The organism is uncultured Rummeliibacillus sp. (genome assembly GCF_934216135.1).
In the GTDB taxonomy this organism is placed as follows: domain Bacteria; phylum Bacillota; class Bacilli; order Bacillales_A; family Planococcaceae; genus Rummeliibacillus.
In genome coordinates, this window is sequence record NZ_CAKQBI010000005.1 from 1 (window position 1) to 162,635 (window position 162,635).

General features: G+C 34.4%; 160 protein-coding genes, 1 tRNA gene, 1 pseudogene, 4 riboswitches and 2 other annotated features. Of the genes and pseudogenes, 44 read left to right on the top strand and 118 right to left on the bottom strand.

Translation table 11 applies throughout. The features are described from left to right. Positions 1-189 precede the first annotated feature (189 nt). From Q0977_RS04595 to Q0977_RS04615, 5 genes are all read right to left on the bottom strand, one after another. Entirely contained in the window at positions 190-1,704 is a 1,515-nt protein-coding gene (locus Q0977_RS04595; RefSeq protein ID WP_119415976.1) for a DEAD/DEAH box helicase, read from the bottom strand. Between the two features lie 336 nt (positions 1,705-2,040). Beyond that, positions 2,041-2,736 carry a carboxylesterase gene (locus Q0977_RS04600; RefSeq protein ID WP_119415977.1) on the bottom strand — a complete coding sequence of 232 codons (696 nt, stop codon included), beginning with the start codon at positions 2,734-2,736 and terminating at the stop codon, positions 2,041-2,043. 91 nt (positions 2,737-2,827) lie between these two features. Continuing rightward, positions 2,828-4,198 carry a UDP-N-acetylmuramoyl-tripeptide--D-alanyl-D-alanine ligase gene (murF, locus tag Q0977_RS04605; RefSeq protein ID WP_299510993.1) on the bottom strand — a complete coding sequence of 457 codons (1,371 nt, stop codon included), beginning with the start codon at positions 4,196-4,198 and terminating at the stop codon, positions 2,828-2,830. Positions 4,199-4,220: 22 nt separating this feature from the next. Then, positions 4,221-5,291 (bottom strand): D-alanine--D-alanine ligase, encoded by a 1,071-nt coding sequence (locus tag Q0977_RS04610; RefSeq protein WP_119415979.1) that lies wholly within the window; start codon positions 5,289-5,291, stop codon positions 4,221-4,223. 408 nt (positions 5,292-5,699) lie between these two features. After that, positions 5,700-6,461 carry a hypothetical protein gene (locus Q0977_RS04615; RefSeq protein WP_367269441.1) on the bottom strand — a complete coding sequence of 254 codons (762 nt, stop codon included), beginning with the start codon at positions 6,459-6,461 and terminating at the stop codon, positions 5,700-5,702. A gap of 227 nt (positions 6,462-6,688) precedes the next feature. Here Q0977_RS04615 and rodA point away from each other — a divergent pair, with 227 nt between their 5' ends. Then, complete coding sequence (rodA, locus tag Q0977_RS04620; protein ID WP_119415981.1) at positions 6,689-7,879, top strand: rod shape-determining protein RodA; 1,191 nt, start codon at positions 6,689-6,691, stop codon at positions 7,877-7,879. A 142-nt stretch (positions 7,880-8,021) separates the two neighbouring features. On the opposite strand, the gene Q0977_RS04625 is transcribed toward rodA, so the two are convergent. Then, entirely contained in the window at positions 8,022-8,159 is a 138-nt protein-coding gene (locus Q0977_RS04625) for an Lmo0850 family protein (protein WP_164489537.1), read from the bottom strand. A 305-nt stretch (positions 8,160-8,464) separates the two neighbouring features. On the opposite strand from Q0977_RS04625, the gene Q0977_RS04630 reads away from it, so the two are divergent. From Q0977_RS04630 to Q0977_RS04640, 3 genes and pseudogenes are all read left to right on the top strand, one after another. After that, complete coding sequence (locus tag Q0977_RS04630) at positions 8,465-8,773, top strand: metal-sensitive transcriptional regulator (protein WP_233548077.1); 309 nt, start codon at positions 8,465-8,467, stop codon at positions 8,771-8,773. 14 nt (positions 8,774-8,787) lie between these two features. After that, positions 8,788-8,997, top strand: coding sequence for a copper chaperone CopZ (copZ, locus tag Q0977_RS04635; RefSeq protein ID WP_119415983.1), 210 nt, complete (start codon positions 8,788-8,790; stop codon positions 8,995-8,997). Positions 8,998-9,119: 122 nt separating this feature from the next. Continuing rightward, positions 9,120-11,282 (top strand): annotated as a pseudogene (locus tag Q0977_RS04640) (heavy metal translocating P-type ATPase); the annotation flags it as partial. Between the two features lie 76 nt (positions 11,283-11,358). Here Q0977_RS04640 and Q0977_RS04645 read toward each other — a convergent pair. Further along, the gene (locus Q0977_RS04645; protein WP_124217458.1) at positions 11,359-11,652 is read right to left on the bottom strand and encodes a hypothetical protein; all 294 of its coding nucleotides are present in this window, start codon (positions 11,650-11,652) and stop codon (positions 11,359-11,361) included. Positions 11,653-12,060: 408 nt separating this feature from the next. Here Q0977_RS04645 and Q0977_RS04650 point away from each other — a divergent pair, with 408 nt between their 5' ends. Continuing rightward, positions 12,061-13,230: an MFS transporter gene (locus Q0977_RS04650; RefSeq protein ID WP_299511005.1), complete on the top strand. Its 1,170-nt coding sequence runs from the start codon at positions 12,061-12,063 to the stop codon at positions 13,228-13,230. 25 nt (positions 13,231-13,255) lie between these two features. Here the strand turns inward: Q0977_RS04650 and Q0977_RS04655 are convergent, their stop codons facing one another. Beyond that, positions 13,256-14,551, bottom strand: a complete 1,296-nt coding sequence (locus tag Q0977_RS04655; protein ID WP_124217460.1) for an MFS transporter — start codon at positions 14,549-14,551, stop codon at positions 13,256-13,258. Between the two features lie 126 nt (positions 14,552-14,677). Between Q0977_RS04655 and Q0977_RS04660 the strand changes: the two genes are divergently transcribed. After that, positions 14,678-15,919 (top strand): helix-turn-helix domain-containing protein, encoded by a 1,242-nt coding sequence (locus tag Q0977_RS04660; protein ID WP_119415988.1) that lies wholly within the window; start codon positions 14,678-14,680, stop codon positions 15,917-15,919. Between the two features lie 74 nt (positions 15,920-15,993). Here the strand turns inward: Q0977_RS04660 and Q0977_RS04665 are convergent, their stop codons facing one another. Continuing rightward, positions 15,994-17,385: an L-cystine transporter gene (locus Q0977_RS04665; RefSeq protein ID WP_119415989.1), complete on the bottom strand. Its 1,392-nt coding sequence runs from the start codon at positions 17,383-17,385 to the stop codon at positions 15,994-15,996. Between the two features lie 199 nt (positions 17,386-17,584). Between Q0977_RS04665 and cls the strand changes: the two genes are divergently transcribed. Beyond that, the gene (gene cls, locus Q0977_RS04670) at positions 17,585-19,042 is read left to right on the top strand and encodes a cardiolipin synthase (protein ID WP_119416011.1); all 1,458 of its coding nucleotides are present in this window, start codon (positions 17,585-17,587) and stop codon (positions 19,040-19,042) included. A gap of 54 nt (positions 19,043-19,096) precedes the next feature. Here the strand turns inward: cls and Q0977_RS04675 are convergent, their stop codons facing one another. From Q0977_RS04675 to Q0977_RS04690, 4 genes are all read right to left on the bottom strand, one after another. Then, positions 19,097-19,861 carry a D-alanyl-D-alanine carboxypeptidase family protein gene (locus Q0977_RS04675; protein WP_119415990.1) on the bottom strand — a complete coding sequence of 255 codons (765 nt, stop codon included), beginning with the start codon at positions 19,859-19,861 and terminating at the stop codon, positions 19,097-19,099. A 143-nt stretch (positions 19,862-20,004) separates the two neighbouring features. Continuing rightward, on the bottom strand, positions 20,005-20,250 hold the full coding sequence (locus tag Q0977_RS04680) for a hypothetical protein (RefSeq protein ID WP_119415991.1): 246 nt from the start codon (positions 20,248-20,250) through the stop codon (positions 20,005-20,007). 178 nt (positions 20,251-20,428) lie between these two features. Continuing rightward, positions 20,429-21,280: a membrane protein insertase YidC gene (gene yidC / locus Q0977_RS04685; RefSeq protein WP_233548078.1), complete on the bottom strand. Its 852-nt coding sequence runs from the start codon at positions 21,278-21,280 to the stop codon at positions 20,429-20,431. Between the two features lie 104 nt (positions 21,281-21,384). Beyond that, complete coding sequence (locus tag Q0977_RS04690; protein WP_299511013.1) at positions 21,385-22,170, bottom strand: helix-turn-helix transcriptional regulator; 786 nt, start codon at positions 22,168-22,170, stop codon at positions 21,385-21,387. Positions 22,171-22,556: 386 nt separating this feature from the next. Here Q0977_RS04690 and Q0977_RS04695 point away from each other — a divergent pair, with 386 nt between their 5' ends. Both Q0977_RS04695 and Q0977_RS04700 read left to right on the top strand, forming a co-directional pair. Continuing rightward, on the top strand, positions 22,557-23,207 hold the full coding sequence (locus Q0977_RS04695; protein ID WP_299511015.1) for a LytTR family DNA-binding domain-containing protein: 651 nt from the start codon (positions 22,557-22,559) through the stop codon (positions 23,205-23,207). Positions 23,208-23,455: 248 nt separating this feature from the next. Next, positions 23,456-24,967 (top strand): acetyl-CoA hydrolase/transferase family protein, encoded by a 1,512-nt coding sequence (locus Q0977_RS04700; RefSeq protein ID WP_299511017.1) that lies wholly within the window; start codon positions 23,456-23,458, stop codon positions 24,965-24,967. A 56-nt stretch (positions 24,968-25,023) separates the two neighbouring features. On the opposite strand, the gene Q0977_RS04705 is transcribed toward Q0977_RS04700, so the two are convergent. Further along, positions 25,024-25,359, bottom strand: a complete 336-nt coding sequence (locus Q0977_RS04705) for a hypothetical protein (RefSeq protein WP_124217463.1) — start codon at positions 25,357-25,359, stop codon at positions 25,024-25,026. A gap of 230 nt (positions 25,360-25,589) precedes the next feature. Between Q0977_RS04705 and Q0977_RS04710 the strand changes: the two genes are divergently transcribed. Next, positions 25,590-26,189: a TetR/AcrR family transcriptional regulator gene (locus Q0977_RS04710; RefSeq protein WP_164489539.1), complete on the top strand. Its 600-nt coding sequence runs from the start codon at positions 25,590-25,592 to the stop codon at positions 26,187-26,189. A 62-nt stretch (positions 26,190-26,251) separates the two neighbouring features. On the opposite strand, the gene Q0977_RS04715 is transcribed toward Q0977_RS04710, so the two are convergent. The 6 genes from Q0977_RS04715 to Q0977_RS04740 all read right to left on the bottom strand — a co-directional run bounded on the left by Q0977_RS04715 (position 26,252) and on the right by Q0977_RS04740 (position 30,980). After that, positions 26,252-26,734, bottom strand: coding sequence for a DUF4064 domain-containing protein (locus Q0977_RS04715; RefSeq protein ID WP_119415997.1), 483 nt, complete (start codon positions 26,732-26,734; stop codon positions 26,252-26,254). 181 nt (positions 26,735-26,915) lie between these two features. Next, positions 26,916-27,197, bottom strand: coding sequence for a GNAT family N-acetyltransferase (locus Q0977_RS04720; RefSeq protein WP_119415998.1), 282 nt, complete (start codon positions 27,195-27,197; stop codon positions 26,916-26,918). 102 nt (positions 27,198-27,299) lie between these two features. After that, positions 27,300-28,235 (bottom strand): DUF1002 domain-containing protein, encoded by a 936-nt coding sequence (locus Q0977_RS04725; protein WP_124217465.1) that lies wholly within the window; start codon positions 28,233-28,235, stop codon positions 27,300-27,302. 216 nt (positions 28,236-28,451) lie between these two features. Next, positions 28,452-29,309 (bottom strand): S1 RNA-binding domain-containing protein, encoded by an 858-nt coding sequence (locus Q0977_RS04730; RefSeq protein WP_119416000.1) that lies wholly within the window; start codon positions 29,307-29,309, stop codon positions 28,452-28,454. Positions 29,310-29,337: 28 nt separating this feature from the next. Next, positions 29,338-29,760 (bottom strand): transcriptional regulator MntR, encoded by a 423-nt coding sequence (gene mntR, locus Q0977_RS04735; RefSeq protein WP_119416001.1) that lies wholly within the window; start codon positions 29,758-29,760, stop codon positions 29,338-29,340. A gap of 110 nt (positions 29,761-29,870) precedes the next feature. Then, the gene (locus Q0977_RS04740) at positions 29,871-30,980 is read right to left on the bottom strand and encodes a GNAT family N-acetyltransferase (protein WP_119416002.1); all 1,110 of its coding nucleotides are present in this window, start codon (positions 30,978-30,980) and stop codon (positions 29,871-29,873) included. A 306-nt stretch (positions 30,981-31,286) separates the two neighbouring features. Between Q0977_RS04740 and Q0977_RS04745 the strand changes: the two genes are divergently transcribed. Beyond that, positions 31,287-32,276 (top strand): P1 family peptidase, encoded by a 990-nt coding sequence (locus tag Q0977_RS04745; RefSeq protein WP_124217466.1) that lies wholly within the window; start codon positions 31,287-31,289, stop codon positions 32,274-32,276. Positions 32,277-32,310: 34 nt separating this feature from the next. Here Q0977_RS04745 and Q0977_RS04750 read toward each other — a convergent pair whose 3' ends face one another. From Q0977_RS04750 to Q0977_RS04775, 6 genes are all read right to left on the bottom strand, one after another. Then, complete coding sequence (locus tag Q0977_RS04750) at positions 32,311-32,661, bottom strand: CrcB family protein (protein ID WP_299511031.1); 351 nt, start codon at positions 32,659-32,661, stop codon at positions 32,311-32,313. After that, a complete protein-coding gene (locus tag Q0977_RS04755; protein ID WP_233548079.1) occupies positions 32,658-33,032 on the bottom strand; it encodes a CrcB family protein in 375 nt (124 codons plus the stop codon). Before Q0977_RS04755 ends, Q0977_RS04750 begins: the two co-directional genes overlap by 4 nt. 95 nt (positions 33,033-33,127) lie before the next feature. Continuing rightward, the gene (locus Q0977_RS04760; RefSeq protein ID WP_119416005.1) at positions 33,128-35,488 is read right to left on the bottom strand and encodes a penicillin acylase family protein; all 2,361 of its coding nucleotides are present in this window, start codon (positions 35,486-35,488) and stop codon (positions 33,128-33,130) included. Between the two features lie 110 nt (positions 35,489-35,598). Beyond that, positions 35,599-36,351, bottom strand: a complete 753-nt coding sequence (locus Q0977_RS04765) for an exodeoxyribonuclease III (RefSeq protein ID WP_119416006.1) — start codon at positions 36,349-36,351, stop codon at positions 35,599-35,601. A 105-nt stretch (positions 36,352-36,456) separates the two neighbouring features. Then, positions 36,457-37,389 (bottom strand): UDP-N-acetylmuramate dehydrogenase, encoded by a 933-nt coding sequence (murB, locus tag Q0977_RS04770; protein ID WP_119416007.1) that lies wholly within the window; start codon positions 37,387-37,389, stop codon positions 36,457-36,459. A gap of 79 nt (positions 37,390-37,468) precedes the next feature. Continuing rightward, positions 37,469-37,774: a helix-turn-helix domain-containing protein gene (locus tag Q0977_RS04775; protein ID WP_124217468.1), complete on the bottom strand. Its 306-nt coding sequence runs from the start codon at positions 37,772-37,774 to the stop codon at positions 37,469-37,471. 145 nt (positions 37,775-37,919) lie between these two features. On the opposite strand from Q0977_RS04775, the gene Q0977_RS04780 reads away from it, so the two are divergent. Together Q0977_RS04780 and Q0977_RS04785 are read left to right on the top strand one after the other, a co-directional pair. Then, entirely contained in the window at positions 37,920-38,786 is an 867-nt protein-coding gene (locus tag Q0977_RS04780) for a VOC family protein (protein WP_119416009.1), read from the top strand. A 93-nt stretch (positions 38,787-38,879) separates the two neighbouring features. After that, positions 38,880-39,407 (top strand): YceI family protein, encoded by a 528-nt coding sequence (locus tag Q0977_RS04785; RefSeq protein WP_124217470.1) that lies wholly within the window; start codon positions 38,880-38,882, stop codon positions 39,405-39,407. Between the two features lie 241 nt (positions 39,408-39,648). On the opposite strand, the gene Q0977_RS04790 is transcribed toward Q0977_RS04785, so the two are convergent. Then, positions 39,649-40,296: an FMN-dependent NADH-azoreductase gene (locus Q0977_RS04790; protein ID WP_119417267.1), complete on the bottom strand. Its 648-nt coding sequence runs from the start codon at positions 40,294-40,296 to the stop codon at positions 39,649-39,651. 118 nt (positions 40,297-40,414) lie between these two features. Continuing rightward, positions 40,415-41,122: a DsbA family oxidoreductase gene (locus Q0977_RS04795; RefSeq protein ID WP_119417266.1), complete on the bottom strand. Its 708-nt coding sequence runs from the start codon at positions 41,120-41,122 to the stop codon at positions 40,415-40,417. A gap of 119 nt (positions 41,123-41,241) precedes the next feature. Here Q0977_RS04795 and Q0977_RS04800 point away from each other — a divergent pair, with 119 nt between their 5' ends. Next, a complete protein-coding gene (locus Q0977_RS04800; RefSeq protein WP_119417265.1) occupies positions 41,242-42,612 on the top strand; it encodes an FAD-dependent oxidoreductase in 1,371 nt (456 codons plus the stop codon). Between the two features lie 99 nt (positions 42,613-42,711). Here the strand turns inward: Q0977_RS04800 and Q0977_RS04805 are convergent, their stop codons facing one another. Continuing rightward, positions 42,712-43,638, bottom strand: coding sequence for a manganese-dependent inorganic pyrophosphatase (locus tag Q0977_RS04805; RefSeq protein ID WP_119417264.1), 927 nt, complete (start codon positions 43,636-43,638; stop codon positions 42,712-42,714). A 239-nt stretch (positions 43,639-43,877) separates the two neighbouring features. Here Q0977_RS04805 and Q0977_RS04810 point away from each other — a divergent pair, with 239 nt between their 5' ends. Continuing rightward, positions 43,878-44,684 carry a GNAT family N-acetyltransferase gene (locus tag Q0977_RS04810; protein ID WP_119417263.1) on the top strand — a complete coding sequence of 269 codons (807 nt, stop codon included), beginning with the start codon at positions 43,878-43,880 and terminating at the stop codon, positions 44,682-44,684. Positions 44,685-44,710: 26 nt separating this feature from the next. On the opposite strand, the gene menC is transcribed toward Q0977_RS04810, so the two are convergent. Then, positions 44,711-45,823, bottom strand: coding sequence for an o-succinylbenzoate synthase (gene menC, locus Q0977_RS04815; RefSeq protein ID WP_299511044.1), 1,113 nt, complete (start codon positions 45,821-45,823; stop codon positions 44,711-44,713). Positions 45,824-45,848: 25 nt separating this feature from the next. Next, the gene (locus Q0977_RS04820) at positions 45,849-46,994 is read right to left on the bottom strand and encodes a M20 peptidase aminoacylase family protein (RefSeq protein ID WP_299511046.1); all 1,146 of its coding nucleotides are present in this window, start codon (positions 46,992-46,994) and stop codon (positions 45,849-45,851) included. Between the two features lie 108 nt (positions 46,995-47,102). Here Q0977_RS04820 and Q0977_RS04825 point away from each other — a divergent pair, with 108 nt between their 5' ends. Continuing rightward, positions 47,103-47,411, top strand: coding sequence for a nucleotide pyrophosphohydrolase (locus Q0977_RS04825; RefSeq protein WP_119417260.1), 309 nt, complete (start codon positions 47,103-47,105; stop codon positions 47,409-47,411). Between the two features lie 78 nt (positions 47,412-47,489). On the opposite strand, the gene glpK is transcribed toward Q0977_RS04825, so the two are convergent. The 7 genes from glpK to Q0977_RS04860 form a co-directional block, all read right to left on the bottom strand. Beyond that, positions 47,490-48,983 (bottom strand): glycerol kinase GlpK, encoded by a 1,494-nt coding sequence (gene glpK, locus Q0977_RS04830; RefSeq protein WP_119417259.1) that lies wholly within the window; start codon positions 48,981-48,983, stop codon positions 47,490-47,492. Positions 48,984-49,014: 31 nt separating this feature from the next. Next, entirely contained in the window at positions 49,015-49,812 is a 798-nt protein-coding gene (locus tag Q0977_RS04835; RefSeq protein WP_119417258.1) for an MIP/aquaporin family protein, read from the bottom strand. A gap of 717 nt (positions 49,813-50,529) precedes the next feature. Beyond that, a complete protein-coding gene (gene tatC, locus Q0977_RS04840) occupies positions 50,530-51,405 on the bottom strand; it encodes a twin-arginine translocase subunit TatC (RefSeq protein ID WP_119417213.1) in 876 nt (291 codons plus the stop codon). Between the two features lie 15 nt (positions 51,406-51,420). Continuing rightward, the gene (gene tatA, locus Q0977_RS04845; protein ID WP_119417214.1) at positions 51,421-51,624 is read right to left on the bottom strand and encodes a twin-arginine translocase TatA/TatE family subunit; all 204 of its coding nucleotides are present in this window, start codon (positions 51,622-51,624) and stop codon (positions 51,421-51,423) included. Positions 51,625-51,672: 48 nt separating this feature from the next. Then, a complete protein-coding gene (locus Q0977_RS04850) occupies positions 51,673-53,382 on the bottom strand; it encodes a GMC family oxidoreductase (RefSeq protein WP_299511052.1) in 1,710 nt (569 codons plus the stop codon). A gap of 17 nt (positions 53,383-53,399) precedes the next feature. Continuing rightward, the gene (locus Q0977_RS04855; protein WP_299511054.1) at positions 53,400-54,137 is read right to left on the bottom strand and encodes a gluconate 2-dehydrogenase subunit 3 family protein; all 738 of its coding nucleotides are present in this window, start codon (positions 54,135-54,137) and stop codon (positions 53,400-53,402) included. Positions 54,138-54,671: 534 nt separating this feature from the next. Next, positions 54,672-55,886, bottom strand: a complete 1,215-nt coding sequence (locus Q0977_RS04860) for an MFS transporter (RefSeq protein WP_119417217.1) — start codon at positions 55,884-55,886, stop codon at positions 54,672-54,674. A gap of 237 nt (positions 55,887-56,123) precedes the next feature. On the opposite strand from Q0977_RS04860, the gene thrC reads away from it, so the two are divergent. Together thrC and thrB are read left to right on the top strand one after the other, a co-directional pair. Beyond that, on the top strand, positions 56,124-57,176 hold the full coding sequence (thrC, locus tag Q0977_RS04865; protein WP_119417218.1) for a threonine synthase: 1,053 nt from the start codon (positions 56,124-56,126) through the stop codon (positions 57,174-57,176). Further along, the gene (gene thrB, locus Q0977_RS04870; RefSeq protein ID WP_119417219.1) at positions 57,173-58,084 is read left to right on the top strand and encodes a homoserine kinase; all 912 of its coding nucleotides are present in this window, start codon (positions 57,173-57,175) and stop codon (positions 58,082-58,084) included. The genes thrC and thrB overlap by 4 nt, the downstream gene beginning before the upstream one ends. Before the next feature lie 42 nt (positions 58,085-58,126). Here the strand turns inward: thrB and zupT are convergent, their stop codons facing one another. Then, a complete protein-coding gene (gene zupT / locus Q0977_RS04875) occupies positions 58,127-58,936 on the bottom strand; it encodes a zinc transporter ZupT (RefSeq protein WP_119417220.1) in 810 nt (269 codons plus the stop codon). Positions 58,937-59,169: 233 nt separating this feature from the next. Here zupT and Q0977_RS04880 point away from each other — a divergent pair, with 233 nt between their 5' ends. Further along, positions 59,170-60,372: an MFS transporter gene (locus tag Q0977_RS04880; protein WP_119417221.1), complete on the top strand. Its 1,203-nt coding sequence runs from the start codon at positions 59,170-59,172 to the stop codon at positions 60,370-60,372. Positions 60,373-60,451: 79 nt separating this feature from the next. On the opposite strand, the gene Q0977_RS04885 is transcribed toward Q0977_RS04880, so the two are convergent. The 10 genes from Q0977_RS04885 to Q0977_RS04930 form a co-directional block, all read right to left on the bottom strand. Next, a complete protein-coding gene (locus Q0977_RS04885; protein ID WP_299511061.1) occupies positions 60,452-61,066 on the bottom strand; it encodes a phosphatase PAP2 family protein in 615 nt (204 codons plus the stop codon). Positions 61,067-61,239: 173 nt separating this feature from the next. Then, the gene (locus tag Q0977_RS04890; RefSeq protein ID WP_119417223.1) at positions 61,240-62,220 is read right to left on the bottom strand and encodes a siderophore ABC transporter substrate-binding protein; all 981 of its coding nucleotides are present in this window, start codon (positions 62,218-62,220) and stop codon (positions 61,240-61,242) included. Between the two features lie 16 nt (positions 62,221-62,236). Further along, on the bottom strand, positions 62,237-62,998 hold the full coding sequence (locus Q0977_RS04895) for an ABC transporter ATP-binding protein (RefSeq protein ID WP_119417329.1): 762 nt from the start codon (positions 62,996-62,998) through the stop codon (positions 62,237-62,239). Then, positions 62,995-63,945, bottom strand: coding sequence for an iron chelate uptake ABC transporter family permease subunit (locus Q0977_RS04900; RefSeq protein ID WP_119417330.1), 951 nt, complete (start codon positions 63,943-63,945; stop codon positions 62,995-62,997). Before Q0977_RS04900 ends, Q0977_RS04895 begins: the two co-directional genes overlap by 4 nt. Beyond that, positions 63,938-64,888: an ABC transporter permease gene (locus Q0977_RS04905; protein WP_119417331.1), complete on the bottom strand. Its 951-nt coding sequence runs from the start codon at positions 64,886-64,888 to the stop codon at positions 63,938-63,940. The genes Q0977_RS04900 and Q0977_RS04905 overlap by 8 nt, the downstream gene beginning before the upstream one ends. 334 nt (positions 64,889-65,222) lie before the next feature. Continuing rightward, the gene (locus tag Q0977_RS04910) at positions 65,223-66,710 is read right to left on the bottom strand and encodes a peptide MFS transporter (protein WP_299511066.1); all 1,488 of its coding nucleotides are present in this window, start codon (positions 66,708-66,710) and stop codon (positions 65,223-65,225) included. 360 nt (positions 66,711-67,070) lie between these two features. Continuing rightward, entirely contained in the window at positions 67,071-68,339 is a 1,269-nt protein-coding gene (gene hflX, locus Q0977_RS04915; protein ID WP_299511068.1) for a GTPase HflX, read from the bottom strand. 122 nt (positions 68,340-68,461) lie between these two features. Next, positions 68,462-69,154, bottom strand: coding sequence for a VOC family protein (locus Q0977_RS04920; protein WP_299511070.1), 693 nt, complete (start codon positions 69,152-69,154; stop codon positions 68,462-68,464). 86 nt (positions 69,155-69,240) lie between these two features. Then, positions 69,241-70,731: a sodium/proline symporter PutP gene (gene putP / locus Q0977_RS04925; protein WP_299511072.1), complete on the bottom strand. Its 1,491-nt coding sequence runs from the start codon at positions 70,729-70,731 to the stop codon at positions 69,241-69,243. 232 nt (positions 70,732-70,963) lie between these two features. Beyond that, entirely contained in the window at positions 70,964-72,664 is a 1,701-nt protein-coding gene (locus tag Q0977_RS04930) for an L-lactate permease (protein WP_299511074.1), read from the bottom strand. A gap of 247 nt (positions 72,665-72,911) precedes the next feature. Between Q0977_RS04930 and Q0977_RS04935 the strand changes: the two genes are divergently transcribed. The 6 genes from Q0977_RS04935 to Q0977_RS04960 all read left to right on the top strand — a co-directional run bounded on the left by Q0977_RS04935 (position 72,912) and on the right by Q0977_RS04960 (position 80,880). After that, positions 72,912-73,646: a FadR/GntR family transcriptional regulator gene (locus tag Q0977_RS04935; protein ID WP_299511076.1), complete on the top strand. Its 735-nt coding sequence runs from the start codon at positions 72,912-72,914 to the stop codon at positions 73,644-73,646. 393 nt (positions 73,647-74,039) lie between these two features. Beyond that, positions 74,040-75,434, top strand: a complete 1,395-nt coding sequence (nhaC, locus tag Q0977_RS04940) for a Na+/H+ antiporter NhaC (protein WP_299511078.1) — start codon at positions 74,040-74,042, stop codon at positions 75,432-75,434. Positions 75,435-75,503: 69 nt separating this feature from the next. Continuing rightward, entirely contained in the window at positions 75,504-76,664 is a 1,161-nt protein-coding gene (locus Q0977_RS04945; protein ID WP_119417190.1) for an SAM-dependent methyltransferase, read from the top strand. A 350-nt stretch (positions 76,665-77,014) separates the two neighbouring features. Beyond that, entirely contained in the window at positions 77,015-77,887 is an 873-nt protein-coding gene (gene efeO, locus Q0977_RS04950; protein ID WP_119417186.1) for an iron uptake system protein EfeO, read from the top strand. Between the two features lie 7 nt (positions 77,888-77,894). After that, complete coding sequence (gene efeB / locus Q0977_RS04955; protein WP_299511083.1) at positions 77,895-79,175, top strand: iron uptake transporter deferrochelatase/peroxidase subunit; 1,281 nt, start codon at positions 77,895-77,897, stop codon at positions 79,173-79,175. Further along, on the top strand, positions 79,150-80,880 hold the full coding sequence (locus Q0977_RS04960) for an FTR1 family protein (protein WP_299511085.1): 1,731 nt from the start codon (positions 79,150-79,152) through the stop codon (positions 80,878-80,880). The genes efeB and Q0977_RS04960 overlap by 26 nt, the downstream gene beginning before the upstream one ends. 131 nt (positions 80,881-81,011) lie before the next feature. On the opposite strand, the gene Q0977_RS04965 is transcribed toward Q0977_RS04960, so the two are convergent. The 5 genes from Q0977_RS04965 to Q0977_RS04985 form a co-directional block, all read right to left on the bottom strand. Continuing rightward, entirely contained in the window at positions 81,012-82,256 is a 1,245-nt protein-coding gene (locus tag Q0977_RS04965; RefSeq protein WP_299511087.1) for a hypothetical protein, read from the bottom strand. Between the two features lie 516 nt (positions 82,257-82,772). Beyond that, complete coding sequence (gene fumC / locus Q0977_RS04970; RefSeq protein ID WP_119416152.1) at positions 82,773-84,155, bottom strand: class II fumarate hydratase; 1,383 nt, start codon at positions 84,153-84,155, stop codon at positions 82,773-82,775. 165 nt (positions 84,156-84,320) lie between these two features. After that, a complete protein-coding gene (locus Q0977_RS04975; protein ID WP_233548088.1) occupies positions 84,321-84,866 on the bottom strand; it encodes a PCYCGC domain-containing protein in 546 nt (181 codons plus the stop codon). A gap of 132 nt (positions 84,867-84,998) precedes the next feature. Next, positions 84,999-86,549: a flotillin family protein gene (locus Q0977_RS04980; RefSeq protein ID WP_119416145.1), complete on the bottom strand. Its 1,551-nt coding sequence runs from the start codon at positions 86,547-86,549 to the stop codon at positions 84,999-85,001. Positions 86,550-86,582: 33 nt separating this feature from the next. After that, entirely contained in the window at positions 86,583-87,110 is a 528-nt protein-coding gene (locus tag Q0977_RS04985; RefSeq protein ID WP_164489598.1) for a hypothetical protein, read from the bottom strand. A 240-nt stretch (positions 87,111-87,350) separates the two neighbouring features. Here Q0977_RS04985 and Q0977_RS04990 point away from each other — a divergent pair, with 240 nt between their 5' ends. Next, positions 87,351-87,971, top strand: a complete 621-nt coding sequence (locus tag Q0977_RS04990) for a DUF47 domain-containing protein (protein WP_119416144.1) — start codon at positions 87,351-87,353, stop codon at positions 87,969-87,971. Positions 87,972-87,986: 15 nt separating this feature from the next. Beyond that, positions 87,987-88,988, top strand: a complete 1,002-nt coding sequence (locus Q0977_RS04995; RefSeq protein WP_119416143.1) for an inorganic phosphate transporter — start codon at positions 87,987-87,989, stop codon at positions 88,986-88,988. Between the two features lie 134 nt (positions 88,989-89,122). On the opposite strand, the gene Q0977_RS05000 is transcribed toward Q0977_RS04995, so the two are convergent. The 6 genes from Q0977_RS05000 to Q0977_RS05025 all read right to left on the bottom strand — a co-directional run bounded on the left by Q0977_RS05000 (position 89,123) and on the right by Q0977_RS05025 (position 94,819). Further along, on the bottom strand, positions 89,123-89,302 hold the full coding sequence (locus Q0977_RS05000; RefSeq protein ID WP_119416142.1) for a hypothetical protein: 180 nt from the start codon (positions 89,300-89,302) through the stop codon (positions 89,123-89,125). Positions 89,303-89,333: 31 nt separating this feature from the next. Further along, the gene (locus tag Q0977_RS05005) at positions 89,334-89,801 is read right to left on the bottom strand and encodes a hypothetical protein (protein ID WP_119416141.1); all 468 of its coding nucleotides are present in this window, start codon (positions 89,799-89,801) and stop codon (positions 89,334-89,336) included. A 146-nt stretch (positions 89,802-89,947) separates the two neighbouring features. Then, positions 89,948-90,571, bottom strand: a complete 624-nt coding sequence (locus Q0977_RS05010; RefSeq protein ID WP_164489596.1) for an NUDIX domain-containing protein — start codon at positions 90,569-90,571, stop codon at positions 89,948-89,950. A 9-nt stretch (positions 90,572-90,580) separates the two neighbouring features. Further along, a complete protein-coding gene (locus Q0977_RS05015; protein WP_119416139.1) occupies positions 90,581-91,660 on the bottom strand; it encodes an AI-2E family transporter in 1,080 nt (359 codons plus the stop codon). 161 nt (positions 91,661-91,821) lie between these two features. Beyond that, positions 91,822-92,682 carry an S-adenosyl-l-methionine hydroxide adenosyltransferase family protein gene (locus Q0977_RS05020; RefSeq protein WP_299511095.1) on the bottom strand — a complete coding sequence of 287 codons (861 nt, stop codon included), beginning with the start codon at positions 92,680-92,682 and terminating at the stop codon, positions 91,822-91,824. Between the two features lie 106 nt (positions 92,683-92,788). Beyond that, positions 92,789-93,060: a binding site (T-box leader), on the bottom strand. Positions 93,061-93,121: 61 nt separating this feature from the next. Continuing rightward, a complete protein-coding gene (locus Q0977_RS05025; protein WP_299511097.1) occupies positions 93,122-94,819 on the bottom strand; it encodes a M3 family oligoendopeptidase in 1,698 nt (565 codons plus the stop codon). 212 nt (positions 94,820-95,031) lie between these two features. On the opposite strand from Q0977_RS05025, the gene Q0977_RS05030 reads away from it, so the two are divergent. Continuing rightward, positions 95,032-96,066, top strand: a complete 1,035-nt coding sequence (locus Q0977_RS05030; RefSeq protein WP_299511098.1) for a YecA family protein — start codon at positions 95,032-95,034, stop codon at positions 96,064-96,066. A 100-nt stretch (positions 96,067-96,166) separates the two neighbouring features. Here Q0977_RS05030 and Q0977_RS05035 read toward each other — a convergent pair whose 3' ends face one another. The 8 genes from Q0977_RS05035 to Q0977_RS05070 form a co-directional block, all read right to left on the bottom strand. Continuing rightward, positions 96,167-96,742, bottom strand: a complete 576-nt coding sequence (locus tag Q0977_RS05035) for a YdcF family protein (protein WP_233548087.1) — start codon at positions 96,740-96,742, stop codon at positions 96,167-96,169. A 251-nt stretch (positions 96,743-96,993) separates the two neighbouring features. Beyond that, a complete protein-coding gene (locus Q0977_RS05040) occupies positions 96,994-97,707 on the bottom strand; it encodes a YebC/PmpR family DNA-binding transcriptional regulator (RefSeq protein WP_119416134.1) in 714 nt (237 codons plus the stop codon). 243 nt (positions 97,708-97,950) lie between these two features. Further along, positions 97,951-98,424: a low molecular weight protein-tyrosine-phosphatase gene (locus tag Q0977_RS05045; RefSeq protein WP_299511100.1), complete on the bottom strand. Its 474-nt coding sequence runs from the start codon at positions 98,422-98,424 to the stop codon at positions 97,951-97,953. Between the two features lie 21 nt (positions 98,425-98,445). Then, positions 98,446-98,994, bottom strand: a complete 549-nt coding sequence (lepB, locus tag Q0977_RS05050) for a signal peptidase I (RefSeq protein WP_119416132.1) — start codon at positions 98,992-98,994, stop codon at positions 98,446-98,448. 242 nt (positions 98,995-99,236) lie between these two features. Further along, positions 99,237-99,524, bottom strand: coding sequence for a helix-turn-helix domain-containing protein (locus Q0977_RS05055; protein ID WP_119416131.1), 288 nt, complete (start codon positions 99,522-99,524; stop codon positions 99,237-99,239). A gap of 121 nt (positions 99,525-99,645) precedes the next feature. After that, positions 99,646-100,251 carry a 1-acyl-sn-glycerol-3-phosphate acyltransferase gene (locus Q0977_RS05060; protein ID WP_119416130.1) on the bottom strand — a complete coding sequence of 202 codons (606 nt, stop codon included), beginning with the start codon at positions 100,249-100,251 and terminating at the stop codon, positions 99,646-99,648. A 647-nt stretch (positions 100,252-100,898) separates the two neighbouring features. Next, positions 100,899-101,783: a hypothetical protein gene (locus tag Q0977_RS05065; protein ID WP_299511106.1), complete on the bottom strand. Its 885-nt coding sequence runs from the start codon at positions 101,781-101,783 to the stop codon at positions 100,899-100,901. A 333-nt stretch (positions 101,784-102,116) separates the two neighbouring features. Continuing rightward, complete coding sequence (locus Q0977_RS05070) at positions 102,117-103,112, bottom strand: SEC-C metal-binding domain-containing protein (protein ID WP_119416149.1); 996 nt, start codon at positions 103,110-103,112, stop codon at positions 102,117-102,119. 207 nt (positions 103,113-103,319) lie between these two features. Between Q0977_RS05070 and Q0977_RS05075 the strand changes: the two genes are divergently transcribed. Beyond that, a complete protein-coding gene (locus tag Q0977_RS05075) occupies positions 103,320-103,793 on the top strand; it encodes a VanZ family protein (RefSeq protein WP_299511110.1) in 474 nt (157 codons plus the stop codon). 20 nt (positions 103,794-103,813) lie between these two features. Here the strand turns inward: Q0977_RS05075 and Q0977_RS05080 are convergent, their stop codons facing one another. The 3 genes from Q0977_RS05080 to Q0977_RS05090 form a co-directional block, all read right to left on the bottom strand. Beyond that, positions 103,814-104,671, bottom strand: a complete 858-nt coding sequence (locus Q0977_RS05080; RefSeq protein WP_299511113.1) for a putative RNA methyltransferase — start codon at positions 104,669-104,671, stop codon at positions 103,814-103,816. 91 nt (positions 104,672-104,762) lie between these two features. Then, entirely contained in the window at positions 104,763-106,136 is a 1,374-nt protein-coding gene (locus tag Q0977_RS05085; RefSeq protein WP_299511115.1) for an MATE family efflux transporter, read from the bottom strand. Positions 106,137-106,316: 180 nt separating this feature from the next. Then, positions 106,317-107,246 (bottom strand): 1,4-dihydroxy-2-naphthoate polyprenyltransferase, encoded by a 930-nt coding sequence (locus Q0977_RS05090; protein WP_119416124.1) that lies wholly within the window; start codon positions 107,244-107,246, stop codon positions 106,317-106,319. Positions 107,247-107,422: 176 nt separating this feature from the next. On the opposite strand from Q0977_RS05090, the gene asnB reads away from it, so the two are divergent. The 4 genes from asnB to Q0977_RS05110 all read left to right on the top strand — a co-directional run bounded on the left by asnB (position 107,423) and on the right by Q0977_RS05110 (position 110,678). Continuing rightward, entirely contained in the window at positions 107,423-109,261 is a 1,839-nt protein-coding gene (gene asnB, locus Q0977_RS05095; protein ID WP_119416123.1) for an asparagine synthase (glutamine-hydrolyzing), read from the top strand. A gap of 77 nt (positions 109,262-109,338) precedes the next feature. Further along, positions 109,339-109,438, top strand: a riboswitch (guanidine-I (ykkC/yxkD leader). Between the two features lie 56 nt (positions 109,439-109,494). Further along, complete coding sequence (locus Q0977_RS05100; RefSeq protein ID WP_119416122.1) at positions 109,495-109,833, top strand: multidrug efflux SMR transporter; 339 nt, start codon at positions 109,495-109,497, stop codon at positions 109,831-109,833. Next, positions 109,833-110,147, top strand: coding sequence for a multidrug efflux SMR transporter (locus Q0977_RS05105; protein WP_119416121.1), 315 nt, complete (start codon positions 109,833-109,835; stop codon positions 110,145-110,147). The genes Q0977_RS05100 and Q0977_RS05105 overlap by 1 nt, the downstream gene beginning before the upstream one ends. 96 nt (positions 110,148-110,243) lie before the next feature. After that, entirely contained in the window at positions 110,244-110,678 is a 435-nt protein-coding gene (locus Q0977_RS05110) for a GNAT family N-acetyltransferase (RefSeq protein WP_299511118.1), read from the top strand. A 37-nt stretch (positions 110,679-110,715) separates the two neighbouring features. On the opposite strand, the gene Q0977_RS05115 is transcribed toward Q0977_RS05110, so the two are convergent. The 13 genes from Q0977_RS05115 to cstA all read right to left on the bottom strand — a co-directional run bounded on the left by Q0977_RS05115 (position 110,716) and on the right by cstA (position 122,285). Beyond that, positions 110,716-111,594 (bottom strand): DMT family transporter, encoded by an 879-nt coding sequence (locus Q0977_RS05115; protein ID WP_299511120.1) that lies wholly within the window; start codon positions 111,592-111,594, stop codon positions 110,716-110,718. Between the two features lie 78 nt (positions 111,595-111,672). Next, complete coding sequence (locus Q0977_RS05120; protein WP_299511122.1) at positions 111,673-112,455, bottom strand: tyrosine-protein phosphatase; 783 nt, start codon at positions 112,453-112,455, stop codon at positions 111,673-111,675. Positions 112,456-112,569: 114 nt separating this feature from the next. Further along, on the bottom strand, positions 112,570-112,992 hold the full coding sequence (locus Q0977_RS05125; RefSeq protein WP_119416119.1) for a GyrI-like domain-containing protein: 423 nt from the start codon (positions 112,990-112,992) through the stop codon (positions 112,570-112,572). A gap of 53 nt (positions 112,993-113,045) precedes the next feature. Continuing rightward, positions 113,046-113,207, bottom strand: coding sequence for a hypothetical protein (locus tag Q0977_RS05130; RefSeq protein ID WP_158582362.1), 162 nt, complete (start codon positions 113,205-113,207; stop codon positions 113,046-113,048). Positions 113,208-113,330: 123 nt separating this feature from the next. After that, a complete protein-coding gene (locus tag Q0977_RS05135; protein ID WP_119416118.1) occupies positions 113,331-115,160 on the bottom strand; it encodes an APC family permease in 1,830 nt (609 codons plus the stop codon). 119 nt (positions 115,161-115,279) lie between these two features. Beyond that, positions 115,280-115,425: riboswitch (cyclic di-AMP (ydaO/yuaA leader) on the bottom strand. 244 nt (positions 115,426-115,669) lie between these two features. Next, on the bottom strand, positions 115,670-116,377 hold the full coding sequence (locus tag Q0977_RS05140; RefSeq protein WP_299511127.1) for a YjjG family noncanonical pyrimidine nucleotidase: 708 nt from the start codon (positions 116,375-116,377) through the stop codon (positions 115,670-115,672). Positions 116,378-116,477: 100 nt separating this feature from the next. Then, positions 116,478-117,023 carry a histidine phosphatase family protein gene (locus tag Q0977_RS05145; RefSeq protein ID WP_124218597.1) on the bottom strand — a complete coding sequence of 182 codons (546 nt, stop codon included), beginning with the start codon at positions 117,021-117,023 and terminating at the stop codon, positions 116,478-116,480. 18 nt (positions 117,024-117,041) lie between these two features. Continuing rightward, positions 117,042-117,542 carry a GNAT family N-acetyltransferase gene (locus tag Q0977_RS05150; RefSeq protein WP_119416115.1) on the bottom strand — a complete coding sequence of 167 codons (501 nt, stop codon included), beginning with the start codon at positions 117,540-117,542 and terminating at the stop codon, positions 117,042-117,044. Next, on the bottom strand, positions 117,532-117,921 hold the full coding sequence (locus Q0977_RS05155; protein WP_119416114.1) for a DUF4440 domain-containing protein: 390 nt from the start codon (positions 117,919-117,921) through the stop codon (positions 117,532-117,534). Before Q0977_RS05155 ends, Q0977_RS05150 begins: the two co-directional genes overlap by 11 nt. Before the next feature lie 214 nt (positions 117,922-118,135). After that, entirely contained in the window at positions 118,136-119,023 is an 888-nt protein-coding gene (locus Q0977_RS05160) for a hypothetical protein (RefSeq protein WP_124218596.1), read from the bottom strand. Positions 119,024-119,215: 192 nt separating this feature from the next. After that, on the bottom strand, positions 119,216-119,692 hold the full coding sequence (locus tag Q0977_RS05165; RefSeq protein ID WP_119416112.1) for a DinB family protein: 477 nt from the start codon (positions 119,690-119,692) through the stop codon (positions 119,216-119,218). Positions 119,693-119,956: 264 nt separating this feature from the next. Next, positions 119,957-120,304 carry a DoxX family protein gene (locus Q0977_RS05170; RefSeq protein WP_124218595.1) on the bottom strand — a complete coding sequence of 116 codons (348 nt, stop codon included), beginning with the start codon at positions 120,302-120,304 and terminating at the stop codon, positions 119,957-119,959. A 175-nt stretch (positions 120,305-120,479) separates the two neighbouring features. Beyond that, positions 120,480-122,285, bottom strand: coding sequence for a carbon starvation protein CstA (gene cstA / locus Q0977_RS05175; RefSeq protein ID WP_299511136.1), 1,806 nt, complete (start codon positions 122,283-122,285; stop codon positions 120,480-120,482). 377 nt (positions 122,286-122,662) lie between these two features. Between cstA and Q0977_RS05180 the strand changes: the two genes are divergently transcribed. Then, positions 122,663-123,733, top strand: a complete 1,071-nt coding sequence (locus Q0977_RS05180) for a methyl-accepting chemotaxis protein (protein WP_299511138.1) — start codon at positions 122,663-122,665, stop codon at positions 123,731-123,733. 46 nt (positions 123,734-123,779) lie between these two features. After that, complete coding sequence (locus Q0977_RS05185; RefSeq protein WP_299511140.1) at positions 123,780-124,943, top strand: phenylacetate--CoA ligase family protein; 1,164 nt, start codon at positions 123,780-123,782, stop codon at positions 124,941-124,943. Positions 124,944-125,031: 88 nt separating this feature from the next. Here the strand turns inward: Q0977_RS05185 and thiE are convergent, their stop codons facing one another. From thiE to tenA, 4 genes are read right to left on the bottom strand one after another with little or no spacing between them, the layout of a single operon-like run. Next, complete coding sequence (thiE, locus tag Q0977_RS05190; protein WP_119416107.1) at positions 125,032-125,661, bottom strand: thiamine phosphate synthase; 630 nt, start codon at positions 125,659-125,661, stop codon at positions 125,032-125,034. Continuing rightward, positions 125,648-126,472: a bifunctional hydroxymethylpyrimidine kinase/phosphomethylpyrimidine kinase gene (thiD, locus tag Q0977_RS05195; protein ID WP_119416146.1), complete on the bottom strand. Its 825-nt coding sequence runs from the start codon at positions 126,470-126,472 to the stop codon at positions 125,648-125,650. The genes thiE and thiD overlap by 14 nt, the downstream gene beginning before the upstream one ends. After that, a complete protein-coding gene (gene thiM, locus Q0977_RS05200) occupies positions 126,472-127,221 on the bottom strand; it encodes a hydroxyethylthiazole kinase (protein WP_119416106.1) in 750 nt (249 codons plus the stop codon). The genes thiD and thiM overlap by 1 nt, the downstream gene beginning before the upstream one ends. Beyond that, on the bottom strand, positions 127,208-127,891 hold the full coding sequence (gene tenA / locus Q0977_RS05205; protein ID WP_119416105.1) for a thiaminase II: 684 nt from the start codon (positions 127,889-127,891) through the stop codon (positions 127,208-127,210). Before tenA ends, thiM begins: the two co-directional genes overlap by 14 nt. Before the next feature lie 63 nt (positions 127,892-127,954). Continuing rightward, positions 127,955-128,052, bottom strand: a riboswitch (TPP riboswitch). Positions 128,053-128,109: 57 nt separating this feature from the next. Further along, positions 128,110-128,207: riboswitch (TPP riboswitch) on the bottom strand. Between the two features lie 149 nt (positions 128,208-128,356). Between tenA and Q0977_RS05210 the strand changes: the two genes are divergently transcribed. Beyond that, complete coding sequence (locus tag Q0977_RS05210; RefSeq protein ID WP_299511144.1) at positions 128,357-129,109, top strand: trans-aconitate 2-methyltransferase; 753 nt, start codon at positions 128,357-128,359, stop codon at positions 129,107-129,109. 49 nt (positions 129,110-129,158) lie between these two features. Here Q0977_RS05210 and Q0977_RS05215 read toward each other — a convergent pair whose 3' ends face one another. From Q0977_RS05215 to Q0977_RS05230, 4 genes are all read right to left on the bottom strand, one after another. Then, on the bottom strand, positions 129,159-130,040 hold the full coding sequence (locus Q0977_RS05215) for a LysR family transcriptional regulator (RefSeq protein WP_299511146.1): 882 nt from the start codon (positions 130,038-130,040) through the stop codon (positions 129,159-129,161). A gap of 23 nt (positions 130,041-130,063) precedes the next feature. Next, the gene (locus Q0977_RS05220) at positions 130,064-130,543 is read right to left on the bottom strand and encodes a GNAT family N-acetyltransferase (protein WP_119416104.1); all 480 of its coding nucleotides are present in this window, start codon (positions 130,541-130,543) and stop codon (positions 130,064-130,066) included. Between the two features lie 165 nt (positions 130,544-130,708). Further along, a complete protein-coding gene (locus Q0977_RS05225; RefSeq protein ID WP_124217434.1) occupies positions 130,709-131,254 on the bottom strand; it encodes an NADPH-dependent FMN reductase in 546 nt (181 codons plus the stop codon). A gap of 131 nt (positions 131,255-131,385) precedes the next feature. Further along, a complete protein-coding gene (locus tag Q0977_RS05230; RefSeq protein WP_299511149.1) occupies positions 131,386-132,120 on the bottom strand; it encodes a polysaccharide deacetylase family protein in 735 nt (244 codons plus the stop codon). Between the two features lie 195 nt (positions 132,121-132,315). Then, positions 132,316-132,566 (top strand) — a binding site (T-box leader). Positions 132,567-132,613: 47 nt separating this feature from the next. Between Q0977_RS05230 and metG the strand changes: the two genes are divergently transcribed. Next, positions 132,614-134,260, top strand: a complete 1,647-nt coding sequence (gene metG / locus Q0977_RS05235) for a methionine--tRNA ligase (RefSeq protein WP_119416580.1) — start codon at positions 132,614-132,616, stop codon at positions 134,258-134,260. A 102-nt stretch (positions 134,261-134,362) separates the two neighbouring features. Further along, a complete protein-coding gene (locus Q0977_RS05240) occupies positions 134,363-135,604 on the top strand; it encodes an aminopeptidase (protein WP_299511151.1) in 1,242 nt (413 codons plus the stop codon). A gap of 92 nt (positions 135,605-135,696) precedes the next feature. Here Q0977_RS05240 and Q0977_RS05245 read toward each other — a convergent pair whose 3' ends face one another. Both Q0977_RS05245 and Q0977_RS05250 read right to left on the bottom strand, forming a co-directional pair. Continuing rightward, positions 135,697-136,023, bottom strand: a complete 327-nt coding sequence (locus Q0977_RS05245; RefSeq protein ID WP_119416578.1) for a metalloregulator ArsR/SmtB family transcription factor — start codon at positions 136,021-136,023, stop codon at positions 135,697-135,699. 112 nt (positions 136,024-136,135) lie between these two features. Continuing rightward, positions 136,136-137,860 carry a SulP family inorganic anion transporter gene (locus Q0977_RS05250; RefSeq protein ID WP_299511153.1) on the bottom strand — a complete coding sequence of 575 codons (1,725 nt, stop codon included), beginning with the start codon at positions 137,858-137,860 and terminating at the stop codon, positions 136,136-136,138. A 239-nt stretch (positions 137,861-138,099) separates the two neighbouring features. On the opposite strand from Q0977_RS05250, the gene Q0977_RS05255 reads away from it, so the two are divergent. From Q0977_RS05255 to Q0977_RS05265, 3 genes are all read left to right on the top strand, one after another. Further along, the gene (locus Q0977_RS05255) at positions 138,100-138,987 is read left to right on the top strand and encodes a LysR family transcriptional regulator (protein ID WP_299511155.1); all 888 of its coding nucleotides are present in this window, start codon (positions 138,100-138,102) and stop codon (positions 138,985-138,987) included. Positions 138,988-139,087: 100 nt separating this feature from the next. Then, on the top strand, positions 139,088-139,456 hold the full coding sequence (locus tag Q0977_RS05260) for a CidA/LrgA family protein (RefSeq protein WP_299511157.1): 369 nt from the start codon (positions 139,088-139,090) through the stop codon (positions 139,454-139,456). Position 139,457: 1 nt separating this feature from the next. Next, positions 139,458-140,150, top strand: a complete 693-nt coding sequence (locus tag Q0977_RS05265) for an LrgB family protein (protein WP_299511160.1) — start codon at positions 139,458-139,460, stop codon at positions 140,148-140,150. Positions 140,151-140,204: 54 nt separating this feature from the next. Here the strand turns inward: Q0977_RS05265 and Q0977_RS05270 are convergent, their stop codons facing one another. The 3 genes from Q0977_RS05270 to Q0977_RS05280 all read right to left on the bottom strand — a co-directional run bounded on the left by Q0977_RS05270 (position 140,205) and on the right by Q0977_RS05280 (position 142,142). Continuing rightward, positions 140,205-140,762, bottom strand: coding sequence for a cysteine hydrolase family protein (locus Q0977_RS05270; RefSeq protein ID WP_299511161.1), 558 nt, complete (start codon positions 140,760-140,762; stop codon positions 140,205-140,207). Between the two features lie 116 nt (positions 140,763-140,878). Beyond that, the gene (locus Q0977_RS05275; RefSeq protein WP_299511163.1) at positions 140,879-141,766 is read right to left on the bottom strand and encodes a GNAT family N-acetyltransferase; all 888 of its coding nucleotides are present in this window, start codon (positions 141,764-141,766) and stop codon (positions 140,879-140,881) included. A gap of 4 nt (positions 141,767-141,770) precedes the next feature. Continuing rightward, positions 141,771-142,142: a MerR family transcriptional regulator gene (locus Q0977_RS05280; protein ID WP_119416572.1), complete on the bottom strand. Its 372-nt coding sequence runs from the start codon at positions 142,140-142,142 to the stop codon at positions 141,771-141,773. A gap of 77 nt (positions 142,143-142,219) precedes the next feature. Here Q0977_RS05280 and Q0977_RS05285 point away from each other — a divergent pair, with 77 nt between their 5' ends. Further along, a complete protein-coding gene (locus Q0977_RS05285; protein ID WP_299511165.1) occupies positions 142,220-142,543 on the top strand; it encodes a hypothetical protein in 324 nt (107 codons plus the stop codon). A gap of 120 nt (positions 142,544-142,663) precedes the next feature. Here the strand turns inward: Q0977_RS05285 and Q0977_RS05290 are convergent, their stop codons facing one another. From Q0977_RS05290 to Q0977_RS05300, 3 genes are read right to left on the bottom strand one after another with little or no spacing between them, the layout of a single operon-like run. Beyond that, positions 142,664-142,831, bottom strand: a complete 168-nt coding sequence (locus tag Q0977_RS05290) for a hypothetical protein (protein WP_158582385.1) — start codon at positions 142,829-142,831, stop codon at positions 142,664-142,666. 34 nt (positions 142,832-142,865) lie between these two features. After that, entirely contained in the window at positions 142,866-143,333 is a 468-nt protein-coding gene (locus tag Q0977_RS05295; protein ID WP_119416570.1) for a hypothetical protein, read from the bottom strand. Positions 143,334-143,361: 28 nt separating this feature from the next. Next, positions 143,362-143,688 carry a YnfA family protein gene (locus tag Q0977_RS05300; protein ID WP_119416569.1) on the bottom strand — a complete coding sequence of 109 codons (327 nt, stop codon included), beginning with the start codon at positions 143,686-143,688 and terminating at the stop codon, positions 143,362-143,364. A 153-nt stretch (positions 143,689-143,841) separates the two neighbouring features. Here Q0977_RS05300 and Q0977_RS05305 point away from each other — a divergent pair, with 153 nt between their 5' ends. Next, positions 143,842-144,420, top strand: coding sequence for a histidine phosphatase family protein (locus Q0977_RS05305; protein ID WP_119416568.1), 579 nt, complete (start codon positions 143,842-143,844; stop codon positions 144,418-144,420). A 52-nt stretch (positions 144,421-144,472) separates the two neighbouring features. On the opposite strand, the gene Q0977_RS05310 is transcribed toward Q0977_RS05305, so the two are convergent. Next, the gene (locus Q0977_RS05310) at positions 144,473-145,345 is read right to left on the bottom strand and encodes a LysR substrate-binding domain-containing protein (RefSeq protein WP_233548117.1); all 873 of its coding nucleotides are present in this window, start codon (positions 145,343-145,345) and stop codon (positions 144,473-144,475) included. Positions 145,346-145,460: 115 nt separating this feature from the next. On the opposite strand from Q0977_RS05310, the gene Q0977_RS05315 reads away from it, so the two are divergent. After that, entirely contained in the window at positions 145,461-146,660 is a 1,200-nt protein-coding gene (locus tag Q0977_RS05315; protein ID WP_299511168.1) for an MFS transporter, read from the top strand. Between the two features lie 72 nt (positions 146,661-146,732). Here Q0977_RS05315 and brnQ read toward each other — a convergent pair whose 3' ends face one another. From brnQ to Q0977_RS05400, 17 genes are all read right to left on the bottom strand, one after another. After that, complete coding sequence (brnQ, locus tag Q0977_RS05320; protein WP_299511170.1) at positions 146,733-148,073, bottom strand: branched-chain amino acid transport system II carrier protein; 1,341 nt, start codon at positions 148,071-148,073, stop codon at positions 146,733-146,735. 211 nt (positions 148,074-148,284) lie between these two features. Then, positions 148,285-148,974, bottom strand: a complete 690-nt coding sequence (locus Q0977_RS05325; RefSeq protein ID WP_124217445.1) for a YitT family protein — start codon at positions 148,972-148,974, stop codon at positions 148,285-148,287. Positions 148,975-149,072: 98 nt separating this feature from the next. Continuing rightward, on the bottom strand, positions 149,073-149,630 hold the full coding sequence (locus tag Q0977_RS05330) for a histidine phosphatase family protein (RefSeq protein ID WP_124217446.1): 558 nt from the start codon (positions 149,628-149,630) through the stop codon (positions 149,073-149,075). A 163-nt stretch (positions 149,631-149,793) separates the two neighbouring features. Next, entirely contained in the window at positions 149,794-151,011 is a 1,218-nt protein-coding gene (gene norA, locus Q0977_RS05335) for a multidrug efflux MFS transporter NorA (protein ID WP_299511174.1), read from the bottom strand. An 81-nt stretch (positions 151,012-151,092) separates the two neighbouring features. After that, complete coding sequence (locus Q0977_RS05340) at positions 151,093-151,929, bottom strand: MerR family transcriptional regulator (RefSeq protein ID WP_119416560.1); 837 nt, start codon at positions 151,927-151,929, stop codon at positions 151,093-151,095. Positions 151,930-151,946: 17 nt separating this feature from the next. Next, on the bottom strand, positions 151,947-152,234 hold the full coding sequence (locus Q0977_RS05345; RefSeq protein ID WP_241155045.1) for a DUF2087 domain-containing protein: 288 nt from the start codon (positions 152,232-152,234) through the stop codon (positions 151,947-151,949). Positions 152,235-152,420: 186 nt separating this feature from the next. Further along, a complete protein-coding gene (locus tag Q0977_RS05350; protein ID WP_119416558.1) occupies positions 152,421-152,834 on the bottom strand; it encodes an NUDIX hydrolase in 414 nt (137 codons plus the stop codon). A gap of 82 nt (positions 152,835-152,916) precedes the next feature. Next, positions 152,917-153,147 carry a hypothetical protein gene (locus tag Q0977_RS05355; RefSeq protein ID WP_119416557.1) on the bottom strand — a complete coding sequence of 77 codons (231 nt, stop codon included), beginning with the start codon at positions 153,145-153,147 and terminating at the stop codon, positions 152,917-152,919. A gap of 33 nt (positions 153,148-153,180) precedes the next feature. Continuing rightward, on the bottom strand, positions 153,181-153,630 hold the full coding sequence (locus Q0977_RS05360; protein WP_119416556.1) for a hypothetical protein: 450 nt from the start codon (positions 153,628-153,630) through the stop codon (positions 153,181-153,183). A gap of 339 nt (positions 153,631-153,969) precedes the next feature. Next, positions 153,970-155,772, bottom strand: coding sequence for a glutamine--fructose-6-phosphate transaminase (isomerizing) (gene glmS, locus Q0977_RS05365; protein WP_299511177.1), 1,803 nt, complete (start codon positions 155,770-155,772; stop codon positions 153,970-153,972). A 620-nt stretch (positions 155,773-156,392) separates the two neighbouring features. Then, positions 156,393-157,745 (bottom strand): phosphoglucosamine mutase, encoded by a 1,353-nt coding sequence (gene glmM / locus Q0977_RS05370; protein WP_299511179.1) that lies wholly within the window; start codon positions 157,743-157,745, stop codon positions 156,393-156,395. 45 nt (positions 157,746-157,790) lie between these two features. After that, entirely contained in the window at positions 157,791-159,074 is a 1,284-nt protein-coding gene (locus Q0977_RS05375; RefSeq protein WP_299511182.1) for a YbbR-like domain-containing protein, read from the bottom strand. After that, positions 159,074-159,916, bottom strand: coding sequence for a diadenylate cyclase CdaA (cdaA, locus tag Q0977_RS05380; protein WP_119416552.1), 843 nt, complete (start codon positions 159,914-159,916; stop codon positions 159,074-159,076). The genes Q0977_RS05375 and cdaA overlap by 1 nt, the downstream gene beginning before the upstream one ends. A 117-nt stretch (positions 159,917-160,033) precedes the next feature. Next, the gene (locus tag Q0977_RS05385; protein WP_299511188.1) at positions 160,034-160,654 is read right to left on the bottom strand and encodes an anti-sigma factor; all 621 of its coding nucleotides are present in this window, start codon (positions 160,652-160,654) and stop codon (positions 160,034-160,036) included. 13 nt (positions 160,655-160,667) lie between these two features. Next, positions 160,668-161,231 carry an RNA polymerase sigma factor SigW gene (sigW, locus tag Q0977_RS05390; protein ID WP_119416550.1) on the bottom strand — a complete coding sequence of 188 codons (564 nt, stop codon included), beginning with the start codon at positions 161,229-161,231 and terminating at the stop codon, positions 160,668-160,670. 262 nt (positions 161,232-161,493) lie between these two features. Next, positions 161,494-162,399, bottom strand: a complete 906-nt coding sequence (gene rocF, locus Q0977_RS05395; RefSeq protein ID WP_119416549.1) for an arginase — start codon at positions 162,397-162,399, stop codon at positions 161,494-161,496. Between the two features lie 162 nt (positions 162,400-162,561). Then, a tRNA-Lys gene (locus tag Q0977_RS05400) sits at positions 162,562-162,634 on the bottom strand. Position 162,635: the final 1 nt, after the last annotated feature.

A 162,635-nucleotide genomic window follows, 5' to 3' on the forward strand; every position in this document is an offset into this window, starting at 1 on the left:
AATATAAAGATATAGGTAACACAATAGGATAAGGGTGGAGAATTGTGTCCCCACCCCAACTATTTACAAAGAGCCCTTATTTACGAATAACTTTTCAAATAAGTTTCATCGTCCTTAAAAAATAAAAAGGCCTTCAAATCAATTACATGATTTGAAGGTCTTTGCGTGAAACTTATTTTGTTTTGTATTTTAGTCTTCGCTACGACGTGTTTGACGACGTCCACCATCGCGACGTCCTCCGTCACGACGTCCGCCATCGCGACGATTGTTACGTTCACCACGACGACCTCCGCGATCTCCACCACGGCTATTACCTCCGCGGTTACCACGATAACCACCGCGACTACCACTGCGACCATGACCATTTCCACCTGAACGACGCATTGGTAATGGACGTTCTTCTGTAATTTTCACTGGTGTATCATCTGGTTCTTTAGTTAGTGATTTAAGTGCTGCAGCTACTAAATCAATTGCATCATGATTAGCTAATAATCCTTCAGCCATTGCGCGATAATCACTTAAATGATTCTTTTCAACAAGTTCTTTCAAATGTTCCACTGCAAGTGCTTGTTGACCAACTAATGCTTCATCAGCAGTAGGTGGTTTTAATGGAGTCATACGTTTTTTAGTAGTTTCTTCTACAATACGTAAATAACCCATTTCACGTGGTGTTACAAATGTAACTGCTAGTCCTGATTTTCCGGCACGGCCAGTACGTCCAATACGGTGAACATATGACTCTGGATCTTGTGGAATATCAAAGTTATATACATGTGTAACGCCTGAAATATCTAATCCACGTGCTGCAACATCTGTCGCAACTAAGATATCGATTTTATTTTCTTTAAATTGACGTAGTACAGAAAGACGTTTTGCTTGGCTTAAGTCCCCATGGATACCTTCTGCAAGATAGCCACGAATATTAAGTGCATGTGATAATTCATCAACACGACGTTTAGTACGACCAAAAATGATTGCTAGTTCTGGTTGGTGAACATTCAAAAGTCGTGATAGAACATCGAATTTTTCGCGTTCTTGAGCTTTTACGAAATATTGATCGATATTTTCAACTGTCATTTCTTTTGATTTGATTTTTACAATTTCTGGTTCTTTCATGAAAGTTTCAGCAATTTTGCGGATTGGAGCTGGCATTGTTGCTGAGAACAATAATGTTTGGCGTTCTGATGGTACATTTTCTAGAATTGCATTGATATCATCGATGAATCCCATATTTAGCATTTCATCTGCTTCATCAAGAACAAGTGTTTCAACATTTTCAAGTTTTAAAGTATGACGTTTAATATGGTCAAGAATACGACCAGGAGTACCTACAATTATTTGTGGTTTGTTTTTAAGTGCACGGATTTGACGGCTAATATCTTGACCACCATATACTGAAAGAATACGTGCGCGTTTATCATAACCAATTTTATGAAGTTCTTCTGAGCTTTGAATTGCTAGTTCACGAGTAGGGGCAATAATAAGAGCTTGTACTACAGTCTTTTTTGGGTCTACTTTTTCGATTAGTGGAATACCGAAAGCGGCAGTTTTACCTGTACCAGTTTGTGCTTGACCGATAATATCACGGCCTTCTAGAGCATATGAAATAGTACCTTCTTGGATTGGTGTTGCTTCTTCAAAACCCATACGTTTAAGGGATTTTTGAGTAGAAGCACTAATATTTAGTTCTGAAAAATTTGTCAAACTTCTCATTCTCCTTCTTTGCTTATGCATTTGACAAATGGTTACATTTTCAGATGAAAATAGGGCAAATCGAGCCTTATGTTAGGAACGTTTCCGTTACTTATTAAATCTCTGTTATGACAGAGGAATTTTATATGAAAAGGGAAAGCCCGGTCTTTGCCGAGCGGTTCAATTCTTTGTGATTCACACATAAATTTAGAATAAACCGTAATGTTCAAAAAAAGTACTCTCCATCTTCTCGGAGAGTCTACACAAAATGTATCCATTGCTTTCAATATTCTATCACGGGTAATTCATTCGCGCAATTATTTACTATCATTCAAAATGTTCAGACTATTATTTGCAGCTATAAAGAAATGCTAATGCCTTTTTAAACCATTTTTCCGCATCCTTACAATAACAAATTAAATGCTTCCCTTCTGGTGAAATGATTAATAATTTTTTTCTACTTGCTATTTTATGGTATAGATACGATGCTGTTGTGTAGGGTACCAGTTCATCTTTATCTCCTTGAACAATGCATACAGGCACTTTTATTTTCTCGTAATACGGAGACATTTTATGTACCAAACGGGTAAACTCTTTAACAGCTGATATGGGAACATCTATTACTTTTCTTTCATATAGCCTAAAGAATTCGTTTTCTTTATAATCTCCATGCATAAAATCCAAAAATAAATCATTTAAATCAACAACTAATTGTTTAGTACGAATATACCTTGCAGCAGGACTTAACAGAACGAGTCCTTTTACTTTATATCTTAAAGCTAAATACATGGCGATAATTCCACCCATAGAAAATCCAACGATGAAAATTTCATCTACCTTTTTAGACAGACGTTTATAAGCAATCTCTGCATCCATTAACCAATGCTCTGCCGTGAACAAATCTAAATTTAGTTTTTCGCCATGGCCTGATAATATTGGTACCTCTATAGTCCATGAAGTATTTTGTTCAAGATAATCTGAGAATGACTTTATTTCATAGGATCCTCCTGTAAATCCGTGCAATAGCAATACACCTATTTTCACTTATTTTCCTCCCATCATCCATTGCAATTTATAAAAATAGGGTACCTAGAAAAAGTAGTTTTCCCTAGGTACCCTTGTTTTAATCTATAAATTAATGAGTGAATGCTTGCAGTACACGTTCTAATTCCATACCTCGTGAACCTTTTAATAAGATAATTGAATTTTCATCCGCATTTTGGCGTATTTTTTCGATAATTCTATCATAACTATCATCTGTCCAAAGTAAATTTTCATCCACCACTTTACCTTGTAGTTGATCATATAACCATTTCATACGAGGACCGTATAAGCATACTTGATGAATATTAGATGGATCAATCGCATCAGCTAAATCTTCATGGAATTGTCGCTCTAATTCACCCAATTCCAACATATCACCAAGAACCACCCATTTGTCTGGTCGCAAATTAGTTGATTGTATGAATTGTAAAGCAGCTCTAACAGAAGTTGGCGCAGCATTATATGCATCATTTACAAATAAAATGCCTTGATCACCGTTCACTAATTGCATACGCATATTAGTAAGCGATACATTTTTTAAAGCTTCACGAATTTGTTCATCTGTTAAACCAATTTCATGGGCGATTAAAATGGCGATTAATGTATTTTTCACTTGATGGCGTCCAAGTACTGGGATAAAGAACTCTCCATTAATGGTACCTTCAACATTGAAAGAACTACCGCTTTCAGTAGATTCAATATGCGATGCCTTTAAGTCATCTGATGATTCTAAACCAAATGATATCGCATTTAAATTTGAAGCATTTTTGACTAGATGTCTTAATAACGGTTCATCCCCATCATAGAAAAACTTGCCATCAGGTTGTAGTCCTTGAATAATTTCAAATTTAGCTTTTGCAATTCCCTCACGTGAGCCAAGCGCTAACATATGCGCCTCACCAATATTAGTAATAACTGCATATTTTGGTTTTGCCATTTTCGTTAAAAATTCAATTTGACCAAAACCATCCATACCCATTTCTAAAATGGCAAATTCAGTATCTTCATCCAAAGATAAAATAGTCAGTGGTAGGCCTAGTTGGTTATTATAATTACCTTCTGTTTTCTGAACTTTAAAGTATGGAGAAAGTGTTCCAGCGATTAAGTCTTTGGTTGATGTTTTACCATTTGACCCAGTAACACCGATAAATGTCGCTTGATGTTCTGCTCGATATGCATGTGCCATTTCTTGTAATGCCTTCTCAGAATCATCCACAAAAATTAACGGTACGTCCTTAGGTGGATTAGGCTCATCTTTTTGCCAAAGCGAAGCTGCTGCTCCATTTTCAAATGCCTGTTTAACATACTTATGGCCATTTGTTTTTTCACCATGGAATGGGATAAATAAATCACCCTTTTGTAATGTACGTGTGTTAATAGAAACACCTGTCACGATAATATCTTCTCGGATATCTTGATCACTTTTTAACCATTTGGCAATTTGTTGTAATGTCTTTTTCACAATAGATCACACTCAATCTCTCTTATTGGTATTGAAGTTGTTGTTTTTCTGCATGGCGTTCAATCGCTAATGTAATAAGTTCTTCGATTAAATCACCATAAGCTAAACCTGTATTTTGCCATAAGATTGGATACATACTTACAGGAGTAAAACCTGGCATTGTATTTACTTCATTGATATATACTTCATCTTCTGCTGTTACAAAGAAGTCTGAACGTACAAGACCTGAACAATCTAAAATTTTAAACGCACGGATAGCCATATCAGACATTTTTTCGATTACTTTTTCTGTTACAGGCGCAGGAATCAACAAATCTGTTTTATCATCATTATATTTTGAATCATAATCGTAGAAATCTGTTACAGGTTTTATCTCCCCTGGTACAGAAACTTTAGGTTCATCATTACCAAGAACGCCCATTTCAACTTCACGTGCAATAATACCTGTTTCAACGACAATTTTACGGTCATATTTTAAAGCAAGTTCAACTGCTTTTATAAGTTCTTCATGATTTGTTGCTTTACTAATACCAACACTTGATCCTAAGTTTGCTGGTTTAACAAACATTGGCCAAGTTAAGTTTTCTTCCATTTTAGCGATCAAAGCATCTTGATTTTTTTTCCACTCACTACGGATGAAATATACGTAAGGAACTTGGTTTAACCCTGCAATTTCAAATAATTGTTTCATCACAACTTTATCCATACCAGCAGCTGATGCTAAAACGCCATTTCCTACATAAGGTAAGTTCAATGCTTCAAGTAATCCTTGAACTGTTCCATCTTCACCGTTAGTACCGTGTAACAAAGGGAAAATGACATCGAATGGTTTTTCATTTTCTTCTAGTAAGAAACTTGATATATCATTTGGCTTTGATACTTTAACATCTTTGCCAAATTGTAATTCTTCAATGCTTTCTACGGGTACTGAAAGTTGCTCTCCTCTTCTCCATTCACCTTCACGTGTGATGAAAATTGGGAAAACATCATATTTATCAAAGTGTAATGCTTGTATAACGGCCTTTGCAGTTGATAAAGAGACATCGTGTTCTGCTGATTTACCGCCGTATAATAAGCCTAATTTTTTCTTCATGGGTTTAAATTCCTCCAGATTTTTTCTATTCATAGTTTAGCATGAACCGTAATGATTCATGAAGTGATTACTGTCTAAACATAGATCACTTATTTACATGATTATCGAGTAAATGCACTTAATTTTCTTTTTTAAAAAGTAGCGCTCTGCATATTGCAACAGACCGCCTTTTTTGCAGAATCCATATTCTAATAATAGATAGGACAATTAACATAGTCACGTTCTAAATATCCTTACTTGTTGACAGAACTCTGAGTTATAAATAGATACTTAAAAAAATAACATTTCTATAATAGCACTCTGAAAAAATATTGCATCAAAAATAAAAAGATTCCTACTTATCATATGTAGGAATCTTTAATATGTTATAAATAAAAACCATTATTAGGAAGATATAAATAAGAGCTGTTATTTATGGATTTCTAAGATCTTATCAGGTTTTTGCTTCAATATACTATTCAAATCGTCCCATATTTCATCTGGAAAATAATCATCTGAGATATTACGTAATTCCATAACATACGCAATCTTCGGTTTTTCTATTTTATATATAGAAAATAATACACCATCTTTTACATCCTCGTGAAAATTCCGAATCATTTCTTCTGTAAAGAAAGGAACTAGATTGCTTACCTTTCTTCTCCAAAAAGTTGTAGGGCGTTCTTTCTCTTGTATAACCCCATTAAATACTTGTGTTATTAATTTTAGGACATCTTTTAAATCGCGAAAATATATTTTTGAAACTTTTTCTTCTTCGCTCGATAAATAGACATACTTATTTTGTAATTGATGATAGAACGGTGAGCGAAGCGGCTCTTTTTTATGTCCAATATAGAGCAATTCAGCTTGTTCTTGTGGTGTTAACAAATTTAACTTCAGTTCATCTGAAAAATCAATCCAACATAAGTCTTTCTTTGAATCCATAGCCTTTTTGACGAACTTTGCAATCCCCTTATCCTCTACGAACTCTAACCGTGTATGCATGTTAAATGAACCGTCTTCGTATTCATTCTTTAGAAGCAAAATATTTTGAAGCGGACCGACTGCAGAGACAAATTCACGGAAAGTTAAACCACTAAAAATAACAAATTGGTTTAATTCGTTCATATGTACATATAAGTGATGTAAAAAGTCGTCAGCATCTCGCATTTTTTTTGCCAAGTCGATCACCTCATTTCCATTCTTATTATAAGATGTAAATGCAAAATTTGAAACATTTGTGATTCGATTTCGTCACAACTTTGTACAAGAGCATGGTACAATAATATAGGCTATAATAATTGAGAGGTTGAGGCTCCTTATTCCGGATCAAAAACACAAGATTTCCGACCTAGGAATTGAAGGGTCCGAGAGGCTTAGACAACCTTATGTTAAATCTACTAGATTAGGTGACTACTATGAATTCAAAGAGAACTTTTTCCGATCGTTTCGACTGGACGCTCGCTTTTATAATGATGCTATTTTGCATCGTCAGTGTACTTGCTATTGCATCTGCACAAACTTCAGGACAGTACGGTATTAATTTTGTACCAAAACAACTCTTTTGGTATTTTGTAGGTGCATGTATCGTTGCTGTTATGATGTATTTTGAACCAGACCAATATAAAAAAATGGCGTGGTATTTATATGGATTAGGGATATTCATCCTGATTATTTTAATGGTTTCTCCAGGTGGTGTTGGACAAATTGCTGAACCAAGAAATGGTGCCAAGAGTTGGTTCCACTTAGGGTTTGCCGATATTCAACCATCTGAGTTTATGAAGACATTCTTTATACTTGCGCTTGCACGAACTGTAAGTAAACACCATGAAAGTAACCCAATCAAATCTTTAAAAACAGATTTTAAGCTTTTGGGAAAGATCCTTTTAGTATTAATGGTTCCATTGGCATTCATTATGAAGCAACCTGACCTTGGTACATCATTAGTTTTCCTTGCTATTACAGCAGCTGTTATAATCGTTGCTGGTATATCTTGGAAGATTATTTTACCAGTTGTGATAAGTGCCGTAACATTAGGCGGCTCTTTACTATGGATGGCATTATATATGCAAGATTTTTTAACTGAGAAACTTGGTTTTAAAGCATATCAATTTGCCCGTATCTATTCTTGGTTAGATCCTTACTCTTATTCATCAGGAGATGGATATCATCTAATTTCTTCTTTAAACGCTATAGGATCTGGTGAAATATTTGGGAAAGGTTTTAAACACCGTGAAGTATATGTTCCTGAAAATCACACAGACTTTATCTTTAGTGTAGTCGGTGAAGAATACGGGTTTATCGGAGCAAGTATTGTTATTTGTTTGTTCTTCTTCTTAATTTTCCATTTAACAAAACTTACTTTACAAATGAAAGATCCCTTCTGCACATATGTTTGCGCAGGGATTATTGCGATGGTAACTTTCCATGTTTTTGAAAACATCGGTATGACAACTCAAGTTCTACCAATCACAGGTATTCCTTTACCATTTATAAGTTATGGCGGTAGTTCAATGATGGGGAATGCACTGGCATTAGGATTAGTATTTAGTATGAAATTCCATCATCAAACTTATATGTTCGGAAATCATGACGATGATGATTTTTAAAGTTTAAAATCCCTCTATATATTGCTTTTATAAAAAACAGCCTAAGAGAATGTATTTTACCTCTCTTAAGCTGTTTTTTTATTTGCTTTGCATAAATAAAAAACTTCGGCTATGCAATACCGAAGTCAATTAATTTTTAGAGTTAGTTTTGAGTTTGTGGAGATGATTTTGGTGGTGCTAATGCTTTTAGTAATTCTAAGCGTGACTTTGTAGTCGTTGCCTTAACGCCAAGTTTTGATAAATTCGCAATTATTTTTGTTACATCTACATTTCTTGACATGCCTTCCACCTCTTCTATTTCTTATATTTTATATGACGTAGCTCCTATGCAAAAGTTGCTACTACTAATTTATAATAACCAATTAAATTACCTTCTATACATTTCTATCATAACATTTTTTATCTCAATAAATAATTTCAATATTGTTACATAATTAACATAGATACTTATCATAATATATTCAATACGTCCATGCAATCATCCTTTTGACTGATTGTCACTTCTTTACAAATAGTTCAGTTTCTATTCATTTACATACCCCTATTAGGTATGCTATCGTATAGCTAAATAGGAGGCGAATACGTTTGGTAGAAGAATGCACAAATCATTCTTGTCGTAAAAGTCATCATCCAGATTCAGTAAAAAAGGATTTAACTACTCGTTTAAATCGAATTGAGGGTCAGATTCGCGGTATAAAAGGAATGGTTGAAAAAGACGTCTATTGCGATGATATTATTACTCAACTTTCCGCTACACAATCTGCTTTAAATAGTGTTGCCAAAGTATTACTCGATGGACATCTAAAAGGTTGCGTTAAAGAGCGTTTAGCTGATGGTGATGAAACCGTATTAGATGAACTAGTTACAACCTTCCAAAAACTAATGAGAAAATAAGGAGTGTTTTTATCATGACAGAAAAAATCCAACTAAATGTAGAAGGCATGTCTTGTGGACATTGCGTAAAAGCTGTAGAGAATGGCGTTGGAAGTTTAAATGGTGTACAAAATGTAAGCGTAAACTTAGAAAAAGGCCTAGTAGATGTAGATTATGACAATTCAAAAGTCACAACTGAAAATATTAAAGAAGCAATTGAAGAAGAAGGATATATTGTTAAATAAGATTCGAATAACTGCATTTTTTGCAGTTATTTTTAACATGTTTCTATACCCTATATAGGTATATAAAAGGAGCGTTTTCGATGGCAACATCAAATACTACAAACAAAGAAGTGACACTTGATATACAAGGGATGACCTGCGCAGCTTGTTCTGCTCGTATTGAACGTGGACTCAATAAGTTAGAAGGTGTAGAACTAGCAACCGTTAACTTAGCACTTGAAACTGGTCACATATCCTATGACAGTAAACAATTAAATGAAGAAGCATTAATCGCCAAAATACAAAAACTCGGATATGATGCTGTTATTCATAAAGACGATCAAGAACAGGACCATCGTGAAGTGGAGATTGTACGAAAAACACGTGTTTTTATCATCTCGGCAATATTTTCACTTCCTCTTCTGTGGACCATGTTCGCACATTTTTCATTTACAAAAGGCATTTATGTTCCTGAATTTCTGATGAACCCTTATGTTCAATGGGCTCTTGCTTCAGTCGTTCAATTTGGAATCGGATGGCAATTTTACAAAGGTGCTTATTATGCACTTCGAAATAAAAGTGCCAATATGGATGTACTTGTAGCATTAGGTACATCTGCTGCATACTTCTACAGTGTTTATATTGTACTTCAAAATCGAGAGCATATTGGTATGCATAATTTAGATTTATATTTTGAAACAAGTGCAATTTTAATTACATTAATCTTACTGGGTAAATTATTTGAGGCACGTGCAAAAGGCCATTCATCTGATGCAATAAAGAAACTCATTCAATTACAACCGAAGACTGCATTTGTAGAACGCAATGGTAAACCATTAGAAGTACCTATTCGAGAAGTTAAATTAGGAGATATACTAGTCATCAAACCAGGATCATCTATTCCAGTTGATGCAATTGTAGTTTCTGGGGATTCTGCAGTGAATGAATCAATGTTGACTGGTGAAAGTTTACCTGTTGATAAATCTAGCGGTGACACAGTGTATGCAGCTACTATAAATGAAAACGGAACATTAAGAGTGCAAGCAACTAAAGTGGGTCATGATACAGTTCTTTCAAACATTATACGAGTAGTGGAAGAAGCTCAAGGTTCAAAAGCGCCTATTCAACGATTAGCGGATCAAATTTCAGCAATCTTCGTACCAGTTGTTGTTACGATAGCTGTAATCACATTTTTCGCTAGCTATTTCTTTTTCACAGAGGGCGATTTTACACAGTCTCTTGAACGAATGATAGCTGTACTAGTAATAGCATGTCCATGCGCTCTCGGTCTTGCAACACCAACATCCATTATGGCTGGTTCTGGTCGTGCTGCTGAAAATGGAGTACTCTTTAAAACTGCCGAAGCTCTTGAACATACAAATACGATAGACACGATTGTTTTTGATAAAACCGGAACCATCACAAAAGGGACACCTGTTGTGACAAATTTTTTAGTACTCAATCAGTTTAAAAAGGAATCTATAATTCCTCTTATAGCAGCAGCTGAAAAAAATTCTGAGCATCCTATTGCAACAGCCATAACAACATATGCTGAAGCTTTTAGTGAATTACCAATAGTTCAATCATTTAAAGCAATTCCCGGTCAAGGTATTGAAGCAACTGTCGAAGATAAGCAAATTGTAATAGGGACTCGTAAATTATTCAATCATCATGATTTTCAGATTAACTGTAACAGTCATTTTGAAGATGAGGGCAAAACGGTTATGTATGTAGCGATTGACCAACAACATGTCGCGACAATTGCTGTAGCAGATGCAGTAAAGGAAACTTCAAAAGAGGCAATTTCTAAATTGCAAGAAATGGGAATTGAGACAATTATGCTTACAGGTGACCAAGTAAAGACAGCTACTACCATCGCAAATGATGTCGGTATTAATCAAGTTATAGCAGGTGTTTTACCTACAGAAAAAGCTGCAGAAATTGAAAGGCTTTTAAAAGAAAATCGCCATGTTGCAATGGTTGGAGATGGATTAAATGATGCTCCTGCACTTGCAAAGGCTGATATTGGAATAGCTATGGGTACAGGTACAGACGTAGCCATTGAAGCAGCCGATATTACGATTATGAAAGGCGATTTATTGAAAGTAGTTGATGCGGTGAAGATTAGTCACCTAACTGTTCGTAATATTAAACAAAACTTATTTTGGGCACTTGCATACAACTCTGTCGGGATTCCAATAGCTGCATCCGGCCTGCTTGCCCCATGGCTTGCTGGTGCCGCAATGGCATTTAGCTCCGTATCTGTTGTATTAAATGCTCTTCGCTTACAGAGAATAAAAATATAACAAAAAGGAACGCTTAATGCGTTCCTTTTTGTTAATCAATTACATATATGTTTTGGTTAATAGTTAAAATCTTAACCTATTTAATAATGCCGTGTAATTCTTTTAGTTCAAATAAACGATCTCCACCGCGTAAAGCGTAGCTAAATTCAATAGTTGTTTCTTGTTTTGTACCGTTTAATGTACTTTTTGCTTTAAATACTTCCATATTAACAGATTCAACTTCAACATTTGTATGTCCAAGTGATTGTAATACAGTTTTTACTTTGAATTTACGCGCAGGCAATAAATCAATAAGTATAGGAATGTCTAAATCTAGAATGGATTTTGTGCCTTCACTATTTGTAATAGTAGCAATTGCTGTGATTTCCATCGTTATGAAATCCTCCTTTATTTGAATCAACTTAATTATAGCACTACAAAAAACAAACTTTAAAAAGCCTCAATATTGAGTAAATTGTGATATCAAAATAGCAAAACAATAGCATTATCGAGCCCCTTTTTTACTATACCAATTGAATAAGCATTCCAATCATAGACTCTAACCTAGTATGATTTTAACTATTATGAGCTATAAAACTTTTCAGTATACATACTTTCTTTAAACTTAATATTTGCCAAAAATAAAGTTTTAGCATTAAACTATCTTACGTTCTATACTGCTTGCACTTACTTACAGTGTATTGGCAAGCTTACCTTTTCAAGAATATTTTTGCAAAATCCGTCTTGAATTAGGGTAGAATGAATTAGATTACATTTGTATATAGAAAGCAGGGTTATTATGAAAAAATCTATTATCTTGCTAATGTCAGTGCAATTTTTTGTATACTTAGGATTCGGCTTAATCATCCCTATTTTACCTGAGGTAATTGTACAACAAGATTTTGCGAAAATGCACGTTGGTGGTTTATTGACCATCTACTCTTTGGCAAGTTTTTTCACTGCTCCTTTCTGGGGTATGTTAAGTGATAAAATGGGTAGAAAAAAATTGATCTTAATTGGGTTACTTGGATTCTGTGCTAGCTTCTTATTGATCTCATTGTTTATGAAATCATTGACTATGCTATATATTTCCCGAATTATTGGAGGATTATTCTCCGGAGCTTTATATACAGCAGTTACAGGATTTATAGGCGATATGTCTACTGAAGAAAATCGCAATAAGTATATGGGCTTTATTGGAATGTCCATTGGATTAGGCTTTATCTTCGGACCAGCTTTAGGAGGTTTGCTAGGGAAAATTAGCTTAAGTACACCATTTACCGTTTCAGGAATTTTGACTTTCTTATTATTCATTTACGCAAGTATTGTTTTAAAAGAGCCAGAACGTCATACTGAAACAACAAAACGAGAAATCATCCCAAAAGGAACTTCTACATTGTTTAAGTACCGTGTTCGTTACTTATTTATCTTCTCCTTTATGGTGACATTCTTACTTGCTGGAGTCGAATCCACACTGCAATTATTCCAAATGGAAAAAATCAATATTACAGCTGCACAATTAGGTTCTCTCTTCCTATTTAGTGGATTTGTAGATTTTATGGTTCAAGGCGGCCTAGTTCGTCATATCAAGGATGGCTCAGAACCTAAATGGTTAATCGGAGCTCAAGTTGTAACTGCTATTGGCTTACTAATGTTTCCTTTCACAAAAAGCTTATGGTTTGCAGGACTCGCACTTTGTGTATTTACCGCAGGAAATGCATTAGCACGTACATTAAACACATCTCTTTCTTCTAAAGAATCTGGTGGAAAATACGGTACTGCAGCTGGCCTTTCTTATTCAATGGATAATATAGGGCGTATTCTTGGGCCACTATTCTTCACTTGGATTTTAACCAAACAACCAAATACCGTTTATGAAACTTCAGGTATACTTGCATTATTAAGTATCTTCATCATTCTTACTTTCAAAGCAAGCAAAAAAACATTACGCCTTCAAGATAAGGCATAATGTTTTAATGAAAGTTCAGCATTCTTTAAGAGTGCTGAACTTTTTCTTTAAGTTTAATATTATTTTCCTTTATATCAGGATATACTTGTTTAATAATTGATGGACGCATCATGTAGAAAGTGATGATCAATAAAGCTATACATGATCCTAGTAGAACCCATTGAGCATCTACACGATCAAATAATACTCCGAAAATTATTGTTCCGAGTGGCATCATCGCCATAGACATTGCCTCTAAAATACCAAAAACACGTCCTCTATATTCTTCTTCTACTTCTGTTTGTAACATAACGCCAATTGGTGTATTTGTAAAAACACCAAAAACTGAAAAACTAAAGAAGATGAAAGTAAAGTATATAACGTTCACAAGATAACCAACATCTGTCCATAAAGGAACTGATGTTAAGCCTACAGTAGCTGCCATCAAAATAATAAATCGTTTTGATTGCAGCAAGGGATATTTTGACTGTTTCCTTGTAGAAAGAAAAATAGAAGCTAGTAACATACCGACTGCACCTGCTGATTCAATAACGCCAATATGTTGAGATTTAATCTTCAAAGTTTCCACAAGGATATACGTACCTCCTACATTTATGACACTCAAGAAGAAATTGATCCATAATGCTACCCAAAGAACAGTAGAAACAGCCTTCTTAGTTTTTGCATATAAAAATCCTTCTTTTATACTTTTAAACATTCCCACACTTTCTTGCTCTTCTATTTGTTTCTTACTATACAATTTAAAATCCATTGTAGATTCTAATATAAATGCAATCATATAAGCGACCATATGCACGATCAAAAATACTTCAATTGACGCAAATCCATAAAGCATTCCTCCAATTGCAGGTCCACCAATGGCTGCAATAGACATCGACATTTGATTGAATGATGTAGCTTTCTGAATACGTTCTTTATCAACTAAACAAGCTATTGAAGATGAAAAAGTAACACTATTAAAAGTCGATGTGATGGAATACAAAGCTGTTACGATATAGATAGATATAACGGTAATCCCTGAAGTATAGCCATAAATTAATAAACCGCCCATTAATAAAATGGTACATCCTTGAGAAAGCAAAATAATCAATTTCTTCGAATAACGATCTGCAAGTAATCCTGCAAAGGACGATAAAATCACCCTTGGCAATATGGAGCAAATCATCCCCGTAGCAAAGCTTGTCGCAGATCCCGTCATTTTTAAAATGTATAGACTAATACCAAAAGCTAAAACTTGAGCACCTAAAATTGAAATAATTTTGCTAATTGTAAAAGTCCATAAATGATAACTAGCCTTTTTTAATTTGAGTGTTTCATTCATTCTTTCCTCTCCCTTTGTTTAATAAAATTAAAAAGTTTAATTTAATTAAACAAATAATAACACACTTATTACTTTCTTCGCAAGCAAAAGTTTAATATAATTAAACAAAAGAAATGAGGTGTACCCATGGAATCACTCGGAAGTAGAATACGTACAATACGAAAACAAAAAAAGTTAACCTTGGCTACACTAGCTGGAGAACATATTACAAAAGGTATGTTAAGTCTGATTGAAAATGATAAAGCAAATCCTTCAATGGATACTTTACAATATTTAGCTGAACGTTTGCAGGTGGATGTCAGTTCATTATTAGAAGAAGTACCTATTACTGAATTACGTGAACTGTCAGAAAAAGTTAAGAAAATTTATGATAATAATGTGGAGTTTGAAGAAGCCCCTTACCAAGAAATAATCACTTTAATCGAACCCTATTTAGAAAAGCTTCCTGCTTGCTATGAATCAGGAAAATTATTGTTCTATTACACAGGTGCTCAGTCTCATTTAAAAATGAATAATTGGGAACCTACCTTGGAACGTGGTCTAAAGATGTTCAAAGAAATTAACATGATGAATGAATGGGTTAGATTCCAAATTTTACATTTTTCTATTTATTTTTATGAACATCAATATGAACAAGCACTGAATATTGCAATAGCGACCGAAGCTGAGGTTAAACGTGAACACTATATTATCGATACGATTACTACACTCGATTTACTATATATAATTGGGATTAGCTATTTAGCAATTAATGAGCAAAAAAAAGGTATGAACTACATTGAACAAGCATTACAACTTTCTAAAGAAAAAAGATTGTTTTATAAAATTGAAGACATATTTCGAGTTGCTTGTTTTCAAGCGATGATCGACAATGATGACGCAGCAAGAGAATATTATATAAAAAAAATAGAACAATATGCAGCCTTTACAGAAGATAAGTTATCCTTTCTTTATACAATTATTATTCAATTACATTATTATAATTCTTTTACCCATGATTATGAAAAAGCACTTGAATACCTTGGACATGATAGGGAAATCGAGGATACAAATGAGGATCTTGCTTTATTCTATTGTTTTGAAAAAGGAAAAACATTGTATCACTTAGGACAGTTCGATGAAGCGTTGGTAACCTTCGAAAAGCTAAAAGAGATTCCCAACTCTATACATCATCCTTACGATTTATCGATGTTAGCGGAGAAATATTCTTATAAATCTCTTTGCTACGAACAAAAAGGACAATTATCTAAAGCATTAGAAGAAGCTAAAAAAGCTGTTGATATTGTAGACCCCTTGATAGATACGCCTTATAAACAATTTATAAATAAAACATACGCTTCTCTTTGTAAAAAAGTTGATCAATTGTAACATAAAAACCCCATTCCTTTTCGCCTATAGGAACGGGGTTTTAAATTTATGATAAAGCCAAAATTTAAATAAATTTAAACCTCAGCTAAATCTTGAGCTTCTTTAGAGTTATAGACATCCTTGTCTAATTCTCCAGTAATACGAGCAGTTGTAACACCTGCTACCATTGAGTCATTAACATTCAACGCTGTACGTCCCATATCGATTAATGGTTCTACAGAGATTAGAACACCAGCTAAAGCAACTGGTAGATTCATAGTTGAAAGCACAATAATTGCCGCAAAAGTGGCACCACCTCCAACGCCTGCAACACCAAATGAACTGATCGCAACCACAAGTATTAAAGTGGCAATAAACCCTGGATCAAATGGATTTATATCTACACTAGGTGCAATCATAATGGCTAACATTGCTGGATAAACACCCGCACAGCCATTTTGACCAATGGATACACCAAACGATCCTGCGAAGTTTGCAATACCTTCAGATACACCTAATCTTTTAGTTTGTGTTTGTATATTAAGTGGCAATGTACCAGCACTTGAACGTGAAGTAAATGCAAATAGTAAAGTCGGAGATACTTTTTTAATATATGTGATTGGACTCATCCCTGTTAAAGCAACAATAATCAGATGAACTACAAACATAACAGCCAAAGCAACATATGAAGCTATTACAAATTTGCCCATATTATAAATAGCACCAAAATCTGATGTTGCTATCGTTGATGTCATAATAGCTAAAATTCCGAATGGTGTTAAACGTAAAACAATTTTAACAATCTGCATGATAAGTGCATAAATTGCATCGATCCCGGTTTTGATCAAAGCTGCTGTTTTTTCGTCCTTACGTTTTACGGCTAAATAACCTAATCCTAAAAACGCTGCAAAAATAACAACTGCGATTGTTGAGGATGAACGAGCACCTGTTAAATCTAAAAACGGATTAGCTGGTAGTAAATCTAAAATTTGTTGTGGCATAGTTTTATCGCCTATATCATTTGATTTTTGGACAATTTCTTCACCACGTGCTTGTTCTGCATCCCCTTGTACAAGTTGAGTTGCATCTAAGTTAAAACTTAATGCAGATGCAATACCGACAGATGCAGCAATGGCTGTAGTACCAACTAATATAAGTAAAATAAGACCTGCCATCTTACCAAAGTTTTTGCCAGCAACAACTTTAGTAAAAGCCGAAACAATGGATATCAAAACTAATGGCATTGCTACCATTTGTAAAAGTTTCACATATCCTGAACCTGCTATACTAAACCAATCTACTGATTTTAATACAACCTCTGATGTTGGCCCATATGTGAAATGCAGTATTAGTCCAAAGACAATCCCTAGCCCAAGACCTGTAAATACTCGCTTAGAAAAAGATACATGTTTTTTATGCATCACTATTAGTAAACTAATGAGAATCATTAGAATGATTACATTAAGCACAATTAAAAACGTATTCAATATAATTCCTCCTGATTAAGATTTTAATAAAAATACAATTCTTAGATTATACTAATAATTCCTATTGGTCAAGTAGGTTATTGAATCTATTTAAATCTAAAATGTTACATAGCCTTTGTCATCTACCCACTTGCTATTCCTTTCTTAAAATCTGTGATTTACGTTATACTTAGAGAAGATTATGGAAGAAGGTGATGAAATGGATACAACCAGTTTAACATCTTTAATCGTTTCCACTATTTTAATATCGAACATCTTTCTTGCTGCTATTATTATCTTTCTAGAAAGAAAAGAGCCTAGTTCAACGTGGGCTTGGATTCTTGTACTATTCTTTTTACCAGTTGTAGGATTTATATTGTACTTATTATTGGGGCGTCAATTACGGAAAAAGCATCTGTTTCGTTGGGAAGGCCGAAAAAAAATTGGTATAGATAAACTAATTGATTATCAAATGGAAGCCATTCGTAATGGTTCTTTTGAATATCGGCTTGATGATGCAGCACTTTATGAAGACATCATTTACATGCATTTAACAACAAATCACGCAGTCTTAACACAAGATAATGCTGTTCAAATTTATAGTGATGGTAAAGAAAAATTCAAAAAATTGCTAAAGGATATTGAAGCTGCTAAACATCATATTCATATTCAATACTATATCTTTAGGCTAGATAACTTAGGTACTCGTATTTATCAATTGCTGATAAAAAAGGCTAAACAAGGGGTAAAAGTTCGTCTCCTATTTGATGAGATGGGTTCCAGAGGAGTTCATAAAAACAACTTCAAAGAGCTAATTGAAGCGGGTGGAGAAGTTGAAGTTTTCTTTCCTTCGATCCTCCCCCTTATAAATCCTCGGATGAATTATCGTAATCACAGAAAACTTGTCATTATTGACGGACGTATTGGTTATATCGGTGGTTTCAATGTTGGTGACGAGTATCTTGGTCTAAAGAAAAAATTCGGCTATTGGCGAGATACACATTTGCGTATAGAGGGTAGCTCGGTTCATCCTATGCAAACAAGATTCTTGTTAGACTGGAACCAAGCTTCAGATTCGAAGGATATTCAGTACTCCGACCATTACTTCCCTACCATTGCTCGAAAAGGGGAAGTTGGAATACAAATCGTATCTAGTGGCCCCGATTCTGAATGGGAACAGATCAAAAATGGCTATGTAAAATTAATCGGTATGGCTAAAAAATATATTTATATCCAAACTCCATATTTTATTCCTGACGATAGTTTTATGGACGCTGTACGTATTGCTTGCTTATCCGGAATTGATGTGCGAATTATGATTCCAAATAAGCCTGACCATTTATTTGTGTATTGGGCAACTTATTCTTACGTGGGGCAATTAATTAAAGCAGGAGCAAAAATTTATATTTATGAAAATGGTTTTTTGCATACAAAAATGATTGTTATCGATGATGAAGCATCTACTGTTGGAACTGCGAATATTGACTTTAGAAGTTTTAAGCTTAATTTTGAAGTCAATGCTTTTATCTATCATCGCGAAACATCGCATCAACTTGCAGAACTATTTGAAGAAGATATGTTACTGTCAACAGAACTAACACCTGAATTATATAATAATCGTACTCGCATTATTAAAATGAAAGAATCTATCTCACGTTTATTATCACCAATTTTATAAGAAAAAGCCTATAGCATTACTAGCAAATAACTAGTTACTATAGGCTTTATTTTTTTATTTGTTAATACCCAAATATTCTTCTAGCGTTCCATCATTGTTATAAATTTCAGTAGCAATTTTTTTACCAACATAACGGAAATGCCATGATTCATACATATAGCCTGTCACATCATCCTTACCTTTTGGATAACGCATGATAAAGCCATATTTATGGGCATTTTTAGCAATCCACTTGCCTGCTGGTGTATTTGCAAATTTATTATCAGCATATGCTGCTGTATTTCCTACTTCACCTATGTCAAAAGCTAATCCAGTTTGGTGTTCAGAATATCCTGGACGAGCACTATAAGTATCAGCTGCCTTTTTTCCATCACGTTTTACATATGCTTCATACAATTCAACTTGGCGATCATAAGAACGGTATGTACTAAACGCATCAAATTTAAATCCCTCTAATAATGCTGCTGCATTCAACTCATCAAAAGCTTCTCGTGCATCTTTATTTTCACCTGGAGCAAAATTGGATGGTAATGGATATTGTTTACTTGCAACTAAAATTCCTTTTATATAAGTCGGCTTTTTCGGTAGTTTTTTACCTTCAATATAACCGCCTGCATCTACTTTTTGCTCTTTTTTTGTAATATCTGATGAATTTGTAGCTTTCTTATTTTCTGTTGTATCATGGCTAACAGCCTTCTGTTCTTCTTTGGTAGATTGTTTTGCTTGTTGTGTTTCCCCACAACCTGCAAGTAGACTCCCAGAAATAGCAATAATTGAAGCAATAGCTATCGGAAATCGGTAATACTTCCCTTTCCTCACCTTTTATACACCTCTATTTAACAAATAACCTTATCTCATATTCTACTAAGGTAGAACAGCTAGGAAAATCACATTGTTCAATTTATATTCTCTACTTTACAAAAATCAATATCAAACATCAACATGCTCGATATCGATTATGATCAAATAATTATCATAACGAGGATTGCTAAAGTAGCAACTCCAAAGAATAAGGCCATAGCCTTCATCCATTTTGCTTCTTTAGTAAAACCCTGTTTTTCCATATCCTTTGCACGAAATGTATTTGTAATTGCAAACATTAATGATATAAACAGAACCGCAAGATTAAAATTTTGTTTAATCACAAAAAATACGGCAAGTAAACTTGTAATAGTTACTAGTATGCCTGATACTAATTTTGCATTCATATTATCTCTCTCCTAATCATTTTATATAGGTTTTAATAACTGTTTTTTTAAGACATAATAATAAAAATCTATTTCAATAATAAAGTTAACGTAAAACTTCACTTATCACACTATTTTCTTAAAAAATAGATTTTTATATAAAAAACGGGGTGCATGAATCACCCCGTTTAAGTTTAACTTATTTTTTACTTTTTTTCTTTGCTGATTTTGCAGCTTGTTTCTCTGCTGGTGTTAACTTTCTTTTTTCTTCTGATCCATTTGAAACTTCTTTCGTTTCTTTTTCAGGGTGTACTGAATAGAATTTACGTCCTAGATATGTTTGGAATATCAAGATTGCACCGCTGACTGACCAGTAAAGTGGTAATGCTGCCATGCTAGAGAATGAGATGAACATAATCATAATTGGAGAAATGTACATCATCATTTTCATTTGAGATTTTTGTTGTTCTGGAACTGTCCATAACGATACTTGTGCTTGGATAAAGTAAACTACCCCCGCGATAATCGTCATAACTATATCCGGTTTACCAAGCTCAAACCATAAGAATGGGTGCGCTTGTACTTCACCAGAATATAGGATTGCATAATATAGTCCCATAATTATTGGCATTTGAATAATAACAGGCAAACATCCCATGTTCATAGGATTAACGTTATATTTTTTATATAAGCCCATCATTTCTTGTTGTAATGCCATTTGCTCTTCTTTTGTTTTCGCTGCTTTTAATTTCTTTTGTATTTCGTCCATTTCTGGCTTTAATTTATCCATTTTGTCCTTCATGCCTTGCTGATTCTTGTAGTTTTTAAGCATGAAAGGCATTAAGACTAATCGAATAATAACGGTAATGAGAATAATAGCAGGTCCATAACTACCGCCAAATACATTATTACCGAAGAAATCTAGCAGGAATTCCATTGGTTTTACAAATGTACTATAAAAAAAGCCTTCTTGGTTTTTGACTGAATCACATCCAGCTAACACGAATGGCGCTAAACCAAGCATTGAGATTAACCAAAGTTTTTTCTTCAATATTTTCACCTACAATTTCTCAAGCTATAGTGAAGTATACATTATATAGAGGATACTAATCAAATCAAAGTAATGCACGAAAAATAATATATGTAATTTTTAAATTATAAAAGTCTTTCAGGTAATTGGAAACGGAAATACTCAAGTTCTGGATTATCTTTAAAATGTTTTGGTGTAACACCCACATATTTTTTAAAAATACGAGTATAGTAACTTTGATTACAGAAATGGAATTGCTCCGAAATATCAGAAATACTTTTATTTGTATGTCGTAAATAATATTGTGATTCTTCTACTCTTCTAACATTTAAATACTCTACTAAGGTTATCCCTACATGCTCTTTGAAAATTCGTGATAAATGACTTGTGCTAATTTTAAAGTATGATGCTATATCTTCTACAGATAAATCCGATTCAATCTCATCGTCGATAAACATGATCACCTTATTAACGGTTTGATGTTTATAGTAAGGTTGTTTTCTTTCGGATATAACATAAATATAAAATTCTATTAAGTCATCTGCAAATTGTAAATACTCCGCATCATTCATGCGTTCATCAATCATCTCCACACATGCCACGTTAAAAGCAAAAACCTTTTTTGATGGTACCTGGTTCTCTATTAGTTTTCTAGTGACAACTGACGATAGAATAACAAAATAATGTCTAACAGCTCTAAAGAATTGCTTACCTGCGCGTATAGATAGAATATTAAGTAACTCCTGCAATGATTTCTTCGCAGCCTCGGCTTCTAATTGATTAATTTGCCTCAATAATTGCGCTTCAATATCAAAGAATTTCTCTATACCTTCGTATTGATTCATCATTTCAATTTCCTTAAAGTACCTTTTAGAGATAGATTCTGAAATGGAATATTGGTGTTCTAGCATAAACTCCCCATCTTTCTATAATATTAAACAATTTTCTGTTACATTATTCTTACTATATAACGAAAATGGTAATATGAAAATAGTTTTATTAACCAAGTAAGAAGAAAATTTACGTTTATGTATGGGTCAATCTTCTTAAAAAAATAAATACTTGGGGCATTATTTTTTATATACTTATGTAAAAATAATACATATACTGAAATTTTTTAATAAATTTTTATCTTTATTTTTATCGGTTATCAAATTATAGTATTTATATGGACAAATTTATGTCACATTTTTGTATGAACTCATACATTTATTAGCTATACTTAATTTTATAAATAATCTATAGTAATAATATGTGAACGAACTTTTAAGAATGGAAAGAAACGAGGTATAAATTAATGGATCCACGATCTATCGAGGAATTGATACAGGTTATTAAGGAATTTTTCCCTGATAATACGTCAATCGTTATTTCAGATACAAAAAAGTATTTATATTATCAACCGAGTAAAAAAGTTGATTTAAAAATCAAACCAGGAGATGAAATACCTGAAGGCTCTGCGACTTATAAAGCACTTGACTATGGTCAAAAGATAAATTCATTTATTGAACCTGAAGTATTCGGTGTTCCTTATTATGGAATGAGTATTCCATTATTAGAAGAAGGCGAAACAAAGGGTGCTATCACTGCAATCTTCCCTCAAAAACCTTCTCCTTTCCTAACAAACTATATTACGATTAAAATTGACGATTGTTGGTATCCCGTTAAACACAATGAAGTCATTTATTTGGAAACTCAACTTCGTAAAACGTTTGTCAAAACAATGCAAAAAGAAGGCTACCATCGTTTAAATTTAAGTGATCTTGAGTTGTTCCTATCTCCTGATACATTTATTCGATGTCATCGTTCGTATATTGTCAATATCAACTATATTGAAGAAATTCAACCAGATTCACATTCAACATTCTTATTAATAATGAAAGACGGTACTCGTATTCCTGTTAGTCAACGATACGCAAGTTACTTCCGTCGTTCTTTAGGGTTCTAGATTAATTTACACGTATAATATAAAGGAGTTGCCTAACACTATTCAAAGGTAGCTCCTTTTTCTCTTATATTCGACAAAATTCTGTTTTATACACTTTTTAAACCCTTTCATGCAGTTGCAAACAAATTGTGACAATTCGGTGATAATATTAAAAATGGTTATATAATTTTTCAAATAAGTACACTTCAAGTAGAAATTTTTTACAGAATTAGTATGAAATTATTCGTTAAATAGAAGGAGAGATTTCCATGACAGTAAAAGTAGAAGAAAGACTTCGTAATTCCGAACTTTTGAAAAAAGTAATGCCAGCTGATGAAGCAGCTAAAATTATTAAAGATGGAATGACACTTGGCCTAAGTGGATTTACTCGCGCTGGTGATGCAAAAGCTATTCCTATGGCATTAGTAGAACGCGCAAAAACAGAGGACTTTAAAGTAAACGTTTTCACTGGTGCTTCTTTAGGTTCAAACATTGACGCTTTAATGTCTGATGCTGGTATCGTCAACAAACGTTTACCATTCCAACTAGACCGCACAATGCGTGGCCACATTAACAAAGCTGATATGCTATTTGTTGACCAACATTTATCAGTTACTGCTGAATATTTACGTCAAAATGCCATTGATAAAATTGACGTCGCTGTTATTGAAGCAGTTGCTGTTACAGAAGACGGTATGCTAATCCCTACAACATCTGTTGGTAACTCACCAATTTACGTACAAAAAGCTGATAAAGTTATTATTGAATTGAACTTAGCTTCTTATCCACAATTAGAAGGTATTCACGATATCTATGTACCAGAAGACCAAGGCAAACGTGGTCCAATTCCACTAGTTCACGCTTCAGATCGTATCGGCACTATCGGTATTCCTTTAGATTTAGATAAAGTAGCTGCAGTTGTACTTACAGAACAAACAGATTCACCAACTACAATTACTCCAATTGACGAAGAAACTCAACAAATTGCAGATAACATTCTTGAATTCTTCCGCAATGAAATTAAAGAAGGCAGATTAACTGAAACATTAGCTCCACTTCAATCAGGTGTTGGTTCTGTAGCAAATGCCGTTCTTGGTGGTATGGCAAATTCTGAGTTCAAAGATTTAGAAGTATATTCTGAAGTACTTCAAGATGCAGTGTTCGATTTAATCGATGCTGGTAAAGTTAAATTTGCTTCAGGTTGTGCAACTTCATTATCAGCAGAAAAAATTGAATCAGTATATGGTAACTTGGACAAATATAAAGACAAACTTGTATTACGCCCTCAAGAAATTTCAAATAATCCAGAGCTAGTTCGTCGTATGGGCTTAATCGCTATGAATACAGCTCTTGAATTTGATATTTATGGTAACGTAAACTCTACTCATGTATCAGGAACAAAAATGATGAATGGTATTGGTGGTTCAGGTGACTTTGCTCGTGCTGCTCGTATCTCAATCTTCATCACAAAATCATATGCTAAAGATGGCAAAATTTCTTCAGTAGTTCCATTCGTATCACATGTTGATCACACAGAACATGATGTTGATGTTGTCGTAACAGAACAAGGTCTTGCAGATTTACGTGGCTTAGCTCCTCGTGAACGTGCAGAACTAATCATTGAAAATTGTGTACATCCTAAATTCAAACCTGCTCTTCAAGCATACTATGAAGAAGCAAAAACTCGTGGTGGACAAACTCCTCACGTATTAGAAAAAGCATTTTCATTCCATACTAACTTAGCTAAATATGGTACAATGCTTCCAGAAAAAGAAAAATAACAGGTCTTCAAAAAAAGACTCAGCATTTCTGCTGAGTCTTTTTTACTTATAGATGATTAGTTAAGATCTTTAGGTGGTTTTATACCATTCAAGAATTCATGTTGTTCTTCATTTTCATAATGAATTGCAGTTGCAGAACCTTCAGAAATCATTTTTGTATCATCGTCATTGTAAGTTTGATGTGCATTGGCATAACCGTCAGCTGTTGTTGTATTAAAAGCATCTGGGGCAACAGTAACTGATGAATCAGGTACTTTATCCATAAGGCCATTTAGTTTAGCCTTCGTACTATTAAATGCTTCTACTGCTTTATCTCGATTTTCTTTTTTACGAAAATACGCATATGCACCTGCAGCAAGTCCCGCTATTAATAGAGATTTTCCTTTTGCCATATCAATCATTCCTCCCATTATCTTTCTAAATTAACTATACCCTATTTTTTAGAAAATACACATTATCAAGTTGATTTTATAATAATTTGTCACGTTTAAAGACTGTTTTTATATCCCACTAGCCTATAGAAATTTCTATGAAGAGATAAAATAATTCTCTCCTATGACCTATGCTTTTTTTCTGCTATCATAATAAGAAAATGCACGAAATGGAAGTGTGGTTATGCAAAATGACAGAAGTACAATCTGTTAAAAAGAAAAAAGGTACTTTAACAAAAGAAAAGATTATTAAAACTGCCCGCAACTTATTTTATAAAAAAGGCTACGATGCAACCACTACAGCTATCATTGCTAAAGAAGCAGGAGTATCTGAAGCCACTTTATATAAATATTTTAAAAGCAAAATGACATTACTATTATCAACAGTTGAACCTGAATGCATACCCTTTATGGAAAATAAAAATTACCAACTGTTAACTAATCAAGAACTGTTGAGTGTATGGACTAACGAATTGATAGACAAAGTTTTTTATAATCGTCCTCAATATTCAATCATTTTCAATGAATCAACAAAACATCCAGAACTTTCCGAACAGTATATTGCGAATATATACAGTATGTCTAATGCAGATTGGGAACTTGTTAATCGAATGGATAAAGGAGATTTACCTAAAATCGATTTAATCCTATTTCAAGTTGGGATAATTGGTTCTTTCTTAGCAATGATAACCCATATGCAAATTTATGATCCTACGATCAAGTTAGAGAAAGTTCCCCCAAATATTCGAAATACGCTTATTTGCTTAATAGAAGGAAAATTTTTCGTATAAAAAAGTAAAGGGCGATCTCATTTACCAATCCGAACGATTGTTTATTGAGATCACCTCTTAATCTAAATGACAGAGGAATTAGGATAAGTTACATCGCTAGATTCTGCTTTTGGTTTTCGTACATAGCACATAATTGCAGCAATGTAGTAAACAATAGACGTTAAAGATAGTATTCCAGCAAATACTCCAGCCACTATAAACATACTTCCTGCAAAATTCGCCCTATTCTTTGTCCTTACTGCTTGAACTATCCCCACTATTCCTGCAACAACACTAACGATAAAGCAAATGATGATAAACCAACCAAAAGGGCCTAGAAAATTTATCGCTGATACCATACTTTCAGCAAAGGCTTGTATATCAGTATCCTTGAATTGAGGGTCATTTGTTAATTGATTTTTAAATTCTGTAACCAATTCATCTTGTAATTGCGTGTTATTCTTCACTTCTGAAACAAGTTTTACGATTAACCCCATAATTGCAATTGCAATCAGATTGAAGAGCGTACCTACACTACCTAAAACTATTTCAATCGTTCTTTTCACTAAACCACCTCTATATTATTGTTATAGATTACTATACGTTACTACTTTCAAAAAGTTTCAGATTTTCTTATTCTATACAAAAAAGGACTATCTTATAAGTAATTTTCACTTATTTGATAATCCTTATAAATTTATGCTGTTTAACTTACTAACATTCGTTAAAAAAGTTACTACGAAACACTTATGCTTTTATATCATCATATTCATGTGATGTTTCAAAAGCTTTGACTACATAGGAACAAACGGCTTCAATTTTATATTCGTTTTCACGAGCATAATCTGCAGCCCGATTTAAGAGTTGTTTTGCAATTCCTTGACCGCGTAAGGAGCTATCAACAAAAGTATGCTCAACTACCATTATGTCGCCTAACTGTGTCCAAATAATTTCTGCAAGTACTTTACCTTCTTTTTCATACTCAAAGGCAAATTCTTCAGCATCTCTTTTACTTAATTTAAATTCCATATTTTCACACCCCCCATGTAATAAATTTAGTTTAGCATATTATCGCTAAAGTATGTTAGTGTGTGATGCGGGATTTATATTCGGTACAAATTCAGGACAGAATTAGCTAAATAATCCGCTAATACCATCAATTATTTTCTGAAAGAAGCTTTTCACACTCGCCCAGAAACCTGAGTCACTTTTAATGTCTTCGTTTATTTTATTTAATTGATCTTTAATATTACCACTTAAATCATCTAATTGTGTTGACCATTTGCTAAAATCAATATCAAGTTTACTGATTTTATCCATTAAATCAATTAATAATTGGCGGTCTTTATCACTTAAGTTAATCTCTAATTTTTTAAGTTGTTCATCAACAATTTTTTCGACATCTTCTTTTGTTGCTGGTTTTTGTTCAGCAATTTGTTTTTTTATGTCTGTTAATAATTGACTTACCTTTTCTTCGTCCACACCAGAATTTTGAGCCAAATCAGTGGCTACTGAAAGCTCTTGATTCGCTACATCTGTACGGTCTTTATCTAGTTTTTTACCAGTTGTTACTTCGTATGCCTTGTAAATGCCTGCAAGTGCAGAGTGTCCTGTTACTTTTTTAGGTGCAGCTACTTCAACTGTAGCATCTTCAATCCCTGCTGTTAGCATTGCATTACTATACATATCAGAAGTTACCTCTGTAATATTTTCAGGTGTCACTATGTTGATAACTAAGCCAGAGCCAGCATCTTTTGGTGTAATTTTAGCAGATGAATATAGACGTGCACTTGAATTCCCATTTTCAATGTATTTTGCGATATCTGCACCTGTAATTGTAATTTCTTGGACATCAGAGTTATTTGCAATGCCTAAGCTATTTTTCACACTTACTTTTTCGCTTTCTGAAAGACTTCCGCCATAAACAACAATTGGAACTCCTAATTTTTCATTGACCACTTCATCCGACGATTGAGATGAATTTGTACTTGCATAACTTGTTGTTGGTGCAACAATGGCTGTTGTCAAACTCATCGCTGCAATGACAGCAAAGATTTGTTTTTTCATTGTGGAATTTCCTCCTTAGACTTTCATCATTTCTAGATTTGTTTTAGTCACTTCTAGTAAATATTATGAAATTATTTGAGCCAAATCCTTTCATAAAATAATTTTCCAGTTCAAAAAGAAATATTAAGTAATTCTAAATATCTTTACTAATAATACGTTAAAAAGAGCAAAAAGTTTCTGAAAGTGGGTAAACTTTCTCCTTTTGCTCTTCATATATTATTTAATTGATGTCCAACCGTCTTCTTGAGTAATTCGGTTAGCTTTCATAAGTGTACCTAGCGCACGCTTAAAAGCACCCTTACTCATATGGAACATTTCTTTAATTTCCTCTGGTGAAGATTTATCGCCAAATGGCATTTTTCCACCAACATCTTCTAGGTATTTAAAAATTTGCTCTGCATCATCGCTTAGACGTTCATAAACTCGGGGAAGCATAGAAGCGTTTATAGTACCATCTTCTTTTACTTCAATAACTCGAACGCTAATATCTGAACCAAGGCGTGGTTCTGCTCCACGTTCAGATTCATGAACAAAAATACGATATGGTGTATCAACACCAAGTAAAAATGTTCCGACCGGTAACAAACGATACGGACGAGCTAAAATATTTTTATTGAACAATTCAGGATCTGCATCCTCATATAATTCTAATATTTTTTCCTCGGTAGCTAAACGACCAAATAATCCGCCTTCACGGTCTGTACGTAACGTTACATACAAATGGTTTCCTGGTTCAGGCCATAGTGATTTTAACTTAGGTAAGTCTTCAGCTGGCACTAGAACTTCTCTTGAAGTACCGATATCTACATATGCGCCTTCACGGTCTTTAACATGTAACACGCGTGCCCATCCATATTCACCTTTAAGAATATGTGGTAAGGCCGTTGTTGCAGCTAAATTACCTCTTCGATCTGCATATAAAAATACTTCAATTTTTTGATTAACCTTTAAAGGTTCCGTTACTTCCGAAATATTCAACGGGATATCTACATTATCATTTGTTAATACATATTTTGACTCTTGTTCTTCTTTTACTACTAATTTTACTACGTCACCTGATTGCAACTCTGTCATAATGCAAACTCCTTTCATATGACATCTATCATTCACCGGAATGAGTATCTTTTAACTCTTCTAGTTTGTGGATAAAGTCGGGATTCTCTTCTAGTACTTGGATAAGATCTGCTATTCGATCAATAGAATTCCAGCTTAAATGATGCTCAATCCCTTCCACATCATTGTAAATTCTTTCTTCATCTACACCAATTAGTCTTAAAAACTGTTCCAATAAGCTATGTCTCTCTACTAGTCGTTTACCTAATTTTAACCCTTTTGGCGTTAAAGATAGTCCTCTATATCGTTCGTAAACTAAATAACCATCTTTATCAAGTTTCTGTACCATTTTGGTAACTGAAGAAGGCAGAACTGACAATGCTTCGGCTATGTCCGATACACGCGCGTAACCTTTCTGGTCAATTAGTAAATAGATTTGTTCGATGTGATCTTCCATACTCGGTGTCGGCATCTCAATTCCCTCTCTTTCGATTTCCTATCTCTCTAGTTTACTACATGAAACTATAAAACGTAACCTGTAGTGTAAAAGCGTTAAATTTAATTCATAATATATCGCCTAAATTATTGAATTTTTGCATATACACATGTATCACGTAGCTTCTTTCCATCTGCTGAGCGACTATCTTGTTTTAATATTCCTTCTAATTCAAACTGCGCTCTAGTTGCGACAGCCCGACTTCTTATGTTATCACTATCGCAACGAATTTCCAGCCGTTTTGCACCTAATTCTTTAAATGCAAATTGAGAAATTCTTTGTACAGCTTCTGTCATATAACCGTTTCCTTCATGTCTTGCATCTACCCAATAGCCGATTTCAAACTTAGGAATAGTCCAGTCAATATTATGCAATCCTGAAGAACCGATAAATTCTCCACTTTCCTTTAGGAATACATGTAATCGTAAGTCTTTCCTTGTTATAAAATCACCAATAGCTTGACGAAGATTTTCTTTCGTCTCCTCTTTCTTAGGCATTGTCTGCGCCCAATTCATGAAGGGCTTTAAGTTTTTCGCCGAATGTGCAATAGCTTCCCAAACAGAATCGACATCTTCTATATGTGGCATACGAATGATTAATCTTTCTGAATCAAAGCTACTTGGGAAATCCCATCTATCTTTATAATTTATATTTTCATTTTTTTCTTCGTCTTCCCAGCTAACAGGAGTGGTTTTTCCCTCCAAATAATCTTGACGCGTAATTCCATATGTAACCGCATCGTAGTATGAATTTTCCTTCGGTACGTACCAAGCTTGACGAAGATGCGCCTCTTTGACAAACCCCGCTTTCTCAAACGTTTTCCTCATGGCAATATTATCTTGTCTAGTATGGCCCTCTATACGTATTTTATTATTTGGCAACGAGAATACATATTCACTTACTAATTTTAATGCTTTTGTGCCATAGCCTAATCCTCGCCATTTTTCTGCTATACGTAAGTCAAACAATGGAATTTCATCCTGCAAATCGTATATTTTTACCATTCCTACTTGTAAGTTCTCATCATTTACTAACCAAAAAGTTTTTGCTTGATCTGATTCATAACCACCTTCATCAATTGCTTTTTCGATAATTTCTCTTGCAGGATGTGTATTCTCATGATAAGGCCATACATTTGTTGTCATAAATTCGATTAGTTGTTCTTGTTCTTCTATAGTCCATTCAATTAGTTTCATATTATTCGCCTCCATTACCATAATCACTACAAGTACTATATCAATCGTCCAACGATTCCTTATTCATACATAAATCATAAATTCTATATTCCCTATCATACCGGAATAATTAGTAGTTTTGTTAATCATTTATCCCTCAATATACTATCCTAAATTCAATTTGAGAATTTTTTACTATTTTTGTATATTTGTATAAAGTGAACCTTACATAGAAAGATTCTTCTAATGTTCACTAGAAACTTTAAAGAAATGCTTAATCCCTTTAAAACATTTAAGGGAAATACTATCAACTGAAGGGGTGGTTTTATGAAAAAAGGGCGTTGGAATATGATTACAGATGTTTCGGATGTTCATGTTGGTCACGTTACGTTATATGAGAAATTAAATGCGGAAGATACAATTTGTACAGGTGTAACAGCTATATTACCACATGGAGGCAATCTGTTTGAGCAGAAGGTACCTTCTGCATGCTTTGTATTGAACGGATTTGGAAAATCAGTAGGGCTTGTTCAAGTAGAAGAATTAGGTTTGATGGAGTCCCCGCTTATGCTTACAAATACATTCAGTGTTGCGTCCGTTTTAGAAGGAACTTTAGATTATTTACTTCATCAAAATCCTAGTATCGGCGACTCTACTAGTTCCCTCAATATTGTTGTTGGTGAATGTAATGATAGCTATCTTAATAGTATGAGGCTTCGCGCTGTAAAACCTGAACATGCTGTTTCCGCTATACATAATGCAAAGCATGCACCCTTTGAACAAGGCGCAGTCGGTGCCGGAAAAGGCATGATCTGCTATGAACAAAAAGGAGGTATTGGTTCATCTTCTAGAATTATCGAACAAGATGATGAAATTTTTACAGTAGGTGCTTTATCGCTCACAAATTTTGGTAACGCTAGTGAATGTCGTTTCGCCAGTTGGCAACAAGATTCACCTATCGAAAAACCTGATGGCTCTGTCATCATCGTAATCGCAACAGATGCACCCGTTAGTGATCGGCAACTAAAAAGACTAGCTAAAAGGGCAGCTATCGGACTTGGAAGAACAGGTACACACATCCATAATGGCAGTGGCGATATTATTATTGCATTTTCAACTGCATACACAATCCCACACCAATCTAGTTCATCTATTGGAGATGCGGTAGCATTTGTGAGAGATGATTCGAAGCTAATGAATGATCTCTTTCAAGCAACGATTGAGGCTACAGAAGAATCTGTCTATCAATCATTGCTACATGCCGAAACAACAGTTGGACGTAAAAATCGAATTGTAGAAAAGGCAAATTTGACGTAAAAAATAAAAAGATTGGCTACTAAAGCCAATCTTTTTATAGGATTTGCCATCCTAAAGTGACGAAGATAATACCCGCAAATAACGTTAAAACAGGATATAAAAATACTCCACGTACATCCTTTTCCTGTATTAAACGGACAGTATCGAACGCAAAAGTAGAAAATGTTGTAAACGCTCCTAAAAACCCCGTCACAACGAACGCTGTCAATAACTCTTGATGATTCACTGATATATGTAGTGCCATTCCCATAAATAATGAACCTACACTATTTACGATAAATGTTGCTACATAATATGGTTGAGCTTTATACACCATCCATTTAATAATACTAAATCGTGCTAACGCTCCAAGTCCTCCACCAATAGCAAGTGCGAGCCAGTTCACGAACGCTCACCTGCTTTCTTTTTAGGACTTGTAAGTAAAAAGCCGAATGATGCCAATACAATACAAAGTACCGTCATCATAATTGCGTAAATAATTGCCATAAACACATTGGTTTGCATTAGTTGAAGCCATCTAGCTGAAAATGTAGAAAATGTCGTGAAGGCACCTAGTAATCCAGTTGTCAAAAATACCTTCCACCCAGAATACTGTGGAAAACGTGTGAATAAACCATTTAAAATACCCATCAAAAAACTTCCTACACTGTTTACAATCCACAGCATCCACTCAGTTGGAACAATAACTATAACGCCATACCGCATCAATGTCCCCAACATTCCACCTATTGTAACCGCTACTACGTTTTTTAACACAAAATACACCTTCAATTGAACTGCTAAAACGAAATAGTTATTTCATTCCATCTAAATATTTTTTTAGAATTTTCCTAACTCGCTTTCTAACAGTTTTATTTTGCTTTTAATATTAATGTATAGCCATCTGAAATTTTACCATTAATCACTGTTTCATGGTACGTTCCGTTCACCCAATCGTCTACTTGATCATGGTACCACTGTGATCTTACATGCCCAGATTGACCAGGCCCAACAATATGATAAGCTTTCGATAAATCACTTAAATCAGCTACAAATCTCCATGATGCTCCATGATTAACAATGCCTGTTTTATCGGAAGCAGCTGCTCGAACAGTTACCTTTGAACCAGAAACTGGAGTCTTCTTCGAATCTAATAGTTTGGCGAGTATTGGAGATGCAGATGATAGTGGATGTTTGAATACTACTTGATGATAATCACCCCATCGCCAATTTGATAAATCTTCACCATGAGATTCTTTTATATCCTTTACAGTTTCTTGTAAAGCTTTCGTAACAAGTTCGTCAATCCCACCAGCCTTATCGACAAATTCACCAGGTTTTCCTTTATACGCTTGGCGAAGTATTTCATCTGTAATATTATACTTTCCGGGCATCATATCATAAACATCCGCAGGCATTGATTTCTTAAAGAGCTGTTGTTGTATTTTAATCATCCACAGATTATATATGAGCGGTGCACCTTCTGATACAGAATCTTGGTAATCCCACTCTTCCATCATCTTTATAACATCCTCAAGTTTCCCTTGTTTTTTTACAGATTCAATTAGGTTTGGCAAGAATTCTTTTGCATATAGGTTTTCTGTATCTAATTGCATATTCTCCATATCTTCAACTGTAAAATCATCTTTCTCCTCTAGCATTTCAACTATTCGTTCATAACGATATGGTTGTGCCCAAAAATCAGTAATATGATAAGGATACCCGCTACCCACTACCTTATTATTCGCAGTTGCAATATAACCGCTATCTGGATTAACTACTTTCGGCAATTGATTAAAATCAATATATCCTTTCCAGCCATAATCTGCAGAATATCCTGGTACAGGGAATTGTCCATCCCCTCTTTTACGTATTGGAATTAGACCATTCGCTTTATATGCAATTGTTCCGTCGGTTGATGCAAATACAAAATTTTGAGCAGGTGCTTTAAAATCCGTTAAAGCCGTTTCAAATTCATGCCAATTTTTTGCTTTATCTAAATTTAATATAGCTTGCAACTCTTGTGTAGATTGTAGCGCTGTCCATTGCATCGAAAATACTGCAGTAGGTTTTTCCTTTTTAAAGGCTAAGTCCGAGATAATTGGACCATGTCTTGTCACAACAACCTTATAATCAATCGTTTTTTCCCCTTTTACTTTAATCTTTTCTTTGCGGACCTCTGCCTGCTCCCATTTATTTTCATATTTAAACTGTGTCGGATTATCTGGATTTGGTATTTCAATATATAAATCTTGCACGTCTGGCCCTACATTCGTAACACCCCAAGCAATGTGATCATTATGTCCTAATATAATACCTGGAATACCAGCAAAAATTACACCACTCACATTTTGAGAAGGCGAAGTCAGATGCATCTGGTACCATATAGATGGCGTGCTCAATCCTAAATGTGGATCATCCGCCAAGAGCGGTTTACCACTTTGTGTTTTATCTCCAGATAGGACCCAGTTATTACTTCCATTGAATTCATTTGGAATCAGGGACGCATCAAATTGACCTGAAACTTTTACGGTATTTTCGATATTCTCTTCAATAATAGATTTAGCATTTTCAGGGTAATGTATCATTAATTCCTGTACTTCATCTGCGGTTAGATTTGCTAATGCCCAATGTCTAAATGCCAGCATACTCCAATTTCCACCTAAATCGTATGCCATATATTTACCAATTGTTAAAGAGTCTACTGCTGTCCATGGCGTTGGTTCATATCCTAACACCTTAAACTCATAAGGTAATGTTCCTTCTTTTTTAGCTTGTTTTATATATGCATTCACCCCTTCTGCATACCAACCTAAAACCTGTTTAGCTTCTTTTGAATAACCATCATATGACTTTTTTGCAGCATCTCTAAGACTAAACGTTCTAAAAAATTTGTCGGTCTTAATCGTGGAAGATCCCACTACTTCTGATAATGTTCCACTTGCTTGTCTCCTTGATAAATCCATCTGGAATAAGCGATCTTGTGCCTGAACATACCCTTGTGCACGATAAAGATCTGCATCAGATTTTGCATGTATATGAGGTACACCCTTCTCGTCTCTTGTAACTTTAACATCTTCATCCATGCCTTTAACGATGACCTTCCCTTCAATGTCAGGTAAAGTTTTGTCGATATAATAATTCACATAAAGGGCAGATGCTATTACGATTAGTACAAGAATTCCGAGTATACTTAAAACCCATTTCCACAGTCGTCTTTTTCTTTTCATCATACATATCCCCCCTACACTCTCTATATTCCAAGGCCTCTCAATTTATCCCTAAATCCAAATAAATAAAAGGGCTCATCCATTCATTGGATAAGCCCTCTCAGATAATATGTCTATTTTATTTCTAACATGATTGGACAATGATCACTACCTAAAACATTGTCGTGAATCTCAGCATTAATGATTTTCTCTTGTAAGCGATTCGATACGATAAAGTAATCTATACGCCAACCAATATTTCTTTCACGTACTTTATTCATATAAGACCACCAGGTGTAACGATCGGTTACATCTGGATATAGATAACGAAAAGAGTCGGTGAATCCGGAATTTAGCAATCTAGTCATTCTTCCTCTTTCTTCATCTGTAAAACCAGAATTCCCTATATTTGCTTTTGGATTTTTTAAATCTATTTCTTCATGTGCAACATTTAAATCTCCGCAATATATAACAGGTTTTACTTTATCTAATGATTTTAAATAAGCACGTAATTCGTCTTCCCAAACAACACGATATTCCAAACGCGTCAAATCTCTTTTGGAATTTGGCGTATAAACGTTTACTAAATAAAAGGTTTCATATTCTAGTGTAATAATTCGGCCTTCTTCTTGTGTATCACAATCCCCAACTCCATATTTTACTGATATTGGCTCATGTTTTGTAAAAATTGCTGTACCTGAATACCCTTTCCGTTCAGCATAATTCCAAAATTGATAATAGCCTGGAATTTCTAAATCTACTTGTCCAGCCTGACATTTTGTTTCTTGAATACTAAAAAAGTCCGCATCCATTTCATCAAAATAATCTTGAAAGCCTTTTTTCAAACATGCACGAATACCATTTACATTCCATGATATGAATTTCATATTCAAAATCTCCTATATGTAAAAATACACCTTCCGTCTATACGAACGAAAGGCGCTAATAAAAAATGCTTCTGTATTTTAGACTATCCTACAGTAATAGAAGGTTTAATCTACTTTATCAGTAGCTAAATCTTCTCCAACAATTTTCACCTCTGTTTCAAGATCTACATTGAATTTTTCTTTTACAGCTTTTTGTACCATATGAATGGTTTCAATATAGTCAGTAGCAGTAGCGTTACCTTTATTAATAATAAAGCCTGCATGTTTTGTTGAAACTTCGGCGCCACCGACACCTTTTCCTTGCATACCACTATCTTGGATTAGCTTTCCGGCAAAATAACCTGGAGGACGTTTGAAGACACTTCCCGCTGAAGGATATTCAAGTGGTTGTTTAGATTCTCTCTTAAATGTTAAATCTGCAATTGTAGCATCAATCGTTTCTTTATCCCCATTTTCCAATTTGAAAATAGATGATAAAACATAATAACCATTCTTAGCGATAATACTTTTACGATAGCCAAGTTCTAATTGTTCTTTTGAAAGATTTAATACTTCACCTGCTTTAGTCAATACCTTACAACTAACAATAACATCATTAATCTCTCCGCCATATGCACCAGCATTCATAGCCATCGCACCACCAATAGAACCTGGAATTCCACAAGAAAATTCAAGGCCTGTTAGCGACTTAGCAGCAGCAGCCTTTGACACGTCTTTAATAAGTGCACCAGATTGTGCATACACCGTTGTACCCTCAATACGAATTTCATCGAGTTTAGAAAGATTTAATACAATCCCTCTAATACCACCGTCTCTTATCACCATATTCGAGCCATTTCCTAATAAGAAAATCGGAACATTATTGAGATGTGCATATTTTACAACTTCAGCTACCTCATCTTCTGTTGAAGGCATTACAAGTATATCTGCATTACCTCCAAGTTTTGTCATTGTGTAATTTTTTAGTGGTTCATCTATTTTAATATCTTTAGAATTTACAATCTTATATAAATCATTGACCCATTGTTCTTTCATAATGGAAAGTCCATTCCTTTCATACTTTCTTTTCCTTCATTAAGTATGAATATACAACGGCTATTTTACAAGTGAAAATCACTTAAAGCCATCTTTTTGACCACATTTCAATTGCATCAATTGCATCTTTTAAGCTTAAACCCATTTCTGTAAGACTATATTCAACGCGAACAGGAACTTCTGTGTAAACTTGTCTTTCTACAAGTCCTTCTTTTTCTAATTCCTTCAAACGCTCTGATAGTAAACGGCCACTAATAGGAAGTGAAGATTCAATTTCGCTAAAACGTTTAGGTCCTTCTAATAATTCATACAAAATTAAACCAACCCAGCGTTTACCGATTAAATCCATTGCTTTTGATAATCGTGGACATAATGCATTTTCTTTCATAAATTTCACCTCTAATAAATACATTTTAACGACAATTCGATTAAAAGTAAACTTTTCGTAACTTAATTACTTGACGTAATAAATTTACTGTTTTATAGTAAGTTACGAAAAGTAAGTTAAATACTTTTTGAAAGGAGGAATCACTATGACATTTAAATTAGACCCTAAGATGCAGTTGGGATATGTACAATTGCGCGTTCAATCACTTGAAACTCAAAAAAAGTTCTATCAAGCATTAGGTTTCAGTATTATAGAAGAAAGCTCTCAAGCGGTGATTTTCGGGGCAGGCAGCTCTGAACCGATTTTAATCCTAACCGCAGATAAAGATGTAATTCAAAGACCGCCTCGAACTACCGGACTGTATCATTTCGCTATTTTAGTCCCAAGTCGAGAAGATTTAGCGTATATGATTGGAAATTTAATGAAGATAAAAGCACCATTTAGTGGTGCTGGCGATCATTTATACTCAGAAGCTTTCTATTTAACAGATCCTGAGGGAAACGGTATTGAAATATACAGAGATAGACCTCGTAACGAATGGACTATTCATGATGACGGTACAATTGATACCGATACAATTCCAGTCGATTTCAATAGTATTATGGCATTGTATGATCCAAATCGAGAATGGACTGGCTTCCCTAAAGGTACTATTTTAGGTCATATGCATTTAACTGTATCTGACCTAAGTGATGAATTACGTCGCTTCTATATAGATGGACTCGGCTTAGATTTAAAAACCAATTTTATGGGTTCAGCTTATTTCATGTCAGCAGGAGATTATCATCACCATATTGCTACAAATGTATGGAATGGTATTGGTGCCCCACTTGCACCGTCAGTTGCTAATGGATTAATCAGCTATTCATTGAACCTTTCTTCAATGGATGAATTGAAGAAGTTAAAGCAAAATCTAGTTGAACACGATATTTCACACGAAGAGACTGACAAGAAAATTATTGTGAAAGACTTTAATCACAATGGAATGATATTTACAGTTAAAGATATTTAACAACTAAATATCTTTAATTAATAAATCTTGATTTCAAGATAATAATGTAATATGATTAAACAAAGAAAAATTTAACTCTAGGAGGAATTTAAAATGACAAAATTTAATGTTGACGTAGCACACTCTAGCTTAGGATTCGAAGTAAAACATATGATGATTTCAAAAGTAAAAGGTGGTTTTGATACATTTACAGCAGATATTGATATGAACCCAGAAGATTTAACATCTGCTTCTATCAAATTTGACATTGATGTAAATAGCATCAACTCAAACAATGCAGATCGTGATAATCATTTAAAATCAGCTGATTTCTTTGATGCAGAACAATTCCCTAAAATGACTTTCGTTGCAACTGATATCAAATCAGAAGGGGCTGGCGAATACAAATTAACTGGTGATTTCACAGTCAAAGGCGTAACAAAACCTGTTACTTTTGATGTTGAATACGGTGGTAAAGGTACTAACCCATGGGGTGTAGAAGTTGTAGCATTTGAAGCAACTGGAAAAATCAACCGTAAAGAATTCGGCTTAACTTGGAACGCAGCTCTTGAAACTGGTGGCGTACTTGTTGGGGAAGACATCAAAATCAAAATTGAATTAGAACTTAATCCAGCTCAATAATACAAGAGCCTCTTAGCCTTCTCACATTAGTGAGGGGCTTTTTCTTTTTATCCGCTACTCAATCTATCCTTTAAAACTTTTTCTCTCATCCACCGTATTTATTCTATTACACTTAAGAAGGCAAAATGAGATGTTATTATTCGTGGGGATAGGTTTTCATGAGTTTATGCTTGCACAAATATTTATAAACTAAAAAATCCCGACACACTAATTTGCGCCGGGATTGTTATGATTATATTTATTAAGCTTTAACAGTAAGTTCTTTTAAACGTTTTGCTGCAGCTTTTACTTCTTCTAAACCATTTGCAATAATTTCTTGAGCTTTAGCAGGCATTGCATTGTGACCTTCGATAATTACTTCATCGATGATTTGCATACCAAATACGCCGCCAAATACGTTACGCATGTAGTTTACACACATTTCCATTGGTGCTGTTTCTGGAGTTGAGTAAATACCACCACGAGCATTTAAGAAAATTGCTTTTTTCTCTGGCATTAAGCTTACTAAATTACCGTTTTCACCATATTTAAATGCAAAACCTGCAGCATAAACATAATCGACAAATGTGTGTAATTTAGCTGGAATTGTTCCGTTCCATAATGGGAATGCGAATACGACAACATCAGCAGCAGAAATTGCATCCATTGCTTTTTGTTTTGCAGCTAGTGTACGTTTTTGTAGATCAGATAACTCTTCACCATTTTGTAATTTACCAAACGCTTCAAGAAGGTCTTGTCCAAAGTATGGAGTATCTTCTTCATAAACATCATATACAGAAACGTTAAGGTCAGATCCTTTAATCTCTTCCATAAATGTTTCATACATTTTACTAGAAATAGCTTGATCAGCTGGACGATTATTTGCTTTTACTACTAATACATTAGTCATTAAATATATCTCTCGCTTTCAATTGGTTTTAAATGAATATCTCTAATTCGAGATAAATTCATTTTAAAAGAAAACACATTCTAAGTCAATGAACGTGTTCTCATACTTTTGACTGATTCTATAATTCACATTTACCATCTGTGCAAATTCCAGTACCATCTTGCCCCATCATTTTCAAGCTTGGTCGTAAACCTGCCTCTTTAGCAACTTGCCGAACTGCTTTTTCAAAGACCTCTCCTGGTTGTGCGCCAGATATTGCGTATTTGTTATCAAATACAAAGAAAGGAACACCACGAACACCTAACTCAGATGCTTTTTGAATATCAGATAGGACATCATCTGCAAATGAGCCATCATTAAGTACATCTTCAATTGCTTGACGTTCTAAACCAACTTCTACCCCTAAATCCACTAATTCTTCCGTTAATCCTATTTCTTTATTTTCATTGAAATAAGCTTTTAAAAGTCTCTCGCTCATCTCTGCCCCTTTTCCTACAGAGTCAGCATATTTGGCTAGTCGATGAGCTTTAAATGTATTAGCAGGTTTCATATTTTCATAATGATAATCCAATCCAAGCGATGCTGCACGTGCAATAATCCCCTCTGATTGTACTTTCATCTGTTCAACTGTTGTACCGTATTTTTTTGCTAATGCTTCATAGACTCCTATCTCCGATGTTGCTGGTGAATCAGGACTTAGTTGATAACTTTTTAACTCTACTTCAACTTGATCTTTATAGCCTGTTTTTTCTAATGCATTCTCTAATTCTCTTTTACCAATATAACAAAATGGACATACATAATCTGACCATATCTCAATTTTCATGTTCCTTCACCTCTTCAATCTATTTTATAGGGGTTATTATATATTCTGCAATTTTCCTGCCCATGTATAATAATCCACAAATTTCACATAATATAAATAAAAAATAAGTAGGAGATTTTATGACCACCTCTATTTGGTTACAAAACATGCAAACGACTATAAATTCATCCCTTCAGGAATCTTTACAAACCGATGTGTGTATTATCGGTGGAGGCCTAAGTGGCATAATGACAGCCTATCATTTAGCCAAAGCTGGAAAGTCCGTCGTTTTACTTGAAGGTAATTCTTTTCTTAGTGGCGCCACCGGTCACTCTACAGGAAAACTGACCGCACAACACGGCCTTGTATATCAAACGATTATTGAGAAATTCGGATTGGATGCTGCTCAACTCTATTATGAACTTAACCAAAAAGCTATAACTGCTGCACTAGATTTAGTAGATTCTTCTATTATTAAACCTGCTACTTCTTTCTTATACACTACTGAAAGCAATAATATTAAGAAGATTGAAGATGAATGGGATGCTTATAAACTGTTACACATACCAGGTACATTCGGTGAGAAATGTGAAATCCCATATTCATCTAAAGCTTCTGTCTCTATGCTAGAGCAAGCGCAAATACATCCCGTTCGATTTGGCCAGAGTATTATGGATATGGCTGGTAAAGCTGGGGCCAAGTTTTTTGAACATTCTCGTGTAGCACACATTAATCTGTCAAAACCATATGTTGAATTAGAAAATAAGCAAACTGTTTATTGTAAGGATTTAGTAATTTGTTCTCATTATCCTTTGGAAGCTATTGTTGGCTTGCAATTAGTGAAACTAAAAGTGAATCGGTCTTATATAATTGCTTTTAAATGTTCAGAGCCTTATAAAGGACAATATCTCTCAATCGATCAAGTGGGTCGGTCAATTCGTACAGTTAAGATAGATAACGATTACTATACTTTGCTTGCAGGTTCTTCACAAAGAGCTGGTTCTTCGTCAAATACGAATATATATTATGAAGCTATTGAAAATGAAGCTTTTGAGAAATTTTCTGCTGATGAAATAGATTTTAAATGGTCTGCACAAGACCCTGAAACGCCTGACCTCCTTCCTTATGTAGGGCAGATTAGTTCGGGTTATCCTAATATTTGGCTCGCTACAGGTTTTAGAAAATGGGGCATATCTAATTCTATTGTTGCCGGCCAAATAATCAGTGATGGATTATTAGGGCAATCTAATGATGGGATTAAGCTTTATTCACCGAAACATACGAAAATTGGAGATACACTCATGCAAGCACTAAAAGTAGGTGGACAAACAGTAGTCGATTTAGTTGGAGGATATATGACAAGAAGCTCAAATCCAAGATGCACACATTTAGGTTGTAAAACACGATGGAACGAAGCAGACGAAACATGGGATTGTCCTTGTCATGGTTCAAGATTTTCAAAAGACGGTTCGGTCTTAGAAGGACCTGCTGTAAAACCACTAGATCTCTAGATTTTCTATCAATTCCAAATAACTACTTGTAAAAAAATTTGGTGATGACAAAAAAGGCTATCCACACTTGATGGATAGCCTTTTTTCGATTGAGGAATACTATTTTAAAGCTTCTGTTAACGCTGGGACAATTTGTTTTTTACGTGATACAACGCCTTTTAATACGACGCGATTGTTTTCTAAAGATGCTCCAAATGCTGGTGCAGCTTTATCTGCTACTTTACCAACAGGTACTGCTACTGAATCATTATTTAAAATATCAGTAACAACGAAGAAGAATAAATCTAATCCTTTTTCTTCAACTTCTTTGTTAAGTAAAGCTTCAAGTTCAGCTTGACGGTCTAATACATCATTGACATCTACAGCATTAACTTGAGCGATTACAACTTTGTTATCTCCCATAGAAAATTCTTTTGCATCTAGAGATAGTAAATCTTCTAATGATTTATCACTTAAATCAGCACCTGCTTTTAGCATAGCTAAACCGTATTCTTCTGCGTTGACACCTGCTTTTTCAGCAAGTTCTTTAGCAGCTTTTACGTCTTGAGATGTGCAAGTTGGTGATTTGAATAATAATGTATCAGAAATAATAGCTGAAAGCATTAAGCCAGCATATTTTGCTGGAATTTCAACATCATTTTCTTTAAACATTTTATTTAAAATAGTTGCTGTACATCCTACAGGTTCAGCACGGTAGTACAATGGATCAGCTGTTTCAAAGTTGGCAATACGGTGGTGATCGATTACTTCTGTAATTTGTACTTCTGTAATATCATCTGCAGATTGTTGACGTTCATTGTGGTCAACTAGGATTACTTGAGAAGCTTCAGGAGCTACTTTTGCTACGAAGCGAGGTGCTTCAAATCCAAATTTTTCTAAAGCATAAGCAGTTTCGTTGTTTGGTTCGCCTAAACGAACAGCTTCAGCTTCTACTCCAATTTGTTGTTTTAAGTAAGCGTATACTAATGCAGATGTAATTGTATCAGTATCAGGGTTTTTATGTCCGAAAACAAGGATTTTACTCATGATTATTCCTCCTAAAAATTATATACAAATTCCGATATTATTTTATCACATCTGTTAACGAAAAAGAATGAAAGTTCCTTCTATCACGATAACATCATAAAGTATGAAAAATGATTCTTTAATATTATTTTCGCAAATTACTTATTAGTAAGAAACTTTTATATGACAAATCAGTGTCATTCATTTCCAACCTATGTTAATATTTTTATATAATTTATCAAAAATAAAGTGGGGTAAATATGGATAATAAGATAGAAAAGAAATACATACCATTAGCTTCTTATTTTGAAGCAGCAACAGAAGATAAGCTTACTTTGACCTTCTCTGAAATTGAAACCATTATGGGTCAACCTCTTCCAAATGCCTCTTATTTAAATAAAAGTTGGTGGAAGAAAACAAAGCCCCCATTGAAGCATTTTATTGCTTGGACCGAACTTGGTTACAGTGTAACAGACGTAAAACTAGGCTATTATGTAACCTTTGAAAAAACTACTATAAACCAAATTGCAGCAACGATTGAAAAAAAATCTGCCAATCAATCTACATACATTATTCGTCCAATTGACTTCGATGACGCACGTGAAGTAATAGGATTATACCAACAATTATTTGCCGAAACAGATTACTTAGAATATGGACAAAACGAATTTAATATTTCTGTACAAGGTTTTCGTAAATTGATTGCTCAATGGAAAAGCGATAACTCTAGCATCATACTAATAGCTATTATTGATGGAGAAATTGGCGGTGTTATTTCTATTATGGGCAACACTGTACTAAGAACAAAACATCGTGCTTCTATAAAAATGGGCGTGCTAGAAAAATTCGCACATAAAGGAATTGGCACTTCACTTATAAGTGAAGCTGAAAAATGGGCACATTCAAAAAATATTACTCGTTTAGAATTATCCGTTTTCAAAACTAACCAAAAAGCTATTTCATTATATAAAAAATTTGGATTTACAATTGAAGGGGAAAGAAAAAAATCAATTAAAATAAACTCAAGTTACATAGACGAACTCTATATGAGTAAAATTTTTGACTAATACATCAAAAAAATAATCATGCAATATTAATCTTGCATGATTATTTTTTGTTTAACTGTATATTTTTCTAGAACTTTTTGATTGATTGAATAACCTATCCCTACCCCTTCAGGAACTTCTATTAATCCATTCTTAACAACTACTTCAGGATATATAATATCCTCTTCCCAATAATGACTTGACCCTAAAGTATCGCCAGGTAATGTAAAATTAGATAGTGTCGCTAATGCAATAGCATGTGCACGTCCTACGCCAGCCTCAAGCATGCCTCCACACCACACCTTGATATTGTTGTCCTCACATAGGTTTTGAATTTTCTTAGCTTCTGTTAGACCACCTACACGAGCATATTTAATATTAATCACTCTACAACTGCCTAATTCAATTGCTGTTTTTGCATCATCATATGAACAAATACTTTCATCTAGACAAATAGGTGTTTGAATTTGTTTCTGTAGTTTTGCATGTTGCAATAGATCATCTGCAGCCAATGGTTGTTCAATCATTAATAAGTTGTATTTGTCTAAGGACTTTAATAATGGGATATCATTTAATGTATAGCATGAATTAGCGTCTGCCATTAATGGGATGTCTGGATATCGTTTACGAATGGAACTAATAAGGTCCAGATCGAATCCTGGCTTAATCTTAACCTTAATCCTTTTACAACCTTCTCTTATTGCATGATCAATTTTCTCATAGAGTTGTTCAGTTGTTGGTTGAATGCCAATGCTAACCCCAACTTCTATTGAATCCCGTTTTCCACCCAGAGCTTTTGCTAAAGAAATATGATTTTGTTTTGCATATAAATCCCAAATAGCAGTCTCAATAGCCGCTTTAGCCATATTGTTACGACGAATACTTGAGAATAATTGTGATACTTCGGATGGATGTCCTATTTCACTTTTTAGAATAATGGGGACTAAGAAATCTTCTAACATATGCCAGCTTGTTTGTAGTGTTTCTTCTGTATACCATGGTGCTTCAAAGGCTACTCCTTCACCAAAACCCACTAAACCTTCCTCATCAAATACTTCTACGATTAAAAATTGTTTTGTTTGAACTGTTCCAAAACTTGTTACAAACGGTGATTTCATACGCATTTTTAGTTGTCGAATGGTCACATGTTCAATCTTCAACGTCACCACTCCTTTTCTAAAACTATTACTGTGGTATCTTCTTTAACTTGGCATATTCGAATGCACACAATACTGTTCGAGTTAAGATTTCTACTCCTGTAATCAGTCGATCACGGTTAAATGTCATATTCGGATGATGTAATCCAGGGGTTAAATTGCATCCTACTCCTAACATTGTCGTTTTAACAGTAGGTCGTTGTTTTGAATAAAAGTGAAAATCTTCTCCACCAGGTGTAAATAAGGGTGGGCTCACATTTTCATGTCCTACTGATTGAATAATAGCATGTTCTAGAATATCTTTTGCTTCCTCATTTACTTGGGCAGCTGCTATATCCATTAAAACTTTTAACACGATTTTTGCATCATACAATTTACAAACTGCATCAACAATTCGCCTTATATCTTTTACTAGTTCTTCCATCCCATCATTTGTCTGAGCTCTTACATCAAGGTTGATAAACGCTTTTCCAGGAATAATATTACCTGATTCCCCACCTGCATGAAACTTCGTTACTTTAACAGAGTATGGAATCATAGTATCTATATGAATCGATTTTAACGCTTCAACCAAACTACTGCCAATCTCAATAGCATTTTTTCCTAAATGAGGTCTAGCTGCATGGGCTTCTACACCATATATTTCTGCAGCAATCATCATAGATGCACCATGGTGTAACGCCGGAGAGAATGCACCATCTTCCAATTCTTGAAATGGTCTTAAATGTACGCCAAACAAATAATCCATATCATCTACAAGTCCCTTTTCAACTAAAGAGAGAGCACCTTCCCCCTTTTCTTCGGCAGGTTGGAACAATACTCGTAATGTTCCAGTAAATTGTGGTTTGAGTTTTTTTATCAACAAAAGGACTCCAATAACCATTGTCATATGTGCATCGTGACCACATGAATGATTTGCACGCATTTCTCCATCTACTTCCTGCCATAATGCATCCATATCCGTGCGTAATCCTATGACGGGCTTGCCTTGACCAATCTCAACATATAATCCGGTACTATTAGGAAAAGTATAAACATCATACCCTTCTTGCTTTAAAAGACTTGTGATAAAATCTGTCGTTTTATATTCTTTCCAAGAAATTTCTGGATTTTCATGTAAATGAGCAAATATTTCCGTTAGCCTCGGGGCAATATCCAATATTTCTGTTTTCATCCGTAATCCCATCCTTTAAACTTTTAGTGACAACTGCCAAAAATAATCTCAGTCCTATATAATAAAGAGTATTATTATTATTATTCTTTATCGAAAGAGGGTAACAATATGCAAGAAATTACTGAAGAAGTTTTAAAGTTCCGTGATGACCGTGGGTGGAAAGGTAATCATGATGTAAAAAATTTAGCCATTTCAATTTCTTTAGAAGCAAACGAATTGCTCGAATGTTTTCAATGGACAACTGCTGATGAATCCATTAAAAAGGATAAACAAGCAATTGTTGAAGAGATGGCGGACGTCTTAATATATCTTATTCAAATGGCTGATTGTATGAACGTAGATTTAGAAAAAGCCGTTAAAGATAAGCTGGTTAAAAATTCAATCAAATATCCACTACCTGAACAGATTTCAAAATAGCAAATAAAAACTAAAACAGCTTACCACATTTTAAGTAGTAAGCTGTTTTGTTTGAATCAATCGATAATTTTCATACTTTTATTTAAATGATTGTGCTGCACGTACAGCTTTTTGCCAACCTGTATATAATTCTTGACGTTTATCTTCATCCATTTCAGGAGTGAATTGTTTGTTCAAGTTCCAGTGTTTTGCAATTGCCTCCGTACTTTCCCAGAAGCCTACAGCAAGACCTGCAAGGTAGGCAGCACCTAGAGCTGTCGTTTCGCTCACAGATGGACGTTCTACAGGGACATTAAGTAAATCTGATTGGAACTGCATTAAGAAGTTATTAGCAACTGCTCCACCATCTACTCGTAGTGTTTTTAAAGAAATCCCTGAATCGACTTCCATAGCATCTAATACATCTTTTGTTTGATATGCAAGAGACTCTAATGTAGCACGGATAAAATGTTCTTTTTGTGTACCACGAGTTAAACCAAATACAGCTCCTCGAACATCGCTATCCCAATATGGTGTACCTAATCCAACAAATGCAGGCACAACGTATACACCTTCAGTAGATTCCACTTTTTCCGCATAACGTTCACTTTCTGCAGCAGTTCGGAACATCCGTAAACCATCACGCAACCATTGGATTGCTGAGCCTGCTACAAAAATACTTCCTTCAAGTGCATATGTTACTTTACCATCAACACCCCAAGCAATGGTCGTCAGTAAACCATTTTCAGATTTAACAGCCTTTTCACCTGTATTCATCAGCATGAAGCATCCAGTACCATAAGTGTTTTTAACCATTCCCTTTTCAAAACAAGCTTGGCCAAATAATGCTGCCTGTTGGTCACCTGCAACACCTGCTATTGGAACCTCTTGCCCAAAGAAGTGAACAGCATCCGTTTTACCATAAACTTCTGAAGATGGGTGTACTTCTGGAAGCATTGATGCTGGGACACCTAGAATATCTAGTAATTGTTCATCCCATTTCAAATCATGAATATTGTACATCAATGTACGTGAAGCATTTGTATAATCCGTAACATGTACTTTTCCGCCTGTTAACTTCCAAATTAGCCAAGTATCAATGGTACCAAATAAAAGGTCCCCTTTTTCAGCTTTTTCACGTGCACCTTCTACATTGTCTAAAATCCACTTAACTTTTGTACCAGAGAAATAAGCGTCAATCAGTAGACCCGTTTTTTCTCTAAATAAATCATTATAGCCTTTAGCTTTTAATTCTTCACAAATAGCTGCTGTTTGGCGTGATTGCCATACGATTGCATTATATATAGGTACTCCTGTATTTTTATCCCAAACTACAGTTGTTTCGCGTTGATTTGTAATGCCTATTCCAGCTACTTGGTCAGCGCTTACATTTTTTTCAGAAAGAACTCCAGCAATAACAGATAAAATAGAACTCCAGATTTCTTCAGGATTATGTTCTACCCAACCTGATTTAGGAAAGTACTGTGGAAATTCTTGTTGAGCTGTATGGAAAATGCCTCCTGATTGATCAAACAAAATTGCACGTGAACTAGTTGTACCTTGATCTAAAGCCATTATATATTTTTCCGCCATACTAATACCCCCATCTTATTTATTTTATTTTTTATTTCACTACTTTTTTCACTGTTGCTTGAGCGCCTATAATGATTAGTAAAATAATCACTAGGAATACCCAAAATAGAATACTAGATTTACCTTCAAATATTTGTTGATAGAATAACGCTCCAAACACACCACCGATTATAGGACCTACAATTGGAACCCATGCATAGCTCCATCCAGAATCTCTTTTACCTGGAATCGGTAATATAAAATGAGCAATACGTGGACCTAAGTCACGAGCTGGGTTAATAGCATAACCTGTTGGACCGCCTAGAGCCATCCCAATTACAACAATCAATAAACCTACTACAAAAGGATTTAATCCATCTGTCATATCATTTGTTCCAAGCGCCAAAATACCAAGCACTAATGCAAATGTGCCAATAATTTCAGTAATTAGGTTTGATAATGGATGATTAATCGCTGGCATTGTACTAAACACACCTAGTTTTGCTTCAGGGTCATCAGTTGCGCCCCAATGTGGTAAGTATACAAGATAAACTAATACTGCACCAAGAAAAGCTCCAATCATTTGAGCTACAATATACATTGGTACATCATTCCAAGGAAAATCTCCTATCGTTGCTAGTGCAATTGTTAATGCAGGGTTTAAATGTGCTCCACTAATTCCCCCAACAGCATAGGCGCCCATGGATACTGCGAGACCCCATGCGATTGTAACAACTACCCAACCGCCTCCAAAACCTTTCGATTTGTTTAGGGAAACACTAGCTACAACGCCTCCCCCGAACAAAATTAAAATCATCGTGCCGACTAACTCAGCTGTAAATGTAGACATCCTTATCCTCCTCTATGAATAATGTACTTAATAAAAAATTCGTCTATAAAGATATTTTTCTAATTTTTTAAAGACGAACTCTGAAACTCGAAAACAAAATCTAAACTCAATTGAAATTTTACAAAAAAGCCCACAATCTAGTCAACGCCTTTTTGAAAGCGTTACCATAACTTTTCTCTAGAAATTTTCATTGTTATTGACTTGTCATTAACGTCATTTAGTATTTGGTATGTAAGTAAACGTATTAAATCATCATAAAAAATTAAGTAATAATTAGTAATTCAATGTTTCTTAGTGAAGTCGCTTAAAAAATGAACTTCGATTAAAGTACATATTTGTTTGGCAATATTTTTTCTATCCTTAAAAGCATATTAGAATATGTTTGAGTTAATTCCTACAAATGATTTAATATCAAACGAAAATTTACTATAAAATTATATTTTTTTAATTCATGCAAGAATACATGGGTGATTTATCATTTTACAATTCTTTCTTTAGATGTTTTAACTTACATAACACACATCGAGTCACTTTTTCATTGTACTATAACATAATAATATGAGGTAGCTTTTCTATTAATTCTTTTATAATTATTCACTGTATAAATGCAAAAGGCTCATCTATCTGATATCTTCAGATAAATGAGCCAATACTCAAACCAATTAATAGACTATCAGTTTTTCATTGGGCAAGTTTATATAGGATCGGAAGTCTAACTTACATATTAGTACTTTCCTTTTCTAATTTTGCAGCTTGTTTACGTTCAATTTTCTTCACTAATAAAATACTGATTTCATACAATAATATCATAGGAATAAGCACGATTAATTGGCTCATAAAGTCAGGTGGCGTGATCAAAGCAGAAAGTACAGCCATCGAAACGTATGACCATTTTCTAATACTTTTCATCGCAACAGATGTTAAAACACCTATTGTTGATAAAAACATTGCTAAAATCGGCAACTCAAACAATAAACCTATCGGAACAGTTGTCATAATTAAATAACTCATATATTGACTAGCAGAAATCATGACATCAAAGTTTGATTCACCTATTCCAACGAGAAAACTGTAACTTAGTGGGTTTAATACATAATAACCAAATGCAACACCAATAACAAATAAAACAAGCATTACAGGAGAATATAATCCTAGAAATCCTTTTTCATTTTCCTTAAGCCCAGGTTTGATGAAATTCCATACAAAATGCATCAGGAATGGTAAAGATAGGCCTAAGGCAAGCGTTGTTGAAATTGACATATAGAATTTGATCACTTCAAGTGGACCTAGAATAACTAAATCATGTCCTCTTGTTACATATGGAAGCCATTTGTTCACTGTAGCAAATACAATGATGAAAAAGAACACAAAAACTGCCAGACCTTTAATTAGTTGCTTTCTTAAGTCGGCTAAATGTTCTACAAAAGCTTCACTTACATCAGCTAGAGAAGAATCTTCTTCTTGCTCCTGCTCGATACTCGAAAGAGAAGCAGATTCTTCTACTTCTTTTTCTTTCTCAATTTCTTCTATATCTTCACTAATTTTATCCAAAGGGCTGAGTACTTTTTTTGCATTTTCTTCATATGGATCCATACGAACACCCTCTAGTTAGATTTCTTTTTTATCAGAAGTTGATTTTTCTTTTTTTGCTTCATCGTCTTCGTCAATTAAACCTTTAGTTGACTTTTTGAATTCTGTAAAGGTTTTACCTACTGCAGAACCAATTTCAGGCAATTTTTTTGGTCCAAAAACGATTAAGACAATGATTAAGATAACGATTAATCCTGGAACTCCAATTGCACCTAATCCCACGACTCATTCCTCCTTCATCAGTGAACTAGTTTAACAGATAATTTTCTATTAAACCAATGAACCGCCTTTTTTAGAGTATTTAATAATACCTTCAGCACAACGTAATGCTAAAGCACCGACAGTATCAGTTGGGTTATAACCAGAGTTATTCGCAAATGAACCGGCACCTACAGCAAATAGATTTTCACAATCCCAGTGTTGTAGATAATTATTTACTACACCATCTTCTGGAGTCTTACTCATTACTGTACCACCAGTGTTATGAGTTGATTGGTAAGGTACGATATTGTAATTTGTAATTTCCGCACGTGCTTCAACTGTTTTAGCACCCATTTCTTTTAAGACTTCTGCGCACTTATCTGAAATGAACTTGTGTAATTTTTTATCTTGTTCAGTAAAATCATAATTTAATTGTAACAATGGAACACCGTAAACATCTTTATATTTTGGATCCAATGTAAAGTAGTTTTCTTTGTGTGGAATAGAAGCACCTTGTGCTGCAACACTTAGAGAACGAGTGTAGTTTTTAATTGATTCTTTTTTAAATTCTGCACCCCAAGTTGGAGTATCAGCATGTGTTGGGTTATTACCGATTGGACGGTTACCTAATTGAGTTAATTCAATATTACCACCATGGATGAATCCAAGTTTAGAGTGATCAAAATTATCACCGTTGAAGTCATCGATACTTATACCTAGTGCACCAGCACCCATGAATGTATTGAATTGTTCATCGAAGAAACCTGTTGCACCTGGCATGATTTGGTAGCAATAGTTACGTCCTAGAGTACCTTTACCAGTTTCAGGATCATACATAGTACCGATATTAGATACCATTAACAATTTAGCATTGTTCATGATATATGAAGTTAAAACAACAACGTCTGCTGGTTGGATAAACTCTTCACCTGATACAGTATCAATGTATTTAACACCTGTTGCTTTTCCACCTTTAGTTAAAACTTTGACAACATTAGCGTTGTAACGAATATCATATTTACCAGATTTTAATGCAGTTGGGATAACTGCTACTTCTGGAGTAGCTTTAGCACCGTATTCACAACCAAAGCGTTCACAGAAACCACAATATTGGCAAGCGTTAAGTGTATTACCATAAGGATTTTTGTATGTTGCACTCATGTTAGAAGATGGCATCATATATGGATGATAGCCTAATTTTTTAGTTGCTTTTTCGAATTTTTGAAGTAATGGTGTTTTCTTCATTGGTTTGTTCGGATATTTGTCTGAACGTTTACCACCTAGAGGGTTTTCTTCGCCACCAGTACCAGCGATTTTTTCAAATTTATCATAGTATGGTTCTATTTCGTCGTAAGTTAGACCCCAGTCTTGGTATAGGTAGTCTTTACCTAAGAAATCTTTACCATACTTTTTATCTGTCATTGTTTTAATTTCGAAGTCATATGGTAAGAAACGGAATACTTGTCCATTCCAGTGAGTACCTGCACCACCAAGGCCTTCGCCAAGTAAGAACGAACCTAATTGACGCATAGGTAATGCTTGTTGTTTACGATTATTACGGAAAGTAATTGTTTCTTTTGATAAGTCTTGCATTAGTTCATAACGAATTGCATAACGATATTCATCATGTACGTTGGCAAAGTTTTCAGTACCACGTTCTTTACCTCTTTCAATTCCTACAACTTTTAAGCCTGCTTTTGTACATTCAGCAGCAACGATAGCGCCTGTCCAACCAACACCGACAGTAACGATATCAACTTTAGGCATAGTTTTAGCCATTGATACAACCTCCTAAATTAGTGCATACCTAGTGATCTAGGTGCGATTTTTTGGAATCCTTCTTTTTCAATTACGTTAATATAAGACATTTGGTGACCTGGGAAGCCTTTCATTTTCCAGCCTTCCATGTTTTTGTTACCACCGTACAACGGATCTGCATAAGCGCCTTCAATTGTTGCAGAACGAAGTAAATTGAAGAAGAATGCGGCAGTTACACCTTTCATCTTAATTTCATCTTTTTGGAATGCAGTTAAAATTACATCACGTTCTTTATCAGAGATATCTGTAAAGCTTTTTTTGTAACGTTTTTTTGCTTCAGTTTCTAAAGATTGAATACCTTGAGTGAAAATTTCAGCACGAGTCAAACGAGATTGGTAACCTTGAGTAGGTAGGCCAGCACCGAATGGTCCTTGCATATATTCTTTTGAGTTACTACCATATTGACCTGCTAATTGGCGATCGATGAAGTATGGTACACCTAAGTCGATAGCACCTGCACCTAAATTATCTTTAGGGAAAATACGTTCAGTAGCTGCAGCTAATATATTAAATTCTTTATCTGTTGTGAAGAACATTTTACCTTCACTAGTTTCAGATGTTTTGTTTGTTTTTGTTTCTGTAGATTTCGTTGATGCAGTAGTTTTTTTAGAATTAAAACCGATTAATTCACCGATTAATCCACCACCGATTAACGTTCCTGTAGCAATACCAGTTGTTTTCAGGAAATCACGTCTTGAAATATCTTTATTGCTCATTGTTAGGACCCTCCCTTAAAATAAAAGAAATAATTTTCCACTCGAGTTAAATAAAAAAAAAAAAAACACCTACTATAAAGTTTTCAGTATTTCTTAATTTAATATTATTCTGTAACCTTACCGATATATAAAAATTATAAAAAACGTCACATTTATCTATTTTAGTGATGTCGGTCCATATGAACAATAAGTCATAATCATCATAAAAATGAATAGAAAATGAATTATTTTTGCATTTTGTAAAATATGTAAAAAAAAGTATTAACTGTTTTTAACAGATAATACTCTTTTTCTATAAAAATTAACATAATATTGAATATAGATTATAAAGAATTTGTAAATTTAAACTATTCTATATTTTCATGATCAAATAATTATTTTTAAAACATTATATTGCAAAAACATTTTAGTATAATTCAATCTAAAATGAATTTAAGACTTATACTATTTTTACTGGTATTTTTTTACATAAAATACTATGGTTGCGTTAACAACAATAGTATTTATCTTCTATTTAAATAAGCAATATATTTTTTATTGTAATACTGTTTGTTTCGTTTCTTTTCCTAATAATAGGATGGCTAGTATACCTATCAAAATAGACACACAGAAGATGGAGAATATCCAACCAATCGAAAATCCTTTTGTCATCAATACCCCCACTAATAGCGGTCCAAATATTCCCCCTAACCTACCGATAGATGCTGCCATTCCTACCCCAGTTCCTCTTATGACTGTTGGATATTGCTCTGGCGTATAGGCATAGAGTGCACCCCAAGCACCTAAATTAAAGAAGGATAGTAACATTCCTGAAACGATTAACATCCAAGTAATATCTGTTAAACCAAATGCAAGTGCACTGATAGCAGTCCCAAATAAATAGGTAGCTAAGACAAATTTACGTCCTACCTTTTCAATTAACCATGCTGCCGTAAAATATCCAGGTAACTGCGCAAGCGTCATAATTAGGACATATTCAAAGCTTTTGATCAAGCTAAATCCTTTTAACACCATAACACTTGGTAGCCATAAGAACATACCGTAATAAGAAAATACAACAGTAAACCAAACAATCCATAACATTAATGTAGGTCTCATATATTTTTTAGACCAAACATCCTTTAAATTTTGCAATATACTTCTAGACGGATTCTTTTTTGCAGTAAATTGCGGTGAATCTGGTAAATGCAAACGTAAATAGATTGCATAGAGTGCAGGTATAGCAGTTAATAGCAATGCCACTCTCCAGCCATACTCAGGAATAATAAAATAAGAAATAAGTGCTGCTAATAACCAGCCAACTGCCCAAAAGCTTTCTAACAAGACTACTACTCTTCCTCTTTCATGTGAAGCTACACTTTCAGAAACTAATGTAGAAGCAACTGGCAACTCCCCACCTAAGCCCATTCCAATAAAAAACCGTAAAATCATAAATATGGCTAGAGTAGTTGCCATGGCCGATAATCCACTTGCTATAGAGAAAATAACTAAAGTCCAAATAAAAACAGATTTCCGTCCGATTCGATCTGCAAAAATGCCAAACACAAAAGCTCCAACTGCCATACCGATAGAATTGATACTACCAATCCACCCCATTTGTTCAGAGGTTAAATTCCATTCTTTGGCTAAAGCCGCAATAACGAATGATAGAATTCCAACGTCAAGAGCATCGAATAGCCAGCCAATACCAGCTACACCTAGCAATTTATTTCTTGAGATTGTTGGTGTATTAACTACTGCCTTTGTCATTTTATACGCCTCCTAAGCTCCCTTATGTCTTTACACCAGTAAACTAATTTGTAAATACAACTATACACAGAATTATATTTTGTGACAAGATGTAAAATAAATTCAAATAGTTTTGAAAATTTACAAGATACTATTGAAAACAGTACTTGAAATGAGTTAAAATGTCTCTTATAGAAAAACACTTGTACTTTTAGAATGAACATCAAAAGATTTTATATACAAAGGAGAATGTTACATATGTGGAAAGGCCTTTTAAATCACTATAAAGAATTTTTACCCGTAACTGACAAAACACCTGCCTTAACTTTACATGAAGGAAATACACCATTAATTTATTTAGATACATTATCAAAAGAACTTGGAATTGATTTACATGTGAAATTTGAAGGTTTAAATCCAACTGGTTCTTTCAAAGATCGTGGAATGGTAATGGCAGTGGCAAAAGCCATTGAAGACGGTAGTAAATGTGTTATCTGTGCTTCAACTGGTAATACTTCTGCTGCTGCTGCCGCTTACGCTGCCCGTGCAGGGATTCAAGCCATCATCGTTATACCAAAAGGTAAAGTTGCAGCCGGCAAATTAGCTCAAGCTTATATGTACGGTGCTAAAATTATTGAAATAGATGGCAACTTTGATGAAGCATTACAAGTTGTTCGTGATATTAGTGAAACAACTGCTGTTACTTTAGTAAACTCCGTAAACCCATATCGATTAGAAGGCCAAAAAACAGCTGCATTTGAAGTTTGTGATCAATTAGGAGATGCTCCAGATATCTTAGCAATTCCGGTCGGCAACGCCGGTAATATTAGTGCCTATTGGAAAGGCTTCAAAGAATATCATGAGAAAAAAGGTACGAAATTGCCAAAAATGTTCGGATTTGAAGCTGAAGGTGCTGCTGCAATCGTTCAAGGTGCTCCAATTGCACATCCTGAAACAATCGCTACTGCTATCCGCATCGGAAATCCTGCAAGTTGGAAACTAGCAGAAGCAGCACGTGATGAATCAGAAGGTAAAATCGGTTCTGTAACAGATGAAGAAATCTTAAACGCTTATCGACAAATTGCCGCAAAAGAAGGTGTATTTGCAGAACCTGGATCTGCTGCTTCCGTTGCAGGTGTAATACAATCAGTTGCAAATGGCTCTATTTCAAAAGGTAGTCGTGTAGTTGCTGTATTGACAGGTAATGGTTTAAAAGATCCTGATACAGCTGTGAAAGCTTCAAATGTGGACATGGTATCCCTACCGAATGATGAGGAAGAAATCCGCAAATATATTGAGGGATTAGTATGAGTAAAAAATGGTCTATTACTGTCCCAGGAAGTACTGCTAACCTAGGTCCTGGTTTCGATTCGATTGGTTTAGCTTTAGGTTTATATCTTCATTTGGACGTAACGCTTAGTGATCAATGGGAGTTTGAGCATCATTCCATACATCTCCCAGAAAAATTCACTGTGGAAGATCATTTAATCTATAAAGTCGCAAAAGAAACTGCTGAACGATACAATGTTAGCTTGCCACCTTGTAAAGTCATTATGCAAAGTGAATTACCTTTAGCACGTGGTCTTGGTAGTAGTGCGTCCGCCATCGTTGCAGGTATTGAAATTACAAACCAAGTATGTAATTTAGAGTTATCAACTGATGAGCGTTGTCGATTAGCTTCTAAAATTGAAGGGCATCCAGACAATGCTGCTGCATCTGTTTGTGGAGGACTTACAATTGGCTCTACATTACCAAATGGCCAGCTAGAACTTATTCATGTACAAGATGTAGACGCAGCTTTTGCAGTTTTTATACCCAACGTTGAGTTAAAGACTGAAGAGGCTCGTAAAGTATTACCTGCAAACTATGACAAAGCATATGCTGTACACGCAAGTGCTAACGCAAATATGCTAACGGCAGCATTGTTATTAAAAGACTATAAACGTGCGGGTGAATTTATGGAGCACGACTTATTCCATGAACCATTTCGCGCTAATTTAATTCCAAACTACCATGAAATTAGACAAACCGCCAAAGATGCTGGAGCGTACGGAACTGCTATCAGCGGTGCTGGTCCTACCGTCATTTCATTGGTTGATAAAAATCACGTAGAAAACTTTGTTACAAAGATGAAACCGTTATTTCCAAACTACGATATTAAAGCTGTACAGGTCGATGACAAAGGTGTACAGGTCAATGTAACAGAGTTGGTTGAATAATATATGTAAATAAGAGGGATTGCAAAATGCAATCCCTCTTATTTATGCTAATAACACTAAACTAATAGCCATGACAATCATCCCTAAAACAACACCATAAATAGACGAGTGTGCCTCATCATATTTTCGAGCAGCCGGTAATAATTCATCTAGTGAAATAAACACCATAATCCCTGCTACCCCTGCAAAAATCAAGCCAAATATAATTTCATTTAAAAAAGGCATTAGCAGTAAGTAAGCAACAAATGCACCAACTGGTTCTGCTAATCCTGATAAAAAGGATAGCTTAAATGCTTTCTTACGATTCCCCGTTGCATAGAATATAGGCACAGATACAGCTATCCCTTCCGGAATATTATGTATAGCTACAGCTATCGCAATCGCCAAACCTAAATTTGGATCATTTAGAGCTGACACAAACGTTGCTATTCCTTCAGGGAAATTGTGAATACCAATTGCCAGTGCTGTAAAGACCCCCATTTTCATAAGCTTCGTATATTCTTCTTTTGAAGGTCCCTTTTGTAAGTCTTCAACCATTTTTACTTCATGTGGATTTCCTTGCTTCGGTATCATCTTATCAATCAGAGTAATTAATAACATCCCCGCAAAGAAACCTATGACTGTATATAAATACCCTTGCTTCGCTCCTAATTCACTTACTAACGCAATCTTTGCCTTCACGAAAATTTCTACCAATGATACATAAATCATAACCCCTGCTGAAAACCCTAATGAAAAAGATAAGAACTTTGTATTCGTCCTAGAAGTAAAAAACGCTATCAAACTACCAACACCTGTTGCTAACCCTGCAAACAATGTCAAGCCTAATGCATATAAAACACTCCCATCCATCCGCATACCTCCCCAATGATTGAAAATTGGCTTTTGCTCATTGTATGCAAATAGTTTCCTTTATGCAACTTTATTTCATAGGGAAATTTTAAAAAGCTAACTAACTGGCATCATTCTAAAAACTACTTCAATTAAATTGTATTTATCTTTGAATAATACCTATAATTAATCGTATTAAAAATATACAATTATAATTATTACCTTTCGATACTTTAATGGAGTGATTTACTACAATGGATGATTATATAAAAAAAGGAACGATGAACTTTCGAAAAGCTAACTTAGCGTTATTTGCAGGTGCTTTTAGTACATTTGCAAATTTATATATGACTCAACCTGTGTTACCGACACTTTCAAAGTTTTTTAATATCTCACCTGCTACTGCGAGTCTTTCCTTATCATTAACGACTGCAGCCTTAGCATTTAGTATGTTAATCGTTGGTTCACTTTCAGAGGCTTGGGGACGAAAACCAATTATGACTTTTTCAATGGTTGCCGTAGCCATTTTAACTTTTCTTATTGCATTTTCTCCAAACTATCACATGTTACTTACCTTGCGAGTCATACAAGGAATAGTATTCGCAGGTCTCCCTGCAATTGCCATGGCTTATCTCGGTGAAGAAATTGAACCGGCTAGTTTAGGTGCTGCGATGGGTCTGTATATTAGTGGAAATTCAATTGGTGGCCTTGCAGGACGGATTATTATGGGTACTGTTAGTGATCTATTTAATTGGCGGATTGGTATGCTCACAATAGGGACTATTAGTTTACTTGTTGCCATCGCCTTTTATTTCTTGTTACCAGCATCAAAACACTTTAACGCAGAAAGGCTTGCATTTAAACCGTTATTTAAATCGATGGTTATGCATCTAAAAGATCCTGCATTATTAAGTCTATTTGGAATAGGTTTCTTATTAATGGGATCGTTTGTAACGATGTATAACTATATTGGATTTCAACTATTGAATCCTCCATACTCATTAAGTCAAACAGTGGTCGGTTGGATTTTCTTAATCTATTTAGTTGGTACATTCAGTTCTGCATGGATGGGCGGATTAGCTGACCAACATGGTCGTTTTAAAATATTATTAACAGGCATCGGTCTAATGCTTGTAGGTGCTGTTCTTGCTTTAGCAGGAAACCTAATTCTAAAAATCTTTGGAATTGCTATTTTCACTTTTGGTTTCTTCGGCGGACATTCCATTGCAAGTGGTTGGGTTGGTCAAAGGGCTAGTCACGATAAAGCTCAAGCCTCTTCACTCTATTTATTTTTCTATTATGTAGGGTCAAGTGTTGGTGGTACAAGTGGCGGGATTTTCTGGACTAAGTATGGATGGAATGGTGTTATTAGTATCATTTTATTGTTTTTAGTTGTAGCAAGTATTTTAACTTATACGATCAATAAAATAACCATAAAGAAAACAAGACTAGGATAAATAAAAAGGATTGTCCAACATCAAGATTGAACAAATCCTTTTCTACTCAAGGTAACCTAAAATGACTCCTATTTTTAGGTTACCTTTTTGAATGCCTATTAATAATTCTTCTTCTTCGTTCATACCAAATTACTAAAACAATAAACCAAGTATAGCCAATGGACCAACCTGCAATTACATCTGATGCAAAATGACGACTTCCTGCTACTCTGGATAGACCTATTAAAATGACCATTATCGTTGCCAGTAACCATACCGTTAGTTTTCTTTTTGTTGAAGCTTCATACTCAGTTGCAAGGTAAGCAATTGTGAAAACATAGAGAATTCCAATCATAGCATGTCCTGAGGGAAAACTAAAAGTCGATAATTGATGCGGGATAATTGGTCGTGGTCTTTGTACCCATTCCTTTATTAAACGATTTAGCACATTTCCTCCAGCTATTGTGATTAGCGTGAACATCATACCACGATAATTATGATCACGAATCCATAGCCATATTAGTAAGAGGAATGTTATGACCATTATAAACTTCGTCTCCCCGAAGTAATGGAAAAATTCAATTACGTCATTACCTTTCAATATCTTTGAAACAGTTGTATCTAAACTGGCAACCCAATTACTTTTAATATTTATCAACATAACGCCAAATAACACAAACGTTATAATAGATAAAGGATAGAAAAATTTCTTCACTCCATTTTCCTCCTTTTAAATCCCTTCCAACATATTATATTCATATGTAATACTATACCTAGTTATTATGCTAGATAAAAGTGATTAAAAATAAATAATTACATAACAAAAGGCGACTTAAAAGTATGAACCCCTTTTAAGTCACCTTTTCTACATATTTTAAACCTTAACTACTATAATGCAGATTCTACTTCTTTCGCCATTTCAGCTACAGATTGTAACCCACCGCCAGATAAGTACCAAACCTCTGGGTTAAGGTAAATGATTTTACTCTCTTTATAGGCTGTTGTTTTCTTAACAATATCATTTTCAATATCTTTTTTCGCAGAAGCACCTTCAGCAACAACTGCGTCACGATCGACAACAAAGATAATGTCAGGATTTTTCTCTAGTACATATTCATAAGATACGTTTTGTCCATGAGTAGAAACCTCAATTCCCTCATCAGCTGCTTTGAAACCAAATACATCATGGATTAATCCAAAACGTGATGCCGGACCATAAGCACTAATCTTGCCTTCAGAACCTAAAATGATTAAAGATTTTTTATCTAAATCCTTTGTTTCACCTTGTACTTTTGCAATGGTATCATCAATTTTTGATAATTCGTCTTTTACTTGGTCTTCTTTATCAAAGATTTGACCAGCTAATTCTGTATTCTTTTTAAATGAATCGATGTAGTTTGCAGTGTCTAATCCTACATATACAGTTGGAGCAATTTCACTAAATTCTTTATATAGACTCGCTTGACGCCCTGAGATAAAAATAACATCTGGAGCAATAGTAGCTAATTTTTCAAAATCAGGTTCTTTTAGAGAACCAACATTTTCATATTCAGAACCTTCATATTTCTTAAGATAAGTAGGAATTGAATCTTGTGGAACACCTGCAATCTTAACGCCTAGTGTATCAAGTGTATCTAAGAATCCCATATCATAAGCAACAACCTTTTTAGGATTTTTAGGAACCTTTACTTCATCCTTCACAGAATCTGAAGAGCCATCCTCATTTTGAATACCAAAATCGTTTGTTACTGTTATTGTTTCTTTCTTTGAACCCGAGTTTGAATCTTCTTTACCTGAATCTTTGGAGCCACATGCTCCTAATACAAGAAATAACGCAAAAACCAATGTTAACAATGACCACTTTTTCATTTTCTCTTCTCCTTTATTATGAATTAAAATATACACAGATACGACAGCTATTCATCTCTTGAATAGGAATGTCCATATCATATATTTCTTTTAATGATTCTGAGTTAATAATTTCATTTGTCGGTCCATCCTTAATGACCCTTCCATCCTTTAAAGCTACAATATAATCTGAATAGACAGATGCAAAATTAATATCATGCAAAACAATGACAACTGTCTTGTCTAACTCGTCTACAAGCTTGCGTAAAATTTTCATAATCTGAACAGAATGTTTCATATCTAAGTTATTTAAAGGCTCATCTAGTAAAATGTATTCCGTATCTTGTGCAATGACCATCGCTATAAAAGCTCTTTGTCGTTGTCCTCCTGATAACTCATCTAAATAATCATGTTGAATATCTTCTAAGTTCATATATTGAATTGCTTCATCGACTTTCATATGGTCTTTCGCATTTAGATGTCCATGTGAATACGGGAACCTCCCGAAAGAAACAAGTTCACGAATCGTTAAACGTACATTCATAAAGTTCGATTGTTTTAATATCGAAACTCGTTTTGCAAAATCATTTGATTTTACTTTTTTCACATCAGTACTATCAAGTAATACTTCCCCAGTATCTGCATCCAATAATCGACTTACCATTGATAGTAATGTCGATTTACCAGCCCCATTCGGACCGATAAATGACGTGATTTTCCCACGCTTTATATCAACACTTACCTTATCAACAACTCTCTTTTTACCGAAGTTTTTGGATATTTCTTTTACTTGGATCATGCAGATCGACTCTCCCTTAATAATAAGTAAATAAAGTAAATACCACCGATGAAATTGATGATGACACTTAAAGTTGTTGAGAATGTAAATACACGTTCGACAATCCATTGCCCACCGATTAAAGCAACTAAGCTTAATAGGGCTGCACCCGTGATTAACACGGAATGCTTATAAGTATTAAAAAATTGATAGGAAAGGTTAGCGACGATTAATCCAAAGAATGTGATTGGACCAACTAATGCTGTTGAAACAGCAATCAATACAGCAGATATAATAAGCATACGTTTTACAACCTTATCATATGGGACACCTAGATTAATGGCATTATCACGTCCAAGGGATAAAACGTCTAACTCATTGACCATTCTCAATCCAATAATCATAACAATGATGACGATTACTAATGCAAACCACACTAAATCACCATTCACATTATTAAAACTTGCAAACATCTTATCTTGCACTCGAGTAAACTCATTCGGATCGATTAATACTTGCAAGAAGGTTGTAATGCTTCCTAAAAATGTCCCTACAATGATTCCTACTAGAAGTAAAAAGTAAATTGGACGTCCGCCGGAGCGGAATAAAAACTGGTAAAGTAGTAAGGCAAAACCAACCATAGCGATAACAGATATAAAGAAGTTAACTTGTGTATTCATCACCGCCATATGGCTAGAGCCAAGGAAAAAGATAATCACCGTTTGCAGCAATAAGTACAATGAGTCTAATCCCATAATACTTGGGGTTAGAATACGATTATGTGTGATTGTTTGGAATATAACGGTTGAATACGCAATTGAAACCCCTGTCAGTGCCATAGCAATCAATTTGATCATACGTCGTGGCAATATGTAATCATAATTACCATTCAATCCTTGAAACAAATATAATCCACAAAAAATCGTAGACAAACCTGCTAATATTAAAATCTTTATACTATTACGCATATGCTTTCCCCCTAAACAACAAGAATAGGAAGACTGCACTACCAATAACGCCAACCATTAAACTAATCGATATCTCATATGGATATATGAGCAATCGTCCTAAGATATCGCAAACCAAAAGGAAGATTGCACCGAGTAATGCAGTATGAGGTAAAGTCTTTTGTAAATGATCCCCCTTAAAAATGGAAACAATATTCGGGATAATCAACCCTAAAAATGGAATCATTCCTACAGTTAATACAACAGTAGTTGTTATTAACGCTACAAGGATTAACCCAAAATTAACGATACGTTTATATGCTAGACCCAAATTTTTCGCAAAGTCTTCCCCCATTCCTGCAACAGTGAAACGATTTGCATATAAATATGCAATGATTAATACTGGCACACTTATATAAAGTAATTCATAGCGTCCTTTCATAATCATTGAAAAATCACCTTGCAACCAAGTCGAAATATTCTGAATAGTATTCGTCTTATAGGCGAAGAAAGTGGTAATTGAAGACAAGATATTTCCGAACATTAACCCAACAAGCGGAATGAAAATTGCATCTTTAAATTTAATACGGTCCAAAATTTGCATAAATAATAGGGTGCCAGCTAAAGCAAATACAAAGGAAACCGCCATTTTCTCTAACATCGATGCATTTGCAAATAACAACATCGATACAAGAATACCTAAGCGAGTGGCATCTAATGTTCCTGCTGTGGTTGGTGAAACGAACTTATTACGGCTTAAACTTTGCATGATTAAACCAGCAATACTCATTCCAACCCCCGCCAATATAATGGCTATTAACCTTGGTACACGGCTAATAAGGAAAATTTGTGTTTTGTCCGAATGTATGTCTAGCAAATCCTTTGGTGAAATACTACTTACCCCAACAAAAAGAGATAAGATTGATAAAACAATTAATGCTATAAACAAATATCGTTTCTTCATAACAACCCCGACTTTTTCCATTTTATAAGTAATACAATCTATTGAAAATCATTATCATTTACTTACAATACATATTATACCATCAGTAAATTCTATTTCAATAGTTAAATGAAAATGATTATCAAATATTTTCCGAAGACTCTATAAACCCCTTCACCATCGATGTTTAGAGTTCCCATATTCTCAATTAGAATGAAGAAGGACGTTATTATGCCTCTCCGCAGCAAAAGTATTGTAGTTGGAGAATATAAAAAAACCTGTCCCAAAATCATCTAAAATGATTTTAGGACAGGTTTCTATCACAATTAGTGACTCTTATTACAGGCGTTTCACTTTATCGAATATTACCCATTTTCTTAGAAATCCATGGGCTTAAGATTAACATAACTAAGAATAGTAAAACAGATGCTCCTCCTAGATATCCGAAATATTGAACTTCAGTAATTTTTGCAAATAATTTTGCAAATTGAGCATTCAATGCTTGAGCTGCAGTACTTGTTAAGAACCAAAGTGACATCGTTTGTGCTGCAAATGCCGCTGGAGCTAATTTAGTTGTTGCTGATAGACCTACTGGTGACATTAATAATTCCCCTACGACTACTAAGAAGAATGAAAGAACAATCCACCAAGGGCTAATTAATTCTTTACCACCAGAAGTGATTGCTGGAATAATCATGATTAAGAATGAAACCCCGGCAAATAAAAGTGAGAATGCAAATTTAATCGGTGTAGATGGTTGACGTTTACCCATTCTCACCCAAATCCAAGCAAAGATTGGTGCCATCGTAATGATAAATAATGGATTCAAAGATTGGAACCATGCTGCTGGAATTTTAAATGATCCCATTGTTAAATCTGTACGAGTATCAATATACGCTGCAAGAATTGTTGATCCTTGTTCTTGAATAACCCAGAACATTGTACTTGTAATGAATAAAGGAATATATGCAAGAAGATGTGATTTTTCTTCTTTTTTTGTTTTTTTACTAGTAAACATCCAGATGAATACAGCAATTGGAGCTAATAAGCCGATTACAGTAAAGAAGTTAACGACGCTACCAATTGATAACATACCTGACATTGCTGCAATAACTACCAATATTGCCACGATGATAACAGCAGCGATGAATTTTTTAAGAATACCGTTACGTTCTTGAATATTTAATGGGTTTTTAGGTTCTAAACCTGCAAGACCCAATTTTTGTTTTTGTTTATGTGTATACATAAATAAACCAATTGCCATACCGATTGCTGCAATACTAAAACCTACATGATAATTATATTCTTTTTGTACTGCACCTACGATTAATGGAGAGATAAATGCACCTGCGTTAATCCCCATGTAGAAAATATTGAAACCAGCATCACGACGAGTATCATCCTCTGCATACATATCACCAACAACTGATGATACGTTTGGTTTCAAAAGACCTGTACCAAGAATAATCAGAATCATTGAAGCAAATAAGAATGTTAAACCACCAGGAATTGCTAAAGACAAGTGACCTAAGATGATTAAAATACCACCCCAGAAGATTGTTCTTCTTGTACCTAGAATACGGTCCGCAATCCATCCACCAATAATACCTGACATATATACAAGCGAACCATAAATAGCCATGATTGAAGCAGCTGTAGTTTTATCTAATCCTAAACCACCATTTTGTACAGTGTCGTACATGAAGTAGATTAGGATTGCTTTCATACCATAGTATGAGAATCGTTCCCAAAATTCTGTAAAGAACAAACTAAATAGACCTTTAGGATGTCCAAAGAATCCTGTTTGAGGAACTGACTTGACGATTTCCTCTTTAGTTGCCATAAGAAACTCTCCTTCTTTCAATATAAAAAATAGTCTCACAATTCAAACTATAAAAACTATAGGTTTATAATTTAGTGAAGATGTTGTCCATTATACACGCACATTTTAAAGATGTCAAAAAACTATAATAAATAGACAATTTAGTATTTTAAAATTCTTCAAACAATAAAAAGCCTTTAAATTAAGGATTCCATTGAACAACAAGGAGGGAAATTATTATTTAACTTACATTTAGGAAATCCTTCTATGACATTGTTGTATTTTCCAGAAATACATTCTACTTCATATATGCCTGAAATTTAGTATACAATCATCTATTTTTACATAAATAACAAAAAGAGATAGCAATTTGCTACCTCTTTAGTTTAACCAAAATTCCTTATATTTTTCAGCAATCGCCTCATGAAGTTCTACTTCAATAATAGTTCCTCTTTCATCATATGAAGTTTCCATAATATGTGCATGCTCGTTCATATACGATACAATGTCCCCACGTTCAAATGGTATACAAAGCGTACAAGTTACATAATTTGAGAAAATATGTTTGCGAATTAGTTCTAGTAGTTCGTCTATTCCTTTTCCTTCTTTTGCAGATATCCAAATTTGTTCGTTATTAACATAAGGATAAGCGAGATTGGCTAAATCTGATTTATTGAATACATATAAAGTTGGAATATCCTCTACACCAACTGCTTGTAAAGTATTATTTGTAATTTCCATCATATACTGATTTTCATCATTTGATGCATCAACAACATGCAAAAGTAAATCTGCATCTCTCGCCTCTTCCAAAGTAGAGCGAAATGCCTTTACTAAATGATGTGGAAGCTTACTAACAAAACCAACTGTATCTGTTAATAAGAAACTTTTATTATCCGGCAATGATATTTGTCTGACCGACGTTTCAAGTGTCGCAAATAGCATGTCTTTCTCAAAAACTTGTTTATGATCTTCTTGATCTATTTTGTTCAGTAGCTGATTCATAATAGTGGACTTTCCAGCGTTTGTATACCCAACTATTGAAACAATAGGAATTTCACTTTTGCGACGTTGCTTTCTTTGCGTCTCACGTTGTTCTTTTACACTTTCTAATTCTTTATGCAGTTTGGCGATTTGATCTTCAATCTTTCGTCGATCTAATTCTAACTTTGTTTCACCAGCTCCACGGTTTTTGAATCCACCGCCTGTACCTCCACCTTGACGACTTAAAGAGTCTCTAAGTCCTACTAAACGAGGTAGCATATATTGTAATTGAGCTAATTCAACTTGCATTTGAGCTTCTTTTGACTTTGCTCTTCTAGCAAATATATCAAGGATTAGCATTGTTCGGTCAATTACTTTACATTCCAAATCTCTCTCTAAATTTCGAATTTGAGATGGCGATAATTCATCATCAAATATTATCAAATTTGCATCTGCTGCTTCATAAAAATGTTTAATTTCTTCTATTTTTCCTGTACCTACATAGTGTGAAGGATTTATTCTTTCTAAATTTTGTGTTACTACTCCAACTACCTCAACATCTAACGCTTCAGCTAAATTCTCTAATTCTTCTATTGAATAGTCAAAGTGTAAGTCATTACGTAAGTTAACTCCTACTAATACAGCTTTCTCTATAAATGGTTCCAAAAAACTTCCTCCTTCACGTTACAAAATCACAATCTCAAAAACAATAGGAGAGTAGAATTCCACTCTCCTTAATCTTCCATAATATAAGTTATGTCCATCCTAACATAAGAAATGTCTAAAACTCAAACTTTCACAATATCGATTGTTTGTAAACGTTCCTTACCTTCTGGTAACTTTTGAAAAGAAAATATTGTATTCTTTAACCTTAAAGTATTACCTGTAATCGGCAAGGATAATAGGCGTGACCACTGAATTAGTTTTTGCTGTACATCTTTTACCTGAAATACGCATCTTTCTATGCGTAATTCTTCATTGCCTTTTTGGATTGTCCCATCAGCTTTTAGCATTTTTTGTCGCTCTTCAAACGAATGCTCCCATTCTATAAAAAAAGGATACGGTAAAGAATCCCCAAGCTTATGTTTGATGAAAAGCATTTTCCATCTAATAATTTGACCATCTGCCGTTTTTCTTTCTGCAGGAATAATTCCAGTCGTTCGATAACCTAGTTTCCGGATATATCTATCACTTTCCTCCAAATTTTCGGAACGTAAACACAATGCTTTATATCCTTCACCATCATCAATATCATAAAGTAATTGTTGAACAAGAGGGTGAGTTGACCTCTTTGCTATAGTTGAATCTTCAACAGCTAACCATTCAATGTAACTATTCTTTGTATAAAATAAAGCATTAAATGTACCCCATTGTAAATGTCTTCCTCCCACAACAGGCTGAACCCCTTCAATAGTTATGTCTTTAGCAATATCTACAGGTGCCTTTTTCGTGAAATAAACAACATGATCTAACTCAAACATTGCACTCATCCCCTTACTTGTAAAAAAGCCCGTAGCTATATACAAAACTACGGGAAATTTACAGTTTCTTCTTATTTATAAGATACTCATTTTTGTTCCTCTTGCAACAAAGTTAATGTTTCATCAAATTCTTTCTCAATTTCATCACTTTTCTTGTAAGTCATTAAGCTTACAATCACAGCAACAATCAACCCTAATACAAAGCCTGGAACAATTTCATAAAGTCTTTCATGAAGAGAAGCAATAGTTCCCCAAACATAAGAAACAACTGCACCGACTACCATCCCCGAAAGAGCACCCCAATTTGTTAACTTTCTCCAATATAAAGAAAGTAAAATAATTGGGCCAAAAGCTGAACCGAAACCGGCCCATGCAAATGCCACTAAATCCAATATTTTGTTATCTTGACTCCAAGCAAGAACAATAGCGATTAATGATACGATTAATACTGCCATTCTTCCCATAAAGACATAATGCTTATCTGACCCGTCTTTTTTGAAAATAGCTTTATAAATATCCTCAATAAGTGCTGAGGATGTAACGATTAGTTGAGATGAGATTGTACTCATAATTGCTGCTAAAATTGCTGCTAACATAATACCTGCGATAAAAGGATGGAATAATATTTGGCCTAATGCAATAAATACTGTTTCAGGATTTTTCAAATCTAGACCATTTTGTTGGTAATAAGCAATACCAACAAGTGCAGTAGCAATCGCTCCAAATAGGCTTAAGAACATCCAACCAATACCAATGCGACGAGCTTGTTTCGTTTCCTTAACACTTGAAATAGCCATAAAACGAACAACAATATGCGGCTGTCCAAAGTAACCGAGTCCCCATGCGAGTGCTGATATAATTACTGCAACTGATGCTGTACCTCCTGCAGTAAAACTTAACAAGTCCGGATTCACATCACGAATAGAAGAAGCTGCTTCTGAAAAACCTCCTGTTTTAAAAATGCCGAAAATCGGTACAGCTATTAGAGCAATAAACATCGTCAAACCTTGAATGAAATCTGTATAACTAACAGCTAAAAATCCGCCAAATAATGTATAAGCCACTACTACGCCTGAAACAATTAGCAATCCAGTGTGATAACTATAACCAAAAGAACTTTCAAAAAATACTCCTCCAGATACCATTCCTGAAGATACATAGAATGTGAAGAATACCAGAATGATTAAACCCGAAGCAATTCTAATTAATTTTGTATGGTCTCGTAATCGATTATCTAAATAGCTGGGGATTGTTATAGAGTTATTTGCAACTTGTGTATACATACGTAAACGCGGTGCCACTAGCCTCCAGTTTAAATATGCACCGATTGTTAAACCAATTGCAATCCAACCTTCGATTAACCCATTTGCATATATAGCACCTGGCAAACCCATTAATAACCATCCAGACATATCTGCAGCACCTGCGCTCAGTGCTGTAACAGCTGGTCCTAGCGAACGCCCACCTAACATATAATCTGTCAAATTAGACGTTTTCATAAATGCATACCAACCAATGCCCAACATTGCAACCATATAAATAATGATTGCAAATAATTGGTACATATTATCTGACATATCAAATCCCCCTTCAATAAAACATCATTTTTAAAAATTTTTAGATTTTTCAACAAACAATATATGACTATCACTTATATAAATCTATTATTCTATAATATCATAAGATTCTGTTATTAATAAATACTATAAAATATGTTGAATGAGATGAATTATGAATTTTGACTGTCAGAAAGTAAAAAGGGTTACCTATAAGTTTTTAACTTATAAATAACACCTCTTTAGAATTATTCTATGGAAGCATCCAAGATAGCACATTACTTTGTAAGAATGTTAGGATACAGATCAGTAACAATAGGAAAATACTATATTTTAAAGTAAACCGTAGTAATTCTGATTCTTTACCCGCTAATCCAACTGCCGCTGTCGCAACTGCAATGGATTGAGGTGAAATCATTTTGCCTGTAACTCCCCCGGATGAATTAGCAGCAAGAGATAAGGTTGGATCCATACCAACAGAACCAGCAGTAACTTGTTGAAGTTTTGCAAACAATACATTGGAAGATGTATCTGATCCTGTGATAAATACGCCTAACCAACCAAGTACTGGAGAAAAGAATGGGAAAAGTGCGCCCGTTTTTGCCAATACCAATCCTAGTGTTGTTGTCATTCCTGCAACATTTGCTACATATGCAAAAGCAACTACTGAACAAATAGTTATTAGCGGATATTTTATTTCATTAACTGTTTCAATGAGAGTTACAATCCATTTACTCCAAGATACTTTTAGAACAAATTTCGTGACAACTGCTGCCAATAGAATTGCAGTACCCGCTGCCCCTAACAATTCTAACTTGTATACAGCTGCTATTGGTTCATGAGATGTGCCACTAAGTACTTTGTTGTGTAAAAAGGGAACCTCAGGCATAAATGTAAGTGCATGTCCAATAGCATTTACACCTTTTAAAATAACATTTGTCCCTTCGTAATGTCCTGTTAAAGCAAGCTTAATCGTTGGAATTCCCCAAATAGAGATAAATCCTGTCAGAATAATAAATGGCGACCAAGCCTTTAAAACTTCCCCTACCGAATAATGTTCTTCATGTTCTCCTTCATTTTGTCCCACTGTGGCAACAGTTGCAGCTACTTCCTGTTCTTCTTTAAAACGGAAGATTGTTTTTGGTTGCCAAAATTTCATAAATACCGCAAGCGCTACCAATGATACTAAAGCTGAAAGAACATCAGGTAATTCAGGACCTAAAAAGTTAGAAGATAAAAACTGCGTAAGTGCAAATGAAATACCAGATACGAGCACTGCTGGTAATACTTCTACAGCTTTTTTAAATCCAGCCATAATAACAATTAGGAAGAATGGAAGAAAAACTGATAACAATGGTAATTGACGTCCTACAACTTTTGAAATTTCAGTTGCAGCGATTCCCGTTGGACCTTCCATTGCTGTAATAGGCACTCCTATTGCTCCAAATGCAACTGGTGCAGTATTTGCGATTAAGCACAGGCCTGCTGCATATAAAGGGTTAAAACCAAGTCCTACTAATAATGCTGCTGAAATCGCAACTGGTGCACCAAAACCTGCTGCACCTTCTAAAAATGCTCCAAAAGAAAACGCAACAAGCAATGCTTGAATTCGTCTGTCTTCCGTAATAGATAATACTGAATGACGAATAATATTAAAGTATCCTGTTTTTACAGTTAAATTATAAAGAAATACAGATGTGATAATAATCCAACCTATTGGTATTAATCCATAAACAGCACCTTGTGTAGCAGACATAATCGCTGTACCGGCGGGCACTTTGAAAGCGATTACAGCTAAAGCCAACGAAACTAGTAATGTTGTAAGTCCGGCATTATGCCCTTTCATTTTTTTAATAACTAATGCCCAGAAAAAGTATAGTATCGGAATAACAGCAATTAGTGCTGTCCATCCCAAGCTTCCCCCTACTGCTGTGAAATTTTGCGTAAATGTCATTTTTTCTCCCCCTAAATTATCAAGAAACATTCTAATCTCTGATAAAAAATCCCCTTTATAACCATATATTTATAAAATATGAATATTAGGTCATCTGATGACTATATGATAAGATTATATTGTTTAGTTTTTATATTTTCAACAATTTTTAGAAAATTTATCGTAAGTAAATAAATACTTTGAAGAGCAACATCATGTATAATTATAGAAATAATAGTGTTTTTACTATTTACGAGGTGAATACATATTGCAATATAAAAAGATCAAAGCTAAAAAAATATACGAAGAAGTTGCAGAAGCTTTGCATGAAATGATTCGAACAGGTGTCTTACAACCAGGTGACCGCCTGGATTCAGTCCAGCAACTTTCGGAAAACTTCCAAGTAAGTCGCTCTGCTATAAGAGAAGCTCTATCTGCACTTAAAGCAATGGGATTAGTTGATATCAAACAAGGTGAAGGTACATTTGTTAAATCATTTGATGCAAACCAAATAGTATTTCCGTTATCAACGGCTATTCTTATGAACAAAGAGGATATATCCGACCTTTTAGAAGTACGTAAAATTATTGAAGTAGGAACAGTAACTGCCGCGGCCCGAAATCGAACGAAAGAAGATTTAAATAAAATGCGAGAGATTTTAGAGGAGATGAAAGAATCCCCTTTTAATGAAGAGTTAGGGGAAAAAGTTGATTTTGAATTTCACACTGCTATATCCCTAGCATCACATAATCCATTACTTTCTATTTTCTTAGAACAAGTATCTGGGCTGATGTTCGAGACGATGAAAGAAACCAGAAGAATATGGCTATATTCTAAACAAACAACACGAGAAAAGTTATTTGATGAGCATATGAAAATCTATGAGGCTATTGAACAACAAGATGAAACAAAATCGAAACAAGCTATGTTATGGCATCTTGAAAACGTAGAAAATATCCTCATTAAATACTTTAAAGAAACTAATATTATGAAAAAAGAATAATAATCATTAAAATTTGCTGAGCTGGATCTAAGTTTTATCCAGCTCTTTTTTATCAAATTGACTAGATAACATATTTAATTTAGTTCATTTTATTGACTACATTTAAATACGTGGTAAAATACTTTATAGCTTCAACGCGTTGAAGTGAAAAAGTATATTCCAAGCGATGGACGAAAAGTAGTCTTGTCAATGACAGCAAAAAGAAACTTGGCGGTTGATGTAAGCCTAGGTTATGACAAAGATGAATTACACCATTAACAACTTGGAACCAATGAAGTGGTCAAAACTATTTTGACAATTAGGGTGGTACCGCGGAGTTTTCCTTCGTCCCTTTTGATGGGATTGAAGGATTTTTTTATTTTCAAATTGGATGACTTTTGAGGAGGATTTATAATGTTTCGAATTCACGCTAAGATGAACCCTTCCTTTTTGGAAGCATTTATCTTAATCTTTTTAATAATATCCATTATGACTGTTTGTATTGCTATTTTTGATGCAGTACCACATATGCCTATTCTAATCGCAATTCTATTATTGATAGCATATGGTTTATACAAAAAAATCCCCTACAAAGATTTAGAGAATGGACTCACCCAAGGTGCTTCGGCAGGACTTAGTGCCATTTTTATCTTCTTCTTTATCGGCACATTGATTAGTAGCTGGATGATGAGTGGTACAATTCCTACACTTATTTATTTAGGGTTTGAAACAATCACTCCCCATTTCTTCTATGCAGTTGTTTTCATCGTCACTTGTATTGTAGGTATTGCAATTGGTAGTTCCTTAACAACAACTGCAACAGTAGGTGTTGCCTTTATCGGTATGGCAAACGCGATGGATATCTCTTTAGCAATTACTGCTGGGGCAATTGTATCTGGGGCATTCTTTGGCGATAAAATGTCTCCATTATCTGACACATGTAATTTATCATCTACTATAATGGGCGTAGACTTATTTGAACATATAAAGAATATGTGCTGGACAACGATTCCTGCTCTTATTCTTTCGGCTATAATTTATGCTATTTTGTCACCATCTAAGGTTTTACAAAATACACATAAAATAAATACCTTTAAGGAAGGCCTACTTTCAACTAACATGGTACATTGGTATACGTTAATTCCCCTGTTAGTTCTAATGATCATGGCAATAAAAAAAGTTCCTGCTATTATAACATTAGCTACAGGAACACTCATAGCTATACTCATATCTTACTTTCATCATCAATATGGATTTAGTGAAGTGTTATCTAATCTATTCAATGGATACACTTCTCATACAGGTATAAAAGATATAGATTCACTCCTATCTCGCGGTGGTATTAATAGTATGATGTTTACGGTAGGTCTCGTAATATTAGCGCTTAGTATGGGTGGACTATTATTTACTTTAGGTATTATACAATCGGTACTATCACGTATTGAGAAACTATTCAAAAGCGTTGGTTCTGTAATTACAGGTGCTGCATTCACAGCTATTGGGATCAACACCTTAATCGGTGAACAATATCTTTCGATTTTATTAACAGGACAAGCATTTCAAGCCCAATTTCAAAGAGTTGGCTTAAAAAATAAAAACTTAGCACGAGTCGCAGAAGATGCAGGAACTGTCGTTAACCCACTTGTTCCATGGAGTGTATGTGGCATATTCATCACAAAAGTATTAACTGTATCTACTTGGGCATACTTTCCTTTTGCCTTCTTCTGTTTACTTTCACCTATATTAACAATCCTTGCAGGTTGGACTGGTAAGACACTAACTTATATAGATGAAAAACAACAAAACTAGCATTAGTTTAAGAAGGCCTAAATTATGATACACTTATGCCATCGATTAAATAATAAAGAAGGCGAAAAGATGGATTTTAATGAAATGAAACAAAATTTATTACAGCTTCTTCTTAAGGAGCAACTTGTATCAGCAACTATCAGTCAACCACGAACAAAATCTAACAATTTAAAACGTGTTAAGCTGAAACCACTTAAACTAAAAGGTATTTATCATATTCAGTTAGAGTACCAATACGAACGTATATTAAAACACGAAAATGTTCCATTATCTTTAATCGGACAAAGCATTAATGATCTATTTGATCAATTCCGCCAATTCCAAGGCGAATTCATCGAAGAGAATATCCATATACAACTTTCTAAGAAAAACAAAGTGTTGTGGAAAGCTGAAAAAACAGAGCTGAAAGAAATAAATTTATCACATAATCGTAAGAAGAATTATTTGCTTGATCCAGATAAACCTTATCCATTTTTAATACGTCTTGGAGTTCAATCCCCCGAGGGTAAAGTTAAAAAGCAAAAGTATGATAAATTCAAACAGATTAATCGCTTCATTGAATTTATCCACGATTCTTTAGATTATCTTCCTAAGGATAAAACAATCCGTATTTTAGATTTTGGATCTGGGAAATCGTATTTAACATTTGCTTTATACCACTATTTAAAAGTCGAACAAGGCTTAGATATTCGCGTTACTGGACTTGATTTAAAAAAAGAAGTTATTGAAGAATGCTCTAAAATCGCTAAGGATTTGCAATATGATCAACTTGAATTTTTAGTCGGCGATATTAATGACTATAATGACGAAACGTCAGTTGATATGGTTGTTACTCTTCACGCCTGTGATGTTGCAACTGATATGGCATTAGCACGTGCTGTGAAATGGGGAGCACACGTTATTTTAAGTGTCCCTTGCTGCCAACATGAACTCAACCGTCAATTACAATCCTCTCCTCTCGATATTATGTTACAACATGGACTTATTAAAGAACGCTTTTCGGCACTTGCAACAGATTCAATACGTGCTGAAATTTTAAATTTAGTCGGTTATGATGCACAACTTTTAGAATTTATCGATATGGAACATACACCTAAGAATATCTTAATCCGTGCTTACTATACTGGTAAACAACCAACAATTGTGCAAAAGGCACGTTATAATGCATTCACAGATTTTTTATCTGCCAAACCATTTTTAGAAAATGAACTAAAACAATTTCTCGATTAAATAACATTTCAAAAGTATGTTTACTTTTTCATAATTGTTAGACATGCTTTTGAATTATTAAAGACAAGAGCAAATCCCCAATGGCAAAAATTCCTATAATCTCTCTAATTCAATGTTAATATTTACTCTTTGGTATATCCCTTCCTTTTCTTAATATATATAGGAAAGCTATACAAATTTCCGTGCTATATTTTCTTTAAAAACATGATACAATTTGATAGATTATTAGCGTTATTTTTGTCTAAAAAAAATTCTTTTCTTAATTCTATTGATTTTTATATTGATAATGATTATCATTGCTATTAGTGAAAACGTACGTAACAAATCATTAGAAAGAAGGAAATAAAAATATGAAGGCACAATCATTACTAGCTATTTTATTAGCAGGGAGCGTCGTAATGACTGGATGTAACAGTACAGATGATGCAAAAAAAGACGATAGTAAAGCAAAAACTGAAGAATCAACAAAAAATGCCTCATCAGTTGATTTACAAAAAGAAATTGATGCATATCGAGAATTTGCCCTTGACCAATTAGATAAATTCACTGCTGAGACAGAGAAATTTGTAGCTGCTGTTAAAGCTGGAGATATAGATAAAGCAAAAGAAATTTATCCTGTTGCTCGTATGTATTATGAACGTTCTGAACCAATCGCAGAAAGCTTCGGCGATCTTGACCCACGTATTGATGCTCGATTAGCAGATTTAAAAGAAGAAGGCCAAGGTGAAGAAGACTGGACTGGTTACCATAAAATTGAATATGGTCTATGGGAAGAAAACACAACTAAAGGTTATGAAAAAACAGCTGATCAATTACTTGCTGATGCTAAAGAATTACGTGGCCGTGTAGAAACTGCTGAAGTAACGCCTGATACTATGATGACAGGTGCAGTAGATCTATTAAACGAAGTATCTACTTCAAAAATCTCTGGAGAAGAAGAAATCTATTCTCATACTGACTTATATGACTTCAAAGCTAATATAGAAGGCGCAGAAAAAATCTTCACTATTTTAGAAGATCAAATTAAAGACAAAGATTCTAAACTAGCAGAAGACTTAACTAACAAATTCAAAGCAGTTAATGATTTACTTGCAAAATATGAAACAAAAGATGGCGGCTATGTATCTTACACAAAACTAACTAAAGAAGATACAAAAGCATTATCAGAAGCTGTAAACCACTTAGGCGAACCATTAAGTCAAATGGGAATTATTATGGAGTGAGAAAAAAATGACTAAGACAAACAATGATGAAAAGTTGATAGATAAAAAGATAACACGCAGACAAATGTTAAAAATTACTGGTGCTGGAGCTGCTGGAATAGCAATTGGCGCTACTGGTATGGGAGGCGTATTAAAAGCATTCGGCAAAGATTTCTTACAAGAAGACGATACAACCGCTACTAACAAAGTGAATTTTTATGGCAAACATCAATCAGGTATCGCCACTGCTGTTCAAACAAATATCTACTTTGCTTCATTAAATGTTTTAGTTAAATCTAAAAAAGAATTGCAAGAGATGTTCCAAATGTGGACACCTCTTGCTGTTCAAATGATGAATGGTAATATGATTGGTGAATACAAGAATGATATGATTCCACCAAAAGATACTGGAGAAGCAAAAGGATTAGATGCTCGCAATCTATCAATTACATTCGGTGTCGGACCATCTCTATTTGAGAAAAAAGAACTTGGCCTTGCATCATTAAAACCGAAAGAACTAAAAGACTTACCCCACTTCCCTAAAGATCAACTAGAAGATGCTTATACAGGTGGAGACATATGCATTCAAGCTTGTGCTGATGATCCACAAGTTGCGTTTCATGCAGTTCGAAATTTAATCCGTGCTGCTTCAGGAAAAGTTTCTATGAAATGGTCACAATCCGGTTTTAATTCATTCCCTACGAAAAACGGAAAAAAACAAACACCTCGCAACTTGTTTGCATTCAAAGATGGTACCGAAAATCCAAATACCTCTGATGAAAAGGACATGAATAAGGTTGTTTGGGTACAATCCGGTGATTCTAAACCTTGGATGACAGGAGGGACTTATTTAATCGTACGTCGTATCCAAACACATTTAGAAACATGGGATCGTACTTCTTTAAAAGAACAAGAAAATACTTTTGGTCGTCATCGTGATTCAGGCGCACCAATTGGAAAGAAAAATGAATTTGATGCAGTGGAGATTGAACGAAAAGATGAAAATGGAAATTACATCGTACCCGAAACATCACATGTTTTTCTAGCAAAACAAGCAAAAGCTAGAATAATGCGTCGTTCATTCTCCTACTCTTCAGGTATTGTTGATGCGACAGGTACCTATGATGCCGGACTCGTATTTATCTCTTTCCAAAAGAATCCTGAACAATTTATTAAGATTCAAAACAGTTTAGGACGACTAGATAAGTTAAATGAATATATTACACATCGAGGAAGCGGTGTTTTCGCTTGCTTCCCTGGTATAAAAAAAGGAAGTTATATAGGTGAAGCATTATTTAATACGTTGTAGTCAATTTCTCATTATCTTATTGCTTGCTACACTCACAACAATCCATCCTGTAGCAGCAGCGGAATCCTATAGTAACCTGTATATTTCAATCAGTGATGCCATAATGAATTCCAAACAAGGTAATGATGCAAAGGCAAAAGATGCAATCAGAACTTTTGAGGAAAGTTGGCAACAAGCTAACGTCAAAGATTCAAAAGAAGCAAAAGCTGTTGAACAAGCTCTTGAAGACACACAAACAGCTACTACTAAAGAGGATCGTTTGAAGGCATTAACTGTTCTCTCAAGAGCATTAACAGCTCTTGAAAAGGCTGAAAATCCTGTTGATGAAAAAGCTGAAAGAAAAGCCTTCGCAAATGTTATGCAACCTGCACTAAATCAATTACAAGCCTCCATTAAAGAAGGCGATGTTGAAAAACTTACAAAGGCTTATAATGCCTTTAATACTTTCTGGACAAAAAAAGAAGTACCTGTTCGAGAATACGACATTGCAGCTTATGGCAAAATTGAAACACAAATGTCTTTTATACGAATTGCACTTTCTGATGAAAATCCGAATATGGATTCCATTCAAGATCAATTTGACGGGCTACAAAAGGCCATTAATGATTTTGGAGCTGGGAAAAAAGTAGCTTCATCTGCTAAAGGTACTTACTCTTTACAAACTCTAGTTGATCTAATCGATGATGCAAAGGCTCAAATAGACGACGAAGATTATGAAAAAGCTTCTGCAACGGTCAAAAAGTTCATCACAACTTGGCCAAATGTTGAAGGGGATATCCGTACAAAAAATGCTAGTCTCTATACAAAAATTGAAAGTGATATGCCGATTATTGCTAGTGATTTGATGAAAGATACTGTTGATGTAAAAGATATCAACTCACAATTAGATAACTTTAAACAACAAATTCAACTGATTCAAGGTGATCAAAACTATAGCTTTTGGGATTCAGCTTTAATCCTATTACGTGAAGGTTTGGAAGCATTATTAATCATCGTTGCACTAATTGCTTTCTTAAAAAAATCCGATCAACAACATATGGGAAAATGGATTTACATGGGTGCTCTCTTCGGGGTTGCATTAAGTGCTGTTTTAGCAGTTTCAATGTCTACTATATTTAACTCTGCTACGATTAATACTAGTCGTGAAATGATTGAAGGATATGTAGGTTTAATCGCTGCAGCAATGATGATTGGTGTTGGCGTTTGGATGCATAGCAAGTCGAATATTAAAGCATGGAACTCTTATATAGCAAAACAGATGAATCACGCAATGTCTAAACAAAGTATTTGGGCAATGGCATTTATCAGTTTCCTATCTGTCTTCCGAGAAGGTGCTGAAACATTAATCTTCTATATGGGAATTGCTCCTAAAATGTCAACAACCGATTTTAGTCTTGGAATTGTAACTGCAATTGTCATCTTAGCAGTTGTAGCCTTCTTCTTATTACGAGTTAGCGGCAAGATTCCAGTACACAAATTCTTTGCGGTTGCTACAATTTTAATCTATATTCTTGCGTTCAAGATTATTGGTGTCAGCATTCATACATTACAATTGACTGATATATTGCCATCATCAGTAATTAGCGGTTTACCAGTTTGGTCAACTATCGGTTTCTACCCAACAGTTGAAACAATTGTCGGTCAAATTATTCTACTTGTTCTAGTTGTTATGACAACAATCTATAAAAAACGTAACGAAAAATAAATTCAAAAAATGGTATGAGTGCATGATACTCATACCATTTTTCATTCTAAAAATCATTTTACTAGAGGATTACTCTGACAATAATAAGTACTATCCACACTCCAAAAACTAAATTGAAGTATCTTTGATGATTAATTTATATTAAAAACTTTTGATTTAGTTGTGCTTTTAATCGTATCCTTTAAAGAAAGTTTATCTGTCTTTACGTATAAAGTGACTTTATATACTCCTTTTTTCAACTTTAAATCCTTGTAGCTATGTCTACTTATATCATCAACCTTTAAGGCCTTTATCTTTTGATATTTTCCAGTTGTCCCCTTTTTCCACACAGTCAAGTGACCATTATAGTAAGGGGATTCTATATTATAATTCACTCTGACTTGTTTCGTTCCTTTTTTATCTACTGATTTTCCTATTGTTAGTTTTAGTGCTGTGATTTTAGGGGTTACTTGATCTATAGCTTTAATGGTATGGTATTGTACTGCTACTGTTTTTGTTTCTTTAATCCTACTTGTTATTCTGAACTTATAATTACCTTTTTTCTTTAATTTATAGCTATATTTCTTTCCCTCATTGTATGGTGAAATATTGTCATATTTCTTTGTTTTTGGATTATACAAGTCCCACTTTGTTTCAATAGTTGCCCCTTGCAAATTAGCATGTGACACAAAGATTTCAAAACTAACATTAGTTCCTGCATAGACTAGTTTACCGCTTTTTTCTATTGGAACATCTTTTGCTAATAAAGTACCTTGTAGTGTATTCATGAGTACAAAATTATAGTTTTCTAGATTTTTCAGTTTTCCAGTATCTACTATCCGCAAAGTATAATTCCCCTTTGCTAATTTGAAGAAATCCGTTGTTATAAGCGCATTACTCATTTTGTCGCTAGGTATATCAAAACGTATTTTTTTCTTAGTGTCTCTATTAGTTAGTACCCCATAAATAGCCCCTGTCATGTCCTCTTTTGTATTTTTTGAGGACATTGAAAGGTCTACTACGAAGTTATATGGTGTTTCGGAATCTTTTGTAACAGTAAAATTATACTGTTTTTGAATTATATTTTTTAATGTCTTCTCTATGAAGGACATCTCTCCATTGTCTAATTTCAAATTCACTGTTGGTAAGTCACTAATACTTTGTGAATCTACAGCTTGTTGTTCAAAATTATAGTAGTGATAATAATCACCATAGACGAAGATAGGTTCAATAAAATTTTGATTTTCTGTAGTTGCCACTGTATTGACTTTATCTATTAAACTTAACCCTATTCCATCATTTGATTGCGCATGTGCTAAGCTGTTAGCCCCTATAAATCCTACTAGCATCACTGACACTAGACTCAAACTTGTTATAATACTTTTCTTTTTCTGCATGTTAAGTTCCCTCCCATAAAACTAGAACACCATTTGATGCAGCACGAATAAGATATTCAAGACCTTGAATACTATGATAAGTGCAAGTAATAATTATATAAAGTGTTTTTCTTATGAACTTTAAAGGGTGGCATAATTAGAGTCTTAATTGCGTTTGCGCTTTAAATCATATGAAAGCAAAATCCTTCTTCTCCAATTATCCACATGTTATCCGCATTTGCATTAGTATTCTATCTAAAAAATCCTAAATCAAATATTACACTTGGGGATAATAGATAAATTTATACACAATTTTATAAATTGTAGTGCATAAGTTAGCAACTAATCATAGGCTATTTCGTAATATGTGCAAAAACTGTGCATAACCAAAAAAACATGAATTCTTAGAGTAAAAAGAAGCTGAATAAAAGATGTATATAAGTATTTTATCAAAAACACTCTAACAAAATAAAAAACGCCTGAGTATTTATTTATATACTCAGGCGTTTTTTTATTTAAAATATTAAAGACTAATTTTTAGAATTTAATCATTTTACTTGGGACAACCCATTCGTTGAATTGTTCTTCTGTTAGAAGACCAGTTTCAAGTGCTGCAGCTTTTAAAGTTAAGCCGTTTTTATGAGCATGTTTTGCGATTTTAGCAGCATTTTCATAACCGATGTATGGGTTAAGAGCTGTAACTAACATTAGTGAGTTGTTTAAGAAGTGTTCAAGTTTATCTTTGTTTGCAGTAATACCCACTAAGCAGTGTTCATCAAAGCTACGGATTACATCAGATAATAATTCAACTGATTGCATGAAATTGTGAAGGATAATTGGTTTGAACACGTTCAATTCAAAGTTACCTTGTGATGCAGCAAAGCCGATTGTTACATCGTTACCCATAACTTGTACAGCTACCATTGTAACAGCTTCACATTGAGTAGGGTTTACTTTACCTGGCATGATAGATGAACCTGGTTCGTTTTCTGGAATTGAGATTTCACCAAATCCAGAACGTGGACCTGAAGCTAACCAACGAACATCGTTTGCGATTTTCATCAAATCAGCTGCTAATGCTTTCATCGCACCATGAGTAGTAGCGATTTGATCGTGTGATGTTAATGCATGGAATTTGTTTGGTGATGGTACGAAATCTAAGCCTGTTTCTTTTGAAATTTCAGCAACAACCTTTTCATCGAAGCCATCTGGAGTGTTAAGACCAGTACCTACTGCAGTACCACCGATAGCAAGTTCGCGCATGTTTAATGCTGCTTCTTTGATCATTTTTTCAGAAGACTCGATCATGTATAACCAACCACTAATTTCTTGGCCAAGTGTTATTGGAGTAGCATCTTGTAAGTGCGTACGACCAATTTTGATCAAGTGCATAAATTCTTCAGATTTAGCTTTTAATGTTGCTTTAATTTGCTCTAAAGCTGGGATTAAATTTTTCTCAACAGCGATAGAAGTAGCGATGTGCATAGCTGTTGGGAATGAGTCATTTGAACTTTGAGATTTGTTAACGTCGTCATTTGGATGAAGGCGTTCTTCAGAACCTTTTGCTTCTAAGTATTCATTACCAAGATGAGCGATTACTTCGTTAACGTTCATGTTTGTTTGAGTACCTGAACCTGTTTGATAAATCACTAATGGGAATTGATCATCCCATTTACCTGCTACGATTTCATCAGCAGCATGAGCGATTGCTTCATATTTGATTTCAGATAGAGTACCAAGTTCAACACATACTTTTGCTACGGATTTTTTAAGGATTGCATAGCCGTGGATAAAATCGATTGGCATATGGTCAGAACCGATGCGGAAGTTTTGTTTACTTCGTTGTGTTTGAGCACCCCATTTGCTGTCTGCTGGTACTTTAACTTCTCCCATAGAGTCATGTTCAATACGGTATTCCAAGACATTCATCTCCATTTCTTTTGCTACGAGTTTTGTTCTCACTCTAACAATATGATAGCGTTTTCCCCTCTAATTGTCTGCAATTCTGTATTAAATTATAGTAAAAACCTTTTGAAAAAGTAAAAATTCTAATTACTTTACATTTAACCCCTATTCTAAGAAGTACTATGATGGCATAGGAGTTGGTGTTGGTGTTGAATATCCTTCTTTATAATCCTGATCAATTTGTTTGCGTATCTCTTTAAGTGAGGCACCTTCTTGTGCCTGTTTAATGGATTTAATCGCAATTTCTACACAAACAATACAACGTGTTCCATGATCATCCCAAACAACAGCACCATTGTCTTTTACCTCTTTTATAAAGCAATTTAAATTACTTTTATGATTAGCACTTTCTGCACATCCACAATAACATGGCATCCATTTTAAAATCTCGGTAGCTTGTCCAGCAGCTTTATATACAAGTTTTAAGTCTTCAGTTTGATTTTCTAAAAAGCTAGGTAAGATTTCTGCTGATTTTGTTTCTTCTTGAAGATCACCATTCGCTAGTTTGTGTTGATGATTTGCATGATTAGTATGCTCCGTTGTTTCAGTTGTCTTTGTTTGATGATGGTCATTATGATCTTCCTTTGACGATTCTCCTGAATTGTTTCCGCAGGCTGCTAAAAGCATCGTGCCTGCTAATAACACCGATAACCATTTTTTCTTCAATTTAAAACTCCTTTAAATACCTTTTTTCTTCATTATACCTTAGGAGGGTATTATATATAATGACAAATAGAAGACAATCTTCCACAAAAAATTGCCCGGCAAACCACCATTGGTCTGCTCGGGCATATTAATCTATTCACCTTCAATAGTTGTTGCAGCTGATGCATCGTCTTGTTGTTTTACATTATCCGCTAATCGCTCGATACTTGGACGTATTGTATATTTACCAGAATAATTCTCTAACAATTCCTTCATATCAATACCTGATGATGCTTTTAGTGTTTCTTGTAAAGTGGCCATTAAGTCAGTTGCATATCCTGTTACCTTATTGGCGCCTCCACCTTCTCCACCACCTGTATCAACTACTGTAATCTTATCGATGTTCGCTAATGGGCTAGCTACTTGTTTTGCATATTCAGGCATCATACGGATAATCATATCTAAAACAGCTGCTTGACCAAATTGCTCGAAAGCTTCTGCAATTTTACGTTTTGCCTCTGCTTCTGCAAGACCTTTCAGACGGATAATTTCAGCTTCAGATTCCCCTTGTGCACGTTCTGAATCAGCTTTTGCCAAACCGTCCAAACGGATTTTTTCAGCTTCTGCCTTTGCTTTCGCTTCGATGCGATATTTTTCTGCATCGGCTTGTGTTAATTGTTTCATCTTTTCAGCTGCAGCATTTTGTTCGATAGCATAACGATCTGCATCTGCTTTTTTCTTTACCTCTGAGTCATATTGCTTTTCACGACGTAAAATTTCTTTTTCTTCCAATTCAATTTGCTTTTGACGTTCAATGATTTGAATTTGCATTTCTTGTTCTGTTACTTCTTGTTTTGCACGAGCAGTTTCAAGCTCGTATGCTTGGTCAGCACGGGCTTTTGCAATATCTTGTTCACGACGAAACTCTGCTACTTTTAGTTGATTTTCTTTTTCAGCTTCTGCAATCTCAGTTGCACGTTCAAGTTCTGCCTTTTGTGCTTCTTTATCCGCTTCTGCACGTTTAATACGAGTTTCCTTTTCTGCATCTGCTGTTGCAATATCCGCATCACGTCTAACCTGAGCTATTCTTGGTTTCCCAAGTGAATCTAAGTAACCGTTTTTATCTCTAACATCTTTTATCGTAAAGGATACGATTGTAAGGCCCATTTTCGCTAAATCTTGAGAAGCAACGCGTTGGACTTCTTGTGAGAATTTATCGCGATTTTTGTAAATTTCTTCAACTGTCATAGACCCAAGAATCGAACGTAAGTGACCTTCAAGTACTTCTTTTGCTTCGTTTTCACGGTCTTCTTTCGGTTTACCTAAAAACTGTTCTGCTGCTGTTGCAATTTCTGAAATTGAACCACCTATTTTAATAATGGCAATCCCATCAGCCATCACCGGTACACCTTGTTCTGTATAAACTTCAGGTGTTGTTACTTCTAGTTTACTGGATAGTAAACTAAGAGGTTCAGCTTGTTGAAATACTGGTAAAACAAACGTACCACCACCACGGATAATTTTAATACGGTTTCCACCTTCATCCGTATGTACGTTTTTAGACCCTAAATAACTCCCTGTCACAATAAGTGCTTCATCGGGACCTGCAGTTCGATATTTTGTTACATACACTCCGATTATAGCTAATAAAATAACCACTACAATTATCCCAACAATTAAAATCGGTGATGCTAAAAATGACATAATAATTCCCCCTATTTTTATATAAGTAAGCCATTAAAATAATGGTTCATACTCTCTGACATATAACGTTCCTTCTTTCACTTCTACTATGAGTACCTTTGAATCATATGGTATTGAAACATGATCATAACTTGTTGCACGTTTAGATATAATGCCGTTAACTGTCTCAACAACCACTTCACCAAAACCATCGATGGGAATAGGTACAATCACCTTTCCTACTTGACCACCCAAGGATTCTTCCGTATACGCCATCGATACTTCAGCTGATTTCAAAGGAACGAGGATGAAATAATACATCAGGATATCTAGTACGATTGAAAAAATGGCAGAAATAATGGCGATAACGTAACTGTTCAAGGAAGTAAATGTTTCAATAATAAAACCAGTTGCAGAGAAGAAGGTTAAAAAAGCTAGAATAACTGTCGGATTAAAAAATGGAATTCCTTCTCCAATCCCATCAGCAATGTCACCAAAAAAAAGATATAAAATCATACAAATTGCTAAGAATAATAATGAGTACAGATACCATTGTTCAATAGACCATAAATTCAGCTCAATCATCTTCACCCCCTTTTCTGTGAATTTGTTCCTTTCTTTCTATATGTTATACGTTTGAATACAGCGGAAAGTTTCAAATTTTTCTAATTATTACAAGCGTGATTTTCAAATGTTACGGGAATGTAAATTTTAAAAAAATTCACAGGATTATTGTATTGGTTTCTCGTACAATTTGTTATGATTATAGTTGCGTTCAAAAATAAGATAGTAATGATTTATAGACAAATTAGGAGGCTTTATATGTTTAGCTCAAAAAAAGAAGACCCTTTCTTTACTGCGCTTTTGAAAGTTGCTAAAAATGTAAATGAAGCAGCTCATTATGCTGATGATTTTAAAATAACAGGCGTTGCAGATTTGAAAGAGCTTAGCGTAACACTTAAAAAATATGAAACAGATGGAGATTCGTTAATCCACGAATTAATCCAAATGCTGAATAAATCATTTATGACGCCAATCGAACGTGAAGATATTTTGGAATTAGCTGTACGAATGGATGATATTTTGGATGGTGTTGAAGGTTGTATTGCTCACTTTGAAATGTTCTCACTTACAGAAGTAGATGATTATATGAGAGATTTCTTAAAATATATTGTGTTAAGTACAGATGAAATCGCAACTGCGATGGAACATTTAACGAATAAAAAATTAATCAACATGCGCGAACATGCCATTCTCATTAAGGATTACGAACGTAAATGCGATGAAGTATTACGTACTTCAATTAAACAATTGTTCTTACATGAAAAAGACCCTATCCGCATTATTCAATTTAAAGATATTTATGAACAACTAGAAGAAGTGGCTGACTACTGTCAAAATGTCGCCAATTCAATGGACACTATTATAATGCGTAATGCATAGGAGCTGTAGAAACACATGAATACTTTAATAATCGTAACTGTTCTAGTAGTAATATTCGCATTACTATTCGACTTCATAAACGGTTTCCATGATACTGCAAATGCTATTGCTACTGCAGTTTCTACCCGTGCGCTTTCGCCTCGTGTTGCTGTAGTTTTGGCTGCATCAATGAACTTCATCGGTGCCGTTACATTTACAGGCGTCGCTAAAGCATTGGCAAAAGATATTGTTGATCCATTTTCACTTACGAATGGTTCATTCATAATATTAGCTGCATTAATATCAGCAATTATATGGAACTTGATCACTTGGTACTTCGGTATACCTTCAAGTTCATCACACGCAATTATCGGTTCTCTAGCTGGTGCTGCCATTGCTGCTGCAGGTTTCTCTGCTATAAACTATAACGGCTTTCTTAAAATCATCAAAGCCTTAATCTTTTCACCATTTATCGCAATTATTGTCGGATATTTGATGATGTCTTTATTTAAATTACTATTTAAAAACTTAAATTTATATCGTACCAACAAAAGCTTCCGACGAGTACAAATTGCTACAGCCGCACTTCAAGCATTTACACATGGTACAAATGATGCCCAAAAGTCTATGGGGATTATTACTATGGCTTTAATTTCTGCAGGATTTTTAAGTGGCAGTGATGGTGTACCTTTATGGGTTCGTATTGCATGTGCTGTTGCAATGGGTCTTGGTACTTCGATTGGTGGATATAAAATTATTAAAACAGTTGGCGGTAAGATTATGAAAATCCGTCCTGTTAATGGTGTCGCAGCTGATTTGTCTTCTGCACTTATTATTTTTGGTGCTACACAAATACATCTTCCAGTTTCTACAACTCATGTTATTTCTTCATCTATCATGGGTGTTGGTGCTGCACAAAATGCTAAAGGGGTACACTGGGGTGTTGCACGGAGTATCGTTATCACTTGGGTGATTACATTACCTATATCTGCATTAGCTGGTGCCGCCATTTTCTCTATATTTAAGTTATTTTTATAATTTGCAACCTGAAAAACTGTTAGAATTCTAACAGTTTTTTTATATGATCAATTTATTATATGGTATTTAATTTAGTCAGATTAACATAAAAACTCACTTCACAAATTGAAGTGAGTTTCTTTAATACGGGGATTTTAATGTATAAATATTGTTCTTGATAAAGTTCCTTGTGTCACTTCTGTTGAAAAACCTAATGATTGTTGGTTTGGTTGATGAGGGTTATTTTTATAAAAAGCTGATATCGAAATATAAACAAGTAGCAAACAAATAAGGACAATACCAACAACGATTAGTGCCATTCTTTTACCTGACATCTAGATCCACCTCTTCCTTTCAGAGTCCAAACTATTTGTTAGAAGGTTTAAATCCTTCCGCCAATAGATACTCTTCAGCATCTGAGCGTGTACCAAAGCTTTCTTCTAAGTTAAATCCATGATAGATATTCCAGAAAGGCTCATCATTAACAAGTAGTAATTGATCACCTGTACGATTGCGCCATATTTGTTCAATTTTCACTTCTTCAACGGGTTCATCTACTTCTGATAAATACATAATAGAATCTTCAATTACTTCGCGCAATTCTTGTTCAGAGAAGTCACGAATATTGACTAGTCCCTTTTCATCTGCCTTATAGCGAAGTAAATCTCCAACATAAACGAAGCCATTGCCATTAGGATGTAGTTTTTCAACTACAATTTTCTTATCATATTGACTACCTTCAAAATGGTAGTTTAAACGATTCATTGAAATTTCTTTACGTGTTAGTTCAGGAAAACTTTCAATGATTTGTTGTTTTTGTTCAAATGTTAACATAGTGATCTCCTTTGTCTTTGACAGTCTTTATTAGTATAGCATTTTTTGTCACTCAATCCTCTAAGACTAAAAGAACGAAATGAGTTGATATTCAAATCTCTCAACTCATTTCGTTATTATTCTTCGTCATTTCAACATAAAAATACTTATAAAAACCTTTTCTTTAATATTGTTGTTAATAACGTCATATATTTGTTATTATAACGAACAAAATCGCTTGGCTTAGCATCTAGCGTGAAATTTACCTTTTCTCCATTTTCAAGAATCTTAAATCCAGTTAGGGGAAGCAATGGTAGATCTCCTTCAATAAATTGCACAACATCCATAAGCTTTGAACATACTATACCTGCAACTTCCTCTACTTGAAGATGAAAATCAGTGAATGCTCCTTTTTGAATGGCCAAGAATACATGAGAAAATTCTCGATCAATCATTAGAGGCTTCTCAATAATACATGGTATAACGGCAATTTTCTCTAAATCCTCTTTTAACAATGATAAGCCCAGTTCTTCTCTCAATTCTCTAATACCGTCCTCAGGACTTTCTGTTGCCAATAAATGACCTGCAGCTGTAATATCAAAAAGCGAAGGATAGTCTTTTTTATCTGCACTTCTTAACTGAAAGTACAAATAATACTCCCCGTTCACCTGACTAATTAGCCAACAATGGAATGTCTCATGCCATAATCCATTCGCATGTATTTCCGCTCTTGTGGCAACACCAGTTTGTTTATGATTTTCATCAAAGGTTTTTAAAATCTCTGTCTCCACTAATTTCACCTACACATTTTTAGTTGCAGTAGTACGAATCTCTTTCCAATGTTGATAGACATTTTTTACAACAACTTTACCTACAGCATATAATGGAACTCCTAATAGAATACCTACAAACCCAGCAATATTACCTGCAGCTAAAATAATCGTAATAACAGTTAGTGGATGTATATCAAGAGTTTTCCCCATTACATTTGGTGTAATAAAGTTACTATCAATTTGTTGTGCAACTAGTGTGACTACACATACCCAAACAGCTTGCATAGGGTCATGTATAAGACCTACTATTACTGCAGGAACCAACGCAATCCATGGTCCAATGAACGGTACCATATTCATAAAGAAGGCAAAGAGAGCTAACAGTAATGCATATTCTAGTCCAATAATTTTATAGCCGATGAAAATAATAACTGCCAAGATGAAACTTATCAATAATTGACCTTGAATATAATTTCGTAAAACATCATCAATTTCTGATAAAGTTTTCTTAATCCATGCACGTCTTGATCCAGTGAATATATTATAAATTGTTGGAGCAAACTTTTCGTGGTCCTTTAGCATGTAGATAAAGAAAAATGGAACTAGTATTAAAACAAATGCTCCTGAAACAATACTTGAAATAAATTGCACTAAAAATTTACTTGTAAATACTGCGTAACCTTGAATTGAATTTGTTAAATTGTCTATCGTGTCATTTAGTTGTTCTGGAAGGTTTTCACGGTTTTTCAAGACATAATCGACCATATCTGAAAGTTCGTTAGCCAATGTTGGCGTTGCTTTCACTAAATTATTAATCTGAGTATTAATCGGCGGTACAACAATAGCTATAAACCCATAAACTACAACACATAGTAGTACTATGATAGATAGTATACTTGCCCAACGTGGAAATTTTCTCTTTTCTAAAAAGCGTTGAATTGGCTCTGTTACATAGTATAATATTCCACCCGCTAATAACGGGATAAATATAGCACTCAAAATAACTACAATTGGATAAAAGAGAGATTTAATTTCAAGAAAATACTTCAAGATTAACAAACCTAGAAGTATACCTACGCCTGCTTGAAACCATAGTTTTTTTGTCAATTATTTGCACCTCATTCATAATATTACCGAATTGTTATTCTCATAGTTTAAGTATACGCTATACTCTAAAAAACAGGAAATAACAACATCCATAAAAAAAGAATCTACCTTATAGCAGATTCCATCTTACATATAAAACTATACTCCCCAATTTGACTAGATTATGCATATATAATCTTCGGCGCCTTGCGAATAGAAACTACCCAATTCGTACCCGTCCCAACATGGTAGGCATCTGCAAAAGAGCCTTGGTTAATCGCAATCCCTACATTATCCAATGAATTAATATATAATAGTGGCTCACCCACACGTAAATCTGCGAAGGAATGGCCATACGTCATAATACTTTGATAAATTTTGCGATTATCCGTACTAATCGTTACCTCAAAGGTATCTCCATATTTTTTTGCTAATCGTTTAAACAGACTACGACGAATATTTGTCCATAAATTTCCGAAAGGTTTATCCACAATATCGATAAATCCAGTAATAATGTCATCTTCTATCGTAGATTCTTTAATATTCAGTTCTACAATAGCTGAAACTTTAAGGGCTGGGCCTACTTCTTCAAATGAAATAATTCCTGCAGCTAAGCGTGCTCCCGTATAGGCAAAGATATCACGGCCATGAAACGTATGAGATTCACCTGAATTCGGTAGACGGTTAATCGTTTCATCGATCTCACGAATTTCTGCAATGCCATAGTAACGCTTTATATGAGTTAATGTCCCATTATCAGGTGTTACAATAAATTGATCATTCACTGTTTTTACAACAACTGCTTTACGGTCTGAACCAACCCCTGGATCCACTACAGACACAAATACAGTTCCTTCTGGCCAATATTGCACTGTTTGTAGCAAACGATAGCTTCCTTCCCAAATATTAAATTGTGGAATTTGATGTGTAATATCATATATTTTAATATCAGGATCTACACAATGTGATACACCATACATCGCACTAACCGCACCATCACTAATACCAAAATCTGATTGTAATACAAGTAACCCTTTTCCCATTTGAAACATCTCCTTATTGAAAATATATCTACATAGGAACATTAGAAGTAAACGAGCTGATCATTCCCAATAAAAATAAAAACTCGTCCCCTCAATCATTTTGATTGTTAAGGACGAGTTGTATACTCGTGTTACCACCTTTTATTTGCCACTTACTCACATAAGTAGCCTCCATCAGTACAGAATGCAAAATAGCTTCTAGACTGTGATATAGGTAACGGGTATCAAATCCCGCTGTATCCTACTATTGCTTATTGCAAGTTCAGAAACAGAGCTCAGAGGCCATCTTTCAATTGATCAACTCCTACTTCTTTTCAGCTACCGAAGCTCTCTTTTAAGAAATACAATCAATTTACTTCTTCTCATCATCGCTTTTCATATTTCAACTATTAATGTATAGCTAATTAGTATGGATGTCAATGAATTGTTTGAAAATTTTTTATAGTTTATCATCTTGTACTGCATCTAAATATTCTTTAATTGCTTCCATAACAGTTTCTACGCATCCTTCGTTGAATGGTGATTCAAGCTTTGCTTCAGCTACTAGTTTTGTAAATGACATTTTACCGCCTAATTGACATAGGTGGATATAATCCTTCCACGCTTCTTCGTGATTTTCACGAGATTTCTTCCAGAATTGGAATGCACATACTTGAGCTAATGTATAGTCAATATAATAAAACGGACTATTATAAATATGTGCTTGACGTTGCCAGAACCCGCCGCCTTCTAAATAATCAATACCATCATAGTCACGATGTGGTAAATAGGTCTGTTCGATTTTCTTCCAAGCTTCTTTACGCTCTTGGGGTGTCATTTCTGGATTTTCATAAACTACATGCTGGAATTCATCTACCGCTACACCATATGGTAAAAATAATAAGGCTTCACTTAAATGAGAGAATTTATATTTTTCTGTATCTTCTTTAAAGAATAGTTTCATCCAAGGCCATGTGAAAAATTCCATACTCATTGAATGGATTTCACAAGATTCGTATGTTGGCCAAATATATTCTGGAATGCCAATATTACGACTAGTATATACCTGGAATGCGTGGCCTGCTTCATGTGTTAATACATCAATATCACCTGATGTTCCGTTAAAGTTTGAGAAGATAAATGGTGACTGATAATCTTCGATAAATGTACAGTAACCACCGCCTTCTTTCCCTTTCTTTGCAACCAAGTCCATAAGATCTCTATCAATCATAAAGTTAAAGAATTCTGCTGTTTCAGGAGATAATTCCTCATACATTTTCTTGCCGTTTTGAACAATCCACTCAGGTGTTCCCTTTGGTATGGCATTACCACTTAAGAATTTTAGACCTTCATCATGGAATTTTAGTTGATCTACACCAATTCGTTTTGCTTGTCTTTCGCGTAATTGTGTCGCATATGGTACTACAACATCTCGGATTTGATCTCGATAATTTTTCACCATTTCTGCATTATAATCAATGCGATTCATCAATACATAGCCGAGTTCTACGTAGTTTTTAAAACCTAGTTTAAGAGCCATTTGATGACGCACTTTAACTAGTTCATCATAAATACGGTCGAAGTCTTCCTCATGTTCTTTAAAGAAGCCAAAACGAGCTTCTGTTGCAGCCTTACGTACATCTCGATTTGTAGACTCTGTGTAAGGTCCTAATTGTGCTAACGTTAACTCTTTGCCATCAAAAGAAATTTGAGCCGAAGCTACAAGTTTAGAGTATTCAGAGCTTAGTTTATTTTCCTTTTGCATGAGTTCCATAATTTCAGGTGCAAAACCTTTAATTTGATTTTCAGCTAAATCAAATAATTGAGCACCCCACTTATCTTCTAATTCATTGCGGAAAGGAGAAGCTAAGAGCGCTTTATAATACTCTGTTGTCAGTTCTTCCATTTCAGGCGTTTTTTCATCTAAAAAATCTCGTTCTTGTTGATAGAATTCATCGTTAGTATCTATAGAAGCACGAATATATACTAAGTTATATTGAGTTGAAAAATCATTACGAAAGGCATTAATTTTTTCAATAACTTTACTTTGTTCGTCAACTGACTTTGAACTATTAAACTCCTTTAAAAGCTCGTAGAAGTATTTTTTCCCTTCTTCAAGATTCGGACGTTTGTATTCATAATCTTTGAAAGTAACCAAAGTCATTCCCCTTTTCTTATATTTTTCGAAGTTCGAAGTATTAGGTTAATTATTTATTATATTCTGATAAAATGCAACTGATGATGTGAAATATGCGCTATTTTTTGGAAATAACCCCTTATTTCAAAATAGTATAATGAAAACACTTATTTTTTTCACGAAATTGTGCTAACCTAATTTTATGCCCAATTTTTAAAGAGAGGTGCTTTACATTGGTAGGTCGTAACGATCCTTGTCCATGTGGCAGTGGCAAAAAATACAAAAAGTGTCATGGTAAAAATGCGCTAGGCGATATCACTACGATTGTTAGTGAAGAAATCGATCGTATTGTAGAAGGATTTGTCAAGGAAACTTTCCATTCTGCAAATTATCATGAATTAGAAAAGAGAAATCATCTTTGGCAAAACACTTTGCATCATGCATTTACAGATAAATTACTTGATACAATAGCAATGGAAACATATATTTACATTGATCACCCAGAGCTTTGGCAAAATTATATAAATAAACAAATAACTAAACAAATGCGCCAACAAGTAAAAGACATATTACAATCATGGTTACAACCTGTCTTTATGCTTGCTAGAGTCGACTCCCAAAGTCCTGAAGTAATAGCTATTACAGATATTGTGACAAATAAAAGCTATGTAATGAACGGAACACCTGCTAAAACGTTCTCAGGTAAATGGTTGTTTGGTATTTTCATGCCAGATGCACGTAAAGGTGAAAATGGACTAACTGCAACAAGTAGTGTAGTTTTCTTGCCAAATGAAAAGGATAACATCGTAGAAGCTTTACGTCTAAAACTTCAAAATGGTTATGCCGATTCAATGGATTTATACAAAACATTTTTAGAAGACAAAAACGAATCTAATTCTAAAGTAAACGAAAAACCAACAGATCCTACAAAAGACGTTAAGGATGAAGTTGCAGCAACCAAAGAAACTTCAACTGAAATGGCTCCATTTACTACAGAAGTACTAGAATTTGTTAACAAATATGTAAATGAGTATAAACTTGATGCAGCTGAATTCTTAGAATCTCTTACAAGTTTCTTAGAAAATACAGCTATTAAAGCGAAAAAAGCAGAAACAGTTGCTGCAGGTGCTGTTCTAGCTGGACAAGCAAATAGCGCCATTTCTGAAGGTGGTTTAACCAAAGTCAAAGATGTTGCAGCATACTTTGGAGTATCCGCATCATCTATTTCTAAATATCGTGATCAAATAACTGAATTTCTTGCTAAATAATGCCACAAAAAATGCGCCTCTGAGGATTCTCAGGAGGCGCATTTTTATATTTATCGAAATGCTCTAATTATTAATCTAGAATCTGTACTAAACATAGTTTCTATTTTCCTGTTACGAAAGATTTTAAAAGCGCGAAACGTTCTCGAAATCTCACTTTGTTTTCAATACTCTTAGGTGTTTTCGCCGAAATAACATCACATTTTATATGCAGTTCCTTAGAGAGCATTTTGGCACGAGCTAAATGATAATCGCTCGATACAATTGTTAACCCCTTCAATTCATCCCCAACAATTTCCTTTGAATTTAGTAAGTTCTCATAAGTAGACGTAGATTGATCCTCCACGATAATTTGAGATTCAGGAAAACCTCGATCGATTAAATATTGTTTCATAACGGAAGCTTCAGTCGCATCTTCGTCCGGCCCTTGACCACCTGAAACAATAATTTGGATGTCCGGATATTGCTTAGCATAATCTAATGCCGCATTTAAACGAAATGCCAATGCTTTTGAAGGAATGGCTCCCCTTTTCACTTTCGCTCCAAGAACGATAACATATTTGTACTTTCCATTTGCTTTTGGTTTTTCTCCATCTATTAACCATAAGGTTGTGATAGTCCAAAAGAATAAGATAGGTATACAAAAAATCAGTAAGATTACCATAAGCTTCTTCCTCACCTCAATGTCACCTTCTTTTTAATAGATACAATTACAGATCAAGCTATTTTATCTCAATAATAACTTATTACTTCTTTAAGTTTAATCCTTTCGAACAATTCCTAAAAGCTAACTTATCAATAGTATAAGTTATTAGTACTGGATATTTCCATCTACTTACTTAAAATTTTCAATATTTTTCTGAAAATTAGCCTAAAAAAATCCAGTGGACAAAACCACTGGATTTTAATATCTATAAATTATGATACGTATTACATTTCAACATTGTGATAAACTTGTTGAACATCTTCTAAATCATCTAAAAGGTCAATAAGTCTTTCAAATTTTTCAAGATCTTCGCCTTCTAGTTGAACTTCAGTTTGTGGTAGCATTGTTAACTCTGCAACACCAAATTCAGTAATACCTTGTGCTTTTAATGCTTCTTGAACCGCATTGAATTGATCAGGTTCAGCATAAATAATTGTTGAATCGCCTTCTTCGAAAACGTCGCGAACATCTACATCAGCTTCGATTAGAATTTCTAGAATATCATCTGCAGATTTACCTTCTAAAGCAAAAACTGCTGTTGCATCGAACATATATGCTACAGAGCCACTGACACCCATGTTACCGCCGTTTTTACCAAAAGTAGCGCGTACATCTGCTGCTGTACGGTTTACATTATTAGATAAAGCGTCAACAATAATCATTGAACCATTAGGACCGAAACCTTCATAACGTAGGTTATCGTAGTTTTCTTCGCCGCCGCCTTTTGCTTTTTCAATAGCGCGATCAATAATATGCTTTGGTACACTGTATGTTTTAGCACGTTCTAAAACAACTTTTAATGCTCCATTAGATTCTGGATCTGGTTCACCTTGTTTTGCAGCTACATAAATTTCTCGGCCAAATTTCGCATAGATACGTGCTGTTCCTTGGTCTTTTGCAGCTTTTTTCTCTTTAATATTATTCCATTTACGTCCCATTGGATTCACTCTCTTTCAATATAATATATATATAAATTAAGAATGGGTAAACACCCATATAGTTTAGGACATTAATTTACTGTTGTATTATACACTATAATAAAAATAATTTGTATATTTGTAAAAAGAGAAAACTGTCATAGGTAAGAGTATATTGTACTAAAAGTAATTCTAATTCTTACTATTAATCAATTAAAAAATACAATAATGTCTTCTACAGTCTACTTTACTTCTAACTTTCTATTAATGCTCCATATTATTATCTTCTTCAATTTTCTGCAATAATGCTTTACAGCCCTTTAAGCATAGCTGATAGGTCTCTTCAAAATCCCCTGTAAAATATGGGTCCGGTACATCTTTAGGAACATCTAACAAATCGAGCAAGCGAAAAACCTTTAAACTATCCTTTTGCCCTAGCATTGGTAATGCATTTTGAATATTGCTTTCATCCATACAAACGATATAATCAAATCGATCATAATCATTTCGTTTTAGTTGCCGACTATACATCCCTTGAGTAGAAATATTATGCTCAGCAAGTTTTTTGACTGTTCCTTGGTGTGGCCCTTCTCCTATATGCCAATCACCTGTACCTGCCGAATCGATAATAAATCGCTCTTCTATCCCACGTTCATTTACAAGATTACGAAATATTGCTTCAGCCATTGGTGACCTACAAATGTTTCCTAAACAAACAAATAACACACCTATTTGCATAATTAAGCTCCTCTAAAAACATTATTTATCATTAAATTTAAATGGATAAAATTGAAATTTGACTTCGCCTGTTACTGATGATTTTTTGATAAATCCGTATTCACGACTATCACTACTATTTTGACGATTATCCCCCAAGACAAAATAAGTATCCTTTGGAACTTTAGATTCACCAGTCACTTCTTTTAATGTGAAATCCTCTGTAAAATGATCCCCCATATCTTGATACTCTTGAATACCTTTTTTCAAGTAAGGTTCACTATATTTTTTTCCATTAATATATAGCTTATCATTTTTTACTTTAATCGTATCACCCGGTAGACCTATAACGCGTTTAATATAATGATCATCCTCTACAGGAGATTCAAAAACGATTATGTCAAAACGATCAATATGACTTGTCTTACTAATAATAATTTTATTATTATTTTCGTATGTAGGCTCCATTGATTCACCCTTAACAGTTACCGGTGAGAACAAATATTGTCTACATAAAACCGCAATAACGACCGCAATTAGAATTGGCCATATCCATGATAAAACTTCTTTACTGAGACTTCTTTTTTCCATTTTATTTCACCCTTTAATTTGTGGCTTCAATTTTTTATATAGCTATCAATATTATGCCACCCTTATTGGAGTTCTGTCATCGAATATTGATAAAATTAAATAAAACTGTGCTTTCATAAGCTAATAGCTAGACTTTTATGTATCTAATAATTGGTTGTAACGTGTTTCAAATCAACAAAAAAAGATGTCTATTTAGCTTAATATGCTTTAAATAGACATCCTCTTGAAGAAGATCACGCCTGCTATGTATTCGGCTGTTCTTTCAGAGTTTCTAAATGCTTCTCTGTAATACCCAAAACCTCATACACCTTCTGTAGAGTAGTTTCTCTCACTTTACTGTCTCCACGTTCAATTCGGCTTACAGTTTTTTGTGTGACATTCGCACGTTCCGCCAATTCTGATTGTGTTAATCCCACTGACATGCGCTGTTTAAAGATGATTTGACTACGCTTTTCCGCCATCACTTCCAAAGGAGTTTTCTCCCTTTCAACATTATCATCTTCCCGTTCAAATAAATCTACAGAAACCATCTAACCACCCCTTAAAAGAAATTGTGTTCTACAGTATTCTTTTATTTCGTTACTTTATAAAATAAATCATTGAACTTAGAAGAAAGTAATATTGCCCTAAGATACAACAGATACGAAAGAATTAATGTTCTTGTTGTGAAATTTTTTCTTCTAGCTGCTCTTTTAAAGTAACTAGTTGCTCCTCCAAGTAATGTGTAAATTCTTCCCTACCTTCTCTCCCTCTTGCTGTAACATAAAAAGGTTCCCCATAGATTAAATATCCTTTTTTACGTACAAAAACCTCTTTTGGTGAATTGGGTCCAATATAAGCTGCTGGGATAATAGGCGCTTTTGAAAGTTGAGAAATTGTAACAGCGCCTTGTTTCAAAGACGCGCCTTCTGCATTTCTTGTACCACTCGGGAAAATTCCTACGACTTTTCCTTCTTTTATCAACTTCATAGGTACTTTTAAAACACTGGGGCCAGGATTTTCACGATCTACTGGAAAAGCATTCATCTTTGTTATAAACCACCCAAGTAGTTTATGATCAAAGAGCTGTTTCTTAGCCATAAAATGAATTGGTTTCGGGTAAATAGAAACACCAAGATTCAAAATATCAATCCATCCAGTGTGTGTACAAGCAATTACATAGCCACCCTCTGCTGGCAAATAACGCTTATTATAAACCTTTACCTTATTAAATAAACCTAAAAACTTTACAACAAATAAACCTACAAATTTATACACTTTCTTACTCCTAACTCTCAAGAATATATGAAACCATCCTGTTCTATATATTCTTGCTTAACCTATACATGTAAAATGTATCTTACTTAAATTAAAAAATGATAGATGATTCATATATGAATCTATTCTCTATTTCCCTTAATTTATATTGTAATCTAATTTTTCAAAATGTGTACCAATTGTACAAAATTTGTTAAAAAATAATTTGTTTTTTCAAACATTTTAAGTTAGTTAAGAAATACTAATAGGATTTCGAGCAACGATTATTGTTTATGTAGAAAAATACATGAAATTTACTAAAGGAACATAGCTATAATTCTTTGATTATGTCTACTGTGCGTGGGTAAAATCACAAATCCATTTAAGGGAATTATCTTATTTAAATTTGGATTTGGTTACTTTACTATCTGTTTTTGCAAGAAAGATCATCAGTGCAAATAAGCTTATAATATTTAATAAAGTACCTCCAATTAGTAATATCCACTGTATATTAAGTGGTATATCCTTTGTTACCCCAAAAGTAATACAAAGTGAACCAATTGCTATCAAAATCAAATAAAGTGGTAACCTTTTAAACAATGTTATGCACCTCTTTCCTTTAGAACTTTTAAACTAATCTTATCCCTTATTGTTTGAATCTTCAATATTCACCAAGCGTGAAGTGAGTATTTATCATCAATCACTTTCGGCAATAATATAAGTTGAATAGATTCAAGAAATTGTTTGTACTTTTTTTCTATAATATTATAAACGTATTCATCTGTCACAAAATAATATCGCCTTGTTGCTTTAGTCTTGCTTAGTAACCGACAATCCTGAAAGAATATACTTCGCTGACTCGGATTAAATTCGGAAGATAAAGTTTCTGGAGTAGTATTTAAAATAGCAGCAACTTCTTCTCCATTCGGTGCTTGTTCTTCAAATATAAAAGTAAATTCGTCCTGTTTTTTAATCTGTGAATGAACTAATTTTAATAAGTGCTTTTCTATTAAGTATTGCTGCATCAATTGTATGGCCATGTAGTTAATAGCTTGATCAACTTTTCCAAAAATTCGTCGACATTCACATAACACTTCGAATTGAGATAATAATGATTCATCAGAAAAATGCCGATACCTATTTTCTTCAAAGAATTGTTGAGCACTATTCAATTTCTCCATAATATTACGAAGAGATTCACTCTCCCTATATGGTGTATCTTTCGTAGGAATTGTTTTAGAAATCAATGCCTCTCTAATTATCCTATTCTTCTTTTTTGTTAAGATTTCCTTTGATACTTTTACAAACTCAATACACCGACCATACTGTATAGTATCTACACGAAAACCAGCTTCAATCCATGCAGCTGCTTGAACATACGTGCCGCTTTTAGTATTTCCCCACCAAGCTTGATATTTGTATGCAGATTTGGGCAATTTTGCATGTATGATTTCTTCTATTTCTTCAAATGTGAGTACAACATGTTTCTCTTCCTGTTGTAAAAGATATTCATATAACGGAAAATATTTGCCTTGTACGTTATGTTTGGCCATCTAAATTACCCCTTCATATTGGAAGTTCTAAGTTGTTTTATTTTAACATTATTGTACTAAAAATTCTAAATATTCTTTCTGTAAAAAGAAGTGGAAGACATATTCAAATTAGTCCGCCATTTCGAGATTATAACAACGATAATAAATTTGCTGACAAATGACAGCTAACTTAAAATAAGCAAACGAAATCTCGTGAACGATGAGAATAATTAAGAAAGAGGCTGCCCCATAAGTAAAAACTTACGGGGCGGCCTCTTCTCTTTGTAAAAATATCAGCTATATAGTTCCTGCAGTGATCAAATCAAGACCACCATTTCTAAGGCAAGCTATGTCTTAAAAAGTTTTTTTCTCTGCGTAATATTCTTTTAATTCATTGTAATACTTATTCAATGAAGAAGTGGAAACGCCGAATTGTTCCGCTAAATCTTTGACTGTGATTTCTACAGGTTCAAATAGCCCCACTTCTCCTCCAAATCGAATAGCACCAGCTGCAATTGCAACTGCCTTACGTGCTTTCGGTTGTTTCTCCACAACATAATCTTCTACAATATCTAATACTTCTTTTGGATTTCGATCATGGGATTCCAAAAATTCTAGAATTTTTAAGAATACATCAGCTTCAAAATCAGTAAATTCTCCGCCTTCAAATCCATGCTCCCCAAGGTCCTTCCAAAAGCTTAAAGAATGTTCTTTCCAGAATCCTTCTTCATCAAATTGATGTTGGCCTTTATATTCAGTAGCAAGTTTTTCAAATACTTCATGATGATCTTTCGGGAAGAAAATCATGCTAGAAACAGCTAAGTAATGGTTTTCTTCGTTTGAACCATCTGGTAATTTAAAGCAAAATACATGAACATCAACAGGAATCGGTTTATCACCTTCACGACGTAAGTGAACTACTTCTTCAGTTAAAATATTTTGAACAACCATATACTTTTCTTCTACATCAATAACTTTAGCAACCATCATTGTTGGATGATCCCAAGTATTAAGTACTGCTAATGTCGATGGTCTTACAGTTTCTTTTTTTGTCTTTTGTAAATAGCCTGTCCAAATATCGGTTCTTTCATGGAAAAAGAAAGCATCCATTGCAACTGCTTCAATCATATCTTCCACTAAATATGCTCCGACAGCCTTTTGCCATTTATCTGCAACTTCACCGTAAGCTCTGTAGTCTTTTCTTAACGGATAGACATCATAGAATGTCTGTAAAACCCGTTCAAGTTCTTCTGCATATACCTCTTCAACTGTAACTGCTTCTTTTAAGGCACAGCATTTTTTATACTTTTTACCACTACCACATGGACATGGATCATTACGTCCTGGCATTTTAACACGTCCTTTATTTTTAAGTGCGGTATAAGCATAACATGTTTCTTTCATTATCAAAAGTTACTGATTGATGGAGTTACGACCCGACCTCATGGTGAATAACCCTTTTTCTACCCTTAAATTATTAGAAAGATTTACTTATAGAACCTTTACTTTTACTAAATAATCAATGAAAACTTGGCGTATGTATGGTACGGTTTATTTATGAAAAAATTTATTCCTTTAATCATTTTATTGTTGGTTATTTTTATCTCATCAAGTCAAACGTATGAGCAACAATCTATTGTTCCGACATTAGAAACACATTTTCCGAGTGAACCCCTTGAACCACTTCTATCAAAATTACATTTTCATTATTATGGAATGGAAATCTCTGTAGAAACAAGAGGCTACTATTACTTTTTAGAATTTCTAATTCGAAAAGCAGCACATTTCGTTACATTTGGTGCAATCGGAATAGCCATTTTACTAGCACTATCCAACTTCAAACAACGAATACTTATTTCTATATTAATGTCATTTCTATTTGCAATAATGGATGAAACACATCAATATTTCACCTCAGGTAGATCGGCCTCTTTTCAAGATGTTTTGTTAGATACTTCGGGTGCTATTACATTTATAGTAATCTTTATATTTATTAGAAAGCTCATACGAAAAAAGCCCACAAAAGCGTAATTCTTTTGTGGACTTTTTATTTATACTTTACCAATTAGTATATCTAAATCAATCGTGATTTCTTTAACTTTAGTCTGATCAATATCAGCTACTTGGTGCCACCCCATTGGCGTCATGTGCAATAACATAGGTACAAGCTCTTCATTGATGGCGACTGTTTGAGTAATTCTTTGCACAGTAACGTTACTAAAGTTTTCTTTAAATCGTTCTACTGTATGATTGTTTGAATAAGACTCTTTATCTGAATCAGCAAAAAACAATTCACGTAGTTGGTGAAGATATCCACTTTGCGGTACTACTTTTACCACACAGCCATTGGGACTTAAAAGCCGTCGGAATTCCTTATAATTTGCTGGGGATAAAATATTTAAGATCACATCAAAGCTAGACTTTTGGAATGGGCTTTTTGCTAAATCTCCTACACACCAAATCATCTCTTCATAGTTTCTTCCAGCAGTAATAATACCTTCTTTTGCAATATCAATTCCTGCTGAGACCATTTGCAGACCTATTGCACCTTCAAACTTTTGTTTAATCTTTGCTAAATGAGAACCCTCACCACAACCAGTATCTAGAACTTTGATATCTTGTTTAAATGTTAGTAATAATTCTACTATAGCTTGATGTAAAGGTGCATAAAGACCGCTTCCTATAATTTGCTTTCGTGCTTCAAACAAATCTTTGCCGTACATGGATGTAGCGGCGTGCGTCATAAAATTTACATATCCTTGTTTTGCGATATCAAATGTATGATGATTTTCACATGTCACTACACATTCGTCAGTCACTTCCATTTTCTCATGGCAAACAGGACAAGCAAAGATTGCTTGTTGTTCTCTCATATAATTTGCACTTGCTACCTTTCTCGATAATCCCATGAAAACACCTCGTTTAAACTTCTCTTTCATTAGTATATAACTTACTTTTCTTTGTAGACATATCTTTTAGATATCGATGAAGTACTTTCTACTAGTGTTCCACTTTGTTTGGCGATACAAGTGCATAACGTTCCCACTTGCGGCTCTTCCACCTAAAGAATACAAGTATAGCACGGCACCACTCATCTGCAGCAATCGCAAGCCAAACTCCAACAAGTCCTAAATGCAAATGGAAGACTAAGAAGTAACCCAATGTTAAACTCATACACACCATTGAGAAGAAGCCAATCACAACCGGATATTTTGCATCTCCCGCTGCTCGCAACGTGTTTATAATCGTAATATTAAATGTTCTCCCTGTCTCCAGTAAAACACTTAAAAGCAAAACAGAAGTCCCGATTTTAATCACTTCAGGATTGTCTGTGAATATTCTCATCAATGGGTACCTGAAAATCATAACAAAAACTACCATCACGAGAGTAAAAGAAATTGCCCATTTCACACTAGTCCATAGTTGTTCATAAGCATCGTCTTTTCGATTGGCTCCAACATACCGGCCAACAATAATTGCTGTACCAGAACCAATTGCCATAGCAAATAGATATGTAAACATCGAAATATTATAAGCATATTGTCGAGCAGCTAATGCTTCTGAACCTAAAAAAGTAACATAATATAAGAACGTAATTTGACATCCCTGATAGAGCACTTGCTCAAGAGCAGAAGGAATTCCAATCGCCAAGATTTTCTTAATATATTCCTTTGGTAAAGCTAAATAATATTTGAAGTCAATTCGAAATTCTAGAGCCTGATACAATAACCAGAAGAAAATCGCAAGTGCGATGACACGACTAATAACTGAAGAAATTGCTGCACCCTGAACACCTAATTCCGGAAAACCAAATTTACCAAAGATTAAAATATAGTTTCCAATAATATGTAGTACATTCATCGCAACGGATACATACATTGTTTGTCTAGTCCAACCATGTACACGTACAATGGCTGCTGCTGCATTGATCAATGCTTGTAAGAATATTCCGCCACCAATGATTGCTAAATATTTATCTGCATATATCAGTACATCGCCATGCAAATTCATTGCAAGCATCATTTGCTTTGAAAAAAGTACAAAAAATGTACTTAACACAAGCCCAATAACAAGATTCATCGTTATTGCAACAGCTGCAATTTTAGGAACCTCTTCATATCTTTTAGAACCTAAATATTGTGCCACCACAATCGAAGCACCGTTACCAATCACTTCTAATATTAATATTGTTATATGAATAAATTGATTGGCCGCACCTACACCTGCCACTGCATCATCTGCTAAAGCACTAAGCATGAATGTATCTGCTACACCCATCAATGTAAATAAAAATACTTCTAAAAAAATGGGCCATGTTAAATGGAATAAGCTTAATTTTTCTTTAGAACCGTTTCTTTTCATTACTTGTTCCATGTCATCGCCTTTCTTTCTTTATTGAATTTTGAAACAATGTGTGTATCGTATCATATCCTATCCTACTACGCTATCGAATATGAAAAAAATTCGCCGAATACTCGACGAATTTAAAAGTACATACTTCAAAAAAGTTCTTATTTTTACTACATGAAAGCGTTTAAAGAAATCCACCAATTTTTATGCAAAAAAGTAACTTAAAATTAGACCTACTGAAGATAATAAACCATAAAATGTGTTTGTCATTGCCGTTGACTTCATAGCAAGTCCTAATTTCGCTGGTTCTTTTTCTCCCTCTTTAAAGCTTTTAATAGCAGTGATAGGCTTAGGAATACTGATAAATACCACCAGTAGCCATGGACTTACAATTCCCATTATGATTAAAACAACCATCCATGCATATGCAATCACAAAAGATAGTCCTAATAGATTAATAGCATTTTCTCTACCTACAAGAATCGCTAAAGTTTTTCTACCACCGAGAGTATCCTCTTTTATATCTCGAATATTATTAGACATATTGATACCGCCTACTAAAATACCGACCGGAATCGATACAAGAAGGCTTGTCATGCTAATACTTCCAGCTTGGATAAAATAAGATATTAATACAAATGCAAATCCCATACTAAGGCCAGCGAATAATTCACCAAATGGAGTATATGCAATCGGATACGGTCCTCCAGTATACAAGTAACCAATTGCCATCCCTACTACGCCAATAGCTACAAGCCACCAACTACTACTCATACAAATATAAATGCCAAGAATAACAGCAATTGCATATAATAGTAAGGCAAAATTTAATACGGTTTGAGGTTTTGTGCCATGTCGTACTAATGCCCCACCAATTCCAACAGATTCAGCTGTATCTAATCCTCGTTTAAAATCGTAGTATTCGTTAAATAAGTTGGTTGCAATTTGGAGGCATAGACAGCATACAAGCATAGCAATAAATAATATCCAGTTGATTTGGACATCAAACATTGCAAGTACTGTCCCCAAAATTACAGGCGAAAATGTTGCCGTTAAAGTATGCGGACGCGTTAATTGCCACATCAGCTTTGCTGTACTAATCTCCTCTATTTGTTGATTACGATTGTTACTCATAATCTACTTCCTTTCAATCTTTATCTACAACTATTCTATATTAACTGATTTTTTTCATTCGTGCCAAAAATGCTTCTTCATAAATTTCCAAACATCCTCTAATTTTTATGCCACTTTTAATGATTTTTACATATAATGCAGAATGAAAAATCAATAAGATTTAAGGATGTGATCATATGTGCGGAATTACTGGTTGGTGTGATTTAAAAAAAGACTTAACAACACAATTACCCTTATTACATACAATGACAAACACACTACAAAAAAGGGGCCCTGATGCAGATGGCATTTGGTGTGATGGACCAATTGCATTTGGTCATCAACGTTTAGCCATCATCGATCTTGAAGGTGGAAAGCAGCCGATGACTTATGAAAAAAGCGGTCATCATTATACCATTACGTATAATGGTGAACTGTATAACACAGATGATTTACGAAATGAATTGATCCAAAGAGGCTATCATTTTCAAACAACTTCTGATACGGAAGTGTTACTCGTTTCATATATCGAATGGCGCGAAGAATGCGTAGATAAGATTAACGGTATTTTCGCCTTTGGTATATGGGACTCTACAGAAAAAAGTTTATTTTTAGTACGTGACCGACTAGGTGTAAAGCCTCTATATTACAGTGACATACAACATCAATTATTATTTGCCTCGGAGATAAAAGCATTACTTGCCCACCCGGATATCCCCGCGACTGTTGGTTATGAAGGATTAGCTGAACTATTTGGCGTAGGTCCTTCCCACACACCTGGTAAAACTATCTACAAACATATTAAAGAGCTACGTCCAGGACATTTCCTAAAATATGACGTAAATGGTCTAAAAATAAATCGTTATTGGAATGTTACAAGTAAAGTCCATGAAGATACTTTTGATGAAACTGTCGAAAAGGTACGCCATTTAGTTGTAGATGCTGTCGAACGACAGCTAGTATCAGATGTACCAATTTGTACATTGCTATCTGGTGGCCTCGATTCAAGTATTATCACTGCAATCGCTGCAAATAAGTTCAAAGGAACGGACAAATCACCCCTCCATACTTATTCTATTAACTACGAAGACAATGCACAATTTTTCAAAGCTAATGATTTTCAACGATCAGATGATACTTTCTGGATTAACAAAATGTCTGAAACTTTCCAAACAATTCATCACTCTGAAGTCATCTTACAAGAAACTTTGATCAAAGAACTTACAGAATCCGTTTATGCAAAAGATATGCCTGGAATGGCCGATATCGATTCATCTTTACTATGGTTTAGTAAACAAATTAAAAAGAACTTTAAAGTAAGCTTATCTGGTGAATGCGCAGATGAAATTTTCGGTGGATACCCTTGGTTTTTTGCTAAAGAAACAGAAGGATTCCCTTGGATGCGATCTACAAAAGAGCGGATTGAGTTACTAAGACCTGAGTGGCGTCAAAAATTGAATATTGAAGATTATGTACAACAAGCCTATGAAACAGCTAGAAAAGAAACACCTATTCTAGAAAATGAATCGCTTGCTGATGCAAAAAGAAGAGAATTGTTTTACTTGAATATGACTTGGTTTATGCCTACTCTATTGGACCGAAAAGATCGTACGACTATGCGTGCAGGGCTTGAAGTACGTGTGCCTTTTGCTGATCACCATCTTGTCGAATATGTGTGGAATATTCCCTGGGAAATCAAAAATTGCGGAAATATGGAGAAAGGTGTCCTTAGAAAAGCAATGGAGGATATATTACCGTCTGAAGTACTTTATCGCAAAAAAAATCCATATCCAAAAACACATAATCCTGCATATACAGAAGGAGTAGGAAAATGGCTTTCTTCTATTTTAGAGGACAAAAACTCCGTACTTCTCGAATTCTTTAACAAAGAACAATTAGATTCGCTTATTGAATCAGGTGGAGCATCTTTTTCCGCACCATGGTTTGGTCAATTAATGACAGGTCCACAATTACTTGCCTATTTAATACAGACTCATCTCTGGTTCGAAGAATATAATATTAATTTAGTTAAATAAGTATCACCACCACAATATCAAAGAGAGTTTTGTTGAAACAAATCGTCTCATTTGCTAAGATAATATCAACTTAATAACACAATGATTTCTAGGGTTCCGTAAGCACTGCTTGGTCTGGTCCAAGAGAAATCACATAGCATATATGCTATGCCACGGAAGGATAAAAGCCTGGGAGATTACTGATTCGTTCAGTTTTCTCTTAGGCTTTTTTATGTAGGAAGGAATGGTAAAAGATGAAAAAACAATGGTTGATTGTACTACTAGCTGTATTATTTGAAATTTTATGGGTAGTTGGTTTAAAACACTCCCATAACGTTTGGGCTTGGGGAGGAACTGCTTTTGCTGTAGTTTTCACTTTCTATCTTTTGTTGCTTGCCGGTCGATTTTTACCTGTCGGAACGGTCTATACCGTCTTTACAGGTCTCGGGACTGCAGGCACAGTCATCGTAGGTATTCTCTTTTTTGGGGAATCAATCAGCTTAGCAAAGGTCTTACTATTAATACTTTTATTGACGGGTGTTATTGGCTTGAAAGCAATCACTACAAAAGGCCAAAAGGAAGGTGAAGTCTAATGGCTTGGTTGGCTATTATCATTGCCGGTTTGGGAGAAGTTTTTGGTGTAGCTATGATGAATCGCTGGCAAGAAAAACGAACTCTCTCTACTATTATATTTTTGATTGTTAGCTTTGGTTTAAGTCTTATGCTATTGTCTTTTGCGATGAAAACTATTCCTATGGGCACTGCATACGCTATTTGGACTGGTATTGGTACTTCAGGTGGTGCGATAATCGGAATGTTATTCTTTGGAGAATCAAAAGAATGGAAACGTATTATGTTCATCTGTATGATTTTATTTGCAGCAATCGGTTTAAAACTTATTTCATAAAGACGTATATCTATTACTCTACTTTCAAACATTTTTCATATATAATATGCAATATTATAGACCTGTTATTGAATATCAGAAGAAAGAGGGAATTTCATGAAAGTTTTTGAAATTACAACTCAAGAGGATTTACAAAGAGAGTTTAAAATTCGCATGAAGGTATTTGTAGAAGAACAAAAGGTCCCTAAAGAAGAAGAAATTGATGCTTACGATCATCTTGGTGGGGAATGCTATCACTTTCTTGTTACAACAGATGAAAACCAAGCAATTGGCACTGGACGAGTTAGACTTGTTGACGGTATTGGTAAACTGCAACGTGTGGCTGTACTTAAAGAATATCGTTCACATGGAGTCGGTCGTATCATTATTCAAGCATTAGAAGATAAGGCCAAGAAACTTGGTGCCTCTAAAGTAAAACTTGACGGACAGTTACAAGCTCAAGGTTTTTATGAAAAATTAGGATATGAAGTTAAGTCTGGTATCTTCCTTGATGCAGGTATTGAACATGTATTAATGGTTAAAGAAGTTTAAATAATTAGGACACTTAAGGAAAAGCTAAGTGTCCTAATTATTCTAAAGCAGTTCGGTTTGGCTTCCATAAAGTAAAAATAATACCTCCGAATATGAATACAATTCCAAGTGTTTGCCACATGGTAGGTCTAAAATCCAATATTAAAATATCAAGTAAAATAGCAACAACAGGATCCACAAATACTAACGCCGAAGTAATAACTGTCGGCAAATTACGTAAGCTATCAAAGAATAGATAATATACTATACCTGTATGTATCAATCCCGTTCCTAAAATATAAAACCAATTCCATTTAGTTAGCCCATCGAAAACTGAAAAATCCATAAAAGGCAATAACATTACAATACCAATAATCGTCTGAATAAAAGTCATCGCATATGCACTTAAATGTGTAATTCCTTTACCAACTATCATCGTCATTGCATAACAAAAAGCTGATAGAATCGCCCATACAAAGCCTGAATTAAAGAATGTTTCAATCGATGTAAACTGTTCTATCCCTATGATGAATATACTTCCTAAAAAACAAACAGCTACGGCAATTGCAGAACCTACTGACATCTTCTCTTTCAAGAATAAACTACCTAAAATCAGTACAAAAATAGGTGCTAAATTGTAAATAGAAATAGCGACTGATATCGACATTTCATTGAATGCTTTAAATAAAAAAACCCAATTCATAACTAAAAAAACGCCACATAACATCGTTTGTAAAACTTCTTTACGCGACCACTTTTCCGTTTTATAACTACCGGTAAAGAACCACACCCCAGATAGAAATAACGTCGCACAAATACATCGTACGAAAACCAATTCTTCTGCCGGGATACCTGTATTCACTGTGAAAAATCCGATAGATCCGAATATGGCCATTGCGAGTGTCATCTTCAACATTGCATTTATATTCAATCTCATAAATCCTTCCTAAATCCAAATTATTAGATATATCATAACACTTTTAGAAAATATAAAATATTTAAAATTTAAGTTGTCTTATTCAAGGTAATAATGTTGCAACTTTTGGCGTTTCGGAAAATCCAAGCCATATTCTTCTTCAAAGAAACGATTTTCATCTCCATATTTTTGATCAATAGCTTGAAATACTGCTTCCAAATATCTTTCTTTCGCACTCATGATATCTCCAAATCGACGCATTTCTGTTTCATTTAAATGCTTTGTTAATATCGGTATCATTGCATCTCTCATTGGTTTCATATAATCATTTGTCAATAGATAATCGGCTAATATTAGATTTCGTGGAACACCCAACGCCAATAATATTAATGCCCCTCCTACTCCTGTACGATCTTTTCCTGCAGCACAATGATGTAAAATCCCAAGCCGGTCTGGCTCTTGAATAATCTCTATTAGTTTTTGATAAGAAGGATTGTTAAAGGCTAATTGACTATACATCTCAGTGAAAATATCTGCATTGATACGCTCTAAAAACTTTTTGTTATCTATATCCTTTAATGTAACCGATGGCATTTTAATTCCATCATTTCTCTTCGCAGGAATACGAATATTGGCCACATCTTTAAACGTCGGATCGGGCTTTGCAATAGCTTCATCATCATCTCGATAATCAAAAATTGTGCGAATGCCTAATGATTCTAAAAGGGCTTTATCTTTATCGGTCATTCTAGACAAATCACCTGAACGATAAAATATCCCCTTCTTTACTCTCCTTCCATCACTGGTCTCATAGCCACCCATATCTCTAAAATTCATCACTTTTTCAAAAGAAAGATTGTACGACTTATCCTTATTTGCCAAATATATTCCCTCCCATTAATCAAAATAATATCCTTTTAAGATAGATTAACAGAATTGCATTCAAAAATAAAAACCACAGAGGTATACTGTGGCTTTTATTTCAAGAATCAATAATTATTCAATTGGTATCCAAATTTCAATTTCACTTTTCTCTGTTCCATCTTTTTCATGAAACTTTTCAAAGCATGGCGCATGTCGGAATTTAATCCCCTTAACATTCAATAATGCTTCAATGCTTGCTGGGATTCCTTCAACACCATTCTCTACTATGCCGACAAGATACCGTCCTGCCGCAACTAATACTTGGTCTGTATCACTCAATCCTTTTGCGGCATTAGATACTATTCCTGCTATATAATGATAACCTTCGTCGTCCATTGATATATATACGCCATATTTAATTTTCGGGTGAATATTTGATTTTTTTAATTCTGCCTCAAGTTTCTTCCATTGAATTGGTAGGTCTTCTTTTTGACCGTTTATAATTGCGTATCCTTTTACGATAAAACCTTCAATCTCTTCAAATCTCGCGAACATCTTGTCACCTCATACCGACGCTTTTCAAAGATGGAGCTCTTTCCAAAATTCATTCACTTATATTCCTTATTAGGTAACAGCAAGACACCAACTCCAAAAGCAATAATCCCAACGTAAAGAATATATTTAAATATGTCAGAATCCACTATTCCTAGTGGATGTGCTAATCCTAATACTAATAAGATTAATCCAAAATAAAACACAAATACCCTCATTGGAATCTCACTCCTTTACGTATTAGCATTTCTATAGTCTAATTACTGCATAAAGCAGATTTCATAATGTTACTATTCCCTAATTTCTAAAAAACACACGATTATTAACTCAGCATCATCCATTTATTTTTTTAGATGATATGGTACTGTGATTAATACAACGTCTTTTCGATATAATAAGGATGTTCGTATTAACAGACTCGATTGGTTATGCAATATATTATGCCAACCTTTCTTAGGTATAAATTGAGGAATAACAATAGAAACTTGACGATTTTCTTGTTTTGTCTTGCGCTCAATTTTATCGATTACTTTTGTTAATGGTGATATTAGACTCCGATATGGTGAATACAACGTCAATAATTTCACATCAGGAAATCTATGTGCCCATTTTTCTTCAAAGGCGTGCATCTCTTCTTTATCAAATGCTACATATATTGCGATTAAATGTTCTGGGTGGAGTAACATTGCATAGCTTATTGAATGTTCAACTACCTTACTGATTCCACCTACTGGCACTAAAACTACATTCCCCTCAATTTTAGGAAGCACTTTATTCAATTGGTCAACTCGAAGTTGTTCACCTACTAAGGTATAGTGATTTTTAATTCGATGAAAAACGAAAATAAGTGTTGGTAAAAAGATTAGAACTGGCCAAACATGATCAAATTTAGTGATAAAGAAAATCATAGCTACAACAAAAGAGATAAAGGCTCCGACTGTATTAATGATAAATCTTCCAATCCAGCCCTTTGGTTTTTCCTTCCACCACTTCACCATCATTCCTGTTTGCGCTAATGTAAACGGAATAAAAACCCCTACAGCATACAATGGAATGAGCTGTTCTGTTGATCCTTGTGTCATTAATATAAGGATGACAGCAAAGACACCTAAGAAAATGATTCCATTTGAATAACCTAAACGGTCGCCACGAACTTGAAACATTCTAGGAATATACTTATCTTTTGATAGGTTAACGGCAAGTAATGGAAAAGCAGAGTATCCAGTATTTGCTGCGAGTACTAAGATGAGCGCTGTCATTCCTTGAATAACAAAATAGAAAACTGTACGACCAAAACTTTCTTTTGCTATTTGGGATACTACAGTTTCAGTCGAACTTGGACTAATCCCCATATAATAGGCAAGAAAGACAATTCCAGAAAATAGTATCGCTAATAATCCACCCATTGCCATTAAAGTTTTAGATGCATTTTGCGGTGCAGGTTCTTTAAAATTTGGAATAGCATTTGATATTGCTTCTACCCCAGTCAAAGCAGAACTTCCTGAAGCAAAAGCTTTTAACAAGATAAACAAACTAATACCAGCCACAGGAGTTCCAATCGATGCATGAAGATCTGGAGATACCTGACCTGTAGCAATTTTATATATTCCAACAACGATTAATATAAGCAATGATGCAACGAACAAGTAGACAGGATAAGCTAAAACAGATGCAGATTCAGTAATTCCTCGTAAATTAATAATGGTTAAGATGAGTACAAATAGAACTGACATCTCTACACTATATGCATGTAGCTCTGGAAATGCTGATGTAATCGCATCTGTACCTGCTGAAACACTAACAGCTACTGTTAAAATATAGTCCACTAAAAGTGAAGCACCGGCTATAAGGCCCGCATTTACTCCTAAATTTTCCTTTGATACGACATAAGCTCCACCACCATGTGGATATGCAAAAATCACTTGTCTATACGATAGTATAAGAGCAACTAACAGTATGATGACCAAAAATGCTATTGGAATAGAGTACCAAAAAGCTGCAGCACCTAAAGTCATTAAGACAATCAATATTTGCTCAGGACCATAGGCAACTGAAGACAACGCATCAGAGGACAAAATGGCAAGCGCTTTTGTTTTGTTTAACTTTTGTTCTCCTAGTTCGGTTGACTTTAAAGGTCTACCTATTAACATTCGTTTCAATGATAATTTCAACTAAAACACCTTCTTCACTAGAATGTGTTTCGTATTTCTAGCTGAAAGAAAAAGAAAAAAGCCTACAAGTCATAACAAAACAGACTTGTAGACATAGATGTTTGTCTAGCAAGCTCCATTTTTCTTCTCCTATAACGCTTACGAGGTTAGCTGTCGGATTCGGGCCTCGAAGTAGCCCTACCTATATAAAGGATTCACCCCAAGGATGTATATCATACACCCCAAAATTGGTTCCCCCGCGTATTTACTTCAGCGATTTAGAAATATGAAACTTTTTAAATTGTGAAGTTATACTACTCTCATTTTTTGAAAAAGTAAATACTGTAAGACAAAAATTTACTAGGCATTTAAGATTATTTTTCAAGAAGTATCTATTTACTGTCTTATTTCATGAGTTCTAAAACATCAACTGACAAAGCCACTCAAAATTCTCCTCGACATATGTCAGAAATATTTCTTTATGTTATTTATCAAAAAAGTGCATCAATTTTTGATGATGCACTTTTGATTTACTGAATGGATGTAGTTTGTCTTTGTAATATTTTATGCAATTCTGCTAAATGTTCAATTTCATACATTGGTTGATCTTGTGTAAGATTCACCTTATGTTTTGGGTTAAACCAACATGTATCAATACCAGCATTTAAACCTCCCTTTATATCTGAAGAAAGTGAATCACCAATAATTAAAGTCGAAAATTGATCAATTGATGTAATATGTGAAAATACATAATCAAAGTATTCCTTCATTGGTTTTTGATAACCTGTGTCTTCTGAAACAAATATATCTCTGAAAAACGAATAAAGACCTGATTCATGTAAACGTTTATATTGAGTTTTTGAGACACCGTTTGTCACAATATACAAATCAAATTCGGAAGCAAGACTCTGGATTAACTCAGATGCTCCCTCTATCAAATCGTGATTTTCTGCTAAAAATTGTTGATAGCGAGAACCTAATCTTTTACCATCAGCCCTCTTACCATAAGCGTTAAACAGGCGTTCAAAGCGCGTGTCTACAATCTCTTCTCGAGAAACTTCTCCCCGTTCAAATGCTGCCCACAAACCTCCATTAATTTCTTTATATCGGTTCTCTACTTCGTCTGTTAAACTTAAACCATTTTCGGCAAAGAGACGATGTAAAGCCTCATCTTCAGCTGAAGAAAAATCTAGTAAAGTATCATCTATATCAAATAATAATGTTTTGTACTTGCTCATAGTCATTCCCCCAATACTAATAGTTATAACAGAAATAAAAGGGAAATAACATTGAATCGTTATTGTATTGGAGTAGACTGTAATCTTTTTAATTTACCTTTCATATTCTTTTTACTGATTTTAATTCTTGTCCTATAAACTCAAGCCGATAAACATCGGGCATTGCAAGCTGTTGCCAAAAGGAAAAGTCAAAACGACGATCAAAATATTGCATAATGAGTACCATCAAATTACCATGGGTACCTACTACGATCCTTTTCCCTTCATATTGTTTTAATACTTCTAATGTTGCATGTACTCCCCGTCTCTGAGCATCGATGTTGGATTCTCCTCCTGGCCATACAAAGGCTGGATTACTCCATACTTTTGAAATCGCTTGATGAAAGTCATCTACAGGTTCAGAAGACAGTAGTCGTTCACGAAATGCTTGATTGATCATAACTTCTTTTCCATTTGCCCTTGCGATACCTTCAACTGTTTGAATTGCTCGTTTATATGGACTAGCTATAACTAAATCGATTTCCTTTTTTGTTAACATCTTAGTTAATCTATCCGCATCACATAATCCCTGTTTTGAAAGTGGCCTTTTCAATTCATCAGGTGTGTAGATTGAATGTGCATGTCGAACAAAATAAATAGTAGTCATTTAGTTCCTTTCCCCTTGTTATAGAAATAAAACCATATGATATTCGTCCCAATAAGTTCCATCAACTGTTTTCAGTGCTCTTTTTTCTGTACCATATATTTCAAAATCTAATGCTTGATATAGAGCAATTGCGGAAATATTTGTTGTGACAACAGATAGATAGATTTGTTCAATTCCATCAATTTTCTTTGCTTGCTCTATAGCAGCTTGCATTAATTCTTTTCCAATACCCCTTTTACGCACCTTTTCTGTAACATACATCGCTACAATTGATGAACGGTGATGTAGTTTTGGACCTTGTTCTCTTAGTAAGGTAACAATACCAACTAATTCGTTCTGAACAAAATAGCCATAAGTCCAAAACTCATTTCTTTTCAACCTTTTTTGATAGTATTCTAATGGATTTTTTTGTTCATCTTCAAAAATTGCCGCAAAAGCTTCAGGATTCTTTTGCAATGCTTCTAACCTTAAGTCACGATAGGCTTGAGCATCTTTTTCTGTTAATAATCTAACAGTCAATGTAATCCCCCCTTGTTATTTGGCTATCTGCTTTAACCGTTCCTTGATGGAAAACCATTTTCCATACCCCATCAAAAATCTTCCAAATGGAACTACGTAGAGAATAATTGTGACGGGTTCTATTTTCCAGAAGGTATGTTACTAATACAATATCCTCTGATAGTGGATGTATGCTGAAGTTTGCAATGGAAGCATCAATTATACCTGCTCCATTTTCTCCAAGATAGCTTTGCATATGCCAAATATGCCCTGAGCTTCCGAACTCAAAAAAATCCTCTGCTAGATATTTTTTTAACTTAAGTGGATCTAAACGCACTTCATCTGTTAGTAGATTTTCTTCTAGTAGTTGAAGATGTTCTTTTAAATCAGGAATTGTCATATCGGTCACAATCCTTTTGAATTTTTAGAAAATTATAACATAGTGAAATATGTTTGAATATAAATATATTCTTTTTAGACATGGATGGTAGACTTCTTATGGATTAGAATATTTTGATCGATATTTGTTTCTTTTTTGAATGGGTATTTCCTTTTCACCATTAAATAAAAAATGAGGCCCCCAGGAAGGTAGCCTCATCTTCAAAGGTAATATTCTATTTCACCGATGTAGCAATCTTTAAAGCATCAATCGGGTCTTGTACTTTTTCTACTGAAAACACAATGTTGTTATTTTGCCATTTCACATTATTTTCAGTTGATTTTATGGCATCTAAATGAATCGAACCATTTGGCTTTGGAACCGGCAAAGTATTTGTTTCTAAAAATTCTACTGCTTTCTTCGCTAGTTCGAGCCCTTGTTCTGGCTTTGTCGCTCTTGTATGTGTTGCAAGTGCCCAGCGGCCTTCATTCCAACTAGTCCATAGCGCTCCAGCCCCTGCATCTTGATATCCAATAATTTGATGGCCAAGATTCACCTTTTGGCCACCTACCTTGCTAAAGTCTTCATAGGAAATTTCTGTATTTGCTTTATTTAAGTCAATGTATTTTATGACTTTATATTTTGCTATTATTGATTTTTTAGGAGCTTTTCTTAAGGATGGATCATTTATTTTAACGTTTTTATCACTTTCATAGAACACAATTGAATAGTTATTCTTTCCAGCTTTTGTTGTTGCGCTTAAATATTTTCCGTCCTTCAAAGGTAGTATGGTTGGAAGTTCGACTGGTAATCCTGACGTTTTTACTTCTTTTTTTATTGTTTCGATCATTTTTGTTTGATCTTCTTTGTTTGTAACAGATGAATTATTTGTACTTGAAGTTGTTGTATCATCTGTTGTTTTTTTAATTTCAGAAGTCTGTTGTTGTTCATTTTCATCATCTGTGTTGGTCTTTTCTTCAGTAGTTTGCGAATTGGTATCAACTTGTACAGTTGACTCACTATTCGTATCACTATTGCTTGTACCTTTTTCAGCATTCGCTGAGCAAGCACTTAACAAACACGTTGCTATTATGCAGCTAACCAGCTGTTTTGAATATTTCATAGTTTGCACCTCTTTAACAATCTTTTTTATGACAGGTCCTTATTTTATTATATATAACCGTAAATTATGTAAATGGCAGGGAAATTAAAATTAAATGACAAGCACGTAACAAATATATAAAACAAAAACTTCCATATAAAGAAAAAAGGGCTACCTTATTGTGGTAACCCCTCCTATCTATTCTTTAACTAATTATTGTTGTTGCATTTCTTTCGTTGGTCCCATGACACCTGGTACAGGTAATCCAGCTTGTCGAAGTAATACAGTCATTTGTCCACGATGATGTGTTTGATGTTCGATCAGTTTGTTTAAAAGTTTCCCGCGTAATATAGGACCCCCAAAACCACTTACTTCTTCTAAAAGGTCAGCATCTGTTAGTTTTGCTACTTCTTTTTTGAAGGCTTCTGAAAGTTGTTCATAAGCGTCCACGATTTCAGCAATATCTGTTGGAATTTCTTGACTGCGGCCTGGTCCAGGTACTTGAAGTTCTGCTAAATGCCCAAATGCAGCCCCTACACCTACTAAATGCCATGCTAACCAACCAAGTGTATTATGTCCTTCAACAATCGCTTGATTCATTTTGTCATTTGTAATAGCTTTAATGACTTTTAATGTGCCATCTGAAGAAGCTGTCCAATCTTCTAAAAAATCTTCTATTTTTCGATACATTTAGGTGATACCTCCATATTATGATTATCATTTTAATCATATCGAAGCGCATAAATGCATGCAATTATAAAGCGTTTTATCATATTTACTAACCCCTGTTATTTTTCCAGATGATTGTAACTATTATTTAACACTCTAATATATTTGTCTTGCTATGTAAAAAGTGTTTAGTTCAAAATAAAAACTTCTAAATATAAATAGGCCATCTTCAATTAGATAGCCCTTTATTAAAGCTTTTCTTTTCTAGTAACTCTTCTATCAAAATTAGTCTTCATCGCTTTCACTAGTTGATACCAAAAATATAACTACGCTTAATACAAAAAATATAAAGGGCTTCATAGCAACTTCAATACCTTGTCCTACCTTTAAATGTGTAGTAATCGCACCGACCATTACAACAGCCAATGCTCCACTTGAAATAGGAACAAAACCTTTTTTCATAAAACCAATTAATAACCCTATACCAGATGTTACTTCAATTGCTCCTATACAATACATAATAGTCTTTCCATAGCCATACACCTCAGTGAAATTCTCTACATGCATAGGATGAGCGGTTAGTTTTAAATAACCAAAATACATAAAAGCAATTGAAAGTAAGAACTGAATCAACGCAACAAGAGATTTCTTTAAAATAGCAACTCCTCCTCTATCACAAATTTTCTATACTACTATTTATAGTATCGATGGATAGAGATTAGAAGTAGAACTTCTTAAAAACATAGATTTGAAAAAATAAAAGCACACTAACTGATTAAGTTAGCATGCTATTACTATTCAGTATAGATTAAGCCGCTTTTGTTCGAGGCTTATTAATCTTTTTAAATCTAGGACTCTTCCATAATTCTGCCCATTTTTTAATAGCAAGAATTACGACGATCAGGCCAAGAGCTAACATAATAACCGATAAAATACCATTTAACGGTTTATACCCAGTAGCTGCACTATTCCAGTAGACATTTTTGATCATCCAGAATCCTGCATAGTTTACTGTTACATATAAGTAAGCTAAAGGAACTAAACAAGTTAGTGCATACCAACGTTTATCGGCAATTTTTAAGACAACGGTTGTTCCGATTACAAGACCAATAGATGCCATTAGTTGGTTTGATACACCGAATAGGACCCAAATCGAACTAATATCGCCTGAATACAATAAATACCCCCATATGAAACAAGCTAGAGCACTAGCAAAAATTGAGCCTGGTAACCAATCTACACGTTTTAAAGGCTTATACACATCGCCAAAGAAATCTTGGATTAAATAACGAGCTACACGAGTACCTGCATCAATTGCAGTTAAGATAAATACTGCTTCGAACATTATGACAAATTGATAGAAATAAGCTGCTAAATCATAGAACCAAGGAATCTTAGCAAAAATATAGCTCATCCCGACAGCTAACGTAACTGCACCACCTGTTCTACCTTCTAAATCCATACCAATTTCTTGTGACAGTTCAGGTAAATGCACTGTTTGCATACCTAATGTTTTAAACACTTCTGGTGTTGAGTTAATCGCAAAATAATCACCAGGCATTAAAGCAGTTGCTGCGATTAACGCCATAATGCCTACCAAACATTCTACAAGCATAGCGCCAAAACCGACGGCTCTAATATCTTCCCATTTATTAATCATTTTAGGTGTTGTACCTGATCCAACAAATGCATGGAAACCAGAAATTGCCCCACACGCAATTGTAATGGAAACAAATGGCCACACTGGGCCTGCGATAACAGGTCCTCCACCATGGATAAAGTCCGTAACAGCTGGGAATTGAATCATCGGATTTACAAAGAATACACCGATGATTAATGCAATAAATACACCAATTTTCATGAAACTACTTAAATAATCACGAGGCGCTAATAGCAACCATACTGGAAGTGCTGCAGCAAAAAACGCATAAACAGGTAAAATAATTGCGAGCGTTTTCATATCAAAGTTTAAGAATTCGCCTAGGGCTGTATCCTTAATATAAGGTCCCATAAATACACCAATCATTAATAAAATAAAGCCTATTATTGAAGTAGCCACTAAATTTCCTGTCTTCTTATAGGCAATACCAACAAGCATAGCAATTGGAATCGTAATCCCTACAGCAAATGTTCCCCAAGGATTATGGACAAGTGCATTTAATACAACCATTGATAAACCTGCCATTGTAATTGTGATAATAAATAGCATGGCTAAACCTGTACAAAAACCTGCTACAGGACCAAGTTCCTCTTTAGCCACTTCCGATAAAGATTTCCCCTTTTTCTTCATCGAAGCAAACAATACTACTGCATCATGGACAGCTCCACCTATTACTGCCCCTATTAATAACCAAAGCAATCCTGGCAGATAACCAAACTGTGCAGCTAAAATAGGGCCTACTAGCGGACCTGCGGCAGCAATTGCAGCAAAATGATGTCCAAATGTTACCCATTTGTTTGTTGGAACATAGTCTTTACCATCTTCCAATTCATGCGCAGGTGTTGGTTCTGATTCGTTGATTTTTAAAACCTTATTCGTAAAAAAGTATCCATAAAGACGATAAGCAATTACTAAAATACAAATTGAACCAATAACAACTGAAACCGCATTCATTTCCCTCATCCCCCTTAAACTAAAAACATTAATTTATATAGCATTCCAATTATTTGAAAATATAGAATACTTAGAATGAAACTATTATATAACAGTTATATATGATAAATAAAGGATTATTTAAATACTCTATCAAAATTACATTTCTAAAATTAAATATCCTAAAAAGGAATTTATATTCCATATGACACAAAATTCTTTGAAAAAACTAATTTATTTTAATCTCCTCTTCAAAGTAGTATAAAGGTATTAATTTATCTTAATTATAATCACATTTTCCTATACAATAATTATTTTTACCCATAAAAATAATAGGAGTTTTGACCGATAAACAAGATATGGTTTAAATAAAGATTTTAAGAAAGGAGCTATTATACTTGAATTGGAAAAAGAATATTTATGTAATTTGTTTGTTACTTATCATTGTCCCTAATGGGTTATTACTTGCTAATGCTCTAACTTATGGATTTCATTTGTTGATCTTACTTTCAATGGTTTCTTCGATTGCAATCTCCTTGCTTCTTTTCTTTAGAATAAGAGATATTGTAACAACAGAAAAAGAAACTATTATTGAATCCATTGATACACAATCAGAGTTATCGGCAGCAATTGAAACAATAACTACAGATTCTTCTTCAAAGGAAAAGGTAGCCACAGATGAATTTAGAGATAAATTCAAAAAACTAAGTACATTAACAGAAAAGATTATGGATGGTGCAAACATTCAATCACAAAATGTAGAAAAAAGCACCGAATTAATGATTAGTATTTCAGATGGTATAGAACAAATTGCAACAAGTACAGAAGCAGTTGCAAGCACTTCGCAATCAACAAATGAGGCTACCACAAAAGGATTTGAATCACTTGATATCGTTCTAAACCAAATGAATGCCATTAATGAATCTGTTGAAAACGTATCAAATGTTCTTACGGATTTATCAAAATTCTCTAATGATATTGGAAAAATTGTTAATACGATAACAGATATCTCTAGTCAAACTAATCTATTAGCATTAAATGCAGCCATTGAAGCAGCTCGAGCAGGTGAGCACGGACATGGATTTGCCATTGTAGCAGATGAAGTTCGCAAATTGTCAGAAGAAGTGAAATATTCTTCCAATCAGATAATAGATATCGTTTCATCTATTCAGATGAATGTTGGAAAATCTGTGGACTTGATCGAAGAAGGTAGAGAAAAAGTAAAATATGGCGTGCAAGGTGCAAATGATATTAAGCATACCTTTAGCACTATTCAAAGTGAAATTGTGGAAGTATCAAATCAAATCACCGATGTTTCAGCAGCAATCCAACAACTAGCTGCAGGGTCTGAAGAAATTACTAAAACTGTAGATTTCACAAAAAAGGTTCAGCTGAGCGGTGGAAATATGATAGAAGAACTCCATTCGACTATTCAAGAATATTTAACTAAAAAGGATAATATCGATTAGTTTGTTTCGCTTTTCAAATTAGATTGTTATTTAGGGGGATTTCACTATGAATAATAAGTTCTTTATAGAGAAAGCATTAAAGTCTAAATTTTATCAAAAAAAATTAGATAGTATAGATTTAGAAAACTGGAATAGCATTCCCTTTACCACTAAGAGTGATTTAAGAAATGTAAGTCCACAAGACGTCCTTGGTGTTAACCAACGAGACATCTCTACATATCACGAAACGAGTGGAACTACTGGAACACCAACACCAAGTTGGTTCAGTCATAATGATGTAAAACAAGAGGCAGATGTATTAATACGTTCGGATCTCAAGTTAACCGAAAATGATCTTATTTTAAACCGATTTCCGTTCGCAGTAGCATTACCAGCTTTTATCTTGTACTGGGCAGCAAATAAAGTCAAAGCAGGACATATTGGGGTCGACCAATGGAGTAAAGCAACTCCCCTTAAAAGAGTAATCGAAATAATAAATAGAACTTCGCCCTCTATTTTAGCATTGGGCCCAACTGAAGCAGTAAAACTTTATCAAACCGGAAAACAAATGGGGCAACAATATCCTATTCAAGGTTTAAGAGCACTTGTTTTAGGTGGAGAAGTAGTTTCTCCTGCCAGAAAAAAATACATTGAAAAATTATGGGGTATTCCAGTCTATTTATTGTTCGGTAGTACAGAAACAGGGGGATTATTTGTAACTTGCCAAAATGGACATTATCACATTAACCATCCTCAAGTAAAAGTTGAAGTTGTAGATGATAATGGAGATCTAGTACAACCAAACACAATTGGTAATTGCGTACTATCTTCTGGTAGAGAAGGTATGCCTCTTCTTCGATATTATAATAATGATCTAGTAGAAATTCGTAAAGCAAACAACTGTAGTTGTGGCGATAAAAACGATATTCTTGTTCATTATGGTCGTAAGGATGACGCAATAACAATTAATACAAAAGAGATAAAATTGTACGACATTCAAGAAGCAGTATACTCTCTTAGTCAAGTTCCATTTATGTGGAAAATGAGGATTGAAAATGGTTCAATTGTTTTTATTTCACAATATTTAATAGAAATCGATAGTAAATCAATACAAAAAGAACTATCTACTTTACTTGGAGTTAATGTTTCTATCGAATTACAAGATATTATACCAATTGAAACATTAACTGAGAAACCGGCATTTGGTAAATACTCCTACATTGAATATTGATCATAAACTTTGTGTTACTCACTGATTATTCTAATAAAGGTAACTTATCTTCCAATTTCAGACGATAAGTTACCTTTTTTTATTAAAATTATTTAGAGAATGATTTAAATGATTCTATAGTTTCATTTATGTTTTTACTATTGCAAATTGCCGATATAACAGCAACACCATCGGCTCCAGCTTGTATAACTTGTGATGCATTTTGTTCAGTTATACCACCAATTGCAACAATCGGAAACTCTGGATACAGGGTTCTTGCATGATGTAGAAAACTTACACCTGAAGGTTTTTTGGCATCTGATTTTGACTTTGTTTCAAATATTGGACCAATCCCTACATAATCCGCACCACCATTTACAGCATTGTTCATTTCTTGTTCTGTATGAACGGATACACCAACAATCTTACCCTTGAATTTTGTTCGAATTACTTCTAGTGCAGTATCATCCTGTCCTACATGAACACCATCTGCGTCAATCTTCAATGCTAGTTCCACGTCATCATTGATGATAAAAGGTACATTGTATTCTTTACAAAGAGTTTGACAAGCTATTGCAAAATCTTCTAGCTCAATACCTTTTAATGCATTCTTCCCTTTCTCTCTCAATTGAAAAAAAGTTATTCCTGCCTTTAATGATTCCTCTAGAACTCTAAGTGGAGCACGGTTACAGTTTGTTGTTCCCATGATAAAATAGGTAGCTAAATCAGTTCGATTCAACGATTTTCACCTCACAAACCCCTTGTGCAATTTTATAAGAAAAATGATTGGTAGGACCATGACCATGACCAATATTTAAAGGGTTCTGAATTGCTAATTGTACAAATTTCTTTGCCTCGATAATAACTTCACGTAAATTTAACCCTTGTCCTAAGAATGCCGCTATTGCAGATGAAAAAGTGCACCCTGTTCCATGTGTTTGTCTAGTTTCAATTCGCTTTGTTTGCATAGAAAATGTTGTACCATCACGAAAGTACACTCTATCGATTGCAGCTTCTCCCTCTAAATGTCCACCCTTCATCACAACACATGAAACGCCCATATCCAATATAATATCGGCTGCCTTTTTAATATCTGTGGGTGTTCCAATTGTAATTCCACTGATTACTTCTGCTTCAGGAATATTGGGCGTTAAAACAGTAGCAAGTGGAAGTAATTTGTTTTTCAATGCTTCAACGGCATCTAATTGAAGAAGAGATGCTCCTCCTTTGGCAATCATTACTGGGTCAACCACGAGACGAATATCTTTATCTTTTAAACTTTCAGCAACAACTTCTATAATTTCAGCAGAAAACAACATACCTGTTTTAACTGTCTTTACTGGTAGATCCTTCATCACACTATCAATTTGTTGTTTAACAAAAACAGATGATGTAGGGAAAATACCTTCTACCCCCAATGTATTTTGAGCAGTTAAAGCAGTAATAGCAGATGTGCCGAAAACACCTAGTTCTTGAAAGGTTTTTAAGTCAGCTTGAATACCAGCACCACCACTACTATCAGAACCTGCTATGGTCATTACAATATCCATCATTGATCACCTCTAGATATATCGTGTAATCCATTAATCACTTCTATTTGAAAAGATCCTAGTAAATTCGCAGATGCAGCACGTTCTGCAACTACCTTATAATCTTTTAACACATCATGAAGAATTGTCATCTTATCTCCCTCTACTGCTAAAGCAGCCGCACAAATGGAACTAAGTAAGCATCCTGTTCCTGTCACTTGTGTCATCAATAGATGACCACCTGTAACACTTCTCACTTCTTCACCATCTGTTAATATATCTGAAGGTCCTGTTATAATAACTAAACAGTGATATCGACTCGCTACTTGTTTTGCCACTTGTTCAATATCAATTTCCCCTTCACCACTGTCTACACCTTTCGCATGCCACTCTACACCTGCAATTGTTGCTAATTCCCCAGCATTACAGCGGATTAAATCGACTTGCACTGCTACCAATAAATCTTGAACGGTTTGTTTTCGATATGCCGTGGCACCAACACCAACAGGATCAAGTACAACAGGTATCTGTCTACTATTTGCCTTACGCCCTGCAAGTATCATTGCTTTCCTAGTACGATTGTTAATCGTTCCAATATTAAGCAATAACGCAGATGCATTGGATACCATTTCTTCTACCTCTGACGATTCATCTGCCATAACCGGTGAAGCACCAATTGCTAGCAACCCATTAGCAGTAAAATTTGCTACTACATAATTCGTCATGCAGTGAATAAGAGGATTAGTCATTCGAATTTTAGATAAACTCATAGCTAGTCACTTCACCTTTCCAATCTTCAAATGTCCAAGGCATCTCCCAGAACTTCCATTCATAATAACAGCTTTTTTTAAAATGCGATTTTAATCGTGCTACTTTTTCAGGTTGCTCTTCTGCAAAGCGATTCATCATCGACTTTTGCAATTCAATTTTTTCTTTATAATCTGGGGAACTGTACATAGCAATCCATTCTTCATACAATTTGACACCGGGTTTCGCATTTTTATACTTTTCTCCGATTTCTTGATACAGCCAAGGACACGGCAACATTGCTGCGAATGCTTCTGCAACATCACCATTATGGGCTGCATTATACATATGACTTACATAATTATATGCAGCTGGAGCAGGTTCAAATTCTTCTAATTCTTTTTCTGTACACCCGAGCTCTTGAAAAACTGTTCGATGTAATTCAAGCTCAGCTGCATTGATAAAACTGGCTGTTTCTAGGAAATAGTTAATATCTTCATTCGCCGTTGCTTTTGATGCGGCAATAGCCAGTACTTTTGTGTAATTTTTTAAATAATAAGCATCCTGCATCATATAAAATTTGAATTTTCCAATTGGCAGCGTCCCATTAACCAATCCTTTTACAAACGGATGCTCAAAACTTCCTTCCCAATACAAATTTGTTTCTTTTCTCACTTCTTCACAAAATGTCATTCTAAGTCCTCCTTAGTAGTTGGACGTAGACGCAAAAAAGTCTCCATGAATGGACATAGAGACTTAAAGTGTTACGTTGCTCCCTACGTCAGTATTAACTGTCAGGTTCCAAGGGTCAGGTTTTACCTTCTCAACACAAAAGTGTCCCCCCGCACATAAATATTTGTTTTGGGTACAAAAAAACTCTCCAAATTATGGAGAGCTACTGTACAAAATTTCTTTGAATGTACTTTGCTCCCTACGTCAGTGTTAACTGCCAGGTTCCAAGGGTCAGGTTTTACCTTCTCAACACAAAAGTGTCCCCCTGCAAATATTTAAGTTACTTTTATCGTAGCATTTATGAATTAGCTACTCAAGGATAAATTTACCTACTCTTACTATTCCATTTTGGAATCAATACTTCCTTTATCAATCATATCTCTACTTTCAAATTCTCTGTTAAGCTCATTAAAAGGAGATGGTCAAATGAGTGAATGGAATGCAGTTTTATATGATCAAAAGCACAATTTTATTTCAAAATTTGGCGGAGGTTTAGTCGAATTGCTAGCACCACAGAGAGGTGAAAATATCTTAGATTTAGGCTGTGGTACAGGAGATTTAGCTAACAAAATTGCAAATCAAGGAGCCTTAGTACATGGCATCGATGCATCAGAAACAATGATTCATCAAGCACAAACAAAATATCCACAATTACAATTTTCTGTAAATGATGCTACGCAAATTAACGTACATCATCAATTTGATGCGGTATTCTCTAATGCCGTATTACATTGGATCAAACAACCTGAAATCGTTGTACAAAATGTTTATGATGCTTTAAAGTCAAATGGCCGTTTTGTTGCTGAAATGGGTGGGAAAGGAAATATCTCTTCAATTGTAAATGCGATTAAACAAAGTATGACTGAATTGGGTTATGCGTATATTGAAGATTACTTTCCTTGGTACTTTCCTACAGCTGAGGAATATAGTAAATTATTAGAACGGGCAGGCTTCCAAGTGAAGATGATGACATTATACGAACGCCCAACCCAGCTTATTGGAGATGAAGGGATCAGAAATTGGTTGCAAATGTTTAGTAATAATATTTTTCAACATTTATCTAATACTCAAAAACAGAATGTTATTCAATTATGCGAAGAAATTTTAAAGCCTCAGTTATATAAAGAACATACTTGGATTGCTGATTATTGGAGGCTCCGGTTTGTTGCAGTTAAATAGACAAAGGAAAGGCATTTCAATTAATGTGGAATGCCTTTTATATTGAACTTCAACAGTTTATAGAATCTGTTAATGCACTATAAATAGCTTTGCTACTTTCTAAAAAAGCTTGAATATCACTAGATATGTATTTAGAAATAAAATAAGTTTGCGAAGTAATCTGCTGAAATAAGTTTAAGGATTGAATCCTTAGTATGCCTTCTTCTCCTTCTTTTTGCACAACACTTTGTGGTAAAAATGCAATTCCCAGTCCCTGCTTAACAAAATTTTTTATAACTTCAGTTTGATTAACTTGCATACTTTTATGTGAAGGAAATTTACCTGTAAGCACATGCTGAATGTCTTCCCAGTATGGTGCATATTCATGGGTTAAAATGGTCTCATTTTTCAATAATTCAGTTGCCTCTACTTCACTTTTAGAGGGTGAACTCACTAATTGAATAGCTTCATCTGCAATCATTTCAATCTGCAATTCTCGTATAGGTATTATTTTAGATAGACCGACATCTACTACACCACGGTAAACAGCTTCTCCTATCTGATTGGAATTTAATAGTTCAAGCGAAATCTGAATATGTGGTTTATTGGCATTAAAATGCTCGATAATCTTTGGTAATGTTGAGTTAGCAATCTGCGGGGCTGCACCAACTGTTAGATGAGACGTATAACCATCTAAAAAAGCTTGTGTACTCCTTAGCGTTTCATCAAGCATGTCAACTAATTTTTGTGCTTTGACGTAGAAATGGGCACCAGCCATATTTAAACGTACTATTTTACCTTTTCGTTCAAATAACGGTGTATTTAGTTCTTTCTCCAAATGATGAATGTGTTTTGTCACAGTAGATTGTGTTAAAAAACGTTTTTCAGCAGTTTCCCCGAAATTTTCTGTTTTGGCTGCCACTAAAAATGTTCTTAACCATTCTGTATTCATGCGCAACCTCCCATCAACTGTATTCAAACAAGTGTTTTTTGAAGCTTTATTTCATCTCTAATTGGAATACCATCATATCCTATCAACGGTATCTCCGGTTTGTATGTTCTTGCTTTTTCTACTGCGTTTGGCAAGACTTGAGTTAAGTGATATCCTCTTTTTTGGTAAAACTTTAGTGCATTTAAGTTATCGTTTGTTGTTATTAATATAACTTGTTTGCAACCCTTTTTTAGAGCCACTTTTTCTACTTCTTGGACAAGTTTTGTACCAATTCCACGACTTTCTTCGATGCTATCTAATGAAATAATTTCGCATTCTTCATCTCGAAGAATATATGTGATGAGTCCAATGATTTCTTGTTGATCATTAATCGAAACAAATCCATCTAATTGGCTACAATCATATATTCCCGATGAAATAACCATTTCAGTAGTCCCCCAATGTTGCATAAAGAAATGGACTACTTTTTGCTTCGGGTATAATTGGAGCGATGTAATTTTCATTATCATTATCCCTTTTTATTTATTAGAATATTATGTCTATTCAATTGTAACAAACTCCTTATTAAAAGAGGAACTAAATATTATTTATTCTGAGAGAAATATAATCATGATTTTTAAGGGTAATTAAAATGACTCCTTTAATAGGAGCCATAATTTTCGTATTCATTATGAAAGATATGATTTCATCCATTCCATAAAGTTAGCTATTACTGAATCTAAAAATTTAACTGTTCCTTCGTCTATTAAATTGCCTTCAGCGTCAAATTTTGTATGTGCTGCACCTACATAGACTTCGTTTCCTTGTAACACAGGTGACCCAAGACCTTGTGCAAATAGGATGTCACGTAAATGCATTTGTGCTTTTACAGTACCAAGGTTCCCCATTGATGCACCCATGATTATAGACGGTTTGCCAATCATCACTTTATCTACACGTGATAACCAGTCAATTGCATTTCCAAGAACACCTGGAATAGAACCATTATATTCCGGTGTTACCCAAAGTACTGCATCTGCTTCTTTTACTTTTGCTTTAAAATCAAGTACAACTTGAGGCGCTTCATTTTCAATATCTTGATTGTACATTGGAATATCATTTAATTTTAATATTTCCAAATCAAATTGATCTGCATAATGTTTTTGAATAAACTTTGCTAACATCATATTATAAGATTCTTTACGGATACTACCAACAATCGCAACTACTTTCATGTTAATTCCTCCTATTCATATTTCAATTCAAGATTATTATTAATTCAAGATAATTTCAATTTTATTGTCCTTTATTTACTCAAACATAATTAGAGTAAGGATTATTCTTTCGAAATATCCTTACCCTATGTTCATTTACTTATACGAGGGTTTTTTTCTCCCATTAATTCGGAAATTGTAACAAATTTATATCCTTCTTTTTCAAGTTGGGGTAAAATAATTTCTAATGCTTTAACTGTTTGAGTACGATTGCCCCCTCCATCATGGAAAAGCACTACATTACCCGGGGAAGTACCATTTAAAACTTTATTTGCAATTCTTCTAACGCCTGGATTTTTCCAATCCAATGTATCTAGATGCCATGACCAAATAACAACTTTATAACCACTATCATAAGCGGTATTTATAATATCATCTGTATAAATTCCACCTACTGGACGAAACAGAGTTGGGGCATACCCCGTAATACTATAAATAATATCATTTGTTTTCTTTAGTTCTTCTTGTAATCGCCTTCCCGAAGCTTTAAATACATGTGAATAAGTATGATTAGCTATTTCATGCCCTTCATTGAATTGTCGTTTAATCACTTCTGGATATTTTTCAGCACTTTTTCCCAACACAAAAAAAGTCCCTTTCGCATCATATTTCGCTAATAGTTCTAAAATTTGTGATGTATACCTAGGATCCGGTCCATCATCAAATGTTAAAGCAATCACTTTTTCATCTGTTTTAACATCCCACAACACTTGCCCTGTTTTCTCATAATATTGCCTACCCTTATCCGATGCATAACTAAAGCTTGCATAAGAAATGGAGATGAGTAAAACGCAAACAGTTATGAGTATTAAAATGTTTCGTTTCAATATTTCACCCCCAAAGAAAATTTTCAAAATACATTGTGACTTTAATATCTGCCGAACTCAATAATTTATGCTTTTAAAATGTCTTTTGAAATATCTAAAGAAGGCGATAAAAAACCGTTTTGAGGGCATACTACGTGTGCGAATAATCTTCTTGTAATTTACAATATTATCCGTTATACTATTGTAAATTTATAGAAAATAGTTATGATGAGGGAAAGTAGATAAGGGAATGATTATAGAGAGCTTCTGATGGTGGAAATGAAGCATCTTGAACCTAATTGAAAATGGCCTTTGAGCTTCGTATCGAAAGAAACTTCGAGTAGAATACGACGAGAAGACACTCGTTACAACGGAAGCAGTATCTCTTTTCAAGACGTACTGATAAAGACAAATAGTGTGAGCTATTTGTAAACCTAGGTGGTACCACGAGTATACTCGTCCTAATCTTTTATAGATTAGGACGTTTTTTTATTTTAATTTGGAGGGATGAAAAATGACAATTGTTATCGGCGGTGCATGGCCATATGCAAATGGTTCACTCCATTTAGGGCATATTGCTGCACTATTACCAGGAGATATCTTGGCAAGATATTATAGACAGAAAGGCGAAAAAGTATTATACATTTCAGGGAGTGACTGCAACGGTACACCAATTTCTATTAGAGCCAATCAGGAACATACAACAACTGAAGCTATCGCGAATCGATATCATAGGGAGTTTCAAAATAACTTCAAACAACTTGGTTTTACTTATGATTTCTATACGCGAACAGATGAGGGACATCATCATCAGTCTGTGCAAAATATTTTCAAACTATTATTAGATAATGGTTATTTATATAAAAAGGCGATCGAGCAAACTTATTGTGAATACGATAACCAGTTTCTACCGGATCGTTTTGTAGAAGGTATATGTCCAATTTGCGGAGCTAAAGCTAGAGGAGATCAATGTGATCACTGTTCTTCTATACTTGATCCACTTGATTTAATCGACAAACGTTGTAAAATCTGTGGACATGAACCCGTCATTAAAGAAACCGAACATTTTTATTTTGAATTTAGTCATTTTCAACAGGCTTTAGAAAACTTTATCCAACAAGCTGAAAATGACCATCGATGGCGTGACAATGCCATACAACTTACAAAGCGTTATTTAGCTGAAGGTGTTCCTGATCGTGCGGTAACACGTGATTTACCAAATGGTATCTCAGTCCCTATTGAAGGCTTCGAAGACAAGAAAATCTACGTATGGATTGAAGCTGTTTCAGGTTATTTAACAGCCAGCATTGAATGGGCCAAGCAACACAATGAAAATATAGAAGATTGGTGGAATGACCATACAACTTCTTACTATATTCATGGAAAAGATAATATTCCATTTCATACAATTATTTGGCCATCTATATTAATGGCAATTGGCAATCAAGCTTTACCAACTCATATTATTTCCAATGAATATCTAACTTTAGAAAAACGCAAACTATCTACAAGTCAAAACTGGGCAGTTTGGATACCTTATATAACACGAAAATATGATCCAGACTCTATACGTTATTTTCTCACGATTAATGCTCCTGAAAATCGAGATACTGATTTCTCATGGCGAGAATTTATTTTAAGCCATAATGGTGAATTACTCGGAGCTTACGGAAACTTCGTTAATAGAACATTCAAGTTTATCGAAAAATCATTTGAAGGAAAAATACCAGTGGGCATGATCAATAAGGATATTCAAAATGAGACGTTCCAACTCTATAGCAGCGTCGGAAGACTAATCGAGGATGGACATTTTAAACAAGCTCTAGAGGAAATTTTCAAATACATTCGTCATGCTAACAAATACTTTGATATTCAACAACCGTGGATTCAAGTAAAGCAAAACAAGAATGAAGGAGAAAACACATTATATACATGCACCTACATTATTTTAAATCTAGCTCAACTGTTGCACCCTTTCCTGCCTTTCTCAACAGATAAAATTAAAGAAATGTTTCGTATAAAAAAAGTGGAATGGCAAGAGCAAACTGATATTCCACGTCAGGTATACGATGTGAGACCACTATTTGAAAGGATAGATACTAATTTAATCGAGCAAGAATATAATCATTTGATGGATTGTTCTCCAAACTATTCATCTTAAATTATTTCATTTTCCGAATAATAAGATAGGCTAATATTTCGGAATTTACATTTTATTATGATAATATAATCAATGAAAATAATAATTTGGGGGCAAGGATAAATGTTAGCTAACTTTGAAGAAAATTTACTGAAATATGCAAAACTTTTGGTAGCAAAAGGTATCAATGTTCAACCTGGAGATTGGGTAAAGATGACAATTTCAATCGATCAAGCGCCTTTAGCCCGTCTGGTCACAAAAGAAGCTTATGCCTTAGGTGCTGAAAAAGTCATTGTTAAATGGGCTGACGATGAAATTAGCAAGCTTCATTATCTACATCAACCTGTTGAAGTATTAACGGATATTCCTGAATATGAAATTCAAGAATCTGAAGATCATGTATTAAATCATCATGTCTGTCGCCTATCAATCATTTCAAGTGATCCTGGCTTACTAAATGAAGTAGATCCCGCAAAAGTTGCCGCTTATCAAAACGTTTTTAGCAAAGCATTCATCGCTCAACGTAAAGCAACTCAAAATGATGACTTAAAATGGACTGTTGCAGCAGCAGCTGGAGCTGGTTGGGCTGCACATGTATTCCCTGAATTAGCTACTTCTGAAGAACAAGTAGATGCTTTATGGGATCAAATTTTTAAAACTTGTCGTGTCTATGCAGATGATCCGATCGTTGCTTGGGATGAACATAAAGATACGTTAAACAAAAAGGCAGCAAAACTAAACGAAATCCAATTTGATGCTTTGCATTATACTGCTCCTGGTACAGATTTAACATTAGGCTTACCAAAGAACCACATCTGGGCTAGTGCAGGTAGTTTCAATCCAAAAGGTGAAGAATTTATCGCAAATATGCCAACAGAAGAAGTCTTCACTGCTCCAGATACCCATCGCATGGAAGGTGTCGTACGTAGTACAAAACCATTAAGCTATGCAGGTACATTAATCGAGGGCATCGAAGTACACTTTAAAGGTGGGCAAATTGTTGATATATCTGCTGAAAAAGGCGATGAAACAATTAAAAAACTCGTACATGACAATGAAGGAGCAACAGGTTTAGGAGAGGTTGCACTTGTCCCAGACCCATCACCTATTTCCCAATCAGGTATTACTTTCTATACAACTCTTTACGACGAAAACGCATCTAACCACTTAGCAATTGGTGCTGCATATCCAACTACCATTCAAGGTGGGACAAAAATGAGCCAAGAAGAGTTACTAGAACACGGAATGAACACATCCACAGTTCACGTCGATTTCATGATTGGTTCTAACAAGATGGATATTGATGGCATCAAACAAGATGGCACAGTTGTACCTATTTTCCGTAATGGTGATTGGGCATTTTAATCAAATTGAACAACATGGCATGATCAATTTAATATAATCAAACAAAAACTCGGATAGAAGATAAATTTCTGTCCGAGTTTTTGCGATTTACACTATTCTTCTTTCATTTGATCAAGTAACGTGATTGCATCTACAAGATGATTATTGAAAATTTGTTTAGCAACTTCCAACAATTCAATTATCATAGGATCTCTTAATGAATAAATTACACGATTCCCATCCTTTGTACCATAAACAATATTTTTTGCCCTTAGTACTGTTAACTGTTGAGAAACAGCAGATCCTTCACTGCCTAGCTGGGTTTGAATTTCATTGACACTCCGATCACCTTCAGATAAAACTTCGAGAATTTGGATTCTTAATGGATGGGCAAGTGCTTTAAAAAAATCCGCTTTAAACTCATGTAGTCCTTTATTCAACGTAATTCCCCACTTCCTACATATAAAACGTATAACGTATTTTTACATGCTTTTTCTCCAAAACAAATCAAGTCTTGTTACTTTTAATTATAACGGACTTCCATGCGTAGTCTTAATCTTTTATACCGGATAATGATTTACATTCATTAAAAATAAATCTCTTACACCCAATACATTTATTTTTCTCTAATTGTAGTAGTGCATAATCGATTGCTTCTCCTGTATGATCAAAGAAATGTTCTTCACCTATTAGATTATACAACCCCGTTCTTTTAAGAAACGCTTTAGGCTCTTCTTTTAACCCAGATATCAAGATCATTCCATGTTTTGAGAAATCTTTTACAATACTTGATAAATAATAATTTCCCGTAGTATCAATAAAAGGCACTTTGTTCATTCTTAAAAGTAAGACTTTTGGTTGGTAGTTAATAGTATTCATAATATCTTCCGCAAAAGATTGAGCTGCACCAAAGAACAGTGGTCCTTCAATATTGAACATACTAATTTGTGGGCAACCATGTTGTGAATGTGAATCTTGCTCCTCTACTTTTGCATTTTTTCTAGAATGATTTGGCAAAGCTTTTTTCGTAACCATATGGTAACTCATATTCTTTATGAATAAAATCACTGCCAGTAATAGACCAAACTCTACTGCCACAGTTAAATTAATGAAAACAGTTAATATAAACGTTACGACAATGACTAGTGAATCACTCGTTTTCGTTTTTAACACATGGTAAAATACCTTCTTTTCACTCATATTCCATGCAACTACCATTAAAACAGGTGCCATACTTGCGAGTGGAATATTAGTCGCATATGGAGCAAAAAGGACTAATATTAGAAATACAACCAAACCGTGTATAATACCAGACATAGGTGATACAGCACCTGTTTTAATATTTGTAGCTGTTCTTGCAATAGCACCTGTTGCTGGAATACCGCCAAAGAGTGGCGTTACCATATTGGCAACTCCTTGTCCTATGAGCTCTCGATTACTGTTGTGTTTACTACTTGTCATACCGTCAGCCACAACTGCAGACAATAATGATTCGATACTACCAAGAATTGCAATTACGAATGCTGGCTTTATAAGATGAACAATTCTTTCCCAAGTCAAATCAGGGAATTGAAACTGCGGCAAAGAGTTTGGAATTTCCCCATACTTAGAGCCAATTGTTGCAACTTCTGTCGGGAAGAAGATGGTTGCAATAATCGTAGAAACAACAATCCCTATTAAAGGCCCAGGTACTTTTGGAAACCATTTTGGTATGAATAAAATAAAAAACAAACATATACAGGCAGTTAAAATACTATATATATTCACTGTATATAAGTGAACTGCAATTTCTTTCAAATTCTCTATAAAAAATTCTTTGCTTTTAACATTTTGAAGCCCTAAAAAATTTGCAATTTGCCCAACAAAAATAGTTACAGCTATTCCTGTCGTAAACCCAATAGTCACTGGTCTCGGTATAAATCTTATGAGAGATCCAAGCTTAAAAACGCCCATCAAAATAAGTAAGATTCCGGCTAAAAAACCCGCTATTAATAAATCGTGATAACCATATGTTATGACGATACCAAATAAGATTGGTATAAATGCTCCTGTAGGACCACCAATTTGATATTTCGAACCACCCAAAAGTGATATTAAAATCCCAGCAACAATAGTTGTATATATTCCATACTCTGGTTTTACTCCTGAAGCAATTGCAAACCCCATACCTAATGGAATTGCAATCACTGCAACTATTAGCCCTGATAGTAAATCTTTTTGGAAACTCTTAAAGGAGTAGTCTGTATATCTTCCTGAAAAAATTGATTTTTTCAGCATTATTATCTCCTTCTTTCTTTACTTTTAAATAACTGAATATCTGATTATTTGAATATACTGTTATACGAATATACATTGCATAAGAGAATTTGTAAAGAGTATTTTTTCTCAATAACGGCCAAATACATAATGTTTGTTTATTCTAAACATTCGGCGAAATATTACTTAAAAATGCTATACTACTAGAAACAACAACGTTCTTAAAAGAATGCTTCAATCATTATTCAGGAGGAGAATATATGGATATTCGTCAACTTAGATATTTTGTAGAAGTAGCCAAACAGAAGAGTTTTACCAAAGCGTCTGAAACTTTGTTTGTCTCCCAACCATCTATCAGCAAAATGGTCAAAGGACTTGAGGCAGAATTAAAAGTGACTTTACTAGACCGCTCCGAAAAGGAAATTGAGCTTACAGATGTAGGGAAAGTTGTTTATGAACAAGCTTTAGATGCATTGCGAGTAGTGGATGGTATTGCTTCTTCTGTAAATGAGTTAGTTGATATAAAAAAAGGAACTGTAAAATTAGGTTTAATGCCTACTGTAGGCGTATTACTTTTCCCTACTTTAATCGGCGGGTTTAAAAAGGAATACCCACAAATTGATATCCATATGGTTGAATATAGTGCAAAGTTATTGGAGCATCATGTGGAAAATGGTGAGATTGATTTAGGGGTCACAGTACTTCCAGTTAGTTCTCATTTTGAAACAGTACCGTTGTTATCTGAAGAACTAGTGCTGATTGTAGATTCTCATCATCGGCTTGCTTGCAAAAAGGATGTTCGCTTAAAAGAATTGAAAAACGAATCTTTCATCCTCTTTACAGAAGATTTCATCCTTCATGATCGCGTTAAATATGCATGCATACAGGTAGGATTTAACCCAAAAGTAGCTTATACAAGTTCTTTATGGGATTTAGTTGGCGAAATGGTAGCATCGAAATTGGGCATTTCCTTGGTACCCAAATCCATGATTCATCGCTTTAATAACCCTCTTATTCATGCTATTCCAATCTCTCGACCACATATCGATTGGGAATTGGCTCTCATTTATAAAAAGGATAAATATCTATCATATGCAGCTCGAGAATTTATTCGATACATTGAAGCCAATAATCCTTTGCACGGTTAGCGTATAACTTTTTTGCATAGAGATTATAGGATTTATATATTTTACGAATTGAAAAATAGCCCCTAAAATTATGAGTAAATCGAATGCGGGGGTGACTTTATTGAAAAAGTGGTTATTGAATTTACTTCAAATCATCATCATTATTTGCTTTACTGTACTCGGACAATTGATCGTTTCCTCTTTCAATTTGCATATCCCGGGAAGCATAATAGGTCTAGTGTTATTACTCGCATGTCTTCATATGGGATGGATTAAGTTAGATTGGGTTGAGGCAGGCTCTGCACTTCTCTTTTCTGAGATGCTACTATTCTTTATTCCTGCAATGGTAGGAATCATGAATTACCCATGGCTTATTGGAACAAAAGGAATTCTTGTAGTATTAGCAGTCGTTGTGGGGACCACACTTGCTATGGCAGCAACAGGTATTGTTTCCAAAACCCTTTTAAAACTAAAGGCGGTGAAACATTAATATGTTGCTAAAACTATTCAGTGTTGTTATGACCGTTTTTGTTTATCTCATAGCTAAAAGGTTTAATAAAAAGTTGCCTGGACTATTATTCTCACCTATCATTATCACACCTATTGTCATGATCTCTTTCCTCTTGATCGCTCGCTTGCCCTATGAAGAGTATGTGGATGCTACTTCTTTATTCAATATGATGTTAAATGTAGTGACGGTTGCTTTTGCTATCCCTCTTTATCGCAATTGGAATGTACTTGCTTCGAACTGGCGTATCATTCTTTTTAGTTTAATGATTGGCTCATTGGTTGCTATTGTCGCAGGTGTATTAACTTCTTACTTCTTAGGAATGGGACTCCACTCAGAGATTAGTATTATACCTCGCTCTATTACGATGCCAATCGCAGTGAACTTATCAGAGTCATTTGGCGGGATACCAACACTAACTGCTGTTTTTGTAATGCTAACGAGTTTTGCTGGAGTATATCTTGGTCCAAAACTGATTAAACTCTTTTCTTTTAAGCATCCATTAGTGATTGGAATGATGTACGGAATGGGTGCCAACGTACTCGGAGCTACTAAAGCATTTGAAAGTGGTGACTTAGCTGGCTCAAGTGCTACTCTATCTACTATTGTAGGTGCTTTGATGACTGTAGTATGGGCATTTATTTTAACACCTGCCATTCTTACCTATTTATCATAGATTTTCCCTATGTATCGATTATCCTATAAAGTCGATCGTCAAAGAGCCCTATCTTTATCGATAAGAATCATGAGTAGGTTTAAATACATTTTCATCCGCACTTCGAACAATTGAAAAATTGTCCACATTGTAATGCCCATGTAATGTCGCATTATGATGATGAATGATTTGCTCTGCAGATAATACATCTGAATCTACAGTGGAATGTCCGTCTCCTACTAGTGTTACATCAAAATGGTTAATCGTTGCAGTCCTCACTGCTGTGTCAACACAATGCTCAGTCTTACATCCCATAATGACGATATGTCCAATTTTATGGTCATTTAAATAGGCAAGTAAGGGCGTTCCGTAAAAAGAATTGGTTGCAGCTTTATCAAAGATGGCTGCCTTAGGAGGAACATTAATCCCTTTGTGAATTTGAAAACCACTACCCTCTCCATTTGCCACATCCGTGTCACGTATAAAAATAATATGAATATTTTCATCTAGCGCTTTTTCAATAACTCTATTAATATTTTGAATTACTTTATCTTTCTCAAAAACACCTTGCTGCTCAAAACTACCATCCATTAATTCTTGCTGTGCATCTATAACGAGTAATGCTTGTGCCAAACTAAGTTCCTCCTTCTTCAGCTATGAAATTTTATAGTTTATTGTATCATATATAATTTGTAATAAATTAATAATTTAGATTTTTCAGTAAAATATCAAGCTTTCATTCTTCAAATTTATGCATGTGAAGTAATAGGAAATAGAAAGTGCTTTGCAGTGTCCTTTAACATAGGCCTTATGAACAGTGTATCTTCGCCATCTTTTATAAACTCTGTCTGAACATTTGTATCATCCTCAGGCGTAAAATAAAGATGAACTGTTTCTGTATTTCTTGAGACAATCCCACTCAATATCATTTCGATATTTACTCTTTTTTTACTGATCAAATCAAAGACATGCAGATGCGTACCCTCTTGCTTACATATAACAATCGTATCTTCCTCTTCGATATAAAAAATAGCATCACTAAAGACTAAGATAAAATAGAACATTAACAGATGTTCGTTATTTTTTACGCCTAAAACCGAAGATACAGGTATTCTCTCCGCGGCGAAACTTTCTAGCAAATTAAAATCATATTGATTATTAATATCTAATTGCCGTAAAGTACTCATTTTTATTTTTTGTCTTCGCAATGCTGACATATTTAATATAAAATGACTTTCTTTCACCCTTTGGAATCCAAATTTAGGGTAGAAATCTAGGACTGTATCATTCGCAAATAAGTAGATAAAATCATACTCTTTTTCATATTGTTCGATAATATAATTCATTAATTTCTTTGAAAGACCTTGGTTTCGATAATCTGGATGTGTCATGACAGTGCCAATTTGTATAGCTTTATATTCTTTACCTTTTAAAACAATCGTCATTTTACTAATCGAGGCATTTGCAATGATTCGATCATTATCAACATATGAATAGCAAATGTAATTGTCATTCCAACATCCTTTTTCATACCACTTAGTAAAATCAATATCAAAAACTGATTTAGCCAACTCAAAAAAACTTTCCCTGTATATTTTATTGTTTCGGTAATCGCTCACCAAATGATAATTGAGCATAGTATCACCTCCTACCCCTTTTGATTTTTGATATTTGAGTAATTAGTTCTTCTAGGTTTTGCATCTTTTCTTGAAGCTCAATCAATTCCTCTTCAAATGATTTTTTTCTTGCTATTAATATTGATAAAACTGTAGATATTAGTTCATCGGAGTTACATTTTGTTTCACGTTTAATCTGAAAAATGATTTGTATATCTTTCAGTGTAAATCCAAGATTTTGTAGTTCCTTAATTACATTAAAATCCTCGATATCCTTTTCTGAATAGTCCCTAGCATTTTTCTCCTTCCTTATAGGGTTTAATATTCCTAATTCCTCATAATGACGTACAGTATCTTTTGTCGTACACACTGCCTCTATAAATTTACTGATTTTCATTTTATTCTCCTTTCAGCTTGACGTGGGGTTAACCCCATACTTTACTCTATTGAAAACTGGAACGAGGAGGATTTCATATGGTTAGTACTGTATTGATCACTATTTATGTTTGTTTAAGTTTAATAGCAATTATTTTATGGGGCTATCAGCAAAAAAAGGAAAATACAAATACTATTAAACTAATAACAGTTATCTATTATGTAGTTGTGCATTTCTTATTTTTTATGATGATTGTCTTTATGACTATTTCCATTCAACTATTTATTCTTTTAAGTATCCTTGTTATTAGTTCAAGAATGTTAAATGGCAAAGTATTGTTTGGTCAGATGCATCTATCACATCATACATTTATGCTGTTTCTTTTATTTGCCATCGGAATTATTCGCTATTCAGGCTATTAAAACATTCTTCTTTGGAAAGAATTGATCCATTTCAGCAAAGATAAAAAACAATCGTTTATATGAAAAGACGCCACTAATTTCGGTGTCGTCTTCATTTTTTTAATCTATGTATTTTGATACTTAGTTTGAGAAAATCCTTTTTACCAATCCCCAAATCATTTTTGGAATAAATAATAATATATTCATGATTACATTACCTAAAATATCATCTCGAATCCCCTCAAATAAATCTCTTATATTATTCGTTTTCTTATCCTTTTTCTCCTTCTGCTTTTTGATATCATCCATCTATAACCGTCCTACTTTCTATAATCTTGGTCATTTACCACAAGTAATCCACTCGTTTTACCGGAATAGAATGAAAAACATCTTCTAACTGTAACAGATTTGTCTTTTCCTCTAAAATAAGCTCTAGCTCATTTGGACCCTCTAAAGTTAATGTTAATGTTCCATTATTAGATTGTGATGTTAGCATAGATTCTAGCTCATTAATTTTCACCTTTATAATGTCTTCAAATCGAATAATTACATTCCCTCTTTGTTTTAAAAATTGGTCACGCGAAGTTATATTATCCAATTTTGCTTCTTTCTTTTTTCCTCTAGGAACAACCCATATTTTACGTAATAGCCAATATAAGATCCCAAGAATTATGGAATTTCCGTAATAATCTTTTTCTCCATAAAATTGTCTACCTATTTGTCCAAGCCATAGTTCTTCCTCTTTCACATATATCTTATAAAAGCGATTCCTTCGTAGATAATGAATCCTTGTTGCATAGAAAAATTCCATATCTATCCTCCCTATTCCTTAATAACAGCTAATGTCTCGGTGCAAATAGTATGATTGAAGCACCTATTATACAGACAGCCGCTCCCATCCAATCATATAAATCTGGTGTTTCTCTATCAACTCCCCACCCCCATAATATTGAAAGTACGATAAATACACCGCCATACGCTGCGTATACTCTACCGAAATAAGGAAAACTTTGGAATGTTGCAATAACCCCATAGATAACTAATATAATCCCGCCAAATACTCCCCAATATAAGGGCTTACCATCCCTCAAACACAGCCATATTAAATATCCGCCACCGATTTCTGCTAGTCCTGCTAGTATAAATAAAATAATGGCATTAATCATTATTTTCACATCCTTACAACAACTATTTCTATATAAGTCATTATAACTTTTCTCCTCTATAAAAGAGAATTCACTTTTAGATAGGCAATATCCCAAGAAAATCCAAGCAAATGCATATAGTAAACTATGCGATAAACGAGGGGGAATAATTGAATGACCTATCTTCAAAAAGAATGCGGAGAACCTTCGTTACTGAATTCTCTCCAACAAGGCGGATATATTTTATATACCCGACACGGAGAAGCTAACATTGGAACAGACCAACCATATCTAGATTTTAATAACTGCAATACCCAAAGAAATCTTAGCGATAATGGAAGAATGCAAGCCACTTTATATGGCAACATCATTCGAAACTTACACATTCCAATTGAATATCCTATACTCGCAAGTCCGTTTTGTAGAACGATAGAAACAGCTGCTCTAGCCTTTGGCGGTATGAACGTTCAAGTGGATCCTATTGGCTTTGACATTTTTAAATTAGACACGAACTTAAATCCATTGGAACAGCAGAGAATTTTAAATAACCTTCAATCAGAATTAGAATTACTCCCAAGTATGGGTAAAAACAAAGTAATGGTTGCTCATAGTTTTCCAAAAGATGTAGGTTTAGGAACCATTCCATATATGGGCACTGTTGTAGTAAAACCACTTGGTAAAGGTAATGGCTATCAAATCGTCGCAAGATTATCCTTAGAACAACTGCAATATCTATGGAGTATGTGTTCGTGATAAAGTTTAAATGGCACTTGGCTAAGTTAGGTAAACCAATATTTCATGTTTTTTATTCATAATTAGAACTAGTAAATTCAACAAACAATTGTGCAGAAGCGCTTAATGCAGCATCCGCTTTCCATGCTAGCCCTACTTCACGTTGGCAATTAGTATCCGCAATCTCAAAGCGATGGATGGGGAGTGCTTCCAATCCTGAGTAATAAGGTAAAATGCCAACACCCAAGTTAGCAGAAATAAGCCCTGCAAGTGTCGGTACTTCTGTTCCTTGGAACACGACATTTGGCGTGAATCCAGCATCTCTACACCATTTCAACACCTGTTTTTGCATCAATAAATGATCCTTGTAACCTATAAAAGGCTCATCTCGTAATGCTTGAATGGAAATAGACGTTTCATGACTTAATGGATGATTAATCGAACAGTATCCATAAAGCTGTTCTTTTTTTATAGGCAGCCAGTTGGATTCACCAAAGGATTTACTGAAATTGGTGACAAGGCATAAATCGACTTCGTTATTTTCAAGAAGTTCTAACGCTCTTTGTGAATTACATTGTTGGAGATCAAATTGAATATCCGGATAATTTTCTTTAAAACTTCTAAGAATCCCCGGCAAAATTGTTGTACCAATTGTTTGTAAAAAGGCAAGACGGATCGTTCCTTGTAGTGGATCTTTTAAACTTTGTAACTCCTTTACCCCTCGATCAAGTAGCAGTAAGCTTTCCTCAACAAACCTCAAAAATTTCTCACCATAAACACTTATCTCTATTGACCGGCCTATTCGATTAAATAATGGAACGCCCAATTCAGCTTCTAATTTATGAATTGCTTTTGTAAGAGCAGGCTGTGATACATGTAGTAGGTTTGCAGCATGATTGTAATTCTTCGTCTTGGCAATCGCTTGAAAATAGCGCAGCTGATGCATCTCCAAAAGATCCAACCTCCTTTTATAAACATTGGTTATTAAATCAATAATAACTCACTATTAGACGTTATGGTTATATGAGCGTACCATTGAAATCTGTAGGAGGGAAATTTCAGTGGACGTTTCAACAACAAATACAAATCATAAAATTACATTGGGAATGTTAATAGGAAGTCTTGTCACTTTCGCAAATCTTTATGGCCCTCAAACATTCATCCAACATTTTACTCATGACTTTGATATGAGTGCATCTGAATCTGGTTTGGCATTATCCATCTCAACTTTTACACTTGCATTCGGTATGTTAGTTATGGCTGCTATTTCAAATACATGGGGCCGTAAAAACATAATGGTATTCTCACTTATGAGCTCATCTATTTTATATTTACTTGTCGGTTTCGCACCAAACTTTGAAGTATTACTAATGATTCGGGCGATCGAAGGATTTGCATTGGCAGGTTTCCCTGCAATCGCTGTTACTTATTTAGCAGAAGAATTATCAGGAAACCAATTTCCTAAGGCCCTTGCTGTCTATATAACTGGTAGTGGTTTTGGTGGCTTCTTTGGTCGTATCGTTTCTAGCTCTATATTGGATTTATCAAACTGGCATACTGCCGTATTTGTTTTGGGTACATTAACACTCATTCTTTCAATCATTTTTATCTTTCTTGTAGAACCTTCAAAGAATTTTATCGCACAGGAATTTTCGATAAAGAACTGGATTGGTGGTATTTTAGCTGCATGTAAGGATACAAAACTATGGTTTTTCTATGGACTTGGTTTCCTTGCACTTGGCGTTTATGTAGCTATGTTCAACTATATAGGCTTTCCCTTGATAAAAAGCTTTGGGCTAAGCCAAACAATAGTCGGCTTCATCTTTATCTTCCAATTGATGGGTTCTGTTGGTTCTATGACTGTCGGCAAATTAAGCGATCGCTATACTCGCGGACAAATGCTTTTTGCTAGCCTTGTTGTTGCTCTAATTGGTATTAGCTTAACCGCAGTACATCATTTACCAATAGTACTCCTTGGATTATTTGTGTTATCTTGTGGATTTTTTGCATGGCATAACTTAGTCAGTGGCTGGGTTAGTAGCTCTGCTATTCCTACAGCAAAAGCTTATGCATCATCCATATATCTATTGTTTTATTATGTAGGCTCCAGTGTGGTCGGTACAGTTGGAGGTCATTTCTACGATGCAGACGGTTGGAATGGTGTTGTCGGAATAATGATTGCTTGTTGTATCATTGGATTTGTCTTACTTGGACTTGTAGAAATGAAGTTAAAGAAAATAACAAAACATGCTGCAATTTAAGAATATAAAACTAAAAGAAGAACAAAGATTCTCTCTTTGTTCTTCTTTAGATTTTTTTAGGAAATTCTCTGTCTAATCTTTTTTCACAATTACATAAACATAACCAATCAACGCACCAACTATAGCAGGGAGTACCCAACCTAAACCAATTTCATAAAAAGGTAATACACTTGCATAAAACTTCTCAATGGAATCTAAAAAACTAACCTTTGCTTCTGGTAGGTTTTCTACTAATGATTTATACCCATCAATCAGACTCACAAAGAATGTTAAAAACATAGACAAAGCATAGACACTACGACGTGCTTTAAATACTGGTGCCACTAATGTCAGTAAAATAAGGACGATTGCTAACGGGTATAAGAACATTAAAACTGGTACAGCAAATTTAATAATGTTGTCTAAACCAAAATTCGCGATAACAAATGATATAAAGCATAAGATAAATACAAACCATTTATAACTTATTTTCGGAAATACATCGTGGAAAAATTCACTACATGAAGTGATTAACCCAATGCTTGTTTTTAAACAAGCTAAAACAATAATAATCGCTAAAAGTATTCCACCGAATGAGCCAAAGTAATGCTTTGCAACAGCCGCAAATATTAACCCACCATTTTCAAATGAACCAACAGCTTCAATACTTGTCGCACCCATGTATGTGATAAAACCATAAATAAGCATCATCAATGCCATTGCGAAAATTCCTGACTTCCAAGTTGCCTTTGCAATTTCTTTTGTACTTGTAATACCTTGACTCTTTATCGCATTAATCACAACAATACCAAAGGCTAACGATGCCAACGCATCCATTGTATTGTATCCTTCTTTAAAACCTTTCATAAACGCTTGATCCACATATTCACCTACAGGATTTTTAAAGCTCCCCATTGGAGAAATAATACTTGTAATGATCAAAATAAATAAGAATACTAAAAATGCAGGTGTTAAGTATTTTCCGATATAATCCATAATTTTGGCTGGATTTAACGATAGATAATAAACAATAGCAAAGAATACCAAGCTAAACAACGCCAACATTAAAGTGATATGGTTGGATGAGACATAAGGTTCAATCCCTACTGCAAATGGTACCGTTGCTGTTCGAGGAATCGCAAAGAATGGGCCAATTGTTAAATAAAGTGCTAATGAAAAAACAATTCCAAACAATGGATGAACACGACTACCTAAATCACGTAAACCATTACTCCCTGATAAACCAATTGCCAGAATCCCCATAAAAGGTAGGCCAATTGCAGTTACTAAAAAACCAATCAGTGCTGGCCAAAAATGTGTACCTGATAGCTGACCAAGCTGGATTGGGAAGATTAGATTACCTGCTCCAAAAAACATTCCAAATAACATGGTCCCAATTACTGCATATGTTGAAAAAGATATTTTTGACTGCATGTCTGAAGCTCCTTATTACTTAAATTTTATATTTTATATAGTAATTTCAGTATATTATCAATTTTTCCGCTATACAATAACCCTTTAAGACGATAAAAAGAAACTTTTCACATAATGCAGTTTTAAATGGTCTTTGAAATTTCATTTTTAAAAGAAAAAAACCTCCGTTTCCGGAAGTTTTATTATTTTGCAGACAATCCTTACTGGTAAATTAAGAATGTATCTGTTGTTCTTTTTCTGGATTTGACTTATAAAGCCAATGATTAAGGGGATCCTTCATCAGTTTCATATAAAAGGCAATAATTTTACCAACCATATATGCCGCAATAATCGTCCCAATACCGATTGAACCAAGTCTATGGATTGTAACTAAACATACAATAGTTGCCAAGATAACATTTGCTACATCACTAATTATCTTAGCTTTGCTAAATTTCCATTTAAAATGATCACTAATAACGTAGGTCAATGAATCATAAGGCATTAAAGGTAATTTGGAATTCAAGTAAAATACGAGACCAAAACCTACTATAAATAGACTGATGATCATATAAATCCAACTATCAAATGTTGAATTTGGAGTGGGTAAAAAATGTTTTGTTATCCAAAGTGCTGCATCATTAAAGAAACCAAATAAAAAGGCTACAATCAATTGGATACCAAAATCTTTTAAATCTATGCGGCGGTTTAATAAGACTTGAATTATGATAAAAATGATATTTGCAAAGATAGTTGTCATTCCAACAGAAATTCCCGTTGCAAGCGTAATTGCATAAGCAAGCGATGAAACTGGTGAAACCCCTAAATTTGCTACAATTGAAAAACTAATCCCTAGCGCCAAAATAAAAAGACCTGCTATATAAATAAGCAAGCGCTTAGCGGTTATTCCTCCATTTTTCATTAAACTATTCCTTCTTTCTACTATTATTGTATCAATAAATTTAACTTCATAACAGAAGATCTGAACAGTTTGTTAGAAGGAACAATCATTTCAATAAGTTACTTAACTATTTCATCCAAATTCCATACTCTCTTATAGCACCATTCACCTTCGCTATATTCTAATAAAAAGACATCTGGATTGGTGACTTTTTTCCAATCTTCAAATGATACTTCCTGATTCAACTTTTTTAACAGCAATGTAATAATATTTCCATGACTAACGATGATCGTATTTTCGGTATCAGAATCTTTTACTTCATTGATTACATTAAAAATACGTTCACTCGCTTCCCTACTTGATTCTCCACCTTTAAATTTTAAATCTATATTATCAAACGTCTGCTTTAACTTTTCCATCCAATCAGGATAATTTTCGATACTTAAAATACGTTCCGATAATCTCTCATCTACTTGTATGTTTAAATTTGTTTTATTCGTAAAAGGTTCAATTGTTTGAATAGCTCTCGTCATAGGGCTAGAAATTACTCTTTGAATATTTTTATCTTTAAAAAATAATGCTAGGTTTTCCGCTTGTTCTTTTCCTTCTTTTGTTAATAATGCTTCAACTTCTTGCCCATCTGCCCTACAGTGTCGAACGACATATATTCTTTTCATCTCACTTTTCCTCCACTAAATAATTATTTTATTTATTGAAAATTTATTGTATCAGAAAATTCTGTTTAATTTGCACAGATATGCCCTTTCATATATAAAACAAGCCCCGTTTCTAATGATAGAATACGGAGCCTTTTACTTTTTAGAGAAAAAATTCGAATTCTTATTCCTCTGCTATTTCTTTGCGTTTATTAGGAGTCGAATTCTTATTCATCATCTTCTTCGAGTCTCTCCATACTAATGCAGTAATTGAACCAATTATTAATAAGACCGTTGCAAAATAATACGGGTAATTGATATTCACATCATACAGCAGCCCTCCAATTATCGGTCCAATAACATTAGCTAAAGAAGTAAACATCGAATTCAAGCCACCAACAAAACCTTGGTCATCCCCAGCGATTTTAGATAAATATGTTGTAAGGGCTGGACGGATTAAATCAAAGCCGACAAATGCAAAAAAGGACACTAGCATAATTGACAAGTAACCATTAACCACGGTAACGAGAAATACAAGAATGACTGAAAATATGAGACTATACCGAGTGACGTTAATCTCACCAATCTTTCTTGTTAATCGGTCAAATAGCAACAATTGTACGATTGCTCCCATAATACCTCCACCTGTAATCGCAATTGCAATATCAGATGGTGTAAAGTTAAACTTCTTATCTACAAATAAACTAAAAAAGGATTCAAATGATGCTAAACCAAATGATGAAATAAAAATTAAACTAAACGGGATTAAGAATATCGGCATCAATAGTTTACGTAAACTATTTGTTTTTTCTGTTTCCGTAGATTCATTTACATTTTGTTGTCGTATTGGCTCCTTTAATGCCACTAAAGATAGAAAGCCCGCAACACATCCTAGAATTGCAGCTGCAAAAAATGGGATTCTTGTACCGAATTCAGCTAAGAATCCCCCTATCCCCGGTCCTATAATAAAACCTGTACTGATCGCAGCTGACATATAGCCAAGTGCCTTTGAACGGGTTTCAAATGTTGTGATATCTGCGATAAAAGCTGTCACTGCTGGCATGATGAAAGCTCCGCTAATACCACCCAAAATACGTGATAAAAATAAAACCTCAATACTTTGACCAACAGCAAATAATAATTCTGAAAGTGCAAATATAAATAGTCCAAGTACAATCATAATTTTTCTACCAAAACGATCGGCTGCTTTCCCAGCAAAAGGTGAAACGATTAGTTGCGTCAACGCAAAAGCAGCTGTCAAATACCCAACTACAGATCCACTTATCTTAAATTCATTCATAATCGTTGGCAATATAGGAATGACAAGTCCGATTCCTAAGAAAGCAATAAATAAGTTCCCTAATAATATCGTTAAAACCATATTATTCTTGTTGTTACCCATGAGGATGCTCCAATCATTTTTTATAGCAATGTAAACCGCTCCTTCAAAGATAAACCTTATAGCAACTATAAGGTCAAGAGTTTAATCTTCTATTTTCAACTTTAACTCAACGATGACCTGTTCTTCCTTGTTTGGTGAATAGTGCATTGGCATAACAATTTCAAAGACGTCCATTTCTGTTTGAATCTGCTTTTTCTCGATATATGCATATAACTTTTTATAATGTTCAATATATGCCTTTGGAGAATAAACAAAAGCAATACTAGCATAACGACCAGAAGGCATTAATCTTACTGTGATGTTATCCTCGGCTAATTCAATAGACTTTTCCGTCAATATGGGTATGAAAATAAATTGATAGATAATATCACTTATAGAATGATAGTTTTTCAAAGGATATATACTTCCGTATCGAGTTGTTTGTACGCTGCCCTCATTTTCAATTGCTTTCATTAGTTTTATAGTATCTTCTGCTGAAGTAGATTCAGCTGTAACGTTTGTTACCTCTAAACAGAGTATACGTGAAGCATCTTCTCGCTTTTCGTATACTTCGCCAAAGCTAGGGATTGAAAGTTGTTCAAGCATTTGTTTTCTAGTCTTACGTAATATATATTGAGCCTCTTTTAATTGGGCTAACTGATTTTCTATTCTCTTTTCCTGTTCTTCTAAAAAAGGAATCATATCCTCCACAGCATAATGTTGTACCTCTTTAATCTTATCAAGAGGAGTTCCGACGTATTTCAAACTTTTAATGAGGTCCAACGTATAAAGCTGCGATTCTGTATAATAGCGATAATTTGTCAAAGCATCTGTATAAATTGGTTTAAATAAGTCAATTCGATCATAATAACGTAGGGTTTGACCAGATAAATTAGTCATCTTCGCCATTTGCCCAATTGAATAATAGTTAGATTTCAAAAAATCAGCCCCTTAGTTCATTCTTTCACCCAATATATCGAACAATCATCCGTTCTCTCCATAAAACCATATTCGATTAAATAGCGACGAAGTGATACATAGTCCACATGAACAGTTTTTAGTATATTGTTCACTTCTTTCTCAGGATATTTTCTTCCTTTGTTAAAACGCTTTAGTATATGTTGCAAAATAATAATTTTCTTCATTTCCTTTCTTGGAATTATTTCAATTCCTTTATCTAGCCCATTTTTAAAATATGTCTGTAAAACTTTTTTCTTCTTTTCTACTGAAATTGCAACTTTCATCCACTTGCGTTGCCCCATTATGAATTGGTTCATATAAATGTAGTTGCTTTAATAATCGTATTAATACAAGAAAAACTTTTGCCTGCCTCTCTTTCTCTCGAAGCTTAATAAAAACGCCACTGAATTACAGCGACGTTTTTATCTATTTCTTTTTAGGATTATAATTTCATTTTTTACATAGCCATTTCAATTATGCATTGAAGTTTTTAATAGTGTTAGTAAAATATCTTTGTCTTCAGGATAATCAAGAGGGAGTTTTTCCAGTTCAACAACCGATTTCCAAGCAATTTCTACTATAATTTTATCTGGATCGTGATAAGTAATAACTCCAGCGATGATTTCACATAAGAAATAATCTGTTGTGACATGGAACGCATCAATCACTGCTTCCTTTGTATGCAAATCTCGAATTATTTTTACTTTATATCCTGTTTCTTCCCACACCTCACGAATACAAGCTTGCTCGGAAGACTCACTATGCTCAATGCCACCTGAGGGTACACTCCAACTATTTCTGCCCTTGCCACGAACCATCAACAATTTACCCCGTAAAATAATAATTGCAGCTGCACCAATCCATTCTTTATTGCTATTTTGCATTAGATGAGTCCTCCTGATAATCATTTAAATATTTCGAAACTGCATGTATTTTTTTCTAACTATATATTCGGTACTAATAGTGTTACACAAACTGAAAAACAATCGTACATATGAAAATAATAATAAAAAATATAACAACTCCATAGCCAATATACTTTATTCCTTTTGGTTTATTATGCAATTCCCACCTTTTCTCATTAGATTGAAGCCCCATTGCTTCGTTATCCGACTTTATAGGATTAAAGACTTCTACTTCTTGATTTGTTATGCCTTCTGTACCTATTGAAATATGATGTTTATCTTTTTCTTCCAAAGTCATTTCCTCCTATCATTAATTGCTTTATGATTACCTAACTTCAACAACAAAGATATAATTTGAACTGCCATTATCCCAATTTGCAAAAACATTGTATACATGTTTTCCTTTTTCTTTTGGCAATCGTATTACATTTCTTTTTATTGGAATACTCTCTGAATCTTTATTATTAATCCATCTATTAACCCCTAATGTATTTTCTATTGGCTCTTTTTTATATTTTATTTTCAATTCAGATTGTGCTGATACCGTTATAGGTTTAAGATTTTTAACATTGATAATTTCATGTGGTGAAACGGTATCAACACACTTTGCATCAATAAGTCCCTCCCAACAATATGATCCTTGTGCCACTTCTACTTTTTTCCCTTCAACAGTAAGGATCGGTTTGGGTGGGTTTGAATTTAATAACTCAATAACAAAATAACTCCCAACAGTTAACGCCACTATCGCTATTAAAATGAAGACATTCCTTTTCATATTTTTAATACATCCCTCCATCTATAAATCATATGAATAGACTTGATATACATTTCAACTCATTTAAAATTCAAACGTTAATTCACCAAATCAACAGATTAATAACCTAAACTACCTGTTAGATCATAAGATTAAAATAGATAATATTACTCTAGTTCTCGGTCTATTAAAAAAATCCTTTATGTAAATATAAAACGCCAGATTCCTTGTTTATTTCGATAAACAAAAAGCACGATCCAACAAAAATTGAATCGTGCTCATAATTATTAAATTTTGGTCGAATGTGTCAGTTCCCGACTTTGTTGTCTTTCAACAATAACTGTTTCTCCGTTGAACCAACTACTCAACAGTCACTGATTTAGCTAAGTTGCGTGGTTTATCAACATCACAACCACGGTATAGTGCTGCATAGTAACTGATTAGTTGTAGGGCTACTACAGATACAAGTGGTGTTAGCAGTTGGTGCACATGTGGTAGAACAATTGTGTCTCCCGCTTCTTCCATGCCTTCCATTGAGATAATGCATGGGTTGGCACCACGTGCAACAACTTCTTTTACATTTCCGCGAAGATTTAGGCTCACATTTTTTTGAGTGATTAATGCGAATACCGGAGTGCCGTCCTCGATTAAAGCGATGGTACCGTGTTTTAGTTCGCCACCTGCAAATCCTTCTGCTTGAATATATGAGATTTCTTTTAGTTTTAATGCGCCTTCAAGACTTACATAGTAATCTACAATACGACCTATGAAGAATGCATTTCGTGTTGTCGCTAAGAATGAATCTGAAATTTCTTTTAGACCATCTTTGTCATCAACAATTGATTGGATTCCGTTAGCTGCAATAGCAAGTTCAGCTTTAAGATCAAAGTCTAATTGTTTACCTTGTGATTGTGCTTCTACATAGGCAACAATCGCAAGTACTGCTACTTGTGCGACATATGCCTTCGTTGATGCTACTGCTATTTCGGGACCAGCATGTAATAGCAATGTGTAATCTGCTTCACGAGATAATGTTGATCCTGGTACGTTTGTGATAGTTAAAGCAGGGTGACCAAGTTCTTTAATCTTCACTAATACTTGACGGCTGTCAGCAGTTTCACCTGATTGAGAGATGAAGATGAAGAATGGTTTTTCAGATAGCAATGGCATGTTGTAGCCAAATTCACTTGAAATATGAACTTCTACAGGAATACCAGCAATCTTTTCAAAATATTGTTTTCCTACAAGACCAGCATGGTAACTTGTGCCTGCAGCGATAATATATAAACGATCTGCTTCATGAAGTGCTTCTGCAATTTCAGATGGAATCGTTAAGTTTCCTTCTTCATTTTGATAAGCTTGAATAATTTTACGTACAACACCTGGTTGTTCATCAATTTCTTTTAGCATGTAATGAGGATATGTGCCTTTTTCAATGTCGCTCATATCTAACTCAGCTGTATAAGGAGCACGTTCTACAACAGTGCCATCTAGTTTTTTAATCGTCATCGAATCTTTACCAACGATAACGATTTCTTTATCATGCAATTCGATATATTGGTTTGTGACTTGAAGCATTGCCATTGCATCAGATGCAACAACATTGAATCCTTCACCTACACCAACTAATAATGGGCTTTTGTTTTTTGCAACAAAAATTGTTTCAGTATCTTCTGCATCTAGTAAAGCAAGTGCATAAGATCCGTTAACAAGCGTTAATGTATGACGGAAGGCATCTTCAGTTGTCATACCATCATTGACGAATTTCTCAACGAGTTGAACAATAACTTCTGTATCTGTATCAGATTGCATTTCAACACCTTGTAAAAATTCATCTTGTAATAGATGATAGTTTTCTAATACACCATTGTGCACTAAAGTAAAACGACCTGAAGCACTTTGATGAGGGTGTGCATTACGACGATTTGGTACACCGTGAGTTGCCCAACGTGTATGTCCAATTCCAACAGTAGCTTCAACGTTCGGATCGACTTCTTCACGTAAATCTGCAATACGGCCTTTTTCTTTAAAAACTGTTACACCATCATTATTGATAAGAGCGATACCCGCAGAATCATATCCACGGTACTCTAATTTTTCTAAACCCTTTAATAATATTTCTTTGGCATCTAGTAAGCCATTATATCCAACAATTCCACACATTTAAATTTCCTCCGAACTTTCGCAAAATTAGCCGTATAAAAGTAGCCTTCCCCTAAATAGGTGAAGTACACAAAAGTACAGCTGCTATTTTGCCTTCTTACTCTCTCTGTCTGCTCAATTACTTGAGCCATTTAAAAGTAAGCATACGATCGGGCACTTGCGACCGGGAGGCATCCGCCGAACATTTCGATACTCCTCCACCTCGTCTACTGAAGTTTCTACGCTCGATTTCTTCAGTACTGGCGCTATAACTGTTTTCCGATTTCTCGCTTCGATACGACCCTCCTTAGCAAAATACTAATCTTTTTTAAGAGGTTAGACCTTTAAAAATTCTTAGCATTCTCATCATACTGAAAACACTTTTCATAGTCAATTACAAACATGCATTGAAAAGGTTTACAATACAAAAATAAAATCAATTACCTTATTATACGCAATTGGCTACCATTTTGTTGCATGTTTTTATTAAAAAAGTTTGTCATTACTATTACAGATTTTACAAACTTAGTATTCACTATATGAATTATGATTTAACACCATCATAAATTTTTTGCACAAAAAAGAAGAAATCCCGTCTAAGAGATTTCTTCTTTGTCAATTTATCAAATTTCTTTTAACGATTAATCTTTTAATCCCATTTCTTCACGAACGACATCTGCAATTCGTTTGCAATAAGATTCGCATAGTTCACTTGATGGTGCTTCTACCATGACACGAACTAATGGTTCTGTACCTGAAGGTCTAACTAAGACACGTCCATCTCCGTTCATCTCATGTTCAACTTGGTCAATGATTGCTGCTACTTTTTCATTTTCTTTCACAGCGTGTTTATCTGTTACACGAACATTGATAAGTTTTTGAGGGAAGATCGTCATTTCAGAAGCAAGATCTGATAATTTCTTGCCGGTTACTTTCATTGTATTAACTAATTGTAAGCCAGTAAGTAAACCATCACCTGTTGTATTATGATCTAAGAATACGATATGACCTGATTGTTCGCCACCAACATTATAGTTACCTTCACGCATAGCTTCTACTACGTAACGATCTCCTACTTTAGTTTGGATACTATGCATACCATTTTCTTCTAAAGCTTTGTAGAAGCCCATGTTGCTCATAACAGTTGAAACAACTGTATCTTTTTGTAGTTTTCCTTCTGCATGTAAATGTTTTGCACAAATATACATGATTTGGTCTCCATCGACAATTTGACCATTTTCATCAACAGCGATTAAACGGTCTCCATCACCATCAAATGCTAAACCTACATCAGCACCTTTTTCTTGAACAAATTGCGCAAGTTTTTCAGGATGTGTTGAGCCGACACCATCATTAATATTTAAACCATTTGGAGAAGAACCCATAGTAGATAAATCAGCTTCCAAATCAGCGAATAGATGTGTTGCTAAAGCTGATGTTGCACCATTTGCACAATCTAATGCAATATGAATACCTGTAAAGTCTTCATATACGGTTTGTTTCAAATACTGAATGTATTTTTGTCCACCTTCAAAGTAATCAGTAACAGAACCAAGGTCACCACCTGTTGGACGAGGTAGTTGGTCTTGTTCTTGATCTAGTAGAGCTTCAATTTCTTCCTCTTGTGCATCTGATAATTTAAAACCGTCTGGGCCAAAAAACTTAATACCATTATCTGCAACAGGATTATGTGATGCTGAAATCATAACACCAGCTTGAGCGCTCATTACACGTGTTAAGTAAGCAACTCCTGGAGTACTAATCACGCCTAAACGCATAACTTCTGCTCCTACTGATAGTAATCCAGCAACAAGCGCTCCTTCTAACATTTCGCCTGAAATACGTGTATCTCGTCCAATTAATACTTTTGGACGTTCTGTGGTCTCTTTCGTTAAAACGTATCCACCAAAGCGTCCCAATTTAAATGCTAACTCAGGTGTTAGCTCACTATTGGCGACACCGCGGACGCCGTCTGTTCCGAAATATTTACCCATTTTGTATTCTCTCCTTCAAAACTATATCCATTTTTACAAATCTGTTTAAGACAGTTGTTTTACCTTTAGTTTTATAGTACTTGGTGTAGCTTTCCATGTAGTACCTGATGGGCTGCTTCCTACTATTTTTAAAGTATTAACTCCTTCAGTCACATTATCTGCATCAACATAAAGCTGTATGTCTGATTTTTTGACATTTGATAGTTTTTGTTGATCACCAGTAATTACAACTGATACATAATGATCTGCATTTTCATCAATGGTGTATTGTTTTGTATCTAAATTTCTTATTTGCACCTTAACATTTTCTAATGTTTTTATAGATGTATTTGATGTTTCATCTTGTTCAATTGTATTTTCACCTTTTTGTTGATCGGTAGTAATGGATTCATCTAATGATACATGAACTTTCAATTGGTTTACAGAAAGTTTTGTCACACCTGTTGGTTTTGGCAAATTAACAATTACATCACCAGATTTTTTTAATTTCGTAACATCTACAGCAACAGGAAATGTGGTTATTTTTTCTAAATCCTTCTTTGAACCAAACAATGTAATGTAGTTTGTGTCAGTATTTAATGATTTTACTTTCGAACCACTTTTAGGACTGCCTTTCACATTTAAGGAAATTGGCACTTCCTTATTATACTCCCCAATGTCAACTTTCACTGGTACAGTTGCTGGTTCGACTATCACGTCGAGTTTGTTCATATCTCTGTCCAGGACTTTAACCTCTGCTTCTTTTGTAAAGGACTCTGTAGCTGAAAATTGACCCGATAACATCGCTTTAATATAAACAATACGGTCAACAGCACTTTTTGCCCCAGTTACTGTTACTTCATTAGGATTTGCATACATCGATTTAACAAAATAATTAGAAGCTAGTTGGCTTTCATTAAAATCGGGTTCAACCTTAAATGTTCGTGTTACCTTTTCTTCTATTGAAACATTAACAGTGGCTGGTTCAACTCGAACTTTTAACTTATTTGAAAAGCCCTTATATTTAAATTTGACTTTATGTTTACCTATAGTTGCTTTGCTTAAATCTAAGTAAACTTGGTAATCTTTAATCGTCTTTTTTTGAAATACCAGTGCATACGGACCTTCAATAGACACATCTACGGTTTGAGGAACACCGGAGACAATCAAGTTTTCATTGTCATATAGTACTTTTACTGGGACATCATGAATAATCTCAGATTGGCGGTCAGATGTTGTCGTTGTATTATTTTCAGTACTTGTTTCAGACTTTACGGTAAAGAAAATTAGTAATGTTAACGCAAGGGCTGTAATACGTACAAACCATGGACTATCAATTAGTTTATCCATCACTTTTTATCACCCCTCCAGTTCCATTTGGAGGTACTAATTGCTGAAGTTGACTCCCCGAACCATGCGCGTTGCAAACGAGATTCAAATTCTTCAATCGATAAATCACGATGTAAATCTCCATTTATCGTTAAACTAATAGCACCTGTTTCCTCTGAGACAACAACTGTTACTGCATCAGTCACTTCACTTATTCCAATTGCTGCACGATGTCGAGTACCTAGTTCTTTCGAGATGAATGGACTTTCTGACAAAGGTAGATAACATGCTGCTGCAGCTATCTTATTCTTTTGTATAACCACTGCTCCATCATGAAGCGGTGTATTTGGTATAAATATATTAATGATTAACTCAGAAGAAATTTCGGAGTACATTGGTATACCAGTTTCAATATAATCATTTAACCCTGTATCACGTTCAATTGAAATAAGCGCGCCAATACGACGTTTAGCCATATAACTTACTGATTTAGACATAGCAGATACCAATCTTGCTTGTTCTTCTTCCTCTTGTAAATTGCTTCTAGCAAACAACTTCCCTCTACCTAATTGCTCTAATGCCCTACGCAATTCAGGTTGGAAAATGATAATGATTGCTAAGAAACCATAATTTATAACCTGCTTTGTCATCCATCCTAGCGTCGTTAGTCCAAAATAAACTGTTATAATCCGAATAATTATAATAACGAAAATACCTTTTAAAAGCTGAACCGCCTTAGTACCGCGAATCAATGTTAATATCTTGTAAATCACTAACCATACTAATAAAATATCAATTACATTTAATACCATTTTCACCCATTGGTTGCTGGTGAATTGTGTAAATTCATTAATAAAAGACATGTGGATCCCCCACTTTTCTAGCGAGTACTATATATCAAGTATAGCACATTTACCTTTCTTTCTACCTGTATGAAGCAGAAAAGCCCACTATTTTAAAAGTAGACTTTCCATACTAGTTTATTCATTTTTCTCAATAAAAGACCATGCGTTTTTTGCACTGCTTTTTATTTTATACCATAGCCATTCAAACACTTCATCGACTTCATCAATTTGACCAGTTACATTTGCCGTAGAGGCCATATATTTACCGTTAATAACTGTTATATCACCATCAACAGCACCTTTTACAATAATATCACCATTCTTCACAACAATATCACCTTTTACGGTTTCACCTTCAGGGACTATAACTGTTTGCCCCTCCACTTGTAGGTTTGGCTGTTTGGTGAAAGAAAACTCTTGATCGTTTTTATATCCCGAAAATAGAGAGGCACTCATAAAAATACAAAACAATGCAGCAGCGACAAAAAAGGGATGTCGCCGTAGCCAACTTTGGACACCTGTTCGCATTTTTCTTTTAGGAAGTTTTTGCATAACTTGTTCTACAAAATTTGGAGGCACTTCTATAACAGCTGCACTTTTGACGAACGCTATGGTACTTGTTAACTCTTGCATATGCTGTTGACAATCCTTACAATCTCGCATATATGCCTTTAGCTCTTGCTCATGTTCGCGGCTAATGTCCCCATCTAAATATTCATGCATGTATTGCACGATATGTTCAGGGCATGTACTCATAGTGAAACCCCTCCTACAAATTGCCTAATTGCTTTCTTAATGCTTCACGACCACGATGAATACGTGTTTTTACTGTTCCTAGTGGCATATTTAAAATATCGCTAATTTCCTGCAACGGCAATTCTTCCATATACTTTAAGATAATAACTACACGATACTTTTCCGGCAAGCAACTAATCTCATATTGGATTCTTTCTTGCAATTCCATTCTTTCAACTTCTTCATCAGGGAGTCGATTAGTGGAAGCAATTTGAGAATACATATCCAATCCATCAGTACCTGCAATTTCAGCATCTAAATAATAGTCCGGTTTCTTTTTCCTTATCCTATCAATACATAGATTTGTTGCTATACGAAATAGCCATGTTGAAAATTTTCTTTTTAAATCGAAAGTGTGCAAATTTGTATATGCACGAATAAAAGCTTCTTGCGCAATATCTTCTGCTTCGTGTCGATTGTTCAACATACGATAACATACATGATATACCTGTTGCTGATAGAGGCTCACAATATCTGAATACGCTTGTTGATCACCTTTCAGCACTTGCTTTATTCTTTTGTTGACTAACGCATCCATGTGATTTCCCCTCCGCTATGCGGTTACCCGTTATATACGAACAAGTTACTTTTATGGTTTCATTTTTGTTTGAAATTTTTAAATAATATTCTTTATATTTTATTATACCAATACTTCCAGTAAATTACTTACAACTTTTATTATTTTCTCCACACAAAAATAACTCTAAAAAATATAATAAAAGAGCCGATTGAAAGTCACCGACTCTTTTTAATCTTTGTAAAAAGTTTTAGATTTACTTAAACGTGAAAAATTTTTAACCTTAGACTAATTTTTCGCCAAATAGAGAACCCATTAAGGCAACAGCTACATCAGCTGTTTTATTTTTTTCATCAAGAATCGGATTTACCTCAACAAACTCAGCAGAAGTGATTAATCCTGAATCCTGTAACATTTCCATCGCTAAATGACTTTCACGATATGTAATTCCTCCTGGCACTGGAGTTCCAACCCCTGGAGTATATATAGGATCAATCCCATCTAAGTCTAATGATAGATGCACCCCATCTACATTCTGCCCTCGTAAATAGATAATGGCATCTTGTATTACATCCGTCATTCCTAACCGATCAATTTCATGCATTGTATAAACTCTTATTCCCTTTTGATGTATTAACTTTTTCTCACCTTCGTCAATTGAACGAGCTCCAATAATAACAATATTCTCTGGTTTAACTTTAGGTGAATAATCTCTTATGTTCACTAATCGTTCATGCCCTAATCCCATACTAACTGCTAATGGCATTCCATGAATATTACCTGTTGGTGAGGTATCACTCGTATTCATATCTGCATGAGCATCATACCAAATGACACCTAAATTTTTATAGGCATCTGATATTCCCGCTAATGTACCAATTGCAATACTATGATCTCCCCCTAAAACCAATGGAAATTGGCCAACAGCTACAACTTTATGGACTTTATGTGCTAATTCGATATTCGCATTAGCAACGGCATCTAGATTTCGTAAAGTTGTATGATTAGAATTCCCCTTTTTTGAATGATCTATATAGATATCTCCCTCATCTACTACGCGATGTCCAATTGATTGTAAACGCTCGATTGCACCTGCATATCGAATTGCACTCGGCCCCATATCTACCCCTCTACGTAGCTGTCCCAGATCCATAGGGACTCCAATTATCGAAATATCTAATAGTGCCATAAAATCATTCCCCCCTTTATATTCTATCCTCATTTTAAGGGTAGGAACACATATGGCTCAACAAGACAATTTCCTGTATTTTTATACAATTCAAAATTAAAAATAAGACATAAAAAAACCTTCCTCTTATTAAGTAAGAAGAAGGTTATATCTTATATTTGATGAGTCATGCAGGATTCGAACCAGCGACCCTCTGATTAAAAGTCAGATGCTCTACCAACTGAGCTAATGACTCA

Excerpts from the sequence above, each read along its gene's own strand:
- Q0977_RS04610 (WP_119415979.1), bottom strand. The coding sequence starts at position 5,291 with ATGAAGAAAAAATTAGGCTTATTATACGGCGGTAAATCAGCAGAACAC.
- rodA (WP_119415981.1), top strand. The coding sequence starts at position 6,689 with ATGAATTCAAAGAGAACTTTTTCCGATCGTTTCGACTGGACGCTCGCT.
- Q0977_RS04625 (WP_164489537.1), bottom strand. The coding sequence starts at position 8,159 with ATGTCAAGAAATGTAGATGTAACAAAAATAATTGCGAATTTATCAAAA.
- copZ (WP_119415983.1), top strand. The coding sequence starts at position 8,788 with ATGACAGAAAAAATCCAACTAAATGTAGAAGGCATGTCTTGTGGACAT.
- Q0977_RS04645 (WP_124217458.1), bottom strand. The coding sequence starts at position 11,652 with ATGGAAATCACAGCAATTGCTACTATTACAAATAGTGAAGGCACAAAA.
- Q0977_RS04650 (WP_299511005.1), top strand. The coding sequence starts at position 12,061 with ATGAAAAAATCTATTATCTTGCTAATGTCAGTGCAATTTTTTGTATAC.
- Q0977_RS04655 (WP_124217460.1), bottom strand. The coding sequence starts at position 14,551 with ATGAATGAAACACTCAAATTAAAAAAGGCTAGTTATCATTTATGGACT.
- Q0977_RS04660 (WP_119415988.1), top strand. The coding sequence starts at position 14,678 with ATGGAATCACTCGGAAGTAGAATACGTACAATACGAAAACAAAAAAAG.
- cls (WP_119416011.1), top strand. The coding sequence starts at position 17,585 with ATGGATACAACCAGTTTAACATCTTTAATCGTTTCCACTATTTTAATA.
- Q0977_RS04680 (WP_119415991.1), bottom strand. The coding sequence starts at position 20,250 with ATGAATGCAAAATTAGTATCAGGCATACTAGTAACTATTACAAGTTTA.
- Q0977_RS04690 (WP_299511013.1), bottom strand. The coding sequence starts at position 22,170 with ATGCTAGAACACCAATATTCCATTTCAGAATCTATCTCTAAAAGGTAC.
- Q0977_RS04695 (WP_299511015.1), top strand. The coding sequence starts at position 22,557 with ATGGATCCACGATCTATCGAGGAATTGATACAGGTTATTAAGGAATTT.
- Q0977_RS04700 (WP_299511017.1), top strand. The coding sequence starts at position 23,456 with ATGACAGTAAAAGTAGAAGAAAGACTTCGTAATTCCGAACTTTTGAAA.
- Q0977_RS04705 (WP_124217463.1), bottom strand. The coding sequence starts at position 25,359 with ATGGCAAAAGGAAAATCTCTATTAATAGCGGGACTTGCTGCAGGTGCA.
- Q0977_RS04710 (WP_164489539.1), top strand. The coding sequence starts at position 25,590 with ATGACAGAAGTACAATCTGTTAAAAAGAAAAAAGGTACTTTAACAAAA.
- Q0977_RS04720 (WP_119415998.1), bottom strand. The coding sequence starts at position 27,197 with ATGGAATTTAAATTAAGTAAAAGAGATGCTGAAGAATTTGCCTTTGAG.
- Q0977_RS04725 (WP_124217465.1), bottom strand. The coding sequence starts at position 28,235 with ATGAAAAAACAAATCTTTGCTGTCATTGCAGCGATGAGTTTGACAACA.
- Q0977_RS04730 (WP_119416000.1), bottom strand. The coding sequence starts at position 29,309 with ATGACAGAGTTGCAATCAGGTGACGTAGTAAAATTAGTAGTAAAAGAA.
- mntR (WP_119416001.1), bottom strand. The coding sequence starts at position 29,760 with ATGCCGACACCGAGTATGGAAGATCACATCGAACAAATCTATTTACTA.
- Q0977_RS04740 (WP_119416002.1), bottom strand. The coding sequence starts at position 30,980 with ATGAAACTAATTGAATGGACTATAGAAGAACAAGAACAACTAATCGAA.
- Q0977_RS04745 (WP_124217466.1), top strand. The coding sequence starts at position 31,287 with ATGAAAAAAGGGCGTTGGAATATGATTACAGATGTTTCGGATGTTCAT.
- Q0977_RS04760 (WP_119416005.1), bottom strand. The coding sequence starts at position 35,488 with ATGATGAAAAGAAAAAGACGACTGTGGAAATGGGTTTTAAGTATACTC.
- Q0977_RS04765 (WP_119416006.1), bottom strand. The coding sequence starts at position 36,351 with ATGAAATTCATATCATGGAATGTAAATGGTATTCGTGCATGTTTGAAA.
- Q0977_RS04775 (WP_124217468.1), bottom strand. The coding sequence starts at position 37,774 with ATGAAAGAAAATGCATTATGTCCACGATTATCAAAAGCAATGGATTTA.
- Q0977_RS04780 (WP_119416009.1), top strand. The coding sequence starts at position 37,920 with ATGACATTTAAATTAGACCCTAAGATGCAGTTGGGATATGTACAATTG.
- Q0977_RS04785 (WP_124217470.1), top strand. The coding sequence starts at position 38,880 with ATGACAAAATTTAATGTTGACGTAGCACACTCTAGCTTAGGATTCGAA.
- Q0977_RS04790 (WP_119417267.1), bottom strand. The coding sequence starts at position 40,296 with ATGACTAATGTATTAGTAGTAAAAGCAAATAATCGTCCAGCTGATCAA.
- Q0977_RS04795 (WP_119417266.1), bottom strand. The coding sequence starts at position 41,122 with ATGAAAATTGAGATATGGTCAGATTATGTATGTCCATTTTGTTATATT.
- Q0977_RS04800 (WP_119417265.1), top strand. The coding sequence starts at position 41,242 with ATGACCACCTCTATTTGGTTACAAAACATGCAAACGACTATAAATTCA.
- Q0977_RS04805 (WP_119417264.1), bottom strand. The coding sequence starts at position 43,638 with ATGAGTAAAATCCTTGTTTTCGGACATAAAAACCCTGATACTGATACA.
- Q0977_RS04810 (WP_119417263.1), top strand. The coding sequence starts at position 43,878 with ATGGATAATAAGATAGAAAAGAAATACATACCATTAGCTTCTTATTTT.
- Q0977_RS04820 (WP_299511046.1), bottom strand. The coding sequence starts at position 46,994 with ATGAAAACAGAAATATTGGATATTGCCCCGAGGCTAACGGAAATATTT.
- Q0977_RS04825 (WP_119417260.1), top strand. The coding sequence starts at position 47,103 with ATGCAAGAAATTACTGAAGAAGTTTTAAAGTTCCGTGATGACCGTGGG.
- glpK (WP_119417259.1), bottom strand. The coding sequence starts at position 48,983 with ATGGCGGAAAAATATATAATGGCTTTAGATCAAGGTACAACTAGTTCA.
- Q0977_RS04835 (WP_119417258.1), bottom strand. The coding sequence starts at position 49,812 with ATGTCTACATTTACAGCTGAGTTAGTCGGCACGATGATTTTAATTTTG.
- tatC (WP_119417213.1), bottom strand. The coding sequence starts at position 51,405 with ATGGATCCATATGAAGAAAATGCAAAAAAAGTACTCAGCCCTTTGGAT.
- Q0977_RS04850 (WP_299511052.1), bottom strand. The coding sequence starts at position 53,382 with ATGGCTAAAACTATGCCTAAAGTTGATATCGTTACTGTCGGTGTTGGT.
- Q0977_RS04855 (WP_299511054.1), bottom strand. The coding sequence starts at position 54,137 with ATGAGCAATAAAGATATTTCAAGACGTGATTTCCTGAAAACAACTGGT.
- Q0977_RS04860 (WP_119417217.1), bottom strand. The coding sequence starts at position 55,886 with ATGACAAAGGCAGTAGTTAATACACCAACAATCTCAAGAAATAAATTG.
- thrC (WP_119417218.1), top strand. The coding sequence starts at position 56,124 with ATGTGGAAAGGCCTTTTAAATCACTATAAAGAATTTTTACCCGTAACT.
- thrB (WP_119417219.1), top strand. The coding sequence starts at position 57,173 with ATGAGTAAAAAATGGTCTATTACTGTCCCAGGAAGTACTGCTAACCTA.
- zupT (WP_119417220.1), bottom strand. The coding sequence starts at position 58,936 with ATGGATGGGAGTGTTTTATATGCATTAGGCTTGACATTGTTTGCAGGG.
- Q0977_RS04880 (WP_119417221.1), top strand. The coding sequence starts at position 59,170 with ATGGATGATTATATAAAAAAAGGAACGATGAACTTTCGAAAAGCTAAC.
- Q0977_RS04890 (WP_119417223.1), bottom strand. The coding sequence starts at position 62,220 with ATGAAAAAGTGGTCATTGTTAACATTGGTTTTTGCGTTATTTCTTGTA.
- Q0977_RS04895 (WP_119417329.1), bottom strand. The coding sequence starts at position 62,998 with ATGATCCAAGTAAAAGAAATATCCAAAAACTTCGGTAAAAAGAGAGTT.
- Q0977_RS04900 (WP_119417330.1), bottom strand. The coding sequence starts at position 63,945 with ATGCGTAATAGTATAAAGATTTTAATATTAGCAGGTTTGTCTACGATT.
- Q0977_RS04905 (WP_119417331.1), bottom strand. The coding sequence starts at position 64,888 with ATGAAGAAACGATATTTGTTTATAGCATTAATTGTTTTATCAATCTTA.
- Q0977_RS04910 (WP_299511066.1), bottom strand. The coding sequence starts at position 66,710 with ATGGCAACTAAAGAGGAAATCGTCAAGTCAGTTCCTCAAACAGGATTC.
- Q0977_RS04920 (WP_299511070.1), bottom strand. The coding sequence starts at position 69,154 with ATGTTTGAGTTAGATCATGTTGTTTATTTCACGAAAAAGGCACCTGTA.
- putP (WP_299511072.1), bottom strand. The coding sequence starts at position 70,731 with ATGTCAGATAATATGTACCAATTATTTGCAATCATTATTTATATGGTT.
- Q0977_RS04930 (WP_299511074.1), bottom strand. The coding sequence starts at position 72,664 with ATGACATTTACGCAAAATTTCACAGCAGTAGGGGGAAGCTTGGGATGG.
- nhaC (WP_299511078.1), top strand. The coding sequence starts at position 74,040 with ATGTTTCGAATTCACGCTAAGATGAACCCTTCCTTTTTGGAAGCATTT.
- Q0977_RS04945 (WP_119417190.1), top strand. The coding sequence starts at position 75,504 with ATGGATTTTAATGAAATGAAACAAAATTTATTACAGCTTCTTCTTAAG.
- efeO (WP_119417186.1), top strand. The coding sequence starts at position 77,015 with ATGAAGGCACAATCATTACTAGCTATTTTATTAGCAGGGAGCGTCGTA.
- efeB (WP_299511083.1), top strand. The coding sequence starts at position 77,895 with ATGACTAAGACAAACAATGATGAAAAGTTGATAGATAAAAAGATAACA.
- Q0977_RS04965 (WP_299511087.1), bottom strand. The coding sequence starts at position 82,256 with ATGCAGAAAAAGAAAAGTATTATAACAAGTTTGAGTCTAGTGTCAGTG.
- Q0977_RS04980 (WP_119416145.1), bottom strand. The coding sequence starts at position 86,549 with ATGTCATTTTTAGCATCACCGATTTTAATTGTTGGGATAATTGTAGTG.
- Q0977_RS04990 (WP_119416144.1), top strand. The coding sequence starts at position 87,351 with ATGTTTAGCTCAAAAAAAGAAGACCCTTTCTTTACTGCGCTTTTGAAA.
- Q0977_RS04995 (WP_119416143.1), top strand. The coding sequence starts at position 87,987 with ATGAATACTTTAATAATCGTAACTGTTCTAGTAGTAATATTCGCATTA.
- Q0977_RS05000 (WP_119416142.1), bottom strand. The coding sequence starts at position 89,302 with ATGTCAGGTAAAAGAATGGCACTAATCGTTGTTGGTATTGTCCTTATT.
- Q0977_RS05005 (WP_119416141.1), bottom strand. The coding sequence starts at position 89,801 with ATGTTAACATTTGAACAAAAACAACAAATCATTGAAAGTTTTCCTGAA.
- Q0977_RS05020 (WP_299511095.1), bottom strand. The coding sequence starts at position 92,682 with ATGGGAAAAGGGTTACTTGTATTACAATCAGATTTTGGTATTAGTGAT.
- Q0977_RS05040 (WP_119416134.1), bottom strand. The coding sequence starts at position 97,707 with ATGGGACGTAAATGGAATAATATTAAAGAGAAAAAAGCTGCAAAAGAC.
- Q0977_RS05045 (WP_299511100.1), bottom strand. The coding sequence starts at position 98,424 with ATGCAAATAGGTGTGTTATTTGTTTGTTTAGGAAACATTTGTAGGTCA.
- lepB (WP_119416132.1), bottom strand. The coding sequence starts at position 98,994 with ATGGAAAAAAGAAGTCTCAGTAAAGAAGTTTTATCATGGATATGGCCA.
- Q0977_RS05055 (WP_119416131.1), bottom strand. The coding sequence starts at position 99,524 with ATGGTTTCTGTAGATTTATTTGAACGGGAAGATGATAATGTTGAAAGG.
- Q0977_RS05065 (WP_299511106.1), bottom strand. The coding sequence starts at position 101,783 with ATGGCCAAACATAACGTACAAGGCAAATATTTTCCGTTATATGAATAT.
- Q0977_RS05070 (WP_119416149.1), bottom strand. The coding sequence starts at position 103,112 with ATGCCAGGACGTAATGATCCATGTCCATGTGGTAGTGGTAAAAAGTAT.
- Q0977_RS05075 (WP_299511110.1), top strand. The coding sequence starts at position 103,320 with ATGAAAAAATTTATTCCTTTAATCATTTTATTGTTGGTTATTTTTATC.
- Q0977_RS05080 (WP_299511113.1), bottom strand. The coding sequence starts at position 104,671 with ATGGGATTATCGAGAAAGGTAGCAAGTGCAAATTATATGAGAGAACAA.
- Q0977_RS05085 (WP_299511115.1), bottom strand. The coding sequence starts at position 106,136 with ATGGAACAAGTAATGAAAAGAAACGGTTCTAAAGAAAAATTAAGCTTA.
- Q0977_RS05090 (WP_119416124.1), bottom strand. The coding sequence starts at position 107,246 with ATGAGTAACAATCGTAATCAACAAATAGAGGAGATTAGTACAGCAAAG.
- asnB (WP_119416123.1), top strand. The coding sequence starts at position 107,423 with ATGTGCGGAATTACTGGTTGGTGTGATTTAAAAAAAGACTTAACAACA.
- Q0977_RS05100 (WP_119416122.1), top strand. The coding sequence starts at position 109,495 with ATGAAAAAACAATGGTTGATTGTACTACTAGCTGTATTATTTGAAATT.
- Q0977_RS05105 (WP_119416121.1), top strand. The coding sequence starts at position 109,833 with ATGGCTTGGTTGGCTATTATCATTGCCGGTTTGGGAGAAGTTTTTGGT.
- Q0977_RS05110 (WP_299511118.1), top strand. The coding sequence starts at position 110,244 with ATGAAAGTTTTTGAAATTACAACTCAAGAGGATTTACAAAGAGAGTTT.
- Q0977_RS05115 (WP_299511120.1), bottom strand. The coding sequence starts at position 111,594 with ATGAGATTGAATATAAATGCAATGTTGAAGATGACACTCGCAATGGCC.
- Q0977_RS05125 (WP_119416119.1), bottom strand. The coding sequence starts at position 112,992 with ATGTTCGCGAGATTTGAAGAGATTGAAGGTTTTATCGTAAAAGGATAC.
- Q0977_RS05130 (WP_158582362.1), bottom strand. The coding sequence starts at position 113,207 with ATGAGGGTATTTGTGTTTTATTTTGGATTAATCTTATTAGTATTAGGA.
- Q0977_RS05140 (WP_299511127.1), bottom strand. The coding sequence starts at position 116,377 with ATGAGCAAGTACAAAACATTATTATTTGATATAGATGATACTTTACTA.
- Q0977_RS05145 (WP_124218597.1), bottom strand. The coding sequence starts at position 117,023 with ATGACTACTATTTATTTTGTTCGACATGCACATTCAATCTACACACCT.
- Q0977_RS05155 (WP_119416114.1), bottom strand. The coding sequence starts at position 117,921 with ATGACAATTCCTGATTTAAAAGAACATCTTCAACTACTAGAAGAAAAT.
- Q0977_RS05160 (WP_124218596.1), bottom strand. The coding sequence starts at position 119,023 with ATGAAATATTCAAAACAGCTGGTTAGCTGCATAATAGCAACGTGTTTG.
- Q0977_RS05165 (WP_119416112.1), bottom strand. The coding sequence starts at position 119,692 with ATGTATCGAAAAATAGAAGATTTTTTAGAAGATTGGACAGCTTCTTCA.
- cstA (WP_299511136.1), bottom strand. The coding sequence starts at position 122,285 with ATGAATGCGGTTTCAGTTGTTATTGGTTCAATTTGTATTTTAGTAATT.
- Q0977_RS05185 (WP_299511140.1), top strand. The coding sequence starts at position 123,780 with ATGAATAATAAGTTCTTTATAGAGAAAGCATTAAAGTCTAAATTTTAT.
- thiD (WP_119416146.1), bottom strand. The coding sequence starts at position 126,472 with ATGGATATTGTAATGACCATAGCAGGTTCTGATAGTAGTGGTGGTGCT.
- thiM (WP_119416106.1), bottom strand. The coding sequence starts at position 127,221 with ATGAGTTTATCTAAAATTCGAATGACTAATCCTCTTATTCACTGCATG.
- tenA (WP_119416105.1), bottom strand. The coding sequence starts at position 127,891 with ATGACATTTTGTGAAGAAGTGAGAAAAGAAACAAATTTGTATTGGGAA.
- Q0977_RS05210 (WP_299511144.1), top strand. The coding sequence starts at position 128,357 with ATGAGTGAATGGAATGCAGTTTTATATGATCAAAAGCACAATTTTATT.
- Q0977_RS05215 (WP_299511146.1), bottom strand. The coding sequence starts at position 130,040 with ATGAATACAGAATGGTTAAGAACATTTTTAGTGGCAGCCAAAACAGAA.
- Q0977_RS05220 (WP_119416104.1), bottom strand. The coding sequence starts at position 130,543 with ATGAAAATTACATCGCTCCAATTATACCCGAAGCAAAAAGTAGTCCAT.
- Q0977_RS05225 (WP_124217434.1), bottom strand. The coding sequence starts at position 131,254 with ATGAAAGTAGTTGCGATTGTTGGTAGTATCCGTAAAGAATCTTATAAT.
- metG (WP_119416580.1), top strand. The coding sequence starts at position 132,614 with ATGACAATTGTTATCGGCGGTGCATGGCCATATGCAAATGGTTCACTC.
- Q0977_RS05240 (WP_299511151.1), top strand. The coding sequence starts at position 134,363 with ATGTTAGCTAACTTTGAAGAAAATTTACTGAAATATGCAAAACTTTTG.
- Q0977_RS05250 (WP_299511153.1), bottom strand. The coding sequence starts at position 137,860 with ATGCTGAAAAAATCAATTTTTTCAGGAAGATATACAGACTACTCCTTT.
- Q0977_RS05255 (WP_299511155.1), top strand. The coding sequence starts at position 138,100 with ATGGATATTCGTCAACTTAGATATTTTGTAGAAGTAGCCAAACAGAAG.
- Q0977_RS05265 (WP_299511160.1), top strand. The coding sequence starts at position 139,458 with ATGTTGCTAAAACTATTCAGTGTTGTTATGACCGTTTTTGTTTATCTC.
- Q0977_RS05275 (WP_299511163.1), bottom strand. The coding sequence starts at position 141,766 with ATGCTCAATTATCATTTGGTGAGCGATTACCGAAACAATAAAATATAC.
- Q0977_RS05280 (WP_119416572.1), bottom strand. The coding sequence starts at position 142,142 with ATGAAAATCAGTAAATTTATAGAGGCAGTGTGTACGACAAAAGATACT.
- Q0977_RS05285 (WP_299511165.1), top strand. The coding sequence starts at position 142,220 with ATGGTTAGTACTGTATTGATCACTATTTATGTTTGTTTAAGTTTAATA.
- Q0977_RS05290 (WP_158582385.1), bottom strand. The coding sequence starts at position 142,831 with ATGGATGATATCAAAAAGCAGAAGGAGAAAAAGGATAAGAAAACGAAT.
- Q0977_RS05295 (WP_119416570.1), bottom strand. The coding sequence starts at position 143,333 with ATGGAATTTTTCTATGCAACAAGGATTCATTATCTACGAAGGAATCGC.
- Q0977_RS05300 (WP_119416569.1), bottom strand. The coding sequence starts at position 143,688 with ATGATTAATGCCATTATTTTATTTATACTAGCAGGACTAGCAGAAATC.
- Q0977_RS05305 (WP_119416568.1), top strand. The coding sequence starts at position 143,842 with ATGACCTATCTTCAAAAAGAATGCGGAGAACCTTCGTTACTGAATTCT.
- Q0977_RS05310 (WP_233548117.1), bottom strand. The coding sequence starts at position 145,345 with ATGCATCAGCTGCGCTATTTTCAAGCGATTGCCAAGACGAAGAATTAC.
- brnQ (WP_299511170.1), bottom strand. The coding sequence starts at position 148,073 with ATGCAGTCAAAAATATCTTTTTCAACATATGCAGTAATTGGGACCATG.
- Q0977_RS05325 (WP_124217445.1), bottom strand. The coding sequence starts at position 148,974 with ATGAAAAATGGAGGAATAACCGCTAAGCGCTTGCTTATTTATATAGCA.
- Q0977_RS05330 (WP_124217446.1), bottom strand. The coding sequence starts at position 149,630 with ATGAAAAGAATATATGTCGTTCGACACTGTAGGGCAGATGGGCAAGAA.
- norA (WP_299511174.1), bottom strand. The coding sequence starts at position 151,011 with ATGGGTAACAACAAGAATAATATGGTTTTAACGATATTATTAGGGAAC.
- Q0977_RS05345 (WP_241155045.1), bottom strand. The coding sequence starts at position 152,234 with ATGAAAGTTGCAATTTCAGTAGAAAAGAAGAAAAAAGTTTTACAGACA.
- Q0977_RS05350 (WP_119416558.1), bottom strand. The coding sequence starts at position 152,834 with ATGCAAAATAGCAATAAAGAATGGATTGGTGCAGCTGCAATTATTATT.
- Q0977_RS05360 (WP_119416556.1), bottom strand. The coding sequence starts at position 153,630 with ATGAAAAGGAATGTCTTCATTTTAATAGCGATAGTGGCGTTAACTGTT.
- glmS (WP_299511177.1), bottom strand. The coding sequence starts at position 155,772 with ATGTGTGGAATTGTTGGATATAATGGCTTACTAGATGCCAAAGAAATA.
- glmM (WP_299511179.1), bottom strand. The coding sequence starts at position 157,745 with ATGGGTAAATATTTCGGAACAGACGGCGTCCGCGGTGTCGCCAATAGT.
- Q0977_RS05375 (WP_299511182.1), bottom strand. The coding sequence starts at position 159,074 with ATGGATAAACTAATTGATAGTCCATGGTTTGTACGTATTACAGCCCTT.
- cdaA (WP_119416552.1), bottom strand. The coding sequence starts at position 159,916 with ATGTCTTTTATTAATGAATTTACACAATTCACCAGCAACCAATGGGTG.
- Q0977_RS05385 (WP_299511188.1), bottom strand. The coding sequence starts at position 160,654 with ATGAGTACATGCCCTGAACATATCGTGCAATACATGCATGAATATTTA.
- sigW (WP_119416550.1), bottom strand. The coding sequence starts at position 161,231 with ATGGATGCGTTAGTCAACAAAAGAATAAAGCAAGTGCTGAAAGGTGAT.
- rocF (WP_119416549.1), bottom strand. The coding sequence starts at position 162,399 with ATGGCACTATTAGATATTTCGATAATTGGAGTCCCTATGGATCTGGGA.